General features: G+C 66.7%; 158 protein-coding genes, 2 tRNA genes, 1 pseudogene and 1 riboswitch. Of the genes and pseudogenes, 70 read left to right on the forward strand and 91 right to left on the reverse strand.

The window, feature by feature from the left end:
* The 5 genes from AC1DBN_RS11150 to AC1DBN_RS11170 all read right to left on the reverse strand — a co-directional run.
* The coding region (locus AC1DBN_RS11150; RefSeq protein WP_477723204.1) for a hypothetical protein at positions 1–189 on the reverse strand (189 nt) is incomplete at its 3' end.
* Positions 190–408: 219 nt separating this feature from the next.
* Entirely contained in the window at positions 409–1533 is a 1125-nt protein-coding gene (locus AC1DBN_RS11155) for an adenylate/guanylate cyclase domain-containing protein (RefSeq protein ID WP_091719115.1), read from the reverse strand.
* On the reverse strand, positions 1523–2119 hold the full coding sequence (locus tag AC1DBN_RS11160; protein WP_091719113.1) for a PH domain-containing protein: 597 nt from the start codon (positions 2117–2119) through the stop codon (positions 1523–1525). The genes AC1DBN_RS11155 and AC1DBN_RS11160 overlap by 11 nt, the downstream gene beginning before the upstream one ends.
* Positions 2112–3020 carry a biotin--[acetyl-CoA-carboxylase] ligase gene (locus AC1DBN_RS11165; protein ID WP_091719111.1) on the reverse strand — a complete coding sequence of 303 codons (909 nt, stop codon included), beginning with the start codon at positions 3018–3020 and terminating at the stop codon, positions 2112–2114. The genes AC1DBN_RS11160 and AC1DBN_RS11165 overlap by 8 nt, the downstream gene beginning before the upstream one ends.
* Positions 3021–3076: 56 nt before the next feature.
* Complete coding sequence (locus tag AC1DBN_RS11170) at positions 3077–3964, reverse strand: SDR family oxidoreductase (protein WP_091719109.1); 888 nt, start codon at positions 3962–3964, stop codon at positions 3077–3079.
* Positions 3965–4189: 225 nt separating this feature from the next.
* On the opposite strand from AC1DBN_RS11170, the gene AC1DBN_RS11175 reads away from it, so the two are divergent.
* The 3 genes from AC1DBN_RS11175 to AC1DBN_RS11185 all read left to right on the forward strand — a co-directional run bounded on the left by AC1DBN_RS11175 (position 4190) and on the right by AC1DBN_RS11185 (position 7764).
* Positions 4190–5773 carry an acyl-CoA carboxylase subunit beta gene (locus tag AC1DBN_RS11175; protein WP_477723205.1) on the forward strand — a complete coding sequence of 528 codons (1584 nt, stop codon included), beginning with the start codon at positions 4190–4192 and terminating at the stop codon, positions 5771–5773.
* Positions 5770–6006 carry an acyl-CoA carboxylase subunit epsilon gene (locus AC1DBN_RS11180; RefSeq protein ID WP_091719108.1) on the forward strand — a complete coding sequence of 79 codons (237 nt, stop codon included), beginning with the start codon at positions 5770–5772 and terminating at the stop codon, positions 6004–6006. The genes AC1DBN_RS11175 and AC1DBN_RS11180 overlap by 4 nt, the downstream gene beginning before the upstream one ends.
* Positions 6007–6075: 69 nt before the next feature.
* Positions 6076–7764: a DUF885 domain-containing protein gene (locus tag AC1DBN_RS11185; protein WP_477723206.1), complete on the forward strand. Its 1689-nt coding sequence runs from the start codon at positions 6076–6078 to the stop codon at positions 7762–7764.
* A gap of 147 nt (positions 7765–7911) precedes the next feature.
* Here AC1DBN_RS11185 and AC1DBN_RS11190 read toward each other — a convergent pair whose 3' ends face one another.
* Positions 7912–8301 (reverse strand): VOC family protein, encoded by a 390-nt coding sequence (locus AC1DBN_RS11190; protein ID WP_091723899.1) that lies wholly within the window; start codon positions 8299–8301, stop codon positions 7912–7914.
* Between the two features lie 337 nt (positions 8302–8638).
* Here AC1DBN_RS11190 and AC1DBN_RS11195 point away from each other — a divergent pair, with 337 nt between their 5' ends.
* Positions 8639–10078: a dicarboxylate/amino acid:cation symporter gene (locus tag AC1DBN_RS11195; RefSeq protein WP_477723207.1), complete on the forward strand. Its 1440-nt coding sequence runs from the start codon at positions 8639–8641 to the stop codon at positions 10076–10078.
* Between the two features lie 137 nt (positions 10079–10215).
* Here AC1DBN_RS11195 and AC1DBN_RS11200 read toward each other — a convergent pair whose 3' ends face one another.
* A complete protein-coding gene (locus tag AC1DBN_RS11200) occupies positions 10216–10791 on the reverse strand; it encodes a hypothetical protein (RefSeq protein ID WP_477723208.1) in 576 nt (191 codons plus the stop codon).
* A 162-nt stretch (positions 10792–10953) separates the two neighbouring features.
* Here AC1DBN_RS11200 and AC1DBN_RS11205 point away from each other — a divergent pair, with 162 nt between their 5' ends.
* The 6 genes from AC1DBN_RS11205 (at position 10954) to AC1DBN_RS11230 (ending at position 18148) form a co-directional block, all read left to right on the forward strand.
* Positions 10954–11673, forward strand: a complete 720-nt coding sequence (locus AC1DBN_RS11205) for a TetR/AcrR family transcriptional regulator (protein WP_477723209.1) — start codon at positions 10954–10956, stop codon at positions 11671–11673.
* A 17-nt stretch (positions 11674–11690) separates the two neighbouring features.
* Complete coding sequence (locus AC1DBN_RS11210; RefSeq protein ID WP_477723210.1) at positions 11691–14213, forward strand: MMPL family transporter; 2523 nt, start codon at positions 11691–11693, stop codon at positions 14211–14213.
* 9 nt (positions 14214–14222) lie between these two features.
* Entirely contained in the window at positions 14223–14873 is a 651-nt protein-coding gene (locus tag AC1DBN_RS11215) for a Maf family protein (protein ID WP_477723211.1), read from the forward strand.
* A 142-nt stretch (positions 14874–15015) separates the two neighbouring features.
* The gene (locus tag AC1DBN_RS11220; RefSeq protein ID WP_477723262.1) at positions 15016–16812 is read left to right on the forward strand and encodes an acetyl/propionyl/methylcrotonyl-CoA carboxylase subunit alpha; all 1797 of its coding nucleotides are present in this window, start codon (positions 15016–15018) and stop codon (positions 16810–16812) included.
* Positions 16813–16828: 16 nt separating this feature from the next.
* Positions 16829–17269: a YybH family protein gene (locus AC1DBN_RS11225; protein WP_477723212.1), complete on the forward strand. Its 441-nt coding sequence runs from the start codon at positions 16829–16831 to the stop codon at positions 17267–17269.
* A 147-nt stretch (positions 17270–17416) separates the two neighbouring features.
* Positions 17417–18148 carry a glutamine amidotransferase gene (locus tag AC1DBN_RS11230; protein WP_477723213.1) on the forward strand — a complete coding sequence of 244 codons (732 nt, stop codon included), beginning with the start codon at positions 17417–17419 and terminating at the stop codon, positions 18146–18148.
* A gap of 213 nt (positions 18149–18361) precedes the next feature.
* Here AC1DBN_RS11230 and AC1DBN_RS11235 read toward each other — a convergent pair whose 3' ends face one another.
* Both AC1DBN_RS11235 and AC1DBN_RS11240 read right to left on the reverse strand, forming a co-directional pair.
* A complete protein-coding gene (locus AC1DBN_RS11235) occupies positions 18362–19927 on the reverse strand; it encodes an HNH endonuclease (protein WP_477723263.1) in 1566 nt (521 codons plus the stop codon).
* Between the two features lie 495 nt (positions 19928–20422).
* On the reverse strand, positions 20423–21835 hold the full coding sequence (locus tag AC1DBN_RS11240; RefSeq protein ID WP_091719087.1) for an MFS transporter: 1413 nt from the start codon (positions 21833–21835) through the stop codon (positions 20423–20425).
* 277 nt (positions 21836–22112) lie between these two features.
* Here AC1DBN_RS11240 and AC1DBN_RS11245 point away from each other — a divergent pair, with 277 nt between their 5' ends.
* The 3 genes from AC1DBN_RS11245 to AC1DBN_RS11255 are packed head-to-tail and all read left to right on the forward strand — an operon-like array spanning position 22113 to position 27369.
* A complete protein-coding gene (locus tag AC1DBN_RS11245) occupies positions 22113–23585 on the forward strand; it encodes an MFS transporter (protein ID WP_314215351.1) in 1473 nt (490 codons plus the stop codon).
* Positions 23586–23587: 2 nt separating this feature from the next.
* Entirely contained in the window at positions 23588–25804 is a 2217-nt protein-coding gene (locus tag AC1DBN_RS11250) for a molybdopterin oxidoreductase family protein (protein ID WP_477723214.1), read from the forward strand.
* Entirely contained in the window at positions 25801–27369 is a 1569-nt protein-coding gene (locus AC1DBN_RS11255; RefSeq protein ID WP_091719081.1) for an FAD-dependent oxidoreductase, read from the forward strand. The genes AC1DBN_RS11250 and AC1DBN_RS11255 overlap by 4 nt, the downstream gene beginning before the upstream one ends.
* A 1-nt stretch (position 27370) precedes the next feature.
* Here the strand turns inward: AC1DBN_RS11255 and AC1DBN_RS11260 are convergent, their stop codons facing one another.
* Positions 27371–28786: an NAD(P)H-quinone dehydrogenase gene (locus AC1DBN_RS11260; RefSeq protein ID WP_477723215.1), complete on the reverse strand. Its 1416-nt coding sequence runs from the start codon at positions 28784–28786 to the stop codon at positions 27371–27373.
* 106 nt (positions 28787–28892) lie between these two features.
* Here AC1DBN_RS11260 and AC1DBN_RS11265 point away from each other — a divergent pair, with 106 nt between their 5' ends.
* Entirely contained in the window at positions 28893–29711 is an 819-nt protein-coding gene (locus AC1DBN_RS11265) for a purine-nucleoside phosphorylase (protein WP_377202619.1), read from the forward strand.
* 67 nt (positions 29712–29778) lie between these two features.
* Positions 29779–31530, forward strand: a complete 1752-nt coding sequence (locus tag AC1DBN_RS11270; protein WP_477723216.1) for a phospho-sugar mutase — start codon at positions 29779–29781, stop codon at positions 31528–31530.
* A 58-nt stretch (positions 31531–31588) separates the two neighbouring features.
* Here the strand turns inward: AC1DBN_RS11270 and nirD are convergent, their stop codons facing one another.
* On the reverse strand, positions 31589–31963 hold the full coding sequence (nirD, locus tag AC1DBN_RS11275) for a nitrite reductase small subunit NirD (protein WP_349033651.1): 375 nt from the start codon (positions 31961–31963) through the stop codon (positions 31589–31591).
* A gap of 278 nt (positions 31964–32241) precedes the next feature.
* Here nirD and nirB point away from each other — a divergent pair, with 278 nt between their 5' ends.
* The 6 genes from nirB (at position 32242) to AC1DBN_RS11305 (ending at position 39407) form a co-directional block, all read left to right on the forward strand.
* Complete coding sequence (gene nirB / locus AC1DBN_RS11280) at positions 32242–34899, forward strand: nitrite reductase large subunit NirB (RefSeq protein ID WP_056081788.1); 2658 nt, start codon at positions 32242–32244, stop codon at positions 34897–34899.
* 2 nt (positions 34900–34901) lie between these two features.
* On the forward strand, positions 34902–35927 hold the full coding sequence (gene cobA / locus AC1DBN_RS11285; RefSeq protein WP_477723217.1) for a uroporphyrinogen-III C-methyltransferase: 1026 nt from the start codon (positions 34902–34904) through the stop codon (positions 35925–35927).
* A 14-nt stretch (positions 35928–35941) separates the two neighbouring features.
* Entirely contained in the window at positions 35942–37105 is a 1164-nt protein-coding gene (locus tag AC1DBN_RS11290) for a uroporphyrinogen-III synthase (RefSeq protein ID WP_477723218.1), read from the forward strand.
* Positions 37106–37350: 245 nt separating this feature from the next.
* Positions 37351–38265: an FAD-dependent oxidoreductase gene (locus AC1DBN_RS11295; RefSeq protein WP_091723896.1), complete on the forward strand. Its 915-nt coding sequence runs from the start codon at positions 37351–37353 to the stop codon at positions 38263–38265.
* A gap of 114 nt (positions 38266–38379) precedes the next feature.
* Complete coding sequence (gene deoC / locus AC1DBN_RS11300) at positions 38380–39096, forward strand: deoxyribose-phosphate aldolase (protein WP_091719066.1); 717 nt, start codon at positions 38380–38382, stop codon at positions 39094–39096.
* 50 nt (positions 39097–39146) lie between these two features.
* Positions 39147–39407 (forward strand): hypothetical protein, encoded by a 261-nt coding sequence (locus AC1DBN_RS11305; RefSeq protein WP_056081798.1) that lies wholly within the window; start codon positions 39147–39149, stop codon positions 39405–39407.
* 72 nt (positions 39408–39479) lie between these two features.
* Here AC1DBN_RS11305 and AC1DBN_RS11310 read toward each other — a convergent pair whose 3' ends face one another.
* Together AC1DBN_RS11310 and mfd are read right to left on the reverse strand one after the other, a co-directional pair.
* The gene (locus AC1DBN_RS11310) at positions 39480–40295 is read right to left on the reverse strand and encodes a metal-dependent hydrolase (RefSeq protein ID WP_091719064.1); all 816 of its coding nucleotides are present in this window, start codon (positions 40293–40295) and stop codon (positions 39480–39482) included.
* A 6-nt stretch (positions 40296–40301) separates the two neighbouring features.
* Positions 40302–43976, reverse strand: coding sequence for a transcription-repair coupling factor (mfd, locus tag AC1DBN_RS11315; protein WP_477723219.1), 3675 nt, complete (start codon positions 43974–43976; stop codon positions 40302–40304).
* 265 nt (positions 43977–44241) lie between these two features.
* Here mfd and AC1DBN_RS11320 point away from each other — a divergent pair, with 265 nt between their 5' ends.
* The 3 genes from AC1DBN_RS11320 to AC1DBN_RS11330 are packed head-to-tail and all read left to right on the forward strand — an operon-like array spanning position 44242 to position 46543.
* The gene (locus AC1DBN_RS11320) at positions 44242–45777 is read left to right on the forward strand and encodes an SDR family oxidoreductase (RefSeq protein WP_477723220.1); all 1536 of its coding nucleotides are present in this window, start codon (positions 44242–44244) and stop codon (positions 45775–45777) included.
* A gap of 43 nt (positions 45778–45820) precedes the next feature.
* The gene (locus AC1DBN_RS11325) at positions 45821–46318 is read left to right on the forward strand and encodes a DUF2505 domain-containing protein (RefSeq protein ID WP_091719060.1); all 498 of its coding nucleotides are present in this window, start codon (positions 45821–45823) and stop codon (positions 46316–46318) included.
* Between the two features lie 3 nt (positions 46319–46321).
* Positions 46322–46543, forward strand: coding sequence for an SCO4848 family membrane protein (locus AC1DBN_RS11330; RefSeq protein WP_045730894.1), 222 nt, complete (start codon positions 46322–46324; stop codon positions 46541–46543).
* A gap of 113 nt (positions 46544–46656) precedes the next feature.
* Here AC1DBN_RS11330 and sufU read toward each other — a convergent pair whose 3' ends face one another.
* The 9 genes from sufU to AC1DBN_RS11375 form a co-directional block, all read right to left on the reverse strand.
* Positions 46657–47106, reverse strand: coding sequence for a Fe-S cluster assembly sulfur transfer protein SufU (gene sufU, locus AC1DBN_RS11335; RefSeq protein WP_091719058.1), 450 nt, complete (start codon positions 47104–47106; stop codon positions 46657–46659).
* 22 nt (positions 47107–47128) lie between these two features.
* Positions 47129–48454, reverse strand: a complete 1326-nt coding sequence (locus AC1DBN_RS11340; RefSeq protein WP_091719056.1) for an aminotransferase class V-fold PLP-dependent enzyme — start codon at positions 48452–48454, stop codon at positions 47129–47131.
* Positions 48455–48976: 522 nt separating this feature from the next.
* Entirely contained in the window at positions 48977–51631 is a 2655-nt protein-coding gene (locus AC1DBN_RS11345) for a LuxR C-terminal-related transcriptional regulator (protein WP_477723264.1), read from the reverse strand.
* On the reverse strand, positions 51618–54356 hold the full coding sequence (locus tag AC1DBN_RS11350; RefSeq protein ID WP_091719054.1) for a helix-turn-helix transcriptional regulator: 2739 nt from the start codon (positions 54354–54356) through the stop codon (positions 51618–51620). The genes AC1DBN_RS11345 and AC1DBN_RS11350 overlap by 14 nt, the downstream gene beginning before the upstream one ends.
* A 136-nt stretch (positions 54357–54492) precedes the next feature.
* On the reverse strand, positions 54493–55083 hold the full coding sequence (pth, locus tag AC1DBN_RS11355) for an aminoacyl-tRNA hydrolase (RefSeq protein WP_477723221.1): 591 nt from the start codon (positions 55081–55083) through the stop codon (positions 54493–54495).
* 91 nt (positions 55084–55174) lie between these two features.
* Positions 55175–55789, reverse strand: coding sequence for a 50S ribosomal protein L25/general stress protein Ctc (locus AC1DBN_RS11360; RefSeq protein WP_477723222.1), 615 nt, complete (start codon positions 55787–55789; stop codon positions 55175–55177).
* 253 nt (positions 55790–56042) lie between these two features.
* Positions 56043–57023 carry a ribose-phosphate diphosphokinase gene (locus AC1DBN_RS11365; RefSeq protein WP_045730890.1) on the reverse strand — a complete coding sequence of 327 codons (981 nt, stop codon included), beginning with the start codon at positions 57021–57023 and terminating at the stop codon, positions 56043–56045.
* 2 nt (positions 57024–57025) lie between these two features.
* On the reverse strand, positions 57026–58504 hold the full coding sequence (gene glmU, locus AC1DBN_RS11370; protein ID WP_477723223.1) for a bifunctional UDP-N-acetylglucosamine diphosphorylase/glucosamine-1-phosphate N-acetyltransferase GlmU: 1479 nt from the start codon (positions 58502–58504) through the stop codon (positions 57026–57028).
* Positions 58505–58606: 102 nt separating this feature from the next.
* Positions 58607–58678 (reverse strand) — tRNA-Gln (locus tag AC1DBN_RS11375).
* A gap of 145 nt (positions 58679–58823) precedes the next feature.
* On the opposite strand from AC1DBN_RS11375, the gene AC1DBN_RS11380 reads away from it, so the two are divergent.
* Positions 58824–59450 (forward strand): TetR/AcrR family transcriptional regulator, encoded by a 627-nt coding sequence (locus AC1DBN_RS11380; RefSeq protein WP_091719046.1) that lies wholly within the window; start codon positions 58824–58826, stop codon positions 59448–59450.
* Between the two features lie 18 nt (positions 59451–59468).
* Here AC1DBN_RS11380 and AC1DBN_RS11385 read toward each other — a convergent pair whose 3' ends face one another.
* The 5 genes from AC1DBN_RS11385 to AC1DBN_RS11405 form a co-directional block, all read right to left on the reverse strand.
* Complete coding sequence (locus AC1DBN_RS11385) at positions 59469–61295, reverse strand: ATP-binding cassette domain-containing protein (RefSeq protein ID WP_314215322.1); 1827 nt, start codon at positions 61293–61295, stop codon at positions 59469–59471.
* Between the two features lie 39 nt (positions 61296–61334).
* On the reverse strand, positions 61335–62297 hold the full coding sequence (locus AC1DBN_RS11390) for a 4-(cytidine 5'-diphospho)-2-C-methyl-D-erythritol kinase (RefSeq protein WP_477723224.1): 963 nt from the start codon (positions 62295–62297) through the stop codon (positions 61335–61337).
* Complete coding sequence (gene rsmA, locus AC1DBN_RS11395; RefSeq protein WP_314215320.1) at positions 62294–63166, reverse strand: 16S rRNA (adenine(1518)-N(6)/adenine(1519)-N(6))-dimethyltransferase RsmA; 873 nt, start codon at positions 63164–63166, stop codon at positions 62294–62296. Before rsmA ends, AC1DBN_RS11390 begins: the two co-directional genes overlap by 4 nt.
* A gap of 134 nt (positions 63167–63300) precedes the next feature.
* Entirely contained in the window at positions 63301–64494 is a 1194-nt protein-coding gene (locus tag AC1DBN_RS11400; protein ID WP_477723225.1) for a transglycosylase family protein, read from the reverse strand.
* A gap of 257 nt (positions 64495–64751) precedes the next feature.
* Positions 64752–65657 carry a TatD family hydrolase gene (locus AC1DBN_RS11405; protein ID WP_477723226.1) on the reverse strand — a complete coding sequence of 302 codons (906 nt, stop codon included), beginning with the start codon at positions 65655–65657 and terminating at the stop codon, positions 64752–64754.
* 162 nt (positions 65658–65819) lie between these two features.
* Here AC1DBN_RS11405 and AC1DBN_RS11410 point away from each other — a divergent pair, with 162 nt between their 5' ends.
* Genes AC1DBN_RS11410 through AC1DBN_RS11420 form a run of 3 tightly spaced genes read left to right on the forward strand, consistent with a single transcriptional unit; the run spans position 65820 to position 70999 of the window.
* Positions 65820–66971: an AAA family ATPase gene (locus AC1DBN_RS11410; RefSeq protein WP_477723227.1), complete on the forward strand. Its 1152-nt coding sequence runs from the start codon at positions 65820–65822 to the stop codon at positions 66969–66971.
* A gap of 9 nt (positions 66972–66980) precedes the next feature.
* Positions 66981–68456: a DUF58 domain-containing protein gene (locus AC1DBN_RS11415; RefSeq protein ID WP_091719031.1), complete on the forward strand. Its 1476-nt coding sequence runs from the start codon at positions 66981–66983 to the stop codon at positions 68454–68456.
* Positions 68453–70999, forward strand: coding sequence for a transglutaminase TgpA family protein (locus AC1DBN_RS11420; protein ID WP_477723228.1), 2547 nt, complete (start codon positions 68453–68455; stop codon positions 70997–70999). The genes AC1DBN_RS11415 and AC1DBN_RS11420 overlap by 4 nt, the downstream gene beginning before the upstream one ends.
* A gap of 48 nt (positions 71000–71047) precedes the next feature.
* On the opposite strand, the gene AC1DBN_RS11425 is transcribed toward AC1DBN_RS11420, so the two are convergent.
* Both AC1DBN_RS11425 and rsmI read right to left on the reverse strand, forming a co-directional pair.
* Positions 71048–72547, reverse strand: a complete 1500-nt coding sequence (locus tag AC1DBN_RS11425; protein WP_477723229.1) for an NAD-dependent succinate-semialdehyde dehydrogenase — start codon at positions 72545–72547, stop codon at positions 71048–71050.
* A 195-nt stretch (positions 72548–72742) separates the two neighbouring features.
* A complete protein-coding gene (gene rsmI, locus AC1DBN_RS11430) occupies positions 72743–73618 on the reverse strand; it encodes a 16S rRNA (cytidine(1402)-2'-O)-methyltransferase (RefSeq protein WP_091719026.1) in 876 nt (291 codons plus the stop codon).
* Between the two features lie 46 nt (positions 73619–73664).
* On the opposite strand from rsmI, the gene AC1DBN_RS11435 reads away from it, so the two are divergent.
* The gene (locus AC1DBN_RS11435) at positions 73665–75419 is read left to right on the forward strand and encodes a dolichyl-phosphate-mannose--protein mannosyltransferase (RefSeq protein ID WP_091719024.1); all 1755 of its coding nucleotides are present in this window, start codon (positions 73665–73667) and stop codon (positions 75417–75419) included.
* A 67-nt stretch (positions 75420–75486) separates the two neighbouring features.
* A complete protein-coding gene (locus tag AC1DBN_RS11440; RefSeq protein WP_091719022.1) occupies positions 75487–77316 on the forward strand; it encodes an AMP-dependent synthetase/ligase in 1830 nt (609 codons plus the stop codon).
* Here the strand turns inward: AC1DBN_RS11440 and AC1DBN_RS11445 are convergent.
* Both AC1DBN_RS11445 and AC1DBN_RS11450 read right to left on the reverse strand, forming a co-directional pair.
* Positions 77307–78569: a TIGR01906 family membrane protein gene (locus AC1DBN_RS11445; protein WP_477723230.1), complete on the reverse strand. Its 1263-nt coding sequence runs from the start codon at positions 78567–78569 to the stop codon at positions 77307–77309. The two genes, AC1DBN_RS11440 and AC1DBN_RS11445, sit on opposite strands and share 10 nt — an antisense overlap.
* A 126-nt stretch (positions 78570–78695) precedes the next feature.
* Positions 78696–79688 carry a stage II sporulation protein M gene (locus AC1DBN_RS11450; protein ID WP_477723231.1) on the reverse strand — a complete coding sequence of 331 codons (993 nt, stop codon included), beginning with the start codon at positions 79686–79688 and terminating at the stop codon, positions 78696–78698.
* 70 nt (positions 79689–79758) lie between these two features.
* Here AC1DBN_RS11450 and AC1DBN_RS11455 point away from each other — a divergent pair, with 70 nt between their 5' ends.
* Positions 79759–80559 (forward strand): RDD family protein, encoded by an 801-nt coding sequence (locus AC1DBN_RS11455; RefSeq protein ID WP_477723232.1) that lies wholly within the window; start codon positions 79759–79761, stop codon positions 80557–80559.
* 2 nt (positions 80560–80561) lie between these two features.
* Here the strand turns inward: AC1DBN_RS11455 and AC1DBN_RS11460 are convergent, their stop codons facing one another.
* The 4 genes from AC1DBN_RS11460 to AC1DBN_RS11475 all read right to left on the reverse strand — a co-directional run bounded on the left by AC1DBN_RS11460 (position 80562) and on the right by AC1DBN_RS11475 (position 84206).
* The gene (locus AC1DBN_RS11460) at positions 80562–81800 is read right to left on the reverse strand and encodes a L,D-transpeptidase (protein ID WP_477723233.1); all 1239 of its coding nucleotides are present in this window, start codon (positions 81798–81800) and stop codon (positions 80562–80564) included.
* A 90-nt stretch (positions 81801–81890) separates the two neighbouring features.
* Entirely contained in the window at positions 81891–83369 is a 1479-nt protein-coding gene (gene ahcY, locus AC1DBN_RS11465) for an adenosylhomocysteinase (RefSeq protein ID WP_477723234.1), read from the reverse strand.
* Positions 83370–83500: 131 nt separating this feature from the next.
* Positions 83501–83737, reverse strand: a complete 237-nt coding sequence (locus AC1DBN_RS11470; RefSeq protein WP_314215311.1) for a Trm112 family protein — start codon at positions 83735–83737, stop codon at positions 83501–83503.
* Positions 83738–83816: 79 nt separating this feature from the next.
* Positions 83817–84206 (reverse strand): DUF3499 domain-containing protein, encoded by a 390-nt coding sequence (locus AC1DBN_RS11475; protein ID WP_091719007.1) that lies wholly within the window; start codon positions 84204–84206, stop codon positions 83817–83819.
* Positions 84207–84325: 119 nt separating this feature from the next.
* Between AC1DBN_RS11475 and AC1DBN_RS11480 the strand changes: the two genes are divergently transcribed.
* The gene (locus tag AC1DBN_RS11480; RefSeq protein WP_314215310.1) at positions 84326–84838 is read left to right on the forward strand and encodes a metallopeptidase family protein; all 513 of its coding nucleotides are present in this window, start codon (positions 84326–84328) and stop codon (positions 84836–84838) included.
* Positions 84839–84851: 13 nt separating this feature from the next.
* On the opposite strand, the gene AC1DBN_RS11485 is transcribed toward AC1DBN_RS11480, so the two are convergent.
* Genes AC1DBN_RS11485 through AC1DBN_RS11495 form a run of 3 tightly spaced genes read right to left on the reverse strand, consistent with a single transcriptional unit; the run spans position 84852 to position 90422 of the window.
* On the reverse strand, positions 84852–86528 hold the full coding sequence (locus AC1DBN_RS11485; protein ID WP_091719003.1) for a DUF5719 family protein: 1677 nt from the start codon (positions 86526–86528) through the stop codon (positions 84852–84854).
* Entirely contained in the window at positions 86521–89859 is a 3339-nt protein-coding gene (locus AC1DBN_RS11490; RefSeq protein ID WP_477723235.1) for a glycosyltransferase, read from the reverse strand. The genes AC1DBN_RS11485 and AC1DBN_RS11490 overlap by 8 nt, the downstream gene beginning before the upstream one ends.
* A gap of 29 nt (positions 89860–89888) precedes the next feature.
* Positions 89889–90422 (reverse strand): WhiB family transcriptional regulator, encoded by a 534-nt coding sequence (locus AC1DBN_RS11495; RefSeq protein WP_477723236.1) that lies wholly within the window; start codon positions 90420–90422, stop codon positions 89889–89891.
* 393 nt (positions 90423–90815) lie between these two features.
* Between AC1DBN_RS11495 and AC1DBN_RS11500 the strand changes: the two genes are divergently transcribed.
* Positions 90816–91544: a TIGR03089 family protein gene (locus AC1DBN_RS11500; RefSeq protein ID WP_477723237.1), complete on the forward strand. Its 729-nt coding sequence runs from the start codon at positions 90816–90818 to the stop codon at positions 91542–91544.
* 27 nt (positions 91545–91571) lie between these two features.
* Here AC1DBN_RS11500 and AC1DBN_RS11505 read toward each other — a convergent pair whose 3' ends face one another.
* The gene (locus AC1DBN_RS11505; protein ID WP_091718997.1) at positions 91572–92129 is read right to left on the reverse strand and encodes a GtrA family protein; all 558 of its coding nucleotides are present in this window, start codon (positions 92127–92129) and stop codon (positions 91572–91574) included.
* A 175-nt stretch (positions 92130–92304) separates the two neighbouring features.
* Here AC1DBN_RS11505 and AC1DBN_RS11510 point away from each other — a divergent pair, with 175 nt between their 5' ends.
* From AC1DBN_RS11510 to manA, 4 genes are read left to right on the forward strand one after another with little or no spacing between them, the layout of a single operon-like run.
* The gene (locus AC1DBN_RS11510; protein ID WP_091718995.1) at positions 92305–93501 is read left to right on the forward strand and encodes a 5-(carboxyamino)imidazole ribonucleotide synthase; all 1197 of its coding nucleotides are present in this window, start codon (positions 92305–92307) and stop codon (positions 93499–93501) included.
* On the forward strand, positions 93498–94082 hold the full coding sequence (gene purE, locus AC1DBN_RS11515; RefSeq protein ID WP_091718993.1) for a 5-(carboxyamino)imidazole ribonucleotide mutase: 585 nt from the start codon (positions 93498–93500) through the stop codon (positions 94080–94082). The genes AC1DBN_RS11510 and purE overlap by 4 nt, the downstream gene beginning before the upstream one ends.
* 10 nt (positions 94083–94092) lie before the next feature.
* On the forward strand, positions 94093–95742 hold the full coding sequence (locus tag AC1DBN_RS11520) for an LCP family protein (protein ID WP_091718991.1): 1650 nt from the start codon (positions 94093–94095) through the stop codon (positions 95740–95742).
* A 50-nt stretch (positions 95743–95792) separates the two neighbouring features.
* Positions 95793–97070 carry a mannose-6-phosphate isomerase, class I gene (gene manA, locus AC1DBN_RS11525; RefSeq protein ID WP_091718989.1) on the forward strand — a complete coding sequence of 426 codons (1278 nt, stop codon included), beginning with the start codon at positions 95793–95795 and terminating at the stop codon, positions 97068–97070.
* Here manA and AC1DBN_RS11530 read toward each other — a convergent pair.
* Both AC1DBN_RS11530 and glpX read right to left on the reverse strand, forming a co-directional pair.
* Positions 97067–98110 carry a lipid II:glycine glycyltransferase FemX gene (locus tag AC1DBN_RS11530; RefSeq protein WP_314215302.1) on the reverse strand — a complete coding sequence of 348 codons (1044 nt, stop codon included), beginning with the start codon at positions 98108–98110 and terminating at the stop codon, positions 97067–97069. The genes manA and AC1DBN_RS11530 overlap by 4 nt on opposite strands.
* 79 nt (positions 98111–98189) lie before the next feature.
* Positions 98190–99212 (reverse strand): class II fructose-bisphosphatase, encoded by a 1023-nt coding sequence (gene glpX, locus AC1DBN_RS11535; protein ID WP_171908945.1) that lies wholly within the window; start codon positions 99210–99212, stop codon positions 98190–98192.
* A gap of 226 nt (positions 99213–99438) precedes the next feature.
* Here glpX and AC1DBN_RS11540 point away from each other — a divergent pair, with 226 nt between their 5' ends.
* The 5 genes from AC1DBN_RS11540 (at position 99439) to AC1DBN_RS11560 (ending at position 104773) form a co-directional block, all read left to right on the forward strand.
* A complete protein-coding gene (locus AC1DBN_RS11540; RefSeq protein ID WP_231994527.1) occupies positions 99439–100119 on the forward strand; it encodes a DUF4245 domain-containing protein in 681 nt (226 codons plus the stop codon).
* Positions 100120–100129: 10 nt separating this feature from the next.
* Complete coding sequence (locus AC1DBN_RS11545; protein WP_091718984.1) at positions 100130–100744, forward strand: carbonic anhydrase; 615 nt, start codon at positions 100130–100132, stop codon at positions 100742–100744.
* Between the two features lie 107 nt (positions 100745–100851).
* Positions 100852–102279, forward strand: a complete 1428-nt coding sequence (locus AC1DBN_RS11550; protein WP_477723238.1) for a class II fumarate hydratase — start codon at positions 100852–100854, stop codon at positions 102277–102279.
* A 131-nt stretch (positions 102280–102410) separates the two neighbouring features.
* Positions 102411–103082 (forward strand): TetR/AcrR family transcriptional regulator, encoded by a 672-nt coding sequence (locus AC1DBN_RS11555; protein ID WP_477723239.1) that lies wholly within the window; start codon positions 102411–102413, stop codon positions 103080–103082.
* Positions 103079–104773 carry an MDR family MFS transporter gene (locus AC1DBN_RS11560; RefSeq protein ID WP_091718977.1) on the forward strand — a complete coding sequence of 565 codons (1695 nt, stop codon included), beginning with the start codon at positions 103079–103081 and terminating at the stop codon, positions 104771–104773. The genes AC1DBN_RS11555 and AC1DBN_RS11560 overlap by 4 nt, the downstream gene beginning before the upstream one ends.
* A gap of 128 nt (positions 104774–104901) precedes the next feature.
* Here AC1DBN_RS11560 and AC1DBN_RS11565 read toward each other — a convergent pair whose 3' ends face one another.
* Both AC1DBN_RS11565 and AC1DBN_RS11570 read right to left on the reverse strand, forming a co-directional pair.
* Positions 104902–105372 (reverse strand): NUDIX hydrolase, encoded by a 471-nt coding sequence (locus AC1DBN_RS11565; RefSeq protein WP_091718975.1) that lies wholly within the window; start codon positions 105370–105372, stop codon positions 104902–104904.
* A gap of 48 nt (positions 105373–105420) precedes the next feature.
* On the reverse strand, positions 105421–105981 hold the full coding sequence (locus AC1DBN_RS11570) for a prepilin peptidase (RefSeq protein ID WP_477723240.1): 561 nt from the start codon (positions 105979–105981) through the stop codon (positions 105421–105423).
* Positions 105982–106040: 59 nt separating this feature from the next.
* On the opposite strand from AC1DBN_RS11570, the gene AC1DBN_RS11575 reads away from it, so the two are divergent.
* On the forward strand, positions 106041–106835 hold the full coding sequence (locus tag AC1DBN_RS11575; protein ID WP_477723241.1) for a hypothetical protein: 795 nt from the start codon (positions 106041–106043) through the stop codon (positions 106833–106835).
* Between the two features lie 41 nt (positions 106836–106876).
* The gene (locus AC1DBN_RS11580; RefSeq protein ID WP_477723242.1) at positions 106877–107524 is read left to right on the forward strand and encodes a GNAT family N-acetyltransferase; all 648 of its coding nucleotides are present in this window, start codon (positions 106877–106879) and stop codon (positions 107522–107524) included.
* A 172-nt stretch (positions 107525–107696) separates the two neighbouring features.
* Here AC1DBN_RS11580 and AC1DBN_RS11585 read toward each other — a convergent pair whose 3' ends face one another.
* Positions 107697–109115, reverse strand: a complete 1419-nt coding sequence (locus tag AC1DBN_RS11585) for a PhoH family protein (RefSeq protein WP_091718968.1) — start codon at positions 109113–109115, stop codon at positions 107697–107699.
* Between the two features lie 238 nt (positions 109116–109353).
* On the reverse strand, positions 109354–110115 hold the full coding sequence (locus AC1DBN_RS11590; RefSeq protein WP_045730107.1) for an isoprenyl transferase: 762 nt from the start codon (positions 110113–110115) through the stop codon (positions 109354–109356).
* Positions 110116–110366: 251 nt separating this feature from the next.
* Between AC1DBN_RS11590 and trhA the strand changes: the two genes are divergently transcribed.
* Positions 110367–111008, forward strand: a complete 642-nt coding sequence (trhA, locus tag AC1DBN_RS11595; RefSeq protein WP_091723891.1) for a PAQR family membrane homeostasis protein TrhA — start codon at positions 110367–110369, stop codon at positions 111006–111008.
* A 33-nt stretch (positions 111009–111041) separates the two neighbouring features.
* Here the strand turns inward: trhA and AC1DBN_RS11600 are convergent, their stop codons facing one another.
* Both AC1DBN_RS11600 and mca read right to left on the reverse strand, forming a co-directional pair.
* Positions 111042–111377, reverse strand: a complete 336-nt coding sequence (locus AC1DBN_RS11600) for a hypothetical protein (protein WP_477723243.1) — start codon at positions 111375–111377, stop codon at positions 111042–111044.
* 97 nt (positions 111378–111474) lie between these two features.
* Positions 111475–112380 carry a mycothiol conjugate amidase Mca gene (mca, locus tag AC1DBN_RS11605; RefSeq protein ID WP_091718964.1) on the reverse strand — a complete coding sequence of 302 codons (906 nt, stop codon included), beginning with the start codon at positions 112378–112380 and terminating at the stop codon, positions 111475–111477.
* A 126-nt stretch (positions 112381–112506) separates the two neighbouring features.
* On the opposite strand from mca, the gene AC1DBN_RS11610 reads away from it, so the two are divergent.
* Together AC1DBN_RS11610 and greA are read left to right on the forward strand one after the other, a co-directional pair.
* On the forward strand, positions 112507–112983 hold the full coding sequence (locus tag AC1DBN_RS11610; protein WP_091718963.1) for a DUF4307 domain-containing protein: 477 nt from the start codon (positions 112507–112509) through the stop codon (positions 112981–112983).
* Positions 112984–113126: 143 nt separating this feature from the next.
* The gene (gene greA / locus AC1DBN_RS11615) at positions 113127–113621 is read left to right on the forward strand and encodes a transcription elongation factor GreA (protein WP_091718961.1); all 495 of its coding nucleotides are present in this window, start codon (positions 113127–113129) and stop codon (positions 113619–113621) included.
* 76 nt (positions 113622–113697) lie between these two features.
* Here greA and AC1DBN_RS11620 read toward each other — a convergent pair whose 3' ends face one another.
* From AC1DBN_RS11620 to AC1DBN_RS11635, 4 genes are read right to left on the reverse strand one after another with little or no spacing between them, the layout of a single operon-like run.
* Entirely contained in the window at positions 113698–114321 is a 624-nt protein-coding gene (locus AC1DBN_RS11620) for a rhomboid family intramembrane serine protease (RefSeq protein ID WP_091723889.1), read from the reverse strand.
* 20 nt (positions 114322–114341) lie between these two features.
* Positions 114342–115580 (reverse strand): threonine ammonia-lyase, encoded by a 1239-nt coding sequence (gene ilvA / locus AC1DBN_RS11625; protein ID WP_477723244.1) that lies wholly within the window; start codon positions 115578–115580, stop codon positions 114342–114344.
* Between the two features lie 3 nt (positions 115581–115583).
* A complete protein-coding gene (locus AC1DBN_RS11630) occupies positions 115584–116909 on the reverse strand; it encodes an AI-2E family transporter (RefSeq protein WP_091718959.1) in 1326 nt (441 codons plus the stop codon).
* Between the two features lie 9 nt (positions 116910–116918).
* On the reverse strand, positions 116919–117878 hold the full coding sequence (locus AC1DBN_RS11635) for an aldose 1-epimerase family protein (protein WP_477723245.1): 960 nt from the start codon (positions 117876–117878) through the stop codon (positions 116919–116921).
* Positions 117879–117978: 100 nt separating this feature from the next.
* On the opposite strand from AC1DBN_RS11635, the gene galT reads away from it, so the two are divergent.
* Entirely contained in the window at positions 117979–119127 is a 1149-nt protein-coding gene (galT, locus tag AC1DBN_RS11640; RefSeq protein ID WP_314215286.1) for a galactose-1-phosphate uridylyltransferase, read from the forward strand.
* The gene (gene galK, locus AC1DBN_RS11645) at positions 119124–120311 is read left to right on the forward strand and encodes a galactokinase (RefSeq protein WP_477723246.1); all 1188 of its coding nucleotides are present in this window, start codon (positions 119124–119126) and stop codon (positions 120309–120311) included. The genes galT and galK overlap by 4 nt, the downstream gene beginning before the upstream one ends.
* Positions 120312–120422: 111 nt before the next feature.
* On the opposite strand, the gene AC1DBN_RS11650 is transcribed toward galK, so the two are convergent.
* Positions 120423–121322, reverse strand: coding sequence for a Bax inhibitor-1/YccA family membrane protein (locus AC1DBN_RS11650; RefSeq protein WP_314215284.1), 900 nt, complete (start codon positions 121320–121322; stop codon positions 120423–120425).
* A 448-nt stretch (positions 121323–121770) separates the two neighbouring features.
* Here AC1DBN_RS11650 and AC1DBN_RS11655 point away from each other — a divergent pair, with 448 nt between their 5' ends.
* The 4 genes from AC1DBN_RS11655 to AC1DBN_RS11670 are packed head-to-tail and all read left to right on the forward strand — an operon-like array spanning position 121771 to position 125914.
* Positions 121771–123066: a branched-chain amino acid ABC transporter permease gene (locus AC1DBN_RS11655; RefSeq protein WP_477723247.1), complete on the forward strand. Its 1296-nt coding sequence runs from the start codon at positions 121771–121773 to the stop codon at positions 123064–123066.
* 9 nt (positions 123067–123075) lie between these two features.
* Positions 123076–124044 (forward strand): branched-chain amino acid ABC transporter permease, encoded by a 969-nt coding sequence (locus AC1DBN_RS11660; protein ID WP_015936444.1) that lies wholly within the window; start codon positions 123076–123078, stop codon positions 124042–124044.
* Positions 124045–124046: 2 nt separating this feature from the next.
* Entirely contained in the window at positions 124047–125144 is a 1098-nt protein-coding gene (locus AC1DBN_RS11665) for an ABC transporter ATP-binding protein (RefSeq protein ID WP_477723265.1), read from the forward strand.
* On the forward strand, positions 125141–125914 hold the full coding sequence (locus AC1DBN_RS11670) for an ABC transporter ATP-binding protein (protein ID WP_015936442.1): 774 nt from the start codon (positions 125141–125143) through the stop codon (positions 125912–125914). The genes AC1DBN_RS11665 and AC1DBN_RS11670 overlap by 4 nt, the downstream gene beginning before the upstream one ends.
* A gap of 65 nt (positions 125915–125979) precedes the next feature.
* On the opposite strand, the gene AC1DBN_RS11675 is transcribed toward AC1DBN_RS11670, so the two are convergent.
* The 24 genes from AC1DBN_RS11675 to AC1DBN_RS11790 form a co-directional block, all read right to left on the reverse strand.
* On the reverse strand, positions 125980–127335 hold the full coding sequence (locus tag AC1DBN_RS11675) for an ABC transporter substrate-binding protein (protein WP_477723248.1): 1356 nt from the start codon (positions 127333–127335) through the stop codon (positions 125980–125982).
* Between the two features lie 220 nt (positions 127336–127555).
* A tRNA-Leu gene (locus AC1DBN_RS11680) sits at positions 127556–127629 on the reverse strand.
* Between the two features lie 20 nt (positions 127630–127649).
* Positions 127650–128594: an N-acetyltransferase gene (locus AC1DBN_RS11685; protein ID WP_477723249.1), complete on the reverse strand. Its 945-nt coding sequence runs from the start codon at positions 128592–128594 to the stop codon at positions 127650–127652.
* Between the two features lie 100 nt (positions 128595–128694).
* Positions 128695–130155 carry an NAD(P)/FAD-dependent oxidoreductase gene (locus AC1DBN_RS11690; RefSeq protein WP_477723250.1) on the reverse strand — a complete coding sequence of 487 codons (1461 nt, stop codon included), beginning with the start codon at positions 130153–130155 and terminating at the stop codon, positions 128695–128697.
* A 60-nt stretch (positions 130156–130215) separates the two neighbouring features.
* Complete coding sequence (locus AC1DBN_RS11695; protein ID WP_091718944.1) at positions 130216–131592, reverse strand: S8 family serine peptidase; 1377 nt, start codon at positions 131590–131592, stop codon at positions 130216–130218.
* Positions 131593–131596: 4 nt separating this feature from the next.
* Positions 131597–132544, reverse strand: coding sequence for a Ppx/GppA phosphatase family protein (locus AC1DBN_RS11700; protein WP_091718943.1), 948 nt, complete (start codon positions 132542–132544; stop codon positions 131597–131599).
* The gene (locus tag AC1DBN_RS11705; RefSeq protein WP_091718940.1) at positions 132541–133212 is read right to left on the reverse strand and encodes a DUF501 domain-containing protein; all 672 of its coding nucleotides are present in this window, start codon (positions 133210–133212) and stop codon (positions 132541–132543) included. The genes AC1DBN_RS11700 and AC1DBN_RS11705 overlap by 4 nt, the downstream gene beginning before the upstream one ends.
* A 27-nt stretch (positions 133213–133239) precedes the next feature.
* Positions 133240–133956 carry an FtsB family cell division protein gene (locus AC1DBN_RS11710; protein WP_091718938.1) on the reverse strand — a complete coding sequence of 239 codons (717 nt, stop codon included), beginning with the start codon at positions 133954–133956 and terminating at the stop codon, positions 133240–133242.
* A gap of 180 nt (positions 133957–134136) precedes the next feature.
* Positions 134137–135417 carry a phosphopyruvate hydratase gene (eno, locus tag AC1DBN_RS11715; RefSeq protein ID WP_091718936.1) on the reverse strand — a complete coding sequence of 427 codons (1281 nt, stop codon included), beginning with the start codon at positions 135415–135417 and terminating at the stop codon, positions 134137–134139.
* Positions 135418–135535: 118 nt separating this feature from the next.
* Positions 135536–136162: a MazG nucleotide pyrophosphohydrolase domain-containing protein gene (locus AC1DBN_RS11720; RefSeq protein WP_314215355.1), complete on the reverse strand. Its 627-nt coding sequence runs from the start codon at positions 136160–136162 to the stop codon at positions 135536–135538.
* 88 nt (positions 136163–136250) lie between these two features.
* The gene (locus tag AC1DBN_RS11725) at positions 136251–137387 is read right to left on the reverse strand and encodes an adenosine deaminase (RefSeq protein WP_477723251.1); all 1137 of its coding nucleotides are present in this window, start codon (positions 137385–137387) and stop codon (positions 136251–136253) included.
* Between the two features lie 39 nt (positions 137388–137426).
* Entirely contained in the window at positions 137427–138155 is a 729-nt protein-coding gene (locus AC1DBN_RS11730; protein WP_056082014.1) for a DedA family protein, read from the reverse strand.
* A 240-nt stretch (positions 138156–138395) separates the two neighbouring features.
* A complete protein-coding gene (locus AC1DBN_RS11735; RefSeq protein WP_091718933.1) occupies positions 138396–139025 on the reverse strand; it encodes a DedA family protein in 630 nt (209 codons plus the stop codon).
* Positions 139026–139031: 6 nt separating this feature from the next.
* Positions 139032–140363 (reverse strand): thymidine phosphorylase, encoded by a 1332-nt coding sequence (locus tag AC1DBN_RS11740; RefSeq protein WP_477723252.1) that lies wholly within the window; start codon positions 140361–140363, stop codon positions 139032–139034.
* Positions 140360–140761, reverse strand: a complete 402-nt coding sequence (locus AC1DBN_RS11745) for a cytidine deaminase (RefSeq protein ID WP_082497437.1) — start codon at positions 140759–140761, stop codon at positions 140360–140362. The genes AC1DBN_RS11740 and AC1DBN_RS11745 overlap by 4 nt, the downstream gene beginning before the upstream one ends.
* 5 nt (positions 140762–140766) lie before the next feature.
* Positions 140767–142089, reverse strand: a complete 1323-nt coding sequence (locus AC1DBN_RS11750) for an ABC transporter permease (protein ID WP_091718928.1) — start codon at positions 142087–142089, stop codon at positions 140767–140769.
* A complete protein-coding gene (locus AC1DBN_RS11755) occupies positions 142086–143474 on the reverse strand; it encodes an ABC transporter permease (protein WP_091718926.1) in 1389 nt (462 codons plus the stop codon). The genes AC1DBN_RS11750 and AC1DBN_RS11755 overlap by 4 nt, the downstream gene beginning before the upstream one ends.
* Entirely contained in the window at positions 143467–145041 is a 1575-nt protein-coding gene (locus tag AC1DBN_RS11760; protein WP_477723253.1) for an ABC transporter ATP-binding protein, read from the reverse strand. Before AC1DBN_RS11760 ends, AC1DBN_RS11755 begins: the two co-directional genes overlap by 8 nt.
* Before the next feature lie 175 nt (positions 145042–145216).
* Positions 145217–146323 carry a BMP family lipoprotein gene (locus tag AC1DBN_RS11765; RefSeq protein ID WP_091718922.1) on the reverse strand — a complete coding sequence of 369 codons (1107 nt, stop codon included), beginning with the start codon at positions 146321–146323 and terminating at the stop codon, positions 145217–145219.
* Between the two features lie 257 nt (positions 146324–146580).
* Positions 146581–147600, reverse strand: a complete 1020-nt coding sequence (locus tag AC1DBN_RS11770) for an NADP-dependent oxidoreductase (protein ID WP_091718920.1) — start codon at positions 147598–147600, stop codon at positions 146581–146583.
* Complete coding sequence (locus AC1DBN_RS11775; protein ID WP_091718918.1) at positions 147597–148028, reverse strand: organic hydroperoxide resistance protein; 432 nt, start codon at positions 148026–148028, stop codon at positions 147597–147599. Before AC1DBN_RS11775 ends, AC1DBN_RS11770 begins: the two co-directional genes overlap by 4 nt.
* A gap of 74 nt (positions 148029–148102) precedes the next feature.
* The gene (locus AC1DBN_RS11780) at positions 148103–148537 is read right to left on the reverse strand and encodes a MarR family winged helix-turn-helix transcriptional regulator (RefSeq protein ID WP_091718916.1); all 435 of its coding nucleotides are present in this window, start codon (positions 148535–148537) and stop codon (positions 148103–148105) included.
* A gap of 181 nt (positions 148538–148718) precedes the next feature.
* Positions 148719–149918: an amidohydrolase gene (locus tag AC1DBN_RS11785; RefSeq protein ID WP_091718914.1), complete on the reverse strand. Its 1200-nt coding sequence runs from the start codon at positions 149916–149918 to the stop codon at positions 148719–148721.
* A gap of 97 nt (positions 149919–150015) precedes the next feature.
* Positions 150016–151149, reverse strand: a complete 1134-nt coding sequence (locus AC1DBN_RS11790; RefSeq protein ID WP_091718912.1) for a mannose-1-phosphate guanylyltransferase — start codon at positions 151147–151149, stop codon at positions 150016–150018.
* Positions 151150–151430: 281 nt separating this feature from the next.
* Between AC1DBN_RS11790 and sdhC the strand changes: the two genes are divergently transcribed.
* From sdhC to AC1DBN_RS11815, 5 genes are all read left to right on the forward strand, one after another.
* Positions 151431–151811 carry a succinate dehydrogenase, cytochrome b556 subunit gene (sdhC, locus tag AC1DBN_RS11795; protein ID WP_015936418.1) on the forward strand — a complete coding sequence of 127 codons (381 nt, stop codon included), beginning with the start codon at positions 151431–151433 and terminating at the stop codon, positions 151809–151811.
* 3 nt (positions 151812–151814) lie between these two features.
* Positions 151815–152276 carry a succinate dehydrogenase hydrophobic membrane anchor subunit gene (locus tag AC1DBN_RS11800; RefSeq protein ID WP_015936417.1) on the forward strand — a complete coding sequence of 154 codons (462 nt, stop codon included), beginning with the start codon at positions 151815–151817 and terminating at the stop codon, positions 152274–152276.
* A 110-nt stretch (positions 152277–152386) separates the two neighbouring features.
* Positions 152387–154186, forward strand: coding sequence for a succinate dehydrogenase flavoprotein subunit (gene sdhA / locus AC1DBN_RS11805; RefSeq protein ID WP_091718909.1), 1800 nt, complete (start codon positions 152387–152389; stop codon positions 154184–154186).
* 1 nt (position 154187) lies between these two features.
* Positions 154188–154970: a succinate dehydrogenase iron-sulfur subunit gene (locus tag AC1DBN_RS11810; protein ID WP_015936415.1), complete on the forward strand. Its 783-nt coding sequence runs from the start codon at positions 154188–154190 to the stop codon at positions 154968–154970.
* Between the two features lie 153 nt (positions 154971–155123).
* The gene (locus AC1DBN_RS11815) at positions 155124–155894 is read left to right on the forward strand and encodes an alpha/beta hydrolase family protein (RefSeq protein WP_091718907.1); all 771 of its coding nucleotides are present in this window, start codon (positions 155124–155126) and stop codon (positions 155892–155894) included.
* Between the two features lie 39 nt (positions 155895–155933).
* Here the strand turns inward: AC1DBN_RS11815 and AC1DBN_RS11820 are convergent, their stop codons facing one another.
* From AC1DBN_RS11820 to glyA, 11 genes are all read right to left on the reverse strand, one after another.
* A complete protein-coding gene (locus AC1DBN_RS11820; RefSeq protein WP_477723254.1) occupies positions 155934–157232 on the reverse strand; it encodes an ABC transporter substrate-binding protein in 1299 nt (432 codons plus the stop codon).
* Positions 157233–157346: 114 nt separating this feature from the next.
* Positions 157347–158321, reverse strand: a complete 975-nt coding sequence (locus tag AC1DBN_RS11825; RefSeq protein ID WP_172829932.1) for a YihY/virulence factor BrkB family protein — start codon at positions 158319–158321, stop codon at positions 157347–157349.
* A 37-nt stretch (positions 158322–158358) separates the two neighbouring features.
* Positions 158359–158952 (reverse strand): 2'-5' RNA ligase family protein, encoded by a 594-nt coding sequence (locus AC1DBN_RS11830; RefSeq protein ID WP_477723255.1) that lies wholly within the window; start codon positions 158950–158952, stop codon positions 158359–158361.
* Positions 158953–158956: 4 nt separating this feature from the next.
* On the reverse strand, positions 158957–160000 hold the full coding sequence (gene trpS / locus AC1DBN_RS11835) for a tryptophan--tRNA ligase (RefSeq protein ID WP_091718901.1): 1044 nt from the start codon (positions 159998–160000) through the stop codon (positions 158957–158959).
* A gap of 18 nt (positions 160001–160018) precedes the next feature.
* Entirely contained in the window at positions 160019–160852 is an 834-nt protein-coding gene (locus AC1DBN_RS11840; protein WP_091723882.1) for an exodeoxyribonuclease III, read from the reverse strand.
* Between the two features lie 10 nt (positions 160853–160862).
* Entirely contained in the window at positions 160863–161423 is a 561-nt protein-coding gene (locus AC1DBN_RS11845) for a hypothetical protein (protein ID WP_091718899.1), read from the reverse strand.
* Positions 161424–161492: 69 nt separating this feature from the next.
* Positions 161493–162326, reverse strand: coding sequence for an ABC transporter permease (locus AC1DBN_RS11850; RefSeq protein ID WP_091723880.1), 834 nt, complete (start codon positions 162324–162326; stop codon positions 161493–161495).
* A gap of 8 nt (positions 162327–162334) precedes the next feature.
* Positions 162335–163186, reverse strand: coding sequence for an ABC transporter permease (locus AC1DBN_RS11855; protein WP_091718897.1), 852 nt, complete (start codon positions 163184–163186; stop codon positions 162335–162337).
* On the reverse strand, positions 163179–164156 hold the full coding sequence (locus tag AC1DBN_RS11860; protein WP_091718895.1) for an ABC transporter ATP-binding protein: 978 nt from the start codon (positions 164154–164156) through the stop codon (positions 163179–163181). Before AC1DBN_RS11860 ends, AC1DBN_RS11855 begins: the two co-directional genes overlap by 8 nt.
* Positions 164157–164285: 129 nt before the next feature.
* Positions 164286–165188, reverse strand: coding sequence for a bifunctional methylenetetrahydrofolate dehydrogenase/methenyltetrahydrofolate cyclohydrolase (locus tag AC1DBN_RS11865; protein WP_314216655.1), 903 nt, complete (start codon positions 165186–165188; stop codon positions 164286–164288).
* Positions 165189–165191: 3 nt separating this feature from the next.
* Positions 165192–166490, reverse strand: a complete 1299-nt coding sequence (gene glyA / locus AC1DBN_RS11870) for a serine hydroxymethyltransferase (RefSeq protein WP_314216654.1) — start codon at positions 166488–166490, stop codon at positions 165192–165194.
* A gap of 146 nt (positions 166491–166636) precedes the next feature.
* A riboswitch (ZMP/ZTP riboswitch) is annotated at positions 166637–166722 on the reverse strand.
* 43 nt (positions 166723–166765) lie between these two features.
* Between glyA and purU the strand changes: the two genes are divergently transcribed.
* Both purU and AC1DBN_RS11880 read left to right on the forward strand, forming a co-directional pair.
* Positions 166766–167626 carry a formyltetrahydrofolate deformylase gene (gene purU, locus AC1DBN_RS11875; RefSeq protein WP_091718889.1) on the forward strand — a complete coding sequence of 287 codons (861 nt, stop codon included), beginning with the start codon at positions 166766–166768 and terminating at the stop codon, positions 167624–167626.
* Positions 167627–167708: 82 nt separating this feature from the next.
* Entirely contained in the window at positions 167709–168227 is a 519-nt protein-coding gene (locus AC1DBN_RS11880) for a gamma carbonic anhydrase family protein (RefSeq protein WP_314216651.1), read from the forward strand.
* Here the strand turns inward: AC1DBN_RS11880 and AC1DBN_RS11885 are convergent.
* Both AC1DBN_RS11885 and AC1DBN_RS11890 read right to left on the reverse strand, forming a co-directional pair.
* Complete coding sequence (locus AC1DBN_RS11885; RefSeq protein WP_477723256.1) at positions 168224–169957, reverse strand: flavin monoamine oxidase family protein; 1734 nt, start codon at positions 169955–169957, stop codon at positions 168224–168226. The genes AC1DBN_RS11880 and AC1DBN_RS11885 overlap by 4 nt on opposite strands.
* Before the next feature lie 68 nt (positions 169958–170025).
* Positions 170026–171528, reverse strand: a complete 1503-nt coding sequence (locus AC1DBN_RS11890) for an amino acid permease (protein ID WP_477723257.1) — start codon at positions 171526–171528, stop codon at positions 170026–170028.
* A gap of 105 nt (positions 171529–171633) precedes the next feature.
* Between AC1DBN_RS11890 and AC1DBN_RS11895 the strand changes: the two genes are divergently transcribed.
* Positions 171634–173301: a PucR family transcriptional regulator gene (locus AC1DBN_RS11895; RefSeq protein WP_091718884.1), complete on the forward strand. Its 1668-nt coding sequence runs from the start codon at positions 171634–171636 to the stop codon at positions 173299–173301.
* Positions 173302–173325: 24 nt separating this feature from the next.
* On the opposite strand, the gene AC1DBN_RS11900 is transcribed toward AC1DBN_RS11895, so the two are convergent.
* Entirely contained in the window at positions 173326–174120 is a 795-nt protein-coding gene (locus tag AC1DBN_RS11900; RefSeq protein ID WP_477723258.1) for a nitrilase-related carbon-nitrogen hydrolase, read from the reverse strand.
* A 205-nt stretch (positions 174121–174325) separates the two neighbouring features.
* Here AC1DBN_RS11900 and AC1DBN_RS11905 point away from each other — a divergent pair, with 205 nt between their 5' ends.
* The 4 genes from AC1DBN_RS11905 to AC1DBN_RS11920 all read left to right on the forward strand — a co-directional run bounded on the left by AC1DBN_RS11905 (position 174326) and on the right by AC1DBN_RS11920 (position 179686).
* Positions 174326–175516 (forward strand): ROK family transcriptional regulator, encoded by a 1191-nt coding sequence (locus AC1DBN_RS11905; protein ID WP_091718880.1) that lies wholly within the window; start codon positions 174326–174328, stop codon positions 175514–175516.
* Between the two features lie 131 nt (positions 175517–175647).
* Positions 175648–177210: a multiple monosaccharide ABC transporter ATP-binding protein gene (gene mmsA / locus AC1DBN_RS11910; RefSeq protein WP_015936395.1), complete on the forward strand. Its 1563-nt coding sequence runs from the start codon at positions 175648–175650 to the stop codon at positions 177208–177210.
* A gap of 43 nt (positions 177211–177253) precedes the next feature.
* Positions 177254–178537 (forward strand): multiple monosaccharide ABC transporter permease, encoded by a 1284-nt coding sequence (gene mmsB, locus AC1DBN_RS11915; RefSeq protein ID WP_091718877.1) that lies wholly within the window; start codon positions 177254–177256, stop codon positions 178535–178537.
* Between the two features lie 51 nt (positions 178538–178588).
* On the forward strand, positions 178589–179686 hold the full coding sequence (locus AC1DBN_RS11920) for a substrate-binding domain-containing protein (protein WP_091718875.1): 1098 nt from the start codon (positions 178589–178591) through the stop codon (positions 179684–179686).
* Positions 179687–179766: 80 nt separating this feature from the next.
* Here the strand turns inward: AC1DBN_RS11920 and AC1DBN_RS11925 are convergent, their stop codons facing one another.
* Positions 179767–180981, reverse strand: coding sequence for a pectate lyase family protein (locus AC1DBN_RS11925; RefSeq protein ID WP_477723259.1), 1215 nt, complete (start codon positions 180979–180981; stop codon positions 179767–179769).
* Positions 180982–181506: 525 nt separating this feature from the next.
* On the opposite strand from AC1DBN_RS11925, the gene AC1DBN_RS11930 reads away from it, so the two are divergent.
* The 5 genes and pseudogenes from AC1DBN_RS11930 to AC1DBN_RS11950 all read left to right on the forward strand — a co-directional run.
* A complete protein-coding gene (locus AC1DBN_RS11930) occupies positions 181507–182973 on the forward strand; it encodes an ABC transporter permease (protein WP_477723260.1) in 1467 nt (488 codons plus the stop codon).
* A gap of 2 nt (positions 182974–182975) precedes the next feature.
* Complete coding sequence (locus tag AC1DBN_RS11935) at positions 182976–183683, forward strand: ABC transporter ATP-binding protein (RefSeq protein ID WP_091718868.1); 708 nt, start codon at positions 182976–182978, stop codon at positions 183681–183683.
* Positions 183684–183784: 101 nt separating this feature from the next.
* On the forward strand, positions 183785–184858 hold the full coding sequence (locus tag AC1DBN_RS11940; RefSeq protein WP_091718866.1) for a Gfo/Idh/MocA family protein: 1074 nt from the start codon (positions 183785–183787) through the stop codon (positions 184856–184858).
* 184 nt (positions 184859–185042) lie between these two features.
* On the forward strand, positions 185043–186053 hold the full coding sequence (locus tag AC1DBN_RS11945; RefSeq protein WP_477723261.1) for a hypothetical protein: 1011 nt from the start codon (positions 185043–185045) through the stop codon (positions 186051–186053).
* Between the two features lie 89 nt (positions 186054–186142).
* A pseudogene (locus AC1DBN_RS11950) lies at positions 186143–186820 on the forward strand (hypothetical protein); the annotation flags it as partial.

Consider the following 186820-nt stretch of genomic DNA (forward strand, 5'->3'; position numbering starts at 1 on the left):
AATATCAAACGTCGACGACGCAGGAGTCACCGCCCCATCCAAAACACGCGACGGATAATTCAACCGCCCCACCGCATTCTTAGACTTCGACACCACCCACACACCACCGTCATTCAACTCCACCTCAGTGGTCTTAAACCCCGGATAGACGACGGCACCAACAACGAGGGCGGCGAGGGCAAGCCCCATGGCGGAGGTGCTGAAAAGGGGGGACTGGAGAAAGGGCCGGCGCCGGGGCGCAGCAGCAGCTTTTGCGCGCGCTCGTCCGCGAAGTCTCATGGAACGGTTCCCCCCGTGAAGTCCGGCAACGGCCGATGACCGGCATGCGGCAGCCGGGCAGAACAAATATAGCCTGTCTAGCTATCAAATGGACAAACCCTCCCCCGCTTTGACGGCAGGTGAAGAAGGTCAGTCGACGATCAGGCCCTTGCCCAGGCCACGGGTCAGGCGGACCGGCTTGATTTCGCCGAAACCACGGACGTTTTCCGGCGGTTGGGGCAGCATGACGAACCGTTCGTCATGTTCGAGTGCTGACGCGGTCATGGAGTCCACCAGCACCGTGCCGGGATCAGCCAGGGTGGTTAGCCGCGCAGCGAGGTTGACGGTGGGGCCGTAGATATCGCCAAGCCGGGACAGGATCCTGCCCCAGACCATGGCTACCCGGGCTTCCGGCAGGATTTCGTCCTCTGTGAAAGCCTGCGCCAGGGCCAGGGAGATCTCGGCGCCGGCCGCTGGGGTCTCGGCGATGTAGAGGACTTCATCGCCGACGGTCTTGACCAGGCGGCCGCCGCCGACGGAAATAATCTCGGCGCACTTGTTCTCGAACCGCTGCACCAGGCGGGCCAGTGTCTTCTCGTTCATCCGGCGCGAGAGGCTGGTGTAGGACACCAGGTCGGCGAAGCCTACGGCCCGCGCCAGCGGCAACGGAGCATCGTCCTCGTCGCCTTCGCGGCCTTCTTCGCTGGCCTGCAGTCCCGCTTCGGCCCGGACGGCCAGACGCTGGATGCCGGCATTGAGCTGGCGCCGCCACGAATAGACCAGCACTTCCTCGAGGGCATCCACCAGTGCCGGTAGCTCGTTGACCAGCCGCTTGCGGGCGACCGCATCGGTGACCCCCTGTTCGTGGACGAGGTCCTCCACCAGGGCTTCGATCTGCCACACCACCATGCGGTCCGTCATCTGGCCGATGGCGCGGGTGACGGAAATGGCCGCTTCCTCGGTCAGCTTTCCGCTGCGGACGAGGTCCACCACGGTTGACAGTGCCGCCTGGTCGCGTTCGGTGAAGGCAACGTCCTCGTCACCGAAGTTCGGGAACCCCAGTGCGCGCCAGAGTTTGCGCGCGGACAGCAGGGACAGGCCTGCGCCCGCTGCCACCTCGCGACGGCGGAGCTTGCGTTCGCCGCCGAGCAGCCGCGCTTCGAGGGCTTTCATGGCCAGGCGCTCTGCGGACATCGCTCCGGTGGGAGGGTGCGGGTCAGTGGCAGGGGACGGCGTGACCGGATCCACGAGCTCCTGCTGGTCCTCATCGTTCATTCCGTCCACCTTCTCTCATTTCCGTCGGCACTGCCCCGGAAGGGTAATCCCCTGCATCTCCGGGCGGGAGGCGCTCATCGGGCAGTTCCCCGATGGCGTCAAGGATGAAATCCCGGAACCTGGCGGCCTCCGGCACGTCCCGGAATGTCGTCACGCCCTCATACCCGGTTTCCAAGGATATATTCCCGGAGCGCAGGAGGCGTTGAAGCACGCCCTCGTGGACTGTGAGGTTGCGGACGGAGAGGAGGTTGACCTGCTCTTCGCGCCGCCGGAAGATGCCGGACCTGGCCACCATCCGCCGGCTCGTGAGGGTATAGCGTGTCGCGTGCCAGCGCATCAGCCGCGGGAGGCAGTAGCCCAGCCACACCCACGCCGCAGCCAGCACGCAGGCCGTCACCAGCCACGGGGTCCAGCGTGCCTCCAGGGCCGGAACCAGGCGCCGGGCTTCCCCGCGCACGATCCAGGCGGACGCGAATGCCGCCACCGCGGGGGCGATGATGAATGCGGCGGCGGGGCCGGCCAGTTTCCTGGGTTGCGGGCGGGTGGTGACGATGACCTGTTCGCCGGGAACGAGGTCCTTACGCATAACCACCTTGGCCGGCGTCTTCCGGTGCGGTCCAGGGCCGCAGGTGCACCACGTCCCCCGCGGTGACCACATGCTCGCGTGAATCCTTGTCCACCACCAGCAGTGAGCCGTATTCGTCCAGGCGGGAAGCATGGCCAATGATCTCGTGGTCGCCCGGCAGCTGCGCCCGTACCTGCCGGCCCAGCGTCACCATGACGGACTCGACGCGCTTATGCAGGGACGGGCCGCCTGCCATGCCTGCCGTGGGGTCGCCGTCGGCGTTGCAAAAACTCCGGTAGAGCACCGCAAAGTGGGACAGGTAGCTCTTCAGCAGCTGGGTCCGGTCGGTGGTCTGCGCCCCCTCAAGGAACACCGAGGTGGCCGTGGGGACCGGCAGTTCGTCCTCGTGAAGGGTGACGTTCAGGCCGGTGCCCAGCACCACCGGCGGGACGGTGCCGTCCGCCATGGGGCCCATCTGGGCCAGGATGCCGGCAATCTTCCGGCCGCGGACCAGGACATCATTGGGCCATTTGAGTTCGGCCGGGATGCCCGCCGTTTCCAGCAGGGTTTCGCGGAGCGCCAGGGCCGCAATGAGCGAGAGCCATGAGTAGCTCTGCGTTGGCAGCGGCCGGCCCTCGGCATTAACGGGCCGCAGCACAACGGAAACGGAGACCGAACTTAGGGGCGGCGCTTCCCAGTGCCTTTCCAGGCGTCCCCGGGCAGCGGTCTGGTACTCGGCCGTCAGCACGGACAGATCCGGCCAGGACGCGGGCTCCACAGTCACTGCCCGGAGCAGGTCGGCGTTGGTGGAGCCGGTGGAGTCCACCACGTCGAGCCGGGCGATGCCGGCGGCGGACAGGAAGCGCTGATCGCCCAGCTCCGACCTGTCCAACGGGATACCGGGGATATGCGCTTCAGCCATAGCTAAATCCTACCGAGCCAGGGAATGCCGCCGCACCGGCGGCCTGCCCCTTGCCGCTACAGGAAAATGTCCGGAACCAGCCGGTCCTCCGGGGCCCCCAGGCTGTAGGGGCGGAAATCGGAAACCCCTGCCGCCGCCAGCACCTGCTCGTCGGTGTAGAAATTGCCCGTGGCCTGCCCGCCTGCGGGCAGGTTGCTTCCGGTCAGGATGGCGTGGGCGGCGTCGGCCATGATCTGGGGTCCGCGTGCGGCCTGGACGATGGCCTCGCCCTGCGGCATGTTCCTGATCGCGGCCGTGTCGATCAGGGTGCAGGGCCACAGCGAATTGACGCTGATCCGGTGGTCCTTCAGCTCCTCGGCCAGGCCCAGCGTGGTCAGGCTCATCCCGTATTTGGCCATGGTGTAGGCCAGGTGCCGGCCGGCCCAGTGTGGATCCAGGTTCAGTGGCGGGGACAGCGTGAGGATGTGCGCATTGCCGGACGCGCGCAGCGCCGGCAGCGCGAGCTTGGAGAGCAGGAAGGTCCCGCGGACGTTGATGTCCTGCATGAGGTCGTACTTTTTCATGTCCACGGCATCGGTGGTGGACAGGTCAATGGCGGAGGCGTTGTTAACAACGACGTCGATGCCGCCGAAGCGGTCCACGGCCTCGGCCACGGCGCGGGCCACGTCCTGGTCGTTGCGGACATCCCCCACCAGGGGCAGTGCACCGCCGCCCGCCTCGGTCAGTTCCTGCGCGGCGGTAAACACCGTGCCGGCGAGTTTGGGGTGGGGTTCGCCGGTTTTGGCCATCAGGACGATGTTGGCGCCGTCCGCCGCCGCCCGCCGCGCGATGGCAAGGCCGATGCCGCGGCTGCCCCCGGACATCAGGATGGTCTTCCCGCGAAGCGAACCGGAGGCCCGGTAGGGGCTGGCGGCAGCGGTCAAAGCGTCGTTGCTCGAAGTCATGGAAACACTGTAACCCAGATAAGTTACCGGCGAGTAACATAGTGGTCTGGGTGAGGGCACGGCAGAAAATTGTAGGTTCCCTACAGCCGCGGGCACTCAAACCGTCATTAGACTTGCCAGCAGGGTTCGTTTTTTGTGTGGAAGCTACTTAAGCGCCTCCAGAGCACAGCCCGTCAACAGACTCAGCGACACTGAACCAATCTGCAACAGAGCCGGAGATACTTGATGAGCCACGATCTGACAACGACAGCGGGAAAGATTGCCGATTTCCGCGACCGCCAGGCACGTGCCGAACAGCCCTCCGGCCCCGAGGCCGTCGAAAAGCAGCATGCGCGCGGCAAGAACACCGCACGCGAGCGCATTGCCCTGCTGCTGGATGAGGACTCGTTCGTCGAGTTCGACGCCCTCGCAGTGCACCGCTCCACCGCCTTCGGCATGGAAAAGAAGAAGCCCCTCGGCGACGGCCTGGTGTCCGGCTACGGAACCGTGGACGGCCGTCCCGTGGCGGTCTACAGCCAGGACTTCAGCGTGTACGGCGGTTCGCTGAGCCAGGTCAACGGCGAGAAGATCGTCAAGGTGCAGGAATTCGCCCTGCGCAACGGCTGCCCGGTGGTTGGCATCCTCGACGGCGGCGGCGCCCGCATCCAGGAAGGCGTCGCCTCGCTGGCCATGTTCGCCGATATCTTCCGGAACAACGTGCACGCGTCCGGCGTCGTGCCCCAGATCTCCCTCATCATGGGCCCCTCCGCCGGCGGCGCCGCCTACTCCCCCGCCCTCACCGACTATGTGGTGATGGTGGACAAGACGTCCCACATGTTCATTACCGGCCCCGACGTCATCAAGACCGTCACGGGCGAGGATGTGGATATGGAAACCCTCGGCGGGGCGCGCCAGCACAACGCCACCACCGGCACGTCCACGTACCTCGCCTCGGATGAAGGGGACGCAATCGAGTTCGTCCGCGAACTCCTGGACTTCCTGCCCTCCAACAACCTGTCCGAGGCCCCGGTCCTCGAACACGCCCAGGAAAACGCGGTCAACGACGACGACCTCGCCCTCGACACGCTGATCCCCGATTCAGCCAACCAGCCCTACGACATGCGGGCTGTCGTTGAGCAGATCGTCGACGACGGGCACTTCCTGGAGATGCAGGCCCTCTACGCACCGAACGTCATGATCGGCTACGGCCGGGTGGAAGGCCACACCGTGGGAATCGTGGCCAACCAGCCGCTGCAGTTCGCCGGAACCCTGGACATTGCCGCCTCCGAAAAAGCTGCCCGCTTCGTCCGGAACTGCGACGCCTTCAACATCCCCATCATCACGCTGGTGGACGTTCCGGGCTTCCTGCCGGGCAAGGACCAGGAGTTCCAGGGCATCATCCGCCGCGGCGCCAAGCTGCTCTACGCGTACGCCGAGGCTACTGTGCCCAAGCTGACGGTCATCACCCGCAAGGCCTATGGCGGCGCGTACATCGTCATGGGTTCCAAGAAGCTCGGGGCGGACCTCAACCTGGCGTGGCCCACCGCGCAGATCGGCGTGATGGGCGCACAGGGCGCCGTCAACATCCTTTACCGCCGCGACCTCGCTGCAGTAGCCGAGGACGGCGGCGACGTCGAAGCCCGCCGCGCCGAGGTCATCCGGCAATACGAGGAAGAACTCCTGAACCCCTACCAGGCGGCCGAACTCGGCTACGTCGACGCCGTGATCGCACCGTCCAATACCCGGCTGCAGATTGTCCGGGGCCTGCGCGCCCTCCGCGACAAGCGCGCCAGCCTCCCGGCCAAGAAGCACGGGAACATCCCGCTGTGAGCGCCACCGGAACGCCGGACCCGGAAGAAACCGCCGCGGCCCCCCTGCTCTCTGTTGTCAAGGGGCAGCCGAACGCCGAGGAACTCGCTGCGCTCACCGCCGTCGTACTCTCCCTCGGCGGCCAGGAAGCGGCCAAGCCTGCCGCGCCAACCGCACGGCACTGGGCGCGGCGGCAACGGCTGGGCCTTGCCCCAACGCCCGGCCCGGGCGCCTGGAAGCGCAGCAAGGGCTAGCCACCGGCGACGGCGGGGGCCCGCACCGGCGCGTTCCTCGCCCGGGGCGCGCCGCCGGGCTAGTCTCGGATGGTGACTACCGACACTTCCCCCGCCGCACGTCCGCACACCCGCATCGACGCCGTCGCGGACGCCTATACGGACACCCTCGTCCGCCTGAATCCGTCGCTGGCGACCACCCTGGGACTGCCGGGCCGCGAAACCGAGTACCAGGATTTCTCGCCCGCAGGCATCGCCGAGTTCGCAGAGGTGGCCCGCAAGGCGCTTACCGACCTTGAGGGCCTGGAGCCTGAGGATGACGTTGACGCCGTCACGCTGGACGCCATGCGCGAGCGGCTTGGGCTGCAGCTGCTGATCCACGCCTCCGGGTGGGAGTACGCGGACCTGAACAACATTGCCTCGCCCGCGCAGGACATCCGCGCGATTTTCGACCTCATGCCCACCGCCACGGATCAGGACTGGGAGCACATCGCCGGCCGCGCGCAGAACGTGCCCGCCGCCGTCGAAGGCTACATCGAGTCCCTGCGCCTTGCGCGCGACGCCGGCCGGGTGGCCGCGGCCCGCCAGGTGAACATCGTCATCGAACAGGCCACGAAGTACGCCGCCGCGGACGGATTCTTCGCCAAGCTCGCCGCCGGCGCCGCCACCGAAACCGGCCCGCTGGGCACCGCCCTGCAGGAGAAGCTCGACGCCGGGGCTGCCGCCGCCCGCCGCGCCTACACCGGGCTTGCCGAGTTCCTCCGCACCAACCTGCTGCCCGCCGCACCGGAGAAAGACGCAGTGGGTAAGGCCCGCTATGCGCTGGCATCACGGTCCTTCCTGGGCGCCACCGTGGACCTGGAGGAAACGTACGCCTGGGGCGTGCAGGAACTGGACCGCCTGATCGCTGAACAGGAGGTGGTGGCCGGGACCATCAAGGCCGGCGCCTCCATCGCCGAAGCCAAAGAAATCCTGAACAACGATCCTGCCCGGCAGATCAAAGGCACCGACGCGCTCAAAGTCTGGATGCAGGAACTCTCCGACAAGGCCGTCGCGGAGCTGGCCGGCGTCCACTTCGACATCCCGGACGTCATGAAGAAACTGGAATGCCTCATCGCCCCCACCGATGAAGGCGGCATCTACTACACCGGCCCCTCCGACGACTTCACCCGCCCCGGACGGATGTGGTGGTCCGTTCCCGCGGGCGAGGACACCTTCACCACTTGGGCCGAAACCACCACCGTCTACCACGAAGGCGTCCCCGGCCACCACCTTCAGGTGGCCACCGCCACCTACCGGCGCGAACTGCTCAACAAGTGGCGGCGCAACATCTGCTGGACCTCCGGGCACGGCGAAGGCTGGGCCCTCTACGCGGAAAAGCTCATGCAGGAACTCGGATACCTCGACGACGCGGGCGACCACATGGGAATGCTGGACATGCAAAGGATGCGCGCAGCCCGGGTGGTGTTCGACATCGGCGTCCACCTGGAACTGGAGGTGCCCGCACGCTGGGGCACCGGCACGTGGACCCCGGACAAGGGATACGGGTTCCTCAAAGCCAACCTGCCCATCAGCGAAGGACAGCTCAACTTCGAGTTCACCCGCTACCTGGGCTGGCCAGGCCAGGCGCCCTCCTACAAAGTGGGCCAGCGCCTCTGGGAACAGATCCGCGCGGAACTTGAGTCACGGCCAGGGTTCGACCTCAAGGAGTTCCACACCAAGGCCCTGAACATCGGCTCTGTTGGACTCGATACGCTACGGCGGGCGCTGCTCTCATAACTGCCTGCGTGGCCGGGGCCTGGTCCGGGGCGGCGAGGGCGCACTCTCTGGCTGCCTGAGTCCTTCGCGATGAGAAAACGACGGGGGTGCTTCGGGCCGTCCCGTTACCCAAGGTCGGTTAAAGGAGATGCCGCCGCCCGGGTCGGCTCACGCACCCTGTTGGTCTGCAGGTGGGTGTTCGGCCACGCAGAAGAGGTTCCCCTCCAAATCAGCAAGAGTTGTCCACTGCACGTGTGGGAATTCATCCAGAACGTCCCACCGGTAGGTGGCCCCGAGGCTCAGGAGGCGATCGACCTCTGCCTGTCGTGACCCCCAGGGGACAGTCAGGTCGAGGTGGAACGCTTGGTGCTCGGGGCGGGGACCCTTCATGGGTTGGAAGAACATCGCGAACCCTCCGGGACCAGCAGGTGGCAGGTAGACGCTGTCACCACCGGGCGAGGGCAAGGCGCCGGTTACGGACGCCCAAAATTCGGCAAGCGCGGCTGGATCCTGGGCCTCCATGTTGATCGCACCAAGGGCGATCTGATGAGTCGTCATTTTTGCAACGCTAGCAGGACCCAGAGCGCCTCCGTTTGTGCACGCCGGCGCGGGAACCTTGCCGACCGCAGTCCAGCTGGGAACGTCCAAATCCGCTGACAACATCATTGAGATTCCTTCGTCGCTATGACACAAACTGTCGGAAGGCTCCCTCACCGAGCTGTGCGCACCGCACCGCACGGCGAGATGTTAAGCACACCTCTCCCGGGAATAAGTAACAAAACCCGCCGCCTTCCTTGGTTTTCCGGGATTTTCTGTTTCTTCCCGGGCCTGGGCATGCGTAATATTTCTCAATATTGTTTCGACGTGATATTGGCTTCGGACCTAGCGTATTCGGGTGAGCACTCAGACAAGCACCCCCTCCCCCGCAGGGAAGACGGGCTTCCAGCTTCCCAAGTGGGCTGGATCGTTCGGCTTCCAAATCATCGCCGCACTCATCGTGGGCCTGGCCCTCGGCCTGCTGGCCAAGTACACCGGCAGCACCAAGACCAACCCCAACGGCCTCGGCGCAACACTGCAGACCATCGGCTCCAGCTACGTGTCGCTGCTGCAGACCGCCGTCGTACCCTTGATCTTCACGGCCGTGGTGAGCTCCATCTCCAACCTTCGCCAGGTTTCCAACGCCGCCCGGCTGGCTTGGAACACCCTGCTGTGGTTCGCCATCACGTCCCTGATCGCGGTGCTGATCGGCATCGGCCTGGGCGTCCTGCTGCAGCCCGGCGCCAACACCGGAATCACTGAAGAAGCCAAGTACGCAGGTAAGTCCGGCGACTGGTGGTCCTTCCTGATCGGTCTCTTCCCGAAGAACTTCCTCGGCCTGGGCGCGAGTTCCACGGTTGCCGAATCCGGGGCCGTAACCACCTCCGTCAGCTTCAACGTGCTGCAGATCCTGGTGATCGCCATCGCCGTCGGCGTTGCCGCCCTCAAGGTGGGCAAGGCAGCCGAGCCCTTCCTGAACCTCAACGCCTCCGCCCTCGCCGTGATCCAGAAGGTCCTTTGGTGGATCATCCGCATCGCGCCGCTGGGCACCGTCGGCCTGATCGGTAACGCCGTCGCCGTTTACGGCTGGGACACCATCGGCTCCCTGGGCAAGTTCACGGTTGCCATCTACGCCGGACTGGCCCTGGTGCTGTTCGTTGTGTACCCCATCCTGGTCCGCACCCACGGCCTGTCCGTCAAGCAGTACTTCTCCGGTGTCTGGCCGGCCGTCCAGCTGGCCTTCGTTTCCCGCTCGTCCGTGGGAACCCTGCCGCTCACCCAGCGCGTCACCGAGCGCAGCCTGGGCGTCCCCCGCGGCTACGCCTCGTTCGCCGTCCCGCTGGGCGCCACCACCAAGATGGACGGCTGCGCCGCGATCTACCCGGCCATCTCCGCCATCTTCGTGGCCCAGTTCTTCGGCATCCAGCTCGACTTCAGCCAGTACCTGCTGATCGCCCTGGTCTCCGTCCTGGGATCCGCTGCGACGGCCGGCACCACCGGCGCCGTGGTGATGCTAACGCTGACGCTCTCAACGCTGGGACTGCCGCTGGCCGGCGTCGGACTGCTCCTTGCCATCGACCCGATCCTGGACATGGGCCGTACCGCCGTCAACGTGGCAGGCCAGGCCCTGGTCCCCACCATCGTGGCCAAGCGCCAGGGCATCCTGGACGAAGCGCTGTACAACGCGCCCCGCAACGGCACCCCCTTCGTTGACGACGACGCCGCCAACAACGGTGCCGCAACGGACGGTACTGCTGCCGAAACCGCGCCCCGCGAACTGCAGGACGCCAAGGCATAGTCAACGCAGGTGCCGCCAGGCGCCACGAATGTGCAATCACAGGAAGTCCCCGGGAATTCTCCCGGGGACTTCCTGTTGTCCCGGGCTGTTGCCCCTGGACGCTAACCCCCGGCCTGCCGGGGCCCTCAGGCGCGCGGTCAGTGTCCGCCGCCGCCGATCACCCCGTTCTGGACCGCCTTGGTCACGGCGTCCGCCTCGGCCTGGGTCAGCTTTCCATCCGTAACGGCCTGGTCCAGGCGGGTCTTCAGCGCTGCGGCCCGGTCTGCCTGTTCCGCGCTGCGGAGCTCGTCGAGCGCCGCCGTTACCTTGGCCTCGTCAATTCCGAGCGATGCTGCCAGGGACTTGGCCAGCGCAGCTTCGCGGGCGGCCATGTCAGGCTTCTGGCCCTCGGCCGGCGGTCCACTGGGCTTGTTGGCCTCACGGAAAGCCTTCAATGCGTCAGTGACTTTCGCCTCGTCCGCACCAAGCTTCTCCGCCAGTGCCGACGCCTGGACGCCGCCGCGTTCACCTCCGCGTCCTCCGTGGCGGCCCATGCCGTCATGGCCGGTGCCGGAGCCCGTGCCTGTGCCGGCATCGGCAGAGGCACTGGAACTGGCGCTCGGTGAGGGGGTTGGCGTCGTCGTGGCAGAGGCAACTCCCGCCACCCCAATGCCGGCACCCACGGCAAGCGCCGCGGCCGACAGGCCGAGCGCCATCTTCTTCCTGCGTGACATTCTCTTCTCCTGCTCCGCCGTCGCCAGACGGCTGCTGTGGTTGGACCCTTTCCGGGTCCTACCAAGCATCGGTGCGCAGGTTCGGTAAAGGCTGTTGGGAGCCTTTCATTCTCCTGTGAATTTAACTTGCTCACTGTGCAAACTTGCACGTAGTGTAAGAGCGTGAATTCACCCTCGTCCCCGCCTGACGCGCCCGCGGCTCCCTCACGCCGCGAACTGAACAAGGCGGCAACCCGGCAGGCCATTACGGACGCCGCACTGGCGCTGCTCCGGTCCAAGGGGCCCGGCGGCTTCACGGCCGAAGACATCGCCGAGGCTGCCGGCATCTCCCGGCGCACCTTCTTCAACTACTTCAACAGCACCGACGCAGCCCTGGCGTCCGTGACCCACGGCTTCCTGGATATTGTCATCCGGCAACTGCAGCTGCGGCCGGCGGAGGAACCGCTGCTGGAGGCGGCACAGGCTGCCCTCATGGCCCTGGCGGACCCCAGGACGGTGGAGCCCCTGGCCGAGCTGTTCGCCCTGACCCAGCACAGCCAACTGATGGCCCACACCGAACTCGAGGCCTGGGACCACTGCCGCGCCCAGGTCTTCACCGTGGCACGGGACCGGGTGGCAGCAATGCCGGACGGTTCGGACGAGCTGTACGTCCACGCACTGGCCGGCTCCGTCATCTCCTGCGGCAAGGCCGCCATGGAGGTCTGGTTCAGCCGCCGCGGACCCGACCTGTCCCCCGCCTCCCTCGCCGAACTCCGGCAACTCCTTATCGACGCCATGGCCCTCCTGGGCTCCGGCTTCACCCCGCCGGCCGGTGCCGGCAATTCCACCGCGCCGGCCACCCCGGCCCGCCCGTCAGCCCCATCAGCCGCCCACTCCTCCTGACCAGATCGGTTTCCCTCATGGCACTGCTGCTCTACCGCCTTGGCAAGTTCTCCTACCGCCGGCGCTGGCTGGTCCTTTCGCTATGGCTCGTGGCGCTGGTTGCCGTCGGCGGCTCCGCCGCGGCTTTCCACGGCACCCTGTCCAACAATTTCCAGATCCCCGGTACGGAAACGCAGCGGATTGCGGACAAGCTGAAGGAAGACCTTCCGTCCGCATCCGGCGGCACGGCCACGATCGTTTTCGAAGCAGCCGACGGCGGCTTCACCGACGCCAGCCGGGCGGCGGTCACTGACGCCCTGAAGAAGCTCGAAACGCTCCCGGAGGTCCGCGGCACCGTGGACCCGTTCGCCACCCAGGCCCAGGTGGACCAGGCCGGGCAGGCCATCACCGACGGTGAGCAGCAGCTGGCCGCAGGGCAGGCCAGGCTGGATGCCTCCAAGACGCAGCTGGACGCCGGAAAGGCACAGCTGGAGGCAGCAGAGCAGCAGATGGTGGCCGCCGGTGCTCCGGCAGCGGCCATCGAGGCTCAACTGGGCCAGCAGAAGGCCGCAGCGGCCGAGGGCCAGGCAAAATACGACGCCGGAGCGAAGGAACTTGAGGCCAGCAAGGCCAAGCTGGAACTGGGCAAGCGGCAGGCCGAAGCATCCTCGGCCATCCGCTTCGTCTCCGAGGACGGCAAGGCTGCCGTAGCCCAGGTGCAGTTCAACGGCTCCATCAACGGGCTGAGCCCCGAGGTCCGGCAACAGGTCCAGGACATCGCGCACGCGACCTCCGCTGCCGGCGTCACAGCCCTGGCCAGCAAGGAAATCACCGAGGACATCTCCGAGCTGTTCGGCATCGCGGAAATCATCGGCATCGCCGTCGCAGCCCTGGTGCTGATCATCATGCTCGGCACCCTGGTGGCGGCCGGCCTCCCGCTCCTGATGGCGATCATCGGCGTCGGCGTGGGCGTAGGCATCACCTTCGCGTTGTCCGGCCTCTTCGACATGAGCTCCATCTCCCCCATGCTGGCGCTTATGCTGGGCCTCGCCGTCGGCATCGACTACTCACTGTTCATCGTCAACCGGCACCGCACCCAGCTCCTGGCCGGCATGGATCCAGAGGAATCCGTGGCCCGCGCCACGGGGACATCCGGCAACGCCGTGGTGTTCGCCGGCCTGACCGTCATCATCGCCCTCGCCGCCCTGGTGGTCCCCGGCCTGCCGTTCCTTGCCGTCATGGGCCTGGCGGCCGCCGGCACGGTGGCCGTGGCGGTCCTCGTCGCCATCACCCTCACCCCGGCCATGCTGTCCCTCATCGGCCGCCGCATCATCTCCAAGCGGGCCTGGGCCAAGGCCAACGCCCACAACGCAGAGCCCGGCCACGAAGCGGCCGACGACGCAAAGGACCGCGAACGCAGCACCCGCGGCTGGGGCGGCCTGGTAACCCGGCACCCCGTGCTCGCCATGGTGGCCGGCGTCATCCTGCTGGGCACGCTGGCCATCCCGGCCACCCAGCTGCAGCTCGCCCTGCCCGACGGCGGCTCCGAACCGGTGGATTCCGAGGCCTACCAGGCCTACGACGTCACTGCCCGCAGTTTCGGCGAAGGCGTCACCGGCCCCATCGTTGCCGTAGGAGAGTTCCCCGCCGGGCTGGACGAGGCCGCAGCCACCACCTTGCAGTACGACATTGCGGACAAGCTCCGGTCAGTGGACAACGTGGTGGCAGCCGTACCGGTAGCCATCAGCGAAGACCGCCGCACCGCCGTCTTCCAGGTCATCCCGGAGGAAGGCCCGGCCAGCGCCAGCACGGTCAAGGTCGTCTCGGAACTCCGCGGCCTGAACGACGAAATCAAGGCCGACTACGACGTAGCCATGGGCCTCACCGGGCAGACCGCCGGCAACATCGACGTCTCCACCAAGCTCGGTGACGCCCTGCCGCCCTACCTGGCCATCGTCGTCGGGCTGTCCCTGATCCTGCTGCTGCTGGTGTTCCGCTCCATCGTGGTGCCGCTCCTGGCCACGGGCGGCTTCCTGCTTTCGCTGGCTGCCGCGTTCGGCGCCGTGGTGGCCGTCTACCAGTGGGGCTGGCTGGGCACCGTGTTCGATGTCGCCAACCCCGGCGCAGTCCTGAGCTTCCTGCCGATCATCCTGATCGGCGTACTGTTCGGCCTGGCCATGGACTACCAGGTGTTCATCGCTTCCGGCATGCGCGAGGCGTACATGCACGGATCCACCGCGAAGGAGGCCGTGCGGGTGGGCTTCCGCCACGCCGCCGCCGTGGTGACCGCCGCCGCCATCATCATGGTCAGCGTGTTCGCGGGCTTCATCTTCAGCCACCTCACCATGGTCCGGCCGCTCGGCTTCGCGATGGCGTTCGGTGTGCTGCTGGATGCGTTCGTGGTCCGGATGACCATTGTCCCCGCCGTCATGTACCTGCTCGGCGAAAAGTCCTGGTGGCTCCCGCGCTGGCTGGACCGCCTCCTGCCGGACGTGGACGTGGAAGGCGCCAAGCTCAGCCGGCCGGAGAACGCGAAGGCGTCCGCAGAGCTGGTCCACTAGGCTGATTCCGTGGTCCGCCTGATACTTGCCTCCCAGTCCCCCGCCCGCACCAAACTCCTGGCCGAAGCCGGCATCCGGCACACCGTGCTGGTCTCCGACGTGGATGAGGACGCCGTGCAGGCGCGCTACGGCGTGACTGATCCGCACGACACCGCCCTCCTGCTGGCCCGGGCCAAGGCCGAGGCCGTGGCGGCGCTCCCGGACTCCGAGGGCGCATTGGTCCTTGGCTGCGACTCGGTATTCGAGTTCGACGGCGAGGCGCACGGCAAGCCCTACACGGCCGACGTCGCACGGGAGCGGATGCTCCGGATGAGCGGCAGCTCCGGGGTGCTGCACACAGGACACTGGCTGGTGGACTGCCGGGATACGGACACGGACGACGACGGCGGTGACGGCGCCGGATCCGGCGCCACCCTCGGCGCGGTTGCCTCAGCCGAGGTCGCCTTCCTGGACATGGACGCTGCGGAAATCGACGCGTACATCGCCACCGGCGAGCCGCTGCACTGCGCTGGGTCTTTCACCATTGACGGCCTGGGCGGGGCCTTCATCCGGAAGGTCGACGGCGACCCGCACGCCGTCGTCGGCCTGTCCGTTTCCACCCTCCGGGGGCTGCTGGCCGCTGCAAACGTGCGCATCACCGATCTCTGGCCACCGCGCTGAAAGGCGGCGAATTACACCGGACTTGTAGCTTCCCTACAAAGCATTGCCGGTTTACACGCGGATTCCGCAAGTAATATCGGCGGAACCTCCAAAACCGCGCTAGGCTCCCTGAAGGAAAGAAGGAGACGCCTTGTCAGCAAATATGGAGCAGTCCGCCGGTACCACGCAGCAGAGCCTCACCAAGGTGCTGATCGCCAACCGCGGTGAAATTGCGGTGCGCATCATCCGCGCCGCCCGCGACGAGGGCATCGCCTCCGTGGCGATCTACGCCGACCCGGACCGCGACGCCCTGCACGTCCGCCTTGCTGACGAAGCCTATGCCCTGGGCGGTAACACCGCCGCCGAGTCGTACCTGGTGATGGACAAGATCATCGACGCCGCCCGGCAGTCCGGTGCGGATGCCATCCACCCCGGCTACGGCTTCCTGGCCGAAAACGCCGAGTTCGCGGCCCGCGTGATCGAGGCCGGCATCACCTGGATCGGCCCGTCCCCCGAAGCGATTTCCGCCCTGGGCGACAAGGTCCAGGCCCGCCACATCGCTGAAAAGGTGGGTGCGCCCCAGGTTCCCGGCACCGCCGATCCTGTGCAGTCGGCCGAGGAGATCCTCGAGTTCGTGGACAAGTTCGGCCTGCCCGTGGCCATCAAGGCTGCTTTCGGCGGCGGCGGACGCGGCATCAAGGTTGCCCGCACCCGCGAAGAAATCCCCGAACTGTTCGAGTCCGCGGTCCGTGAGGCCACCGCAGCCTTCGGCCGCGGCGAATGCTTCATCGAGCGCTTCCTGGACGCTCCCCGGCACGTTGAAACCCAGTGCCTCGCCGACGCCCACGGCAACGTTGTGGTGGTCTCCACCCGCGACTGCTCGCTGCAGCGCCGCAACCAGAAGCTCGTCGAAGAAGCACCGGCGCCGTTCCTCACCCCCGAGCAGAACCAGCGACTATACGAATCCTCCAAGGCCATCCTGAAGGAAGCCGGCTACCTCGGTGCCGGTACCTGTGAATTCCTGGTGGGCCAGGACGGCACCATCTCCTTCCTTGAGGTCAACACCCGCCTGCAGGTGGAGCACTGCGTGTCCGAGGAAGTCACCGGCATCGACCTGGTCCGCGAACAGTTCCGCCTGGCCCGCGGCGAGGAGCTGGGCTACGGCGACCCCGAGGTCCGCGGCCACTCCATCGAGTTCCGCATTACCGGTGAAGATCCGGGCCGGAACTTCATGCCCGCCCCGGGCACCATTGCCACGCTGAAGAACCCGACCGGCCCCGGCATCCGGATTGATTCCGGTGTGGAGCAGGGTGACGTCATCAGCGGCAACTTCGACTCCATGCTGTCCAAGCTGGTGGTCACCGGAGCTACCCGCACCCAGGCCCTGCAGCGCTCACGCCGCGCCCTGGAGGAGATGGTGGTGGAAGGCATTCCCACCGTCATCCCGTTCGACCTCGCCGTGGTCAGCAACCCCGATTTCGCTCCGGCGGAGGGCCCCTTCAAGGTGCACACGCGTTGGATCGAGACGGAGTTCAACAACGATCTGCCGGCCTGGAACCCCCACGGCGCCGCCGAAACCGAGGACGCCGAAGAACGCCAGCGCGTGGTGGTCGAGGTAGGCGGCAAGCGCCTCGAAGTGGTGCTCCCGGCCTCCCTGGGTTCGTTGAGCGCCGGCGCCGCTCCTGCGGCGAAGTCCGGTAAATCCAAGAAGCGCGCTCGGTCCGGCGGCCCCGCTGCCGCAACCGGCAACGCGCTCACCTCCCCCATGCAGGGCACCATCGTGAAGGTGGCTGTGTCTGAGGGCGACGTTGTAGCCGAGGGTGACCTGGTAGTGGTCCTGGAGGCCATGAAGATGGAGCAGCCCCTCACGGCGCACCGTTCCGGAACCATCACGGGCCTGAAGGCTGTTGCAGGCGAGACGGTGTCCGCGGGCGCCGTAATCGCCACCATCGAAGACTGACGGGCCGGAGGCACCCATGCTGGCACCCAGTTTCCAGGAAGAAGTGGCCCGCTACCACGAGGCGGTTCCGGAGATCACCCGGGGCAACACCGGCCCCATCAAGGACCTCTACTCCCGGCTCGAGGACGTAACTCTCGCCAACCCGTTCGGCGGCATCGCTAAAGGTTGGGCACAGGTTGAAGCCCGGCTGGACCAGGCCGCCCGGCAATTCCAGGACGGCGAGATGCTCGGCTTCGACACCATCACGTCGTACACGGCGCGCGACACCGCCTACCTGGTGGAAACCGAGCACTTCCGTGCCCGGCTGGACGGTGCTGCGGCTACCGAGGAGTTCGCCCTCCGGGTAACCAGCATCTTCCGCCGCGAGGAGGGCTACTGGAAGCTGGTGCACCGCCATGCCGATCCGGCTGCGCGGCCCCAGTCCCGCAGGTCGCTGGCCCAAGCGACGGCCGGCTGAACCAGCCTGTAGCGCGCCGCCCGGCGGCTCGAGAGTCCGACCTGACCGGGCCGACTACGGATTAGCCTTTCCACACCACGCAGCAGCCCGGAGCTATCCGCTCCGGGCTGCTGGCGTATGGCGGGCCATTGCAGGCACACTTAGCAGGTGTTGCCTTTCCTGCTCCTGGCCTCCCGGGCCGAAGACGCCGCCGCCGATGATGAGTACGCCGCCTACCTGAGGTACGGCGGCTTGGAGGAGCGGGAGCTGCGACGGATCCGGCTTGAAGCGGCTCCCCTGCCCGAACTGGACCTCTCCGAATACTCTGGCGTGATTGTGGGCGGCAGTCCGTTCACCTCCAGCGATCCGCCAGAGGACAAGAGCCCCGTCCAGCACAGGGTGGAACAGGAACTGTCAGGCCTGCTGGACCAGCTGGTGGCCCGCGATTTCCCGTTCCTGGGTGCGTGTTACGGGGTAGGGACACTGGGCAGGCACCAAGGCGCCGTAATCGACCGGACGTACGGCGAGCCGCTCGCGGCCGTGGAGATCGGCCTCACCGATGCCGGCTTGCAGGACCCGCTGCTGAAGGGGATGCCGCAGGCGTTCACCGCTTTTGCCGGCCACAAGGAAGCCTGCAGTTCGCTGCCGGCCCATGCGGTACGCCTGGCAGGATCCGCAGCCTGCCCCGTGCAGATGTTCCGGGTCCGGTCAAACCTCTACGCCACCCAATTCCACCCCGAACTCGACGCGGAGGGCCTGGTAACGCGCATCGACATTTACCGCGACGCCGGCTACTTTCCTCCGGAGTCCGCCGAAGACCTGATGGCCGACGCCCGGAAGTTCACCGTGACCGAGCCTATGAAGATCCTGCGAAACTTCGTGGAGCGTTACGCGGCCTGAGCTGCCGGGATTCCGAGCTTCCGAGCTTCCGAGCTTCCGAGCTTCCGAGCTTCCGAGCTTCCGAGCTTCCGAGCTTCCGAGCTTCCGAGCTTCCGAGAGCGACCATAGGGGCAGGGACGGATCACCGGCAATCGCATCCCCATCATGCGCTTCGCTCAAGCCTCCCGCTGCCGCCTGGCCCTCCTGGCGACATCCTTTTCGCGCCCTGGAGGGTCAGCGCGCCAAGGCCCAGGGAACGCCGGCTTGATGACGCGGCCCAGAACTTGGACGGATGGTCGTGGGGGCGGGGGCTTGCCGGGTGCCCGCGCCGGGGCTCCTGCTGTGCCCGCATGTTTGCTTGGGCTGGCTGGCGTGGGTGAAGGCTGTCCCGGGCAGTGGTGGTGCGGTGGAGTGGTAGGTGTGGCCGGTGGGTGTTCGGAGCTTGACGGTGTGGCGCGCGACTTGCCTGGTCTCGGGTTGTCCGTCGGGGAACTGTTTGGGGTCAGGAAGCTGCGCGGTTTCGGGTACTGGGACGGGTGTTGAACTCCAGCCGGGGCTTTCTTTGGTGTGGTTGCAGGCTTCGCAGAGTCCTTGGCCGTTGGAGGCTGTGGTGTCGCCGCCGTGGTGCCAGGGGTTGATGTGGTCGTGGTGGCGGATGGGTGCGTCGCAGTATGGGGTGCGGCAGGTGTCGTCGCGGGTTTGGAGGAAGCGTTTGAGTCCTGCCGGGAAGAGCCGGGCTTTGGAGTCCATCCCGATGAGGTCACCGGTGCCGGGGGCGGTGTAGAGCCGCCGGACCCACACAGCCATCGCGGACTCGGGCTGGTCTCCGGTTTCCTCACCCGCTCTGTTGCCGGCAGGGTTCCCGGGTGCGCCGCTGATACCAGTGCCGGTCGTACCGCTGCCACTGCGGCTGCGGCTGCGGCTGCGGCTGGGGCTGGGGCTGCGGCTGCGGCTGCGGCTGCCGGTCCTATCCATACCGCCGCCGGTGGTGGTGCAGGTACCTGGGTGGTGTCCGGTGGCCAGTTCGCGGGCCCATTGGGCGGGGACGATGCCGTAACCGGTAAGTCGGGCGGGTTCAGAGTCGGCCTGGAGGAGGGTCCGGTCGGTCATGACGAGCTGGACCTCGACCCCGCTGATCCCGCCCGGGGTCCCGGTGATCCGTTCGACGAGGGTGTCGGCCATGGCCTGGCCCGTGGACCGGCCGTCCCCGGCTGAACGGAGGGTGCCGGCTTCCCTGGTGAGGGCGGCGTAGGCGGCGACGCCCTCGGCGACGGGCAGCAGCGCGGTCAGGCGGGCCATGGTGTCCGGCGCCGGGCGCAGGCTGACCGTCCGTGCACCCACGGCTTTTGCGGCGCGCCGGGCCACGGAAGCAGGATCCCGCCGGTAGGCGGCGGCCTTGACCGCGGAGATGATGGTCCGGTCCCCGGCACCATCGAAGGTGCCGGTATCGGCGGCGAGTTCCTCATCCACCCCTGCACGGTCCTCGGGTGAGAGGCAGATGGTTTCTTTCACGACAAGGGTGGTGCGCCACTCGCTCAACCGCCCGGAACGGAACGCAGCGAAAGTGTGGGGCATCCCGGTCAGGGTCCTGGCCAGTCCCAGCAGCCGACCTCCCCGGGACGGGGATTCCCGGCGTGCCAGCGCCACCTGCGCCCCGACCCCGGCGCCCTGCTCGCCGGCCGGGACACCGGCAGCGGCCTGCTCCCGCCGCTGGGCCAGGTCAAAAGCGACAGTGATCTCGGCCTGCCTCGCCGCCGCAACAGCCTTCACATCCTCAAGCTGCCGGAGCTGGTCGATCATCCCCGCACCATCACCAGCAACCGGCACCACCGCCAAAATCCTCAACGCATCACCCACGCTCGGGGCATGCGCGGCCACCGAACGGGCGTCAGCAGCAATTGGGATACGGACTACTGAGGGGGGCGCGGACGTGTGCTGGAAAGCAGGTGCCGCGGCGGCTGCATGCCCCGCCTCCGCTGCCGTCACGCCAACCGTCTCCATGACCAAAGTCTTCCAGCACCCACTGACATTCCCCACGCCCCCAAAGCCCTATGTGCAAAACCCCGAAGCAGGGATGGGACTCCCCCGGTGAACTGCTTCCTGCGCCCCAAACGAACAGCAACCGGCGGCACCACCCGTGGCGCCGCCGTCGTACGTACATGCCATGTCCGTGTCCGTGTCCATGTCCAAAGGCGAGGCAACCTCGGAGCGGCGAAGGCCGCCGGAGGAACCCTTCAGAAAAGGAAAATGCCCGGACAGTCCAGGGACTGTCCGGGCATTCCTGCAAGGCTGGGGTCAGGCTACGTTGTTCTCGTAGTCGAGGTCCCGGGTTTCCTTGCTGACGAACAGCGCGATGAGGGTCAGCACGGCCATGGACGTCAGGTAGACACCCACCAGTACCGGGCTGCCGTCGGCGAGCTCCCACAGCGCCACGGCGATGAACGGCGCAACTGCCGCACCCAGGATGCTGGAGAAGTTGTAGCTGATGGCCGATCCCGTGTAGCGGACGTTCGTGGGGAACAGCTCCGGCAGGAGCGCGCCCATCGGCCCGAAGGTCAGTCCCATGAGCGAGAAGCCCAGGATCAGCAGGGCCATGGTGCCCACGAAGCCGCCGCTGAACAGCGGAACGAAGAGCAGGCCGAAGGCGAAGATGCCGGCGGTAACACCGATCAGCATCTTCCGGCGGCCATACTTCTCAGCAAGCGGACCGGAAACCAGGGTGAAGATGCCGAAGAACACGACGCCGGCAATCAGCATCCAGAGGAAATCGTTGCGGGTGTAGCCCAGGCCCGGAACAAACGCCGCCGCGGCGGCTTCGGACATCGGCTTTCCGGCCTTCTCGGCGGCCGCCTTGGCCGCGTCGAGGCTGGAGGCACGTGTGCCGTAGGTCAGGGTGAACGTGGTCATCAGGTAGAAGAGCACGTACGTGGCGAGCATGATGAAGGTACCCAGGATCAGCTGGCGCCAGCTGGTCTTGAAGACGCGGCCCAGGGGCAGCTTGGCGACCTCGTTGGACTCGATCACTTTGGTGAACGCCGGGGTTTCGATCAGCTTCAGCCGCACGTAGAGGCCGATGATCACCATGACTGCGCTGAGCAGGAACGGAACACGCCAACCCCAGGCCTGGAAGGCAGCGGGTGAGAGCGTGTAGCTGGCCACCAGGAAGATGACGTTGGCGATGATGAAGCCGATGGGAGCGCCGAGCTGCGGGAACGTGCCGTAGATGGCGCGCTTGTTGGCCGGTGCGTTCTCAGTGGCCAGCAGGGCCGCCCCGCTCCATTCGCCGCCAAGGGCCAGGCCCTGGGCGAAGCGCATGACTACCAGCAGCGCCGGTGCCCAGAACTCCCAGCCCGGTACCAGCGCAGTGGGCAGGCATCCGATGAGGAAGGTGGCAATGCCCATGGTGAGCAGCGAGGCCACCAGGGTCCCCTTGCGGCCGAACTTGTCGCCGAAGTGCCCGAAGACGATGGACCCCAGCGGGCGGGCGACGAAGGCCACACCGAAAACCGCGAAGGAGCTCAGGAGCTGGGTTGTCTCGTTCTGGCCGGGGAAGAACAGCTGCGGGAAGACGAGGACCGCCGCAGTTGCGTAGACATAGAAATCATAGAACTCGACCGTGGTGCCGATCAGGCTGGCGACGATCACACGGCCGCGGGAGTTCACCGGCTGGGGTGAACCGGGCACCGTGGAGGTGTCGGTGGAAGACATGTGTAAACGCTTTCGTGAGAAACCGGCCGGATACAGCGGGCTGCCCCGGCGCGAAATAGTTAGAGTTCAATATTAGTTCCGCTGGTCCAGTCAATGGACGAAAGGTCCAGTATTTGGACCTGTGCTGTGCGTCTCACTTTTTGGGCACCTTCGCATCCTAACGGCGTCCGGCGGGCACAGATAGGCAAATGTCACAGCCCGTTAACATCCGGCGTCGGTCCGTGAAACGCGCCGTCCCTACCTTTGAGGAACAACATCCCCCCAAAGGAGGTAACCCGTGACTGTTGACCGCACCGCAGATGCCGGCACCGGCAATTCCGTTGATCTGGACGCCTCGTCCCCGGAATCAGCCGCAGCATCCGCCAGCGCACAGCCCGGCACTACCCGCACCGCAACCGCACCAGCCCTTGAATTCCGCCCCGGCCGCTGGATCGCCAACTGGGACGCCGAGAACAAGGAACAGTGGGAAACCGCCGGCCGCTCCATCGCCCGCCGCAACCTGAACTGGTCCATTTTCGCCGAGTTCCTCGGCTTCGTTGTCTGGCAGCTGTGGTCCATCGTGGTGGTCCAGCTCCCGGCAGCAGGCTTCACCTTCACCACATCAGAGATCTTCTGGCTGATCTCGATGCCCAGCTTGGTGGGCGCCACCCTTCGCATTCCCTACACCTTCATGGTTCCCCGCTTCGGCGGCCGGAACTGGACCATCGTCTCCGCCCTGCTGCTCCTGATCCCCTCGATCGGGCTTGCGATGTGCGTCTCCAACCCGGAGACACCGTTCGGCGTGATGCTCTTGGTGGCAGCCCTGGCCGGCTTCGGCGGCGGCAACTTCGCCAGCTCCATGGCCAACATCACCTTCTTCTACCCGGCACGCGAAAAGGGCTGGGCCCTGGGCCTGAACGCCGCAGGCGGAAACCTCGGTGCCGCCGTCGCGCAGCTCGCCGTTCCCATCGTGATCACCCTCCTGGCCGCCGGCACCGTCAACCTGCCCATGGCCGGCCTGATGTGGGTCCCGTTCATCCTGCTGGCCGCCTTCGGCGCCTACAAGTACATGAACAACCTCACCAGCGCCAAGGGCGATGTGGCCGGATCCGTGGCCGCACTGAAGGAACCGCACCTGTGGGTCATGGCGTTCCTGTACATCGGCACCTTCGGCTCGTTCATCGGCTTCGCCGGCGTGTTCCCCAAGCTGATCAAGGATTACTTCCCGGAGTTCTCCACCATCGGCGTGGGAACCGTGGCCCTCTCGCTCGCCTTCCTGGGCCCGCTGGTGGGCTCGCTCGCCCGGCCCTACGGCGGACGCATGGCTGACCGCATGGGCGGCGCCCGGATGACCGTTTCAGCCTTCGCCTCCATGGCCGTGATCACCCTGACCATGATCTGGACGCTGCCACTGAAGAACTTCTGGCTCTTCCTGGTCCTGTTCCTGATGCTCTTCACCGCCAGCGGCTTCGGCAACGGCGCAACCTACCGGATGATCCCGGTCATCTTCGCCACCAACAGCCGGGCTGCACGCAGCGGAGCCAGCTCCGTGGCCACCCAGCGGCTGGCTTCCTCAGCACTCGGCCTGATCTCCGCGATCGGCGCCTACGGCGGGTTCCTCATCCCGCAGGTACTGAACGCGTCCAACACCGCCAGCGGATCCTACACCCCGGCCTTCTACGGCTTCGTGGGGGCCTACGCCCTGATGCTGGTGGTCTGCTGGGCCTGCTACATCCGCAACGCCAACCGAAACGCGATGGGACACGTCTAACCATGACCACAAGCGCCGACACGCACTGCCCCTACTGCGCCCTGCAGTGCGCCATGACGCTCACGTCCCCCACAGGACCGGCCCCGGCTGCACAGCCGGGGCCGGTCCCCGTGGCCCTCACCACGGCACCCGCTGCACCACTCGAGGTCCAGGGGCGCGACTTCCCCACCAACCGTGGCGGCCTGTGCCGCAAGGGCTGGACCTCCGCGAATCTCCTCAACCACCCCGGACGCATCACCGAGCCCCTGCTCAAGGGAACGGACGGCGTGCACCGGCCCATCTCCTGGGACCAGGCCCTGGACCTCGCCGCCGCGGCGGTGAGGGACGCCCGCGCCCGCTACGGTGCAGACGCCGTTGGCGTCTTTGGGGGCGGCGGCCTCACCAACGAGAAGGCGTACCAGCTGGGTAAGTTCGCCAGGCTGGCACTGGGCACCTCGCGGATCGACTACAACGGCCGCTTCTGCATGTCGTCCGCGGCTGCCGCCGGGATGCGCGCCTTCGGCGTGGACCGCGGCCTGCCCTTCCCGCTTGAAGCGCTGGACACGGCCAGCACCATCCTGATGCTGGGCTCCAACGTGGCCGAAACCATGCCGCCCTTCGTCCAGCACCTCAAGGGCGCCCGCGACGCCGGCGGCCTGATCGTGGTGGATCCGCGCTGTTCCGCCACGGCAGATTTCACGGCCGACGGCGGCGGCCTCCACCTCCAGCCCCTTCCGGGCACGGACCTCACCCTGCTGCTGGGCCTCTCCCACGTGGTCATCCACGAAAACCTGGTGGACAGCGCCTATGTCAGTGAGCGCACCTCGGGCTACAGCGCCGTAGCCCGCAGCGTCGCCTCTTTCTGGCCAGAACGGGTCCAGTCCCTCACCGGCGTGCCGGCAGACCTCATCCGGGAAACGGCCCGCAGGCTTGCCGCCGGGGCCGGCAGGGGCGGCAGCTACATCCTCACCGGCCGCGGCGTGGAGCAGCACGTGGACGGCACCGATACCGCCACTGCGGCCATCAACCTCAGCCTCCTGCTCGGCCTGCCTGGTTCGGCCCGCAGCGGCTATGGCACGCTGACCGGCCAGGGCAACGGCCAGGGCGGCCGGGAGCACGGGCAGAAAGCCGACCAGCTGCCCGGCTACCGCAAGATCACCGACCCCGCCGCCCGCGCCCACGTGGCCGGCGTGTGGGGCGTTCCCGAGGAGCTCATCCCCGGCCCGGGCCTTCCGGCAGTCCAGCTGCTGAAGTCGCTGGGAAAGAACGACGGCGTCCGTTGCCTTTTCGTCCACGCCTCCAACATTGCGGTCGCCTCGCCGGACGCCAACGCCGTCATCGAGGGCCTCCGCAGCCTGGACTTCCTGATGGTCTGCGACTTCTTCATGTCCGAGACGGCAGCCATGGCAGACCTGGTCCTCCCGGTCCTCCAGTGGGCGGAGGAGGAAGGCACCCTGACCAACCTCGAAGGCCGCGTCCTCCGCCGCCGCCGGGCCCTCACACCGCCTGCCGGCGCGCGCAGCGAGCTGTGGATCATGGCCCGGCTCGCCGAACGGCTCGAAGCACCATCCACATACAGCGAGGACCCCGAAACCGTCTTCGAGGAACTGCGCCTGGCATCTGCCGGCGGGCTGGCCGACTACTCCGGCATCGACTACGCCATGCTGGACCGCGGGGAAGCCGCCTACTGGCCGTACCCTGCCGGCAGCACCGGAACGCCCAAGCTCTTCCAAGAGAGCTTCGCCCACGCCGACGGCAAAGCCGTGATGACCCCGGTACTGCCGCGCCGCCGTCGTACGCCTGCTGAAAACCCGCTCCCGGAAAATGAAAACGCGGCGGACGCCAAGCCCTTCACCCTCATCACCGGCCGCCTCCTGGAGCACTACCAGTCCGGCGCCCAGACGCGGCGGGTCGCGGCGCTCCTGGCCGCGCAGCCTGAGGCCAGGATGCAGATCCACCCGGCCGCGGCCGCCGCGATGGGCGTCACCGAAGGGTCATTCGTGGCAGTGGCCAATGAACGCGGCGAAGTGGTGTGCCGGGCCGAACTCAGCACCGCCATCCGCAGCGAGACGGTCTTCCTGCCGTTCCACTTCCCCGAACTGCAAAGTGCCAACCGCCTCACCGAGGCGGCCACCGACCCCATCTCCGGGATGCCCGAATTCAAATTCAACAAGGTGTGGGTCCGGCCGGTGGCCGCACCTGTATCCAGCAAAGTGCTTCAGACGATGGAGGCCTCATGAGCGAGCAGATTGTCATTGTGGGATTCGGGCCGGTGGCCGCCCGGCTGGTTGATGAGCTGCTGCCCGCCGTACGCGCAGGCCAGGTAGCACTGACAGTGGTGGGTGAAGAGACCGAAGCTGCCTACAACCGCGTTCTGGTGGCCGACCTCGGGGTTGGCCGCACCACCGCCGATGCCCTGGCCCTCTCGGACGCCGGGGCACTCGCTGCGGACGGCGTGGAGGTCCGGCTGGGCACCCGCGTCCGGCGCGTGGACCGCGCCCGCCAGCAGGTCCTGCTCTCGGACGGCACGCCCGTCCACTACGACCGGCTGGTATTCGCCACCGGTTCCCGGCCCGTGATCCCCAACCTCACCGGAATCAACCCGGACCCCGCCTCACCGGTCCTGCCCGCCGGCGTTACCGCGCTTCGGGACCTCCGCGACGCCGGCGTCCTGCGGCAGGCCGTGGACGGCGGCAAGCGCGTTGTAGTCCTCGGCGGCGGCGTCCTGGGCCTGGAAACGGCGCTCGCAGCGGCTGAGGAAGGCGCCACCGTGACCGTGGTGCACAACGGACCGCACCCGCTGGGCCGCACCATCGACCAGGGCGGCGGCGCTGTCCTGGCGGCGGGCCTGCGGCGCTGCGGCGTGCGGATGGCCGGCAACGCGCGCTCCACCGGTGTGGAACACAACGCGCCCGACGGCGGTTTTTCGGCTTTGCTGCTCGATGACGGTTCCGCAATCGACGGCGACCTCCTGGTCATCTCGTGCGGCGTGCGTCCCCGCACCGAGCTGGCGGAGGGGTGCGGTCTCTCCACGGCCGCGGGCATCCTGGTGGACCACCGGTTGCGGGCCCACCACGAACCGCGCATCTTCGCGATCGGCGACTGCGCCGAGGTGCGCTGCCCGGACCCCGGCTGCGCCGCATGCCGCACCGCTTCCGGCCCGTCAGGGCTGGTGGGCCCGGGCTGGCGCCAGGCCGAGTGGCTGGCCGAATACCTGACGCTCCTGGCAGCGGGCCTGATCGAAGACGCCAAACTCCTGCCGGAACTGCCGGCCGAGCAGCCGGGCATCATCGTCCTCAAGGCGCGCGGCCTGAACATGGCCGTCGCCGGGGACAACGGCGCCGATCCCTGGGACGAGGAAGCGCTCACCGCCGGTGCCGTCAACGGCCGGCCCCGCCTGCAGATCGCCCAGTGGGCGGATCCCGAGCACGGCCGCTACGTCAAGATGACCACGCGCGGCGGCGTGCTGGAGGGACTCGTGGCGGTGGGCATGCCCCGCACCGCGGCAGAGCTGGTGGGGCTCTTCGAACGGAACGCGGAACTGCCGGCGGACCGGTCGCTGCTGCTGAGGCTGGACGGTCCGGACCAGCTGCCGGGCAGCGGCTCAGCGGATCCTGCCGGAACCGTGTGCCGCTGCGCCGGGGTCAGCGGCGCGGTGATCCAGGGCGCCGTGGAGGAAGGCTGCGCCACGGTGGCCGAGGTGTCCAAGGCAACCCGCGCCGGGACCGGGTGCGGCGGCTGCCACGAGGACATCAAGGGCCTGATCGAGAAGCACTTCTCCCCAGCCGTCCCCGCCGCCTCCTGACCTACATGTGGACGTGGAGGCGCCGGGCGGCTTCGGAAATGGAGCCGGTCAGCGACGGGTACACCGTGAAGGTGCTGGCAACGTCGTCAACGTGGAGCTTCTGCTTCACGGCGATGGCGATGGGGAAGATCAGCTCCGACGCGTTCGGGCCCACCACCACACCGCCGATCACGGTGCCGGAACCCTTCCGGGCGAAGATCTTCACGAACCCGTCCTTGGCGTTACGCATCTTGGCGCGGGCGTTGCTGCGCATTGAGAGCTTCACGACGTCGCCCTGGTACTTTCCGGAGTCGATGTCGGCTTCCGAGACACCCACGTTGGCGATTTCCGGCGAGGTGAAGATGTTGGAGGCCACCTGGTGCAGCTTCAGCGGAGTCACGCCGTCGCCCATGAAGTGGGCCACGGCGATCCGGCCCTGCATGGCGGCCACGGAGGCCAGCGGCAGGACGCCGGTGCAGTCACCGGCGGCGTAGACGTTCGGGGCACTGGTACGGGAGACGCCGTCCACCTTGATGTGGCCGCTTTCGCTGACGGCGACGCCGGCTTCCTCGAGTCCGATGCCGTCGGTGTTGGGGATGGACCCCAGGCACAGGAGGCAGTGGCTGCCGGTGACCTTGGTGCCGTCACTGAGCGTGACAACCACGCCGTCGTCGGTCCGCTCCACCGATTCGGCGCGTGAGCGGGACAGCACGCGGACACCGCGGCGTTCGAAGACTTCCTCCAGGACCACGGCGGCGTCAACGTCCGAGCCCGGGAGCACCCTGTCACGGCTGGATACCAGCGTCACCTTGGAGCCCAGGCCGTTGTAGGCGGAGGCGAACTCGGCGCCGGTAACGCCGGAACCCACCACAATGAGTTCCTCGGGAAGTTCATCGAGGTTGTACAGCTGGGTCCAGTTGAGGATGCGTTCGCCGTCGGGACGGGCGGTGGCCAGTTCGCGCGGGTGGGCGCCGACGGACAGCAGGATGGTGTCCGCCTCGATGGTTTCGGTGCCCTCCGCGGTCAGGACCTCGATGGTGTGGTTGTCCAAGAGGCGGCCGGAGCCTGCGAGGATCCGGACGTTCTGGCTGGCCAGGGCATCATGGATGTCCTTGGACTGGCTGCGGGCCAGGTTGAGGAGGCGGTCATTGATGTGCTTCAGGTCGGCCCGCATCACGGGGACGAAGTCGCCGCCGTCGACGTCGAACTTAACGCCCAGCTCGCCGGCTTCGGCAACGCGGGTCATCAGATCCGCCGTGGCGATGAGGGTCTTGGAGGGGACGACGTCGGTCAGGACCGCGGATCCGCCCAGGCCTGCGCGCTCGATGATGGTGACCTGCGCCCCCAGCGAGGCGGCCACCATCGCGGCTTCGTATCCGCCTGGACCACCTCCCAGGATCGCGATCCGGGGTGAACTGAAATCTGGGTGCGTAGTCACAAACGATTATTCTCCCGCATCCTCGGCTGACCACCAAAGAAACCGGTCTCTCAGGGGTGCGGGCCAGGGGGTGGGCGGAGCGGAACCGGCAGGATACCTTGTACCAGTGAGTACAACTGACTTCCTGAACACGGACCCCTTCGCCGCCGCGCGCGCTGCTGCCGACTACATTGCCGAGGAAACCGGGGTGGACACCCACGACGTCGCCTTGGTGCTTGGCTCCGGCTGGGGCGGTGCCGCTGACCTGATAGGCGAAACCACTGCCACCCTGTCAGCGGAAGAGGTGCCCGGTTTCCATGCACCCGCCGTCGAAGGGCACGTGGGAACCATCCGGTCGATCCTGACCACCGAAGGCAAGCGGGCTCTGGTCCTCGGCGCCCGGACCCACTACTACGAAGGCAAGGGCGTCCGCGCTGTAGTCCATGGGATCCGCACCGCGGCCGCCGCCGGCTGCAGCACCCTGGTCCTCACCAACGGCTGCGGCGGCCTCAACGAGGACTGGGCGCCGGGCACCCCCGTGCTCATCAATGATCACATCAACCTCACCGCCGCTTCGCCGCTGGAAGGCGCCACGTTCGTGGACCTGACAGATCTTTACTCGGCACGGATCCGCGGGCTGGCCCGCGAGGTGGATTCCAGCCTCGACGAAGGCGTCTACGCACAGTTCCCCGGCCCGCACTACGAGACTCCGGCGGAAGTCCAGTACGCCAAGCGCATCGGCGCCGACCTGATCGGCATGTCCACCGCGCTGGAGGCCATCGCCGGGCGCCACGCCGGCATGGAAGTGTTCGGCATTTCGCTGGTCACCAACCTGGCGGCCGGGATCAGCCCCCAGCCGCTCAGCCACCAGGAGGTGCTGGAATCCGGCCAGGCCGCGGGTCCGAGGATTTCGGCTCTGCTTGCCGGAATCATCGCCAAACTCTGATCCGTGGGGCGCGGCACTGAGGCTTCGGTGCCGCACGGGCAGCGCCAATGACGATAGCGTTATGCCCATGACGTCCTCCGATGCCGATGTTCGCCTGCTCAACGATGCCCGCGAGTGGGCCGCCCAAGACCCGGATCCGGCAACGTCGGCCGAGCTCCTGGAACTCGTCCGGGCGTCGGCAGACGGAGACCCCGCCGCCCGGCAGGAACTCCAGGACAGCTTCCGCGGCACCCTGCAGTTCGGCACCGCCGGGCTCCGTGCCGCCCTCGGTCCCGGGCCCAACCGGATGAACCGCGTGGTGGTGCGCCGTGCGGCCGCCGGCCTGGCGGACTTCCTGGCTGACGCCGTGGCGAAGGCATCCCCGGGAAGCCGGCCACGCGCCGTCGTCGGCTATGACGCCCGCCGTAACTCGGATGTGTTCGCAGCGGAAACCGCGGCCATCTTCACCGCGGCGGGGATCGAAACCTTCCTGATGCCGGCGGCGCTGCCCACTCCCCTGCTCGCCTACGCCGTCCGCGCCCTGGAATGCGACGGCGGCGTCATGGTCACGGCAAGCCACAACCCGCCCCAGGACAACGGCTACAAGGTGTACTTGGGACGCCACGCCGTGGCGGAAAACGGCAACGGTGCCCAGATCGTGGCACCGTACGACGCCGAAATCGCTGACCGGATCAGCGCCGTGGGCGCCCTGGACACCATCAAGCTGGCCGCGGACGGCTGGACGGTGCTGGATGGATCGCTCGCGGCCGGGTACCGGTCCGAGACGGCGGGACTCGCCCTTCCGGACCTCTTCCCGGCGAGGGACCTGCGGATCGTGCTGACCCCTATGCACGGCGTTGGCGGGGAGACCGCGCTCGCGGTGCTGAACGCCGCAGGTTTCGGGGATGTCACCCTGGTCAAGGAGCAGGCCGAACCGGACCCGGACTTCCCCACCGTGAGTTTCCCGAACCCCGAGGAACCCGGCGCGCTGGACCTGGCCCTCGAAACGGCCGATCGCCTCGACGCGGACATCGTCCTGGCCAACGACCCGGATGCCGACCGTGCGGCCGTGGCCGCCAAGGACCCGGACACCGGTACGTGGCGGATGCTCCGCGGCGATGAGGTGGGCGCCCTCCTGGGTGCGCACGTCGCCGCACGGCATGCTGCCGCGGGCGCGGAAACCCCTGACGGGGAAAATCCAGGGGTGTTCGCCAACTCCATTGTGTCCTCGCGGCTGCTCTCCCGCATCGCCGCGGCGTCAGGATTCGCCCACGAGGAAACCCTGACGGGCTTCAAGTGGATTTCCCGCGTGCCCGGCCTGGTCTACGGGTACGAGGAGGCCCTGGGCTATTGTGTGGCACCGGACCTGGTCAAGGACAAGGACGGCATTTCCGCTGCAGTCCTCATCGCCGAACTGGCCGCCACCGCTAAGGCCGACGGCAAGACCATCTTCGATACGCTCGATGAGCTCTACCTGCAGCACGGCCTGCACGCCAGTGACCAGCTGAGCATCAGGGTGGCGGACCTTGGCCTGCTGGACGCCATGATGAACCGGCTCCGGGTTTCCCCGCCGGAGTCCTTTGGCTCGTCGGCAGTTGAGGTCTCCACCGACCTCTCCGTCGGTTCCGACCACCTGCCGCCCACCGACGGCCTGCTGTACGTGACGCGCAACCTCACCCGCGTCATCATCCGGCCCAGCGGCACTGAACCCAAGCTCAAGTGCTACCTCGAGGTGATCCACCAGGTGGGATCCGCCGCGGAACTTCCCGAAGCCCGCCAGGCAGCACGGGCAGCGCTGGACGAGGTCCTCCGCGACGTCAGCGAGGCGCTGGGGCTTTAACGCCCTGAAGGGGCGCCCTTGGGGCACCCCTTGTGGGTGATACGCGTGTCCTCCCGGTTTATAGCTCCACCTCGACGAAGCCGTCAACGATCCGGGTGCCAAAAGCCTCGATCCGCAACCCGGGGGTGCTGAAGCACTCTCCGGTTTCGAGGTCGTAGACCTCTTTGTGCAGCGGTGAGGCAATAGTGGGGCGGGAGCCCTTGGATCCGAGGATTCCGCGGGCCATCACGTGCGAACCCGTGGCCGGGTCCTGCTGTGCCACTGCGAAAACGCCGCCAGCCAAGGTGCGGAAAAGTGCCACCTGCCGGCCGCCTACCAGGGCTGCTTCTCCCCATGCCGGTTCGAGGTCCTCAAGGCGGCAGACACGGTGCCAGCCTGCCGCGGTGTCCGCTGCTTCGGCGTCGAGTGTCCCGAGTTCCAGTGTTGCCGTCATGTCCGGCTCCTCTCCCTGCGCTGCTTGTCCTGATCTCACGTGGTGGCAGCCTGAGCGGCCGTGTTCCACGCTAGGCGCCGGGTGTTTCAGCGGCATGCGCCAAATGTGTCCGGGGCGTAAAAGAGACCTAACCCGGCCGGAAATGCGTTCGTGATGCAGAAGTTAAGTTGACGAAACAATTGGGAAACTGAAGCGAAACTGCCCCTCCCTAGTCTGGTTGGACTGCTCGACAGAGAAAGCCGCGGAGCACCGTCTGCGGCCCATGCGAAAGGCCCACAGTGACCGAACAGACTTCAAGCACCGAGACTCCGCGCCGCATCGTCGTCGCCGGCGGCGGCCCCGCGGCCCACCGTTTTGCGGACGCCATGCATGCCCGCGGCCTCGATGGCTGGCATGTCACGGTCCTTACCGAGGAAGCCCACCTCCCCTACGACCGGGTGGCACTGTCCAAGGCCCTCACCGACGGCGGGGTCGACCTGACGCTGGGTACCGCGTCAATGTGGGACCACGGCTCCCTGGACCTGAGGACCGGCGAGCGCGTGGTGCGTATTAACGCAGAAGCCAAGTCGGTGGAAACCGCCGCCGGCAGCGTTTTCGAGTACGACGAACTGGTGGTGGCCACCGGCTCGAACGCCGCACGGCTTCCCATTCCCGGCAACGAGCTCACCCACGTTTACCGGACCCTTGAAGATGTCTGGGCCATCAACAAGTCCATCGCGGAACTCACCGTAAAGCTGGGCCGCAAGGTCAACGCCGTCACCATCGGCGGCGGCCTCCTGGGCCTGGAATCCGCTGCCGGGACCGAGCAGCTGGGCGCGACCCCCATCGTCATCGACGGATCGCAGTGGCTGATGGCCACCCAGCTGGACGAAGGCGCTGGCCAGGCCATGGGCCGGCTCATCAAAGCCAAGGGCTTTGAAGTCCACGGCGGCGTCTATCCTTCCGAGGTACTCTCCGATGGGGACGGCCAGGTCACCGGCGTCCTCATGGCCGACGGCCGGATCGTCGACGCCGACATCGTCATCGTCGCCATCGGCGTCCGTCCCCGTGATGAACTCTTCCGCGCCGCCGAGGGAGAAGAACAGGTCTTCAGCCTGGGCCCCCGCGGCGGCGTGGTCATCAACGACTACTGTGCCACCGAAATCCCGGGCATCTGGGCCATCGGCGAAGTAGCCAACTACGGCGGCATGTGCCTGGGCCTGGTGGCCCCCGCCAACACGATGGCCGAGATCGTGGCGGACCGGCTGCATGGCGGCGACGCCACCTTCCCCGGTTTCGACACCGCCACCAAGCTCAAGCTGTCCGGGGTGGATGTGGCCAGCTTCGGCGACGCCTTCGCGAAGACCGAGCACGCCCTGGAAATCGTCTACGCCGACCCCGCCCGCGGCGTGTACCAGAAGATCGTTACCACCGATGACGCCAAGACCCTGCTGGGCGGCATCTTCGTGGGCGACGCCTCACCGTACATGAGCCTGCGCCCGCTCCTGGGCCGCGAACTCCCCGCCGAGCCGGGCGCGTTCCTCAGTGCAGCCGGCGGCGGTGACGCCCCGGAAACCGAACTTCCGGACGACGCCACCCTGTGCTCCTGCAACAACGTCACGGCCGGGACCATCCGGGACACCATAAACGGCTGCGGCGCCTGCGAGGGCAACGCGCCCGTCCAGGAACTCGGCGAGCTGAAGGGCTGCACCCGGGCCGGCACCCAGTGCGGTTCCTGTGTCCCGATGCTGAAGAAGCTGCTGGAAACCGAGCTGACCAAGTCCGGCGTCGAGGTTTCCAAGGCCCTCTGCGAACACATCGAACTGTCCCGCCAGGAACTCTTCGATGCCATCCGTGTCCTGGAACTGACCTCTTTCGAAGAGATCATGGCCAAGTACGGCACCGGCGAAGGCTGCGACATCTGCAAGCCCACCATCGCCAACATCCTCGCCAGCCAGAACAGCGCCTACGTCCTCGACGCCGGCCGCGGCACCCTGCAGGACACCAACGACCGCGCCCTGGCCAACATGCAGAAGGACGGCACCTACTCGGTGGTGCCCCGCATCGCCGGAGGTGAGATCACCCCCAAGAAGCTGGGCGTGATCGCCGCCGTGGCGGAGAAGTACAACCTGTACACCAAAATCACCGGCGGCCAGCGGATCGACATGTTCGGCGCCCGGCTGGAGGAGCTGCCGGAAATCTGGAAGGAACTGGTGGATGCCGGCTTCGAATCCGGGCAGGCGTACGGCAAGAGCCTGCGGACGGTGAAATCCTGCGTCGGTTCCACCTGGTGCCGTTTCGGCGTCCAGGACTCCGTGGCCATGGCCATCCAGCTGGAGCTGCGGTACCGCGGACTCCGCAGCCCGCACAAGCTCAAGATGGGCGTCTCCGGCTGCGCCCGCGAATGCGCTGAGGCCCGCGGCAAGGACGTGGGCGTCATCGCCACGGCGGACGGCTGGAACCTCTACGTCGGCGGCAACGGCGGTGCCACCCCGGCGCACGCCCAGCTGCTGGCCAAGGACCTCGACGACGAAACCCTGATCAAGTACATCGACCGCTACTTCATGTACTACATCCGCACCGCCGACCGCCTGCAGCGCACCGCGCGCTGGCAGGAGGAACTCGACGGCGGCATCAAGCACGTCGAGGACGTGGTGGTCAAGGACACCCTGGGCATCGCCGAGGATCTTGAGGCGGCCATGGCCAAGCACGTTGACACCTACGTCGACGAGTGGGCCGACACCCTGAAGGACCCGGAGCGACTGCGCCGGTTCCGCTCCTTCGTCAACGCACCGGACCAGAAGGACGACTCGATCACTTTCGTCCCCGATGAGCGTGGCCAGATGCGCCCCGCCACGGCCGAAGAGAAGGCAGCAGCAGCCCAGCAGCCCGTCCTCCTCGGAGCCTCCATCGCTGTCCGTCCCGGCACGCCCGCACCCGTCGGAAACGAGGCATAACCATGCAGCTCAGCATCGACCTCACGGACCGCGAGGTCCTGGTGACCGGAACGGACTCCGCCGCGCGGCAGGCCGTACGGCGCTACGAAGCCGCGGGCGCCGTCGTCCGCCGCCTGGCCGGCCCGCACGGCACCGCCCTGCTCCCGCAGAAGCCGTTCCTGGTGGCCGCGGTCGACGACGGACAGCCGGGCTGGGAGCCCCTGCTCCAGCAGTACCGCGCTGCCGGCGTCCCGGTCGCCACGGAACCTGCGGCAGGCGCCGCCGGGCATGTGACCCTGGTGGGCGGCGGACCCGGCACCACCGAGCTCCTGACCGTTGCCGCCGTCAAGGCGCTGCGGGACGCGGACGTGGTGTTCTACGACCGGCTGGCGCCCTGCCAGGACCTGCCCGCCCTGACCAGCGCCGAGCTGGTGGATGTGGGAAAGAAGCCCGGGCACCACAAGGTGGGCCAGTCCGACATCGAAAAGCTCATGGTGGACAGCGCCCTGGCCGGCAACAACGTGGTCCGCCTCAAGGGCGGAGATCCGTACGTGTTCGGCCGCGGCGGCGAGGAAGTCGCCGCCTGCGTCGCTGCCGGGCTGAAGGTCCAGGTGGTATCCGGTGTCACCAGCGCCATCTCCGTGCCTGCCGCGGCGGGTATCCCCGTGACGCACCGCAACGTGAGCCACATGTTCACAGTGGTGTCCGGGCACGCCCCGCTCACCGAGAAGGAGCATCATCACCTTGCCGGCCTGGGCGGCACCATCGTGGTGCTGATGGGCATCGGAACGCTGCACCACCTGGCTGCAGGACTCCGCCGGGCAGGCATGCGAGCCGATATGCCCATGGCGGTGGTGGAACGGGGTTACCGTCCCGGCCAGCGCACCACCATCGCCGACCTCGGCTCCATCGCCTCGGCTGCTGCAGGCTGCAGCAACCCCGCCGTCCTGGTGATCGGCGAGGTGGTGCGGGTGGCTGAAGCCAACCGCGGGCACGCTGAGACCGCAGCCGACCTGGACCGGCTGGCGGCCTCGCTGCTCGGTTCGTGAAAGGATTGACCCCCATGAACGCACTTGCACCGGCCGAAACGGCAGAGGCCACCGGGGCGGTCGACACCGCGGAGGCCCAGGCGGCCGAATCACCGCTGGAGGGCTTCCGCATCGGTGTGACCTCGCACCGGCGCTCCCAGGACCTGATCGACGCCCTTGAGCGCCGCGGCGCCGAGGTGATCCATGCCCCGGCCCTCAAGATCGCTCCGGTGCAGGAGGACCTCCGCCTCATCGAGGACACCCGCACCATCATCGCGGCCAAACCGGACCTGTGCATCGCCACCACCGCCTACGGCATGCGCCGCTGGTGCGAGGCGGCGGACACGTTCGGCATCGGCGACCAGCTGCTCGAAACCCTGGGCGCCTGCCGGATGTTCGTCCGTGGCCCCAAGGCCCGTGGCGCCGTCCGCGCGGCCGGCCTCGCCGACGTCGGAATCAGCAGTGACGAAACCACCGCAACGCTGGTGGACATGCTGCTGGCGGAGGGAGTGCGCGGCAAGACCGTCGCGGTCCAGCTGCACGGCTACACGGACGTCCGCCAGCTGGAACGGCTGCGCATGTCCGGTGCCACCGTCCTGACCGTCACGCCGTACCGCTGGGTCAAGCCGGACGGCGCCGACCGGCTCCCCCGCCTCATCGAGGCCGCCTGCAGCGGAAACCTCGATGTCCTCACCTTCACCAGCGCACCCGCCGTCGACGCCATGTGGAGCACCGCCCACGAAATGGGCGTCTACAAGCAGCTGATCGAGAGCCTGAAGACCAACGTGACCGCCGCCGTGGTGGGCCCCGTGACCGCCCAGCCGCTGCTGGACGCCGGGGTGAAACCGCTGATCCCGGAGCGTTTCCGGATGGGTGCGCTGATCCGGCTGGTCGTCGAGCACCTGGCGCTGAACCATGTGCGCCGGCTGGACACCCGGTCCGGCAACATCGAGCTCCGCGGCCGCAGCCTGCGCATCGACGGCCAGGCGGTGGAGCTCGCTCCCGCTCCCCTGCTGCTGCTCCGTGCCCTGCTCGGCGCCGGCGGGGCGGTCCTTTCCCGGGAGGCGTTGTCCGACCTGCTGGAACTGCGCGGTTCGGTGCACGCACTGGACATGACCGTCAGCCGGCTCCGGTCTTCCCTGCCCGACGGCAAGCTCATCGAAACCGTGGTCAAGCGGGGATACCGGATCCGCGTCTAGCCGTTTCGGCCGGCGGCGAAGGCCGCCGGGCAACGGCGGGTAACGGCGCTGGCCAGCCCGAATGTGTCCAAGTCGGGCGCAATGAGATGCACGTCACCGGTTCTGTTACCGGCCGGTAAATACTGGCGAACACCGGGGTGCTGAACGGCAACTGGCGGGAAACAAGCCGGAAAAGGCGCACGCCTACGCTGGGTTCCATCATGAACTTCCGGCCGTTTCCCGGCCGCCAGCGAAAGGGCCAGCACATGTCCGCTCCGGCACCCACCACGTCCACCTCCGCCGCCACCCGCATCGTCATCGCCGGAGCAGGTCCGGCTGCCCGCGCCCTGGTCCGGCAGCTGGACCAGGGCCGGTTCGCTGGCAGTATCACCGTCCTGAGCAACCGGGACGACGCCCCCGAGGATCTGCTGGAACTTGCCCTGCTGCCGCAGGTGTCGGTCCGCTTCGGCCAGCCGGCCAGCCACATCGACGCCGATAACCGCACCGTGGCCACGGCTGACGGCATGGAGTTCGCCTACGACCAACTGGTCATCGCCACAGGTTCGGCCCCCGTGGCAGCGCCCGTCGAGGGCGCCGCACAGTGCCTGAGCTACTCCACCATCGACGACGCCGCCCGCATTGCGGACCGGGTGCAGGAAGTCACCCGGGAACTGGGGCGCCGTCCGCTCGGGATCCTGGTGGGCACCGGGGCGGCCGCAGGCCAGGCTGAGGCCGTGCTGCGCGCCAAGGGCGTCCGTCCGGTCCGCACCACCGCCCGGCCGGCCGCCGTCGTGCCCGGAACCTCAACCTTTGGCCTGGCCGCTTCCGCCGTGGTCTTCGAGGACGGCAGCAGCATGTCCGGGGATCTGGTGGTCCTGGCCGAGGACCGCGTGTCCTGCGACGGCCTTGCCGCCAGCGCGGGCCTGCGGACGGCCGCCACCGGAGGCATCGTCATCAGCCAGGACTTCCGGACTTCGGTTCCCGGTATCTGGGCAATCGGGGACGCGGCAGCGTTCGACGGCGTACGGCTGGGCTTGCTGGTGGCCGCGGCTTCCGCTGCGGGGGCCTGCGCCACGCAACTGCTCACGGCGGCCTCGGCAGCCTCGCACTCGCCCGAGGCATCACGGGAAGCAGCAGCTGCGGTGCCGTCGCCGGCGCGGTCCCTTCAGGCAGCCGCCTGACGCCTGGCGCAGCGCGGGTTGCAGCGTGGGCACCTGTGACAAGATGGTTTCCGAAACGCGAGTCAAGGACGCACCGGGCCCACGACGCCCGGGCGAGGCCCCGAGAGGACCATCATGAGCAACGAAGCCACCCCTTCCGTTCAACCCGCTGCCGCTGCGGCCGGGAATATTGCTTCCTACATCGACCACACGCTGCTGAAGCCCGAAGCCTCCGAGGCCGACGTCCTCCAGGTCTGTGCCGAAGCCGCTGAATACGGTTTCAAGTCTGTCTGTGTCAACCCTGTCTGGGTCAAGACCGTCAAGAAGGCACTGAAGGGCTCCGGCGTCCTGACCTGCTCCGTGGTGGGCTTCCCGCTGGGGGCAACCCCCACCGACGTGAAGACCTTCGAAGCCCGCGGCGCGGTGCTGGACGGGGCCGACGAAGTGGACATGGTGATCAATATCGCGGCCGCCCGCGCCGAGGACAAGGGCGCCCTGACCGAGGACATCGCCTCCGTTGCCGAGGCAGTGCACGCCAGCGGTGCCATCCTGAAGGTGATCATCGAGACCTCGCTCCTGTCCGACGACCAGAAAGTCCTCGCCTGCGAGGCAGCTGTGGCGGCCGGAGCCGATTTCGTCAAGACCTCCACCGGTTTCAACGGAGGGGGCGCCACGGCCGGGGATGTGGCACTCATGCGCAGGACCGTGGGGCCTGAACTGGGCGTCAAGGCCTCGGGCGGCGTGCGGTCGCTGGCAGACGCTCAGGCTATGATTGCAGCAGGTGCAACACGTATCGGCGCCAGCTCCGGAATTGCCATCGTCAAGGGTGAACAGGGTTCGTCCGCGTACTGACGGCCGCCGGACGCGCCACAATCAAGCCCCGAGGGGCCGAGGAGGAACGAATGTCCAGCAAGATCAACGCGTCCAACGAGGGCACAGCGAACACGGGCACTGTCCGCACTCCCCAGAATGAAAACAAGCTGGCCGGCACCATCGTCGTGTTCGTGATCATGATGGCCCTCTTCCTCGGCGCCGTGTACTCGCTGTCCTTCCTGACGCTTGGCAACCCGTGGCCGATGGCCGTCTGCCTGGGCCTGTTCGCCCTGGCCTTCTGGATTCCGCAGACCATCCTCGGCCGCTCGGATTCCGCCGGCGAACACTAAGCCTGCCCACGCACAAAGACCCCCGGACGCCGTCCGGGGGTCTTTTGCTGTTCCACGCCTGTGCGCCTGCCCTCAGGCGAACCAAGGGGCGATCCAGGCGGCGGCAGCTGCCACCACCCGCGGCCACTGGTTCTGGGCAATGGCCCAGCCCGCCACAGTCAGTCCCACCATGGCGTAGGCGCTGACGGGGATCAGCACCAGCCACTCGCGCTTGGACCCCGCCCGGCCCAGCAGGGGCAGTGACAGCGCCCCGTTCGGCCGCCAGACGTTCCGCAGCAGTGGCACCTTCCGCAATAGTTTCGGCGGCCGGATCACCAGGGGCCACAGCAGCGGCACTCCCCCGGTGGTGATGAGGTCTCCCACGATGTGGACCACCACGCCGATGAGCATCGACATAGGCAGCCAGGTCCACTGGTGCGGCGCGTACACCGTGACCAGCCCGGCCATCACCAAGGCGAAAATCCAGTTGGAGATGAACCCGCTCTTCGGAAACAGCTTCAGGGCCTTGGCCGCGATGTTGATCAGGAACATGCACAGCAGCCCTGCGCCCACGGACAGCAGCCCCCAGGGGGTTTCCATCTGCACCTGCGCGGCCACACCGGCAAGGAGCACGAACCCGGCGGCGCCCAGGACCGAGTGGGTGCCCTGGCGGTGGCCGCCGCTGGCGGTTTCGATGCCCCTTGCTATGGCATTGGACAACGGCGGCAGCGAGTGGGCCACGGTGCTGGACCGGTGGTCCCAGTCGCAGACCAGCGCGGTGCCGGCCGTGGCCATGCCGCCGATGAGGATCCCCGTGGGGTCCAGCGGGTACCAGCCCAGCGTGTACGGGCCGGTGGACGCAACAGCTACCCACGCCGCGGCTCCCGACGCGGCGTGGTGACCTCCCATCACGGCCTAGCCCGCTGAAGGGGTGACGGAAAGCGGCTGGTCGGAGAAGATGTTGCGGATGACTCCGTTGGCCCACTCCAGGATCTCGGCGTCCTGGAGGTCCCGGCCACCGATCCGGGCCGTCTTGGGCTTGGGGATGAGGATGGCGTCCAACGCCGGCTTGGACTGGGACCCCGGGTACATCCGGGTCAGCCGCATCACCTTGGACTCGGGAAGCGATGCCGGCGCGAACTTGATGAAGTTGCCCTGCAGCGCGACGTCGGACAGTCCTGCTTCCCTGGCACCCACCCGGAAGCGCGCCACCTCCACCAGGTTCTGCGCAGGCAGCGGCAGCTCGCCGTAGCGGTCCACCAGCTCGGCCTTGACCTCGTCGATGGCCTCGTTGGTGAGGGCTGCGGCCAGCTTGCGGTACGCCTCCAGCCGGAGCCGCTCGCCGGGCACGTAATCGTGCGGCAGGTGCGCGTTGACCGGCAGTTCGATCTTCATCTCGGCGGCCTTTTCCTCAGCCTCGCCGCGGAAGTCCGCCACGGCCTCGCCCACCAGCCGGATGTACAGGTCGAAGCCCACCCCCTGGATGTGGCCCGACTGCTCGCCACCCAGCAGGTTTCCGGCGCCGCGGATCTCCAGGTCCTTCATGGCCAGCTGCATGCCGGCGCCCAGTTCGTTGTGCGCCGCCACGGCCTTGAGCCGTTCCAGCGCCACCTCGCCCAGAGGCTTCTCCGACGGGTACAGGAAGTACGCGTAGGCGCGTTCACGGCCACGGCCCACACGGCCGCGGAGCTGGTGCAGCTGGGACAGCCCGTACTTGTCCGCGCCGTCCACGATCAGGGTGTTGGCGTTGGAGATGTCCAGGCCCGTTTCGATGATGGTGGTGCACACCAGGACGTCGAACCGGCGTTCCCAGAAATCCACGATGATCTGTTCCAGGCGGCTCTCGGACATCTTGCCGTGCGCTACCTCCACCCGGGCCTCGGGAACCAGTTCACGGATCTTGGCCGCGGTCCGCTCAATGGTGGACACCCGGTTGTGCACCAGGAACACCTGGCCTTCGCGCATCAGCTCGCGGCGGATGGCGGCCGAGGTCTGCTTGTCCGTGTACGGGCCCACGTAGGTCAGCACAGGGTGCCGCTCCTCCGGCGGGGTGGCCAGGGTGGACGTCTCCCGGATGCCGGTCAGGGACATCTCAAGGGTGCGGGGAATGGGGGTGGCGCTCATGGCCAGCACGTCCACGTTGGTGCGCATCTTCTTCAGCGCTTCCTTGTGCTCCACGCCGAACCGCTGTTCCTCATCCACGATCACCAGGCCGAGGTCCTTGAACTCGAAGTCCTTGGACAGCAGCCGGTGCGTGCCGATCACCACGTCCACCGCACCGCTCTTCACGCCCTCGGCGGTCTCCTTGGACTCCTTGGCGGACTGGAAACGGGACAGCGGCTTGACCCGCAGCGGGAAGCCGGAGAAACGCTCCGTGAACGTCTCGTAGTGCTGCTGGGCCAGCAGCGTGGTGGGCACCAGGACGGCCACCTGCTTGCCGTCCTGCACGGCCTTGAACGCAGCACGGACGGCGATCTCGGTCTTGCCGTAGCCAACGTCGCCGGACACCAGGCGGTCCATGGGGATTTCCCGCTCCATGTCCGCCTTGACCTCGTTGATGGTGGTCAGCTGGTCCGGGGTCTCCACGTACGGGAAGGCTTCCTCGAGCTCGCGCTGCCAAGGGGTGTCAGGGCCGAAGGCGTGGCCGCGCGAGGCCATCCGGGCCGAGTACAGCCGGATCAGCTCACCGGCGATCTCCTTGACGGCCTTGCGTGCCTTGGACTTGGTGCTGGCCCAGTCCGCACCGCCCATCTTGCTCAGCACCGGAGTGTCCCCGCCCACGTAGCGGGTCACCTGGTCCAGCTGATCCGTGGGGACGAACAGCCGGTCACCCGGGGCCCCGCGCTTTGACGGCGCATACTCCAGGACCAGGTATTCCCGGACGCCGTCGCTGCCGCCGGCCACCTTGCGCTGCAGCAGTTCCACGAACCGGCCGATGCCGTGCTGTTCGTGGACCACATGGTCCCCCGCCACGAGCTGCAGGGGGTCGACGGCGTTGCGCCGCTTGGAGGGCATGCGCCGCATGTCCTTGGTGGACCCGGCGGAGGTGCGGCCCAACAGGTCGGCTTCGGTGAGCAGGCCCAGTTTCAGCCCGTCAAGGACGAAGCCGCGGCCGACGGCGGCAGTGGTCACCTCGATGATGCCCGCCTGGGGCTCGTGGTCAAGGCTCTCCACGCGGGCGCAGGGGATGTCGTTTTCGTGGAAGAGTTCCGCCAGGCGCTGGGCCGGGCCGGGGCCTTCGGTGGCCACCACGATCCGCCACTGGTCGCGGACATGCGAGCCGATGAAGGCCATCATCTCCGCCACGTCGCCCTGGTAGCCGCGCGGTTCGCGGGCGTGCAGGTTCAGGACGTCGATTTCGGGAAGGAGCTCCGCATCCTGCGCCAATGACGTGATGGACCACCAGGAAACGCCATGCCCCAGCGCTGACCCGCGCGTCTCAGCGAGCGAACGGAAGCTCGCCGAATGCAGCGCGGCCGATGCCTGCGAGCTGAGGTCCAAAGGCGCGGCACCGCCGTCGGACGCCGTGGACCACGCTGCCTCAAGGAATTCCTCGTTGGTGGCCGAAAGGTCGTGGGCGCGGGTTCGCACCTTCTCGGGTTCGATGACGACGGCGATGGACTCCGCCGGCAGCTGGTCCACGAAGGGCACCATGGCGTCTACCAGCACCGGCGCCAAGGATTCCATGCCTTCGACCGCGATACCGCCGGCGATCTTTTCCAGCATGTCCGCGGCGGCAGGCAGCTCAGCCTTCAGCTTCGCGGCCCGTGACATGACGGACGCGGTGATGAGGATTTCCCTGCAGGGCGGGGCATGCAGTTCCGTGGGGTGGTGGATGCCGGGGGCGGACAGCGAGCGCTGGTCCGCCACGGCAAACCAGCGCATCTGGTCCACCTCGTCACCGAAGAACTCCACGCGGATGGGGTGGTCCTCTGTGGGCGGAAAGACATCGATGATGCCGCCGCGGACCGCGAATTCACCGCGGTGGGTCACCATGTCCACGCGCGCGTACGCGGCGTCGGCAAGGCTTCGCACCACGTCGGTGAACGAAACATCCTGGCCCACCCTCAGCGTGACCGGGACCAGGTCTCCCAGCCCGGCCACCACGGGCTGGACCACGGCGCGGACGGGAGCCACCACCACGCGCAGCCGCTCCGCCGTCGAACTTTCCGGATGCGCCAGCCGGCGCAGGACCGAGAGCCGGCGCCCCACCGTGTCCGACCGGGGCGAGAGTCGCTCATGCGGGAGGGTTTCCCAGCTGGGGAACTCGGCCACGGAGTCCGCGGGGAGGTAGGCGCGCAACGCCGCCGCCAGGTCCTCTGCCTCACGGCCGGTGGCTGTCACCGCGAGGACCACGCCGGGATCGGCGGCGCCTTCCTGCCCTGCCGCGGCGGCAGCCAGGCCATCCGCCATCTCCGCGAGCAGCACGGGCCGCAAACCTGCGGGCGCGCTGATTTGGTAGTCCTGTCCCCTGACGGCGAACCCGCGTCCGGCCTCAGCCCGGACACGGGCGAAAGACTGGTCCGGGGCCAATGCACGGCGCAGCCCATCGAGCGTGGGGCCGTGCGTGGCGGTAACGGGAAGGCTCATGACAGCTGCTCCTGGGGTATTCACGGAAGATCGCAGGCAACGCGAAAACCCGAAATTCGCTGCGAATCCCGGGTAACCCCAGCCTACCGCGCACCGGTGACATTCCGGTTTGGACGGATTTTCCACGGCTTCGCTGACGCAGGCGCCCGGGCTCCGGCGGGGCTACGCTGGCAGGGCCTGACCTTTTTCCGGGAGCGGCCGTCCATAACGGCGGCGGCTCCGAACTGCTAACGCAGAACACCGCTGAGGACGAACAGGAGCCAGCATGACCGGAGACAGCACCACAGATTCGCCCGTACCGGCGCACGGGGGCCCAGCTTCGCCCCGGACGGTCCTGGTCACCGGGGCCACCGGCTACATCGGGGGCCGCCTGGTGCCCAAGCTCCTCGAGGCCGGCCACACCGTCAAGGTGCTGGTGCGCTCCCCGGACAAGATCGCGGGCGTGCCCTGGCGGAACCAGGTGGAGGTGGTGCAAAGCAGCCTGGACGACGGCGACGCGCTGCGCCAGGCGCTGGCCGGCGTCGACGTCTTCTATTACCTGGTCCATTCGATGGCGGCCGGGGCGGGCTTTGAGTCCAAGGAACAGGCCATGGCCCGGACCGCCGCCGAAGCCGCAGTGGCCGCCGGGGTAAGCAGGATCGTCTACCTGGGCGGGCTGCACCCGAAGGGCGTGGAACTCTCCACCCACATGCGGTCCCGGGAAGCGGTGGGCCAGGTATTCCTGGACAGCGCGGTGGACGCCATCGTGTTCCAGGCCGGCGTCGTGATCGGTTCCGGCTCTGCCTCCTTCGAAATGATCCGGCACCTCTCCGAAACCCTTCCGCTCATGCCCGCACCCAGCTGGGTCCGGAACAGGATCGAAGCCATTGCCGTGCGCGACGTCCTCTACTACCTGGTTGCTGCCGCGTCCCTGGAGGGCACCATCAACCGGACTTTCGATATCGGCTGCCGCCAGGTGCTGACCTACGCCAGGATGATGCAGGAATACGCCTCGGAGGCGGGACTGCCCTACCGGGTGGTGTTGGCGCTGCCCATTCCCGCACCGAAGCTGGCAGGCATATGGGTGGCGCTCACCACGCCCATCCCGTGGTCCATGGCGGTCCCGCTGGTCCAGTCGCTCCAGCATGACGCGGTGTCCAACGAGCACGACGTCGACGGGTACATTCCGCAGCCCGACGGCGGCCTCACCCCCTACCGAACTGCGGTGGCCCTGGCCCTGGGCAAGGAGCGGGACGGACAGGTGGAGACCACGTGGGCGAATGCCGGCGCGGATTCCGATCCCCTGCCCAGCGACCCGGAATGGGCGGGGCACAAGGTGTACATTGACGAGCGGACCTTCCACGGTGACGTGGACCCTGCCCACGTGTGGACGGTCATCGAGGGCATCGGCGGCAGGAACGGGTGGTACTCGCTGCCGCTGGCCTGGCAGGTCCGCGGCTGGCTGGACAAGCTGACGGGCGGAGCCGGGCTGCTGCGCGGCCGCCGCCACCCGCACACCCTGCACGCGGGCGAGGTAGTGGACTGGTGGCGGGTGGAAAGCATCGACAGGGGCAAGCTGCTGCGCCTGCGTGCCGAGATGCGGGCGCCGGGACGGGCCTGGCTGGAGCTCGCCGTGGAACCCGATGGTGACGGAAGCCGTTACCGGCAGCGGGCCATTTTCTTCCCGAAAGGCCTCAGCGGCAGGCTGTACTGGCTGGCCGTGCTCCCCTTCCACAGCTTCATCTTCCCGGCGATGGCACGGAACATTACGGCCGCTGCCCAGGAGCTGGCCAATGCGGAACGGCCGGCCGCAACCCCGTAGGATGTTTGGAGCCTCATCCGATCGCGACGTCCCAGGAGGACCCATGGCCCTGAGCGCCACCACCACCGTTCCGCACCCCGTTGACAGCGTTGCCGCTGTCCTGGTGAACGAGGATTTCCAGCGCCACGTCAGCCAGCTGGTAGGCGGAAACCTGGAATCGTTCACCGTTGACGGTGACATTGCCGGCGCCTTCAGCGCCACGCTGGTGCGGACGCTGCCCACCACCCGCCTTCCCGAGATCGCCCGGAAGTTCGTCGGCGAGCACCTGAAGGTGACCCAGGTGGAGACCTGGGATGCCCCGGCCGCCGATGGCTCCCGCAAGAGCAACATCTCCCTCAAGGTTGCCGGTGCCCCCGTTGACGTGACCGCTGTCCAGCGCCTGGTGGCCGAAGCCAGCGGAACGCGGGTGGAACTGGAGGGCGAGGTCAAGTCCTCCGTGCCGTTCCTGGGCGGCAAGATCGCCGACGCCGCCGAGCCCATGGTGGCAAAGGCACTGAACCTGCAGGCCACCCAGGCGCAGGCCTGGCTCGAAAGCCACTAGTTCATGCAGCTCCCTGTCTTCGCCGCGCTGGTCCTGATTATCGCCGGTGTTTGGTCGCTGGCCGTCTGGCCGCAGTTCCTGCGCCGGGTCATGAAGGACCCACGGGCACGCGATGCCGCCGGCAAAGCCACCAAATTCCTGACGGTGCACGTGGTGCTGGTCAGCATCTCGATGGTGCTGGGAGCGGCGACAGCCGTCATCGGTGTCCTGGGGCTGCTGGGTTAATAACCCGCCCTCGTTTTAACCCAAGAGGTCCACTTCCCACCGGGAAGCGGACCTCTTGGTGTTTGCGGGCAGTGCGTGCCTGCAGGCTGCAGCACGCGTTGCGGCCGGCCGGGTCAGGACGCCTGGTTCAGGGCATCCTCCGCGGCCACCCAGGAAATCATGGCGCATTTCACGCGGGCCGCGTACCTCGCGACGCCCTCAAATGCGGCGGCATCCCCCAGCAGTTCAGGATCGGCCGGGATCTTGCCCCGCGACCTGAGTACCTCGCGGAAACTGTCGATCACCTCGTGCACCTCCGCCACCGTCATGCCTTCGGCGAGGTCGCTGAAGACCGAGGCCGAGGCCATGGAGATGGAGCAGCCGGCGCCGTCCCAGGAAACCTGGGCCACTTTTCCGTCGGCCACGGCGAGCCGCAGGGTCACCTCGTCGCCGCAGACCGGGTTCAGCTGGTGGGACTGCCCGGTGGAAGCACCGCCTGGCGCTGGGGTTTCGGCCAGGCCGCTGCCGTGCCGGGCCTTGGAGTGGTCAAGGATAATCTGCTGGTACAACTGGTCAAGGCTCATTGCATACCTTCGGTTCTGGCGGCTAAGCGCGGAAGTAGGCCCGCACGCCCGCCACGGCGTCCAGGAACTGGTCTACGTCGTCGGTGGTGTTGTACAGGTAGGCGCTGGCGCGGGTGGTGGCGGTCAGCCCCAGCCGCCGGTGCAGCGGCTGGGCGCAGTGGTGGCCTACCCGGACGGCGATGCCCATCGAGTCCAGGAACTGTCCGACGTCGTGGGCGTGGACGCCTTCGACGTCGAACGCGGCCAGCCCGATGCGTTCCTCGCCGGCTGCCGGACCCAGGACCCGGATCCCGGGAAGCGCCTCAAGGCCTGCCACCATTCGCTGGCCAAGGTCCATTTCCCACCGGTGGATCCGGTCCAGGCCGGTCTCCGTGAGGTAGTTGGCGGCGGCGGCCAGGGCCACCGCCTGTGAAATGCGCTGCGTTCCGGCCTCGAAGCGCTGCGGAGCCGGGAGGTATTCTGCCCGTTCCATGGTGACCGTGGTGATCATGGAGCCGCCGGTGAGGAACGGTGGAAGGATGTCCAGGAGTTCCTGCCTGCCGTACAGCACGCCGATGCCCGTGGGTGCGAGCATCTTATGGCCGGAGAAAACAGCGAAGTCCACGTCAAGCTCTTTGACGTCCAGGGGCATGTGCGGCGCGGACTGGCAGGCGTCCAGGACTACCAGGGCATTGGAAGCGCGGGCCAGGGCCACCAGTTCACGGACCGGATTGATGGTTCCGAGGACGTTGGAGGCGTGCGTGAAGGCCAGCACCCTGGTACGGCTCCCGATGATCCCTGCGGCCTGCTCCAGGCTGAGCCGGCCGGCATCGTCGATGGGCAGGTAGCGGAGCGTCGCCCCGGTGCGGAACGCCAGTTCCTGCCACGGGATGAGGTTGGCGTGGTGCTCCATTTCGGTGACCACTATTTCGTCGCCCGGTTTCAGGGCAAGGCCCTTCAGTGCCGAGTCCCCCCGGCCCTGGGCAGCCCAGAGCGCGGCGTTGGACAGCGCGTAGGAAATGAGGTTGAGGCCCTCTGTGGCGTTGGAGGTCCAGACAGTTTCGGAATAGTCTGCCCCGACGAGGTCCGCCACGGTCTGGCGCGCATCTTCGAAGGCCTCGGTGGCTTCGACCGCAAGGTGGTGGGCGCCGCGGTGCACTGCCGCGTTGCGCTGCTCGTAGAACTCCTGCTCGGCTTCGATCACGCTGAGCGGGTTCTGGGATGTCGCACCGGAATCGAGATAGACCAGGGGCTTGCCGTTGACCATCTGGTTGAGGACCGGGAAGTCGTTGCGGATGCGGAGGACCTCGGCGTTATCCATGACCGGAACGGACCGCTCCAGGGTGGCGGGCGTTGATACTACGGCCAAGACGTGCTCCTTGAGATGCCAGCGGTTGACACTCAATTGTCCCACAGCACGGCTGTGGCGGCCGCCCGGAGGGGTCAGCCGCCACAGCCGCTCCGGGCTTCAGCCCGCGGAGCGGAGGGCCGGCGACGGCTGGGGGGAGAGTCTCGGTCTCAGAAGACTCTGACGTCGCCGGCCCCGTCTCGGTCCGGCCGCGTGGGCCGGAAGTTCAATGAGGCCTTGATGTGTTTCGGCAACCCGTGCGGCTCTTTACTGCCGTGTGCTTTGCCTCCTTAAGTAAATCGCGTGGGGCCGGCGTGCACACGAGTAGGGTGTACTCGAATTCCGGCAGGTGCCACTACGGGGACACTGAGTGTCGATACCCGCCGGGCCGCCGATGCACGGCGATGCACGGCGATGCACGGCGTTAACGCAGGGCCACGGGTGGCTCCGGTGTCAGCAGGAGGGCGCGCGGAGTCGCCCCACACCCCGGCGAAAGACAGGGTGCAGGGCCCGCAAGTAAGAGGTACGGCGCGACGGCGGCAGCTACCGGGGAAGGGCGGTTTCCAGTTCGTCGCGGCTCCGCACGCCCAGCTTGACGTAGGTGCGGTACAGATGGCCTTCGACAGTGCGGACGGAGACCATGAGGCGCTGGGCGATCTCGCGGTCCGTGAGGCCCTGGACGGCGAGTTCCACGATGTCCTGCTCCCGTCGTGTGAGGTGAACTGTGGGAGCCGCCGCGATGAAACGGCCTTCGCGGAACCGCTCCCCCAGCTCGTGGTCGCACTTTTCACGCTGAGCCACGGCCTGCCGGGACCGGCGGCGCTCCCCCGTCTGGTCAAGAACGGCACTGGCACGGGCGTACGCCTCACGGGCAAGGTTGACGAAGCCGGATTCCTCCAGCGAAGCCGCTGTCACCATCAGGGCGTCGCCATCGGCGGCTTCCCACCCGGTGGCAAGGGTCAGCATCGCTTCGGCCCAGCGCCCCTGCAGGCCGCCCGCTGCTTCCTGCACCATGGGAATGACGGAGGGATCTCCCAGGTCCCAGCAGATGGCGAGGAGTTCGAGCAGCTGCCCGGCCCGGCCGGAAGCTTCGGTGGTGGTCATCAGCGTGTGGAGCGACGCCAGGCCTTTGCCGTCGTGTGCAAGGTACTCTCCCGCGGCCATCGCATAGCCGCGGGCCAGGAGGTCAGCGGGACCGCCGGCCATGGCGTCTGCATAGTCCTGTTCCAGCCGCTTGGCCTGCCCTGCGTCCCCCAGCCGCGCAGCCACGTAGTACCCCAGGGCGGACGCAAAGCCGAACAGCTGCAGGGGGTCGTTGAGGCGAAGCGCCTCCACGGCCGGGAGCAGCACCTGGTAGGCCCGTTCCATCCGGCCCTGGCGCAGCAGTGAGTACCCGCGCAGCACCTGCAGGCTGCCGTTGAACGTGGCCACTCCCGCAGCATGGGCGGCGGCGTAGCTGTCGAGTTCCCGCTCCGCCGACTCCCATTCGCCCATGGACAGGTAACAGCTCACCAGCCTGCCGAGGACCACTTCCGGAAAGAAGTACAGGCTGTCCTCGAGCGGGGACAGCTCGGACGCGGCCCGGAGTGCGGCGTCAAGGCCGTCGCCGGGGCGGCCCGCCGCCGCGAGTGCGTGCGCCAGCAACGCTTCCCCCAGCGCGGCCATCGGTTCCGCCTTGGTCTCGGAGAGGCCCTGGACCCTGATGCCCTCCACCTCGTCCGCCAGTGCCTGGCAGTCCGCTTCGGCCCCCGACTGGAGCAGGCGCAGGAGCTGCACCGGCCAGGCGGGACCCGCGTCCCCTACCTGGGAAACCTGGCTGAGCACGTCGTCGGCCACGGCCGCCAGGGACTGCCCGGCTGCCTGGTGCGCCGATACCCGCAGCAGGAGGACGGCCGGCCCCTGCGGATCATCGGCAAGCGGTGCCCAGCACTCGTCGAGGAGGGCTGCGGCGTCAGCGTAGGCGCCGTCGTTGTAGAGCGCCCGGGCCTGGATGGCCTGGGCGAGCGGCAGTGCGCCCGGGTCCTGGATCCGGGCCGCGATGGACCGGGCGCTGTCATTCCGGAAAAGCAGGAGTGCTTCGCGGGCGGACTCCAGCATGTCCTCCTCGGACACTTTGACTCCAACTTCGATGGCCCACTCCACGGACCGCAGCCGCCCCTCTCCGCGAAGGACCGTTCCGTCCTGCCGGGACTGGATCTTCTCCTGCAATTGGAGGCTGCGGGAGACCGAGATGGTGTTCCTGATGGCGTCGGAAAAGAGGCCGTTCCAGAGGGACAGCTCGGCAGGCACGCCTGACGTTTCGACGGCCACCTGCTGGTCCAGCAGTGAGCGGACCACCGGCGCCCCGCAGATGTCTTCGATGACCTTGCGGCCCACAGGACCCGCCAGTGCGATGAGCTTGAGTGCTTCCTGTTCCTCGGGGTTGCGCCGCAGGTGGTCCTTGGCCACCACGGCTGTGAGCCGAGGTCCGTCGGCGGGAAGGGCACCCAGCAGGATCCAGATCCCGTTGCGCTTCGAGAGGATTCCCGCTTCGGCGGCATCGTGCAGCAGCGCATCGAGGAGGCGGGGGTTCCCGCCTGACGCTGCCCAGACAGCTTCAATGGTGGCGGCGGGAACAGTTCCGTCCAGCAGGTGGGCCAGGACTTCTTCGATCTGTTCCCTGTTCAGCGGGCGCAGGTCCACCCGTTCGGCGAGCCCGTCATACCAGAGCTGGTCCAATGGCTGGGGCAAGCCCGGACGCGGCCTTGCCGCCGCCACCACTGTGGCCCAGCCGGCCGAAATGAGGTCGGCCACCACGCCGGCGGAGGCATCGTCAAGGTAGTGGGCGTCGTCCAGCACCATCAGCACGGGCGCGCTGTTCCCGGCCCGCAGCTTTTCGAAATAGCTCCACATGGACCGCAGCACCGCCACCGGGGAGACGGATTCCTCGGCTGTCAGGTCACCGGTATAGGGCGTCAGGACACCGAACGGAACCGCCGCAAGGGCGGAGCTTCCATGGATCCGCAGGATGTTCAGCTCGCCGGCGAGGCGTTCGGAAATGGCTTCGGCCAGGGACGACTTTCCGATGCCGGGGCCGGCCATGACAAACACCGCCTGGCTGGTGCGGTTCCGGACGATGTTGCAGATCCTGTCCAGCGGTTCGCGGCGTCCGGTGAGGACCCTGCTTGCTGCTGCTTTGTGGCCGTTAGACGAGTCCAGTCAGATCACCCCTGGAGGTTACGCCGAGCTTGGTGAAGACCTGGTACAGATGGCCCTCAACAGTCCGGACTGACACGCCCATTTCCAGGGCAATGTCGCGGTTGGATGCACCCCGGCCCGCAAGCCGCGCTATTTGCCGTTCGCGGCTGGTCAGCAATGGGCTGCCGCTGCTGGGCACAATGGGGAGGTTCGCAACCGTGGTGGCCAGGATGTCCAGGCGGGCCTGGGCTGTGCGGGCCGAGATCGAGTCGCCGTCCTGGCGCGCGAAGTCCACCGCGAGGGCCATGCACCGGGCCTCGACGGCGTCCAGCTCCAGGGTGGCGGCAAGCTCTCCGCCGGCCAGGAGGGTCTTGGCATCCTTGGTGCGGCTGCCCAGGGCAATAAGCCGGGAGACCTCGGCCAGCGGACCCTGGCGGCGGCCGGCAATGTCTTCGAGCAACCGGAAATCGGCATCGCTGCCGTTGACCGTGGCCGCCAGCAGTTCGACGCCTGCAAGGGTGTAAAGGCCCGCGCCGAGGTTCCGCCGTGCAGATTCCTTGAGCCGCGCCACGGAGTCGGCGTCGTTCAGCCAGCGGCCGGCCGTCAGTGCGCAGAAGCGGATGACGCTCTCGTCAGCGAAGCCGGCGGCTGCAGGGATCCGTTGCAGCTTGCCCAGGTACTTGCGGGCCTGGGGAGCGTTTCCGGTCTGCGCGTAGGCCAGGGCGGTGGCGGCATACGTGTACCGGAGGGCGGTCTGGACGGGGTGGAGTTCCAGCTGCGCTCCGGCGGAGATCAGGAGGTCCAGGGCTGCGGCGCCGCGACCTGCGAAGACGTACGCTATCCCGGCGCCCAGCTCGCTTGAAGCTGTCCCGTAGGGCAGCCGGTACGGTTCGTCCGTGGTCTGGGGGCCCAGGAAGTCCAGGCACCGCCGCCACTGCCCCGCCAGCAGCAGCACCATGTAGGACTCTTTGGTGTACTGCTCCCGCAGCCCCACCACGTGGGAGGCGTCGCTGATCTGGCCGCCGAGTTGGCGCATCAGGCCGAGCGCGTCCATCTCACGGCCGGTGAGCACCAGCGCGGTCATCAGCAGGATCGCGGCGTGCATGCGGTAGCCGGTGTCCGGGTTCAGTTCGGGATCGGCGGCGGCAACAAGTTCGGGAATCAGTTCCGCGTAGTCGCCCATGAAGGCCCGGTACTCGAACGCGCTCAGGGCCACGCGGTTGGCTGCGACGGCTGCCGGTTCGGGCCAGGACGGCCGCTCGGCACCCGTGCCGGCAAGCAGGCGCTCCCGGGCGTCGTCGAGCAGTGACGGCACCTTGTCCGCGTGCTCGGGCAGGCCCATCATCACCTTGGCCCTGGCCGCGGCCACCTGTGCGTACTCCTCGAGGTCGAGGGCGTCCAGCTCCGGCTGCGAAATGTCCTCAAGGGCGGCCAGCGCCTGGTCCGGCATGTCCAGCTGCAGGTAGGCAGCAGCGCGCTGCCGCTGGGCAGGAACCCATTCCCGGTCTCCGCGGCGAAGCAGTTCGCCGTAGGTGAGCGCGAACCGGGGGTCGAACAGCTGGACGGCGGCCTCGGCTGCCGAAAGGGCCAGCGCGGGGCTCAGTTCCGCCTCGCACTCGTGGGTCCAGGCGGCAAAGGCCATCAGCTCTTCAACGGTCATGCCCGCCGGGTCCGGCTCCACACCGCCAAGAAGCACGGCACGCAGTTCGCGGCGCCGGGCGATGCTCAGCCAGGTCCGCACGACGTCCCCGATGTATTTCTCCCGCAATGAGACCCAGCGGTGGTCTGAGTTGTCGATTTCGAGCAGTCCGCCGTCTTCCATATCCGCCACGACGTCGGCGCCGTAGATCGAGGTCAGCCGGGACAGCTCCACGCTCCGGGCGCAGGACAGCATTTCTATGACTTCGCGGGTTTCCGCGGTTTCCCGGGACCAGCGGGATCGGACGATGTCGTCGAGGCTGGCGGCGCCGTCGAGGACTACTTTGTCGCGCAGGGTCCAGACGGAGTCGGACAGCACCAGGTTGCCGGACAGCTGCTGCTCTGTGACCAGGGCCTTGAGCAGCAGCGGATTGCCTCCCACCATCTGGTGGTACGTGGTGACCAGGGAGGCGGACACGCGGTGGCCCAGCAGTGAAAGGAGGACCTGCCGTGTCTGGAGCTCATTGAGGTTGCTGAGCCGGACCTCGGTGAGCCGCCGGTCCGTGAGGAGCCAATGGAAGTCCGCGGGGAGGTCACTGATCTTGGGCGCCACGGCAATGATCTTGGCGGTCCCGGTCAACAGCACGTTGAGGAGCACGCCGGCGCTGAGATCGTCGATGGTGCCGGAGGTGTCCAGCGTGATGACGCAGGGCCTGCCGGCGGCGTCACTGCGGATCAGGGATGTGATGCCGCGCAGGATGGCGGTGGGCGAGCCCATATAGGCCTGCGGGAGGCGTGCCAGAAGGAAGGACAGGCATCCGTAGGGTGTGGTGGAGCCGGCGGGTCCGCTGCGGAGCTGAAGCGACCAGACGTCCGGGCCAAGGTCCGTGACGGCGGCACGGGCGAGGGATGATTTGCCGACGCCGCGGCCGCCGGTGATGACGACGCCCAGCGAGTTCTCTGCGGTCAGTGCGGTGCGGACGGTTTCGAGGTTGGCGCTGCGGGCGGGCACGGACCATTGCGGCCCCGGACTGCCCTGGGCCGGAGTACGCAACCCGACGTCCAGGGGTGCTGGCCCGCGCCCCCAGCTGAGTGGCTCGATTGACATGAACGTTCCCCTACATCCAGCTATAGCGGAATGTAGCCCCTTTGCTCCCCCGCATAGCAAGAAGAGTACCTTGCCCGGCGGACAACGAGACAGGTCAAAGCCACTTTAAGTTTTTTGTGGCGCGGGCCGGTACCCGTTATCCGGCTGTCTTGGCCGGGTGGAACTTCTGTTGCGCGGCGGTGAGGCCCTCCTGCAGGAGCAATTCGACGGCGTCGGCCGCCTCGTCCAGCAGGAACGGGAGCTCCTTAAGCTCTGCAGTTCCGAAATCGCGCAGCACGTAATCGGCCGTGTCCATGCGGCCGGGCGGGCGGCCCACGCCAACCCTGACCCGGAGGTACTCCTTGGTGGCCAGCGCCTTGGAGATGTCCCGCAGGCCGTTGTGGCCGCCTTCGCCGCCGCCGATCTTGAGTTTCACCGTATTAAAGGGGATGTCGATTTCATCGTGGACCGCCACCACGTGGTCGGGTGAAATCCCGTAGAAATTTGCCAGCGAGGACACCGGTCCGCCGGAGACGTTCATGTAGGTCATGGGCTTGGCGAGCACCACGCGGGGGCCTCCGATGCCCAGGCGCCCTTCGACTACCTGGGCGCGTGCTTTATGGCTCTTGAACCCGGCGCCTACCCGGCCGGCAAGTTCGTCGAGGACCATCTGGCCGACGTTGTGCCTGTTCCCTTGGTACTGGGCGCCGGGGTTGCCGAGGCCAACAATGAGCCAGGTATCAGTCATGGATCAATCCTAAGGTGGGTGGTCTCGCGGCTCAGGCATGGCAATGGCCGGACCCCTGCGGGATCCGACCATCGGCACAAGTGGCGGAAGGCTACTCGGCAGCAGCTTCTCCGGTGGCTGCAGCTTCGCCGGCGGGAGCCGCGGCCTGCTCGCCCTCCTCCTCGGCGATTTCAACTTCCTCGGAGATGTTCACAACCAGCGCCTCGGCGTCGGTCAGCAGGACGGTGCCCTTGGGCAGCACGAGGTCGGATGCGTGGATGTGCTCGCCGGCCGCGCGGCCTTCGATGCTGACCTCGACGGCGGTGGGCAGGTGGGTTGCCTCAGCCTCGAGGGACACGAGGGTCAGTTCCAGGTTGTGGACGGTGCCCGGTGCGGACTCGCCTGCAACGTGGACCGGAACGTCGACGTTGACCTTTTCGCCCTTGCGGACGGTCAGGAGGTCGATGTGCTCGATGATCTGCTTGATCGGGTCGCGCTGGATGTCCTTGACCAGGGCCAGGTGGCCTTCGCCGTTGATGTCCAGGGACAGCAGGGCGTTGGCGGTGCGGACGGCCAGGGTGGTGGCCTTGGCGGGGAGGGTGATGTGGATGGGCTCTGCGCCGTGGCCGTAGATGACGGCGGGGATCAGGTTGGCCATCCGTGCACGGCGGGCGTAACCCTTGCCGAATTCGGTGCGCAGTTCTGCTGCGAGCTTCTGCTCAGACATGGAATCTCCTTGAAGGCTAAACGGTGTTCAGCGAGGGCGGAGGTCTGGGATGACCTTCAACGCCGGGCGGCCGGGGCGGCCCAATTCAAGAAGGCTGTTCTTCATCTGAAGGACAGGTCAGACCCAGTCGATCACGGAGATCTGCGAGCCGTCGAAGCGGCCGCTCTCCCTCGCCAAGGTTTCGGGGTAAAGCCTACCAGTGCCGGCACCGTTTACTGAAAACGGTACCGGCACCGGCAGGGTCAAGCTGGTGCTAGGCGTTGCCGTCGAACAGGCTGGTGACCGAACCGTCGTCGAACACTTCACGCACGGCGCGGGCAATCAGCGGCGCGATGGACAGCACCGTCAGCTGCGGGAAGCGCTGCGACGAGTTCAGCGGCAGGGTGTTGGTGACCACCACTTCACGCGCGCCGGATTCGGACAGGCGCTGTGCCGCCGGCTCGGAGAAGACGGCGTGCGTGGCGGCGATGATGACATCCTTGGCGCCGGCGTTCTTCAGCACCTGTACAGCGCCGGAGATGGTTCCGCCGGTATCGATCATGTCGTCGATCAGGACGCAGGTGCGTCCCTCGATCTGGCCCACAACGGTCTTGGACACGGCCTGGTTGGGGACTGTCAGGTCGCGGCTCTTGTGGACGAAAGCCAAGGGCGCACCGCCCAGGCGCTCGGCCCACTGTTCGGCGACGCGGACCCGGCCGGTGTCCGGGGAAACCACGGTGATGTTTTCGGCATCAACGCGGGTGCGGATGTAATCAGCCAGCAGCGGGATGGCCATCAGGTGGTCAACGGGGCCGTCGAAGAAGCCCTGGATCTGGGAGGTGTGCAGGTCCACGCTCATGATGCGGTCCGCACCGGCAGTCTTGTAAAGATCGGCCACCAGGCGGGCGGAGATGGGTTCGCGGCCGCGGCCCTTCTTGTCCTGCCGGGCGTACGGGTAGAACGGCGACACCACGGTGATCCGCTTGGCGGAGGCCCGCTTCAGCGAATCAATCATGATCAGCTGTTCCATGAGGTGGTTGTTCAGCGGGGCCGGGTGGGCCTGGATCACGAACGCGTCAGTGCCGCGGACGCTTTCACCGGCGCGGACATAGATCTCGCCGTTGGCGAAGTCGTACGCGTCCACCGGGAGGAGGTCGGTGCCGAGCTCCTTGGCGATTTCCCGGGCCAGCTCCGGATGTGCCCGCCCGGTGGCGAGCACCAGCTTCTTCTCGCCATGCGCCGTAATTTCGCTCATTGTTACTTGCCCTCTTCTGTAGATGCCGGGGTACTTGAGGAGTTGTTGATGGCCGCCTGGGCCAGTTCGGCTGATCGGCTGCCGGGACGGTTGGCCGGGACCCACCCTTCGGTGTTGCGCTGGGCAGCGATGCTCAGCGCGAGCGCGCCTGCCGGGACGTCCCTGCGGATCACCGCGCCGGCGCCGCTGTAGGCGCCGTCCCCCACGGTGACCGGTGCAACGAAGACCGTATTCGAACCTGTCCTGACGCCTGAGCCGATGACGGTGCGGTGCTTCTTCTCGCCGTCGTAATTGGCCGTGATGTTGCCGCAGCCGATGTTGGTGTCTTCGCCGATTTCAGCGTCGCCGGCGTAGCCCAGGTGGGACAGCTTGGAGCCGCGTCCGATGGTGACGTTCTTCGTTTCGTAGAAAGCGCCGATCTTGCCCTTTTCGCCAAGGACGGTGCCCGGGCGCAGGTAAGTGAAGGGTCCGACGGCGGCGCGCGGGCCGATCGTCGACGCGGAGCCGTGGGTGCGGATCACCGTTGCGCCCTCGCCCACCTCAACGTCGGTGAGCGTGGTGTCGGGTCCGACGACGGCATCCCGCGCCACCGAGGTGGAGCCGTGCAGTTGCGTGTTGGGCAGCAGGCGGACGTCCTCATCCAGGGTGACGGAGGAGTCGATCCAGGTGGTGGAAGGATCCACAACTGTCACGCCGGCGCGCATCCATGCCTCCACGGTGCGCCGGTTCAGTTCGGCGCCGAGGGCGGCGAGCTGGACGCGGTCGTTGGCGCCCTCCACCTGCCAGCGGTCAGCGGTGACGACGGCGGCAACGCGGCCGCCTGCCTCGCGCGCCAGACCCAGCACGTCGGTGAGGTATTTCTCGCCCTGGGCGTTGTCGGTGGTGACCTTGCCCAGTGCTTCGCGCAGCACGGCGGCGTCGAAGGCGTAGATCCCGGAGTTGACCTCGCGGATCAGGCGCTCGGCGTCGGTGGAGTCCTTGTGTTCGCGGATGCCGGTCACGGTGCCGTCTTCTCCGCGGAGGATCCGGCCGTAGCCTGTGGCGTCGTCCAGGACTGCGGTGAGCACGGTGACCGCGTTGGCGTCCCGTTCATGGGTGGCGACGAGTTCGGCCAGCAGCCCGCCGGAGAGCAGCGGGACGTCACCGTAAGTGACCACCACGGTGCCGGTGAGCTCTTCCTTGGCGTCCAGCGCCTGCAGCGCCACCTCCACGGCACGGCCCGTGCCGGGCACCTCGTCCTGGTCCACGATGGCCGCGGACGGGTCGAGTTCCGCCACGTGCCCGGCCACAAGGTCGCGTTCGTGGCGGACCACGATGGCGAGCTGGCGGGGTTCAATGCTGCGGGCGGCGAGGAGCGCGTGGCCCACCATCGAGCGTCCACCGATTTCGTGGAGGATCTTGGGGTTACGTGACTTCATCCGGGTACCGGCACCTGCTGCCAATACGATGACTGCGGCCGGACCGGTGTTTTCAGGGATCACGTACGGATTCTCCTCGCTTTGTTGCGCTGGCGCTTCATGGTGTCCGGCCAACCTCCGCCGGCCCGGCACCGGGAGTTACCTGCTGAACTCCCCGCACAGCAGTTCCGCCCATAGGATTCGAACCTATACTCCACGGCTCCAAAGGCCGGGGTGCTGCCGTTACACCAGGGCGGACCATGCCTCCGGCACAAGGCCCCGGGCACAAGTCCCTATTTTGCCACGGCTTCGGGGCAGCGCGCGACACAGCCCCGGTTGACCGGGAGCCGGGCGCCCCGGAAACCGGGAAAACGGGCCCGCCGGGGTAGGGCATGATGGAAATGTGAGCAACAACCCTCCGCGGACACGGATGACCGGCCTTCAGCGGCGGAACCAGCTGATCGACGTGGGGCGTGGCCTGTTCGCAGTCCGCGGGCTGGACGGCACCACCATCGAAGAAATCGCCGCCTGCGCGGGCGTCTCGAAACCGGTGATCTACGAGCACTTCGGCTCCAAGGAAGGCCTCTACACCCAGGTGGTGGACTTCGAGTTCCACATCCTCCTGGACGCCATCAACACCGCGCTGGCCGCCGAAGCCAAGCCGCGCGTCCTGGTTGAACGCGCCGCCCTGGCCCTGCTCACCTACATCGAGGACCGCACTGAGGGGTTCCGGATCCTCATGCGCGACGCTCCCCCGTCCCAGCCCGAGGGCGCTTTCTCCACCCTGCTGTCCCACGTCACGGCCAGGGTGGAGCACATCCTGTCCGACGAGTTCTCCCGGCGCGGCTTCAGCGGCCAGGACGGCGCCATGTATGCCCAGATGCTGGTGGGCATGGTGGCCATGACCGGCCAGTGGTGGCAGGACAGCCGCCAACCCGACAAGAACACCGTCGCGGCGCACCTGGTCAACCTCGCTTGGAACGGCCTCACCGGCCTCAAGAAGGACCCGGAGCTGCAGTCCGAGGCGTGAGTTGCCGCGTTGCCTTTGTCAGTCGCCGAGGAGTTCTGAGGCTTCGAGCCACTCCATTTCCAGGGTGTCCTTTTCGTCGGTGAGGTCCTTGAGTTGCTTGTTCTGGGTGGCGAGCTTGTCGAAGTCGCCGGCCTCGGTGGCCTTCAGCATCAGGTCGTGAAGCTTCTTTTCCTCTTGGTCGAGCTTCTTGATCTGCCGCTCGATCCGGTTGAGGGCCTTGCGGGCTTCGCGCTTTTCGGCTTCGGAGGGGCCGGTCCCGGTTGCCGCAGATGCGGCGCCGGCGCTGGTGACGGGGTTTCCGCCGCCGGTCACGGTGGAACCGGCCAGGGCGGCCTCGCGCAGTTCAAGGTACTGGTCCACGCCGCCGGGCAGGCCACGGAGCTTGCCGTCGCCAAGGAGCGCCATCTGGTGGTCGGTGACGCGTTCCAGCAGGTAACGGTCGTGGCTGACTACCACCAGGGTTCCGGGCCAGCCGTCCAGGACGTCCTCGACGGCGGCGAGGGTGTCGGTGTCGAGGTCGTTGGTGGGCTCGTCGAGCATCAGCACGTTGGGTTCGCCCACCAGCAGCCGCAGCAGCTGCAGGCGGCGCCGCTCACCACCGGAGAGGTCCCGGACCGGTGTCCACTGCTTCTGGTTGGTGAACCCGAGCTGCTCCACCAGCTGGCCAGCGGTGAATTCCTTGCCGCCCACGTTGAAGGAACGCTTCTCGCGCTCAATGACCTCGATGACACGCAGGTCAGCGACGTCGTCGAGCTCCTTGACTTCCTGCGTGAGGACCGCGGTGACCACCGTCTTGCCGCGCTTCAGCTTCCCGGCGTCGGGGGCAATCTCGCCGTTCAAGAGCTTCAGGAGTGTGGTCTTACCGGCGCCGTTGACGCCCACCAGGCCCAACCGCTCACCCGGGGCCAGGCGCAGGGTGATGTCATCGAAAAGCTTCCTCCCGTCGTCGTCGCCCTGGAAGTTCAGCGAGACGTGTTCCAAGTCCAGGACGTCTTTGCCCTGGCGCGCGGTGGCCATCTTGTTCAATGCCATGGAATCACGCGGCGCGGGAACGTCGGCGATGAGCGCGTTGGCCGCCTCAATCCGGAACTTCGGCTTGGCGGTGCGGGCAGGGGCTCCCCGGCGCAGCCAGGCGAGCTCCTTCTTGACCAGTTGCTGGCGCTTGCCTTCCACCACGGAGGCCATCCGGTCCCGCTCGGCCCGGGCGAGGACGTATGCAGCGTAGCCGCCCTCGAAGGGGTCCACGATCCCGTCGTGCACCTCCCACGTCTTGGTGCAGATTTCGTCGAGGAACCAGCGGTCGTGGGTGACCACCAGGAAGGCGCCCTGGTTGGCGCGCCAGCGCGATTTCAGGTGGCGGGCCAGCCAGGCAACACCTTCGACGTCAAGGTGGTTGGTTGGCTCGTCGAGCATGATGACATCGTGGTCCTCGATCAGCAGCTTGGCCAGGGCCACCCGCCGCTTCTGCCCGCCGGAGAGCGCGTGGACGTTGGCGTGCCAGTCGACGTCGGACACCAGGCCGCCCATGACTTCACGGATTTGCGGGTTGCGCGCCCACTCGTAGTCGGCCTGGTCGCCGACGATCGCCACGCCCACTGTCAGGTCGCCGTCGAGCACGTCGCTCTGGTCCAGGTAGCCGACGTTGACGTCGCCGCGTTTGGTAACGCGGCCGGAATCCGGGGTGGAGCGCAGGGCGAGCAGCCGCATCAGGGTGGACTTGCCGTCGCCGTTCCGGCCCACCATGCCGATGCGGTCGCCCTCCTCGAGCCCGAGCGTGACGCCGTCCAGGACTGTGCGGGTCGCGAAGGAGACCGTGAGGTTTTCGCCGCCAAGAAGGTGTGCCAAAAAGAACTGCTTTCTGCTGCCCGAATGGGCGTTGCGCTGCTAGAGAAGGGTGTCGGAGATGATGCGGGCACCGGGAACGGGACCGTGGACGGCGAGGGCGGAAAGGCCTTGGTGCTGCAGGTCTTCCGCCAATGCTTCCGCTGCCACGGAGTCATCCGCGAGCAGTGCCACGGTGGGCCCGGAGCCGGACACGATGCCGGCGATGGCGCCGTGCGATTCGCCGATGCCCAGCGTATCGCGCAGTGAGGGGGCCAGTTCAATGGAGGCCCGCTGGAGGTCGTTGACCAGGATGCGGCTGAGGGCGTCTGCGTCGCCACCGCGGAGCGCGGCCAGGATGTGGGGGTCGACGCCGGTGGGCTCGTCCGCGTCCACGCCCTCGGCTTCACGCAGCCTGTCCAGGGTCCGGAAGACTTCCGGGGTGGGCAGGCCGAAGTCGGCGGTAACCAGGACCCAGTGGGTCTTTGCCTTGGCGAGTGCCGGCGACAACTGGTCACCAACCCCGAGCCCTACCGCCGTTCCGCCGAGCAGGGAGAACGGAACGTCGGCTCCGAGTTCGGCAGCAAGGTGCGCGAGTTCCTCCCGGGACAGGCCGCTGTTCCACAGGGCATCACAGGCCAGGAGCGTAGCGGCGGCGTCCGCCGATCCCCCGCCCATTCCGCCGGCCACGGGCACCCTCTTGGTGATTTCCAGGTGGACCCCGGTGGCGTGCTCGGAAACGTCAGCCATGATGGCGGCGGCCCTGTAGGCCAGGTTGCTGGCGTCGAGGGGGACGTCGACGGCGTCAAGGTCAAGGGTGCTGCCCGGGCTCAGGCTCACCGTGATGCCCGGCGTTTCCGTGCTGGTGGCGGCGACTTCTTCATAGAGGGAGACGGCCAGGTAGACGCTGGCCACGGAATGGTAGCCATCGGGCCGGAGCGGGCCGACGTCCAGCGAGACGTTGATCTTTCCGGGAGCCTTGACCCGGACCGTCCGTGCCGCGAACCGGACGGCGGGCGTGTTCACGCGCCCGCTTCCTTGGCTTCGGCGATTCGGGCGAACGCGGCGATGTCGATGACCTCACCGCGCGCCGTGGGGTCGACGCCGGCCGCCAGCAGGCAGCGTTCGGCTTCAGGTCCTCCCCCGGCCCAGCCGCTGAGCGCGGCGCGCAGGGTCTTGCGACGCTGGGCGAAGGCTGCATCAATCACGGCAAAGACCTGTTTGCGGGTTGCGCTGGTGGCAGGCGGCTCGCGCCGGGTGAAGGCGACCAGTCCGCTGTGAATCTTGGGCGCGGGCCAGAACACGTTCATGCCGATCACGCCGGCTTTGCGCATCTGGCTGTACCAGGCTGCCTTGACGGACGGAACGCCATAGGTCTTTGAGCCCGGACCGGCGGCCAGCCGGTCGGCTACCTCGTCCTGGACCATGACCAGGCCGTGCTGCAGGCTGGGGAAATGCTCCAGGAGGTGCAGGACCACGGGCACCGCAACGTTGTAGGGCAGGTTGGCTACCAGCGCCGTAGGTTCCACGGGAAGTTCCGTGACCTTCATGGCGTCAGCCTCGACGAGGTGGAAATTTCCGACCGCGGCCGGCCGCCATTCAGCCACCGTTGCCGGAAGCTTGGCGGCGAGGACGGGATCGATCTCCACAGCCACCACTGCCGCGGCGGCGTCCAGCAGGCCCAGTGTCAGTGAGCCGAGGCCCGGGCCGACTTCCAGGACCGTCTCATCGGCCCTGACTCCTGCTGCTGCCACGATCCTGCGGATGGTGTTGCCGTCGATGACGAAGTTCTGGCCCAGGGTTTTGGTGGGCCTGACACCGATCTCCCCTGCCAGCCGGCGAATGTCGGATGCACCGAAAAGCGGTGCGGGCGCGGCGGGGTTGGGTTCAGTCACCTAGGTATCCTATCCCGCGTGGCCGGGCCGTTTCCGCCGGGCCGGCCGTGTTAACGGCCGAAGCCGGGCCCGGAAAAATCCCGGGCCCGGCTTCGACGCGTGGACCATGCCAGTACGGGCTGGCAGCGGATCAGCTAGCTGCTGGCTGCCCAGCCGCAGCCCCACGGCTGCAGGCCGCGCTGCGCGTACACGCGGTTCGCGATGTCGATCTGCTGTGCCTTGGTGGCCAGGCTGGCGTTGGGGGCGTAGGCCCCGCCGCCGGAGCCGATCCACGTCCGGATGTCGAACTGCAGGCCGCCGTAGTAGCCGTTGCCGCTGTTGATGCTCCAGTTTCCGGTGGACTCGCACTGGGCGATCTTGTCCCACATGGCTTCGTTCATCATGGCCGGAGCAGCAGCGCCGGTGTTGCTGCCGGCGGCCGGGGCCGCAGCGGCCTGGGCGACGGGCTTTGCCTTGGTGCCGACCGTGACCTTCTCAGCGACAGGCTGGACGGCTACGGCTTCAGAGACGAGGGTGCGGGAGGCTTCACGGCCGTCCACGAGGACCAGCTTGAAGGTCTTCTCCAGCTTGCCCGCAGCGCCTGCCTGCGTAACTTCCTTCTCGCCCTTGAGCATCTCGGCGTCTTCGGTGGTCACGGTCTCGAAGGGGACGTCCTCGGAGGTTTTCGCGGTCTGGCCGTTATCAACGCGGGACACTTTGATCACCATGTTGTTGACGACGTGCGCGTTGGCGGGCTGGGAGGTCCTGTCGTTGGCGCCGATGGTCAGCCCGGCGCCCTGGAGCACGTCGCCTACAGTGGCCGCGGTGGTGGTGGTGGTGTTCACCTTGCCATCGGCGACGATGCTGACGGACTTGGGGGTGGAGATGGACACGAAGGAGCCGGCAAGTGCGAGCTGCGCGTCCTTGGGGACGGACAGCGATGAGGTGCTGGCCACGCCGAGTTCGGTGACCAGGCCTGCGACGTCCTGCGCGGTGGTACTGACCGTTTTTTCTGCTCCGTCGAGGCTGACCTTGACTTCCTTGGCCTGGTTGACGTTGATGACGGTTCCGTTGTGGACCGAGGCGTCGATGGCTGGGGAAACCCTGTCTGCGGGCTTCAGTTCGATGTTGGCGCCCTTGACGACCTGGCCTACGGTGCCGCCGAAGGTCTGGACGGAAGAGACCTTGCCATCAACGTTGAGCGTGATGGTTTTGTTATTGCCGACGAAGGCTACGAGCCCCGCTACCAGGGTGCACAGCACCAGCAGCTGGGCTCCAACCTTGAAAAAGCTGATCTTGCCATCCGATGTGAAGAACTTGACCACGATTGCCCGTAACTTTAGGTCCATCCGGGCACGGGGATTTGCGCAGTAAAATGCCCGGCACCGCCTTTGAACAGCAGTCCGGGCACCTTTGCGCCGCCTGCTTCCCGCCAGCAGCCAGGACGGGACAGGATCCCGGCTTGTGATGCTGAAAAGGAAGCTAAATTACCCGTTGGCCTTCCCCGACCCCGGCTAATAGTTTTCCACTGTAACCGTAGCGTTATAAACGGGCCAACAAATTTGCATACCACGTATGCCTCAAAGGTCACTCAATGTGACACTTCTCAGCTCCAGGATCCGTATGCCCCCAACGTATTTGAGCTGATCCGGGTGCACAGCTCCGAGAGGTCCGTGCCTGTCAATTCAGCCATGGCCCGGACGGTGTACGGCACCATGTAGCTGGCGTTGGGCCGGCCCCGGTGCGGATGCGGGGTCAGGAACGGGGCGTCTGTTTCCACCAGGACGAGTTCCGGGTCTGCGACCGCGAGCGCGGACCGCAGGTTGGCCGCGTTCCGGAAGGTCAGTGTTCCGGCGAACGACATGTACCAGCCCTCGCGGTTGCAGATGGCGGCAAGCTCCTCATCGCCGGAGAAGCAATGGAATACCACCCGGTCCGGAGCACCCTCTTCCGCCAGGACCTGCACCACGTCGGCATGCGCGTCCCGGTCATGGATCTGGAGGGTGAGGTCCAGCCGTTTGGCGATGTCGATGTGCCGCCGGAATGAGTACCGCTGATGTGCAAGCCCCTCGCCTTCCGTGCGGAAGAAGTCTAGGCCTGTCTCGCCGATGGCACGGATCCGCGGGTGGGCTGCCAGCTCTTCAATCTCAGCGAGAGCGTCTTCGAGTTCGCCGCGGGCGGCATAGCCGGGAGCATCATTGGGGTGCAGCGCCACAGCGCCCAGCAACCGGGCATCCTGCTGCACCGCCTGAACGGTGAACCGCGACGATTCCAGGTCGCAGCCCACCTGGACTGCCCCCTGGACACCCACAGCGGCAGCAGCGTCCATAGCTTCGGTTATTCCTACCGGCCCTTTTCCGTCTGGAAAATCCAGGTGCGTGTGGTTATCCATTACCGGTACCGGCAGCGGTTCGGGCGCGGGCGGATATTCGCGTTTCGGGGACGCTGCGCCACTCTGGGAACCTTCCGTTGTGGGTTCGCGGTAGGCATCGGGGGTCTGCGGACTGCACATCACTCCAGCCTAACGGCGGAGGGCACCACGATTTCGCCGGAACTCTATGCCAGGCCAGGCAGTTGTGTTAGTAGTCTGGTGGGAGCACATGAGAACGCCCACCGACGGGCGAAGGCAGGCTTGCTGTCCCGTCCAGGTGAAACCCTGGCTGAAAGGTTGCCGATGGAATCTTACCGACGCACTGCCAACGATGTGAGCGCTGCGAACCGCAACCTGGCGGGCGTTTCCGATCCCGTCAGCCACCTGAACGGCCACCGTGCCGCCGCCATGGACGCTGACTCGTTCCACGACGCCAGCCAGCGGATCCTCAGCACTGTCAACACGGTGATCGACGGGAAGTCCGACGCCGCGGAGCTTGCATTGACCGTCCTGCTCGCCCAGGGCCACCTGCTGCTGGAAGACGTTCCAGGCGTCGGCAAGACCCTGTTGGCCAAAACCCTTGCCAAAACCATTGACTGCACCGTCAGCCGCATCCAGTTCACGCCGGACCTGCTCCCCTCGGACGTGACCGGCGTGTCCATTTACAACCAGTCATCCAGGCTCTTCGAGTTCCGTCCGGGAGCAGTTTTTGCCAACATCGTCATCGGCGACGAGATCAACCGGGCGTCAGCGAAAACCCAGTCCGCCCTCCTCGAATGCATGGAGGAGCACCAGGTGACGGTGGACGGCACTTCCTACCGGCTTGATGAACCGTTCATGGTGGTTGCCACCCAGAACCCCATCGAGATGGAAGGCACCTACCCGCTGCCAGAGGCCCAGCGCGACAGGTTCATGGCCAGGATCTCCATGGGCTACCCGGACAAGGACGCCGAAATCGAGATGCTCGAAACCCATCAGGCGGCGTCCCCGCTGGCAAAGGTCTCAGCGGTGGTCACCGCCGCGGAGGTAGCGGCCATGATCACCACCGTCCAGCAGGTCTACGTCTCGCAGGCCGTGAAGGAATACACCGTGTCCGTCGGCAGGGCCACCAGGGAGAGCCCGCTGCTGCGGTTGGGTGCCAGTCCGCGATCCATGCTGCAGTTGCTTCGCGCTGCGAAGGCGACCGCAGCCCTGGACGCCCGCGACTTCGTCCTCCCCGACGACGTCGTCCAGGTGGCCGAGGCTGTCCTGGCGCACCGGATCATCCTGGACCGCAAAGCTGCCGGCGCCGGCGAAACAGCGCACACCGTCCTGCAGGGCATCCTGTCGCGGCTCCCGGTTCCGCAGGCACCCGCAGATGCCGGCAACACTGCGGGTTCAGGCACTGCCGCCGGAACGCGGAGCCAGGCCGCCCGCAACGCCGCTTCCGTGGCAGGTTCGGGCAGGAACCGCTAAGCGGACGCCATGGCCCTCCTGGACAGACTGCCCCAGCACCTATTCACCGCACGGGGGTGGGGCATGCTTGCTGCCGGGGGCTTCACCCTTGCCGCCGCCCAGATCATGGGACGCAGGGACCTTCTGACCCTCAGCATCCTGCTGCTGGTCCTCCCGCTGGTTTCGCTGGCCGGTATCCGGTTGGTGAAGCCCCGTTTCCGGGTGTACCGGGAGTTCCATCCTTCGCCGGTGGAAACGTCCTCCCCCACCACCGTGCGCCTTGCCGTGGCGCGGACCGGTGCAGGCAGCGGCCGGGCCAGTATGGAGGAACGCTTGCCGCCGCGGTTCGGTTCTTCGCCCTCGTTCAGGTTTCCCTCGCGTACGGCATCCGGTGGTACCAGCCGCTATGAATACCACCTGCGTTCGGAGCAGCGCGGCCAATTCCGCATTGGGCCGGTCACCGCCGAGTTCACGGACCCCTTCGGGTTGTCACTGCACCGCCAGTCCATCGACGACGGCGACACGCTCACCGTGACGCCGGCCGCCGTCGTGCTCCCCGCTACCGGCCTGGCCGGCGCGCGCGGGAACGATGGCGTGACGGCAACCAGGACCCGCGCCAACCCCAGCGACGACGACGTCATGACGCGCGAATACCGTCACGGCGACCCCATGCGAAGGGTCCACTGGGCGGCCACCGCCCGGCACGGTTCGCTGATGGTCCGCCAGGAAGAATCCGTCACCACGCCGGAGGCCACGATTATCCTGGACCACCGGTTCGGGGCATTCTCCAGTGGTTCCACCGCTGCCGGCGGTCTGGCCGGCCAGGCCGGCCAAGCCAGCCAGGACGGGCATTCCATGCTGACCAGCCGGACGTTTGAATGGTCGGTGGTGGCGGCAATGTCCATCAGCGCACACCTGGCAGAGCGGAACTACGGCCTGCGCTTCCTGGATGTCCGCGGCGAGCCCGCCTTCCTGCATTCGCCCTCGGCGCCGGAACCGGAGTCAGAGGAATACGGCGGCGCGTCAGGGCTGCAGTCCATCGCAGAGAGCCTCGCTGCCATCCAGCTCACGGGGCCGCACCACGTCCGGACCAATGGCAGGTTCCGTCCGTCCGCCGGGCCGGTTTCCGCTCCGGCACTGCTGCGCCCCCGCAGCCGCAATGGCCAGGATGCGGGACCCGCCGCCTTCGACGACAGGCTCATGGACAAGCTGTCCGCGCACCGCATGCGCGGGCCACTGATTGCGGTCCTGGGCCGCATTTCGCCCGAAGAGGCAACCGCCCTGGCACCCGCAGCCAGCTACGGAACCAATGCCTTTGCCGTCATCGTGGCTGAGAAACCCGAAGACTTCTCCCCCGCGCTGGAGACCCTGCGACAGGGCGGATGGCGCGCCGTGGCCGTCCCCGCCTCCGTGGGCACCGCTGCTGCCTGGGGATCGTTCGACCAGGACATGCCGTTGCCCGCCCCGGCCGGCGACGCCAGCCGCGGCGCGGGGGTGGTCCGATGACCATGGCGCCGGCCCGGACTCCGGGAACGGGTACGCAGTCCACACCGACTGACGGTTCAAGACCCGCCCGCGTGGGCGCCTACCCCTGGGCCATGGCCGCAGCCATCGTGCTGGCAGTCTGCGGGGCTGCCCTGTCCCTGAACGGGGTCCTGCGTGGCTGGGCCTGGTATTGGCCGGTGGCCACCACCGTTGGCGCGGTGGGCTTTACGCTTGCCGGGCTTCGGGCACTGCGCGCAGCGCCGCTGCTGGTCACCGCGGGCGGCTTCCTCTCGCTCGGGGCCATCCTCACGCTGACGTTCTTCCGCGGGTCAAGCATTCTGGGGGTGATTCCCAGCGCCGCGACGTTTTCCGACGTCAACCAGCTGATCCGCCGTGCCAGCGAAACCGTCCTGTCGGAGACCGCACCCGTTGCACCCAACGTGGGCATCGTCATGGTGATCTGCGCCGTCCTCGGACTGGCAGTGATCCTGGTGGATGCCCTGGCCGTCCCGCTCGGCATGCCCGCGGCCACCGGCATGGGGCTGCTGGCCATCCTGGTGGTACCGGCAATGATCAAGCCGCAAAGCGTCGGTTTCTGGGGATTCGTTGCAACGGTGGCCGGTTACCTGATGATCCTGGCCTGCAGCCAGTGGTTTGCTCCCGACTTCCGCAGCCAGGGCGGGACTGCACGGAACCCGGGGCAGCTTCGCCGGGCCGCCCTCACCGGAGCCGTGGCGCTGGCCGCCACCCTGGTGGTACCGCTGGCTGTCCCCGGCTTCGACCAGGGCACCTTCCCGCAGGGCTCACGGCTCAATCCGTGGGGAACCGGAACCGGCCTGAATCCCATGATCACGCTGGGGAACAGCCTGCGGACACCGGACGGCAGCGGCCGGATCACCTACGCCACCAGTGCCACCGCTCCCCTGTACCTGAGGTCCGTCACGGTGGACCATTTCGACGGCGAATCCTGGGGCCCGGACGACCGCACCGCATCGCGGCTGCCACTGGGCGGACAGATCGATCCCGGCTACGCGATCCTCGCCGACGAACAGCAGCAGGTCACGGCCATCGACACCGGCACCTTCAGCAGCCCGTACCTTCCGGCCCCCTACGCCCCGGAGACGGTCCGCGGCCTCAACGGCCGGTGGACCTGGGACCCCGCCACACTGAGCATCAAGGGCTCCGACGCCACAGCCTCCCGGCGCCAGGAGTACGTGGTGACATCGTCGGTGCCCAACCTGACGGCAGCGCTGCTGGAGCGGTCTTCCGCTCCGGTGCGGGACGTTCCGGACGACTTCACGCGGATCCCCGGGAACGTGCCGGAGATCGTCCGGACCACCGCCGGGCGCGTAGCCGGTGCGGGCACCACGCCGTATGAGAAAGCAATGGCCATCCAGCGCTACCTGCGTTCATCGGAGTTCACGTATTCCCTGCAGTCGCCTGTGCAGGGCGGCTATGACGGCAACGGCCTGTCCGTCCTGTCCGACTTCCTGGAGCAGAAGAGCGGATACTGCATCCACTACGCCTCGGCGATGGCGGTGATGGCACGGTTGGAGGGGATCCCCAGCCGGATCGCGGTGGGGTATGCGCCGGGCAGGCTGACCGGTGCCACGGTAACCGTTGCCGGCCAGGGCGAGCTGTCGGAGTACGAGGTGGACGCGCGGGATGCGCACGCCTGGCCGGAACTGTACTTCCAGGGACTGGGCTGGGTGCCGTTCGAGCCCACGCCGTCCCGTGGCGTGGTGCCGGACTACGCCAGCGAAACCTCGTCCCCTGCAGCACCGGGCTCCGTTGAAAACAATGATGGCCTCGTCCCCGATCCCGCCCCGGCTCCGTCACCGGCTCCCAGTGCCACTCCGGTGCCGGCCCCGGGTGTTGGCGGCGGAAGCACTGACGCCGGCGCACAGGTGGTGCCCTGGCTGCTGGGAACAGGCGGCGTGCTGGGCGTGCTCCTGCTCGCGGCGTCGCCGCGGCTGGTGCGCGCCGGAATCCGTGCGCGGCGCCTCCGGCCAAGGAACGCCGCTGATGCCGTTCCGCTGGCATGGAGCGAGTTGCTGGACCTTGGCCGGGACTACGGTCTCCCGGCCGGCACCAGTGAATCACCGCGCGCCTATGCCTCGCGCCTCCGCAGTTCGCTGCTGGGCGAGCCGGACGGCATGGATGAGGCGGCGCACCGTGCCGTTGCCGCCGTTACGGCGGCCTTCGAACGGCGCAGGTACGGCCGGCCGCCGGAGCAGGCTGACGGTCGCTTGGAATCCGACGCCGGGTCGTCAGTCCCCGGCCGCGCTGCGGGTTCGCCTGGTGCCGCCGAAGCGCCCGGACAGCTGGGGCCGCTTGAGGATTCGCTGCGGGCCAACGCAACGCTGCTGCAGCGGTGGCGGGCCAGGTGGCTGCCGCCCTCCGTCATGGGCCGGCTGGGCAGGCTCGCCACCGCTCCAGCCAGGCTCGCGGGCCGCGCGTGGACGCGGCGCGCGGAGACCATTGCAGAAGCCACCGTGCGCGCCCGCCCGGTCGAACCAGGGCGGACTGCGCACGGCGGCATCCGCGAGCAGGAGGGCAACTGACTGCGGCGATCCCGCCACGTTCGCCGGGCCTCCTGCCGGCGGAGGAGGCTAGCCCGCGTAGGGGTCGGCGATGCCGATGTACTGGGTGTAGAGGTACTCCTCGATACCTTCGAGCCCGCCTTCACGGCCCAGGCCGGACTGCTTGACGCCGCCGAACGGTGCCGCGGCGTTGGAAATCACGCCGGCGTTCAGGCCGAGCATGCCCGTTTCGAGGCGTTCACCCATCCGGATGCCCCGGTTGAGGTCCTTGGTGAAGACGTACGCCACCAGGCCATATTCGGTGTTGTTGGCCAGGCGTACGGCGTCGTCCTCGCTGGAAAACGTGATGATGGGGGCCACCGGGCCGAAGATTTCCTCCGAAAGGATCCGGGTGCCTTCGCTGACTCCCGAGAGGATGGTGGGCTGGTAGAAGTAGCCGGGGCCATCCACCGGGGCGCCGCCCAGGACAGCCTTCGCGCCGGAGGCAACGGCGTCGGAAACCAGTTCGTGGACCTTGTCGCGGCTCTTGGCATCGATCAGCGGGCCCACCTTGGACTCGGGCTCGGTGCCGCGGGCGGTGGTCATCTCCTTCATCTTCGCGGCGAACTTCTCCTCGAACTCGCTGGCAACGGATTCGTGCACGATGAACCGGTTTGCAGCGGTGCAGGCCTCACCCATGTTGCGCAGCTTGGCCAGCATTGCACCGGCGACGGCAGCATCCAGGTCAGCATCCTCGAAGACGACGAACGGGGCATTGCCGCCGAGTTCCATCGAGGTCCGGAGTACGGTTTCAGACGCATCGGCAAGCAGCCGGCGGCCCACTTCGGTGGACCCGGTGAAGGAAAGCTTCCGCAGCCGGGCGTCCTTGATCAGCGGACCGGTCGTGGCGCCGGCGGTTGAGGTCGGAATGACGTTCAGGACACCGGCGGGCAGCCCGGCTTCCTGCATCACGGCGGCGAACAGCTGCGACGTCAGTGGCGTCAGGTTGGCCGATTTCAGGACCATGGTGCAGCCGGCGGCGACGGCCGGTGCGATCTTGCGGGTGGCCATGGCCAGCGGGAAGTTCCACGGCGTGATCAGCAGGCACGGGCCAACAGGCTTCTTGGTCACCAGCAGGCGGGACTTGCCGTCAGGGGCAACGGAGTAGCGGCCGAACGCGCGGACCGCTTCCTCGGAGAACCAACGCAGGAACTCTGCGCCGTAGGTGACCTCGCCGCGGGCCTCGGCCAGGGGCTTGCCCATCTCCATGGTCATCAGCAGCGCGAAGTCCTCGGCGCGCTCGGTCACAAGCTCGAATGCCCGGCGCAGGATCTCCCCACGCTCACGCGGCGGAACCTTTGCCCAGGACTCCTGCGCAGCCACCGCAGCGTCCAGGGCCGCGGCACCATCTTCGGCGCCGGCGTCGGCAATGCTCAGAAGCACCTTGCCGGTCGCGGGATCCTCGACGTCGAACGTCTTCCCGGAAGCGGCTTCACGCCACTCGCCATTGATCAGCAAACCGGTGGGAACGGAGGCCAGAAGCCGGCTTTCACGCTCGGCGGTAACAGCGGCCTGTGCAGTAACAGTCACGATGACTCCCTCGTCAGTAGGGTTGTGGCGGCCGTGGTGTCCTGCCGTAGCGGCGGAGCGACGGAGGCCGATTAACTGTCACACTACTGCGGGCACGGAGGAGGGGTCTACGCTCCGGCGCACTGCCCAATCACGGGTTTACTGTGCAGCTGCACAGCACTTTCCCAGCACGCGCCGTACGGGTTCGAGGTGGCCTCAGCGGGCGGCAAGGACGGCCGAATACAGCTCCCGTTTGCTGACCCTGACGTCCTCTGCCACGGCAGCCACTGCTTCCTTGAGCCTGATGCCCTGGGCCACCAGTTCGTTCACCGCCGCCACGTGGTCCTCCGGCGTGCCGGCGGCCTGCTCCGGCGCGCCACCGAGGACCACGGCAATCTCGCCGCGGACCTCGTTGTTTTCGGCCCAGTGCAGCAGCTCATCGAGGGAGCCCCGGATGACTTCCTCATAAGTCTTGGTCAGCTCCCGGCAGACCGCGACGGGCCGGTCCGGCCCGAAACGCTCGCGCAGCGCACGGAGCATTGCCTCAAGCCGGTGCGGCGCCTCGAAGAACACCATGGTCCGGCGCTCACCGGTGAGGTCTGCCAGCCGTCCGGCGCGTTCACCGGCTTTCCGAGGGAGGAAACCCTCAAAGCAAAACCGGTCAGTCGGCAGGCCGGACAGCGCCAGGGCAGTAAGGACGGCGGACGGGCCGGGGACGGCGGTGACCGTCAGTCCGGCGGCAACCGCACCTTCCACCAACCGGAAACCAGGATCGGATACCGACGGCATTCCTGCGTCGGTCACCATCACCAGCGTGCTGCCCGTCCGGACCTGGTCGAGGAGTTCCGCGGTGCGGGTCGCTTCGTTGTGCTCGTGGTAGCTGATGATCCTTCCGGCCACAGTGACGCCGAGGCTTTGGACCAGGCGGTGCAGCCGGCGGGTGTCCTCCGCGGCAACAATGTCCGCTGTCCCCAGGAGCTCAACCAGGCGCGCGGAGGCGTCGCCGACATTTCCGATGGGCGTGGCGGCAAGGACGATGCGCCCTGGGGCAGCAGGGCTGGCGGCTGGTGAGGTGTTGGGGGAAGAATCCACGCCACCAGCCTACTGCTGGGAAGGACTGCCAGCCGCAAAAGGTAGCATGGGGCTCGTGACGCAGACCTCGACGCGGCGGCCGGGAGCCGGAGAATCCGGAGCCGGACAACCCGCTCCCGCGGCGTCTGCAGGCACCCTTTCAGGGGTTGGTGAACAAGGTCCGCTCCGGTCCGGCCGCGGCAGGTCCCGGCCGTGGGTGGTCCGTCCGGCGGAGGCCTTCAGCGCCGACGGGCTCCGGGCGCGGCTGCTGGGCAATGTCCGGTCATGGCGGGAGTACCCGCCATCGCTGCGGATCTGGTTCGTCCTGGTGCCCGTCTTCACGGCGGTGGTGGCGGGAATCCTCCGCTTCTTCCGCCTGGACGCCCCGCACAAGCTGGTCTTCGACGAGACGTACTACGTCAAGGACGCCTACTCCTACCTCATCAGCGGCTACGAGCGCAGCTGGCCGGACAAGGCGAACGACTCCTTTAATGCCGGCAACCCGGATGTCCTGTTGAACTCCCCCGAATACGTTGTCCATCCGCCGGTAGGCAAGTGGATGATCGCCGCCGGAATGGCGCTTTTCGGCTCGGACAACCCCTTCGGCTGGCGCTTCGCGGCGGCCCTCACCGGAACCCTCTCGGTGCTGCTGGTCTCCCTCATCGCCCTCAAGCTCTTCAGGTCACTCCCTCTGGCCGGAGCCGCCGGCCTGCTGCTGGCGGTGGACGGACACCACTTGGTGATGTCACGCACCTCACTGCTGGACATCTTCCTGATGTTCTGGATCCTGGCGGCATTCGGGGCGCTCCTGATGGACCGGGACGATGGCCGGCGGAGGCTCGCTGCCCGGCTGGCCGCTGCCGCGGCACGCAACGGCGGACGTCCGCCGGTGGCAGAACTGCTGTCCGGCCCGTGGCTTGGCGTCCGCTGGTGGCGCATCAGCGCCGGCGTCTGCCTTGGCCTGGCCGTCGGCACCAAGTGGTCCGGCCTGTTCTTCCTGGCGGGCTTCGGGCTGCTCACCGTCTTCTGGGACCTCAATGCGCGGCGGGTGGCTGGCATCCGGGGCTGGATCAGCGGCGGAATCATCAAGGACGGCCTCCCCGCGTTCTTCAGTACGGTTCCGGTGGCCGCCGTCGTTTACTCGCTGACGTGGATCGGCTGGTTCCGGTCCGACAACGGCTACTTCCGCCACTGGGCAGAAAACAACCCCTCAGCAACGTGGGGCTGGTTGCCGGACGCTGTGCGGTCACTCGCCCATTACCACCAGGAGGCCTACACCTTCCACCAGGGCCTGAGTTCCGAGCATCCTTACGAGGCCAGCGCCTGGAGCTGGCTGGTACTGGGCCGGCCGACGTCGTTCTTCTATGAATCCCCGCAGCAGGGCACCCCCGGCTGCGACGTCGCCAAGTGCACCTCGGCCATCCTGTCCGTGGGCAACCCCCTGATCTGGTGGGCTGCGGCCATCTCCCTGGTTGTCCTGCTGTTCTGGTGGGCGGGCCGGCGCGACTGGCGCGCCGGCGCCATACTGGCCGGCGTTGCCGCAGGGTACCTGCCGTGGTTCATGTATCCGGACCGGACGATGTTCTATTTCTACGCGGTGTCTTTCGAGCCCTTCCTGGTGCTGGCTCTTGCCTATTGCCTGGGCCTTGTCCTCGGCAGGGCGTCCGATCCTCCGTGGCGCCGCCGCTCGGGGCTGTATCTGGTGGTCCTGTTCGTGGCGGCAGCGATCATGCTGTCCGCCTTCTTCTACCCTGTATGGGCAGCGGAGGTCATCCCCTACGACGCCTGGAGGGTCCGCATGTGGATGCCGTCATGGATCTAGGGCAGGATGGCATCAGACCCCAAATGGACGCCGCTGCCGCGGCCTGGCTGCGGAACGGAGACCTGTTGTGAGAGAAGCAAGCACTGAACTGTTGGTCGGGCTGGACGCCGCCAGCAACGTGACCGACCTGTTGCTGGAACGGCACGCCGCCAACCCCGCCCATGCTCTATACCGGCGCAAAGGGCCGAACGGGTGGGTGGATGTACCGGCCGGAAAGTTCCTGCAGGACGTCAGCGCACTCGCCAAGGGGCTGATCGCCGGCGGGCTCGAACCGGGCGACACTGTCGCCGTCATGTCTGCCACCTCCTACGAGTGGACCCTGGTGGATTTCGCCATCTGGTTCGCCGGCGGAGTGACCGTACCCATCTACGAAACATCCTCAGCCAGCCAGGTGGACTGGATCCTCCGCGATGCCGGAGCGCGCCGCGTCTTTGTCCAGGACCATGCCACGGCGGAACTTGTCAGCGGCGTGGTGGCCGGCTCGGCCACGCTCCGGGACCGTTTGGTCAACGTCATACGCATGGATTACGACGGCGAAGCGCCGCACCTCGCCAGCGTTTCGGCTGCGGGGGCGGGAGTCAGCGACGCCGAACTCGAACGGCAGCGGAGCACGGCGGGCCTCGACGACGTCGCGTCCCTGGTCTACACGTCCGGCACCACCGGCAGCCCCAAAGGGTGCGAGATCACCCACGGCAACTTCGCGCTGGTGGCCCGGAACATCGTGGCATTCCTGCCGGAGCTCCTGGTCCAGGACCAGTCCCGGACCCTGATGTTCCTGCCACTCGCCCACGTCCTTGCCCGGGCGGTGCAGGTGGTCTGCCTCTCCGCCGGGGCCACCCTGGGACACACCCAGGGCGCCGCGCAGCTGCTGGAGGACCTGGGCACGTTCAAGCCCACCTTCCTGCTGGTGGTCCCCCGGATCTTCGAAAAGGTCCGCGCCACCGCGGCGCATAAGGCAGCACTGGCCGGGAAGGGCCGGCTCTTCCACGCGGCCGTGGCTGCAGCGATCTCCTACTCCACCGAACAGGACCGGCAAAGCCGCGGCGAGGGGTCCGGGCCCGGGTTCGTCCTGCGGGTCCGGCACGGCCTTTTCGACCGGCTGCTCTATCCCCGGCTGCGCCAGGCACTGGGCGGCCAGGTGGGTTACACCGTGTCCGGAGCCAGCCACCTTTCCCTGGAGGACGCACACTTCTTTCGCGGTGCAGGCATCCCGGTGCTGGAAGGGTACGGCCTGACCGAAACCACCGCGCCGTGCACAGCCAACACGCCCACCCGGACGCGCGTCGGGTCCGTGGGCATTCCGATTCCAGGCACCACTATCAGGGTGGCCCAGGATGGCGAGATCCTGGTCAAAGGCATTGGCGTGTTCAAGGGGTACCACAACAACCCACAGGCCAATGCCGAGGCGTTCGTGGATGGCTTCTTCCGCACCGGGGACCTCGGGGAGCTGGACCCGGACGGCTTCCTCACTGTCACGGGCCGGAAGAAGGACATCCTGGTCACGGCCGGCGGAAAGAACGTCGCCCCTGGGCCACTCGAAGACACCATCAGGGCGCACCAGCTGGTGGGCCACGCCGTGGTGGTGGGTGACGGCCAGAAGTTCGTGTCGGCGCTGATCACGCTGGACCCGGACGGGCTGGCCGACTGGAGGTCGGAGCGCGGGATGCAGCCACTGGAGCGCCAGGCCGCCGTCACAGACGCCGAGGTCCTCGCGGCCGTCCAGGAAGCGGTGGACCACGCCAACCTTTCGGTCTCAAAGGCCGAATCCATCCGCCGGTTCACGCTCCTGGACACGGAGTTCACAGTGGAATCCGGCCACCTGACGCCGTCGCTGAAACTGAAGCGGTCCGCCGTCGTCAGCGATTTTGACGCCGAGATAGCGAAGCTTTACGCCTGAGCGGGCTCCGTGGTTTCCTCCGCTGTCCGGGCCACGCCGCGACGGCGGCGCGTGGGCCAGGTGAGGACCAGGGTCACCAGCGACACGAGGAGCACCAGGCCCCCGATCACAATGCCTGCGTCCATCCAGAACTGGCCGGGGAACAGCCGGATCAGGGTGTCATCGAGGCTGAAGGTCCAGGATCCGTCCGCGAAGAAGATCCGGTGGAACTCGGTGAAGAACTGCTGCCAGCCCAGGAACGCCAGCGTGCCGAGTCCCAGGATGAGGACCAGCGTGACAATGGACCCGGCGAAGAGGCCCCGCCGGACTCCCCCGGCGCTGCGCTTGCGCAGATAGAGGACGGCAATGACGCCCAGGATCAGCAGCAGGGTGCCCGCTCCGAAGGTGGAAAGGATCACGGTCTTGACGTCGGCCATGTGGCTGACTTCGCCGTCCTTGAACAGTTTGTCGCCGCTGCGGTGCACCAGGTCGCCGAGGTAGCGCGGACCGGCCCAGTTGCTCAGGTAGTCGACGGCGTAGGAGCCGTAGGTCATCCTGTCGTCCGTGCTGAACCCGTAGCCGTCGCCGGGAAACCCGGGGCGGTTGTATTCGATCCACAGGAACAGCGGGCTGGTCACGGCGCGGACGGCGAGGACCAGGAGGACCACCGGAAAGAAGATGGCAAGGAGGACCTGCATGACCCGCGGCGCCACCGGCTTGGCGTTGGCGGCGCTCTCACGCTCGGCGTTGCGCCGCGCCACTTCCTCTTCGGGTGGGCGGACAGAAAGCGCGGACGTGGGGAGCGGCTCGCGGAACGACCCGCCGTCGCCCTTGCCGGCAGGCTTGCTGGTGGATTGTGCCGCAGCAGAGGACCCTGCGGCGGAAGTCCCGGCGGCAGGGGACTGCACGGCCGCAGGTTTTTGGGTGGCTGATTCGTCGGCGGCTTCCGCGGCGCGGCGGCCGGACCTGCTGTCCGGCTGCTGGTCCACGGGCGTGGCCGCGCCTTCCGTGACGGTCCCATCCCCGGTGCGTGCCGGCGTCGGGCTCCCCTTTCCGGCGCCGTCGGCGGTGCGCGCCAGTGCCGGGGATTCCTTTCCGGTGCCGTCATTGACGGTCCGGTCCCGCGGGGTGGTGTCCTTGCCGGTGTCTCCGTTGTCCGCCGCGTCAGCCGCCATCCAGGAGAAGGCGGGCTCGTCCGAGTCCCCTGACGTATCCAGGAAAGGTTCGGGCTGCGGCTTGGCGCTTTTGGCGCGGGCCGGGGTCTCGTCTTTCACAACAGCGTCACTTCCGTTGGGGTGTCCGCGCCGCGCTGGGATAGGCTGGCGCGCTTCATCTGTTGTCGAGCCTACCGCCCGCTCCTTGACGCGGGCGAGGAACCACCCCGGCGCAATTACAACGATTCAGGCAGCGATTTCGGTGTAGCCTGCATCCTCGCGGCGCAGGTCGCCCCGCTCCCCCGCCAGGTAGGCGCGGCGGCCCCATACCAGGGCGTACGTCCAGTAGCAGGCCAGCACGGCGGCGCCGATGGCAATCTTCGCCCAGACTGGAAGCGGGCTGGGCGTGACGAACCCTTCCACGAGGCCGGACACGAAGAGCACCAGGACCAGGCCCAGCGCCACGGTGACCAGTGAACGGCCTTCCTCCGCCACAGCCCGCAGCCTGGTTCGTGGCCCCGGCGACACCATGGCCCAGAAGATCCGCAGGCCAGCGGCACAGGCAATGAAGACGGCGGTGAGTTCCATGAGGCCGTGCGGAAGGATGTAGCTGAAGAAGACGTCCGACTTGCCGGCAGCGGCAAAGATGCCCGCCGCCACACCTACGCCTTGGGCATTGATGAAGAGGATGATGGGCACCCACACACCGGTGATGCCCAGGGCAACAGCCTGGGCACTGATCCAGGCGTTGTTGGTCCACACTGCCCCTGCGAAGGAAGCGGCAGGGTTCTCTGAGTAGTAGTCAATGAAGTCTTCTTCGACGTACTGCTTGGCCGCAGCCTCCGAAGCCACCGCGCGCAGGGCCTCGGGCGACGATCCGATCCAGACCGCGTAGGCGGCGCCAATGATGAGGAAGGCGGCCCCACAGGCAAGCGTCAGCCACGCCAGGCGGTAGAACGCTGCCGGCAGCGCGAGGACGAAGAACCGCTCCAGGTCTGCCATGGGGTTGGACCGTGCACCGGTGAACCGTGTCCGTGCCTGCGCCAGGGTGGCTGACAGGGATGCTGACAGGCCGCTTTCCGGGGCAACCGAGCGGATGAGTGAAAGATGGGCGGACGTGGCCTGGTACAGGGCAAGCAACTCATCGGCCTCCGGCCCGCTGAGCTTGCCCTTGTGGGCAAGCTCGTGCAGCCGCGACCACTTGTCCGCGTTGACGGCGGAGAAGGCGTCCATATCCACGGCACCAGCCTAGCGGCACCGCACTAGACTTTGACCGACTGCACATAGCCGCAAGGAAACGGATACGCACGTGGGATCGATCATCACCGGTGAGGCCGTTGTCCTGGAACTGCGCCCCGCCTCCTTTGCGGCGCGCGCCCTGGGACTGTTCCTCGACGTCCTCTTCAATGTGGTCCTGCTGGTGGTCATCCTGATCGGCCTCGCCACCGCCGGCGAAGACCTTGACGAGGCCGCCATGCGTGCGCTGGTCCTGTGCAGCGTGGTCTTCTGCCTGGTGGTTGTCCCGGTGGGGCTGGAAACACTGAGCCGGGGCCTGTCCCTGGGCAAGCTTGCCGCAGGCCTCCGGGTGGTGCGGGACGACGGCGGGGCCATCCGTTTCCGGCACGCCCTGATCCGTGGACTGACCGGCTTCCTCGAGGTCTACCTGACGTTCGGCGGCCTGGCCCTTGCCGTGGCACTTTTCAACGACAAGTCACGGCGGCTGGGCGACCTGATGGCGGGAACGTACGCAATCCGTACCAGGGTCGCTGCCGAGCGGCCGGTTCCGGTCTCCATCCCGCCAAGCCTGCGCGCCTGGGCCCGGACGGCGGACATCGGCCGCATACCGGATGCCACCGCACGCCGGGCGTCCCAGTTCATCCGCCAGGCCGCCAGAATGGCGCCGCTCTCCCGGGCAGGCATGGCCGCGTCCATCGCCACCGAACTCGCCGCCCACGTGGCCCCCGGGCCGCCGCCGGGGACAGGCCCGGACGACTACCTTGCCGCCGTCGTGGCCGAGCGGCGGAACCGGGAACTCACCAAACTTGCCCGGCAGCGCCAACGCAACACGGAGGTCGGCGAGCGGCTGCAGCGGCTGCCTTTCGGCAGCTGACGTCAGTTGTCGTATTCAGCCCAGGGGATGTTCCAGTCGCCGTACCCGTCATCGTGGGCGGCGTAGTCCCCCTCGGTGTTAATGATGTTGACCACGTCGCCGGTGCCCATGTTGTCGAAGACCCAGGCGGCGCCGTCGGGGGCGAACCCGATGCAGCCGTGCGAGACGTTCGTATTGCCGATGTAAGGGAAGGCGGATTCAAGCGCCTGGTGGATGTAGGCCCCGCTGAGCGTCAGCCTGATGGTGTACTCCACATCCACGTCACCGTAGTAGGCCGGGTCGCCGGGTTTCAGCCCGATGCTGGAGGCGCGGAAGTGGTCGAACCGGTTCTTTTCCATGAGGACCCCGTAGCCGCGGGCTGACGGGAACCGCTTGTCCCCCATGCTGACGGGCAGGGTCTTCACCGGCTGGTCGTTCACGCTGAGGGTGAAGGTGTGTGCGGTGGCGTCCGCCACGGCCACCTTCTTGTCCCCGATGTTGACCTTCACTTTTTTGTCGAAGTTGGCGATCTGGCCGTTGCCCAGGTCCACGCCGAACATCTGCATGTCCATGGTGACGGTGGAATTCGCGGCCCAGAAGTTTTCCGCCCGGTACCGCACCATCTTGTCGCTGTACCAGTGGAAGGCGCCCACCTGCCCGGCGCTGCTGGTGATCTTGATGGCCTTCTCCACGGCGTCCCGGTTGAGTACGGGTTCGCTGAAGATGATCTGCAGCGGCTGGCCCACGCCCACCTTCATTCCGTCCAGCGGGTACACGGCGGCGTCAGCCTCGTGCGAACTGGAGACGGTGCTGAACTGCTGGGTGGTGCTCGTTTCGCGTCCCGCGCCGTCCTTCACCACGAACGTGTAGCTGTAGTCGGTGTTGAACTTCAGCGGCGCGGTGGCGGTCCATCCGGTGCCTGCAGGGTCGATGCTGCCATCCACCTTTTCGCCGGCAGTGCTGGTCAGCGTCACGCGCTCGATGGTGCCGTTGCTGATCTTCAACGACACGGGGGCCGCGGGGTTGACCTGCTTGGCGCCGTTGACCGGGGAAGCTTCGGACTTCACCGCAGCCACCACCGGTGAGGCGATGCCGGGAGAGGTCCGGGTAGCGGACCCGGCTTCGGATTCCAGGTCCCCGCCGGCAAGACCGGGCGCGACGGCGGCGAACACGCCGCCGGCAGCCGCGAGGATGCACACCACGGCGATGATGAGCATCTTCTTGAGGGACCGGGGGCGGCGGGGCTGGACTTCAGGCTCCATGATCAGATCCTAGGCGCTGGAAGTAACGGCCCGGGCGCGGAGGGCGCCCGGGCACCTTACTTCTTGGTAACGGCTTGTTGGCGGCGGCTTCTAGTACCGGTAGTGCTCGGGCTTGTACGGGCCGGCGGCGTCAATGTCCAGGTACTCAGCCTGGTCCTTCGTCAGCTCGGTCAGTTCCACACCCAGGGCGTCCAGGTGCAGGCGGGCCACCTTCTCGTCTAGGACCTTGGGCAGGACGTAGACCTGGTTCGCGTACTCGCGCTCGTCAGCGGGCTGGTCCTTCTTGGTCCACAGCTCGATCTGGGCGATGGTCTGGTTCGCAAAGGAGTTGCTCATCACGAAGGAGGGGTGGCCGGTGGCGTTGCCCAGGTTCAGCAGGCGCCCCTCGGACAGGACAATGATGGAACGCTCGGAGCCGGTGCCCTGGTCAAAGACCCATTCGTGCACCTGCGGCTTGATCTCCACTTTGCTGACGCCGGGGACCTTGGCCAGTCCGGCGATGTCGATCTCGTTGTCGAAGTGGCCGATGTTGCCCACGATCGCTTTGTTCTTCATGCCCACCATGTGCTCGGCCATGATGACGTCCTTGTTGCCCGTGGTGGTGATGAAGATGTCACCCTGGGCGAGCACGGATTCAAGCTTGGCCACCTGGTAGCCGTCCATGGCTGCCTGGAGTGCGCAGATGGGGTCAATTTCGGTGACGATCACGCGTGAGCCCTGGCCACGGAGGGCTTCCGCCGCGCCCTTGCCGACGTCGCCGTAGCCGCAGACGACGGCGACCTTGCCGCCCATGAGGACGTCAGTTGCCCGGTTGATGCCGTCCGGGAGCGAGTGGCGGATGCCGTACTTGTTGTCGAACTTGCTCTTGGTGACGGAGTCGTTGACGTTGATGGCCGGGAAGAGCAGCTTTCCCTGCTCGGCGAGCTGGTACAGGCGGTGGACGCCGGTGGTGGTTTCCTCGCTCACGCCCTTGATGGTGGCGGCGGTCCGGGTCCACTTCTGCGGATCGGCTGCCAGCGACCGGCGCAGGACGTCGAGGAAGATGCCATATTCCTCGGAGTCGGTGGGATCTGCTGACGGAACGTTGCCGACTGCTTCGAACTCCACCCCCTTGTGCACCAGCATGGTGGCGTCGCCGCCGTCGTCAAGGATCATGTTGGGGCCGAGCTCCGGGTTGGTCTCGGCACCCGGCCAGGTGAGGATCTGTTCTGCGGTCCACCAGTATTCCTCAAGCGTTTCGCCCTTCCAGGCGAAGACCGGGACGCCCTGGGGGTCCTCCACCGTTCCCTTGCCCACGACGACGGCTGCGGCGGCCTCGTCCTGGGTGGAGAAGATGTTGCAGGACGCCCAGCGGACCTCGGCACCGAGCGCGGTGAGGGTCTCGATCAGCACGGCGGTCTGTACCGTCATGTGCAGGGAGCCCGCGATGCGGGCACCCTTCAGCGGCTGGCTGGCGCCGAATTCCTCGCGGAGGGACATCAGGCCGGGCATCTCGTGCTCGGCCAGGCGGATCTGGTGCCTTCCGGCCTCGGCCAGGGAGATATCGGCAACTTTGTAATCGAAGGTCATGGATGGTCCTTTGCTGTGTCCGGGAAAATCATGAACAGGCCGCATCAGCGTTTCCGGAGGGCCTGGAATGGAAGTTGTTCGTGTTCCGCTGAGGGCGGGGCTCCGGGAATAATGCACCGGGGCCGGCGGTGTTAGCGGATGGCGCCTTCGGCGGGGTCGGAGTCATGCTGGTCGGACCCGGCGGCCGTCGCGGCAGCCAGGAGTTCCGGGGGCAGGAGGAGGGGAATGCCGTCCTCGATGGCGTAGCGGGGCTTCACGCCGTCCGCCGCCGCGGCCGTGGCCACCAGTTCCTCGCCTTCCTGCACCAGGGGCGAGCCCGTGACGGGGCAACGCAGGACAGACAACAGTTCGGAACTGATTTTTGGCATAGGTTCAGGCTCCCTGGCGGGCGCGCTCGCGCCGGTAGCGGAAATGGTGTGCAGGTTCCAGCCTACCGCCAGAAAGGGCTCAGGACGGCTCGCGAAGGATGCGCAGGTGTCCCCTTCGGATCCCTTCGGCCCCGGCAGGCGCCTCCAAGGCGGAATGCTGGCCGCGCTGCGCGGGTTGCTGCGGCGCCTGGGCCGGCACCGCTGCCGCCTCCCGCACCGCGTTGGCCAAGGCGAGGAGATCGTCCGGGCCGGGCTGCTGCGGAGTCGAGGGCATGGCCAGCCGCAGGACCTCCCAGCCGCGGGGAACGGTCAGCGAGTCGGCGTGTTGTTCGCAGAGGTCGTAGCAATGCGGTTCTGCGTATGTGGCAAGGGGACCCAGGACAGCGGTGGAGTCCGCGTACACATACGTCAGGGTGGCCACCGCCGATTGGCGGCAGGCAGATCTTGAACACTGACGGATAGCTCCCACGACATCACAGACTACTCTGCGCCCAAGCCAAAACGCCGCATTGGGGCCCGTGCCCGGACGCGCCTTCGCTGCGGGGCGAATCTGTCGCGGAATCCCCGGTCCGGGTTTAAAGTCAATGTATGCAGTCATCGAACCAGAATTCAGGCCTGACGGTCCGGTTGGCTGACCCGGATACCGATTCCACCACCGGGGCGTCCGCAGCTGGCCGGAGCTTCATGCGGCGCCGGCGGAACCGTCACGGCCGTGGCCTGCGCGGGGAAGTCATGCTTCCCACCCACCCCGGCTACCGGACGCGCGGCGACCGCTTCGATGACATGGTGCTGGAATCGGCCCAGCGGCTGCACGATATCTGGGGAAAGACCCTGGACGGCGTCAGGTTCGGCGTTGATGAGATTCCACCGGAGCTGGAACTCCTGGCCGCCACCGGCGCACCCGCACCCATGGGCGCCTACACGCCGGCTGCCGGGGATGACGGGCCGCTGATCACCGTCTACCGGCGCGTCGTGGAACAGGCCTGCCCGGGTGTGGAGGAACTCCAGGACATGGTTCACGACGTCGTCGTTGAGCACACTGCCGAGATGCTGGGCGTGGCGCCCGAAACCCTGGACCCGGTGTACCGGCGCCGCTACTGAACGCGCAGGCGGGTCAGTAGCCCAGGGCTACCGGGACCGTTTCCTGTCCGGCGGCTGCAGCCTGGAACGGCAGCGATGAGACGTCGCTGCGGCCATCCTGTCCCACCAGGACCGCACCATAAGCGGCGTCGCCGGATGCTGACACCACGTAGCCCACAACCTCGGCACCGTCTGCCTCATTGGGAACGGTGATGGAGGCTGTGGTTCCGCCGGCGATGTCGGCGGTGGCCGGTGCCTTTACCTTGCCGTCGGCGGTAATCGCGGCGTAGGTGATCGTGGCCCTGGCGTCGAGGGCGCCGAATACGAGCTGGCGGGTGCCGCCCTTGGGCACGGCCACCACATGCTGGCTGCCCAGCCGGATTCCGGATGCCGCCCAGGCGAGGTCCGAGGGCTGGTTCGCCTGCAGCCCGCGGGTGATGCGCGTTGCCGCCACAAACGAAACGTCGGACGACGCCGCTACCGTGTAGTTCCCGGCCGGCACCCCGGCCAGGGATACTTCGGTAATGGAATTGGCTTTGGCTGTGATCACGCCGCCGGACGGGAGTGCCTTTTGGCCGTCCCGGCCATAGAGCTTGACCTCGACCACGGCGTCGGACGGCCCAGGCACGGTGATCTCCAGCGCGGGCGCGGCGTCTGCATACCCGGGCTTGCCGGTCAGCGCGGCGATGCCGGCGGCGTCCTGGATGTCAACGCCTGTCATCACCTGGCGGACGGCAGGCGCGGTGCCTGGCGTGATGAAGTCCACTCCCCCGGGCGTCAGGCCGCGCAGGACACTCTGCTGGATGGCCGCCGCGATGGGACCGCCGGTGCTGCGGACACGGACACTCAGCTGTTCCTCGCCGGGCGCCAGCCCGGCCAGCACCACTGAACGTGTGGTTCCCGGCGCCACCAGCAGGCCGCGGCTTCCCGGCGCCTGGATCTGCCCCTTCCCGCCGAACAGCTCGAGGCTGACGGTGGCCGGGCTGCTGGATGCATTACTCAGGACCAGCACCGATGTCCGGCCCACGGTGGTACTGGCTCCGGCAAGCCATTGGTCGTTGGAGGGCTGCAGGCAGTTGGCCGCAGCCGAACCCTGCAGGTCACCGTCCGTTGCCCTGAAAATCATGGCCCCCGCGGCGGACGCCTTCTGGTTGGCCACGGCGTCGGCGCTGAGGACAGTGACCGAATCCACGCCACGGCCCGACACCGTACCGGCCAGCAGCTCCTGCCGCGGGCCTTCGGACGCCGGTGCGCCCGGAGCCTTGGCGATCTCGACGGCGGTGGCCCCGTCCAGCCGCGACAGCCGGCTTCCGGGTACCACCCCCGCAGTCCCCAGTACCGCGCCGGTCACGCTGGTGGCGGCGGTGTCCGACTCGGGGCTGAACTGCGGATCGGTTCCTGCTTCGGTGCCTTCCAGGAGGCGGGCCGGGCCCGGGCACACACCCACGCTGGTTCCGGCGGGAACAGCGGCAGCAGCAGGCTGGACGCTTCGGCTGGAAGCGGCCTTGGGCAGCAATGAACCTGCGGCAACGACGCCTCCGGCGCACGCCAGGACAAGGACGGCTGTGGCAGCCCCCGCAAGGGCCGCCTTCCGCCGCTTCCCGCCGGCGGGGGCATCTGCCGCGCCGGAGTCCTTCTGGCCTTGCAGGCCGTTCCGGTCCTGCCCCGATCCGGCATCGGCTGCGGCGGGACGGGTGGGGTGCTCATGCATTCTGCTTTTCCTTACGCAGGGCGCCTTCGTCACGTGACAGCCCGGTCCTGGGCCTGTTGACCGGCATGGGAATGGCGAGCATGACCGTCAGGCCGATGACCGTGATCTGGGCTGCTCCAATCCACCAGGACCAGGGGTTTTCGTAGCGGACTGTCAGCTGTCCGCCCGAAGCAGGCAGCGTGAACGCCTGCGCCCATCCTGACGTGGTGGATGTGAGCTTCCGGCCATCAAGCCAGGCGGTCCAGCCAGCATCGGCGCGTTCGGCCAGGACAACCAGACGGCCTTCCGGGCCACCGGAAACGGAGGTGTCGACGTCGTTCACCCCCGATGGCACCATGGCCAGTGTGGCGCCGTTGCTGTCTGTAATCCGGACACGGTGGGCAACTTCCGCCGCCTGCGTGGCGGACTGGTTCCGGGACGTGATGCGCCAGAGCCAGCCCACGTCGGTCTGTCCCACAGCCACAAGCCCCGGGACTGCGTCCATCCGGCTTGCGGTCAGTTGAGCCGCGGTATCGGCGGAGCGCAGGACCACGAATCCGGCGCCGAGCTTCTCAAGGTCTTCTCGCGGGTCAACGCCTTGCCCGGCAACCAGCGTGGCCACTACCCTCCGCACGGACGCTGTAACGTCGTCGTCGCCGCGCACCGTTTCGGCTCCCGCAGCACCCGTGATGCCCCGGGCAGCGGCGATAGCGGACAGGCTGTCCAGCGTGGTTCCCGCACCACGCATCAGGGACGCGTCGTAGGTACCGTCTTCGCGGGTACCGATCAGCAGTGTCCGTGTCTGCTCAGCGCCGGTTCCGCGGTCGATTGCGGTGGCTGGAAGGGTGCGGATACCGGCCGCCTCTACGAGCCTGGCGGTACCGAGCCCGGGTGCTTCGGATTCTTCGGGAACGGCTGGCGCCGCAGTCGCTGTGCCGGTCCGGAGCAGGTTTGGGGCGGACCATGCGGCCATGCTGACGACCGGCCCCACAAGAAGCACCGCCATGCCCACTGCTACGGCCGCATTGGCTGCCGTTGCACGGCGCGGTTTCCTGGCGGCGGCCCGGCCGGCTGCGTTCAGGAGCCGTTCCGCTCCGAGCAGGCCCGCACCCAGGAGGGCAAACGCGGCGGCGGACACGGCAGGTCCGGTGAATGGGCTAACGAGGCTGTCAGCGGTGGCACCAGTGGCCACCTGGGTGGCCAGCCATCCGCAGGCCAGCGCTATGGTGGCCGCTGCCCACAGCGCCCGCACCGTCCCGGACCCGCGTCCCGTGGCGAAAAGGGCCACGACTGCAAGGATGAGTACCGGTGCCGCCAGGAGGACCACCAATGCCAGGGCCCACGGCAGCGCGCCGTCCGCAAAGAGCGGCAACCCCACCAGCCCCTTGGCGGGGTCGAACGCCAGCGGCTGGCCCAGGAGCTGCTGCCAGAGCGGAGCAGCCGCGAAGGGCAGGGGCATGCCGGGGTCGGCCAACAGGGCACGCGGCCTGTCGAGAACCGAAATGCCGAACGGGATGAACAAAGCAGCGCTGGGCAGGAGGGCCCACCAAACGGTGCGGCCGCGGCGGCCCATCCGAAGCCCACAGATAATGATGACCAGGGCTGCCGGGACCAGGAGGGAAGGCGCGGAAGCAACCGTGACGGCGAGGGCAAGCCCCGCCGCGGCCGCGGCAGTCCAGGAAGGTGTTCCGTTGATTCCTGGCCGGACGGCCGGTTTGTCAGCTGCACGCAGGCCTGGTTGCGGTACTGCATGGCGGCCGTGGCCCACGGCGGAACCCGTGGCCCGCAGCAGGGCCAGGACAACCAAGGGAACCATCAGGTGCGCCACGAGGGCTCCGGCCCGCCCCTGGTTCAGGGCAACCTGCAGGGCCGGCGCAGCCGACCAGAACAGCGCGGCAACCAGGCGAAGTCGCCGCCGGGTGGTCAACCCGCCTGCGGCGAACCATGCCGTCAGTCCGGACAGTGGCGTGCCAAGGATGATAAGCCACGCCATGGCGGCGTTCGCGTTGCCGCCTCCCAGTACCCCCAGGATCCACAGCACGTAGTCGAAGGGGTCTCCGTGGCCGGGAAGTCCCGCACCAAGATTGATCCACCAGCCGGAGGCGTTCTGCCAAATGTCCCCCAGGCCAGTGGAGATGGGAATGAGGCCACCGCCGGCCACAGCCTCAGCACGGAGAAGGCCTGCCAGGCCCAACAGCGAGGCAAGGGAAGCGATGATGAAGGCGGCCAGGGCACCGTTGCCCACCCAGCCGCGCTTCCGGGTTGCCAGTGCGGCGAAATCGTCTGCGGAGTCACCCGTGGGCTGGTGTGCCAGGGGGTCCTGTTCAAGTTCATCTGCGGGGTTGTCGTCCGCGCCAATGGCTTCCATCAGGGAACGCCGGTGGCTCCAGACTTCCCGTCGCGGCGTCTGGAGCTTGCGGATCACGGACCGGCGGATGCGCCGGGTCTGCCGCGCCGACTTCCTTGCCCGGGCAATGGTTCGTGGCCGCACCAGGGCGGCGAAGGTGGCAGCGATTTGCGTGATTCCGTGGGCCGGGTCCTTCACCACGATGCTCAGGACCAGCCTGAAGAGGCTTCCGAGCAGGGCTCCCACAGCATGCACCGGGACCATCCACAAAGGCGCGTGCTTCAGCCGCAGGTGTACCTGGGCCTTTCTGGCTGCTGCCGGGTTACCCAGGCCGTGCGGCCTGTGCGCCACGTGGAACATCCGGGCTGCCGGTACCACGACAACCCGGTGCCCTGCCAGGCGGTTCCGCCAGCAAAAATCGACGTCGTCCCCGGTGCCCGGGAGCCCGGGGTCGAACCCGCCCAGCTGCTCCCACACGTCCCGCCGCACGAGCATACCCGCCGAGTTGACGGCGAAGGTGTCGCTGCGGCCGTCGTACTGGCCCTGGTCAAGCTCGTCGGCGTCGATGAGCGTCAGCCGTTCCGCCCACCTGCTGGTGGACAGCCCGACGTCGATGAGCTTACGTTCCTCGTGCCAGTCCAGTTGCTTGCAGCCGGCAACGGTCACTGACGGCGCACGTTCCACGGCACCGAGCAGTTCGGCCAGGGCCTCCGGGGCGGGTGCGGCGTCGTCGTGGAGCAGCCAGATCCACTCCGGTTTGCGGTCGGCCCTGCCTGCCCCGCCCGGGGCCAGCTCCGAAAGGGCTGCGGACACAGCGGCGCCCATGCCGCCCTTCCCGTGATCATGGGAGACGACATGGGCTCGGCCCAAGGTGTTTTCGAGAAGGGTCCGGGAGTCGTCACCGGACCCTGTATCGACGCCTATTGCATAGTCGACCGGCCGGGTCTGGTCCGCTAGACCTGCAAGCGTTCTGGGGAGATAGGCACTGCCGTTGTGGGCAACCACAACGGCAGTGACATGGACATCCTGGTGAATTAGACCGCTCGCTTCCTCAGTCGTCGGCGCTCACGCTCGGAAAGGCCTCCCCAGATGCCGAACCGTTCGTCATTGGCCAACGCGTACTCCAGGCACTGGGAGCGGACGTTGCACGCACCGCAGACCTTCTTGGCGTCACGGGTGGAGCCGCCCTTTTCCGGAAAGAAAGCTTCAGGATCGGTTTGGGCGCACAGGGCGTCCGTCTGCCAGCCCAGCTCCCCTTCGTCGTCGAAGTCCTGCTGGAACGGCAGGCCGATCCACACCGGCTGCACCGTTCCCGGAGCAGCGAGTTCCATGGGCGGATCGAGTTCGTCTTCCGGTTCCGCGCCGCCATCGAGAAGGGCTTCGTGGGCTGCCAGGAAGGCAGTGGCCTGGTCTTCAAGTCCAGTGCCGGTGTTGCTGTTGTAGCGTTCAGCGGCGGCGGGATCGGCGGGATCCACGTACCAATCACTGGGCACCCCCCGGGCACGGTACCTTGCCGTAGCCTGTCCGGCCACGACGGCATCTTCCTGGATACGCTCTGCTTGCCCCACGGCGACCCTCCTGATGTTGCAGCCACTGCCTGGATACGTGGACACTCGGTTGTGTGCCGGTATTTACGCAGTTGCCTTTAGATATCTAATTACACGTGTGTAACTAAGGCGAGTCAAGCCGCAGCCGGGATAATAATCAGTGACCGCGGCGAACCACGTGCACGCCACGCCCGGGAATTTTTACCCCCTGGCGACGCCACCCCCACTCCCACCGGCCAAAAGGACGGAAAGCGGGCTGGAATCGCTGTCGCCGCGCGAAAATAGCGTCCTTCGAAGAAATTAGCAAGCCCGCTTACTACTTCGTGTGATAAAGATCTCATATGGCACCGGCCCCCTGATGTCGGCACCACCGCGCCGGATGACCGGCACGGCGGCCAGTGGCAGGATGGAGGCATGACTACTCCGGCAATCCAGCTGATGAACAGCCTCCGCTCAGGCAACTCCACTGCACCGCGGCTGACGTGGTACGGGCCGGAGGGCGAGCGCGTGGAACTTTCCGGCCGGGTCCTGGACAACTGGGTAGCGAAGACCAGCAACCTGCTGCAGGATGAGCTCGATGCCGAGCCCGGCATGAAGATCAGGCTGGCCCTGCCCGCGCATTGGAAAACGATGGTGTGGGCCCTTGCCGCGTGGCAGCTGGGCCTGGAAACCGTCCTGGAGGGCGAGGGCGCCGACTTCCTCGTCACTGCCGACCCCGACCTGCTGAACGGAAAGGCGGCCGGGCAGGAAGCGGCAGAAGGGACTTACGACGCCGTGATCGCCGTCGCGCTTCCCGCCCTGGCCATGCGGTGGCCGGGTGAGCTGGCCGTCGGCTGCCTCGACTACGCGGCCGAAGTACGCCTCCATGGAGATGTTTTCCTGGCGCATGCCGATCCCGATCCCCTGGCGCGGGCCATCTCAGGATCGGACGGCCGTGAGCACCTACAGCGGGACCTGCTGGAGGGATTCGCCGCCAGCCATGACGGCGGCGTTCGGCTGCACATTCCGGCCGCGGACGGCCTGGAGGCGGCGCTGGCCGATGCCCTCGGGGCATGGAAGCAGGACGGATCCGTGGTGATCACCCACCCGGACGTCCAGCTGACCGACAAGCTGCTCACCGCCGAACGCATCCACGGCAACTGACACCGGCCAGGGGCCGGCAATGGCCAGCTAGGACTTGGCCGGACCGTCCGCGGACGGCTGGCGCTCGTTGTCTGCGGCCACCGGCGCACCGTGGTGGTGCATTTCGATGAGCTCGTGGTCGTGCGAGAATTCCGGCTCTTCGTCCAGCTCCTTGTTGAACACGAGGAAGCGGTAGGCGAAGAAGCGCACCACGGTGGCCACCAGGATGCCCACCACACCGGCCAGGAACAGCAGGTTCTTGTCGGTGACGCCGAGCCCGTACTTGGCCAGGGCCGTGAATCCGGTGGAGATGCCGATGCCAATGCCGTTGATGAGGACGAACATGACGAACTCGCGCAGCACATTGTCCTGGCGTCGGTGGCGGAAGGTCCAGAAACGGTTGGCGATCCACGAGAAGACGGTAGCCACCGTGGCGCCAACGAACCGCGCCTTCGCTTCGCTGTCCGTCATGGGGCCGTGCATGAGGTAATACGTCAGGCCGTTGTCAATGACGAAGGCCACACCGCCCACCGCCCCAAATTTGGCAACCTCGCGCCAAAACAGCGACGCCAGGCCCCGGATGCGGTCTGCAAGTGCGGAAATCATGACCCTCCAAGGCCGTATAACGTGTGGGCCTTTTGGCCAGAGATCCATTTTAGCGCCTCGAACCTTGGAGGAGCCTCCCAATAAACCTCGCTTGAGGGGCCGCGTTACCTCGAATCTCGCTTTCCGCCACGGCCGGAAGCCGGGTTCTCCAGCGGTTTTCGGTAGGCTGGCAGATGTGACTTTTCCAGTAATAGGTGTTGTTGGCGGCGGCCAGCTTGCCCGAATGATGGCCCCAGCCGCGACTGCCCTCGGCTTCGAACTTCGAGTCCTGGCGGAAGGTGAGGACGTCTCTGCCGTCTCCGCGGTGTCCACTTCCCCGGTGGGAGACTACAAGGACCTGCAGACGCTCCTGGACTTTGCCAAGGACCTCGACGTCATGACCTTTGACCACGAGCACGTCCCGGCTGCCCACCTCCGGGCACTCCAGGAGGCCGGAGTCAACATCCAGCCAGGCCCCGACGCCCTCATTCACGCCCAGGACAAACTGGTGATGCGGGCAGCCATTGACCGGCTGGAACTGCCCAACCCGGTGTGGGCCTCCGTTGACGACGTTGCTGCCCTGGTGCGCTTCGGCGATGACACCGGCTGGCCTGTAGTCCTGAAGACTCCGCGCGGGGGCTACGACGGCAAGGGCGTCAGGATCGTCGGGTCGGCGGACGAGGCGGCCGAAACAGCCGACTGGTTCGCTGCCATGAGCCCGCTCCTGGCGGAGGCCAAGGTGGAGTTTACCCGGGAGCTTTCAGCGCTGGTGGCACGGACCCCCGACGGCGAGGCCCGTGCCTGGCCTGTTGTCCACACCATCCAGGTGGACGGCGTGTGCGACGAAGTCATCGCCCCCGCACAGGACATCCCCGTGGAGGTTGCGGCAGCAGCCGAGGACGCCGCGCTGCGGATCGCCGCAGAACTTGGTGTGACCGGTGTGCTGGCGGTGGAACTGTTTGAGACTCCCGGGACCGGGGCGGGCTTCCTGATCAATGAGTTGGCGATGCGCCCGCACAACACCGGGCACTGGACCCAGGACGGGGCAGTGACCAGCCAGTTTGAGCAGCACCTGCGTGCAGTCCTGAACCTTCCACTGGGTGCTACCGATGCGCTGGCTCCGGTAACAGTCATGAAGAACTTCCTGGGCGGCGACAACCAGGACCTGTATGCGGCATTCCCGCAGGCCCTGGCCAGCGAACCGGCGGCCAAGGTGCACTGCTACGGCAAGTCGGTGCGGCCCGGCCGCAAGATCGGCCACGTCAATCTGGTGGGCGCCTCCACCACGGAAGTAGAGTCAGTGCGGCGCCGGGCCGGGATTGTGGCCGGCATCATCCGTGACGGGCGGGCACCTGCAGAAGAGCCGCCCATGACATTCGAGGAGAACGCATGAGCGCCCCCACCACACCGGCCAACGGATCCGCGGCAAGTCCCCTGGTAGGGCTGGTCATGGGCTCCGATTCGGATTGGCCCGTCATGGAAGCGGCGGCTGAAGCGCTGGCAGAATTCGGCATCCCGTTCGAGGCCGATGTGGTGTCGGCGCACCGGATGCCCACGGAGATGATCCGGTACGGCCAGACCGCCCACGAGCGCGGCCTTCGCGTGATCATCGCCGGTGCCGGCGGCGCGGCACACCTGCCCGGCATGCTGGCCAGCGTCACTCCCCTGCCGGTCATCGGGGTGCCTGTTCCGCTGAAGACGCTGGACGGCATGGACTCCCTGCTGTCCATCGTCCAGATGCCCGCCGGCGTGCCCGTAGCCACGGTGTCCATCGCCGGAGCCCGCAACGCAGGCCTGCTGGCCGTGCGCATGCTGGCTTCCGGGACCGACGAACTCGCCGCGTCCCTTCGCGCGGACCTGCTCGAGTTCGCCGCGGACCTCAACGCTGTGGCCTCCCGCAAGGGTGCCAACCTCCGGCAGAAGGTCAGCGAGGTCTTCGCCGAGGGCAGCGGAACACTGCGGGGCAACCGTTAGGACCGCCGGAATGTCCAGCAGCAAGGTCCCCCAGTCCGGGTCTGACACGTCCCTGACAGACCCGGTCCGCTACCCGGTGAGCGCTTCGCCGCCGGTGCGGACCAAGCGCGCGTTCGTCCTGATCCTGCTGACGCTGTTCGTTCCGGGCAGCGCGCAGCTCGTGGCGGGCGACCGCAAACTGGGGCGGACGGCGCTGCGCGTGACGCTCTGCGCCTGGGCGGCCATCGTCCTTGCGCTCCTGCTGCTGCTCTTCAACCGGCCACTGCTCATCAACGTCATCACCAACCAGTTCGCCTCGCTGGTGATCATCCTCGTCCTGGTGGCCCTCGCCATCGGCTGGGCTGTCCTGTTCATCAATACCCTGCGGCTCATCCGGCCTGTGCTGCTGGTTCCCGGCGCGCGGCCGGGCGTCGGCATCGCCCTGGTCCTGGCGCTGGTCATCAGCAGCGGATCCCTGGGCTACTCGGCGTACCTGCTCAACGTGGGGCGCAACGCCATTGGCAGCATCTTCTCCTCCGGTCCGGCCATCGATCCCGTGGACGGACGCTACAACTTCCTCATGATGGGCGGCGACGCCGGTGATGACCGCACCGGCCGCCGGCCGGACAGCCTGTCGGTGCTCAGCGTCGATGCCAAGACCGGGCAGACGGCCATCATCTCCATTCCCCGCAACTTCCAGAACGCCCAGTTCAGTGAGGGCTCGCCCATGCGGTCGGTCTACCCGGACGGCTACAACTGCGGCGACGAATGCCTGATCAACGCCATCAACACCGAAGTCACCAACCAGTACGCGGACCTTTACCCGGGCGTTGCCGACCCCGGCGCCCAGGCCACCATGGAAGCGGTGTCCGGAACGCTGGGGATGCCCATCCAGGCCTACGTGCTGGTGGACATGGAAGGGTTCTCCACGCTCATCGACGCCATGGGCGGGATCAGGATCAAGGCCGGCGGCTGGGTTCCCATGAGCGGCTACTTCGACGAAGCCACCAAGACGCACGGCATGCCGCTCGGCTGGATCCCGGCCGGCGAGCAGACCCTGAACGGCGACCAGGCGCTGTGGTACGGACGGTCCCGCGAGTACGTGGACGACTACGCCCGGATCCAGCGCCAGCAGTGCGTGCAGCAGGCCATGCTCAAGCAGCTCGATCCGGCCACCCTCCTCGCCAAGTTCGAGGACATTGCCAAGGCCGGAACCAAGGTAGTCGACTCCAACATCTCCTCGTCGCAGCTGGGCAGCTTTGTGGACCTCGCCATGAAGGCCAAGGGCAAGGAGGCCAAGCGCCTCACCCTCGGCCCGCCGGACTTCGATGCATCGTTCTCCACGGTGCCGGACTTCGACCAGATCCACGAGCGGGTGGACCAGTTGCTGGCCTCCGCATCCGGCGCCCAGTCGGCAGGAACGGCCGACGACGTCATGGCAGTACCAGCCGCGGGCGGCGGGCACGTGCAAGCATCCGGCAGCCGCTCCCCCGACGTGCTGCAGGCCGGCGGGAGCACTGCGCAGCAGGCCACCCCGGCGCCGTCGGACTTCACCCCGGTGACCACCACGCCCGACGGCGAACCGATCACTGCCGAGATGCTGAACCAGCTCAAGAGCGAAGGCAACGAGGAAGCCATCCGGCAGCTCGTAGCAACGAACGGCCAGTGCGCGCCGCTCTAGCGCGCATGGCGGAACCGCCCTGACAGTCCCAACCAAGAAACGGAACGGTTTTGTACGAGATTGACAACGTCCTCCGGGACTACGCGTGGGGATCCACCACAGCCATCGCAGCCCTCCTGGGCCGGTCCGAGTCCGGGGCCCCTGAAGCTGAACTCTGGATAGGCGCCCACCCTGACTCGCCGTCCACCGCCCATGTCCCGGAGGACCGGAGCACCGCTCCGCTGGACGCGCTGATCACCTCTGACCCGGAGCATTTCCTGGGGGCGGAGTCTGTGGCACGTTTCGGCCCGCGCCTACCGTTCCTGGCGAAGATCCTTGCCGCTGCCCAGCCGCTGTCCCTCCAGGTCCACCCCAGCCTGCAGCAGGCGCAGGCCGGGTTCGCCCGTGAAAACGCTGAGGGCGTGGCCCCGGACGCCCCGCACCGCAACTACCGGGACGACAACCACAAACCGGAAATGATCCTGGCGCTGACGCCGTTCGAGGCCCTCTGCGGCTTCCGGTCAGTAGCAGCCACCCGCGGGATCCTGCAGCATGTTGCGGACACCGTCAGCCATGAAGGTGGAAGCCCCGGGGATTCCGGGCGTGAGGGCGCTGCCCTGGTGGCGGCCCTGCTTTCGGACCTCGACGGCGAAGCCCATGCCGGTGATGAAGGCGCCGGCCTGCGCAGGGCCTTTGAACGGCTCATCACCGGCGGCGAGGACGTCGCCACGGCCACGTCCCAGGTGGTTGCCGCACTGATCGGTGGCAGCCTGGCGCCTTATGAGGCCGAGCTCGGCACAGTTATCAGCCTGAACGAGAAGTACCCGGGCGACCCCGGGGTGCTGATCTCCCTGCTGCTGAACCGCCTCTCGCTGCAGCCGGGCGAGGCCGTATACCTCCCCGCGGGCAACGTGCATGCCTACCTGCACGGCCTGGGGGTGGAGGTGATGGCGTCCTCGGACAACGTGCTGCGCGGTGGCCTCACGCCGAAGTACGTTGATGTTCCGGAACTGCTGCGCACCATCGACTTCAGCCCGGTGGCGGTCCCCATGCTGGAAGCCGAACGGTCGGACCTGGGCCAGGAACTTTTCCGGCCGCCCTTCGCTGAGTTCCAGCTCCAGCGGATTGAGCTCTCGCCCGGCGACGGCCCGGTGCCGCTGGCACAGTCCGGCGCAGCAGTGGTGATCGTGGTGGCCGGCGGAATCTACCTGGACTCACCCAAGGGCGACCTGCGCCTGGAGCGCGGCGCCAGTGCTTTCCTCGCCGCCGCCGAGGCTCCGGTGAACGTGCACCTGGCCTCGGACAGCGCCGAGGCGGCACTGGCGTTCGCTGTAACGACCGGCCTTTAGCCCCGGCGCAGCAGCGTCCGTGCCCGTCCGGCGGCGGCTTTGGCCAGCCGCCGGGCGGTCTGGAGCCCGCGGCGGGCCAGTGGCATCGCTTTCGAGTAGGCCGGGTAGAACGGTGAGAGCGGCTTTTCCCACGTTCCCAGCAGCATGTTTTCGTGCTTCGCGAACTGCTTCTTGAAATCGGAGATGCCGTCGTTGAGCAGGCCGTTGAAGTCGTACCGGGAGCATCCGTCCTCCCGCATGGCCTGCAGGGCAGCCCACTTGACGCCGTAGTTCACGCGCTGCTTCTGCCCTTCGGCCGAGACGCCGCCGTAGAGTTCAAACGCCGTGGCGCCGCTGCGGGCGAGCCAGACGAACGCCAGCAGCTGCTCGCCGTCGAACGCTCCAATGATGGGCGAGCCGTCACCAAGGTTCCGGAAGATGTCGCGGTAGTACTGGTCCTCGTGGATGCCAAACCCGGCACGCTCGGCTGTCTCGTGGTAGATGGCCAGGACCTGTTCGAGCTCGGACTCGTTCTTGACCTTGCGGAATTCGACCTCGCTGCGCATCGCCTTCCGGATGTTGGCCCGGGTCGACTTCGACATTTCGGCCATGAGCTCGTCATCGGTCCGGGTGAGGTCCAGGATCAGGGTCCGCGGAATGAGCACCGTGTTGGTGGTTTCCCGGAATCCCGCCCCAGCCACGGCCCCGGCGTAGGCCGAGTCCTTGTCCCAGTCGGGTTCGATGCTCAGGGCCACGCCGCGGTGCCGGATGGCGGCATGGTCAGCAAGGCTGTTGAGGACGGCTTGGGTGTCCTCCACCGAGCACATCGGGCCCCTGGGGATGTAGACCAGTGCCCGGAAAGGCAGCGGCAGCGGGCGGACCAGCAGCTGGGCGGCTCCGACGGTGGCCTCGCCGTCCTTCAGCAGCACCCGGTCCACCGACCAGCCGTGCATGGCCTTGGTCTCTCCCCAGCCCCAGAGCTGCTGCGGATGCCCGTTGAACATGTCGACGGATTCATCCCAGAGGGCGCGGTCAGTACAGGGCACAACAGCAGGAATCATGGCTTAAACCCTATACCAGCCTTTAACGCCGAAGCCCCGGAGCGCCGTTGGGCGCTCCGGGGCTTCCGGGGAACTGTGGTCAGCTCTTGCGGGCGTAGCCTTCCCACTTGCTGGCCTGGTGCTCGCCGTCCACGAAGCGGATGGTGCCGGACTTGGACCGCATCACGATGGACTGGGTGAGGACCTTGTCCTTGGAGTAGCGCACGCCGCGCAGCAGGTCGCCGTCGGTGATGCCGGTCGCCGCGAAGTAGCAGTTGTCGCTGGAGACGAGGTCGTTGGTGGAGAGGACCCGCTCAAGGTCGTGGCCGGCGTCGATCGCCTTCTGCTTCTCTTCGTCGCTGGTGGGCCACAGACGGCCCTGGATGACGCCGCCGAGGGACTTGATGGCGCAGGCAGCCACGATGCCTTCAGGGGTGCCGCCGATGCCCATCAGGGCGTCAACGCCGGTGCCGGAACGGGCTGCAGCGATGGCGCCGGCGACGTCGCCGTCCATGATGAACTTGGTGCGGGCGCCGGCTTCGCGGATCTCCTCGACCAGCGGGCGGTGGCGGTCGCGGTCCAGGATCATCACGTTGAGCTGGTTGACCTTGACGCCCTTGGCCTTGGCGATCAGGTGCAGGTTCTGCTTGACGGGCAGGCGCAGGTCCACCATGTCAGCAGCTTCCGGCCCGGTGACGAGCTTTTCCATGTAGAAGACGGCGGAGGGGTCGAACATGGAGCCGCGTTCGGCCACGGCGAGGACGGCCAGGGCGTTGTTGATGCCCAGGGCGGTCAGCCGGGTCCCGTCGATCGGGTCAACGGCAACGTCGCATTCGGGGCCGGTGCCGTCGCCGACGCGTTCACCGTTGAACAGCATGGGGGCTTCGTCTTTTTCGCCTTCGCCGATGACCACAACGCCGTTGAAGTGGACGGTCTGCAGGAAGGAGCGCATGGCGTCGACGGCTGCACCATCGGCGGTGTTCTTGTCGCCGAAGCCCACCCAGTGTCCGCCGGCGATGGCTGCTGCCTCGGTGACGCGGACGAGCTCGAGGGCAAGGTTGCGGTCCGGCTCATCGTTGCCCACAGCAAGGGACGGTGAGATCGTGGAGTACTTCTGGGTCATGGACGCTGGTGACACGTTAACCTCTTCTTCGAGTGGCGATCATTGAACCCGTCCCGCCGGAGCAGCTGGACGGTGATTCCTCTGCTTTCGATCATAGTCGCGGGACGCGGTGCCGGACGGCGGATGACGCACACCCGCAATGTGCACGCGGTGTGCGGGACTCCCTCCGGGAGGCGCCGAATGGAAGTCCCATGCCGGCATGGGCGACTATGGAGGGGTGAATGAGATGCAGGAGAAGACCAGCCCCACCCCTGACCCGGCAGGAACCGGAGGCAGCGGCGGGGCCGGCGCCAGGGACGCAGGCGCCCCCGTAAAGCCTGTCATTCCGGCGGCAGCGGCCAAGCGGGCGAATGCTTCGGTCATCGGCATGGTCATCGCCCTGGTGGTGAGCATCGCCGCGTTCCTTCCCGTCATCCTCATGAACCCGCTGCCCAAGAGCGACGGATACCGCCCGGACATCGACGTCGCGGGCATCTCCCAGCGGGCGGCGGATGTGGCGGGATTCACACCCGCGGCGCCTGATACCGGGAACGCGTTCCGTGCCAACTATGCGCGCTGGGAAGCGGGGACCGGCAACGGCGTCCCCACATGGGAGGTGGGCTTCCTGACCCCCAAGGAGTCCTTCATCGCCCTGGTGCAGACCAGCAAGGCCAACCCCACGTGGCTCCTGCAGCAGACCAAGAACGCCCCGGTGACCGGGACCCGCAGCGCGGGCGGCCAGGAATGGGAGCTCCGGGACACGGGCAAGGGCGAGAAGTCGATGGTGCTGGACTACCGCGGCACCACCGTGGTCCTCTCCGGCGCGGCGCAGCTGGACGAATTCGGCATCCTGGCCGACGCCGTCGTGAAATCCATGGACAGCAACCCGGCCGTCACAGTTTCACCGTCGGCACCCGCCGCACCTTAATGTAGTAAGCGTGGCTACTAATCTGACTCCTGCACTGGCCTGGCGCCGCCTGCGCGAAGGCAACGAACGATTCGTCAATGGCGAATCCTCCCATCCGAACCAAAACGCCGACCACCGGTCGTCCCTGGTGGAGACCCAGCATCCGTTCGCGGTGATCTTCGGCTGCTCCGACTCCCGGCTTGCCGCGGAAATCATCTTCGACGTGGGCCTCGGCGACGTGTTCGTGGTCCGCACCGCCGGCCAGGTCATTGACGACGCTGTCTTGGGCTCGCTCGAGTACAGCGTCGGTGTGCTCGGGGTGCCGCTGATCGTGATCCTTGGCCACGACAGCTGCGGAGCCGTCACAGCCACCAAGTCGGCCGTCGAGACCGGCGACATGCCCGCCGGCTTCATCCGCGACCTCGTGGAGCGCATCACCCCGTCTGTCCTGACCTCACTGCGCAACGGCCAGCCGGAGGTCAACGACATGGTGGTGGAGCACGTCAAGCAGACATCCCAGCGCCTTGTAGACAGCTCGCGTGTGATTTCCGACGCAATCGAGGAAGGCCGCACAGCGGTCATCGGGCTTTCGTACCGGCTGGCCGAGGGCCGCGCCGACCTTGTTTCCGGAATCGGCGAGCTCTAGCAACCATTGACGGACCCGTGGAGCGGGTCCCGGGACGGCCGGGCAGGCCGCCCCGGGGCCCGCTTCACGGTTTTCGATGGGGCGGCCGGGAGCCATAAGCTAGCCCCATGACTTCCACTGAAGAGTTCCGCATTGAACATGACACGATGGGCGAAGTCCGCGTCCCCGTGAACGCACTGTACCGCGCGCAGACGCAGCGGGCAGTAGAGAATTTCCCCATCTCCGGCAAGACCCTGGAGCGCACCCACATCGAGGCGCTGGCACAGGTCAAGAAGGCAGCTGCCCAGGCCAACGCAGAACTGGGCGTGCTCGACGGCGAGCTGGCCAAGGCGATTGCCGACGCTGCCGACGAGGTGGCAGCCGGCAAGTACGACGGCGACTTCCCCATCGACGTTTTCCAGACCGGTTCCGGCACCTCCTCGAACATGAACACCAACGAGGTCCTGGCAGAGCTGGCCACGCGCGCACTGAAGGCCGCCGGCAGCGACAAGGTGGTCCACCCCAACGACCACGTCAACGCTTCACAGTCCTCCAACGACGTGTTCCCCACGTCCGTGCACGTGGCCGCCACGTCTGCGCTGATCAACGACCTGATCCCCGCCCTTGGCTACCTGGCCGAGTCGCTGGAGCGCAAGGCCGTTGAGTTCAAGGACGTCGTCAAGTCCGGCCGCACGCACCTGATGGACGCCACTCCGGTGACCCTGGGCCAGGAGTTCGGCGGCTACGCCGCTCAGGTCCGCTACGGCATCGAACGCATCAACGCCGCGCTCCCCCGCGTGGCCGAGGTCCCGCTGGGCGGCACCGCCGTGGGTACCGGAATCAACACCCCCGCCGGGTTCCCGGAGCGGGTTATCGAACTGCTCGCCACGGACACCGGCCTGCCGCTGACCGAGGCCCGCGACCACTTCGAGGCACAGGCCAACCGCGACGGCCTGATCGAGGCGTCCAGCCAGCTGCGCAACATCGCGATCTCCTTCATGAAGATCAACAACGACCTGCGCTGGATGGGTTCCGGCCCCAACACCGGCCTCGGCGAAATCGCCATCCCGGACCTGCAGCCCGGCTCCTCCATCATGCCGGGCAAGGTTAACCCGGTCATCTGCGAGGCATCCATCATGGTGGCCGCCCAGGTCATCGGCAACGACACCGCCATCGCCTGGTCCGGCACCAACGGCGCATTCGAGCTCAACGTCGGCATCCCGGTGATGGCCGCGAACCTGCTCGAGTCCATCCGCCTGCTGGCCAACACCAGCCGCGTGATGGCAGACAAGATGATCGACGGCATCACGGCCAACGTGGAGCGCGCGCGCTTCCTGGCCGAGGCCTCCCCCTCGATCGTCACGCCGCTGAACAAGTACATCGGCTACGAAAACGCAGCCAAGATCGCCAAGACCGCCGTCAAGGAGGGCCTGACCATCCGCCAGGCCACCGAGAAGCTCGGCTTCGTCGGCGATGGCGAAGGCAAGGTCTCCGAGGCTGACCTCGACAAGGCACTGGACGTCACCACCATGACGGCACCGGCCCACAAGGCCTAAAGCACTTAGCGCCCGACGGCGGCGCCCACCTTCCCAGCGAAGGCGGGCGGCCGCCGTCGTACTTTAAGCCCCTCCCGCCCGACCTAAGCCAAAAGTTGCACCATTCATGACTTAGTGCAAAACTTTACTTTGTGACTGATAGTGCAAATTCCGATCCTGGCCTGCGGGAACGCAAACGGGCCGCCACCCGGACCGCCATCACCGCCGCCGCCAGGGCCCTGACCTCGGCGCGGGGCCTCAGTGGCTACACCGTGGAGGAAGTCTGCGAAGCGGCCGGCATCTCACGCCGGACCTTCTTCAACTACTTCCCCGCCAAGGAAGACGCCATCATCGGCCACGCCGAGGACGACGTACCGGCGGACATCATCGAAGAATTCGTCGCCGGCGGCGCGGGCTCCCCCGAAGGCGACATCTCCCCCACGCTGTTCCAGGACCTGGTGAAACTCTCCCTGCGGCTGGCCGACGGCATGTCGGCCTCCGAAGAGGAAACCCGTCAACTGATCGCTGTGGTCAAGAAGGAGCCCCAGCTCATCCTGCGGATCATCGGGGTGACAGAACAGCGCGAGGCGCAGTTCGCCCGCGACGTCGCACGGCGTGAAGGGGTGGCGCCGGACCACCCAGTCGTGCAGATGGCCGTGGTGCTGCTCAGCACCATCGCCCGCAAAAGCAGCATGGCCTACTTCTCCGACGGCAACACCCGCAGCTACCCGGAGCTGCTGCTGGAAAACATCTCGGCAGCAAGCCTCCTCTTCTCCCAACCATTCGACAGCACGGCCACCGCCGCAGCAGAAGGAAACGCATGAGTACCGCAACCGCCACACCGCCGGCAGGGCCCCTGCTGCTGACCCAAAAACGCATCTGGATCATCTTCTCGGCCCTGATCGCCGGAATGCTGCTGTCCAGCCTCGACCAAACCATCGTCTCCACCGCCATGCCCACCATCGTGGGCAAGCTCGGCGGCGTGGAACACCAGGCCTGGATCACCACCGCATACCTGCTGGCCACCACCATCGTGATGCCCATCTACGGGAAATTCGGTGACATCCTGGGGCGGCGCAACCTGTTCCTGGTGGCCATCGCCCTGTTCACCCTCGCCTCACTGGGCTGCGCGCTGGCCACGGACTTCTGGGGCTTCGTCATCTTCCGCGCCATCCAGGGGCTGGGCGGCGGCGGACTCATGATCCTTTCCCAGGCCATCATCGCCGACATCGTTCCGGCCAAGGACCGCGGCAAGTACATGGGCCCGCTGGGCGCCATCTTCGGCCTGTCCGCCGTGGCCGGTCCGCTGCTGGGCGGCTTCTTCGTGGACCACCTCACCTGGGAATGGGCCTTCTACATCAACATCCCCGTTGGCCTGGCCGCCTTCGCCATCGCCTGGTTCGCCCTGACGCTGCCGAACAAGAAGGCTGAGAAGCGGATCGATGTCCTGGGCGTTGTGCTGCTCTCCGTCGCCACCACCTGCCTGATCTTCTTCACCGACTTCGGCGGCAAGAAGGACGAGGGCTGGGATTCACCCCTTACCTGGGCCTTCGGCGCCGGCCTGCTGGTGTCCGCCGCCGCGTTTGTCTTCGTGGAGCGCCGTGCGGAAGACCCCATCATCCCGCTGAGCCTGTTCCGCAACCGCATCTTCATCAACGCCACCGCCATCGGCTTTACCCTGGGCCTGGGCATGTTCTCGGCCATCGCGTTCGTTCCCACGTTCCTGCAGATGTCCTCCGGCACCTCCGCCGCCGAGTCCGGGCTGCTCATGCTCCCCATGATGGCCGGTCTGATGGGTACCTCCATCTACTCGGGCATCCGGATTTCCAAGACTGGCAAGTACAAGATGTTCCCCATCCTGGGCGCTGCGCTCACGATGGCCGCCATGCTCTGGATGACCACCCTGGCCGCGAGCACACCCATCTGGGTGATCTGCGTGCAGCTGTTCGTCTTCGGCGCCGGGCTGGGCCTGATCATGCAGGTAGTAGTCCTGGTGGTGCAGAATTCCGTGCCGGCGGAGCAGATCGGCACCGCCACCAGCACCAACAACTACTTCCGCGAGGTGGGCGCCGCCATGGGCGTGGCGATTTTCGGATCCCTGTTCACCACCCGCCTGTCCGAGTCGCTGACCAGCGCTTTCACCGGTGCGGGCGCATCGGCCGAGCAGGCATCGCAGTCCACCAGCACCCTGGACCCGCAGGCCATGAACCAGCTCCCGGAACAGCTGCGGGACGCCATCGTCAATGCCTACGCTGATTCGCTGGCCCCGGTGTTCTGGTACCTGGTGCCGTTCATCGCCATTGCCCTGCTGTTGGCCATCACCCTCAAGCAGATCCCGCTGTCCGATACGGCCGGCATGGTGGCCCGCGGCGAAGCCGTCGGCGGCGAGGAAGCTGAGCGGCTGGCCGCCGGCCTGCCCGGCGTTTCCGCAGGGCAACATACTCCCGCCGGGGACGCCGGCGACGCGGCCATGGCACGGGACGACGACGGCGAGCTGGTCTCGCAGGGCCGCTGACCGCCGTCGTACGCACCGCCGTCGCACCCGGTCCGGTGCAGCGAATGAGCTGACAGGGACGCCGCAATCTTTGGGGGTTGCGGCGTCCCTGTTCGTTTCAGCGGCCTGCCGGGGGTGAGGCGCGATTTTCAGGGCTCGTAATGGACGGCGTCATGGGGCGCCAGCGCACGTTCGATGCTCTCCAGGTCCCGCGGCCGGATGTCCGGAAGGCCATCGAGGGGGAACCAGCCCACGGCAAGGGATTCGTCATCGTTGACCCGGGGCTCGCCGGACACGTGACGGCACCGGAACACGATGTCCAGGAAGTCGCACACATCCCCATTGGGGAAGGTCACGGGGCCGGAGACGCCGACGGAAACCATGCGCTCGGTCTCTGCCACCACCGCGGTCTCCTCGAAGATTTCCCGCACCAGGCCGGGGCCCGGGTGCTCCCCCGGATCGAGCAGGCCCGAAATCAGGGCCCACCGGCCGTTGTCGGATCGCTGCCCCAGCAGGATGTGCCCGTCGTCGTTGACCACCACACCCCGTACTGCAGGAATCCACAGTGGATCGTGGCCGATTTTTTCACGGAGTTTGAGGATGAATTCGGGCGCTGCCATGGCTTCAGCCTAACGGCCGCCCGGGGCTGGCCTGACCTTTCGGCGGCGTCAGGCGGCAGGCAGCAGCAGCATCGCGGCCGCGGTGCCCGCCAGCATGAACGGACCGAAGGGAATGGCTGATTTGAGGCTGCCGCGGCGGGTGGCGAGCAGTCCGAGGCTCCACAGTCCGCCCAGGAGGAAGGCCGCGAACGTTCCGGCGAACACGTGCCCCCAGCCGAGGTAGCCGAGGTACATGCCCAGCACGCCGGCGAGCTTCACGTCACCGAATCCCATGCCGGGCGGATACACCAGGCGGAGGACGAAGTAGAACAGCCACAGCACCGCTCCCCCGGCGAGGACACGGCCGCCGGGCAGGCCGAAAAGCCTGGCACCGCCGTCGGGTACGGCCGCAGCGTCCGCCCCTGCCACTAGGACCGTAGCCACCGCGGCGAGCAGGAGCACCCCGGCCACCCCATAGGAGGGGAAAACGATCCGGTTGGGCAGGAGGTGGTGGCGGACATCGATCACCGTGAGGCGGACTGCCATCACCGCAAAGTAGAGGCATGCCGCCAGCACCAGCCAGAACGCGAGGGGGGTGTCCAGCCACAGGTCGCCGAGTCGTCCGATCACCCCTCGGATGCTACTGGAATTCCCCTGCCCGCCCCACCGTGTCCGCGTAAACTGTGGATATGTCAGCCTGGGATTCCCGGCGGCGCCCGGATCCCGCCGGCGGCGCATCCCCCTCAGATCCCACCGCCATGTTCCGCAGCCTGTGCCGGTCTTCGCCGTGGAAGTGGCAGTCGCTTCGCTTTGAGTACTGGGATGAGCCATTCGACGCGGCACCGGCTCCGGGAGCTTCCCTGGTCCGGGCGTGGCTGCGCCGGCCGGGCGCGCTGCGGCTGGAGAGCCCCGAAGGGCTGGTCCTCCACAGCACAACGGGAATCAACGATTCCAGGGATGGCCTCTACGTCGGTTCCACCCGCAAGTCCTGGCTCCTCCCGCCCCACCTGGTCTCCCCTGTGTACGGCGCGGCCGGACTGGTGAAACGGCGTCCGGAGGCGGCCTACGGTGAGCCCGGGTTCGGCAACGGACGGTTCTCCGCTGCACTGGACCCGGTGGAGCTTGCCGGCAATTCCCCTGCGCCGCTGGAGTTTCCGGGCAGCAACCCGGTACAGGTGGAGGACGTGCGCACCGTGGACCACGAGGGCAGGCCTGCCCTGGAGGCCGTGGTGGCGCCCACTCCCGCTTACCAGCCCTGGGATCCGGCTGCTCCCCTGTGCCTTGCCGGCCGCTCCTTGGTGCGGGTGGACCTTGGCACGGGCGTCTGCGTGGCCAGCCGTTCGCTGGAGCACACCACCGAAGGCTACGGACACTGGCTGCGGATTCTCGGCGTCGACGAGTACATGCTGGACGACCTCTTCCTCGCCGAATCGATGAACCTCACCGACGTCCGCCGCCACATCAGCTGGGACGTGCCCGCCTGACGTGACAGGCAGAGGTGCACGTGATCGGCTAGGCTTCGCGGATGATTAGCATGAGCTCCATCTGGCCGCTATTCGACCTGCAACTGACCACTCCCCGGCTGGAGCTCCGGCCCATCACGGATCAGGACATCCCGGCAGCCGTCAACGCCGCCCGCAGCGGCATCCACGACGCCGCCAGGAGCCCGTTCAGCACGCCATGGACAGAACTGCCCGACGACGAGCTTGGCCCGAACATGGCCCGCTGGTACTGGCGATGCCGCGGCGGGTTCAGTCCGGAAGACTGGACACTGCTCCTGGGCATCTGGCACGAGGAGCAGTTCATCGGCTGCCAGGACGTGGGCGCCAAGGACTTCGCACTGTTGAAAACCGTCTCCACCGGATCGTGGCTCAAGCAGTCCGCCCAGGGCCGGGGGCTCGGCGCAGAGATGCGTGCCGCCGTCGTGCTCTGGGCCTTCGACTGGCTGGGCGCCGACGTCGCCGAATCCGAAGCCGCGGACTGGAACGCAGCCTCCCTCGGCGTCTCCCGCACCCTCGGCTACGAGCTGAACGGAACCACCCGCCAAGCCTGGGGCACGCAGGTCGAGACAGTCCAGAAAGTCCGGGTCACGCCAGCCACCTTCAAGCGCCCCGACTGGACCTTGCAGGTAGAAGGCCACGAAGCAGCGGCCAAGTTCCTGAACGTCACCTGAGAAGTTGCCGTAGCTGGGTTTGTCCGGTCCCAGCGCTTCGCCGTCGCTGAGACACCTCCCGCCGCGCCGCTCCGGTCGCCGGGCGACCGGCGGCGGCCCTATGCGGTGTGTCTAAGCGACGGAGAAGGGCCGTGGCCCGGCAAACCGGACCACGACCCCTCTGCCTGGTGGCTTACCCCTCGAGAAGCTCCGTTACCAGCGCTGCGATGGGGGACCTTTCTGAGCGGGTGAGCGTGATGTGGCCGAAGAGCGGGTGGCCTTTCAGGGTTTCGACGACGGCGGCGACCCCGTCGTGGCGGCCGACGCGGAGGTTGTCGCGCTGGGCGACGTCGTGGGTGAGTACGATCTTCGAGTTCTGGCCGATGCGGCTCATAACTGTCAGCAGGACGTTCTTTTCGAGGGACTGGGCCTCGTCCACGATGACGAACGCGTCGTGCAGGGAACGGCCGCGGATGTGGGTGAGGGGCATGACCTCAAGCATTCCGCGGTCCATGACTTCCTCCACCACTTCCTGGCTGACCAGGGCGCCCAGCGTGTCGAAGACGGCCTGGGCCCAGGGGTTCATCTTCTCGGACTCAGAGCCGGGCAGGTAGCCGAGTTCCTGACCACCCACGGCGTAGAGGGGGCGGAACACGATGACCTTGCGGTGCTCTCGGCGTTCCAGGACCGCTTCGAGGCCCGCACACAGGGCCAGGGCCGACTTGCCGGTGCCGGCCCGCCCGCCGATGGAGACGATGCCGACGGCAGGGTCCATCAGCATGTCGATGGCCAGCCGCTGCTCGGCGGACCTGCCGTGGAGCCCGAACACGTCCCGGTCGCCCTTGACCAGGCGCACCTGCTTGTCCGCGCCCACCCTGCCCAGGGCGGAACCCCGGTTGGACAGCAGGACCAGCCCGGTGTTGACCGGCAGTTCCGCGGCGGCGGGGATGAACACCGGTTCGTGGCCGTAGAGGGTGGAGATCTCCTCCTCGTTGGCCTCGACCTCGGCCACCCCGGTCCAGCCGGAGTCCTTGACCAGCTCGTTGCGGTACTCGTCCGCCGTCAGCCCCATCGCCGATGCCTTGACGCGCATCGGCAGGTCCTTGGACACCACGGTGACGTCCTTGCCTTCGTTGGCGAGGTTCTTCGCGACGGCGAGGATGCGGCTGTCGTTATCACCGCTGCGGAACCCGAGCGGAAGTACCTCGGCGGAGATGTGGTTGAGCTCCACCGTGAGGGTACCGCCGTCGTCCCCGATGGGGATGGGCTGGTTCAGGCCGCCGTGCTTGACCCTCAGGTCGTCGAGGAGCCGAAGCGCCGCGCGGGCAAAGTAGCCAAGTTCGGGGTCGTGGCGCTTTGCTTCGAGCTCGGTGATCACCACGATGGGGACGATGACTTCGTGTTCTGCGAACCGCAGCAGCGCCCGGGGGTCCGAGAGGAGGACGGAGGTGTCGATCACGAAGGTGTGGATCAGGGAATCCCTTCCGGAGACGGCAAAACCGGCCGCAGCATCAGTTGCCGCGCCGGTTTTTTCAGTGGCTCGCACAGTGCGAGAGGTAGCTGTTCCTGCCTGGTCTGAAAGGACCTCATGCAGTTTTTCAGAAGTAGCCACATCGACTCCAGCCCCGGGCCCCAGCCCGGCCTTGTTATTGGTGAGGCGGCTCGGCCAAGAGGCCGGGTCCGGCCTCCCATACAACCGGTGCGATGTTTCGCTCCATGTACTGGCCTCCCCGATCAGCCGGCGGTTTGCCTGCTGATGGATATAACGTAAATCCAGCCCCCGGCATTTCCGCAACCATTACGCGGCGATTCCTGTTGCGGTGTTGTGAACTCCAGGTGAACCGGGAGTGTCAGGAGCCGTAGCGCCGTTGCCGGCCCGCGTAGTCACGCAGTGCCCGCAGGAAGTCGACCTTGCGGAACGCCGGCCAGAGGGCCTCGCAGAAATAGAACTCGCTGTAGGCGCTCTGCCACATGAGGAAGCCGGAGAGCCGCTGCTCGCCGGAGGTGCGGATGACCAGGTCCGGGTCGGGCTGGCCGCGGGTGTAGAGGTACCGCGAGATGTCATCCACGCTGAGTTCATCGGCAAGCTGGTTGATGTCGGCACCCTTGGCCACGGCGTCGTGCAGAAGTTCACGGACTGCATCCACGATTTCGCGGCGGCCGCCGTATCCCACGGCCACGTTGACATGGATCTTTTCATGGACAGGCGTCCGTGCCGTCAGTTTGTTCAGGCGCTCGGCAAGGTAACCGGGAAGCAGTTCCGGCGCCCCCATGGCATGGACGGAAATGTTCTCGTCCTCGTCCAGCCGGTCCAGGGTGTTGGCGATGATGCCCATGAGGAGGTCCAGTTCCTCACTGGATCTGTTCATGTTGTCCGTGGACAGCATATACAGCGTCACCACTTTGACGCCGAGCTCCTGGCACCAGCCCAGGAACTCATGGATCTTATCCGCGCCCGCTTGGTGGCCCTGGCTTGTGGGTGCATTGAACTGCTTGGCCCAGCGGCGGTTCCCGTCCACCATCACACCGATGTGCCGCGGGATGCGGTCCCGGGAAAGGTCCTTGAGCAGCCGCCGCTCGTAATAGCCGTAGAGGAACCCGGGCAACTCCACGCGTCCACTCACCTGACTTCCTCGCTGTTCGTACTTGCACATCCTAGGCTACCGCCCGGGCGGCGCATGCCGGTCGAAGGGGCTCCGGCGCGGGGTCGCAAACACCCAGTTACCGATGAGTAACTTACCGGAACGTAGGTTATTCTGGACTCATGAACAGCGACTCTTCCGAGGCTCCGCGCACGCCGCAACCGGAGGATGAAAAGCCCGCTCCGCCAGGAAACTCTCCGGTTGACGATGCCGCCGTCAGGCTGGCTGAGCTGCTGATGATCAAACCGAAGTGGCGCGGCTGGATCCACACCGTGGCGGCCCCGTTTGCCTTGGCCGCGGGTATCGTCCTGGTGGTCCTGGCGCCCACAGCCGACCGCAAAATCACCTCGGCCATCTATGCCGCCACCGGCGTGCTGCTGTTTGGCGTCAGCGCCGTGTACCACCGCGGCAACTGGTCACCGGTGGTGAAGCGGGTTTTAAAGCGGCTGGACCACACCAACATCATGTTGGTCATTGCCGGCAGCTACACGCCGCTGGCCTGGACCCTGCTGGAACGGCAGCAGGCCGTCCTCCTGCTCTGGATCATCTGGTCCGGCGCCATCCTGGGGGTGTTGTTTCGGCTCCTGTGGACTGATGCACCGCGCTGGCTGTACGTGCCCATTTACATTGCGCTGGGATGCGGCGCGCTGTTCTACTTGCCGCAGTTTTTCCAGGCGAGCCTTCCAGCAGCTGTCCTCATCTGCGTGGGCGGCGCGCTCTATATCGCCGGGGCCGTGTTCTACGCGCTGAAGAAGCCGAACTTCAGCTACAACCATTTCGGCTTCCACGAGCTCTTCCACGCGTTCACGGTCTTTGCGTTCGCCGCCCATTTCACGGCCATCGCCATAGCCGTCCTGGGCTGACGGCAACGCCCGCCAGGGTCCGAGGGGAAGCGCCTACTCCCGCGGCAGGGAGTTGCCCTGGCTGAAGCCGTTTCCGTTGGGGTCCCGGGCTTCCTGCGGAGCCGTAGCATCCTCGCGGGCTTCCTCCGCCACAATGTCCGCTTCGGCAGCAGCTGCGATGCGCTCCTCCTCGACCTGCGCCCGGTACCGGACGCGCCGGATCCGGCGGACCATGTCCACGATGAGCAGCGCCGTGGCCACTACGAAGAATGCAGTCATGATAAAGCCCAGCAAGCCGGGCGTTACCTGGTCCTCCGTGATCCCGTCGCGCAGGGTTGGAGTGGGCATCGGCGTGGGGGTGGTGGCCAGGCTGAGGAGCAAGTTTTGCACGTGTAATACCTTCAAGGGATCGGGTTGCAGCCGGACATATGTCGCGCCCGAAGCGCCGGAGGCTAACTTCTACGCGGCATAGAAATCGCTGCCGTTTCTATCTTAGCCCGGCAAACAGGTCCGTCTCGGGCAGCTCGGAGGAGACCCGGGACTTGATCAGGGAGTAGTCCTCCCATGGCCAGGTTCGCCGCTGCATGTCCGCTGACACGGCGAAGAAGAACCCCAGGGGGTCCACCTGCGTGCGGTGGGCCCGGAGGGCGTCGTCGCGCACCTCGAAAAAGTCTCCGCAATCCACCTGGGTGGTGGTGGCATGTGTCGCGGGCGGCGGCGTGTGCCCCTCGGCGTCGGACTCCAGCCACGCTGCGAGGCGTTCCGCATACGGCGACTGCAGCCCGGCTTCCTCGAGCGCGAAATGCAGCGCGCGGAAGCGTTCCGGGCTGAAGGCACGGTCGTAGTACAGCTTGCCGGGTTCCCAGGGCTCCCCCGCTTCGGGGTACTTATTGGCGTCCCCTGCGGCATCGAACGCTTCCACTGCCACTTTGTGCGCCATGATGTGGTCCGGGTGGGGGTAGCCACCGTTCTCGTCATAGGAGAGGATGACGTGCGGTTTAAAGGACCGGACCAGCCGCACCAGGGGCGCCGCGGCATGGTGCAGCGGCAGCGTGGCGAAGGAACCAGCAGGAAGGGGCGGAAGGGGGTCGCCTTCGGGCAGCCCCGAGTCCACGAAACCAAGCCAGCGCTGCCGGATGCCAAGGATTTTTGCTGCCCGGTCCATCTCCAGTCGCCGGGCGCCTGCCATGTCCCGCTTGGGATGCGGCTCGCCTTCCACGGCGGGGTTCTGGATGTCCCCGCGCGATCCGTCGGTGCAGGTGGCCACCATGACCTCTACGCCGGCGGCAGCGTACATGGCCATCGTGGCAGCACCCTTGCTGGATTCGTCATCCGGGTGGGCATGCACTGCGAGCAGCCGAAGCGGTGCCGGGGAGGTGCTGGACGCTGTCATGGAAGGACGGCTCCTGATTCTTCTTGGTTTGTGGCGGTGCGGGGTTGTGGCGGTATGCGGGCGGACGGAAAACAGCGCCGTGGACGGTGCAATTGGCCACCACGGGATGGGCACTAAACTGGTCTGGTGACTTCCCCGGACCAGTCGGCCCCATCCGCGCCCGCAGACACTAGCCTAGCCAATCGATATGGTGGCCAAAAGCGCAGCCTGACGCCCGCCGTCAAGCGCGCCATCGCGGGCGGGGCCCTCGCCGTCGGTATCGGTTTCCTGGCATGGGTCTCCACGTCGAACTCGTTGTCCTCGGTGACCTTCAAGGACGTGGGTTACAGCACGCCGGATGCAACTGTGGCCGAGGTGGACTTCCAGGTGACCCGCGAGCCCGGCACTGCCGTCAAGTGCGCCGTGAAGGCCCTCGATTCCAAGTATGCGGTGGTTGGCTGGAAGGTGGTGGACATTCCCGCCGATGCTCCCGAGGGGTCAGAGGGAACGGCCGACGGCGGCAGGACGGTTTCCCAGCGGGTCACGGTCCGCACGGAGTCGCCGTCCGTGTCCGGCGTTGTGGACAGCTGCTGGGCCACGGACGGATCCGGCCAGAAGGTGTGATGTGGACCGCTTGCTCGTTGGGATAAATCCAGGGGTTTGACTACAATGGACCAATACCTTCACCCCGCTGAGCTGGTTGCTGTTCCACAAGTGGCCACCGTGGCGGGGTCTTTTGCATGTAGGACCATTTAGAGGAGAAGTCCGTGTCTACCACCAACAGCGCAGCTGCAGCCTGGCTTACCCAGGAAGCTTTTGACCGCCTGAAGGCAGAGCTGGACCACCTTTCCGGCCCCGGCCGGGCGGATATCGTCCAGAAGATCGAAGCAGCCCGGCAGGAGGGCGACCTCAAGGAAAACGGCGGATACCACGCTGCCAAGGAAGAGCAGGGCAAGATCGAGGCCCGCATCCGCCAGCTGACCGTGTTGCTTCGGGACGCCCACGTGGGTGAATCTCCCGCCGATGACGGCATTGTGGAGCCCGGCATGATCGTGGTGGCCCGGATTGCCGGGGACGAAGAGACCTTCCTGCTCGGATCCCGTGAAATTGCCGGCGATTCTGACCTGGACGTCTTCAGCGAGAAGTCCCCCCTGGGCTCTGCCATCCTGGGCCACAAGGAAGGCGAGACGCTGAGCTACGTTGCGCCCAACGGCAAGGACATCACGGTGGAAATCCTGTCCGCGAAGCCTTACGCGGCCTAGTTTTCCGTAGCTGCCAAAGCGCCTGCCGCCCCATGGGCGGCAGGCGCTTTGTTGTTTTCAGCTTGTATGGCGGCAGCTACAGGGGAATTGCGCGGTCCCGCTGCCGGTCGTCGCCCGAACGCGGGCGGAGGATCAGTGCGGCCACCACTCCCCCGGCGGCTCCGCCCAGGTGGGCCTGCCAGGAAACGAAGCCGGACACGATGGGCAGCATGCCGAACAGGATGCTGCCGTAGCCCATGAACAGGACCACGGCCAGGAGGATCTGTTTCCAGCTGCGGTTGAAGAAGCCGCGGACCAGGAGGAAGGCAAAGAGTCCGAAGACCAGGCCTGAGGACCCTACGGTGATCCCGCCGTCGCCGATCAGCCAGACGGTGATTCCCGATCCCAGCCAGCTGAGCCCGAGGGCAGTCAGGAAAACCCGGAGCCCGGAGAGAAACACCAGGAAGCCGAAGATGATCAGCGGCAGGCTGTTGGACAGCAGGTGGTTCAGGTTGGCATGCAGCAGCGGAAACGTGAAGATGTCCAGGAGCCCATCAGCGCTCCGGGGCCGCAGTCCGAACGTGCGCGTCAACGACCCCAGCGTCAGCGTGTTGAACAGCTCAATGACGAAGAGGAGTGCCACAAACCCGCCCAGGACGAGCAGCCCGCCCTTGGCGCGCGCCGCCGTCGTTTGCCGCTCCCGGAAGTCCCCGTTCCGCATGAGGCCAGCCACGCGTACTCCTAGTGCACCACGATGGGCTGGAATCCTTCGGCACGCAGCGCGCTGAGGACTTGCTCGCCGTGCTGGTGGCCCTTGGTCTCCAGGTTCACGGTGATGGAGACGTCGCCCATGCTGATGGAGCCACCCACGCGGGTGTGGTCCAGGCCGGTGACGTTGGCATCGTTTTCGGCGATGATCCTGGCGATGGTTGCCAGCGAGCCGGGACGGTCATCGAGCATCATGCGGACCGTCATGTAGCGTCCGGCTGCGGAAAGGCCGCGCTGGATCACCTTGAGCATCAGCATGGGATCGATATTGCCGCCGGACAGTACGACGGCGGTGGTCCCGGGGTTTTCGATCTTGCCGTCCATGAGGGCTGCTACGCCGACGGCACCGGCGGGCTCCACCACCATTTTTGCGCGTTCCAGCAGGAAGATCAGCGCGCGGGCCAGCGAATCCTCACTGACCGTCACAACGTCGTCCACGAGTTCGCGGATGATGCTGAACGGCAGCTGCCCTGGCCGGCCCACGGCGATGCCGTCAGCCATGGTGGACACCTTCTTCAGCGGCACCAGGGCGTCGGCTGCGAGGGAGGGAGGGTAGGCCGCGGCGTTTTCCGCCTGCACTCCGATGATGCGGATGTCCCGGCCGAGTTCCTTGGCCCGGGCCTTGATGGCCACGGCGACCCCTGCCAGGAGACCGCCGCCGCCAACGCCCATCAGGACGGTGTCCACTGTGGGGATCTGCTCGAGGATCTCCAGGCCAACAGTGCCCTGGCCTGCCACCACATCAACGTTGTCGAAGGGGTGGACGAAGACCGTCCCCGTTTCGTTGCTGTACCGCTGGGCTTCGGCCAATGCCTCGTCCACGTTGTGGCCGTGCAGGATCACTTCGGCACCGTGGCTGCGGGTGGCTGCGAGCTTCGGCAGCGCGACACCGAGGGGCATGTAGATGCGGGCCTTTATTCCCAGGCTTTTCGCTGCCACGGCAACGCCCTGTGCGTGGTTGCCTGCGGACGCTGCCACGACACCGCGTCTCTTTTCTTCGGGTGACAGGCGGGCCATGCGGACATAGGCGCCGCGGACCTTGAAGGATCCTGCGCGCTGGAGGTTCTCGCATTTGAAGTAGACCTCGCCGCCCACCTGCGCGCCCAGCGCACGGGACGATTCCACCGGAGTGCGCGCAATAATCCCGTCAAGCAGCTTCTGCGCCTCAAGGACATCGTCCAGCGTGACGGGAAGGGTTTGCAGGATGTTCACGTACTACTCTCCTCTTGGTTCGTCCCCGGCGCCCCGCTGGGATGCGGAGTGGGCACCGCGGTGTTCAGCTGTGGTGCCGTCAGACGTGTCGCGTTCGCCGCCAAAGTCCTTGGGCGGCTCAACGTCTTCAATGGTGTTGTCCCCGCCAGCCGGAGCTGTCAGGGGCCTCCCGGCAATCACCGGCACCTGTTCATGTTCCCATGTTCTGGCGGCGATGTAGCGAATGGCCGAGTTTGCTACGGCCAGGATGGGTACCGAAAACAGTGCACCCGGGATGCCGGCAAGGTAGGAACCGGCGGCAACGCTGAGGATGACGGCTACCGGGTGGAGCGAAACGGCCTTGCCCATGACCAGCGGCTGCAGGATGTGGCCTTCGAGCTGCTGGACCGCAAGCACGATGGCGAGCATGATCAGCGCATTCACGGGGCCGTTGGCAACCAGTGCCAGCAGGACGGCAATCACGCCGGTCACCAGGGCACCCACCACCGGGATGAATGAACCCAGGAACACCAGCACGCCCAGGGGAAGGGCCAGGGGTACACCGATGATCGCGGCGCCCACGCCGATGCCGATCGCATCCACAGCTGCAACGAACATCTGGATGCGCGCGTAGCTGACCATGGAGGCCCAGCCCTTGCGTCCGGCGCCGAAGGCGGCGGCCCGCGCCCGTCGCGGAAGCAGCCGAACCAGGAACGCCCAGATCCGGTCTCCCTCCAGCAGGAAGAAAATGAGGATGAACAGGGCGAGGAGCAATCCGGCGGCAAAGTGTCCGGCGGTACTGCCAAAGGAGAGGGCGCCGCTGAGGATGCTGCTGCTGTTGTTCTGCAGTGCGTCGCTGGCCTCCTTGACGTACTGGTCGATCTGGGCCGCCGTCAGGTGCAGCGGCCCGTCGGAGAGCCACGTCTGGACCTGCCGCACGCCTTCGAGCGCCTGCTGCCACAATTCGCCGAAGCCGATCACCAGCTGCCGGCCGACCAGGGCCAGCGCACCGGAGATCACTGCGATAAAGCCAAGGACAGTGGCGGCGACGGCAAGGCCGGCGGGCAGCCCGCGCCGCTTCAGCCAGGCCGTGACCGGGCTCAGCAGCCCCGCGAGGAGCGCCGCCACCATGACCGGGATGATGAGGAAGGTGATGTGGCTCAGGAGCCAGATCAGCGTGCCGGCCATCAGGAGGATGAGGCCCAGGCGCCAGGACCAGGATGCGGCAATCCGCACACCGTACGGGATGTCCCGGTCCAGCTCACGGTCCGTCAGGACCCGGAGGGGTGCCGCCGTGGCGGGGGCTGGAGATGGCCTGGACTGGGTAGCGTCGTCCGCATTGGGCGTCATAAGGAAACTCTAACCGCCCGTGGCGGCGTGGTAGTCGATTCCCCACTCCATGGCGAACGACTCCCCCGGCTCGAGCCAGCGCAGGCCGTCACCGGAGTTGAAGGCGTTGGCCGGACCGGTCATCGGCTCTACGGCGAGCGCGCGGCTCCGGCCGGGGTAGACCGTGCTGACGAAGACGTGGACGTACTGGCAGGATTCGTCCTGCCAGAGGCTTACGCTGCGGCCGTCCGGACCGGCAAGCACATGGCGGGCCTTTCCATCCTCATACCCGAGGCCGGTGAGTGCGACGTCGACGCTGAGGCCGCCTATGGTGCGGCCGGCGCGGAAGTCGGTGTCGCCGTCGACGGGCGCGGAACTGCGGGGTATCAGCCGTTCATCGGCGATGAGCTGGGTGTCGGCCTGGACGGTCAGTACCAGCTCCTCGGCCGGGGTGTCTCCCAGCCGCAGGTAGGGGTGCGCGCCGAGGACGAACGGTGCAGCTGCTGCAGAATGGTTGGTCAGGCTCTGGCGGACCGTGAGCCCCAGGTCTGCGGCCAGCTCGTACCGTACGCGGTGGCGCACCAGGAACGGGTACCCGTGCTGCGGAAAGACCGTGGCTTCCAGGGACACGGAGTAGGGCGACTCGTCCACCAGGGTGTAACCCACATTCCTGAGCAGGCCGTGGCTGGCGTTGTTCCGGGATACCTCGGTGATGTCCAGCTGCTGCTTTTTGCCGTCAAGGACCCAGACGCCGTCCTCCACCCTGTTGGCCCAGGGCGCCAGGGTGATTCCTGCGCCGCCGGGCGGGATGACGTCGTCGCCGTAGGTTTCGGTCAGGAGCACGCCGCCCCGGCTGTAAGAGCGGAGACCGGCGGCGAGCTCGGTAATGACGGCCACGGCGTCGCCGCGGCGAAGTTCGTACTGGCGACCTGAGGCAAAGGCGCGCAGGTGCGGACTGGTGGGTGCGTCCTGGGACGAAGACTGGGTCATGCGCCTTACCGTACCGCGGCGCCAGCAGTCGCGCAGAACAGTGAATGTTGTTTTTTGTTCTTAACTATTCTTTTTTGGTTGAACATGCGAAAATATTTTCATGATAGCGATCACCAGCACCAGACTCTCCGACGGCCGGGAGCTGATCTATTTCGATGACCCGGGCACCAATGCGGCACGGGCAACGGGGGCCACCGACCAGCGGGGCCTGCCGCCCCGGGGCGAGCCCGGTGAGGTCCGCTTCGATGCGCTCACCGACGAATGGGTGGCAGTGGCAGCGCACCGACAGGCCCGCACCCACCTTCCGCCTGCGGACCAGTGCCCCATCTGCCCCACAACACCCAACAACCCGTCCGAGATCCCCGCCGCCGACTATGACGTGGTGGTCTTCGAGAACCGATTCCCGTCCCTCGGCCCGGCACTTGGTCCGGTTCCGGAAAACGCTGCATGGGGAACCAAGGGCCCGGCCTACGGCCGCTGCGAGGTGGTGTCCTTCACGCCCGAGCACACGGGCTCCTTCAGCACCCTCAGCGAAACCCGCTCCCGGACGGTGATTGAGGCCTGGGCCCAGCGCACGGAAGCTCTCAGCTCACTGGCGGGCATCAAGCAGGTCTTTCCGTTCGAGAACCGCGGTGCGGATATTGGCGTCACCCTCCACCACCCGCACGGCCAGATCTACGCCTACCCCTACGTCACTCCCCGGGCAGGCGTGCTGGGTTCGGCCGCACGGCGCTATTACGACAAGCACGATGGCCGCGAAACCCTGACCGGCTCCCTCCTCAAGGCAGAACGGCAGGACGGCAGCCGGATGGTCATGGAAGGCGAGAACTTCAGCGCCTACGTCCCCTTCGCCGCCCGCTGGCCGCTTGAAATCCACCTGGTCCCCCATCGCCACGTTCCGGACCTGGCGGCCTTGAACGGGGAGGAGAAGGACGAGCTAGCGCACGTCTACCTGGACCTGCTGAAGCGCCTGGATGCCCTGTACCCCACTCCCACCCCGTACATCTCTGCCTGGCACCAGGCACCGCTGGAGCCCGAACTCCGCGCCTCCGGCTACCTCCACCTTCAGCTGACCTCACCCCGGCGCGCTGCGGATAAGCTGAAATACCTTGCCGGATCCGAGGCAGCCATGGGTGCCTTCATCAACGACACCACCCCGGAAAGTGTGGCCGAGCGGCTGCGCGCAGCGGTTCCGGCACCTGCCACCGCGGCCGCCGAGGCCGCTCCGTCCCAAGGAGTTCCCGCTTGAGCGCCGCACCCCACCCCACCGCCGATTCAGCCGCCCCGGGCACACAGGACCTGGCTGCCCGCTTTACCCGCGAGTTCGGCGCCGCCCCCGCAGGCGTCTGGCAGGCACCCGGCAGGGTCAACCTGATCGGTGAGCACACTGACTACAACGAGGGCTTCGTGCTGCCGTTCGCCATCGACCGGACTGCCCGGGTAGCGGTGGGCATCCGCCAGGATTCCACCGTGAGGCTGCTGTCAACGTACGGCGACCAGGGCATGGTTTCCACCACGCTCGACGCCCTGGAGCCGGGCTCCGCCAAGGGCTGGACCAAGTATCCCCTCGGCGTGATGTGGGCCCTCCGCGAGCGCGGCATTGACGTTCCCGGAATCGACCTGCTGCTGGACTCGGATGTTCCGCTCGGAGCAGGCCTGTCCTCGTCGCACGCGATCGAGTGCGCGGTGGTCACCGCCCTCAACGAGCTCACCGGCGCAGGCCTGGCAGCGGAGGACATGGTCCTGGCCACGCAGCGCGCCGAGAACGACTTCGTAGGGGCTCCCACCGGCATCATGGACCAGTCCGCCTCCCTTCGCGGCGCCAAGGGCCACGCGGTCTTCCTGGATTGCCGTGACCAGAACGCCACCCTGGTGCCGTTCGAAACGGAACCCGCGGGGCTGATCCTGCTGGTCATCGACACCAAGGTCTCGCACTCGCACGCCGACGGCGGGTACGCCTCGCGCCGCGCATCCTGCGAACTCGGCGCCGAGGTCATGGGCGTCAAGGCGCTGCGCGACGTCCAGGTGGGTGACCTTGAGGAAGCCAGCGGGCTGCTGGACGAAGTAACGTTCCGCCGCGTGCGCCACGTCGTCACGGAGAACGACCGCGTGCTCCAAACGGTCGAACGCCTGGCCGCCGAAGGGCCCGCCGCTATCGGCACCCTGCTGGATGCCAGCCACGCATCCATGCGGGACGACTTTGAAATCTCCTGTCCGGAGCTTGACCTGGCCGTGGACACCTCGCGCGCCAGCGGAGCCATCGGGGCGCGGATGACCGGAGGCGGTTTCGGGGGTGCGGCGATCGCCCTGACCCCCGTCGCTTCCGAAGAGAAGGTGCGTGCCGCCGTCGTCAGCGCTTTCGCTGAGGCTGGCTATGCCGCACCGGACATCTTCACTGTCTCCCCCGCGGCCGGCGCCATGCGGGTTGCCTAGCAACCTGCACGGCCAGCCAGACAACGGTTCGTCCTTAAACAGAACAGGCCCACCGCAAGGTGGGCCTGTTCTGTTTAAGGATTCGGACGACGGCGGGTGCCGCCGCCGGCGCTAGTCGTCGCCGCGGAGGATTGCCAGCAGGCGGATGATTTCCACGTAGAGCCAGACCAGAGTGACCGTCAGGCCGAAGGCCGCGGTCCAGGAGAAGCGCTGCGGGGCGCCGCTGCGGACGCCGGCTTCAATGCTGGTGAAGTCCATGATCAGCGAGAAGGCGGCGAGGCCGATGGCGAGCAGGCCGATAACAACGCCGATCACGCCGCTGCGCAGGCCGAAGGGCTCCTGGGTGACGCCGGTCAGCATCATGACCAGGTTGACCACTGAGAACAGGGCGTAACCGCCAAGGGCGATCATGAAGAAGCGCATGGCCTTGGGGGTGGCGCGGACCTTGCCGCTCTTGAACAGCAGCAAGGTGACGGCAAACACGGAGAGTGTGCCCACCACTGCCTGCAGTCCGACGCCCGGGTACTGGGTATCGAGGATGCGGGTCAGGCCGCCAAGGAAGAGTCCCTCAAGGCCGGCGTAGGCCAGGATCAGCGCAGGGGAAGGCTGCTTCTTGAACGTGTTGACGAGGGCCAGGACGAAGCCGCCGAGGGCGCCGACGATCATGAGCAGCGACGCGAGCCCCAGGCCGACGGTCAGGGTGACTGCCGCGCCGAGGATGAGAACGCCGAGGCAGGCCGCCGTTTTGACGATCACGTCATCGAAAGTCATCCGGCCGGTATCCGCCGGGCCGGCCGACGGCTGGTTGTACATGTCCTGGAGCTGGTTGTCCGTCATGCCCTGCGGCTGGGCGTTCCAGGTCTGCTGGCCGTAGGGTGCCTGGGCGTACGGCTGCTGGCCGTAAGCCTGCTGACCGTAGGGGGCGCCGCCATAGGCCTGCGGGGCAGGCGGTGCCTGGGTGGCTCCACGGAAGCTCTTTCCGTTGAAGATCGGGTTTCCGCCAAGTGCCATTGCGGGATTCCTCCATGCTGGGTGTGTGATGGATCTTAAGGTTTACGCTACCAATTCCCACGTAGCCGGCTCCCCTAAAGTTCCCGCCGGCCTTCCTTGCAATACAACCGTGACCTGCCGGTGGAGAGGCCGCGTCCCTGGAGACACCGCTACTCAACAAAGGTTGTTTCCCACGATCCGCGCCATATCGCAGCCGCAGGCCCCGCAGTTGTTATCCGATCGCTACCAATATGGCCTGGACCACGGCATTCACCGGTTCTGATGCGCTGTAGCATAAGCCAAGCAGGGTGACGGAACTCACACTTGTGGGTGTCGGGCGTCATGGCATTTTTCCCAACCCTGCGACCGTTCGCAGCGGCTGCAATGGCGCGGCCTAGACCGCCCCCAAGTGGAGGTTATCAATTTGAGAAGTACACCCCAAGGCCAGCGGGCCGGAAGGCGCCTCGGTTTGCTGAGACTGTTGGGAGCCATCGGCGCTTCCATCTTCGCAATCCTCCTGGTGGCCGGACCGGCGAGCCAGGCCGCTTCCCCGTCACCGACACCATCCCCGTCGAATCAGACCTTCCAGAACAACATCAGCGGGTTCCTCCGTGATGACACCCGCGCACCCCTGGCGGACGTGACCATCACGGCGAAGAAGGGCGATTTCACCGGCACTGCCAAGTCATCGGCCAACGGCGCCTGGAACATCGGCGTGCCGGAGCAAGGCACCTACACGGTGGAACTGGATGAATCCACGCTTCCCGAGGGCATCAAGCTGGCCGACGGCCAGGACAATCCCCGCGACGTGACATTCAGCCAGACCTCCAACCTCTCGGTGATCTTCGCGTTCGGCAAAGGCATCGTGGTGCAGCAGCAGGACTTCGGCCAGAACCTGCTCAACCGGCTGGTGGCGGGCCTGAGCTTCGGTCTGCTCCTCGCCCTGGCATCGGTTGGCCTGTCCCTGATCTTCGGCACCACCGGCCTCACCAACTTCGCCCACGGCGAGATGGTGACCCTTGGCGCGGTCCTCGTCTTCGGCTTCAACGCCATCGGGCTTCCGTTCTGGCTGTCCCTGATCCTGTCATTGGCGGGCGGCGGCCTGTTCGGTTATGCCCAGGACCGCGGGCTCTGGCGGCCACTGCGCCGCCGCGGCACGGGCCTGGTCCCCATGATGATCGTCAGCATCGGCCTGGCCCTCGCGGTCCGCTACGTGATCCAGTTCTACTTCGGGGGCGCCACCCAGCAGCTGCCCTACGCCCAAAGCCCCGAGGTCCAGATTGGCCCGGTTTCCATCTCGCCGAACAACCTGTGGTCCCTGGGCATCAGCGCGGTGGTCATCGCACTGATCGGTATCGTGCTGCTGAAAACCAGGCTGGGCAAGGCCACCCGCGCAGTGGCGGACAACCCCGCTCTGGCTGCCGCGTCCGGCATTGACGTGGACGCCGTCATCCGGCTGGTGTGGATCACCGGCGGCATGCTCGCATCACTGGGCGGCATCCTCTGGGCCTACTACCGCCCGGGCGTCACCTTCGACATGGGCTCGGCCATCCTGCTGCTCATCTTCGCCGGTGTGACCCTCGGCGGCCTGGGAACCGTCTTCGGCGCCCTGATCGGTTCCATCATCGTCGGCATCTTCGTGGAGCTGACCACCGTGTTCGGCCTCGCCGCCGACCTCAAGTACGTGGGGGCTTTGTTCATCATGATCGTTGTCCTCTTGTTCCGGCCGCAGGGCATCCTGGGCCGCCGCGAGCGCGTGGGTTAGGAAACAGACATGGATTTTGGCTTCATTCTTTCCAGCGCCGCCGGCGAAATCTTCAGCCCCACCACGGCCGCCTACGCCATGGCTGCCCTCGGGCTCGCTGTCCACTTCGGCTATTCGGGCCTGCTGAACTTCGGCCAGGCGGGCTTCATGGCCGTGGGCGCGTACGGGTTCGCGATCTCCACCCTCACCTTCGGCGTCCCGTTCTTCGTGGGGTTGCTCATCGCCATTGCGGCCTCCGCAGTCTTTGCACTGCTGCTCGGCATCCCCACCCTCCGGCTCCGGGCGGACTACCTGGCCATCGTGACCATCGCCGCCGCGGAAATCGTGCGCTACATCGTTACCACCAACCAGCTCACTGCGGTCACCGGCTCCGCCAACGGCCTCGCGGCATTTGAAGGCAGCTTTTACGCCATGAACCCGTTCCCCGAGGGCTCATACTTCGGCATGAACAACCGCGACTTCTTCATCCGCGTGGTGGGCTGGGCCCTGGTGGCCATCTGCTGCACCCTTGTGTGGCTGCTGATGCGCAGCCCGTGGGGCCGGGTGCTGAAGGGCATCCGCGAGGACGAGAACGCCGTCCGGTCCCTGGGCAAGAACGTCTATGCCTACAAGATGCAGGCGCTCGTCATCGGCGGCGTCCTCGGCGCCTTGGCGGGCATGATCTTTACCCTGCCCCGCGGTGCCGTGCAGCCTGCCAACTACGGCACGGAGCTGACGTTCTTCCTTTATACCTGCCTCCTGCTGGGCGGCCTGGGCACGGTCCTTGGCCCGGTCATCGGGGCCATGATCTTCTGGGTGGTCCTCTCCCTGACCCAGGGCATCCTCTACGGACTCATTGAGTCCGGTGCCGTTACGTGGCTGAACACCGTCCAGGCCGGTCAGCTGCGCTACATCCTGGTGGGCGTGGCCCTGATGCTGTTGATGATCTTTAGGCCGCAGGGCGTCTTCGGAAACAAGAAGGAGCTGGCGTTCGCGTGAGCATGCACAATGAAAATCCTGAAACGTCCGGTGCCGCGGCCCCGGACTACATGACCGACAGCCGCCCCATCGCAGCGGGTGAAACCGGGCCGGGCTGCAAGAAGCGGGATCCGATCGTGGTGGCGGAGAACGTCACCCGCAGCTTCGGCGGCATCAACGCCGTGGATGTGGACTACCTGGAGATCCCGCGGCACAAGATCACCGCACTGATCGGCCCCAACGGCGCCGGCAAAACCACCCTCTTCAACCTCTTGACCGGTTTCGATACCCCCAACACCGGGAAGTGGCAGTTTGAGGGCCACAGCCTCGCGGGAGTATCCCCCTACAAGGTGGCCCGCATGGGCATGGTCCGCACGTTCCAGCTCACCAAGGTGATGGGCAAGCTGACAGTCATGGAAAACATGCGGCTGGGAGCGTCCAACCAGCCCGGCGAAAGCCTCGCCAAGGCCCTGTTCAAGGGCATCTGGGGCGGCCGGGAAAAGGAGATCACGGCCCAGGCCGATGTCCTGCTGGAGAAGTTCAAACTCGACGCCAAAAAGGATGACTACGCCGCGTCGCTCTCCGGCGGTCAGCGCAAGCTCCTGGAGATGGCACGGTCCCTCATGGTGCGGCCCAAGCTGGTGATGCTCGACGAACCAATGGCCGGCGTCAACCCGGCTCTGACGCAGTCCCTGCTGGACCACATCAAGAACCTGAAGGCGGACGGCATGACCGTCCTGTTCGTTGAACACGACATGCACATGGTCCGGCACATCGCGGACTGGGTGGTGGTCATGGCAGAGGGCAAGGTTGTCGCCGAAGGCCCTCCCGGGGAGGTCATGAAAAACCCCGCCGTCATCGACGCCTACCTCGGCGCCCACCACGACGTCGACCTCGGAGACGCAGAGGGCATCAAGGAGCTCGCTGCCGAACTCGTGGCGGACGACGAATCCATCGTCGGCACCGATAACGCCGGGATCATCTCCCTGGACGTTGTTCGGGACGAGGCCGGCACGGCCAGCCCGGAGGAACCGTCGCCAGGTGACGGGCAACGCGGCAGGCGAGCGCACAGGGACGCCGAAACCGATGGGAACGACCGGACAGATAGGGACAGCCAATGAGCAGCACCAGCGCGGCACCGGCCGCCCAGCCCGTGGACGACGGCGAAGCAGTCGTCAAAGTCACCGACCTCGTGGCCGGATACATTCCGGGCGTCAACATCCTGAACGGCTGCAGCATTGAAGCCCGGAAGGGCGAGCTGATCGGCATCATCGGCCCCAACGGCGCCGGCAAGTCGACCCTCCTCAAGGCCATGTTTGGCTTGGTGAAGGTCCACTCCGGCACCGTGGTGGTCCGCGGCCAGGACATCACCGGGCTGAAGGCCAACAAGCTGGTGACCCGCGGCGTCGGCTTCGTCCCGCAGACCAACAATGTTTTTGCAGCCCTCACCATCGAAGAGAACCTCCAGATGGGCATGTTCCAGCGGCCCAAGGACTTTGCGCAGCGATTCGACTTTGTCACAGGGCTTTTTCCGGAACTCGGGAAGCGCCGCTCCCAGCGGGCCGGTTCCCTGTCCGGTGGCGAGCGCCAGATGGTGGCCATGGGCCGCGCGCTGATGATGGATCCCGCAGTCCTGCTGCTGGATGAGCCCTCAGCCGGGCTCTCCCCCGTCAAGCAGGATGAGACCTTCCTCCGCGTCCACGAAATCAACCGTGCCGGCGTCTCCGTGATCATGGTGGAACAGAACGCCCGCCGCTGCCTGCAGATCTGCGACCGCGGCTATGTTCTGGACCAGGGCCGGGACGCGTACACCGGTACCGGCCGGGAGCTGATGAAGGACCCCAAGGTGATCCAGCTGTACCTGGGCACCCTGGCGGACACCGTCGAGTAGCCCGGAGCCCAAACACAATGAAGCCCCCGTCCGGTGGACGGGGGCTTCTTTGTGCCTGTGAAGGGTTAGAGCTTGCCGAACTCTTCCTTGACTGCCGTGTACTTGTTGTCGTCCTGGTACTCGTAGATACCGATGTACGCCTCGGTGGGGTCACCGGCGTCGGAGAAGGTCACCGGACCGGACTGGCCGTCGTAGTCGATGTCCTTGCCCTCGCGGAGCAGGGTGACGCAGGCGGCGAAGGATGTGCACTTCTCGCCGCCCTCCGAAACTTCCTTCAGCTTCGCGGCAATGTCCGTACCCTTGGTGCTCTTGGCAGCTTCCGTGGCCAGGGCGATCAGGTTGACGGCGTCGTAGGACTCACCGGCGTAGCTGTAGTCCTTCAGGGCCGGGTCGATGGCGAGGAGCTTCTTCTTGAAGGCGTCCTGCGCGAACGTACCGGGGATGGTGCCCCGGGCGCCCTTCAGGGTGCCGGCCTGGAAGTCCTTGCTGTAGTCGGAGGTGTTGCCGTCCACCAGGAACATCTGGGTGGGCTTGACTCCCTTGCCGGTCATCAGCGGAACGATGCTCTTGGCCTGGTCGAAGGTGATCAGGGCGATGGCGTCCGGCTTGGCGGCAAGCACCTTGTCCACCTGGCTGCTGAACTGGCTGTCGCCTTCATTGAAGAGTTCCTCGGCAACAACCTGGCCGCCGGCCGCCTCAAAGGATTCCTTGATGTTCTTGGCCAGGCCGGTGCCGTAGGCATCGTTCAGGACCACCATGCCGACGGTCTGGGCGCCACATGTTGCCATGTAGTTGCCCAGGACCTTGCCTTGGAGGACATCGGACGGTGCGGTGCGCCAGTACAGGCCCTTGTCATCCCAGGTGGTGAAGTCCGGGGACGTGTTGGCCGGCGAGAACTGGATAACGCCAGCACCGGTGATCTGGTTGATGACCGTCTTGGACACGCCCGAGGACGCGGCGCCGATGACGGCGCTGACACCTTGGCCAAGCAAGGCGGAGGTGGACTGGGTGGCGATGTCCGTCTTGGTGTCACCGGAGTCGCGGTGGATCACTTCCACCGGCTTGCCCAGCACGCCGCCGGCGTCGTTGACTTCCTTGATGCCGAGGTTCACACCGGCGATTTCGGGCGGGCCGAGGAAGGCCAGGGAGCCGGTGGTGGGCAACAGCGAGCCGATCTTGAGCGGAGTCTCCGTGCTGCCGGTGGACGGCGGAACAGCTGCCGGCGCCGCGCTCTGCGTGGCTGCGGCACCCCCTCCTTTTTCAGGTGCGGGGCACGCGATGCCTCCGGCTGATGCGGAGGAAGCGGACTCGGACGTCGTGGGTGTGGACGAACCGCCGCACGCTGTCACCATGAAGGCGACGCCGATGCCAAGCGCTGTCAGCTTGGCAGCGCGGGTTCCCGCCTGGGGGAATAAAGTCATTTACGAGCTCCTCGATCTAAAGGTGCGAACGGCCTTTGACGCGAAAAATCAGGTGTTCCTGATTTAGCTTCAAGCTAATGCAAATCCCAGGCGAAGATAAGTGACTGAGGTCACATCCTTATAACAGTCGTTGCATATGCGAAATTAAACGACGGAAGCCGCCCGCAGTGCGGGCGGCTTCCTCCGATTCGGTGCCGTTTGGCGGGCATCCTCTGCTCCGTACCCCAGGTGGGACTCGAACCCACAACACGCGGATTTTAAGTCCGATGCCTCTGCCAATTGGGCTACTGGGGCGCCGGGTCAATGGTATCCCGTCAGAAGCGTTCGAACGGTTCGGCGTACCGGAACGTCCCGTGCACCCCGCCCGGCCACAGCGCCAGCGGCAGGAGCTGGAAGTGCCCGCCCCACGCCTCATCAGGCGGCAGCACACCGAAGGACGCCGCCGGGACGAATCCGAACCTTGGGTAGTACTCGGTGCTGCCGAGGAGCGCGATGCCGCTCTCCCCCGCAGCGTTGGCCCTGGCGATGGTCTCCGCCATCAACGCTGATCCGATGCCCTGGCGCTGGAGCCTGGGGGTCACGCTGATCGGTCCCAGTCCGAGCATCTCGTGGCTGCCTACCCAGCCCCGGGTGCTGATGACGTGGCCCACCACTTCGTCACCCAGCACAGCCACCACGCTGAGTTCCGGAAGGTATTCCTCGGCGTCGAACAGCGCCCGCAGGATCTTCACTTCGACGGGCTCCCCTTCTGCAGGAAGTCCGGTTGCCGGGGAGACGGCAAACGCCTCGGCGGTCAGGGCCAGGATGGCGTCCCGGTCCGCGGGGGTTTCGGTGCGCAGCTGCAGGCCGGGACGCGGCGCATCCCGGCTTTCGGTGGAAAGATCGGCCAACACCTGCAGGGTCCGCTGCGCGTCCGCCGCTGGGACCAGGAGGTGGTCGTGGTGAAAGCCGGCCAGGACGTTGCAGCTGATGCCGGCGTCCGTCAGGGCCCTCGCCACTGCGGCGGTGAGGCCTACGGCTTCCAGCGCCGAGTGGATCTCCAGCGTGATCCAGGCGGCCACGAAGTCGTAGGGAAGGCCCAGCCGGTCGGCCTCCGCGCGGGGCAGGACGACAGTCAGCCCTTCAGCCTCGCGGACGGCCGCCTCAACATGGCCCTCCAGGGGCCGGCCGTGGGGCCAGAGGACATAGACGTACTCGCCGTCGCGCTGGACGGGGTGCATCCCCGCCAACAGGGACTGGAGGTTCTTTTCGGCGGTCATGAGGCCAGTCTAGGAGGCGGGGCCGGCGGGGCCACACAACGCAAACGGCGGCTGCCCCCTTTCGGGGACAGCCGCCGTCGTGCTTGTGGCGCGAAGCCGGTTACTTGGCCTGGGCCGAGACCGGTTCCTTCGGCTCCACCACGGAGGCGCCGGCGGCCGGGGCCGCGGGAGCAGGGGCCACAGCGGGCTTGGGTGCCGGGGTAGCGGCAGCAACGAAGGCGCCGCGGGGGTTGTCCAGGTCCAGCAGCTGCGTGGTGTCGCGGCCGGCGAAGAAGGCGATGATCCAGTTCAGGACCACGCGGAACTTGCGCTCGAACGTGGGCATGGCCATGCCGTGGTAACCGCGGTGTGCCAGCCAGGCCAGCGGGCCCTTCAGGCCGATGCGGCCCAGCAGGTTGATGTTGGCAACGCCCTTCCATTCGCCGAAGCCGGCCACAGCACCAAGGTTCTTGTGCTTGTAGTCCTTCAGCGGCTTGTCCCAGCGGGATGCCCACAGGTTCTTCGCGAGGCGCTTGGCCTGGCGGAGAGCATGCTGGGCGTTGGGGACGCAGGTGCCGTCAGGCAGGCCCTTGCCGGTGAGGTCCGGAACGGCCGAGATGTCGCCGGCAGCCCAGGCGTTCTCGACGATGCCTTCGTCGCCGCCGATGCGCAGGTCCGGGAGGACGCGGACGCGCCCGCGGGGTTCCAGCGGGAAGTCGGTGGAGCGGACCATGGGGTTGGCCTGTACGCCGGCGGTCCACACGAGGGTATCGGCTTCGAATTCCTGCGCCGGGCTCTTGTCCGGGAGGTTGATGAGCTTCAGTGCGCCCTCAGCGCTGTCCAGCGAGGTGTTGAGCAGGACCTCGATGCCGCGGCTGCGAAGGTGCTCCACAACCCACTCGGCCTGCGGGGCCGTGACCTCGGGCATGATGCGGCCCATGGCTTCAACCAGGACGAAGCGGACTTCCTCCTGCTTGACCCGGGGGTTGTTGCGGACAGCGGCGCGGGCCATGTCCTCCATCTCGGTGATGCATTCGATGCCTGCGAAACCGCCGCCGACAACGACGAAGGTGAGGGCCTTGGCCCGCGCCGCAGGATCGGTCATGGTGGAGCCGAGCTCAATGCGCTCGAGGACCTTGTTGCGCAGCGCAACGGCTTCCTCAATGGTCTTCAGGCCGATGCCCTTGTCCGCGAGGCCCTTGATGGGGAACGTGCGGGTAATGGCGCCGGCCGCCAGGACTACGTCGAAGTAGGGAACCTCGAAGGTCTCCCCACCGTCGGACGGAGCCACAACCGCGGTGCGGTTGGCGTGGTCGATCGCGGTGACGCGGCCCTGGATCAGTTCGGACTGCTTGAGGTGCTTGCGGTGGGACACCACGGCATGGCGGGCCTCGATGTTGCCGCCTGCCACCTCGGGAAGGAACGGCTGGTAAGTCATGTAGGGCAGCGGATCAACGACGGTGACGATGCCACCTGCATTCGCGATCTTCTTCTGCAGTTTGAGTGCTACGTACAGGCCGACGTACCCGCCGCCGACGACGAGCACCCGGGGACGGTCCTGGAGCTGTGGGGTGGTTGCCATGCCTTCAAGGATAGCCCAGTTTGTGAAAATCTTCACTAACTGCGTCAGGTGCCCGTAACGCTACGGCTTCCGCTCGGAATCCACCTTGTCCAGGACCCCTGTTTCGGTTTCGTCACGTGCCAATGCAGGGTTCCTGGCGGCCCTCGTCAACTGGACGGCGGCCGCGGCGATGATCGCGAGGAACAGGAGCGCGAATCCGATCACGACGGCGGCGCTGATCGCGCTGTCCCGCTGCGAGGGAGCCTCGGCCGCGGGCACAGTCGCTTCGGGAAGCGTGGGCACCGCGCTGGGGACGTCCGCGGTGGGCAGCGGCGCAGGGGTGGCCAGGTTGCCGCGGCGGTGGACCCGGATCCATTCGGCCACCGAGCCCAGCGGGTTGCTGGAAGTCTCGGGCACGTCATCCTTGAGCGCGGCCTCGGCGTTGAGGATCCCGTAGCCGTACAGCGGGTCCTTCCCCGGAACGCCGGCGTCCTTGGCGGTGGTGACAATGCGGTTGATGACCTGCTCGGCGCTCATGGACGGCCACTTGGACCGGATCAGCGCTGCCACCCCGGAGACGATGGGCGTGGAACCGGACGTTCCCGCCCATTCCGCGTAGCCGCCGCCCGGAAGCCCGCCCAAAAGGTCCTCGGCCGGGGCCGCGACGCCGATGCTGATGCCCTGGGACGACGCGTCCACGCTGGCCGTGTTCTTGCGGTCCAGTCCGGCAACTGTCAGGACACCGGGGATGGTGGCGGGTGCGCCCACCTGGATGTTGCCACCCACGCGGTTGCCGGCGGCCGCCACGATGACCACGTCCTTTTGTTCGGCGTAGAGGAAGGCGGCGTCCCAGCTCTGCGGCCACTGCGGGGTTGTGCTGCCGAGGGAAATGTTGATGACCTTGGCGCCGTTGTCCACGGCCCAGCGGACGGCCTCCGGAATCTGGTCCTGGTCGCTCTTGCCCGAGGGGTTGGTGGACCCCAGCCAGGTGGAGACGGAGAGGATCTCAGCCTCCGGGGCCACACCCACGATGCCGTCCGGCCCCTGGGTGGCAGCACCGGGCGATGGCTTGGGGCTGGCGGTGGCAGGCTGGTGGCCGCGGCCGGCGAGCATGGTGGCTACGAGGGTGCCGTGTTCCGGCTTGGAGCCGACGCTCTTTTGCCCGTCAGGCTGGCCGGCGCCGGAGGCGTCGTAGCCCCCCACCACGGCGCCTTTGAGGTCCGGGTGCAGGGCGTCCACGCCGCTGTCGATGACAGCCACCTTGACGCCGGCACCCTTGGACACCTCCCAGGCCTTAGTGATGCCGGATTCGGCGAGCCAGTATTGCTTGTCGCGCCAGTCGTCAGCGTGGGCGGCCGGAGCGGCCACGAGGCCGGCGCAGAGGCAGCAGGCCACCAGGACAAGGGCCAGCACCGCCGACCCCGACCTCCGGAGAACGGATGCAGGTGAGGAAACCATGGAATCAGCCGATGCTCAGGGCAATGCCGTCAAGGATGTCGTGTTCACTCGCCGTTGCGGTGGTGACCCGGCCGCCTGAGAGCCGGTTCACCTGCTCCAGGATGCGGCGCCACACCAGTCCCCCGGCGCCGATGACGTCCACCCGCCCGGGGTGCATGTACGGCAGCCCGGCACGGTCGGCGCGGACCATGCCCAGGAGGTCCGACGACGCGTCCCGCACCGTGTCGATGGGCAGTTCGGCACCATGGATGGCCTCCGGCGAGTACTCGGTCAGCCCGAGGGCGTGCGCCGTGATGGTGGTGATGGAGCCTGCAACGCCGACGACGGCGGTGGCGCGTTCCAGCGGGACCTCACGGCCGGCGAGGGCAATGGCTTCGTCCACGTCGGCTTCCGCGGCGGCGATCTGTTCGGGGGTTGGCGGATCGTTCCGCAGGTGCCGCTCGGTCAGGCGGACGCAGCCGATATCCACCGAACGGGCCGCGGTGACGCCGGCTCCGGTACCCAGTACGAACTCGGTGCTTCCGCCGCCGAGGTCAACCACCAGCACCTCGTGGCCGTCCAGGATGGGCAGGACGCTGCTGGCCCCGACGAAGGACAGCGCGGCCTCTTCGTTTCCGGAGATGACCTCGGGGGCCACACCCAGCAGGTCGCGGATGCCGTCCACGAAGACGTCCCGGTTCCGGGCGTCCCGGCTGGCGGACGTCGCCACGAACCGGATCTTTTCGGCGCCGTGCCGGCGGATGAGCTCCGCATAGTCAGCGGTGGCCGCGAAGGTGCGGTCCAGTGCTCCCTGGGTGAACTCCCCCGTGGCGTCCACGCCTTCCCCGAGCCGGACCACGCGCATTTCCCGGACGACGTCCGTGAGGCGGGGGGTGCCGGTGCTCCGGTCGATGTCGGCGATGAGCAGGCGGATGGAGTTGGTGCCGCAGTCGATGGCGGCCACACGTGTCATTCCGGGGCCTCCGTGGCTGTGGCGGACTTCCGCACCGGTGCCGGCCGGCCCACGATGCCGGGCAGGCCCTGGGGTCCGTGCCGGCTGAGGTCCTTGGACGGAGCCTCGCCCGTGGAGTCCCAGGCGCCGTCGCAGTAGCAGCGGTCCGCGGTCCACCATTCCTGGATGCGGACCAGTGCATCGTCACCCAGGGGGTTGACGCCGGGTCCGGCGGCCAGGGAGTGGCCCACCAGGACGTGGAGGCACTTGACGCGGGTGGGCATGCCGCCGGCGGAGACGCCGTCGATTTCGGGGACGGCGCCGATCCCAGACCGCTCCCCGATGGCATCGCGGGCGGCCAGGTAGGCCTCATGGGCGGAACGGTAGGCCGCGGCAAGCTGGCTGTCGGCGGCGAGTTCGCCGTTCATCTCGTTCATGACGCCGGCTGCCTCAAGCCGTGAGACGGCGGACGTGATGACGGGGTGCGTCAGGTAGAACGTGGTGGGGAACGGGGTACCGTTGCCCAGCCGCGGGGCGGTGGCCGCCACGAGGGGGTTGCCGCAGACGCAGCGGGCAGGAATTTCCACCACATCGCGGACGGGTCGTCCCAGCTGCCTGCTCAATACGTCCAGGTCATGTGCGGATGGTTGGCGGGAGTTCTCCCGGGCGGCTGCCGTGTTGTTTTCCACTGTCGCGGGCCGTCCTTCCTGTTGCGTTTATTCAGTCGCCGCGCGCGTGATGGACTCCCACAGGGAATCCACCCACGGCAGATCTGCGGGGTCTTGGGCGGCTGCGGCACCGGGCTGGCCGCCGGTTTCGTCGGCCGGCAAATCGCTGCCGAATACCCAGTAGCCGGTTTCGCCCGGCATAACCATGTTAATGCGGTCGCGGGCCTGCTGCTTCACGTAGTTGGGGTCCTGCCACCGCGAGACCTGTTGGCGGAGGGAGTCCCCGGCGGCCTGGCGTGCGGCGATGTCCGCGTTGAGGGCGTCGATTTCGGCTTTCTTGTCGAAGAAAACCTTGACCGTGGGCGCCAGCATGATGGTGATGGCAATCATGACCACTGCCAGGGCCAGCATCCGCCCGGAGAATGCCTTGGCCGGGACGGGCTGCTGGTCCGCTTCCGGGGACGGGGCGCCACCCTTCGGGACGGTCTTCCCGGCAGTTGCGCCGGTCCGTGCGGTGCCCGCCGCGGCGGTCTTGGCCTGCGCCGGGCCGCTTCCGGATCCGCTGCGGGTTCCAGCCGGGCTGCCGGAGTTCCTGCCTGCCGGTGATGAACCCGCCGCGCCGCCCGGAGCGTGACCGGCGCCGTCCTTGCCGGAACCGAAGTGCGCCCTGATGACGTCGGCACCCTGCGCGTGACCGGCGTCGGACGTGTCCTTGGCTGGGCGGTTGGGGGCGACCTTGGGAACTTTGGGACGGCGGGTGGCCATGACACTCCTGAAACGCGGCCTGCCTGCGGCCGCCACTGTCTGTGATGATCCTTTATTGCCACAGCGCGGTTGATTAACAACTTGCGCCGGGCAACAACCGGGCGGACGGGCTGCTGCAGAAACAGCAGCGGTGGCTATGGTCTTTCAACCATAGCCACCGCCCGTTGGATTACGCGGCTACTAGCCCTTGAAACGCGGGAACGCGCTGCGGCCGGCGTAGCGTGCGGCGTCATCGAGTTCCTCTTCGATGCGCAGCAGCTGGTTGTACTTGGCGACGCGCTCGGAGCGGGCCGGGGCGCCGGTCTTGATCTGGCCGGCGTTGGTGGCCACCGAGATGTCGGCGATGGTGGTGTCCTCGGTCTCGCCGGAGCGGTGCGAGGTGATGGTGGTGTAGCCGGCGCGCTGGGCGAGGCTGACGGCGTCCAGGGTCTCGGTCAGGGAGCCGATCTGGTTCACCTTGACCAGCAGGGAGTTTGCGGTCCGGGTGTCGATGCCGCGCTGCAGGATGGACGGGTTGGTGACGAAGAGGTCGTCGCCCACCAGCTGGACCTTGTCGCCGATGGCGTCGGTGAGGGTCTTCCAGCCTTCCCAGTCGTTCTCGTCCAGCGGATCCTCGATGGAAACCAGCGGGTAGTCCGCAACGAGCTCTGCGTAGTAGGCGCTCATTTCGCTGGCGGACAGTGCCTTGCCTTCGAACTGGTAGGCGCCGTCCTTGAAGAACTCGGAAGAGGCAACGTCCAGGGCCAGGGCGATGTCCTTGCCCGGGGTGTAGCCGGCGTTCTTGATGGCTTCCTGGATCAGGTCCAGCGCTGCGCGGTTGGACGGCAGGTTGGGCGCGAAGCCGCCTTCGTCGCCAAGGCCGGTGGAGAGGCCCTTTTCCTGCAGGACAGCTTTGAGCGCGTGGTAAACCTCAACGCCCCAGCGGAGGCCCTCGGAGAAGGTCTCAGCACCCAGCGGGACAACCATGAATTCCTGGATGTCGACGTCGGAGTCGGCGTGCGAGCCACCGTTGAGGATGTTCATCAGCGGAACGGGCAGCACGTGGGCGTTCGGGCCGCCCAGGTACTTGTACAGCGGGAGGTCAGCGGAAGCGGCGGCTGCGTTGGCGACGGCCAGGGAAACACCCAGGATGGCGTTGGCGCCCAGCTTGCCCTTGTTCGGGGTGCCGTCCAGGTCCAGCATGGCCTGGTCGATGCTGCGCTGGTCGGTTGCGTCGAAACCGGTGAGGGCGGGAGCGATCTGGTCGATCACGGCGTCAACGGCCTTCTGGACGCCCTTGCCGAGGTAGCGGCCCTTGTCGCCGTCGCGGAGTTCGACTGCCTCGTGCTCGCCGGTGGATGCGCCGGACGGAACTGCTGCGCGGCCGATCTGGCCGTCAGAAAGCAGGACCTCAACTTCTACGGTCGGGTTGCCGCGGGAATCGAGGATCTCGCGGGCGTGGATGGCATCGATAAGCGCCATGAATTTGCTCCTTATGGGCGATTAACGGGGGGATGTGGCAGAAAAACTCGACGTCCTCGTCAGGAAACAGCGTAGTCGAGAGTGGTGGAGGTTACGGAAACCTCACCACCGGCGGACGTCATGATGGTGCAGGGTCCGGCCCTTCCGGGTTGCGGCTTGCCTGCTGCTGGTAGTGCCGCACGGCCCCGCGAAGGGCGCGTTCGGCGTCGAACCCGCCGGCGTTGGCGGAACGGACGACGGCGAGGAGCAAGTTTCCGAGCTCCTCCTCCGACGCGAAGGGGCCGGCTTCGACCGCGGCGGGCCCGGCCTCAATTGCTGCTGGCGCGGCTACGCCGGCCCGCGCAGCCCGGTCGAGCGATTTCTGTGCCCTGGCGAGGGCCGGCAGCGCCTGCGGAATGCCCTCGAACGGGTCCGTCCGCTCCGGTTTTTCGGCCCGCTTGACCGCGTCCCACTTCTGCACGATCTGTTCCACGGTGGCGGGAAAGCTGTCCTGCAGGGTGCCGTCCGGGCGGAAGACGTGCGGATTGCGGCGGATCATCTTGGCACCCAGGCCGCGCGCGACGTCGTCGAACGTGAACGCGCCGCGCTCCTCAGCCAGCCGGGCGTGGAGGACCACCTGGAGCAGGACATCGCCCAGCTCGCCAAGCAGCTCACTGTCCGGGTGACCTTCCTCGATGGTCTCGGCCACTTCGTAGGCCTCTTCGAGGAGGTATTCCACGAGCGATGCGTGGGTCAGGGCGCCCATCCACGGGCAGTGCTCCCGCAGCTGGGCTATCAGCCCCAGCAGCTCCCCCAGCTCGCCCTTTGGGGAGCCGGGGGTTTCGGGATGCTGGTCAGCCAAGGTTGGCGTAGGCGTCGTTGATGTACTCCACCAGCGCTTCCTTTTCCTCGAGCGGCAGGAAGGCGGCTTCGGCCGCGTTCAGGGTGAGCTCCAGCAGGTCATCGAGATCGTAGTCGAACGTCTCCACGAGCAGTTCGAACTCATCCGTGAGGGTGACGCCGCTCATGAGGCGGTTGTCGGTGTTGATGGTGACGTTGAAGCCCAGCTGGTACAGCATGTCCAGGGGGTGGCTTTCGATGCCCTCACCGAAAGCGGCGATTGCTCCGGTCTGGAGGTTGGACGACGGGCAGATTTCCAGGGCGATGCCGCGGTCCCGGATCCAGCTCGACAGATCGCCCAGCGTGACCAGGCCCACCGTGTCCTCGGATTCGGTGTCTTCGTCGAATTCCACCGTGACGTCCTCGGCGATCCGGACGCCGTGGCCCAGGCGCAGCGCGCGGCCGTCCACGAGGGCGGACTGGATGCTGTCCAGGCCCGCCGCTTCGCCGGCGTGGACAGTGGCGGGGAAGTTCTGCTGCGCCAGGTAGGTGAAGGCGTCACGGAAGCGGGACGGCAGGAAGCCGTCCTCGGCCCCGGCGATGTCGAAACCGACTGCGCCCTTGTTGCGGTGGCGGACGGCCAGCTCGGCGATCTCCTGGCCGCGGTCGGCATGGCGCATCGCGGTAATGAGCTGACCCACCTGGATTTCGCGGCCGCTGTCGCTGACTGCCTCGACACCGGCTTCGAGGCCTTCCTGGACCGCTTCGACTGTCTCGTCGAGGGTGAGTCCCTTCTGGAGGTGCTGCTCCGGCGCCCAGCGCACCTCGCCGTACACCACGCCGTCGTCCGCCAAATCCTCGACGAACTCCTTCGCTACCCGGACCAGGCCTTCGTGCGTCTGCATCACGGCCACCGTGTGATCGAAGGTTTCGAGGTAGCGGACCAGGGAACCGGAGTCCGCGGACTCGCGGAACCATTCGCCCAGGGCCACGGGATCGGTGGAAGGGAGCTGGTGGCCCACGGCCTCCGCCAGTTCGATGATGGTGGCCGGACGGAGTCCGCCGTCCAGATGGTCGTGCAGCGACACCTTCGGCAGGCTCTTCAGGTCGAAATCGATGGCAGGGGCTTCGTCAACAATAGGCTCAGTCACGTTCCCACCTTAGGGTGGGTGCCGGTTCAATGCCAGCCGCTAGGCGGCAGTGGGTCCGCCGTCCTTGGCTGCCGGTGCGAGGAATGCCGGACCGCCGGTTGAGCTGTCCCGGGCACCGGAGGGGCCGCCGTCCAGCCACTCGTCCACTTCCGTGGCGTCCTTGCGGGCCAGGTGCTTGTGCCACCAGCGCAGCATGTGGTCCAGGAGGACACCCAGGACGATGGCGAACACCACGGCGATGCCGGCGCTGAGCAGCGGGTTGTGGTGCAGCCAGGGGAACGAGCTGGCCAGCAGGCCGATGCCGATGGAGTAGCCCACCCAGGTGAGGCAGGCGAAGGCGTCAAGGACGAAGAAGCGGCGGTGGCCGAACCCGGTGCTGCCCGCCACGTAGTTGACTGCCACCCGGCCCCAGGGAATGTAGCGTGCGGTGAAGATCAGTACCGCGCCGCGCTTATCCAGTTCATAGCGCGCCCAGCTGAAGACCTTCCGGACCCTGGGCCTGCGCATCCACTTCCACCGGTCCAGGCCGATTTTGCGGCCGAGCATGAAAGCCATGTTGTCTCCGGCCATGGCGCCGATCAGCGCGGTGGCACCAAGGATCCACATGTTGGGTTCGCCGCTGTGCCGGGAGAAGGCCGCCAGGGCGACGATGAGGGTCTCACTGGGGACCACCATCGCGAAGCCGTCCACGAAAAAGAACACCAAGAGGACCGGGTAGATCCACCACTGGCCCGCTGCATGGAGCACGGCCTCATTAATAAACTCCACGCAGTCTTGCTCCTAGACAAAAATGCCGCTGCCATAGCGACGCAGCCAAAGCGGAAATCGTTCCTAAGTGTCCCACGGCGGAGGCGTCGTTCGCTACGCCCCCGCCCCGGGAACACCACTGCAACGCTATCCCGGCAGCGAGTGCGCCGGCGTCGTCCCAGCGGCTGATCTTGGCGCCGTCCGGGCCTCCTCCCCGGGGTGGAGACGGGGTGCTGCGGAAGGGGACGCCGCGGGACTGGTTCAGGCTTCGGGTTCGCGAATCCGGTCCACGACGTTGGGCTTGCCCCTGAGCTTGTTGATCACCAGGTCCACGATGATGCCAAGCGCCACGGCGCAGACGATGGCGATGGCAGCGCCCAGGAGGTGGTTCTCCTCGAACCACTGCCCGAAGAACAGCCCGATACCCACCGAGTAGGCCGCCCACAGAGCTGCGGACAGGCAGGTCAGGCCGACGAAACGCAGGTGGTGGTAGTGGGTTACGCCGGCCGTCAGGTTGACGGCAACGCGGCCGATGGGGACAAACCGCGCCACGAGGATCAGCGAGGCAGGCCGTTTGCGCAGTTCCGCGCCGGCCCACCGGAACGCGCCCTGCATGCGCTGGCCGCGCATCCAGGCCCACCGGGTGGTGCCGACTTTCCGGCCAATCAGGTAGGCGATGTTGTCCCCGGCGAACGCGCCCAGCGCAGCAACGGCCATCAGGACGTACGGATTGGGTATGTCCGCCGTGGCGGCCACGGCCGCGAGGCCCACCACGACGGACTCGCTGGGGATCGGAGGGAAGAAGCCGTCAATGACGCAACAGGCCAGGACGAGGAAGAGTACCCAGGGTTGTCCGGCTGCAGCGAGGATGAAGTCATTGATGGCCTGCATAGCTTTCTATGCTATTCGGTCAATGATCAGCTGCTGTGCGGGCCGCGAACCCTCCGGTGCAATCACCACTGCGTGCTCCAGCGCTTCCTTTGCCCGGTCGAAACGCTCAGGGGTGTCCGTCAGCAGGGTCATCAGCGGTTCGCCGGCCCGGACCACAGCACCCGGCTTGGCATGCATGCGCACCCCTGCGCCTGCCTGCACGGCATCCTCCTTGCGGGCACGTCCGGCTCCCAGGCGCCAAGCCGCAACGCCCACGGAGAGGGCATCCAGTTCCACCACGACGCCGTCGGCCGGAGCGTAGACCACCTCCGACTCCCGGGCCACCGGCAGCTTCGCGGCGGGGTCGCCGCCCTGGGCCCGGATCATCCTGTTCCACACGTCCATGGCGCGCCCGTCCTTGAGGGCTGCGGCCGGATCGGCGTCGTGAACTCCTGCGCAGGCGAGCATTTCCTCGGCGAGCCTGACCGTCAGTTCGACGACGTCGGCCGGGCCGCCGCCCGCCAGCACCTCCACCGATTCCTCGACTTCGATCGCGTTCCCGGCTGTCAGGCCGAGCGGGGTGCCCATGTTAGTGAGCAGTGCCACCGTGTTCACGCCGGCGTCCTGGCCCAGGGCCACCATAGTTTCCGCCAGCTCGCGGGCCTTGGCCTCGTCCTTCATGAACGCGCCGCTGCCCACCTTCACGTCTAGCACGAGGGAGCCGGTGCCTTCGGCGATCTTCTTGCTCATGATGGAGGAGGCAATCAGCGGGATGGCCTCCACCGTGCCGGTCACGTCGCGCAGCGCGTACAGCTTCTTGTCTGCCGGCGCCAGGCCTGCCCCGGCGGCGCAGATGACCGCACCCACGTCCTGGAGCTGGGCGAGTATTTCGTCGTTGCTCAGGGACGCCCGCCAGCCGGGGATCGATTCCAGCTTGTCCAGGGTGCCGCCGGTGTGCCCCAGGCCGCGGCCGGACAGCTGCGGGACGGCGACGCCGAACACCGCCACCAGCGGGGCCAGCGGCAGGGTGATCTTGTCTCCCACGCCGCCGGTGGAGTGCTTGTCCGACGTGTATTTCAGGCCGCCGTCGGGGCGGCGAAGGCTGGAGAAGTCCATCCGTTCGCCGGAGGCGATCATCGCGGCCGTCCAGCGCGCAATCTCGGTGCGGTCCATGCCGTTGAGCAGGATGGCCATATTCAGCGCGGCCATCTGCTCATCCGCGATGACGCCGCGGGTGTAGGCATCGATGGTCCAGTCGATCTGCTCCGGGCTCAGCGTGCCCTTGTCCCTCTTGACGCGGATGATGTCCACGGCGTCGAAGGCTTCGGCAACGGTGTCCGTTGCGCGGGTCTCTGTCATCGGGTTTCCTCCAGGTGTTCGGGACCGAAGGCATCAGGAAGGACCTGGTCCATGGTCTTGATTCCTTGGGTGGTCATGAGCTCCATGTCCGGAGCACGGAATTCGTACAGCAACTGCCTGCAACGCCCGCACGGCATCAGCACATTTCCGGTACCGTCCACGCAGTAAAAGGCACGGAGGCTGCCGCCCCCGGTCATCTGGAGGTTCCCCACCAGGGCGCACTCGGCGCAAAGCGTCAGGCCGTAGCTGGCGTTCTCCACGTTGCAGCCACTGACGATCCGGCCGTCCCCGGTGAGGGCCGCAGCCCCCACCGGGAACTTGGAATAGGGCGCGTAGGCTTTGCGCATGGCGTCGACGGCGGCTGCCTCCAGCGCAGGCCAGTCAACAGTGTTCCCCACGCCGGTCAACCCTTGACGTACGGTATGCCGCTGGCCGCCGGCCCCCGGGACCTGCCCACCAGGCCGGCAACGGCCAGGACGGTCACCAGGTACGGGAGCATGGCCATGAACTGGCTGGGAACCGGGGTGCCAATGATGGTGACGATGCTCTGCAGGTTGTCCGCGAAGCCAAACAGCAGGGCCGCGAAGAACGCTCCAATGGGGTTCCACCTGCCGAAGATGAGGGCGGCAAGGGCGATGAACCCGCGGCCGCCGGAGATCTCCTTGGTGAAGCTGTCGATGGCCACCAGGGTGAAGAACGATCCACCGATTCCGGCCACGGCACCGCCCAGGGTGACGTTCCAGAACCGGGTGGCGTTGACGTTGATGCCCAGGGTGTCGGCGGCCTGGGGGTGCTCGCCCACGGCGCGGACCCGCAGCCCCCAGCGCGTCTTGAAGAGGCCTACCCAGACCACCAGTACTGCGACGTACATCAGATACCCCACCAGCGACTGGCGGAACAGGATGGGTCCGATGATGGGAACCTCGGACAGGACGGGGATCTCGATGATGTCCAGCCCCGGCGGCGAGTTGAACCGGGCTTTGTCTTCCTGCATCACGGTGCTGAAGAGGAAGCCGGTGACGCCGGAGACGAGGACGTTCAGGACAACGCCAACGATGATCTGGTTGACCAGGTACTTGATGCTGAACAGGGCCAGCACCATGGACACCACGGCGCCTGCAACGGCCGCGGCAGCCAGGCCGATGAAGGGGTTCTGCGTCATGGTGGCAACAATGGCGGCGGTGAAGGCGCCACCGAGCAGCTGGCCTTCGATGGCGATGTTAACCACGCCGACGCGTTCGCAAAGGACACCGGAGAGCGAACCGAACACCAGCGGCACGGCCAGGGTGACCGAGCCGGCGATGAGGCCTGCCAGCGAGATGCTGGGAGTGCGGGCGCCGCCCACCACCCAGATCAGGAACGCGGCCACGAACAGGACAATGAACGTAACAGTCAGCCAGCCGGGGGCAGGGCGTCCCTTGGTCTTAAGGTAGACGGCGTAAGCGGCGAGGGCCAGGAGGAGCACCGACAGCACAATGCCGCCGCCGAAGGCGTTGACCTCCAGGGCGGGCAACTGGAAGAAGTCGCTTCCCGTGGAGATGCCGAAGCTGGCCGTCTTGTTGGGGCCGAGGAGTCCGAAGAACACGAGGGCGATCAGCCCGAAAGCGGCCAGCAGGACGGGGGTCTTCCAGCTCACCGGCTTGGCGGAGGTGGCTGCCGCGCCGGTATCCGCCGCGGCGTTGTCCGGCTGCGGGTTGCCCGGCCGGGATGAAACTGTTGTGCTCATGCTGCACCTCCGGTGGTGGCTGCCTTCGTGGACTTGGCGGCGCGGGCGGGCTTCTTCCGCCGCGGGTTGAGCCCGAAGACGGCGCGCACCAGCGGCGGCGCGGCGATGAAGAGGACGATCAGCGACTGGACCACCAGGACAATGTCGATGGGCGTGCCGGTCTGGATTTGCATCTGGACGGCTCCGGCGCGGAAGGCGCCGAACAGCAGCCCTGCTGCGAAAGTGCCCCACGGCGTCGAACGTCCCAGCAGTGCGACGGTGATGGCGTCGAAGCCGTAGGTGGCTGCCACGCCGTCCGTGAGGACTTTTTCGGTGCCGGCCACCTGGGCCACGCCGGACATGCCGGCCAGTCCGCCGGCGATGGCCATCACCAGGATGGTGGAGCGGGACACGTTGATGCCGGCGGTCTGGGCAGCCTTGGGGTTGGCACCCACGGCGCGGAACTCGAAGCCGACCGTGGACCGGTTCAGGAGCCACCAGACCAGGAAAGTGGCGCCGATGGCGAGGACGAAGCCCAGGTGGAGCCGGTACTGGCTGCCGAAGATCTGGGGGTACACGGCGGACGGATCCAGGATGGGTGAGATGGGGTTCGACTCCCCCGGGCGCTGGAAGGCCGGGGTGTTCAGCAGGTACCGCAGGAAGTAGAGGGCGATGTAGTTGAACATGATAGTGAGGATGACCTCATGGGCTCCCGTGCGGGCCTTCAGCACGCCGACGAGGCCGCCCCAGAGCGCGCCGCCGATGATGCCCGCCACCAGGACCAGCAACAGGTGCAGGCCCAGCGGGAGGTGCAGTGCGAAACCAACCCAGGCGGCAAGGATGCCTGCCACGATGATCTGGCCCTGGGCGCCGATGTTGAAGAGCCCTGCCCGGAAGGCAAGCGCCACTCCCAGGCCGGCGGTGATCAGCGGCGTGGCGATGGTGAGGGTCTCCATGAACGGAGCGAACTGGGCTGCCACACTGTTGCCGCGGGGGTTGAACACGGCCCCTTGGAACAGGGCGATGTAGGAGCGGGTTGCGGCGTTCCAGACGGCGGTCAGGAAGTCGGCGGGGCGGGCGAAGAAGTAGCTGGCCGTGGAGGCCACCCGAGTGTCGGTGCTGGCAATGAGCAGGCCGCCGATGACGAGGGCCAGGAAAACTGCCAGGACGGACACCATGCCGCTGCCGGTGAAGATCTTTCGGAGCAGCGTGTCAGGGCCGCCGGGCAGCTGGCCGCTTTGGGCACTGGCAGGGACGGCCGAGGGGCCCATGGCGCCGCCGGCCGTGTCCACGGAGACGACGGCGGCGGTTTCCTCGGCGGCAAGGTTGGCCTGGTGCGGCTTGGCTGGCTGGGTGTCACCCTGCTCTTCGCCGCCAGTTCGTTTGGGGGGATGCTGCTCAGACATGGTCGCCTCCCTCGGCGTCGGAGGTGGGGGCCGGGCGGCTGGCGGCCGGCTGGGGTTGGGCCTGTTCATCCGGGTGGATTCCGGCCATCATCAGGCCAAGGACGTCGCGGCCGGTGCCGGCGGGTACGATGCCCACCAGCTTGCCCTTGTACAGCACGGCGATACGGTCAGCGAGTTCCATGACCTCATCGAGTTCGGTGCTGATGATCATCACCGGCGTGCCCTGGTCGCGTTCGGCGACGATGCGCCGGTGGAGGAATTCGATGGAGCCGACGTCCACGCCGCGGGTGGGCTGGGAAGCAATGAACAGGCGCAGGGGGCGGGAGAGCTCGCGGGCCATCACCACCTTTTGCTGGTTGCCGCCGGACAGTGTCCCGGCGGCCGCAGCTGCGGAGGGCGTGCGGACATCGAATTCCTCGATGCGGGCTTTGGCGTTTTCGAGGATCCTGGCCGGGCTCATGCTGATGCCCTTGGCGTAGGGAGGTTTGTCGTAAAGGTCCAGGACCAGGTTTTCGGCGACGGAGAAGGTTCCCACCAGGCCGTCCACCTTGCGGTCTTCGGGGACGAATCCGACGCCGGCCTTCAGGACGTCCTTGACGGACCGGCCCAGGAGTTCCTTGCCGTCGAGGGTGATGGAGCCGGACACCCGCTCCTGGAGTCCCAGGATGGCTTCGGTGAGTTCGGTCTGGCCGTTGCCCTGGACGCCGGCCACGGCCAGGATTTCGCCGCGGGCGATGTCGAAGCTGAGTCCATCCACCACGTGCTGGCCGTTGTGGGCGATGACTGTCAGGTCCCGGACCTCGAAGGTTTTCTCCTGCGGCTTCGCGGGGGCCTTTTCGAGGGTGAGGCTGACGGCGCGGCCCACCATCATCGAGGCAAGGTCCGTGGTGGAAGCCGAGGGTTCCGCGGAGCCGACCACCTTGCCGCGTCGGATAACGGTAATGGTGTCCGAGACTTCCTTGACCTCACGCAGCTTGTGGGAAATGAAGACGATGGAGGTTCCGCCGGCCTTGAGCTGCCGCATGATGTCCAGGAGTTCGTCGGTTTCCTGCGGGGTGAGGACGGCGGTGGGTTCATCGAGGATGAGGACCTTGGCGTTGCGGACCAGCGCCTTGATGATCTCAACGCGCTGCTGGACGCCCACGGGAAGGTCTTCCACCAGGGCGTCGGGATCGACGTCGAAGCCGTACTGGTCCGAGATTTCCCGGATCCGGCGCCTGGTTTCGTCCAGGTTGAGGAAGCCCGCCGCCTTGGTGGGCTCGGCACCCAGGGCAACGTTTTCGGCGACGGTGAATACCGGGACAAGCATGAAGTGCTGGTGCACCATGCCGATGCCGGCCGCCATGGCGTCACCCGGGCCACGGAAGGAGACGGGTTTTCCGTCGATGAGGATTTCGCCGTCGGACGGCTCGTACAGTCCGTAGAGCACGTTCATCAGGGTGGATTTACCGGCCCCGTTTTCGCCCAGCAGGCAGTGGATCTGGCCGGATTCAACCACCACGTCGATGTGGTCGTTGGCGAGCAGGGTCCCAAAGCGTTTGGTGATGCCTCTGAGTTCAAGTTTCAAAACTCTGACCAATCTCGAAGCGTCCGGTGATCGACCGGACGGGATATGTGGCTGCAGCTCCAGCCTAGTGGGTGCAGCCGTCGGAGAACCGGGCGTGGCCCGAAAAAGGGATGCCAGCAAAAAGCGCCACTGCCGGCCTGTCAGGGACGGGCCGGCAGTGGCGCCAAGTGCGGGGTCAGGCCTTCGGGCTCGCGGCGGATTCGACCTTCAGCTTGCCGTCCACGATGTCCTTTTTGATCTGGTCCAGTTCAGACTTCAGGTCCGCGGGAACCTGGGAATCGAAGTCGTGGAACGGGGCCAGCTGCACGCCGTCGTTGGCGAGGGTGCCAACGTAGGGGGTGTTGCTGAACTTGCCGTCCTTGTCTTCCTTCACCACGGTTTCCACGGCCTCGCCCATCTGCTTCATGACCGAGGAGAGCATGATCTCCTTGTAGTCCGGGGCGGTGAGGAAGCCGTCGGAGTCTACCCAGATCAGCTTGACGTCCTTGCCGGCGTTCTTGGCTTCCTGCAGGGCGGCGCCTGCACCCTTGCCCACGGGCCCGGCCACCGGCATGACGATGTCGGCGCCCTGGTCCAGGAAGTTGCGGGTGAGCTGCTTTCCGACGTCCTGCTTTTCGAAGTCGCCGGTGAAGCTGCCGTCCTGGGCGTCCTTGTTCCAGCCAAGGAGCTTGACGTCCTTGCCCTTCTTTTCGTTGTAGTACTTCACGCCGTCCGCGTAGCCGTCCATGAAGATGGTGACGGTGGGGATCTTGATGCCGCCGAAGGTGGCCACGGTCCCGGTCTTGGTGGTGCCTGCGGCGAGGTAGCCGGCCATGAACGCCGCCTGCGCGGTGTCGTAGATGATCGGCTTGACGTTGCTGATGGGCGTCTCGTAGCCGAAGTCGATGATGGCGAAGTGGCTGTCCGGGTTGGCCGTGGCCTGCGCCTTGGTGGCGTCGCCCAGCAGGAAGCCGACGGTCACGGTGAGGTCGCAGCCCGCGGTCACCATGGCACGGAGGTTGGGTTCGAAGTCGTTGTTGGTCTTGGATTCGACCTGGTTCACCTTGATGCCCAGGTCCTTCTCCGTCTTCTTCAGGCCCTCGTAGGAGGACTGGTTGAAGGACTGGTCATCGAACCCGCCGGAGTCGGAGACGATGCAGCCGGTGTAGTCACTGGCACCGGCGGACGAGGTGCTTCCCGGTTCCGGGGCCGCGCCGCAGGCTGTCAAAAGAAGGGCCGAGGCGCTGACGGTAGCCAGGCCGGCCATTGAACCGCGCTTCATGCGTGCACGCAGTGATGTCATCAAGATTCCTCCAGGATGCGAGAGTGGCGCTACGGCACGAATTCAATGAGTGTCCGTTTCTGCACTGAAATTCTGTTGTCACTGATGCCCGCAGCATGCGCCGGAGCGCACTGATCCCATCACTTTAGTGGCCTGCGCCACGTCCCCCTAGCACGCTGGCACCAGTTCCCGGAGATTGTTTACAAGTTGTTACCAAGCAGTAGGGGTGCCGCGGATCCGCGGCACCCCTGGTGCATGGTGAGGCTAGTGCGTCGGCCCTACAGGCGGACCAGCATCTTGCCCGTGTTGGCTCCATCCAGCAGGTCCATGAAGGCCTGCGGTGCGTTTTCAAGCCCGTCCACCACTGTCTCGTCGTAGCGGACGGCGCCGCTGGCGAGCCAGCCGGCCATCTTCTCGGCGAACTCTGCAGCGTGCTGCCGCTGGCCGCCCACCAGGAAGCCGCGCAGGGTGAGCTGCTTGCCGATGGCCTGCATGAGGTTGTGCGGCGCCGGGGTGGGCTCGGTGGAGTTGTACTGGGCGATGGCTCCGCACATGGCCACCCGGCCGCCGACGTTCAGGACCGATAATGCGGCTTCGAGGTGTTCGCCGCCCACGTTGTCGAAGTAGACGTCGATGCCCTGGGCACCGGCGGCCTTTTCGAGCTGTTCGCGCACGGGGCCGTCGTGGTAGTCGAAGGCGGCGTCGAAGCCGAGTTCGAGGAGCCTGGCCACCTTGGCGGGTGAGCCGGCGGAGCCGATGACGCGGGGGGCGCCCATGGCCTTGGCAATCTGTCCCACCAGCGAACCGACGGCTCCGGCGGCGCCGGAAACGAAGACGGCGTCCCCTTCCTTGAACTCGGCCACTTTGAGCAGGCCTGCGTAAGCGGTGAGGCCGGTCATGCCCAGTGCGCCCAGGAACGCCGATGCGGGAGCCAGGTCGGTCCGGGCCGGGGAGGCCGTGCTGCCGTCCACCACGGCGTATTCGCGCCAGCCGAGGGAATGCACGACGACGTCGCCTTCCTTGTGTGCGTCGGAACGGGACGCGATGACCTCACCCACGGCGCCGCCGTCGAGCGCTTTGTCCAGCGCGAAGGGCGCGGAGTAGGACTTGACGTCGTTCATGCGTCCGCGCATGTAGGGATCCACGGAGATGAACAGGTTCCGGACCAGGATCTGGCCCTCGGCCAGCTCCTGAAGCGGCGATTCGGCCAGGCGGAAGTTCTCCGGGACGGGCCGGCCCACGGGGCGGGAAGCGAGCTGGATTTCACGGGTTGCTGCGGGAATGGTGGTGGTGCTCATGCTGCGTACTCCAAAACTTTGAGTTCGACGGTGATGTTGCCGCGGGTGGCGTTCGAGTAAGGGCAGACCTGGTGGGCTTTGGCCACCAGGGCCTCGGCCGTTGCGAGGTCGAGGGCCGGAAGGGCGATCTCCAGTTCGGCGGCGAGGCCGAATCCTGCACCGTCGTCCAGCTGGCCCAGGTGGACCTTGGCTGCGACGGCGGAGTCGGTCAGGTCGGCGCGCTCCTTGCGGCCCACCAGGCGGAGCGCCGAGTGGAAACATGCGGCGTAGCCGGCAGCGAAGAGCTGCTCAGGGTTGGTGCCCTGGCCGCTTCCGCCCAGTTCCACCGGGCTGGCGAGGCCCACTTCGAGCTTGCCGTCGCTGGACCGGGCGCTGCCGTCCCGGCCCTCGCCGGAGGCAAGTGCTTCTGCTGTGTAAAGGGTCTTCACGTGGATGACCGCCCTTTCATGGTTGGTGTCTGGGTAAATTCTTGGGCCTTGCGGGAGCGTTGTGGCGGGATGTTTCAGACCGCGTCGTGGAGGGCGGCGGTGAGTTTAGCGAGGGTTCCGCGCAACTGCTCAAGCTCTCCGGCCGTGAGTCCGGCGGCGTCGGCCAGGCGCTGGGGAATGGCCCCGGCCTTGCTGCTCAGGTCCTTCCCGGCGGGCGTCAGATGGACGGCCACCCGGCGCTCGTCGTCTCCGGAGCGGCGGCGTTCCACCAGGCCCAGGGCTTCAAGCCGCTTCAGCAGCGGGGACAGCGTTCCGGAGTCGAGGCCGAGCTCGTGGCCGAGATCCTTGACCCCGCGCGGCTCGTTCTCCCACAGCACCAGCATGACGAGGTACTGGGGGTAGGTGAGTCCCAATTCCTCCAGCACGGGCCGATATACGGCCGTGGCAGCACGGGATGCCGAGTAGAGGGCGAAACACACTTGCCGGTCGAGGCGGGGAGCATCAGTCACAACCACAATGCTAGTCCACAATTCAATTGTGCACAACTTACTTTCGGACGCCGCTCCCCCGGACGCGCAAAAAGGCGCGACGCCGGCACTTTGGTAAGTGCCGGCGTCGCGCCTTCTTCGTGCCTGCGTGGGCCGCGCGGTGCGGCCGGGGGTTCCCCTGCCGCTAAGCCGGGAACGCGGCCTACAGGTCGCGGATGGTGCGCAGGGCCGCGCCCGTCAGCACCTGGATTCCGAGACCCAGCGCCCTTTCGTCCAGGATGTAGTCCCCGCGGTGCAGGTCGTATTCCTCGCCGCCCGGCGTCTTGGTGCCCAGCCGCATCATGGCGCCGGGCAGTTCGGCCAGGAACCAGGCGAAGTCTTCCCCGCCCATGGACTGGGGGGTGAGCACCACGGCGCTCTCGCCGATTTCGGCGCGGGCGGATGCTTCGATGAGGGCGGTCTCATGCTCGGAGTTCACCACCGGCGGCACTCCCCTGGTGTGCTCCAGCCGGACGTCCACGCCGTACGGCGCCGCCACCTGGTGGACCACCTCATCGAGCAGTTCACCGGCGGCATGCCAGGCTTCGCGGTCCAGGCAGCGCATGGTGCCGGCCATGTAGCCCACCCCGGGGATGGCGTTGGGTGCGGAGCCGGCGGAGATCTGGCCCCAGACCACGGAGACGCCGCTGCGGACATCAACCCGGCGGGACAGCACGGCGGGCACATTCACGGCGATCTGGGCCAGGGCAAAGACGAGGTCTTCGGTGAGGTGCGGCCGGGAGGTGTGGCCGCCGCGGCCGGACAACTCGATCCGGATGGTGTCCGAAGCCGACGTGATGGCCCCGATGCGGGTTCCGATCTTGCCCACTTCGATCCGGGGATCGCAGTGCAATGCAAGGATCCGGGGAACACCCTCCAGCACGCCCTGCTCGATGCACGCATGGGCACCGCCGGGCATCGTTTCCTCGGCCGGCTGGAAGATGATGCGAATGGTCCCGCCCAGGGGCGACTCCTGGTGCATGCGGTGCAGGACCAGGGCGATCCCCAGCATGGTGGTGGTGTGGACGTCGTGGCCGCAGGCGTGCGTGACACCGTGATTCCTTGACGCGAACGGCAGGCCGGTTTCCTCGATGATGGGCAGGGCATCGATGTCCCCGCGGAGGGCCGTGGCAATGGGGCCCTCACCAACATCCACCGTGAGCCCGGTCCCCTCAAGGCGGCGCGGCGCCAGGCCTGCAGCTTCCAGCCGCTCGGCCAGCTTGTCAGTGGTGCGGTATTCCTTGAACGAAAGTTCCGGATGCGCATGCAGGTCCCGGCGGAATTCGATCAGTTCCGGCAGGAGCGGCTCCAGCCACGGAGCCACCAAAGCGGTGGGTTCGGCTTCAGTAGTGTAATTGCGCACTGCTTCACTCTAGCGATCGCGGCCGCAATAGCGTCCATCACAGTCGCCGCGTTACATCCCGGGCACTGCTGGTACCCGGGATGTGGGCTGCGGTGTCCTAGAGGACGTCGGTGTCGCCGCTGGCCTTGAGGGCGTCCACGGCGGCCTTGACCCGCTGCGAGTTGGCCATGGTGGTGACCAGGAGGGCATCGGGCGTATCCACGATCACCACGTCTTCAATGCCGATCAGGGCAATGACGCGCTTGGTGTCCGTGACCACCACGCCGCTGGAGTTCTCCGTGAAGACGCGGGCACCCTCGCCCAGCACCGTGACGTCATCCACTTCCTTGGCGGAGTTGAGCCGGCCCACTGAGGCAAAGTCTCCGACGTCGTCCCACCGGAAGGTTCCGGGCACGACGGCGACGTCCCCGGCTTCCGCGGCAGGTTCGGCCACGGCGTAGTCAATGGCGATCTTCGGCAGCGTGGGCCATACCCGCGCCGTGACCTCATCCCGCTGCGGGGTGTCCCAGGCGCGGGCGATCTCCTGCAGCCCCTGGAACAGTTCGGGCTGGTTGGCTTCCAGGTGCTTGAGGAGCAACGCCACGGGAGCGACGAACATACCGGCGTTCCAGACGTAGTTGCCGCTGTCGACGTATTGCTGGGCCACCGTCTCGTCCGGCTTTTCCACGAACTCCACCACGTCCTGGGCGCTGGGCGCGCCTTCAACGCGGAGCACCTGGCCCGAACGGATGTACCCGAAGCCCGTGGACGGGTGCGTGGGCTTGATGCCGATGGTGACAATCTTCCCGGCGGCGGCGGTGTAGATGGCCTCGCGGACTGCTTCCTGGAAGAGCTGGTCCGGGCTGATCACTTGGTCAGCGGCGAAGGATCCCATGATGGTGTCCGGATCGCGTTCGTGCAGGATGGCGGCAGCGAGTCCGATCGCGGCACCGGAATCCTTGGGCTCGGATTCGAGCACCAGGTCCGCGTCCTGTACTTCCGGAAGCTGCCTGCACACAGCATCGCGGTGCGCCTTTCCGGTGACCACCAGCATCCGGTCCCCCGCAAGCGGTTGGAGCCGGTCGTAGGTGGCGCGCAGCAAGGTGCTGCCCGACCCGGTGAGATCGTGAAGGAACTTGGGAGCTGCGGCTCGTGACAGGGGCCAGAGGCGGGTCCCCACTCCGCCGGCCGGAATCACCGCATAGAAGCGGTCAAGAGGTGATACCGGGCTTGTCACTTTGTCTGTACTCATCAAGGCCTACTTTAGCCGAACGGGTGCGGTTGCCTGCGTAGACGGACCCGCGCCAGGGACCCCGCCCGGAAGCAGGACAGCCGCTTTCGGAGCAAGGCTTTGTGGCGTTTGTCTCATAAATTCAGAAAAACCGCGCCACTGCTGGGCAGCAAGATGCTCCTAAATTGAATAAGCTGTGAGCGAAGCCTAGATTTAGGCCTGAGCTACGAGTGCTCTCGCAGCAGGCGTTCCCCCCGCGTGGATCTCATGCCAGCGCCGCTGTGTTGCAGGGAGGTTTATCAGTGCCGACAAAACCAGCTGGCACCTTGTACCGCGGCCGTGAAGGCATGTGGTCTTGGGTAGGACACCGTATTACCGGTGTAGTGATCTTTTTCTTCTTGTTGGTCCACGTCCTGGACACAAGCCTGGTGCGTGTGTCCCCGGAGGCGTACACCGCCGTCATTGGCGCCTACAAGAATCCGCTGATGGCGCTGGGTGAGACCGGACTTGTCGCTGCGATCGTGTTCCACGCCTTCAACGGCCTGCGCATCATCGCGGTGGACTTCTGGAAGAAGGGCGCCAAGTACCAGCGCCAGATGCTCTGGGCAGTCCTGGGCCTCTGGGTTGTCACCATGGTCGCCTTCTCCATCCGCCACCTGTCCCTCGCCCTCGGAGGTCACTAAGCCATGACTGCAACCATCGAGAGCCCCCGCAGCGGGCGGATCGCACCCCAGTACCGCCGCAACGGCGGAAGCCGTGGCAACTTCGAGATGATCGCCTGGCTGTTCATGCGCCTCTCCGGCGTAGTGCTGGTGGTCCTCATCTTCGGGCACCTGTTCGTGAACCTCATGGTGGGCGAAGGCATCCACGCCATCGACTTCGGCTTCGTGGCCGGCAAGTGGGCAGATCCGTTCTGGCAGTTCTGGGACCTTGCCATGCTGTGGCTGGCCATGCTGCACGGCACCAACGGCGTGCGCACCATCATCAACGACTACGCCGAGAAGGACTCAACCCGCCGCTGGTTGAAGACGGTCCTCTACTCGGCCACCGTCGTCATCATCGTCCTGGGCACCCTGGTGATCTTCACCTTCGATCCGTGCCCCGTGGTGGACGGCGTTCCGCTGCCTGGCGGTTTCTGCCCTGCCTAGCACCAGCATCATCCCGGGCCCGCGGGCATAAACCGCGGGCCCTGTTGTGCGGGGACAGCAACACGCCCCCGTTTGTTTTATTGCGAATTTTGAGAGAAAGAGCGTCTGTTATGCAGGTCCATAAGTACGACGTCGTCATCGTCGGTGCCGGTGGCGCTGGCATGCGCGCCGCGATCGAATCCGGTCAGCGCGCGCGCACAGCAGTACTGACCAAGCTCTACCCCACCCGCTCGCACACCGGTGCGGCGCAGGGTGGCATGTGTGCAGCCCTTGCCAATGTCGAGGAAGACAACTGGGAGTGGCACACGTTCGACACCGTCAAGGGCGGTGACTACCTGGTGGACCAGGACGCCGCCGAGGTCATGGCCAAGGAAGCCATCGACGCCGTGCTCGACCTGGAAAAGATGGGCCTGCCGTTCAACCGCACGCCCGAAGGCCGGATCGACCAGCGCCGCTTCGGTGGCCACACCCGCGACCACGGCAAGGCTCCCGTCCGCCGTGCGTGCTACGCAGCGGACCGTACCGGCCACATGATCCTGCAGACCCTGTACCAAAACTGCGTCAAGCACAACGTTGAGTTCTACAACGAGTACTACGTCCTTGACCTGCTGACGGTCGAAGAGGATGCAGTCCGCGAAGACGGCACCCCCTACAAGCAGAAGCGTGTTGCCGGAGTGGTCTCCTACGACCTCGCCACCGGCGAACTGCATGTGTTCCAGGCCAAGTCCGTGGTGTTCGCTTCCGGCGGCGCCGGCAAGGTCTTCAAGACCACGTCCAACGCCCACACCCTGACCGGTGACGGCATGGGCATCGCGTTCCGCCGCGGCATCCCCCTGGAGGACATGGAGTTCTTCCAGTTCCACCCGACCGGCCTTGCGGGCCTGGGCATCCTCCTGTCCGAGGCCGCCCGCGGTGAGGGTGCCATCCTGCGCAACTCGGAGGGTGAACGCTTCATGGAGCGCTACGCCCCCACCATCAAGGACCTGGCACCTCGCGACATCGTGGCCCGTTCCATGGCCAACGAAGTCCGTGAAGGCCGCGGCTGCGGCCCGAACAAGGACTACGTCCTCCTGGACCTGACCCACCTGGAACCGGCGCACATCGACGCCAAGCTCCCGGACATCACCGAGTTCGCCCGCACCTACCTTGGCGTGGAGCCCTACACGGAGCCGGTGCCGGTGTTCCCCACCGCGCACTACGCCATGGGTGGCATCCCCACGAACATCGAAACCGAAGTCCTCCAGGACAACGACACAGTGATCCCCGGCCTGTACGCCGCGGGTGAGGTGGCCTGCGTGTCCGTCCACGGCTCCAACCGCCTGGGCACCAACTCGCTGCTGGACATCAACGTGTTCGGCAAGCGTGCCGGCATCTCCGCAGCGGAATACGCCAAGACGGCCCAGTTCGTAGAGCTGCCGGAGAACCCGCTGGACTACACCACGGAACTGCTGGACATCGCCCGCAACGGCACCGGCGACGAAAAGGTGGCGCAGATCCGCAAGGAACTGCAGGACACCATGGACGCCAACATGCAGGTGTTCCGCACCGCGGACACCCTGAACCAGGTCCTGCGCGACATCGCCTCCTTCGAGGAGCGCTACAAGCACATCAACGTGCAGGACAAGGGCAAGCGCTTCAACCTTGACCTCCTCGAAGCCGTGGAACTGGGCTTCCTGCTGGAACTGGCCAAGGTCATGACTGTTGCTGCCCTGCACCGTGAGGAATCCCGCGGCGGACACTTCCGCGAGGACTTCCCGGACCGTGACGACGAGAAATTCATGAAGCACTCCATGGCGTACAAGGATGACCACGCGCCGGCTGACGGATCGGCGGAAGCAATCGCCGGGATCCGGCTGGCCACCAAGCCGGTCGTCTTTACCCGCTACGAGCCGATGGTGAGGAAGTACTAAGATGACCGCTGAAATCGCTGAGCCAGCCTCAAAGATTGAACTGCCTGCCGGCGTCGGCGGGGGCGGCGAAATCCCCACGTTCGATGTCCACATGCGCGTCCGCCGGTACAACCCGGAGGTCTCGGAGGAGGCCACCTGGGATGACTACCACCTCACCATGTACGGCACGGACCGCGTCCTAGACGCCCTGCACAAGGTCAAGTGGGAGATGGACGGCAGCCTGTCGTTCCGCCGCTCCTGCGCCCACGGCGTGTGCGGCTCCGATGCCATGCGCATCAACGGCCGCAACCGCCTCGCCTGCAAGACCCTCCTGAAGGACCTGGATACGTCCAAGCCCATCACGGTGGAACCCATCAAGGGCCTGCCGGTGGAGAAGGACCTCATCGTGGACATGGAGCCGTTCTTCCAGTCCTACCGCGAGGTTATGCCGTTCCTGATCAACAAGGGCCACGAGCCCACCAAGGAACGCCTCCAGTCCGCTGAGGACCGTGAGCGCTTCGACGACACCACCAAGTGCATCCTTTGCGCTGCGTGCACGTCCTCCTGCCCGGTGTTCTGGACCGACGGCCAGTACTTCGGCCCGGCGGCCATCGTGAACGCCCACCGCTTCATCTTCGATTCCCGTGATGACGCTGGCGACATGCGCCTCGAGATCCTCAACGACAAGGAAGGTGTGTGGCGCTGCCGCACCACCTTCAACTGCTCCGAAGCATGCCCCCGCGGCATCCAGGTGACGCAGGCGATCGCCGAGGTCAAGCAGGCGATCCTCTCCCGCAAGATCTAAGGATCACCAGCGGACGACGGCGTCACTCACCCCACGTGGTGAGTGGCGCCGTCGAACGTTAAACCCCCGTTGCTCTATCACTTAGGGTTCCCATTCCGCTTGTTTGGGGACTCCAAGTGATGGGGCAAGCCCGTCCGACAGGAAGGGGACACCGTGTCCCGCACAGAGAAGGTCACATTCGCCGGTTCCACCGGAGAGATACTGTCCGGGATCATCGACATTCCGGAAGGCCCCGTCAAGGGCTGGGGTGTGTTCTCGCACGGATTCACCCTGGGCAAGGACAGCCCGTCCGCGTCCCGGATGTGCAAGGCCCTTGCGGACAGCGGCGTGGGCATGCTGCGGTTCGACAACCTGGGCCTGGGCGGTTCGGCCGGCGAGTGGTCTGCCGGATCCTTCAGCCACAAGGTTGCCGACACGGTCAAGGCTGCGGAATTCATGCGCAGCGAGGGCAAGGAAATTTCGCTGCTGGTGGGTCACTCCTTCGGCGGCGCGGCAGTCCTGGCCGCGGCCCGGGAGATTCCGGAGCTCGACGCCGTCGCAACAGTCGGCGCCCCCTTCTCGCCCAAGCACGTGGCCCACGTCTTCGATGCCGCCCTGGACCGGATCCTGAGCGAAGGCAGCGCGGAGGTGGATCTGGGCGGCAAGCGAGTGGAGATCCGCAGGCACTTCGTGGAAGACCTGGAAAACGCCGACCTCACGGACTGCATCCGGCAGCTGCACAAGCCCCTGATGGTGCTCCACTCCCCCACTGATAACACCGTGGGCATCGAGAACGCCAGCACCATCTTCCAGACCGCCCGGCACCCCCGGAACTTTGTCTCCCTGGAAGGCAGCGACCACCTCCTGACCGGCAAGGGGCAGGCTGCACGGGCAGCCAGGATCATCGCCGCCTGGGCCGACCAGTACCTCGACGCCGCGCACTGACCTGCGCCAGGCTGTTGAGGCCGGCCGTCCGGGCGCTGGCTACTTGCCGATGGCGGCCTTGCTCTCGCTGATCCATTGTTCGGCGGCCTTCTCCGGCGTCAGGCGCTTGAACAGCACGTCGGTGTTGATCCGCGCCGTGATCTCGGAGACCGCCGTCGAACCGGTGGGTCCGATGTAGGTGGGCGCGAAGTCCATCTTGCCGATCTCGCCGATGTATGCGGCCTCCACTTTGCCCTGCGGTGTCAGGAGGTCCTGGATGGCAGTGCGCATTTCGGGGTTGCTCGGGACGCCGCGGTCGCTTTGGATGATCTTGGCCGCCGCCTGGTTGTTGACCAGGAAGTTCACCAGCTTGGCCGCGGCTTCGGGGTGCTTGCTTCGGGCCGAAATGGTGTAGAACTGCGACGACTGGAGCCAGATGCCCGGTGTGGGCTTTTCGCCCGGGAGCTTGAGGAGTTTCAGTTCGGCGCCGGAAGCCTTGCTGAGCGCTGTCAGGGAGTTGCTCCACGTGAGCATCATGCCGGCCTGGCCCATGCCCATCAGTGTTTGTTCGGTGCTGACGCTGAGTTTTTCCACTGTTTCGGAGGCGTTGGGCGCGGCGCCGGACTCGCTGAGTTTGAGGGAGAAGTCGAAGTAGTCCTGGACTGTCTCCTTGGTGAGGCCAAGCTGGCCGTCCTGGGTGTAGAGCGACTCCCCCCGTTGACGGGCGAAGGCGTCCAGGGAGTCGTGGGTGAGGACCGTTGCCGTCCCGTAGGTGCCCTTGGGGCTCTTCGCCGTCACGCTTGCCGCGGTTTCGGCGAAGTCTTCCCATCTCCAGGTGGTGTCGTCCGGGAGGGGAACGCCGGCTGCCGCAAAGACTGCCGGGTTCACCACGATGGCCAAGGCGTTGGCGCCGGTGGAGATGCCGTACTGCTTGCCCTGGACCTGGCCGTTGTCCAGCGCCCCCTGGTCCAGCTTGGCGAGGTCGAGCTGGCCTGACACCTTGGAGAGATCCAGCAGCGCTCCACGGTTGGCGTATTCGGCCGGGTAGGCGCCGCCCATGGTGATGACGTCCGGCGCATCGTTAGCGGCCACCTGGGTGGCGAGTTTGTCGAAATACCCCCCGATGTCCCCGAACTCGGGCTTCACCTTGATGTCCGGGTTCGCGGCTTCGAATTCTGCGATGGCTTTGTTGGTGAGCTCTGCCCGCCCCGCATTTCCCCACCAGGCGAAACGGATCTCCACCGGGCCGTCGGCAGCTCCGCCCGACGGTGCGGAGCACGCCGCTGTCAGTCCAAGCAGGCATGCCGCCCTGAGCATTGCAACGGATTTGCGGAGTCGGTGGGTACTGAGACGCGTCATCGGGCCAGCTTCTTCCCTCGTCAGAAAACGGTTTCGTGAAACGTATCACAAAGGGGTTGGCCGCCAACAGGCCCCGGCCGGCCTTGCCGGTCCGCGAGGCCGGACGCGGGCTGTTCAGGTTTGGGGAATGGTGTGGCGGGCGCCGAGGATCGATTTGCGCGGCTTGTCCCCCGCGGCCAGGTCGGCTTCACGGACGGCCGCCCAGCCTGCCGAGACGAGGTACACCTGGCTGACAAAGTTGAACCAGATGAGCAGCCCGATGATGATGGCAAACGGCGCCAGGATGGGATTGCGGCCGGCACCGCCCAGCAGCTCGGTGCTGAAGATCTGCAGCACCGTCGTGCCAATGGCTGCCAGGATGGTGCCTTCCAGCAGGGCTCGGCGTGAGAGCTTGAGTCCGCCGGCCAGCCGGAACATGATGAGGGCTGTTACCCAGCTCAGGACCAGCGGAACGGCGATTTTGATAAGCGTCGTCAGCGGGCCTGCCACAGCATCGTCCAGGTGCAGGACCTCAGATACCCAGCCTGCTGCCGTCCCGAAAATCAGCGACGCACCGGCGCTGATGACGAGGGCTACCCCGAGAAGGAGCAGGGTGCCCGCATCCCGCAGTTTGAGGACCACGGGGTTGACCACCAGGGGCGGCAGTTCCATGACGCCCCGCAGCCCGTCCCTAAGCCCGTTGATCCAGCCCAGGGAGGTGATGATGGTGACGATGGCGGCGATGATGGCGGTGAGTCCCAGGCCCTGCGGGTTGAGGAGGTCCTGGGGGTCCACCAGTCCCGTTCCGCCGTCCACTTTCAACAGGCCCGGGGCACTGGAGGCCACGCTGCTGACGATGCTGTCCAGCAGTGCAGGCTGTCCGCGCAGGACAAGCCCCGCAACGGAGAACCCGGTGGCCAGCAGTCCGGTGATGGAGAAGAACATGTTGAAGCCGATGCCGGCGCTCATCAGCGGACCGTGCTGGAGGCTGTAATGCCTGAAGGCGCGCATGGGACGGAAGGCGTTCAGCCGGGCAAGCAGCCATTGGACCATGGCCAGGAGGGACTTGATCCCCCCGCCGCCGGACCGCCGCGCCTTGCTCCAGTCCATCCGCTTTTGGCTGACGGCCAGCTGAAGCTTGGCCCGCTCAGTGGGAAGAGGCTGCCCCGCCGGTTCGGGATGCCGCTTCCGCAGCACCGTCCGCGAATCGGGTGCCGGCGTCGTTGTCAGTTTCGGTCCCAAAGTCCAGCTCTTCCCGTAGCTGCCAGATGCCTTCTGCATCATGTTCGTAGAGTCCCATGCTAACCACGGGGAAGGTGGCCTTGTAGCTTTTCAACACCGTTTCCGCCTCATCGAGGCTTTCCGGGCTGACATCGTGGGCAATGGTGACGTGCGGATGGAAAGCGAAGGGCAGGTCACGCTGCAGCGGGCCCTGCTGGAGCTTTTCGTGCAGCTCGACGCATTCGTCGAAACCGTCCTCGACCTTGATGAACACCACCGGTGAAACGGGGCGGAAGGATCCGGTCCCGGCGATGGTGACCATGAAGGGGCTTTGCCGGCGGGCCACGTCCCGAACGTGGGCCAGGGTGGCCCCCCAATCATGGGTGGGGGTGGTGGTCACCAGCGTGATGTGCGCAGGCACCACGCCGGCCAGCGGATCGCCGAAGGACGCACGCCATTGCTGGAGCTCTGCTGCGATGTCAGGCGGGAACCCGAGGATGACGCCGACGCTGGAAGACATGGTGCTAGCGGACTCCTGCAAGGCTGTGGGACGGCAGGAAGCCCATGCGCTCGTATACCTGGGCCATCGTTACGGAGGCAATCTCGCGCGCCCGTTCCGCGCCAAGGGCCAGCAGCCGGTCCAGCTCGGCAGGATCGGCCATCAGCTCGTTGGTCCGGTTACGCAGCGGGGTGACGAAGTCCACCACCACTTCAGCGAGGTCTACCTTGAGGTGGCCGTACATCTTGCCCTCGTACTCGGCCTCAAGGTCCGCCACCGGCTTGCCGGTCAGTGATGAGTAGATGGTGAGCAGGTTGGAAACGCCGGGCTTCTCCTCGGGGTCAAACCTGATCTCCGTGCCGGCATCGGTTACTGCGGACTTGATGCGCTTGGCGGCAATCTTCGGGTCCTCCAGCAGCTGGATGGCCCCGTTGGGCGACTCTCCGGTCTTGGACATCTTGGCGCTGGGGTTCTGGAGATCGTAGATCTTCGCGCTTTCCTTGAGGATGGTGGCCTCAGGGACGGTGAAGGTGTCGCCGAATTTCGTGTTGAACCGCTGCGCGAGGTTGCGGGTGAGCTCGAGGTGCTGCCGCTGGTCTTCACCCACGGGTACCAGGTCCGTCTGGTACAGCAGGATGTCCGCCGCCATCAGCGTGGGGTAGGCGAACAGCCCCAGGGTTGCGGTGTCCGCGCCGGACTTCTGGGTCTTGTCCTTGAACTGGGTCATCCGGGAGGCCTCGCCGAAACCGGTGATGCAGTTCAGCGCCCAGGCCAGCTGGGCGTGCTCGGGCACGTGGGACTGGACGAAGAAGATGCTCTTATCCGGGTCGATCCCGGCCGCGATGTACTGGGCGGCCACGATGCGCGTGCGCTTGGCAAGCTCCAAGGGGTCGAAGTCCACGGTGATGGCATGCAGGTCAGGGATGAAGAACACGGCGTCGTATTCGGCCTGCATGTCTACCCAGTTGCGGACGGCTCCGATGTAGTTGCCCAGGTGCAGGGAATCGGCGGTGGGCTTGGCACCGGAAAGGATGCGCTTCTTGGCGGCCGGGGTGGGCTGGAGTGTCATGCGTGAAACTTTCGGGGCTTAGAGCTGGTAGTCCACTACCAGCGGGGCATGGTCGGAGAAGCGGGTGTCATACGTTGCTGCGCGGTCCACGACGGCGGAGGTTGCCGAGGCTGCCAGCGCCGGCGTCGCCAGGTGGTAGTCGATGCGCCAGCCGGCGTCGTTGTCGAAGGCTTTGCCCCGCCAGGACCACCAGGTGTAGGGCCCGTCCATCTCGCCGGACATGGTCCGGTGGACGTCGTGCCAGCCGATCTCCCCGCCCAGGAACCGGTCAAAGTATGCCCGTTCTTCCGGCAGGAATCCGGCCTTCTTGAGGTTGCCCTTCCAGTTCCGGATGTCCAGGGGCGTGTGGGCCACGTTGAGGTCACCCACCACCAAGGCATGGTCGCTGTGCTTGGACAGCTCCGGAAGCCGGGTGCTCATGGCGTCGAGGAAGCGGTACTTGTCGTCCTGCTTGGGGGTGTCCACCTCGCCGGAGTGCACGTAGGCGCTGGCGACGGTGAGCTGCACGCGCTCCCCCGAGGCATCGGTCACGCGGAAATCGGCTTCGACCCACCGGCCGGCGGTGGCAAAGTAGTCGTCGCCGATCCCGTTGCGGGTGGCGATGGGCTCTTCGCGGGAGGCGATGGCAACGCCGGCGCGGCCCTTGGCCTCGGCTTCGGCGTGCAGGATGTGCCAGCCTTCGCCCAGCAACTGCCGGACAATGGCATCAGGCGCACGGACTTCCTGGAGGCAGAGGATGTCCACATCCCGCGGCTCCAGCCAGGCGGCCATGCCGTTCTTGTAGGCAGCCCGCAAACCGTTCACGTTAACGGATGCGATGCGGAGGTGGTCCTTCTTCAATGCCGAGCTCACCCGCTCCACTCTAGTCGATGATGGTTCCGGCTACGGGCTCGCCGTTGCCGGAGGACCTGATCATGTCCCGCGCATTGGTGGCCGTGATTTCAATCGTTTCAAGGGCCCGGTGGATGGTGTCCTGGTTGGCGGCTGCACCCTTGGCGCGTTCCTCCTCCACAACGCGGATCTGCACCTGGACGATCTTGAAGGAGTGGTCCAGCTTCAGGTCGCGGACCTCATCGGCCTGGCTGCGTTCGGACACCACGGTGGTTCCGCCATGGTCCGCCGCTGACTGCGTGGGACCCCGGCCGGCTGCGGTGGTGAAGGCATTCTGGGCCTCACTGAGCTTCGCCCCGGCTTTCTTGGCCGCCTTCTGGATGCTGAAGACCACGAAGCAGGCGAGGGCCAGCCAGAAGAAGGCGATGACGGCGACAACCCAGCCCACGACGTCGTTCTGGTTTGCCGCGAAGATCACGGCAACGATGAACGCGGTCACCAGGACCATCAGTCCGGGTCCGCTGATGCGGAACATCGAGAAACCGCCCTTGGCGGCGTGGGGAGCTGAATTGGGGTTGCCCAGAGATTGCATGCACCTATTCTCTCAAATGGCCCGGCATGCTCCGGCCGCCTTCCACCCCCGGCGAACAGACCAGGGGGGCTACTTCAGGAACAGGGCCCGCAGGCGGAGGGTGGTCAGGAGCATCCCCGCGGCGGTCATCACCAGGTAGTAGCCGATGTGCACCGCAGTGGCCGCCGTGAAGACGCCGACGCTGATCTGGCGCAGCAGCTCCACGCCGTGCCAGAGCGGCATGGCCTGGATGAACCACTGGATGGGTTCCGGGTAGACGCTCAGCGGGTAGAACGTGGCGCTGAACAGGAACATGGGCAGCAGGATGAAGTTGATCCAGTCCATCTGCTGGAAGGTCTTCAGGAAGCTGGTGATTCCCATGCCCAGGCTCGCGAAGCCAAACGCAATGAGCACCGAGGCCGGGATCATCAGCAGGGCCCAGGGTGAGGTGATCAGACCCATCACTCCCATCACGGCCGTGAAGCCGGTGGCGTAGAGCATGCCGCGCAGGAGGGCCAGGAAGATCTCGCCGAGGGCAACGTCCAGCGGTCCCAGCGATGTGTACAGCATGCCCTGGTACAGCTTGGCGAAGTTCATTTTGAAGAACACGTTCCAGGTGGAGTCGTACACCGCCCCGTTCATTGCGGAGACTGCCAGCAGTGCGGGGGCGATGTAGGCCGCGTAGCTGATGGTGGTGCCATCGGGACCTTCAACGGCGCCGACGATGGCTCCGAGCCCCACCCCCATGGAGACCAGGAAGAGCACCGGTTCGAAAAACCCGGACAGCATCACCAGCCAGTTGGTGCTCCTGGTGGCCATCAGGCCGCGGGCGATGACGGCCCTCGCGTTGCGGGAGTACAGCGGGCCGAAGGTCCGGTCACGGGCTGCCGCAGCTGCCGTGCCCGCCGGGCTTCCTTGGTTCATGCGGGTGCTCACTGGCCCATCCTCAGGGCGAAGCGGCGGCGGGTCAGTGTCCAGCCCAGCGCCGCCAGGCCAAGGAGAACGGCGAGGTGCAGGAGCGTCAGCAGGGGCGGTTCCTGGTAGCCGTAGCTGAGGACCCGTCCCAGTTCGGTGCCGTGCCAGATGGGCGATATCCAGCCGATCCAGCGCACGGCCAGCGGAAGGGTGTCCAACGGAAAGAAGGTTCCCGAAAACAGGAACAGCGGCATCACGATGAACCGCATCACCAGGGCGAACTGGCCCTTGTCCTCGGTGATGGAGGCGGAGTAGGCCATCAGCGGCAGTCCGAATGAAAGCCCTGTCAGGGTGGCCACCAGGATGGCTGCCCAGCCCCAGCTGGACGGCGAAGCGCCAAAGAGTGCCACGGCGAGGAAGTAGATGGCGGACTGGAGCAGCAGGCGCAGCGTGACGGCCATGATGTGGCCGGCCGCAATCTGTCCGGGGGTCAGCGGCGAAGCGTGCGGGCCGTAGTAGGTCCGGCGCCACTTGAACCCGTCCATCACCGGGAAGGTGAACTCGTTGGCTGCGGTCATCACGCCGGCGGACACCAGGAGTGCCGGGGCGATGAACGCAAGGTAGCTGACTCCCCCAAAGGCTGCGCCGCCCTGCCCGTCCACCAGCGTGGCCAGTCCCACACCCATGGCGAACAGGTACGCCACGGGCTGGCCCACGCTGTACATCACTATGGACCAGCTGTAGCCCTTCATCACGCGCAGCACCTGCTCCGCGTAGTAGAAGGCTCCCCAGCGCCGCGCCCTGGCGGCGGCGACTTCGGGGCCGTGGGCCTGCAGGGCACGCGGTCGTACACCGCGTGCGTCAGTCAACGAGGCTCCGTCCGGTGAGCCGGAGGAAAACGTCCTCCAGCGAAGACCTGCGGACCAGCGAGGTCAGCGGCCGCAGGCCGCGGTAAGCGACCTGCTCAAGGGCTGATTCGCCGTCGTCCGCGTAAATCAGTACACGGTCCGGCAGCACCTCAAGGCGTTCGCCGATGCCGTCCAGCTCGGACGCGATGGTGGTGTTCCGTTCGGAGCCGAAGCGCAGCTCCACCACTTCCCGGGTGGAATGCTCGCGGATCAGCCGCGCCGGTGACCCTTCAGCCATGATCCGCCCCTTGTCCACCACGATGAGCCTGTCGCACAGCTGCTCTGCTTCGTCCATGTAGTGGGTGGTAAGGATCAGCGTGACGCCCTGTTCCTTGAGCCGGAACAGGCGGTCCCACAGGATGTGCCGCGCCTGCGGATCAAGCCCGGTGGTGGGCTCATCCAGGAGCAGGATGCGGGGTTCGTTGATGAGGGACCGGGCGATGGTCAGGCGCCGCTTCATCCCGCCGGACAGGGCGTCCACCTTGGATCTGGCTTTGTCGGTCAGCTGCGCGAATTCGAGCAGCTCGTCGGCTTTGGGTTTCAGGTAGCTCATGGGCAGGCCGAAGTAGCGGCCGTAGACCAGGAGGTTGTCCCGGACCCTCAGTTCCTCGTCCAGGTTGTCCTGCTGCGGCACCACGCCCAGGTGCGCGCGCACCTCCGGGCCGTGCGTGTCCGGGTCCAAACCCATGATGTCCAGCGTGCCCGAGGTGCGCCGGGTGACCCCGCCGATCATCTTCATCGCGGTCGATTTTCCGGCGCCGTTGGGGCCGAGGAGCCCGAAGGACTCCCCCGCGGGCACGGAGAAGGAAATGCCGTTGACAGCCGCGAGGTCGCCGTACTTCTTGGTCAGGTTGTCGGCTGCGATGACGATGGGGCGCGACGGCGGGCTGCCGGACCGGGTGCCGGACGGCAGGAAGGCTTCGTTGTGCACCCTCCGCACACTAGTTGAGGTGCCGGGGATGTGGAAGGGCACTTGCAGTTTGGGGCTAACGGCCGACGGCGGCGCGGTACCTTTCGCTTGAAAGGTTCCGCGCCGCCGTCGTGCGCTCGTTTCCCGTGGCTAGCCGGCCGATTCGACCGAGTGTTCCGCGGCTTCGACCACGTTGGTCATCAGCAGCGCAACCGTCATGGGACCCACGCCGCCGGGGTTCGGCGAGATCCAGCCGGCCACCTCTGCGGCGGCGGGCTCGATGTCGCCGTGGACGCGGCTCTTGCCGGTCTCCGGATCGGTTTCCCGGGTAACGCCGACGTCCAGCAGGGCAGCGCCCGGCTTTACGTCCGCGGCCTTGACGATGTGCTTGACGCCGGCGGCGCCCACAATGACGTCCGCCTGCTTGAGCAGCTCCGACAGGTTCTTGGTGCCCGTGTGCGTCAGCGTCACCGTGGCGTTGACAGCCCGCCTGGTGAGCAGCAGTCCGATGGACCGGCCGATCGTGACGCCGCGGCCGACCACCACCACGTGCTTGCCGGAAAGGCTGTAACCGTTGCGTTCCAAGAGCTCGATGACGCCGCGGGGCGTGCACGGCAGCGGAGTGGTGATCTCTCCGTTGACGTTGAGCACCAGGCGGCCGAGGTTGGTCGGGTGGAGCCCGTCTGCGTCCTTGGCGGGGTCGATCCGCTCGAGAATGGCGTCGGTGTCCAGGTGCTTGGGCAACGGCAGCTGCACGATGTACCCGTGGCAGGCGGGGTCCGCATTGAGTTCATCAATGAGGGCCTCAACGTCGGCCTGGGTGGCGTCAGCCGGCAGCTCGCGCTGGATCGAGTTCATCCCGATCTGCACGGACTGTTTGTGCTTCATGGAGACGTACAGCTGCGAGGCGGGGTCGGCGCCCACAAGCACAGTTGCGATGCCGGGGGTAACGCCCTTGGCCTTGAGTGCGGCCACGCGTTCGGTCAGCTCGGCTTTGATGGCAGCGGCGGTGGCCTTGCCGTCCAGGATCTGTGCGGTGGTGGTTTCAGTCATTGGTTACCACTGCTCGTGCTGGGGGTAGAGCGGGAAGTCGGCGGCGAGCTTGTCCACGCGGGACTGGAGGGCTTCAACGTCGGTGCCGGTGCCTGCCTTGAGAGCGGTGGCGATGATCTCGGCGACCTCGGTGAACTCGGCGGCACCGAAGCCACGGGTAGCCAGTGCAGGCGTACCGATGCGGAGGCCGGAGGTGACCATCGGCGGGCGGGGATCGAACGGTACCGCGTTGCGGTTGACGGTGATGCCCACGGAGTGCAGGAGGTCCTCGGCCTGCTGGCCGTCCAGCTGGGAGTTGCGCAGGTCAACGAGGACCAGGTGCACATCGGTGCCGCCAGTGAGGACGGAGACGCCGGCTTCGGCGACGTCGGACTGGTTCAGGCGGTCGGCGATGATCTTGGCGCCTTCCAGGACGCGCTCCTGGCGCTCCTTGAATTCCTGGCTGCCGGCGATCTTGAAGGCCACGGCCTTCGCTGCGATGACGTGCATGAGCGGGCCGCCCTGCTGGCCCGGGAAGACGCTGGAGTTGAGCTTCTTGGCCCACTGTTCCTTGGCCAGGATCACACCCGAGCGGGGACCGGCGAGGGTCTTGTGCACGGTGGAGGTCACGACGTCGGAGTGCGGCACCGGGCTGGGGTGCAGGCCGGCGGCAACCAGCCCGGCGAAGTGTGCCATGTCGGTCCAGAGGAGCGCGCCCACCTCATCGGCGATGGAGCGGAAGGCTGCGAAGTCGAGTTGCCGCGGGTAGGCGGACCAGCCGGCGATGATGACCTGCGGCTTCTCGGCGATGGCCTGCTCGCGGAGCTTGTCCATGTCAATGCGGAAGTTGTCTTCCTCCACCTGGTAGGCAGCCACGTTGTAGAGCTTGCCGGAGAAATTCAGCTTCATGCCGTGCGTGAGGTGGCCGCCGTGCGCCAGGGACAGGCCCAGGATCTTGTCGCCGGGGGTGATCATGGCGGCCAAGGCGGCGGCGTTGGCCTGCGCACCCGAATGCGGTTGGACGTTGGCGTACTCGGCGCCGAACAGGGCCTTGACCCGGTCGATGGCCAGCTGCTCTGCGACGTCGACGTATTCGCAGCCGCCGTAGTAGCGGCGGCCCGGGTAGCCCTCGGCGTACTTGTTGGTCAGGACGGAGCCCTGTGCCTCCATGACGGCGCGCGGGGCAAAGTTCTCGGAGGCAATCATTTCCAGGGTACCGCGCTGGCGGCCAAGCTCCTGGTCCAGGACTGCCGCGATTTCGGGGTCGAGCTCGGCCAGCGGCTGGTTGCTCACTGCTGTGGTTGAGGTGGCTGTAGTAGTCACGAAAAACTCCTGGCTAGGGAAACGGGCACTGCTAAGGTCAGGCTACCGGCTGGCGCACTCCCGCACCGCCTTGATGACAGGGCGTGAAAGCGCCCGGCATGGTGCTGCTGCGCTGGCGCAGGGCAGCCCAATTCCGGCAAAACATGACCCTCGGCCCAGGCGTACGATCCGTGGTCTTCGTGATTGCCGCTCCCTGGTGGTTAGCCACCCAACGCCAGTTGCGACGCTCCCAGCCTACCAAAACCGGCACCTGCCGCGCGGGTAGGCTATTACGCGTGAATGAAGACCAGCTGAACCAAGCCTACGTACTGACCCTGTCCTGCCCGGACCGCCCCGGAATCGTCCACGCAGTGGCCGGCGCCCTGCTGGTGGCGGGAAGCAACATCATGGATTCGCAGCAGTACGGCAGCCCGGCCACCGGCAACTTCTTCATGCGGGTGGAGGTCACCACCGCGGCTCCTGCGTCCGAACTGCGGGCAGCCCTGGAACCGGTGGCGGCGGCCTTCTCCATGCAGTGGAGCCTCAATACCGTGGGCGACAAGGTCCGAACCCTGATCATGGCCAGCACGTCAGCCCACTGCCTCAACGACCTGCTGTTCCAGCAGCGCTCCGGCACGCTGCCCATCGAGATTCCCGCCATTGTTTCCAACCACCGGGACCTGGCCGGGCTGGCCGAGTTCTACGGCATCCCGTTCCACTACATCCCGGTGACGAAGGACACGAAGGAGCAGGCCGAGGACAAGCTGCGCGCCCTGATTGCCGAGCACGATATCGAGCTGACCGTCCTGGCCCGCTACATGCAGATCCTTTCTGATGAGCTCTGCACCGACCTCACCGGCAAGGCCATCAACATCCACCACTCGTTCCTGCCGTCCTTCAAAGGTGCCAAGCCCTACCATCAGGCCCACGCCCGCGGCGTGAAACTGATCGGCGCCACCGCCCACTACGTCACCGCTGCCCTGGATGAGGGCCCCATCATCGAGCAGGAAGTCATCCGGGTGGACCATGCCCGGACTCCCGAGCAGTTCGTGCAGATGGGCCGCGACGTCGAGGGCCGCACCCTGGTCCAGGCCGTGCAGTGGCATGCCGAACACCGGGTCCTGCTGGACGGCAACCGGACCGTGGTCTTCAACTAGGTAGCAGCTGATGCCGTTTTGAGGCGCCAAAACGGCATCTATTGCTACTCAGTTGGGTGCAGGGGTGGCTTAGGGTGAAGCCATGGCTCCCCTATACCCTTTCGGCGGTCAATCCCCCGCCGTTCACGAATCAGCGTTCATTGCCCCGTCGGCGTCCATCATCGGCAACGCCACCCTGGCTGAGGACTCCAGCGCGTTCTACGGCGTCTCGGTCCGCGCGGATACCGCCGCCATCACGGTGGGTGCCGGCAGCAACCTGCAGGACAACGTAGTGCTGCACGCCGACCCCGGCTTCCCCTGCACGGTGGGCGAACGGGTCAGCGTGGGGCACGCCGCCGTCGTCCACGGCTGCACCGTGGAGGACGACTGCCTCATCGGGATGGGCGCCACCGTCCTGAACGGTGCGGTGATCGGCACCGGTTCGCTGGTGGCGGCCGGCGCCGTGGTGCTGGAAGGAACAGTGGTTCCGCCCCGCTCGCTCGTGGCCGGGGTTCCCGCCAAGGTGCGCCGGGAACTGACGGAGGAAGAGTTCGACGGCGTCCGCGCCAACGCGTCACGGTACGTGGAGCTCGCGGCGCAACACCGCGAGCTCCATCACTAGTCGAGGCTAATCGGACCCAGTTCATCCAGCAGGTCGCCCGGGCCCGGGTTGCCCTCTGCAGAACCGCCACCCAGGTGGTTGATGACACCCCACACCGCGTTCAGGCCGGTGGTGACGGCTCCCTCGGCCCAGCCCGCGGTGAAGGAGACGTCGTCGCCGGCCAGGAAGATGCCGCGCTGGGATTCGGGCAGTGAGTCCTGCTTGAAGTGCGTGAACAGCCGCTGCTGGTAGCGGTACTGGCCGGGCAGGTTGGCCTTGAACGCGCCCATGAAGTTGGGGTCGGCCTCCCAGGAGACAGTGATGGGCTGGCCCACGATGTGGCCCGCGATGTCCACGCCCGGGTAGATCTGCTCCAGCGAGTGCAGCATCAGCTCCACGCGCTCATCAGCATCGAGGGCAAGCCACTTCAGTGCGTCGTCGTTCCAGGTGTAGGAGAGCAGGATGACGGCGGGCTGGTCCGGGCCGTTGTCCAGCAGGTACGTGGCACGGTTCAGCCGGTCCGTCAGCGTCATGGACAAGACCTCGTTCCCCGTTTCCGGGTCGATGTCCTTCCAGAACGGCCGGTCCACCATGACGAACGTCTTGGAGGACTGCATGTAATGGGAGCGCTCGATGGCCGTCCACAGCTCGGCCGGGAACAGCGCCTCCTCGGTATGGATCCGGGTGGACAGCAGCCACGACTGGCACGTGGTGACCACGGCAGGGTAGCTGGCCTCCCGGCCCCACCGCTCGCGGACCCGCAGGTTCCCGTCCGGGTCCCTGCTGATCCTTCCCACGGCGCCGCGGGGCGAGCCGGAGTGCAGCGACGCCAGGGACGTGCCGGCAGGCCAGTGCACCAGGTCCGACGGCGCGTGCTGCCAGAGAGCCTCGGGCAGCCGTTGCGCTCCCCCGCGGATGAAGCGGTGCTGGTCGTCCGCGTCCGTGTAGACCACGCGCAGAATTTCCAGGATGGAGTTGGGAAAGTCGGTGTCCCAGCCGCCGGTGCCGAAGCCCACCTGGCCGAAAGCCTCACGGTGTGCGAAACCTGCCGCCTTAAAGGAGTCGCTGGCGGCGATGAAGCCGTAGAACGTCTGTTCGTCCATCAGCGGAAGCAGTTCGTTCCAGAGTTCCTTGATCCGGGCAGCGTCACGCCGGCGGATGGCATCCTGCATCTCACCGAACTTCGCACCGTCATTTACGGCTGCCTTCCAGGCGTCTGCGACTTCGCGGAAAAACGGCGGCAGGTCGCCCGGCTTCTCTGCGTAGTGCTTCTTGCCTGCAAGTTCGATCACCGTGCTGGACGTTGCGTCGGCCAGCGGGTTGGGGAAGGCCTGGGTTTCCAGCCCCAGCAGGTCCACGTAGTGGTAGAAAGCCTTGCCGGAAACGGGGAAGCGCATGCCACCCAAATCCGCCACGACGCCCGGCGCCGCGGGGAAGGCCGCGGTGCGCAGCCTGCCGCCGATCTGGTCCGCTTCGTAGACCACCGGCCGCAGCCCCAGCTTCATCAGCTCGTAGGCGGTGACCAGGCCGGAAAGCCCGGCCCCGATGACGGCGACTTCGGTGCCCAGCAGTTCATCCGGAACCGAGCCCAGACCGCCGGGGTGGGCCAGGTAATGGTCGTAGCTGAACGGGAAGTCCGGGTTGAGCATGGTGATGGGCTCCGCCTGCTCCTCCGGATGCCGGGAAGCGTCTTCCCTCAGGGTTGAGGTGCTGGACGGGTCGGAGGCGGGAAGCTCGGTAGCGGTGGTCATTGAATATCTGCCTTCGGGGTTGCTGCGTGCTGGTTGGAATGTGTCCGGTTCTCGCCGGGAGGAGTGGTTCAGGACTGGTGGTTGGCGGCTGGCACGTCCAGGTGTTCGCTGCCGTTGAGGGCCGCCACTTTGGAGTTCCGGCGGCCATAGCCGAAGTAGGCAGCCACCCCCACGAGCATCCAGACCCCAAAGGTGATCCACGTGTCGGCGCCGAGGTTGGCCATCAGGTAGATGCACATGATGGCGCCCAGGATCGGGGTCACGGGGAAGAACGGCACCCGGAAGGTACGTTCGAGCTCGGGCCGGGCACGGCGGAGGTAGATGACCGCCACGTTTACCAGGGCGAAGGCGAACAGGGTGCCGATGCTGGTGGCGTCGGCCAGGGCGCCCAGGGGCACCAGGCCGGCGGTGAGCGCGACAGCGGTGCCGATGATCAGGGTCCCGACAGCGGGGGTCCCGGTCCGGCGGGAGACGCGGCTGAAGACCTGTGGCACCAGGCCGTCGCGTGACATCGAGAGCAGGATGCGGGTCTGGCCGTAGAGGACCGTCAGGACGATGCTGGCGATGGCCAGCACGGCTCCGACGGCGAAAACCAAGGCGATCCAGGGTTGCCCGGTGGTTTCTTCGAGGATCTTCACCAGTGCCGCCTCCGTGCCGTCGAACCATCCCCACGGCCGGGCTCCGATGGCTGCCACGGCAACCAGGACGTAGATGGAGGTGACAATGAGCATGGAGAGCATGATGGCCCGGGGCAGGTCCCGCTTGGGATTGCGTGCTTCCTCGCCTGCGGTGGAAGCGGCGTCAAAGCCTATGTAGGAGAAGAACACCCGGGAAGCTGCCGCGGAGACGCCCGCGGCACCCATGGGCAGGAGGGGATCGAAGTTGCCGGCGTTGAAGGCCGTGAAGGCCACAGCGCAGAAGAAGAGCAGGATGCCAACCTTGACCGCCACGATGGCGGTGTTGATCCAGGCGCTTTCCTTTGCGCCGCGGACCAGCAGGACCGTGGCGAGGAGGACGATCACCACGGCCGGAACGTTGACCATGCCGCCGTCGCCCGGGGGCTGCGAGAGCGCGTCCGGAAGGACCGACCCGAAGACAGCCAGCGCCTCGTTGACGTACTGTCCGGCGCCCACAGCGACGGCGGCCACCGAGACCGCATATTCGAGGACCAGGCACCATCCGCAGATCCACGCCATGCCTTCGCCCATGGTGGCGTAGGTGTACGAGTAGCTGGAGCCCGCAACCGGCACCAGCCCGGCCATTTCCGCGTACGAGACGGCGGACAGCAGGGCGGCGAGGCCAGCAATCGCAAACGAGATCCAGATTGCCGGACCGGCCAGGGGAACGGACTCGCCCAGGATCACCAGGATGCCGGTACCGAGGGTTGCGCCGACGGAGATCATGGTCAGTTGCAGCACGCCGAAGCTCCGCACCAGCCGGGGCCCGCCGGTGCCGGCGTCCGCTTCAGCCGCCATCAGTGCGAGGGGCTTGCGGCGGAGCAGTTGCGTGCCGAGCGAGGGGCGGCCGTCCGTGCGGTCGGTCACCTGGCCTGGAAGTGTGGGCACAGTCATCGTTGACGTCCGTTCATGGGTCGGTGGATGGTTGGGTTCCCCACCCCAGCGTATGGGTGTGAGCGGCATCTCAATGGGGTGCAAAGTGACCTATAGTGAAAGCCCATGAGACATATTGCACCAATTTCCGGTGACACGCCCGGCGCCCTTCCAGAGCAGGACGCGGTAACCCTGGGCCGATTCCTCGGAAATCTCCCCGCCGGTGTCACGGTGCTCCACGATGCGGGCAACGGCGGTGCGCCCCTCCGCTGGGTGGAACCCAGCGAGCTCGGGGATCCCACTCCGTACCTCCTCGACGGCGAGTTCGTCCTCACAGCCGGGCTGCCTTTCCTGCAGGCGGGGACGGGAAGCGGGCACGGCGGCCAGGAGCGCGGGGACGCCTCCCGCCCGCAGGTGCCGGGGCCAGTGGATCCGGCACTGGCTGATGAGTACGTTGCCCGGTTGGTGGCTGCGGGTGTGGCCGCCCTCGGATTCGGGTTGGAGCCGTACTACGATGCCGTACCCGACGAGGTAGCCGCCGCATGCCGGCGCCGGGGCCTGACGCTGGTGGAAGTTCCGGCCAGCATCCCCTTTGCTGCGCTTGGACTGGAGTTCTCCAAGCTGCTGGAATCGGGCAACGCCCAGGCGTTCCGCCAGCTGGCCGAAACGAACCGCCACCTCATGCGGGCCGTCCTCTCGGCGCGCCCGGAGCACGAACTGCTGGCGGCCCTGGTGCAAAAGGTCCCCGTATGGGCAGCCCTGTTCGGGCCGGACGGAAAGGTCCGCGCCAAGGCAGGAGCCGTCGTCGAACTTTCCTCCGTGCAGCCCCTGGTCAAGAAGCTGCTTGCCGGCAGTGGACCGCGGGTGGAAACCGAGGCGCTGCCCGGGCATGGCAAGGTGCTGGCGGTGGGCCACCCCCTGCGCAGCAGCAAGGACGCTACCCTCGGCGGGCTGGTCCTGGGCACCGCCAAACCGCTTACGCCCGCGCAAAACAGCGTGGTTTCCTCCGTGGTGGGACTGTTGGAGCTTCTTGTCCGGCAGCGGACCAGCGGTTCACTGGCGCCGAGCCAGCTGGCTACGGCGGTGTTGCTGCACCCGGAGAGCCTCGCCGGCCGCAGCACCCGGCAGCTGAACAGTGTCCGGGACCTGCTGGCCCAAAGCGTCTCCGGGACCCGGACCGGCCCCCTCAGGGTGGTCCAGGGCGTCCGGCTGGAGGGCGCGGTGGCGGACGGCCCGGTCCGGGAGCTGCTCCAGTGGCGGAGGCTTTTCGACACGAAGCTGGTGGAACTTACCGACTATGGCTTCGCTGCCATCACCCGGCTGAGGGTGGAAGACCAGCTGGTGGCCGAGGTGGAGCGGCTGGGCTGGGGCCTGGTGGTTGGCGGAACAGCCGAGCTCCCCGGCCTCCCGTCCGCGTACCGTAACGCAAGTGCCCTGCGCCCCCGCGTCATAGCCACCGGCGGGACGGTGCGGGAAGAGGAGCAGGCGTGGACGGTGGCCGGGCTGCTCGGCGGCGGAGCCGGCAGCATGCTTGCCAGCCGGCTGCTGGCACCGGTCATGGCATTGGAACCGGATCGCAGGGACAGCCAGCTGGGGCTGCTGCGCTCCTGGTTGGGAGCGAACGGCAACTGGGACGCAACCGCGAAGGACCTGGGCCTGCACCGCAACAGTGTCCGGCGCCAGGTCAACGCACTGGCCGCACTGCTGGACACGGATTTCAGCCAGGCCTCCGTCCGGGCGGAGCTGTGGATTGCCCTCCAGTTCGTCGACTCCGTCAGCCCGTCTGGCACCTGAGAGCTCAAGGGCGCCGCCGCCCGGTCAGGTGCCCCAGCTGCGGTACAGGTCGGGGCGCCGCTCCGCCAGGTAGGGCACGCCGGCCCGCTCACGGCGGGGCGCGTCCGGGTCCAGTTCGGCGTACAGCAGCACCGGCGCCTCCCCTGCTGCGGCCAGCAGCTTTCCGTCCGGGCCGGCGATGACGCTTCCGCCGAGGAAACGGCAGCCGTCTTCCATTCCGGAATGGTTCGCGTAGGCGATGGCCAGCTGGCTTTCCAGCGCACGGGCCCTGACCAGGATCTGCGGAACGTCGTCGAACCCGTGCGCCAGGGCGGTTGGCACCAGGAGGAGCTCGGCGCCGCCGGCGGCGGCCGCGCGCACAGCCTCGGGGAACTCCACGTCGTAGCAGATCACCATGGAGGTGGGGATTCCCTGGAAATTTACGACGGCGGGCTGTTCCGCCGCAGGGGTAAAAGCGGCACGTTCGTCAGGGCCGAAGAGGTGGACCTTGCCGTAGCCAAGCAGCGTGCTGCCGTCCGTGTCCAGCAGGGTCGCGCTAATCTGCCACTCCCCCTGCGGCGTGATCCGCGGCAAGCTGTACACGAGCCCGATGCCGTGGTTGCGGGCGATGCCGGCGAGCCGGCGGTGGAGGTCAGGGAGTTCGGCGGGGTCCAGGGCTGCCCGGACCCGGCGAGGGGCGTAGCCCACCGGAAAGAGCTCAGGGGTCACCAGCACTGCCGCGCCAGCGGCCGCCGCGTCCCGCGCCGCACTGTCTATCACTGCGCAGTTCGCGTCAACATCAAGAACATCGGCATTTGCCTGCAGGAGTGCCAACAGCACTGTTTCCACCTTCCCTACTCCGGACAGGCCCCGACTGGAAACCTTTGTCCCAGCGTAGCCACCGCCGTGGACCGTCCTACGGGACCATCTGCACCGCCGCCAAGGCGTGACGGGCTAATTGACCTACCAACTCCATCCCAATCACAAGATGACCCATGCGTTAACTTCTTGACTACAAGAGTGCAGATAGGGCAATGTTCTTAGCATGTCCGCCACCCCGCGCTCAACGAAGAGCAAGCCCAAGAACCCCGGCTCGCAATCCGCGCTGCGCCAACTTAACCAGCAGCGGATCATCGAAAGCCTCATGGGCGGACCGTCAACCCAGGCCGAACTCGCCAGGCAGACCGGACTCTCCACAGCCACCGTCTCGAACATCGTCAAAATCATGCTGGATTCGGGACTGGCGTCCACCGAACCCATTACCAGTTCGGGCCGCCGGGCCCTGAATGTCCGGCTCAACAGCAACGGTGCGGTGGCCGTCGGTATCGACTTCGGCCGGCGGCACCTGCGGGTGGTGCTGGCCTCCCTGAGCTACCACGTCATCGCCGAAGAATCGGTCATGCTGCCGCTGGGCCACCAGGCCGACGAAGGCATCCGGGCGGCGGTTGCTCTCCTCGCCAAACTCCTCGAGGAAAGCGGAACGGAACGCTCCTCGGTGGTGGGCGCCGGCGTCGGGATCCCCGGCCCCATCGACCGCCGCACCGGCACCGTGGCGCAGGGCGCCATCCTGCCGGAATGGGTGGGAATCAACATCCTCCAACACCTGGAGGATACGCTCAGAATCCCCGTCTTCATTGATAACGACGCCAACCTCGGGGCATGGTCCGAGGTCACCTGGGGCCAGCACACCGGCGTCAGCAACCTCATGTTCCTGAAGATCGGATCCGGCATCGGCGCAGGCCTCATCCTCAACGGCGCGCCCTACTACGGGAACGTCGGCATCACCGGGGAAATTGGCCACGCCACCATCCACGAACAAGGCCTGGTATGTCGCTGCGGCAACCGGGGCTGCCTGGAAACCATAGCGTCCACCACCACCATGATCGAACTCCTGAGCCGGGGCGAGGACCGCCCGCTGAACCCCGCGGACATTGTCCGGAAGGCGCTCAACCGAGACCCCGCCACCCTCCGCGTGGTTGATGACGCCGGCCTTTCCGTGGGCCGCGCCCTGGGCAACGTGGCCAACCTGATCAACCCTGAAGTCATTGTGGTGGGCGGGCCCCTGGCGGGCCTGGGAGACCTGCTGCTGGACCCCATCAGGCGGGGCCTCGTGCGGCACGCCGTGCCCGTCATTGGCGAGACCACCACCCTCACCATGTCGTCCCTTGGCGACCGCGCAGAGGCCCTCGGCGCTGCCGCCCTGGTCTTCCAACACGCGGGCATCCGCAAAATGTAGACCGTTTCGTTATCCGGCAATTGCGTTCAAGACTTGACGACAATAGCTGTGATCCAGTTTACTTTTGGATCAGACGGCCCTGCGCTTTGCCGGCCGGACAAAGAAGTCATTGCATTGGAGGGTTAGGGCAGATGACGTCCCAGACCACACAAGCGGAGCCGATCATCCTTGAGATGCGGTCCATTACCAAAGAATTCCCCGGCGTTAAAGCCTTGGCCAACGTGAACCTGCGGGTAAAGGCGGGGGAAATCCACGCCATCTGCGGCGAAAACGGGGCCGGCAAATCCACCCTGATGAAAGTCCTTTCGGGCGTCTACCCCTACGGCAGCTACGACGGCGACATCGTCTACCAGGGGCAGGTCCAGCAGTTCAAGGACATCCGGGCCAGCGAGCATGCCGGCATCGTGATCATCCACCAGGAACTGGCGCTGATTCCCGAGCTGTCCATCATGGAGAACATCTTCCTGGGCAACGAACCCACCAAGCGGGGCGTTATCGACTGGTCCGAGGCCCGGCTTCGCTCCCTGGACCTGCTGGCCCGCGTAGGCCTGCGCGAGGATCCGGACACGCCCATCAAGGAAATCGGCGTCGGCAAGCAGCAGCTCGTCGAAATCGCAAAGGCGCTGAACAAGTCCGTGAAGATCCTCATCCTGGACGAGCCCACAGCAGCCTTGAACGAGTCCGATTCCCAGCACCTGCTGGACCTGATGAAGGGCCTGAAGGCTAAAGGCATCACCTCCATCATCATTTCCCACAAGCTCAACGAGATTGAGCAGATCGCCGATTCGATCACCATCATCCGCGACGGCAAGTCCATCGAGACGCTGAACGTGAAAGCGGACGGTGTGGACGAGGACCGGATCATCAAGGGCATGGTGGGCCGCACCCTGGAGTCCAGGTTCCCGGACCACACACCCAAGATCGGCGAGGTCTTCTTCGAGGTGAAGAACTGGACGGTGGGCCACCCCAACGTGCAGGACAGGCTGGTGTGCAAGAACTCCAGTTTCTTCGTCCGACGGGGCGAGATCGTCGGGTTCGCCGGGCTGATGGGCGCGGGCCGCACCGAACTGGCCAGGTCCGTCTTCGGCCGGTCCTACGGGCGGTTCATCGACGGGCACGTATATAAGGACGGCAAGGAAGTCACACTCAAGTCCGTGCGCCAGGCCATCGATGCCGGGCTTGGCTACGTGACGGAGGACCGCAAATCCCTGGGCCTGAACCTGCTGGATGACATCAAGACCACAACGGTGGCCGCCAACCTTCGCAAAATAAGCCGCCACTCCGTGGTGGACGCGAACCAGGAATTCACTGTCGCTGAGCAGTACCGCAAGTCCCTCCGCACCAAGACTCCGTCGGTGGAAGAAGGCGTGGCCAAGCTCTCCGGCGGCAACCAGCAGAAGGTGGTCCTGGCCAAATGGATGTTCACGGACCCCGACCTGCTGATCCTGGATGAACCCACCCGCGGCATCGATGTCGGCGCCAAGTACGAGATCTACGGCATCATCCAGCAACTGGCGAACCAGGGCAAGGGAGTGATTGTCATTTCCTCCGAACTCCCCGAACTCCTGGGCCTGTCCGACCGCATTTACACCATCTTCGAAGGCACCGTGACCGGTGTCCTGGACAAAGACGAGGCCAGCCAGGAAAACCTGATGAAACTGATGACCTCGAACCCCAACCGCAAAGCCGCCTGATCCCCTGGATCATCCCAGACACTTCCGGACCCAAGGACTGACCATGAACGCCCTCAAAAAGCTGTTTGGCGGCAACACCCGCCAATTCGGCATGATCTTTGCCCTGGTGGCCTTGATCGTCTTCTTCCAGATCTTCACCGAAGGCCGGACCTTGACGCCCGGCAACGTCATCAACCTCTTCAACGGCAACTCCTACATCCTGATCCTTGCCATCGGCATGGTCCTGGTGATCATCGCCGGCCACATCGACCTTTCCGTCGGTTCGGTTGCGGCGTTCGTGGGTGTCACCGTTGCCCTGGCCATCCGCGACTGGGGCATCCCCTGGTGGGCGGGCGTGCTGCTCGGCCTCGTACTCGGCGCCGCCATCGGTGCCTGGCAAGGCTGGTGGACCGCCTATGTGGGGATCCCTGCCTTCATCGTCACGCTGGCCGGCATGCTCCTGTTCCGCGGCTTCAACCAGTTCGTTGGCAAGTCCAACACCATCCCCGTCCCCAATGACTTCCAGTACCTCGGTTCCGGCTACCTGCCGGAAGTCGGGCCCAACACCGGGTTCAACAACCTCACCCTGCTCCTCGGCATCGCGGCCGCGGCGTTCGTGGTCTGGGGAGAACTGCGCTCAAGGTCCCGCGCCAAGGCCCTGGGTGCCGAGGTCCCGGAAATGTGGGTCACGGCCCTGAAGCTGGTCCTGGTCTGCGGCGCCATTCTGTACGCCACATACCTGTTCGCCACCGGCCGGCCCGGAACCTCGTTCCCCATCCCCGGCCTCATCCTCGCTGTGCTGGTACTGCTCTACGGCTTCATCTCCTCCCGCACCATCCTGGGCCGGCACGTTTACGCAGTGGGTGGCAACCGGCACGCCGCCGAGCTGTCCGGCGTGCAGTCCAAGAAGGTCAACTTCCTGGTGATGATGAACATGTCCATCCTGGCCGGCCTGGCCGGCATGATCTTCGTGGGACGGTCCACGGCATCGGGCCCGTTCGACGGCGTGGGCTGGGAACTGGACGCCATCGCCGCAGTCTTCATCGGCGGCGCCGCAGTGACCGGCGGCGTGGGCACCGTGGTCGGGTCCATCATCGGTGGCCTGGTCATGGCTGTACTGAACAACGGCCTCCAGCTGCTCGGCGTCGGCGCCGACCTTACCCAGATCATCAAGGGCCTGGTGCTGCTGATCGCCGTCGCCTTTGACGTCTACAACAAGAGCCAGGGCAAGAAGTCCATCATCGGCCTGCTGACCAGGAACATGGGCCGGTCCGGCGGCGGCCCCAGCAGCCCCACCCAGCCCGACGAAACCACCTCCACCAAGGAAGCGATTGCCAGGGAAGCCTGAGCTTTGCAACCGAATAGCGGTAATCCATCACAAAGAAAGAGAAAACCAACTATGCGAATGTTTGGTAAAGCAGGAAAGGCCGCAGCGGTAGCTGCCATCGCAGCACTGGCGCTGACGGGCTGCGGCCGCTCGGAAACCCCCTCGGGCGGAGCGAGCGGCGGCGCCGGAGGATTCGATCAGAAGTCCTCCATCGGCGTCGCACTTCCGCAGAAGACCAGCGAAAACTGGGTCCTCGCGGAGAAGCTGTTCAATGACGGCCTCAATGGCGCGGGTTTCAAGGCTGACGTCCAGTTCGCCAACGGTGGCGTATCCGAGCAACAGAACCAGATCAGTGCCATGGTCACCAAGGGTGCCAAGGTCATCATCGTGGGCGCCATCGACGGCTCCCAGCTGGGCACCCAGCTCAAGCAGGCCAAAGATGCCGGCGCAACGATCATTGCCTACGACCGGCTGCTGCTGAACACCGACAATGTGGACTACTACGTGGCCTACGACAACTTCAAGGTTGGCGTACTGCAGGGCCAGGCCCTGCTTGACGGACTGAAGGCCAAGAAGCCCAACGGCCCGTACAACGTCGAACTGTTCGCCGGTTCCCCTGATGATGCCAACGCCAAGGTCTTCTTCGACGGCGCCATGAGCGTCCTGAAGCCGAAGATCGATGATGGCACGCTCAAGGTTCTGTCCGGCCAGACGAATTTCGAACAGGCTGTCACCCAGGGCTGGAAGGCCGAGAACGCCCAGCGCCGCGCTGACACGCTGCTGACCGGCAGCTACACCAGCGCTTCCCTGGACGGCGTCCTCTCCCCCAACGACACCCTGGCCCGCGCAGTCCTGACCTCCGTCAAGGCAGCCGGCAAGCCTCTCCCCGTGGTGACTGGCCAGGACTCCGAGGTTGAGTCGGTCAAGTCCATCATGGCGGGCGAGCAGTACTCCACCATCAACAAGGACACCCGCAAGCTCGTTGAGCACGCCATCACCATGGTGAAGGACCTCCAGGCCGGCAAGGACCTGGAAATCAACGACAAGGATTCCTACAACAATGGCGTCAAGACCGTTCCGGCCTACCTGCTGGAGCCGGTCATCGTCACCGCCGCCAATGTGAAGACCGCTTACTCCGACGATCCGGTTCTCGGCCCGATCACCAAGTAGCACTTCCTTCCGGAACAGCCCGGCTCCCATGTGGGGGCCGGGCTGTTTCCGTTCCCGCCTGGCGCTGCCGGCGGCCTGCCCTACTGCTTAACCTTGAGCACTCCGGGCCCAGTGAACTTCAGCGCATGGTTCTTCACTGCCTGCGGGGTGCTGAATGCTTTGTAACCATAGACATCGGCGGGGTCCCAGCCCACGTCGGTGGTGAAGTCCCAGCCCGTCCAGTCCGGAGCCGGAACACCGCCGGCTTCTGCTTCAGCCAGTGCCTCCGCGCGGTTCTGCTCAAACGAGGCCTTTGCAATGGCGTTGAGGTCCGTGGGCTGACCGTTGTACCAGGACCCGGTGTCGCTGAACCGGTTGCCGTTGTAGCTGCTGACCATGATCGACGGGTCTGCGCCGGGACCCGTGAACTCGAAGGCATTGCGTTCGGAGAAGATCCGCGACTCGTAGCCGGCGCCGAGGAAGTAGCTGCTGCCGCCCTGGGCCTCGCTCACCAACGGGTAGTGCGGATCGTCGGTGCTGCCGGAGAAGTAATTGTTGACCACGTGGACCTGGCCAAACCGGACACGGGGTGCGCGCTGCTGGAGGTTCTCGAAGTAATTGCCGATGTAGGTGACGCGCAGCTTGCCGCCGTCCTTGTCAACGTGCTCGTCGCCGGAACCCAGGAGCATTGTCTTGTCATGGTTGGAGAGCCTGCTGTTGGAAATGGTCACGAAGTCCGTGCCGTCCTTCAGGTCGAGCAGGCCGTCGTGCCGGTTGGCCGGCTTGCCGTTGGGGCCCTTCGGAGCTTCGCTGTCCGGGAACCGGCCATCGGTGAGGCTGACATGGTCAATCCACAGGTGGTCCGATGTCACCGAGGATACGGCGTCAAACCGCGCGTTCCAGGCGCCGTTGCCGTCAGCCGGCGACCAGGTGGCGAAGAAGTCCACCGGCGCTTCCACGCTGAGGTTCCGCATCACCACGTTCGTGGCACTCAGCATCACGATGTTGGCACCAACGAATCCTGAGTGGTCACCCACGCCAACCAGTGTGGTGTTACTGGGCAGGCTGACCTCGATCTGCCGCTTCATGTTGTTGCTGCCGGTCTGGCGCAGCTGGCGCTGCTTCTTGCAGTACTCGAACGTCTGGTCGCTCCAGACCTTGCCGCCGGGGCCAAAGCAGGAGATGTACTGCTTGATGTCGTAACCCGGAGCGTAGTCCTGCTCGCCCAGGATCCGCCCGTCCGGGGCTTGGTTGCCGTCGATGGTCCCCTTGACGTAGACGATCTTCGGAGCGGTCGGTTGGCCGTTGTTGGCCAACGCGGCCTTGAGTTCCGCGAGCGTACTGACTTCGTAACGGCTTTCGGCGGGTGCGCCGGCCCCGCCATTCGTGCCGCGTCCGACGGCGGCCCAACCGGTGGGTGCCGTCGGTCCCGGCAGTTGGGTCGCCGGGACCCTGCCCTTTCCGTCGCTTAGACACGACGCAAAGGGGCCTGTCCGGTCGCTGGGCGACCTCCCGGGCCCGATGCGCCGCGATGCGCTCCTACAAAAGGGCAGCGCACCGGCTTGTGCGCGGGCACGAGGAGGATTGTGGTTCTTCGTGTAGGCGCGCATCGCCGACCAGAGCGACGCGCAGGTCGCCCAGCGACCGGAGCGTTGCGGAGGGAGGTGTCTAAGTGCCGGCGAAGGGCCGCAGTCCGACGGCTGCAACTAACCGCCGGACTCGACTGGCCGAAGTCCTTCACAGGGCAAACACAGGTTCAGCCAGCAGTCCGCACAGGGATCCCGCTGATTGTTGATCCTGACAGCGGGCCTGCAGGCCTGCCCCTAAATCCTAGGAGTACAGTGAGCGTCCTTGCCCGGAGTGTAGGCAACGCCTTCAGAAACAAAGTCAGGACCGCAGCTGTCGTTGCGGTTCTGGCCGTTGCCATCGGACTGGCCCTGGCCATGCTGGTGGCCAACCAGGCCGTCGGAGCGAAAGTCCAGGAGCTCAACGCGTCCGTCGGAACGGTCCTGACCGTGAACCCGGCCGGAGGCCAAGGCTTCGAAGGCGGCGGCGAGCCGCTCACCGCCGAGCAGGCAACCGCTGCAGCCTCCGTTCCCAACGTGAGCGCCGTCGTCGGGACCTCTTCCCTCCGCCTGCGGAACGCCACGGAAGCTGCAGCCCAGGCGGCAACGGGACAAACCGGCCAGGGTGGTCCCGGTGGGCAGGGCGGTCCCGGCGGGCAAGCGGCCGCCACCCTGACCACCAGCCTCACGGCGGCAGTGGACGCGGGAACTCTCGGTAACCGCAACCAGCAGTCAAACGGAACCACGGGATCCACAGGGTCAACCACGCAGCCCATGCGGTCACTGCCCATCACGGCCACCGGCATCGGCGCCGAGGTGGACACCACGGGCAAGGCGCTCACCATCACCGAAGGCACAGGGTTGGGCGACTACACCGCCGAGTCCACGAACGCCCTCCTGGGCACCACCCTGGCGGAGAAGAACAACCTCGCCGTCGGCTCTACATTCACCATCAACGACCAGACCTACACCGTTGCAGGTTTGTTCGACGCCGGCACCGCCTTCGGCAACAATGCCGCGTACGTGACCCTTCCCACCGCCCAGGCTCTCGCCGGGACCCCCACCGAACTGTCCACCATGATCGTCACAGTGAACTCGTTGGAGAACGTCGATTCCACCAAGACCGCCCTGCAGGACGCGCTCGGCACTGACAAGGCGGACGTCACCCAGGGACAGAACCTGGAGACCGCCGTCAGCTCGCTGGGCAGCGTCAAGAACATCTCCTTCATCGCCTTCGTCGCCGCACTCGGCACCGCCGGGCTGATCATCCTGCTCATCATGGTCATGCTGGTCCGCGAGCGCCGGCGGGAGATCGGCGTGCTGAAGGCCATCGGCGCTCCCAACAGGACCATCGGCCTGCAGTTCGTCCTCGAAGCCCTCGTCCTTGCGGCGCTGGGCAGCGCGGCGGGCGCAGTTATCGCCGCCTTTGCCAGCAGCGGGATCGCTTCCGCGCTGATCAGCACCAACAGCACCAGTACGACGACGGCCACCACCGCCGGGCGCGGAATGCCCGGCGGAGTTCCTGGCGGCGGAGCAGGCTTCCCGGGCGGCGGCACTGGTTTCCCTGGCGGGAATCCGTTCGGCGGCGCCTCCCAGCTGCTCACCTCCGTCACGGCCAGCGCCTCACCAGAGGTCATCGCGGCCGGCATCGCCGCCGTCTTCGGCGTGGCCATCATCGGCGCGCTCGTCCCGGCGCTGCTCACCGCACGCATCCGTCCCATCGAAGTCCTGCGAGGAGAATAGCCATGATTGAAGTCAAGAACCTGGTCCGCACGTTCAACTCCGGTGACCGCACCATCAAGCCGGTCAACGATGTCAGTTTCGTCCTCGAACAGGGCACCCTCGCCGCAATCGTCGGAAAAAGCGGAAGCGGGAAGAGCACCCTGCTCTCCCTCCTTGGTGCGCTGGACAAGCCCACCAGCGGAGACGTCGTCGTCAACGGCGTGAGCCTGGCAGGGATGCCCGATGCCAAACTGACTGAGTACCGCCGGCGGGACATCGGCTTCGTGTTCCAGCAGTTCAACCTGATCCCCAACCTTTCCGCCGTGGACAACGTCATGCTGCCCATGGAGTTCGCGGGAATGCGCAAGGCAGCCCGCCAGCAGCGCGCCAAGGATCTGTTGGAGCAGGTCCAGCTGGTCCAGGACAAGCACGACAGGCGCATCAACCGGCTCTCCGGCGGCGAGCAGCAGCGCGTCGCCATCGCCCGTGCCCTGGCAAACGAGCCAAAGCTGATCCTGGCCGACGAACCCACCGGCAACCTGGACGAGCAGACCGGGGACCACATCATCTCGCTCCTCAGCGCCCTCAGCCGCGACCACAACACCACCATCCTGGTGGTGACCCACGACCGTGCCCTCGCCAACAAGACCGACCGCCGGTTCCGGCTGCAGCAGGGAAAGCTGACGGAGGAACCGGCGCACCACCGGGCCCCGCTCCCGGTGACCGCCTAGCAGCGACGGGGAGGGCCGGCGTCGTGCCCTCCCCATCAGCCTCCCGGCACCCACGGGGACCAATCTCCGACGCTGCTTCAGTCCTGTGGCAGGATGACTGAATGACCGCCCCCATCGCCACACCATGGTTGTCCAGCCAAGCCGATACGGACCCCCGTTCAGCAACCGGAGCGCCCCTCCGTTGGGGAATCATCGCCACCGGTGGCATCGCCAAATCCGTGGCGCAGGACCTGGCCCTGCTGGCAGATGCCGAACTGTACGCCGTCAGCTCCCGGGGGCAGGCGACGGCGGACGCGTTCGCTGCCGCCTATGGCGTCGGCAAAGCGTACGGGGACCACGACGGCGTGCACGGCTACCAGCGGCTGCTCGCCGATGACGCGGTGGACGTCGTCTACGTTGCCACCCCGCATGCGCAGCACCACCAGATCGTCCTGGCCTCACTCCAGGCGGGCAAGCATGTCCTGTGCGAAAAAGCCTTCACCATCAACGCCCGGGAAGCGGCCGAGCTGATCGACACTGCCCGCAGCCGCAACCTCTTCATGATGGAGGCCGTCTGGAGCCGCTTCCTGCCCGGCATGCAGCGTGCCTTCGAAATTGCTGCGTCCGGCGAACTGGGCGACATCCACTGGGTCACTGCCGATCTTGGTTTCCCCGCACCGTATTCCCCCACCGCCCGGCTGTGGGCGCGGCAGGATGGTGGCGGGGCGCTGCTCGACCTCACCGTCTACCCCCTGCTTTGGGCGCTGGGAACGCTCGGGTTTCCCCAAACCGTGAGCGCCACGGGGCATGTGAACGATGACGGCGTGGACGCCCAGAATGCCCTCACGCTCGGCTACCATCACGGAGCCCAGGTCCAACTGACGTCATCGCTTTTGGCACACGGACCGCGCACGGCGACCGTCGCCGGCAGCCGCGGCTTCCTCCAAAGCGCCGGGTCGATCAACAACCCCCGCGAACTGACCGTGGCCACGGGGTGGGACGAGCGGCGGACCGAAACGTTCGACGTCGTGGGCAAGGGCTACACCTACGAGCTCCGGGAAGTGACCCGCTGCATCCAGCAGGGCATTGCCGAAAGTCCGGTAATGCCGCTGGAAGATTCGCTGAATACGATGCGCCTTTTTGACGGCGTACGGGCCCAGCTGGGCGTCAGCTACCCGAATGACAGGCATCACTGAAGCCGCGGCGCTTCGCAAAATAAGGCGTCAATGACGTGACAATATGGGCCGGAAATCCTTGCGCTTTTTAGCAAGCGGAATCATTTTCTGTCACATTCTTTTTTATTGACCCCTAGACTTTCGACGATAAGCAGTCTTAGGATTTTGCCATCGTCGTTTTCTAACGGTACTGGGGGTGGTACTCATGGCTAATGCACATTCGCCGTGGCGTGCCATGCGTCCCGTGTTGCTTGCCGGGGCCGCGGCCATTGGCTGGTTAACGATGTCTTCCACGGCGGCATCAGCCGATACCCTTTCTGAGGCTTCGTCCCTCCTGGGCGGTGTCACCAGCTCCGTAACATCGTCGGTTTCCTCGGTGACAGGCAAGGTTGCCGGAACTGTCCCAACGGATTCGCAGCCTTCGACTACCGCTCCGACGCCGGCCCCCGCACCTGTACCCGGCCAGCCGGCAGGACTGCTGCATCCGGTAGCAAACCAGGTTTCGGCTGTGGCAGACAACCTGATCTCCTCCGTGCCCGTGGTGAACCGAGTAGTTCCAACGGGCACAGTTTCCGCCTTTGCAACGCCGATCGTTGAGGTTGCTGACGGGACCACTGCGGTCCTCGTTGAAGCTGTCGTTCCGCCGGTTGCCGAGGCCATCCCCGTGCTTGAACCGGTGTTGGTCCCGGTGTCCGACCTCGTGACCGGCTCCGACCCGCTTCCGCTTCCCGATCTGTCCGGAACCTTGCCGCTGGAAGAACTGCCGGCCTCCGGACCCGTCGCCGCGGACGGGACAAATCCCGTCGAGCCCCTGCTCAATGCCGCCGTTGCGGTGCCGGCCGAGTCGTTCGGCAGAGCCGAATCGGACCCGGCAGCCGGGGCGAACACTGCGGCGCCGGTCCTGGCGGTCTTCCCGGGCCACGGTGCGGCATTCCTTGCGGAAACCGCCGGCATCGAGCCTGCTGTGCACCACTCGGGTGGCGGCGACGCCGGCCAGCCGGCCACTGATGACCCCGCGCACCAACCGACGCAGTCCCCTGCCGTTCCGGGTACCGGCACTGGCAGTGGAGGGTCTGCTTCGGTCGCCTTCGGTTCCGCCGCCTGGCTGAGCGCCTACGACTTTGATCATTTCCTCTCCCGCGCCGTCCTGGCCCGGGAAGACCGCGAACATACCCCCGCACCGGTGTCCTTCGACCCCGGTTCTTCGCCTGACTAGTTGAGTCCCGGCTGCCCCTTTGCGGCAGCGCGCGGCCATATGGGCAGCTGCATCAGCGCCCTTCTTCAACTTCTTCAGGAGAAACCATCATGAGTTCCAACCTTCGCAGGGGGCTGCTTGGCACCCTCTTTGCCGGTGGACTGCTGGCATTCGGCTGCACAGCAGCGAACGCGGCGGACACCACCAACACCACCGGATCGGATCTTTCCGCATCCGCCCTGATCTCGGCGGCGGCGTCCGCTGATACGACGTCGTTGGGCCTGCTGGGTGACCCAACGCCGTCCGACTCAACGGGCGTCGCCGCCGTAGTGGACGTCGCACTGAACGCCGGAGACACCACCGCCGGAGCCGGCAGCGGGCTTGCTGCGGCCGCCGTAGTCGGCCTGGGCCTCGGGGGCAGCAGCACTGCTCCCGAGGCAACGACGGCCGATGTGGCGGTCCAGGCTGATGTGAACGTCGGCCTGGGTACCAATTCAGCCATGACGGAACCGGCCCCCGCGGCCCCGGCGGCCGATGTAGCTGTTGCCGCAGATGCGGTTGTGGACCTCGGCGGCGTCACCGGCACCAACGGTGCAACCAACGACGGCCTCACCGCCGTCGTCGACGCAGACGTCAACCTTGGCCTCGGCAACGCCGGAACCACGGACGGCACGGCCACTGATGTAGCGGTGGACGCCGATGCAATCGTGGACCTCGGCGGCGTCACCGGCACCAACGGTGCAACCCACGACGGCCTCACCGCCGTCGTCGACGCAGACGTAAACCTC

This window comes from Pseudarthrobacter sp. 10T415, from assembly GCF_056394175.1.

Excerpts from the sequence above, each read along its gene's own strand:
- AC1DBN_RS11155 (WP_091719115.1), bottom strand. The coding sequence starts at position 1,533 with ATGAACGATGAGGACCAGCAGGAGCTCGTGGATCCGGTCACGCCGTCC.
- AC1DBN_RS11160 (WP_091719113.1), bottom strand. The coding sequence starts at position 2,119 with ATGCGTAAGGACCTCGTTCCCGGCGAACAGGTCATCGTCACCACCCGC.
- AC1DBN_RS11165 (WP_091719111.1), bottom strand. The coding sequence starts at position 3,020 with ATGGCTGAAGCGCATATCCCCGGTATCCCGTTGGACAGGTCGGAGCTG.
- AC1DBN_RS11170 (WP_091719109.1), bottom strand. The coding sequence starts at position 3,964 with ATGACTTCGAGCAACGACGCTTTGACCGCTGCCGCCAGCCCCTACCGG.
- AC1DBN_RS11175 (WP_477723205.1), top strand. The coding sequence starts at position 4,190 with ATGAGCCACGATCTGACAACGACAGCGGGAAAGATTGCCGATTTCCGC.
- AC1DBN_RS11185 (WP_477723206.1), top strand. The coding sequence starts at position 6,076 with ATGGTGACTACCGACACTTCCCCCGCCGCACGTCCGCACACCCGCATC.
- AC1DBN_RS11190 (WP_091723899.1), bottom strand. The coding sequence starts at position 8,301 with ATGACGACTCATCAGATCGCCCTTGGTGCGATCAACATGGAGGCCCAG.
- AC1DBN_RS11200 (WP_477723208.1), bottom strand. The coding sequence starts at position 10,791 with ATGTCACGCAGGAAGAAGATGGCGCTCGGCCTGTCGGCCGCGGCGCTT.
- AC1DBN_RS11210 (WP_477723210.1), top strand. The coding sequence starts at position 11,691 with ATGGCACTGCTGCTCTACCGCCTTGGCAAGTTCTCCTACCGCCGGCGC.
- AC1DBN_RS11220 (WP_477723262.1), top strand. The coding sequence starts at position 15,016 with ATGGAGCAGTCCGCCGGTACCACGCAGCAGAGCCTCACCAAGGTGCTG.
- AC1DBN_RS11225 (WP_477723212.1), top strand. The coding sequence starts at position 16,829 with ATGCTGGCACCCAGTTTCCAGGAAGAAGTGGCCCGCTACCACGAGGCG.
- AC1DBN_RS11235 (WP_477723263.1), bottom strand. The coding sequence starts at position 19,927 with ATGATCGACCAGCTCCGGCAGCTTGAGGATGTGAAGGCTGTTGCGGCG.
- AC1DBN_RS11240 (WP_091719087.1), bottom strand. The coding sequence starts at position 21,835 with ATGTCTTCCACCGACACCTCCACGGTGCCCGGTTCACCCCAGCCGGTG.
- AC1DBN_RS11250 (WP_477723214.1), top strand. The coding sequence starts at position 23,588 with ATGACCACAAGCGCCGACACGCACTGCCCCTACTGCGCCCTGCAGTGC.
- AC1DBN_RS11255 (WP_091719081.1), top strand. The coding sequence starts at position 25,801 with ATGAGCGAGCAGATTGTCATTGTGGGATTCGGGCCGGTGGCCGCCCGG.
- AC1DBN_RS11270 (WP_477723216.1), top strand. The coding sequence starts at position 29,779 with ATGACGTCCTCCGATGCCGATGTTCGCCTGCTCAACGATGCCCGCGAG.
- nirD (WP_349033651.1), bottom strand. The coding sequence starts at position 31,963 with ATGACGGCAACACTGGAACTCGGGACACTCGACGCCGAAGCAGCGGAC.
- cobA (WP_477723217.1), top strand. The coding sequence starts at position 34,902 with ATGCAGCTCAGCATCGACCTCACGGACCGCGAGGTCCTGGTGACCGGA.
- AC1DBN_RS11290 (WP_477723218.1), top strand. The coding sequence starts at position 35,942 with ATGAACGCACTTGCACCGGCCGAAACGGCAGAGGCCACCGGGGCGGTC.
- AC1DBN_RS11295 (WP_091723896.1), top strand. The coding sequence starts at position 37,351 with ATGTCCGCTCCGGCACCCACCACGTCCACCTCCGCCGCCACCCGCATC.
- deoC (WP_091719066.1), top strand. The coding sequence starts at position 38,380 with ATGAGCAACGAAGCCACCCCTTCCGTTCAACCCGCTGCCGCTGCGGCC.
- AC1DBN_RS11305 (WP_056081798.1), top strand. The coding sequence starts at position 39,147 with ATGTCCAGCAAGATCAACGCGTCCAACGAGGGCACAGCGAACACGGGC.
- AC1DBN_RS11310 (WP_091719064.1), bottom strand. The coding sequence starts at position 40,295 with ATGGGAGGTCACCACGCCGCGTCGGGAGCCGCGGCGTGGGTAGCTGTT.
- mfd (WP_477723219.1), bottom strand. The coding sequence starts at position 43,976 with ATGAGCCTTCCCGTTACCGCCACGCACGGCCCCACGCTCGATGGGCTG.
- AC1DBN_RS11320 (WP_477723220.1), top strand. The coding sequence starts at position 44,242 with ATGACCGGAGACAGCACCACAGATTCGCCCGTACCGGCGCACGGGGGC.
- AC1DBN_RS11325 (WP_091719060.1), top strand. The coding sequence starts at position 45,821 with ATGGCCCTGAGCGCCACCACCACCGTTCCGCACCCCGTTGACAGCGTT.
- AC1DBN_RS11330 (WP_045730894.1), top strand. The coding sequence starts at position 46,322 with ATGCAGCTCCCTGTCTTCGCCGCGCTGGTCCTGATTATCGCCGGTGTT.
- sufU (WP_091719058.1), bottom strand. The coding sequence starts at position 47,106 with ATGAGCCTTGACCAGTTGTACCAGCAGATTATCCTTGACCACTCCAAG.
- AC1DBN_RS11350 (WP_091719054.1), bottom strand. The coding sequence starts at position 54,356 with ATGTCAATCGAGCCACTCAGCTGGGGGCGCGGGCCAGCACCCCTGGAC.
- pth (WP_477723221.1), bottom strand. The coding sequence starts at position 55,083 with ATGACTGATACCTGGCTCATTGTTGGCCTCGGCAACCCCGGCGCCCAG.
- AC1DBN_RS11360 (WP_477723222.1), bottom strand. The coding sequence starts at position 55,789 with ATGTCTGAGCAGAAGCTCGCAGCAGAACTGCGCACCGAATTCGGCAAG.
- AC1DBN_RS11365 (WP_045730890.1), bottom strand. The coding sequence starts at position 57,023 with ATGAGCGAAATTACGGCGCATGGCGAGAAGAAGCTGGTGCTCGCCACC.
- AC1DBN_RS11400 (WP_477723225.1), bottom strand. The coding sequence starts at position 64,494 with ATGGACCTAAAGTTACGGGCAATCGTGGTCAAGTTCTTCACATCGGAT.
- AC1DBN_RS11405 (WP_477723226.1), bottom strand. The coding sequence starts at position 65,657 with ATGTGCAGTCCGCAGACCCCCGATGCCTACCGCGAACCCACAACGGAA.
- AC1DBN_RS11410 (WP_477723227.1), top strand. The coding sequence starts at position 65,820 with ATGGAATCTTACCGACGCACTGCCAACGATGTGAGCGCTGCGAACCGC.
- AC1DBN_RS11415 (WP_091719031.1), top strand. The coding sequence starts at position 66,981 with ATGGCCCTCCTGGACAGACTGCCCCAGCACCTATTCACCGCACGGGGG.
- AC1DBN_RS11420 (WP_477723228.1), top strand. The coding sequence starts at position 68,453 with ATGACCATGGCGCCGGCCCGGACTCCGGGAACGGGTACGCAGTCCACA.
- AC1DBN_RS11435 (WP_091719024.1), top strand. The coding sequence starts at position 73,665 with ATGGGGCTCGTGACGCAGACCTCGACGCGGCGGCCGGGAGCCGGAGAA.
- AC1DBN_RS11460 (WP_477723233.1), bottom strand. The coding sequence starts at position 81,800 with ATGGAGCCTGAAGTCCAGCCCCGCCGCCCCCGGTCCCTCAAGAAGATG.
- ahcY (WP_477723234.1), bottom strand. The coding sequence starts at position 83,369 with ATGACCTTCGATTACAAAGTTGCCGATATCTCCCTGGCCGAGGCCGGA.
- AC1DBN_RS11470 (WP_314215311.1), bottom strand. The coding sequence starts at position 83,737 with ATGCCAAAAATCAGTTCCGAACTGTTGTCTGTCCTGCGTTGCCCCGTC.
- AC1DBN_RS11480 (WP_314215310.1), top strand. The coding sequence starts at position 84,326 with ATGCAGTCATCGAACCAGAATTCAGGCCTGACGGTCCGGTTGGCTGAC.
- AC1DBN_RS11485 (WP_091719003.1), bottom strand. The coding sequence starts at position 86,528 with ATGCATGAGCACCCCACCCGTCCCGCCGCAGCCGATGCCGGATCGGGG.
- AC1DBN_RS11500 (WP_477723237.1), top strand. The coding sequence starts at position 90,816 with ATGACTACTCCGGCAATCCAGCTGATGAACAGCCTCCGCTCAGGCAAC.
- AC1DBN_RS11505 (WP_091718997.1), bottom strand. The coding sequence starts at position 92,129 with ATGATTTCCGCACTTGCAGACCGCATCCGGGGCCTGGCGTCGCTGTTT.
- purE (WP_091718993.1), top strand. The coding sequence starts at position 93,498 with ATGAGCGCCCCCACCACACCGGCCAACGGATCCGCGGCAAGTCCCCTG.
- AC1DBN_RS11520 (WP_091718991.1), top strand. The coding sequence starts at position 94,093 with ATGTCCAGCAGCAAGGTCCCCCAGTCCGGGTCTGACACGTCCCTGACA.
- AC1DBN_RS11530 (WP_314215302.1), bottom strand. The coding sequence starts at position 98,110 with ATGATTCCTGCTGTTGTGCCCTGTACTGACCGCGCCCTCTGGGATGAA.
- glpX (WP_171908945.1), bottom strand. The coding sequence starts at position 99,212 with ATGACCCAGAAGTACTCCACGATCTCACCGTCCCTTGCTGTGGGCAAC.
- AC1DBN_RS11540 (WP_231994527.1), top strand. The coding sequence starts at position 99,439 with ATGCAGGAGAAGACCAGCCCCACCCCTGACCCGGCAGGAACCGGAGGC.
- AC1DBN_RS11550 (WP_477723238.1), top strand. The coding sequence starts at position 100,852 with ATGACTTCCACTGAAGAGTTCCGCATTGAACATGACACGATGGGCGAA.
- AC1DBN_RS11560 (WP_091718977.1), top strand. The coding sequence starts at position 103,079 with ATGAGTACCGCAACCGCCACACCGCCGGCAGGGCCCCTGCTGCTGACC.
- AC1DBN_RS11565 (WP_091718975.1), bottom strand. The coding sequence starts at position 105,372 with ATGGCAGCGCCCGAATTCATCCTCAAACTCCGTGAAAAAATCGGCCAC.
- AC1DBN_RS11575 (WP_477723241.1), top strand. The coding sequence starts at position 106,041 with ATGTCAGCCTGGGATTCCCGGCGGCGCCCGGATCCCGCCGGCGGCGCA.
- AC1DBN_RS11580 (WP_477723242.1), top strand. The coding sequence starts at position 106,877 with ATGATTAGCATGAGCTCCATCTGGCCGCTATTCGACCTGCAACTGACC.
- mca (WP_091718964.1), bottom strand. The coding sequence starts at position 112,380 with ATGACAGCGTCCAGCACCTCCCCGGCACCGCTTCGGCTGCTCGCAGTG.
- AC1DBN_RS11620 (WP_091723889.1), bottom strand. The coding sequence starts at position 114,321 with ATGCGGAACGGGGACTTCCGGGAGCGGCAAACGACGGCGGCGCGCGCC.
- AC1DBN_RS11630 (WP_091718959.1), bottom strand. The coding sequence starts at position 116,909 with ATGACGCCCAATGCGGACGACGCTACCCAGTCCAGGCCATCTCCAGCC.
- AC1DBN_RS11635 (WP_477723245.1), bottom strand. The coding sequence starts at position 117,878 with ATGACCCAGTCTTCGTCCCAGGACGCACCCACCAGTCCGCACCTGCGC.
- galT (WP_314215286.1), top strand. The coding sequence starts at position 117,979 with ATGATAGCGATCACCAGCACCAGACTCTCCGACGGCCGGGAGCTGATC.
- AC1DBN_RS11650 (WP_314215284.1), bottom strand. The coding sequence starts at position 121,322 with ATGGCACTTGGCGGAAACCCGATCTTCAACGGAAAGAGCTTCCGTGGA.
- AC1DBN_RS11660 (WP_015936444.1), top strand. The coding sequence starts at position 123,076 with ATGGATTTTGGCTTCATTCTTTCCAGCGCCGCCGGCGAAATCTTCAGC.
- AC1DBN_RS11665 (WP_477723265.1), top strand. The coding sequence starts at position 124,047 with ATGCACAATGAAAATCCTGAAACGTCCGGTGCCGCGGCCCCGGACTAC.
- AC1DBN_RS11670 (WP_015936442.1), top strand. The coding sequence starts at position 125,141 with ATGAGCAGCACCAGCGCGGCACCGGCCGCCCAGCCCGTGGACGACGGC.
- AC1DBN_RS11675 (WP_477723248.1), bottom strand. The coding sequence starts at position 127,335 with ATGACTTTATTCCCCCAGGCGGGAACCCGCGCTGCCAAGCTGACAGCG.
- AC1DBN_RS11685 (WP_477723249.1), bottom strand. The coding sequence starts at position 128,594 with ATGACCGCCGAAAAGAACCTCCAGTCCCTGTTGGCGGGGATGCACCCC.
- AC1DBN_RS11690 (WP_477723250.1), bottom strand. The coding sequence starts at position 130,155 with ATGGCAACCACCCCACAGCTCCAGGACCGTCCCCGGGTGCTCGTCGTC.
- AC1DBN_RS11695 (WP_091718944.1), bottom strand. The coding sequence starts at position 131,592 with ATGGTTTCCTCACCTGCATCCGTTCTCCGGAGGTCGGGGTCGGCGGTG.
- AC1DBN_RS11700 (WP_091718943.1), bottom strand. The coding sequence starts at position 132,544 with ATGACACGTGTGGCCGCCATCGACTGCGGCACCAACTCCATCCGCCTG.
- AC1DBN_RS11710 (WP_091718938.1), bottom strand. The coding sequence starts at position 133,956 with ATGGCCACCCGCCGTCCCAAAGTTCCCAAGGTCGCCCCCAACCGCCCA.
- eno (WP_091718936.1), bottom strand. The coding sequence starts at position 135,417 with ATGGCGCTTATCGATGCCATCCACGCCCGCGAGATCCTCGATTCCCGC.
- AC1DBN_RS11720 (WP_314215355.1), bottom strand. The coding sequence starts at position 136,162 with ATGGGCGCCCTGACCCACGCATCGCTCGTGGAATACCTCCTCGAAGAG.
- AC1DBN_RS11735 (WP_091718933.1), bottom strand. The coding sequence starts at position 139,025 with ATGCAGGCCATCAATGACTTCATCCTCGCTGCAGCCGGACAACCCTGG.
- AC1DBN_RS11740 (WP_477723252.1), bottom strand. The coding sequence starts at position 140,363 with ATGACAGAGACCCGCGCAACGGACACCGTTGCCGAAGCCTTCGACGCC.
- AC1DBN_RS11750 (WP_091718928.1), bottom strand. The coding sequence starts at position 142,089 with ATGAGCACAACAGTTTCATCCCGGCCGGGCAACCCGCAGCCGGACAAC.
- AC1DBN_RS11755 (WP_091718926.1), bottom strand. The coding sequence starts at position 143,474 with ATGTCTGAGCAGCATCCCCCCAAACGAACTGGCGGCGAAGAGCAGGGT.
- AC1DBN_RS11765 (WP_091718922.1), bottom strand. The coding sequence starts at position 146,323 with ATGACATCACTGCGTGCACGCATGAAGCGCGGTTCAATGGCCGGCCTG.
- AC1DBN_RS11770 (WP_091718920.1), bottom strand. The coding sequence starts at position 147,600 with ATGAGCACCACCACCATTCCCGCAGCAACCCGTGAAATCCAGCTCGCT.
- AC1DBN_RS11790 (WP_091718912.1), bottom strand. The coding sequence starts at position 151,149 with ATGAGTACAGACAAAGTGACAAGCCCGGTATCACCTCTTGACCGCTTC.
- AC1DBN_RS11800 (WP_015936417.1), top strand. The coding sequence starts at position 151,815 with ATGACTGCAACCATCGAGAGCCCCCGCAGCGGGCGGATCGCACCCCAG.
- sdhA (WP_091718909.1), top strand. The coding sequence starts at position 152,387 with ATGCAGGTCCATAAGTACGACGTCGTCATCGTCGGTGCCGGTGGCGCT.
- AC1DBN_RS11810 (WP_015936415.1), top strand. The coding sequence starts at position 154,188 with ATGACCGCTGAAATCGCTGAGCCAGCCTCAAAGATTGAACTGCCTGCC.
- AC1DBN_RS11820 (WP_477723254.1), bottom strand. The coding sequence starts at position 157,232 with ATGACGCGTCTCAGTACCCACCGACTCCGCAAATCCGTTGCAATGCTC.
- AC1DBN_RS11825 (WP_172829932.1), bottom strand. The coding sequence starts at position 158,321 with ATGGACTGGAGCAAGGCGCGGCGGTCCGGCGGCGGGGGGATCAAGTCC.
- AC1DBN_RS11830 (WP_477723255.1), bottom strand. The coding sequence starts at position 158,952 with ATGTCTTCCAGCGTCGGCGTCATCCTCGGGTTCCCGCCTGACATCGCA.
- trpS (WP_091718901.1), bottom strand. The coding sequence starts at position 160,000 with ATGACACTCCAGCCCACCCCGGCCGCCAAGAAGCGCATCCTTTCCGGT.
- AC1DBN_RS11845 (WP_091718899.1), bottom strand. The coding sequence starts at position 161,423 with ATGCAATCTCTGGGCAACCCCAATTCAGCTCCCCACGCCGCCAAGGGC.
- AC1DBN_RS11850 (WP_091723880.1), bottom strand. The coding sequence starts at position 162,326 with ATGAACCAAGGAAGCCCGGCGGGCACGGCAGCTGCGGCAGCCCGTGAC.
- AC1DBN_RS11865 (WP_314216655.1), bottom strand. The coding sequence starts at position 165,188 with ATGACTGAAACCACCACCGCACAGATCCTGGACGGCAAGGCCACCGCC.
- AC1DBN_RS11880 (WP_314216651.1), top strand. The coding sequence starts at position 167,709 with ATGGCTCCCCTATACCCTTTCGGCGGTCAATCCCCCGCCGTTCACGAA.
- AC1DBN_RS11885 (WP_477723256.1), bottom strand. The coding sequence starts at position 169,957 with ATGACCACCGCTACCGAGCTTCCCGCCTCCGACCCGTCCAGCACCTCA.
- AC1DBN_RS11890 (WP_477723257.1), bottom strand. The coding sequence starts at position 171,528 with ATGACTGTGCCCACACTTCCAGGCCAGGTGACCGACCGCACGGACGGC.
- AC1DBN_RS11895 (WP_091718884.1), top strand. The coding sequence starts at position 171,634 with ATGAGACATATTGCACCAATTTCCGGTGACACGCCCGGCGCCCTTCCA.
- AC1DBN_RS11905 (WP_091718880.1), top strand. The coding sequence starts at position 174,326 with ATGTCCGCCACCCCGCGCTCAACGAAGAGCAAGCCCAAGAACCCCGGC.
- mmsA (WP_015936395.1), top strand. The coding sequence starts at position 175,648 with ATGACGTCCCAGACCACACAAGCGGAGCCGATCATCCTTGAGATGCGG.
- mmsB (WP_091718877.1), top strand. The coding sequence starts at position 177,254 with ATGAACGCCCTCAAAAAGCTGTTTGGCGGCAACACCCGCCAATTCGGC.
- AC1DBN_RS11920 (WP_091718875.1), top strand. The coding sequence starts at position 178,589 with ATGCGAATGTTTGGTAAAGCAGGAAAGGCCGCAGCGGTAGCTGCCATC.
- AC1DBN_RS11935 (WP_091718868.1), top strand. The coding sequence starts at position 182,976 with ATGATTGAAGTCAAGAACCTGGTCCGCACGTTCAACTCCGGTGACCGC.
- AC1DBN_RS11940 (WP_091718866.1), top strand. The coding sequence starts at position 183,785 with ATGACCGCCCCCATCGCCACACCATGGTTGTCCAGCCAAGCCGATACG.
- AC1DBN_RS11945 (WP_477723261.1), top strand. The coding sequence starts at position 185,043 with ATGGCTAATGCACATTCGCCGTGGCGTGCCATGCGTCCCGTGTTGCTT.